Annotated in this window: 228 protein-coding genes, 6 tRNA genes and 3 rRNA genes (2 of these 237 running past the window's edge); 155 read left to right on the forward strand and 82 right to left on the reverse strand. The window is 41.8% G+C overall.

What is annotated here, in order from left to right:
- From rpoC to N745_RS0101400, 34 genes are all read left to right on the forward strand, one after another.
- On the forward strand, positions 1–2,806 hold the 3' portion of the coding sequence (gene rpoC, locus N745_RS0101235) for a DNA-directed RNA polymerase subunit beta' (protein WP_024850325.1). It extends 1,400 nt beyond the left edge of the window; the window shows 2,806 of its 4,206 coding nt (coding positions 1,401–4,206); its start codon lies beyond the left edge, outside the window; its stop codon occupies positions 2,804–2,806.
- 148 nt (positions 2,807–2,954) lie between these two features.
- The gene (gene rpsL, locus N745_RS0101240) at positions 2,955–3,329 is read left to right on the forward strand and encodes a 30S ribosomal protein S12 (RefSeq protein WP_019894826.1); all 375 of its coding nucleotides are present in this window, start codon (positions 2,955–2,957) and stop codon (positions 3,327–3,329) included.
- Between the two features lie 58 nt (positions 3,330–3,387).
- Positions 3,388–3,861 carry a 30S ribosomal protein S7 gene (gene rpsG / locus N745_RS0101245; protein WP_024850326.1) on the forward strand — a complete coding sequence of 158 codons (474 nt, stop codon included), beginning with the start codon at positions 3,388–3,390 and terminating at the stop codon, positions 3,859–3,861.
- Positions 3,862–3,922: 61 nt separating this feature from the next.
- Positions 3,923–6,022: an elongation factor G gene (gene fusA, locus N745_RS0101250; protein WP_024850327.1), complete on the forward strand. Its 2,100-nt coding sequence runs from the start codon at positions 3,923–3,925 to the stop codon at positions 6,020–6,022.
- Between the two features lie 30 nt (positions 6,023–6,052).
- On the forward strand, positions 6,053–7,237 hold the full coding sequence (gene tuf, locus N745_RS0101255) for an elongation factor Tu (protein WP_024850317.1): 1,185 nt from the start codon (positions 6,053–6,055) through the stop codon (positions 7,235–7,237).
- Between the two features lie 143 nt (positions 7,238–7,380).
- Positions 7,381–7,692 (forward strand): 30S ribosomal protein S10, encoded by a 312-nt coding sequence (gene rpsJ, locus N745_RS0101260; RefSeq protein WP_024850328.1) that lies wholly within the window; start codon positions 7,381–7,383, stop codon positions 7,690–7,692.
- A gap of 61 nt (positions 7,693–7,753) precedes the next feature.
- A complete protein-coding gene (gene rplC / locus N745_RS0101265; RefSeq protein WP_024850329.1) occupies positions 7,754–8,392 on the forward strand; it encodes a 50S ribosomal protein L3 in 639 nt (212 codons plus the stop codon).
- A 10-nt stretch (positions 8,393–8,402) separates the two neighbouring features.
- On the forward strand, positions 8,403–9,023 hold the full coding sequence (gene rplD / locus N745_RS0101270) for a 50S ribosomal protein L4 (protein WP_038070554.1): 621 nt from the start codon (positions 8,403–8,405) through the stop codon (positions 9,021–9,023).
- Complete coding sequence (gene rplW / locus N745_RS0101275) at positions 9,020–9,316, forward strand: 50S ribosomal protein L23 (protein WP_024850331.1); 297 nt, start codon at positions 9,020–9,022, stop codon at positions 9,314–9,316. Before rplD ends, rplW begins: the two co-directional genes overlap by 4 nt.
- 13 nt (positions 9,317–9,329) lie before the next feature.
- Positions 9,330–10,160, forward strand: coding sequence for a 50S ribosomal protein L2 (gene rplB / locus N745_RS0101280; RefSeq protein WP_024850332.1), 831 nt, complete (start codon positions 9,330–9,332; stop codon positions 10,158–10,160).
- Positions 10,161–10,171: 11 nt separating this feature from the next.
- Positions 10,172–10,447 carry a 30S ribosomal protein S19 gene (gene rpsS / locus N745_RS0101285; protein ID WP_024850333.1) on the forward strand — a complete coding sequence of 92 codons (276 nt, stop codon included), beginning with the start codon at positions 10,172–10,174 and terminating at the stop codon, positions 10,445–10,447.
- Positions 10,448–10,458: 11 nt separating this feature from the next.
- Positions 10,459–10,791, forward strand: coding sequence for a 50S ribosomal protein L22 (rplV, locus tag N745_RS0101290; protein ID WP_024850334.1), 333 nt, complete (start codon positions 10,459–10,461; stop codon positions 10,789–10,791).
- Positions 10,792–10,802: 11 nt separating this feature from the next.
- Positions 10,803–11,489 (forward strand): 30S ribosomal protein S3, encoded by a 687-nt coding sequence (gene rpsC, locus N745_RS0101295; RefSeq protein WP_024850335.1) that lies wholly within the window; start codon positions 10,803–10,805, stop codon positions 11,487–11,489.
- A gap of 14 nt (positions 11,490–11,503) precedes the next feature.
- A complete protein-coding gene (gene rplP, locus N745_RS0101300) occupies positions 11,504–11,917 on the forward strand; it encodes a 50S ribosomal protein L16 (protein ID WP_024850336.1) in 414 nt (137 codons plus the stop codon).
- Complete coding sequence (gene rpmC / locus N745_RS0101305; protein WP_024850337.1) at positions 11,918–12,106, forward strand: 50S ribosomal protein L29; 189 nt, start codon at positions 11,918–11,920, stop codon at positions 12,104–12,106.
- Positions 12,107–12,108: 2 nt separating this feature from the next.
- The gene (gene rpsQ / locus N745_RS0101310) at positions 12,109–12,372 is read left to right on the forward strand and encodes a 30S ribosomal protein S17 (RefSeq protein WP_024850338.1); all 264 of its coding nucleotides are present in this window, start codon (positions 12,109–12,111) and stop codon (positions 12,370–12,372) included.
- 144 nt (positions 12,373–12,516) lie between these two features.
- Complete coding sequence (rplN, locus tag N745_RS0101315; protein ID WP_024850339.1) at positions 12,517–12,885, forward strand: 50S ribosomal protein L14; 369 nt, start codon at positions 12,517–12,519, stop codon at positions 12,883–12,885.
- Between the two features lie 10 nt (positions 12,886–12,895).
- Entirely contained in the window at positions 12,896–13,210 is a 315-nt protein-coding gene (rplX, locus tag N745_RS0101320) for a 50S ribosomal protein L24 (protein ID WP_024850340.1), read from the forward strand.
- Positions 13,211–13,224: 14 nt separating this feature from the next.
- Positions 13,225–13,764, forward strand: coding sequence for a 50S ribosomal protein L5 (gene rplE, locus N745_RS0101325; RefSeq protein WP_024850341.1), 540 nt, complete (start codon positions 13,225–13,227; stop codon positions 13,762–13,764).
- 12 nt (positions 13,765–13,776) lie between these two features.
- A complete protein-coding gene (gene rpsN / locus N745_RS0101330; RefSeq protein WP_024850342.1) occupies positions 13,777–14,082 on the forward strand; it encodes a 30S ribosomal protein S14 in 306 nt (101 codons plus the stop codon).
- A gap of 12 nt (positions 14,083–14,094) precedes the next feature.
- Positions 14,095–14,490, forward strand: a complete 396-nt coding sequence (gene rpsH, locus N745_RS0101335) for a 30S ribosomal protein S8 (protein WP_024850343.1) — start codon at positions 14,095–14,097, stop codon at positions 14,488–14,490.
- 12 nt (positions 14,491–14,502) lie between these two features.
- Entirely contained in the window at positions 14,503–15,036 is a 534-nt protein-coding gene (gene rplF, locus N745_RS0101340; protein WP_024850344.1) for a 50S ribosomal protein L6, read from the forward strand.
- A gap of 15 nt (positions 15,037–15,051) precedes the next feature.
- Entirely contained in the window at positions 15,052–15,405 is a 354-nt protein-coding gene (rplR, locus tag N745_RS0101345; RefSeq protein ID WP_024850345.1) for a 50S ribosomal protein L18, read from the forward strand.
- Positions 15,406–15,419: 14 nt separating this feature from the next.
- Positions 15,420–15,929, forward strand: coding sequence for a 30S ribosomal protein S5 (rpsE, locus tag N745_RS0101350; protein WP_024850346.1), 510 nt, complete (start codon positions 15,420–15,422; stop codon positions 15,927–15,929).
- A gap of 1 nt (position 15,930) precedes the next feature.
- The gene (gene rpmD, locus N745_RS0101355; protein ID WP_024850347.1) at positions 15,931–16,119 is read left to right on the forward strand and encodes a 50S ribosomal protein L30; all 189 of its coding nucleotides are present in this window, start codon (positions 15,931–15,933) and stop codon (positions 16,117–16,119) included.
- Between the two features lies 1 nt (position 16,120).
- Entirely contained in the window at positions 16,121–16,555 is a 435-nt protein-coding gene (rplO, locus tag N745_RS0101360) for a 50S ribosomal protein L15 (RefSeq protein ID WP_024850348.1), read from the forward strand.
- Between the two features lie 2 nt (positions 16,556–16,557).
- Complete coding sequence (secY, locus tag N745_RS0101365; RefSeq protein ID WP_024850349.1) at positions 16,558–17,874, forward strand: preprotein translocase subunit SecY; 1,317 nt, start codon at positions 16,558–16,560, stop codon at positions 17,872–17,874.
- A 106-nt stretch (positions 17,875–17,980) separates the two neighbouring features.
- Positions 17,981–18,337, forward strand: coding sequence for a 30S ribosomal protein S13 (gene rpsM, locus N745_RS0101370; RefSeq protein WP_024850350.1), 357 nt, complete (start codon positions 17,981–17,983; stop codon positions 18,335–18,337).
- Positions 18,338–18,357: 20 nt separating this feature from the next.
- Positions 18,358–18,747: a 30S ribosomal protein S11 gene (gene rpsK, locus N745_RS0101375; RefSeq protein WP_024850351.1), complete on the forward strand. Its 390-nt coding sequence runs from the start codon at positions 18,358–18,360 to the stop codon at positions 18,745–18,747.
- Positions 18,748–18,766: 19 nt separating this feature from the next.
- Positions 18,767–19,387 carry a 30S ribosomal protein S4 gene (gene rpsD / locus N745_RS0101380; protein WP_024850352.1) on the forward strand — a complete coding sequence of 207 codons (621 nt, stop codon included), beginning with the start codon at positions 18,767–18,769 and terminating at the stop codon, positions 19,385–19,387.
- 25 nt (positions 19,388–19,412) lie between these two features.
- Complete coding sequence (locus tag N745_RS0101385; RefSeq protein WP_024850353.1) at positions 19,413–20,396, forward strand: DNA-directed RNA polymerase subunit alpha; 984 nt, start codon at positions 19,413–19,415, stop codon at positions 20,394–20,396.
- A 16-nt stretch (positions 20,397–20,412) separates the two neighbouring features.
- Complete coding sequence (gene rplQ, locus N745_RS0101390; protein WP_024850354.1) at positions 20,413–20,796, forward strand: 50S ribosomal protein L17; 384 nt, start codon at positions 20,413–20,415, stop codon at positions 20,794–20,796.
- Positions 20,797–20,827: 31 nt separating this feature from the next.
- Entirely contained in the window at positions 20,828–21,583 is a 756-nt protein-coding gene (locus tag N745_RS0101395) for a TatD family hydrolase (RefSeq protein WP_024850355.1), read from the forward strand.
- A 1-nt stretch (position 21,584) separates the two neighbouring features.
- Positions 21,585–22,310, forward strand: a complete 726-nt coding sequence (locus N745_RS0101400; RefSeq protein WP_024850356.1) for a tRNA threonylcarbamoyladenosine dehydratase — start codon at positions 21,585–21,587, stop codon at positions 22,308–22,310.
- On the opposite strand, the gene N745_RS0101405 is transcribed toward N745_RS0101400, so the two are convergent.
- Positions 22,307–23,074, reverse strand: a complete 768-nt coding sequence (locus N745_RS0101405; protein ID WP_024850357.1) for a DUF2927 domain-containing protein — start codon at positions 23,072–23,074, stop codon at positions 22,307–22,309. The genes N745_RS0101400 and N745_RS0101405 overlap by 4 nt on opposite strands.
- 8 nt (positions 23,075–23,082) lie before the next feature.
- Positions 23,083–25,890 carry an excinuclease ABC subunit UvrA gene (gene uvrA, locus N745_RS0101410; RefSeq protein ID WP_024850358.1) on the reverse strand — a complete coding sequence of 936 codons (2,808 nt, stop codon included), beginning with the start codon at positions 25,888–25,890 and terminating at the stop codon, positions 23,083–23,085.
- Between the two features lie 171 nt (positions 25,891–26,061).
- On the opposite strand from uvrA, the gene N745_RS0101415 reads away from it, so the two are divergent.
- From N745_RS0101415 to N745_RS0101435, 5 genes are all read left to right on the forward strand, one after another.
- A complete protein-coding gene (locus tag N745_RS0101415; protein WP_024850359.1) occupies positions 26,062–27,450 on the forward strand; it encodes an MFS transporter in 1,389 nt (462 codons plus the stop codon).
- 131 nt (positions 27,451–27,581) lie between these two features.
- The gene (gene ssb, locus N745_RS0101420; protein WP_024850360.1) at positions 27,582–28,154 is read left to right on the forward strand and encodes a single-stranded DNA-binding protein; all 573 of its coding nucleotides are present in this window, start codon (positions 27,582–27,584) and stop codon (positions 28,152–28,154) included.
- A 175-nt stretch (positions 28,155–28,329) separates the two neighbouring features.
- Positions 28,330–29,322: a helix-turn-helix domain-containing protein gene (locus N745_RS12155; protein WP_024850361.1), complete on the forward strand. Its 993-nt coding sequence runs from the start codon at positions 28,330–28,332 to the stop codon at positions 29,320–29,322.
- Between the two features lie 231 nt (positions 29,323–29,553).
- Positions 29,554–32,610, forward strand: a complete 3,057-nt coding sequence (locus tag N745_RS0101430; RefSeq protein ID WP_024850362.1) for an autotransporter family protein — start codon at positions 29,554–29,556, stop codon at positions 32,608–32,610.
- A 312-nt stretch (positions 32,611–32,922) separates the two neighbouring features.
- A complete protein-coding gene (locus N745_RS0101435; RefSeq protein WP_024850363.1) occupies positions 32,923–33,543 on the forward strand; it encodes a hypothetical protein in 621 nt (206 codons plus the stop codon).
- Between the two features lie 2 nt (positions 33,544–33,545).
- Here the strand turns inward: N745_RS0101435 and ispB are convergent, their stop codons facing one another.
- A complete protein-coding gene (ispB, locus tag N745_RS0101440; protein ID WP_024850364.1) occupies positions 33,546–34,511 on the reverse strand; it encodes an octaprenyl diphosphate synthase in 966 nt (321 codons plus the stop codon).
- A 327-nt stretch (positions 34,512–34,838) separates the two neighbouring features.
- On the opposite strand from ispB, the gene rplU reads away from it, so the two are divergent.
- The 12 genes from rplU (at position 34,839) to N745_RS0101500 (ending at position 47,073) form a co-directional block, all read left to right on the forward strand.
- Positions 34,839–35,153 carry a 50S ribosomal protein L21 gene (rplU, locus tag N745_RS0101445; protein ID WP_024850365.1) on the forward strand — a complete coding sequence of 105 codons (315 nt, stop codon included), beginning with the start codon at positions 34,839–34,841 and terminating at the stop codon, positions 35,151–35,153.
- Positions 35,154–35,243: 90 nt separating this feature from the next.
- Positions 35,244–35,504 (forward strand): 50S ribosomal protein L27, encoded by a 261-nt coding sequence (gene rpmA, locus N745_RS0101450; RefSeq protein WP_024850366.1) that lies wholly within the window; start codon positions 35,244–35,246, stop codon positions 35,502–35,504.
- A gap of 166 nt (positions 35,505–35,670) precedes the next feature.
- Complete coding sequence (cgtA, locus tag N745_RS0101455) at positions 35,671–36,732, forward strand: Obg family GTPase CgtA (protein WP_024850367.1); 1,062 nt, start codon at positions 35,671–35,673, stop codon at positions 36,730–36,732.
- Positions 36,733–36,762: 30 nt separating this feature from the next.
- The gene (gene proB, locus N745_RS0101460) at positions 36,763–37,890 is read left to right on the forward strand and encodes a glutamate 5-kinase (protein ID WP_024850368.1); all 1,128 of its coding nucleotides are present in this window, start codon (positions 36,763–36,765) and stop codon (positions 37,888–37,890) included.
- A gap of 238 nt (positions 37,891–38,128) precedes the next feature.
- Entirely contained in the window at positions 38,129–38,419 is a 291-nt protein-coding gene (locus tag N745_RS0101465; RefSeq protein ID WP_024850369.1) for a co-chaperone GroES, read from the forward strand.
- 54 nt (positions 38,420–38,473) lie between these two features.
- Positions 38,474–40,114 carry a chaperonin GroEL gene (groL, locus tag N745_RS0101470; protein WP_024850370.1) on the forward strand — a complete coding sequence of 547 codons (1,641 nt, stop codon included), beginning with the start codon at positions 38,474–38,476 and terminating at the stop codon, positions 40,112–40,114.
- 472 nt (positions 40,115–40,586) lie between these two features.
- Positions 40,587–42,656 (forward strand): TonB-dependent siderophore receptor, encoded by a 2,070-nt coding sequence (locus N745_RS0101475; RefSeq protein ID WP_157833727.1) that lies wholly within the window; start codon positions 40,587–40,589, stop codon positions 42,654–42,656.
- Between the two features lie 14 nt (positions 42,657–42,670).
- Complete coding sequence (locus tag N745_RS0101480) at positions 42,671–43,792, forward strand: PepSY-associated TM helix domain-containing protein (RefSeq protein WP_024850372.1); 1,122 nt, start codon at positions 42,671–42,673, stop codon at positions 43,790–43,792.
- Positions 43,792–44,229 (forward strand): hypothetical protein, encoded by a 438-nt coding sequence (locus N745_RS0101485; RefSeq protein WP_024850373.1) that lies wholly within the window; start codon positions 43,792–43,794, stop codon positions 44,227–44,229. The genes N745_RS0101480 and N745_RS0101485 overlap by 1 nt, the downstream gene beginning before the upstream one ends.
- Before the next feature lie 152 nt (positions 44,230–44,381).
- On the forward strand, positions 44,382–45,425 hold the full coding sequence (gene argC, locus N745_RS0101490) for an N-acetyl-gamma-glutamyl-phosphate reductase (protein WP_024850374.1): 1,044 nt from the start codon (positions 44,382–44,384) through the stop codon (positions 45,423–45,425).
- Between the two features lie 109 nt (positions 45,426–45,534).
- Positions 45,535–45,876: an iron-sulfur cluster insertion protein ErpA gene (gene erpA, locus N745_RS0101495; protein ID WP_024850375.1), complete on the forward strand. Its 342-nt coding sequence runs from the start codon at positions 45,535–45,537 to the stop codon at positions 45,874–45,876.
- A gap of 18 nt (positions 45,877–45,894) precedes the next feature.
- The gene (locus N745_RS0101500) at positions 45,895–47,073 is read left to right on the forward strand and encodes a citrate synthase (protein WP_024850376.1); all 1,179 of its coding nucleotides are present in this window, start codon (positions 45,895–45,897) and stop codon (positions 47,071–47,073) included.
- Between the two features lie 133 nt (positions 47,074–47,206).
- Here the strand turns inward: N745_RS0101500 and N745_RS0101505 are convergent, their stop codons facing one another.
- From N745_RS0101505 to N745_RS0101515, 3 genes are all read right to left on the reverse strand, one after another.
- On the reverse strand, positions 47,207–48,292 hold the full coding sequence (locus tag N745_RS0101505) for an anhydro-N-acetylmuramic acid kinase (RefSeq protein WP_024850377.1): 1,086 nt from the start codon (positions 48,290–48,292) through the stop codon (positions 47,207–47,209).
- On the reverse strand, positions 48,285–49,577 hold the full coding sequence (locus tag N745_RS0101510; RefSeq protein ID WP_024850378.1) for a M23 family metallopeptidase: 1,293 nt from the start codon (positions 49,575–49,577) through the stop codon (positions 48,285–48,287). The genes N745_RS0101505 and N745_RS0101510 overlap by 8 nt, the downstream gene beginning before the upstream one ends.
- A gap of 94 nt (positions 49,578–49,671) precedes the next feature.
- Positions 49,672–49,920, reverse strand: coding sequence for a sulfurtransferase TusA family protein (locus N745_RS0101515; RefSeq protein ID WP_024850379.1), 249 nt, complete (start codon positions 49,918–49,920; stop codon positions 49,672–49,674).
- A gap of 122 nt (positions 49,921–50,042) precedes the next feature.
- Here N745_RS0101515 and glyQ point away from each other — a divergent pair, with 122 nt between their 5' ends.
- The 7 genes from glyQ to N745_RS12160 are packed head-to-tail and all read left to right on the forward strand — an operon-like array spanning position 50,043 to position 56,670.
- Positions 50,043–50,963: a glycine--tRNA ligase subunit alpha gene (gene glyQ, locus N745_RS0101520; RefSeq protein WP_024850380.1), complete on the forward strand. Its 921-nt coding sequence runs from the start codon at positions 50,043–50,045 to the stop codon at positions 50,961–50,963.
- Positions 50,963–53,041, forward strand: a complete 2,079-nt coding sequence (gene glyS / locus N745_RS0101525; protein ID WP_024850381.1) for a glycine--tRNA ligase subunit beta — start codon at positions 50,963–50,965, stop codon at positions 53,039–53,041. The genes glyQ and glyS overlap by 1 nt, the downstream gene beginning before the upstream one ends.
- Positions 53,042–53,099: 58 nt before the next feature.
- Positions 53,100–53,636: a D-glycero-beta-D-manno-heptose 1,7-bisphosphate 7-phosphatase gene (gene gmhB / locus N745_RS0101530; protein WP_024850382.1), complete on the forward strand. Its 537-nt coding sequence runs from the start codon at positions 53,100–53,102 to the stop codon at positions 53,634–53,636.
- Positions 53,633–54,376, forward strand: coding sequence for a lysophospholipid acyltransferase family protein (locus N745_RS0101535; RefSeq protein ID WP_024850383.1), 744 nt, complete (start codon positions 53,633–53,635; stop codon positions 54,374–54,376). Before gmhB ends, N745_RS0101535 begins: the two co-directional genes overlap by 4 nt.
- A 4-nt stretch (positions 54,377–54,380) precedes the next feature.
- Positions 54,381–55,208 carry a motility protein A gene (locus tag N745_RS0101540; protein ID WP_024850384.1) on the forward strand — a complete coding sequence of 276 codons (828 nt, stop codon included), beginning with the start codon at positions 54,381–54,383 and terminating at the stop codon, positions 55,206–55,208.
- Positions 55,209–55,229: 21 nt separating this feature from the next.
- Positions 55,230–55,967 carry an OmpA/MotB family protein gene (locus N745_RS0101545; RefSeq protein WP_038070558.1) on the forward strand — a complete coding sequence of 246 codons (738 nt, stop codon included), beginning with the start codon at positions 55,230–55,232 and terminating at the stop codon, positions 55,965–55,967.
- A 4-nt stretch (positions 55,968–55,971) separates the two neighbouring features.
- Positions 55,972–56,670, forward strand: a complete 699-nt coding sequence (locus tag N745_RS12160; RefSeq protein WP_024850386.1) for an OmpA/MotB family protein — start codon at positions 55,972–55,974, stop codon at positions 56,668–56,670.
- Here the strand turns inward: N745_RS12160 and N745_RS0101555 are convergent.
- The 3 genes from N745_RS0101555 to pdxH form a co-directional block, all read right to left on the reverse strand.
- On the reverse strand, positions 56,667–58,487 hold the full coding sequence (locus N745_RS0101555; protein ID WP_051453415.1) for a methyl-accepting chemotaxis protein: 1,821 nt from the start codon (positions 58,485–58,487) through the stop codon (positions 56,667–56,669). The genes N745_RS12160 and N745_RS0101555 overlap by 4 nt on opposite strands.
- 196 nt (positions 58,488–58,683) lie before the next feature.
- Positions 58,684–59,382 (reverse strand): uracil-DNA glycosylase, encoded by a 699-nt coding sequence (gene ung / locus N745_RS0101560; RefSeq protein ID WP_024850388.1) that lies wholly within the window; start codon positions 59,380–59,382, stop codon positions 58,684–58,686.
- A 27-nt stretch (positions 59,383–59,409) separates the two neighbouring features.
- On the reverse strand, positions 59,410–60,060 hold the full coding sequence (pdxH, locus tag N745_RS0101565) for a pyridoxamine 5'-phosphate oxidase (RefSeq protein ID WP_024850389.1): 651 nt from the start codon (positions 60,058–60,060) through the stop codon (positions 59,410–59,412).
- A gap of 173 nt (positions 60,061–60,233) precedes the next feature.
- Between pdxH and parE the strand changes: the two genes are divergently transcribed.
- Positions 60,234–62,120 carry a DNA topoisomerase IV subunit B gene (gene parE / locus N745_RS0101570; RefSeq protein WP_024850390.1) on the forward strand — a complete coding sequence of 629 codons (1,887 nt, stop codon included), beginning with the start codon at positions 60,234–60,236 and terminating at the stop codon, positions 62,118–62,120.
- 56 nt (positions 62,121–62,176) lie between these two features.
- On the opposite strand, the gene N745_RS0101575 is transcribed toward parE, so the two are convergent.
- Both N745_RS0101575 and N745_RS12805 read right to left on the reverse strand, forming a co-directional pair.
- Entirely contained in the window at positions 62,177–62,539 is a 363-nt protein-coding gene (locus N745_RS0101575; protein ID WP_024850391.1) for a PilZ domain-containing protein, read from the reverse strand.
- Between the two features lie 57 nt (positions 62,540–62,596).
- Positions 62,597–62,938: a PilZ domain-containing protein gene (locus N745_RS12805; RefSeq protein ID WP_084657257.1), complete on the reverse strand. Its 342-nt coding sequence runs from the start codon at positions 62,936–62,938 to the stop codon at positions 62,597–62,599.
- 155 nt (positions 62,939–63,093) lie between these two features.
- On the opposite strand from N745_RS12805, the gene N745_RS0101580 reads away from it, so the two are divergent.
- The 4 genes from N745_RS0101580 to N745_RS0101595 all read left to right on the forward strand — a co-directional run bounded on the left by N745_RS0101580 (position 63,094) and on the right by N745_RS0101595 (position 67,353).
- On the forward strand, positions 63,094–63,378 hold the full coding sequence (locus tag N745_RS0101580; protein ID WP_024850392.1) for a heavy-metal-associated domain-containing protein: 285 nt from the start codon (positions 63,094–63,096) through the stop codon (positions 63,376–63,378).
- A gap of 43 nt (positions 63,379–63,421) precedes the next feature.
- Positions 63,422–65,653, forward strand: a complete 2,232-nt coding sequence (gene parC, locus N745_RS0101585) for a DNA topoisomerase IV subunit A (RefSeq protein WP_024850393.1) — start codon at positions 63,422–63,424, stop codon at positions 65,651–65,653.
- A 72-nt stretch (positions 65,654–65,725) separates the two neighbouring features.
- A complete protein-coding gene (locus tag N745_RS0101590) occupies positions 65,726–66,568 on the forward strand; it encodes a motility-associated protein (RefSeq protein WP_084657259.1) in 843 nt (280 codons plus the stop codon).
- Between the two features lie 47 nt (positions 66,569–66,615).
- Positions 66,616–67,353: an OmpA/MotB family protein gene (locus tag N745_RS0101595; RefSeq protein ID WP_024850395.1), complete on the forward strand. Its 738-nt coding sequence runs from the start codon at positions 66,616–66,618 to the stop codon at positions 67,351–67,353.
- 19 nt (positions 67,354–67,372) lie between these two features.
- Here N745_RS0101595 and N745_RS0101600 read toward each other — a convergent pair whose 3' ends face one another.
- Genes N745_RS0101600 through hemA form a run of 4 tightly spaced genes read right to left on the reverse strand, consistent with a single transcriptional unit; the run spans position 67,373 to position 71,389 of the window.
- Complete coding sequence (locus N745_RS0101600; protein ID WP_024850396.1) at positions 67,373–68,128, reverse strand: HesA/MoeB/ThiF family protein; 756 nt, start codon at positions 68,126–68,128, stop codon at positions 67,373–67,375.
- A complete protein-coding gene (gene prmC, locus N745_RS0101605; RefSeq protein WP_024850397.1) occupies positions 68,128–68,982 on the reverse strand; it encodes a peptide chain release factor N(5)-glutamine methyltransferase in 855 nt (284 codons plus the stop codon). The genes N745_RS0101600 and prmC overlap by 1 nt, the downstream gene beginning before the upstream one ends.
- 11 nt (positions 68,983–68,993) lie before the next feature.
- On the reverse strand, positions 68,994–70,079 hold the full coding sequence (prfA, locus tag N745_RS0101610) for a peptide chain release factor 1 (RefSeq protein WP_024850398.1): 1,086 nt from the start codon (positions 70,077–70,079) through the stop codon (positions 68,994–68,996).
- 29 nt (positions 70,080–70,108) lie between these two features.
- Complete coding sequence (gene hemA, locus N745_RS0101615) at positions 70,109–71,389, reverse strand: glutamyl-tRNA reductase (RefSeq protein WP_024850399.1); 1,281 nt, start codon at positions 71,387–71,389, stop codon at positions 70,109–70,111.
- A gap of 266 nt (positions 71,390–71,655) precedes the next feature.
- On the opposite strand from hemA, the gene N745_RS0101620 reads away from it, so the two are divergent.
- The 15 genes from N745_RS0101620 (at position 71,656) to N745_RS0101690 (ending at position 85,463) form a co-directional block, all read left to right on the forward strand.
- Positions 71,656–73,485 (forward strand): tetratricopeptide repeat protein, encoded by a 1,830-nt coding sequence (locus tag N745_RS0101620; protein ID WP_157833728.1) that lies wholly within the window; start codon positions 71,656–71,658, stop codon positions 73,483–73,485.
- Positions 73,486–73,593: 108 nt separating this feature from the next.
- A tRNA-Gln gene (locus N745_RS0101625) sits at positions 73,594–73,668 on the forward strand.
- Positions 73,669–73,729: 61 nt separating this feature from the next.
- The gene (locus N745_RS0101630) at positions 73,730–74,695 is read left to right on the forward strand and encodes a ribose-phosphate pyrophosphokinase (protein WP_024850401.1); all 966 of its coding nucleotides are present in this window, start codon (positions 73,730–73,732) and stop codon (positions 74,693–74,695) included.
- Between the two features lie 182 nt (positions 74,696–74,877).
- Positions 74,878–75,456 (forward strand): 50S ribosomal protein L25/general stress protein Ctc, encoded by a 579-nt coding sequence (locus N745_RS0101635; protein WP_024850402.1) that lies wholly within the window; start codon positions 74,878–74,880, stop codon positions 75,454–75,456.
- Positions 75,457–75,489: 33 nt separating this feature from the next.
- Entirely contained in the window at positions 75,490–76,071 is a 582-nt protein-coding gene (gene pth, locus N745_RS0101640) for an aminoacyl-tRNA hydrolase (protein WP_024850403.1), read from the forward strand.
- A gap of 24 nt (positions 76,072–76,095) precedes the next feature.
- Positions 76,096–77,187: a redox-regulated ATPase YchF gene (gene ychF, locus N745_RS0101645; RefSeq protein ID WP_024850404.1), complete on the forward strand. Its 1,092-nt coding sequence runs from the start codon at positions 76,096–76,098 to the stop codon at positions 77,185–77,187.
- A 159-nt stretch (positions 77,188–77,346) separates the two neighbouring features.
- Positions 77,347–77,423, forward strand: a tRNA-Met gene (locus N745_RS0101650).
- 323 nt (positions 77,424–77,746) lie between these two features.
- Positions 77,747–78,424 carry a hypothetical protein gene (locus tag N745_RS0101655; RefSeq protein ID WP_024850405.1) on the forward strand — a complete coding sequence of 226 codons (678 nt, stop codon included), beginning with the start codon at positions 77,747–77,749 and terminating at the stop codon, positions 78,422–78,424.
- A 55-nt stretch (positions 78,425–78,479) separates the two neighbouring features.
- A complete protein-coding gene (locus N745_RS0101660; protein WP_169729903.1) occupies positions 78,480–79,103 on the forward strand; it encodes a hypothetical protein in 624 nt (207 codons plus the stop codon).
- 92 nt (positions 79,104–79,195) lie between these two features.
- The gene (locus tag N745_RS0101665; protein WP_024850407.1) at positions 79,196–80,062 is read left to right on the forward strand and encodes an ATP-binding protein; all 867 of its coding nucleotides are present in this window, start codon (positions 79,196–79,198) and stop codon (positions 80,060–80,062) included.
- Positions 80,037–80,333, forward strand: coding sequence for a DUF4325 domain-containing protein (locus N745_RS0101670; protein WP_157833730.1), 297 nt, complete (start codon positions 80,037–80,039; stop codon positions 80,331–80,333). Before N745_RS0101665 ends, N745_RS0101670 begins: the two co-directional genes overlap by 26 nt.
- 311 nt (positions 80,334–80,644) lie before the next feature.
- Positions 80,645–82,498 (forward strand): sensor domain-containing diguanylate cyclase, encoded by a 1,854-nt coding sequence (locus N745_RS12165; protein ID WP_024850409.1) that lies wholly within the window; start codon positions 80,645–80,647, stop codon positions 82,496–82,498.
- A 95-nt stretch (positions 82,499–82,593) separates the two neighbouring features.
- Positions 82,594–82,983 carry a glycine cleavage system protein H gene (locus tag N745_RS0101680; protein ID WP_024850410.1) on the forward strand — a complete coding sequence of 130 codons (390 nt, stop codon included), beginning with the start codon at positions 82,594–82,596 and terminating at the stop codon, positions 82,981–82,983.
- A 54-nt stretch (positions 82,984–83,037) separates the two neighbouring features.
- Entirely contained in the window at positions 83,038–84,246 is a 1,209-nt protein-coding gene (locus N745_RS0101685; RefSeq protein WP_024850411.1) for a class I SAM-dependent rRNA methyltransferase, read from the forward strand.
- Positions 84,247–84,329: 83 nt separating this feature from the next.
- A complete protein-coding gene (locus tag N745_RS0101690) occupies positions 84,330–85,463 on the forward strand; it encodes a hypothetical protein (protein WP_024850412.1) in 1,134 nt (377 codons plus the stop codon).
- A 77-nt stretch (positions 85,464–85,540) separates the two neighbouring features.
- Here N745_RS0101690 and lysA read toward each other — a convergent pair whose 3' ends face one another.
- Both lysA and lptM read right to left on the reverse strand, forming a co-directional pair.
- Positions 85,541–86,794, reverse strand: a complete 1,254-nt coding sequence (gene lysA / locus N745_RS0101695) for a diaminopimelate decarboxylase (protein WP_024850413.1) — start codon at positions 86,792–86,794, stop codon at positions 85,541–85,543.
- A gap of 13 nt (positions 86,795–86,807) precedes the next feature.
- Positions 86,808–87,065, reverse strand: coding sequence for an LPS translocon maturation chaperone LptM (gene lptM, locus N745_RS12695; protein WP_024850414.1), 258 nt, complete (start codon positions 87,063–87,065; stop codon positions 86,808–86,810).
- Positions 87,066–87,213: 148 nt separating this feature from the next.
- Here lptM and N745_RS0101705 point away from each other — a divergent pair, with 148 nt between their 5' ends.
- Positions 87,214–87,900 carry an alpha/beta hydrolase gene (locus N745_RS0101705; protein ID WP_024850415.1) on the forward strand — a complete coding sequence of 229 codons (687 nt, stop codon included), beginning with the start codon at positions 87,214–87,216 and terminating at the stop codon, positions 87,898–87,900.
- A 139-nt stretch (positions 87,901–88,039) separates the two neighbouring features.
- On the forward strand, positions 88,040–88,969 hold the full coding sequence (locus tag N745_RS0101710) for a PilZ domain-containing protein (protein WP_024850416.1): 930 nt from the start codon (positions 88,040–88,042) through the stop codon (positions 88,967–88,969).
- A 2-nt stretch (positions 88,970–88,971) separates the two neighbouring features.
- On the opposite strand, the gene N745_RS0101715 is transcribed toward N745_RS0101710, so the two are convergent.
- From N745_RS0101715 to N745_RS0101750, 7 genes are all read right to left on the reverse strand, one after another.
- Complete coding sequence (locus N745_RS0101715; protein WP_024850417.1) at positions 88,972–89,409, reverse strand: hypothetical protein; 438 nt, start codon at positions 89,407–89,409, stop codon at positions 88,972–88,974.
- A 10-nt stretch (positions 89,410–89,419) separates the two neighbouring features.
- Positions 89,420–90,361 (reverse strand): PilZ domain-containing protein, encoded by a 942-nt coding sequence (locus N745_RS0101720; RefSeq protein ID WP_024850418.1) that lies wholly within the window; start codon positions 90,359–90,361, stop codon positions 89,420–89,422.
- Positions 90,362–90,473: 112 nt separating this feature from the next.
- Positions 90,474–91,088 (reverse strand): methionine biosynthesis protein MetW, encoded by a 615-nt coding sequence (gene metW, locus N745_RS0101725; RefSeq protein WP_024850419.1) that lies wholly within the window; start codon positions 91,086–91,088, stop codon positions 90,474–90,476.
- Positions 91,081–92,241 (reverse strand): homoserine O-succinyltransferase MetX, encoded by a 1,161-nt coding sequence (gene metX / locus N745_RS0101730; protein WP_024850420.1) that lies wholly within the window; start codon positions 92,239–92,241, stop codon positions 91,081–91,083. Before metX ends, metW begins: the two co-directional genes overlap by 8 nt.
- Before the next feature lie 31 nt (positions 92,242–92,272).
- Entirely contained in the window at positions 92,273–92,842 is a 570-nt protein-coding gene (locus N745_RS0101735) for a YggT family protein (RefSeq protein WP_024850421.1), read from the reverse strand.
- Between the two features lie 37 nt (positions 92,843–92,879).
- Entirely contained in the window at positions 92,880–93,737 is an 858-nt protein-coding gene (gene proC, locus N745_RS0101740; protein ID WP_024850422.1) for a pyrroline-5-carboxylate reductase, read from the reverse strand.
- 644 nt (positions 93,738–94,381) lie between these two features.
- Positions 94,382–97,147: a methyl-accepting chemotaxis protein gene (locus tag N745_RS0101750; RefSeq protein WP_024850423.1), complete on the reverse strand. Its 2,766-nt coding sequence runs from the start codon at positions 97,145–97,147 to the stop codon at positions 94,382–94,384.
- A 328-nt stretch (positions 97,148–97,475) separates the two neighbouring features.
- Between N745_RS0101750 and N745_RS11555 the strand changes: the two genes are divergently transcribed.
- The gene (locus N745_RS11555) at positions 97,476–98,591 is read left to right on the forward strand and encodes a hypothetical protein (protein ID WP_024850424.1); all 1,116 of its coding nucleotides are present in this window, start codon (positions 97,476–97,478) and stop codon (positions 98,589–98,591) included.
- A 74-nt stretch (positions 98,592–98,665) separates the two neighbouring features.
- Here N745_RS11555 and N745_RS0101760 read toward each other — a convergent pair whose 3' ends face one another.
- Positions 98,666–99,361: a YggS family pyridoxal phosphate-dependent enzyme gene (locus tag N745_RS0101760; RefSeq protein WP_084657261.1), complete on the reverse strand. Its 696-nt coding sequence runs from the start codon at positions 99,359–99,361 to the stop codon at positions 98,666–98,668.
- 126 nt (positions 99,362–99,487) lie between these two features.
- Between N745_RS0101760 and ppk2 the strand changes: the two genes are divergently transcribed.
- Both ppk2 and N745_RS11560 read left to right on the forward strand, forming a co-directional pair.
- Positions 99,488–100,282, forward strand: coding sequence for a polyphosphate kinase 2 (ppk2, locus tag N745_RS0101765; protein ID WP_024850426.1), 795 nt, complete (start codon positions 99,488–99,490; stop codon positions 100,280–100,282).
- Between the two features lie 10 nt (positions 100,283–100,292).
- Entirely contained in the window at positions 100,293–100,559 is a 267-nt protein-coding gene (locus tag N745_RS11560; protein ID WP_024850427.1) for a hypothetical protein, read from the forward strand.
- Positions 100,560–100,771: 212 nt separating this feature from the next.
- Here N745_RS11560 and N745_RS0101775 read toward each other — a convergent pair whose 3' ends face one another.
- The 11 genes from N745_RS0101775 to metK all read right to left on the reverse strand — a co-directional run bounded on the left by N745_RS0101775 (position 100,772) and on the right by metK (position 111,305).
- Positions 100,772–101,395, reverse strand: a complete 624-nt coding sequence (locus tag N745_RS0101775; protein ID WP_024850428.1) for a hypothetical protein — start codon at positions 101,393–101,395, stop codon at positions 100,772–100,774.
- 48 nt (positions 101,396–101,443) lie between these two features.
- Positions 101,444–102,730 (reverse strand): dihydroorotase, encoded by a 1,287-nt coding sequence (locus N745_RS0101780; protein ID WP_024850429.1) that lies wholly within the window; start codon positions 102,728–102,730, stop codon positions 101,444–101,446.
- Positions 102,727–103,752 carry an aspartate carbamoyltransferase catalytic subunit gene (locus N745_RS0101785; protein ID WP_024850430.1) on the reverse strand — a complete coding sequence of 342 codons (1,026 nt, stop codon included), beginning with the start codon at positions 103,750–103,752 and terminating at the stop codon, positions 102,727–102,729. The genes N745_RS0101780 and N745_RS0101785 overlap by 4 nt, the downstream gene beginning before the upstream one ends.
- 130 nt (positions 103,753–103,882) lie before the next feature.
- Positions 103,883–104,290 carry a Holliday junction resolvase RuvX gene (ruvX, locus tag N745_RS0101790; RefSeq protein ID WP_024850431.1) on the reverse strand — a complete coding sequence of 136 codons (408 nt, stop codon included), beginning with the start codon at positions 104,288–104,290 and terminating at the stop codon, positions 103,883–103,885.
- 1 nt (position 104,291) lies between these two features.
- Positions 104,292–104,858 carry a YqgE/AlgH family protein gene (locus N745_RS0101795; RefSeq protein WP_051453358.1) on the reverse strand — a complete coding sequence of 189 codons (567 nt, stop codon included), beginning with the start codon at positions 104,856–104,858 and terminating at the stop codon, positions 104,292–104,294.
- A gap of 56 nt (positions 104,859–104,914) precedes the next feature.
- Positions 104,915–105,949 carry an FAD:protein FMN transferase gene (locus N745_RS0101800; protein WP_024850433.1) on the reverse strand — a complete coding sequence of 345 codons (1,035 nt, stop codon included), beginning with the start codon at positions 105,947–105,949 and terminating at the stop codon, positions 104,915–104,917.
- On the reverse strand, positions 105,949–106,920 hold the full coding sequence (gene gshB / locus N745_RS0101805) for a glutathione synthase (RefSeq protein ID WP_024850434.1): 972 nt from the start codon (positions 106,918–106,920) through the stop codon (positions 105,949–105,951). The genes N745_RS0101800 and gshB overlap by 1 nt, the downstream gene beginning before the upstream one ends.
- 22 nt (positions 106,921–106,942) lie before the next feature.
- On the reverse strand, positions 106,943–108,247 hold the full coding sequence (gene gshA / locus N745_RS0101810; RefSeq protein ID WP_024850435.1) for a glutamate--cysteine ligase: 1,305 nt from the start codon (positions 108,245–108,247) through the stop codon (positions 106,943–106,945).
- A 168-nt stretch (positions 108,248–108,415) separates the two neighbouring features.
- Positions 108,416–109,150: a 16S rRNA (uracil(1498)-N(3))-methyltransferase gene (locus N745_RS0101815; protein ID WP_024850436.1), complete on the reverse strand. Its 735-nt coding sequence runs from the start codon at positions 109,148–109,150 to the stop codon at positions 108,416–108,418.
- 26 nt (positions 109,151–109,176) lie between these two features.
- Positions 109,177–110,034, reverse strand: a complete 858-nt coding sequence (gene metF / locus N745_RS0101820) for a methylenetetrahydrofolate reductase [NAD(P)H] (RefSeq protein WP_024850437.1) — start codon at positions 110,032–110,034, stop codon at positions 109,177–109,179.
- A gap of 113 nt (positions 110,035–110,147) precedes the next feature.
- Positions 110,148–111,305 (reverse strand): methionine adenosyltransferase, encoded by a 1,158-nt coding sequence (metK, locus tag N745_RS0101825; RefSeq protein ID WP_024850438.1) that lies wholly within the window; start codon positions 111,303–111,305, stop codon positions 110,148–110,150.
- Between the two features lie 341 nt (positions 111,306–111,646).
- On the opposite strand from metK, the gene N745_RS0101830 reads away from it, so the two are divergent.
- The 3 genes from N745_RS0101830 to N745_RS0101840 all read left to right on the forward strand — a co-directional run bounded on the left by N745_RS0101830 (position 111,647) and on the right by N745_RS0101840 (position 115,381).
- Positions 111,647–113,434 carry a GGDEF domain-containing protein gene (locus N745_RS0101830; RefSeq protein ID WP_024850439.1) on the forward strand — a complete coding sequence of 596 codons (1,788 nt, stop codon included), beginning with the start codon at positions 111,647–111,649 and terminating at the stop codon, positions 113,432–113,434.
- A gap of 171 nt (positions 113,435–113,605) precedes the next feature.
- Positions 113,606–114,127, forward strand: a complete 522-nt coding sequence (gene purE, locus N745_RS0101835) for a 5-(carboxyamino)imidazole ribonucleotide mutase (protein WP_024850440.1) — start codon at positions 113,606–113,608, stop codon at positions 114,125–114,127.
- A gap of 144 nt (positions 114,128–114,271) precedes the next feature.
- Positions 114,272–115,381 carry a 5-(carboxyamino)imidazole ribonucleotide synthase gene (locus N745_RS0101840; protein ID WP_024850441.1) on the forward strand — a complete coding sequence of 370 codons (1,110 nt, stop codon included), beginning with the start codon at positions 114,272–114,274 and terminating at the stop codon, positions 115,379–115,381.
- Positions 115,382–115,410: 29 nt separating this feature from the next.
- Here the strand turns inward: N745_RS0101840 and N745_RS0101845 are convergent, their stop codons facing one another.
- The 3 genes from N745_RS0101845 to N745_RS0101855 are packed head-to-tail and all read right to left on the reverse strand — an operon-like array spanning position 115,411 to position 118,871.
- Complete coding sequence (locus tag N745_RS0101845; RefSeq protein WP_024850442.1) at positions 115,411–116,880, reverse strand: bifunctional ADP-dependent NAD(P)H-hydrate dehydratase/NAD(P)H-hydrate epimerase; 1,470 nt, start codon at positions 116,878–116,880, stop codon at positions 115,411–115,413.
- 21 nt (positions 116,881–116,901) lie between these two features.
- Positions 116,902–117,669 (reverse strand): undecaprenyl-diphosphate phosphatase, encoded by a 768-nt coding sequence (locus tag N745_RS0101850; protein WP_024850443.1) that lies wholly within the window; start codon positions 117,667–117,669, stop codon positions 116,902–116,904.
- Between the two features lie 17 nt (positions 117,670–117,686).
- Entirely contained in the window at positions 117,687–118,871 is a 1,185-nt protein-coding gene (locus N745_RS0101855; RefSeq protein WP_024850444.1) for a class I SAM-dependent methyltransferase, read from the reverse strand.
- Between the two features lie 176 nt (positions 118,872–119,047).
- On the opposite strand from N745_RS0101855, the gene N745_RS0101860 reads away from it, so the two are divergent.
- Both N745_RS0101860 and N745_RS0101865 read left to right on the forward strand, forming a co-directional pair.
- Complete coding sequence (locus N745_RS0101860; RefSeq protein ID WP_024850445.1) at positions 119,048–119,512, forward strand: FliG C-terminal domain-containing protein; 465 nt, start codon at positions 119,048–119,050, stop codon at positions 119,510–119,512.
- 26 nt (positions 119,513–119,538) lie between these two features.
- Positions 119,539–119,991, forward strand: a complete 453-nt coding sequence (locus N745_RS0101865) for a FliG C-terminal domain-containing protein (RefSeq protein WP_024850446.1) — start codon at positions 119,539–119,541, stop codon at positions 119,989–119,991.
- 7 nt (positions 119,992–119,998) lie between these two features.
- Here the strand turns inward: N745_RS0101865 and folB are convergent, their stop codons facing one another.
- Positions 119,999–120,358 (reverse strand): dihydroneopterin aldolase, encoded by a 360-nt coding sequence (gene folB / locus N745_RS0101870; protein ID WP_024850447.1) that lies wholly within the window; start codon positions 120,356–120,358, stop codon positions 119,999–120,001.
- 92 nt (positions 120,359–120,450) lie between these two features.
- Between folB and plsY the strand changes: the two genes are divergently transcribed.
- Positions 120,451–121,035 carry a glycerol-3-phosphate 1-O-acyltransferase PlsY gene (gene plsY, locus N745_RS11565; protein WP_407636465.1) on the forward strand — a complete coding sequence of 195 codons (585 nt, stop codon included), beginning with the start codon at positions 120,451–120,453 and terminating at the stop codon, positions 121,033–121,035.
- 97 nt (positions 121,036–121,132) lie between these two features.
- On the opposite strand, the gene tsaD is transcribed toward plsY, so the two are convergent.
- Positions 121,133–122,167: a tRNA (adenosine(37)-N6)-threonylcarbamoyltransferase complex transferase subunit TsaD gene (gene tsaD, locus N745_RS0101880; RefSeq protein ID WP_024850448.1), complete on the reverse strand. Its 1,035-nt coding sequence runs from the start codon at positions 122,165–122,167 to the stop codon at positions 121,133–121,135.
- 261 nt (positions 122,168–122,428) lie between these two features.
- Here tsaD and rpsU point away from each other — a divergent pair, with 261 nt between their 5' ends.
- The 9 genes from rpsU (at position 122,429) to N745_RS0101925 (ending at position 132,551) form a co-directional block, all read left to right on the forward strand.
- The gene (rpsU, locus tag N745_RS0101885; RefSeq protein ID WP_024850449.1) at positions 122,429–122,644 is read left to right on the forward strand and encodes a 30S ribosomal protein S21; all 216 of its coding nucleotides are present in this window, start codon (positions 122,429–122,431) and stop codon (positions 122,642–122,644) included.
- A gap of 33 nt (positions 122,645–122,677) precedes the next feature.
- Complete coding sequence (locus tag N745_RS0101890; RefSeq protein ID WP_024850450.1) at positions 122,678–123,130, forward strand: GatB/YqeY domain-containing protein; 453 nt, start codon at positions 122,678–122,680, stop codon at positions 123,128–123,130.
- Between the two features lie 115 nt (positions 123,131–123,245).
- On the forward strand, positions 123,246–125,024 hold the full coding sequence (gene dnaG, locus N745_RS0101895; RefSeq protein ID WP_024850451.1) for a DNA primase: 1,779 nt from the start codon (positions 123,246–123,248) through the stop codon (positions 125,022–125,024).
- Positions 125,025–125,217: 193 nt separating this feature from the next.
- Positions 125,218–127,002: an RNA polymerase sigma factor RpoD gene (gene rpoD / locus N745_RS0101900; protein ID WP_024850452.1), complete on the forward strand. Its 1,785-nt coding sequence runs from the start codon at positions 125,218–125,220 to the stop codon at positions 127,000–127,002.
- Between the two features lie 93 nt (positions 127,003–127,095).
- A tRNA-Ile gene (locus N745_RS0101905) sits at positions 127,096–127,172 on the forward strand.
- A 265-nt stretch (positions 127,173–127,437) separates the two neighbouring features.
- A complete protein-coding gene (doeB2, locus tag N745_RS0101910; RefSeq protein WP_322785923.1) occupies positions 127,438–128,604 on the forward strand; it encodes a N(2)-acetyl-L-2,4-diaminobutanoate deacetylase DoeB2 in 1,167 nt (388 codons plus the stop codon).
- 41 nt (positions 128,605–128,645) lie between these two features.
- Positions 128,646–129,899 (forward strand): aspartate aminotransferase family protein, encoded by a 1,254-nt coding sequence (locus tag N745_RS0101915; RefSeq protein ID WP_024850454.1) that lies wholly within the window; start codon positions 128,646–128,648, stop codon positions 129,897–129,899.
- A gap of 3 nt (positions 129,900–129,902) precedes the next feature.
- The gene (gene doeA / locus N745_RS0101920; protein ID WP_024850455.1) at positions 129,903–131,156 is read left to right on the forward strand and encodes an ectoine hydrolase; all 1,254 of its coding nucleotides are present in this window, start codon (positions 129,903–129,905) and stop codon (positions 131,154–131,156) included.
- Between the two features lie 18 nt (positions 131,157–131,174).
- Positions 131,175–132,551, forward strand: coding sequence for an NAD-dependent succinate-semialdehyde dehydrogenase (locus N745_RS0101925; protein ID WP_024850456.1), 1,377 nt, complete (start codon positions 131,175–131,177; stop codon positions 132,549–132,551).
- A 36-nt stretch (positions 132,552–132,587) separates the two neighbouring features.
- Here N745_RS0101925 and N745_RS0101930 read toward each other — a convergent pair whose 3' ends face one another.
- Positions 132,588–133,271 carry a TetR/AcrR family transcriptional regulator gene (locus N745_RS0101930; protein ID WP_024850457.1) on the reverse strand — a complete coding sequence of 228 codons (684 nt, stop codon included), beginning with the start codon at positions 133,269–133,271 and terminating at the stop codon, positions 132,588–132,590.
- Positions 133,272–133,390: 119 nt separating this feature from the next.
- On the opposite strand from N745_RS0101930, the gene N745_RS0101935 reads away from it, so the two are divergent.
- The 10 genes from N745_RS0101935 to N745_RS11570 all read left to right on the forward strand — a co-directional run bounded on the left by N745_RS0101935 (position 133,391) and on the right by N745_RS11570 (position 147,352).
- A complete protein-coding gene (locus N745_RS0101935; RefSeq protein WP_024850458.1) occupies positions 133,391–134,545 on the forward strand; it encodes an efflux RND transporter periplasmic adaptor subunit in 1,155 nt (384 codons plus the stop codon).
- A 12-nt stretch (positions 134,546–134,557) separates the two neighbouring features.
- A complete protein-coding gene (locus tag N745_RS0101940) occupies positions 134,558–137,704 on the forward strand; it encodes an efflux RND transporter permease subunit (RefSeq protein ID WP_024850459.1) in 3,147 nt (1,048 codons plus the stop codon).
- The gene (locus tag N745_RS0101945) at positions 137,701–139,152 is read left to right on the forward strand and encodes an efflux transporter outer membrane subunit (protein ID WP_024850460.1); all 1,452 of its coding nucleotides are present in this window, start codon (positions 137,701–137,703) and stop codon (positions 139,150–139,152) included. The genes N745_RS0101940 and N745_RS0101945 overlap by 4 nt, the downstream gene beginning before the upstream one ends.
- A 619-nt stretch (positions 139,153–139,771) precedes the next feature.
- Positions 139,772–141,315, forward strand: a 16S ribosomal RNA gene (locus tag N745_RS0101950).
- A gap of 73 nt (positions 141,316–141,388) precedes the next feature.
- Positions 141,389–141,465: transfer RNA gene (locus N745_RS0101955), tRNA-Ile, on the forward strand.
- Between the two features lie 7 nt (positions 141,466–141,472).
- Positions 141,473–141,548 (forward strand) — tRNA-Ala (locus N745_RS0101960).
- 479 nt (positions 141,549–142,027) lie between these two features.
- A 23S ribosomal RNA gene (locus N745_RS0101965) occupies positions 142,028–144,862 on the forward strand.
- Positions 144,863–145,020: 158 nt separating this feature from the next.
- Positions 145,021–145,135: ribosomal RNA gene (rrf, locus tag N745_RS0101970) — 5S ribosomal RNA — on the forward strand.
- Together the 16S, 23S and 5S rRNA genes with 2 tRNA genes alongside form the textbook arrangement of a ribosomal RNA operon.
- A 251-nt stretch (positions 145,136–145,386) precedes the next feature.
- Positions 145,387–146,619 carry a GGDEF domain-containing response regulator gene (locus tag N745_RS0101975; protein WP_281171886.1) on the forward strand — a complete coding sequence of 411 codons (1,233 nt, stop codon included), beginning with the start codon at positions 145,387–145,389 and terminating at the stop codon, positions 146,617–146,619.
- Positions 146,620–146,656: 37 nt separating this feature from the next.
- Positions 146,657–147,352, forward strand: a complete 696-nt coding sequence (locus tag N745_RS11570; protein ID WP_024850462.1) for a putative metalloprotease CJM1_0395 family protein — start codon at positions 146,657–146,659, stop codon at positions 147,350–147,352.
- Between the two features lie 20 nt (positions 147,353–147,372).
- Here N745_RS11570 and N745_RS0101985 read toward each other — a convergent pair whose 3' ends face one another.
- Positions 147,373–147,681: an ArsR/SmtB family transcription factor gene (locus N745_RS0101985; protein ID WP_024850463.1), complete on the reverse strand. Its 309-nt coding sequence runs from the start codon at positions 147,679–147,681 to the stop codon at positions 147,373–147,375.
- A gap of 148 nt (positions 147,682–147,829) precedes the next feature.
- Here N745_RS0101985 and N745_RS0101990 point away from each other — a divergent pair, with 148 nt between their 5' ends.
- Together N745_RS0101990 and N745_RS0101995 are read left to right on the forward strand one after the other, a co-directional pair.
- A complete protein-coding gene (locus N745_RS0101990) occupies positions 147,830–149,185 on the forward strand; it encodes a S41 family peptidase (RefSeq protein ID WP_038070569.1) in 1,356 nt (451 codons plus the stop codon).
- A complete protein-coding gene (locus tag N745_RS0101995) occupies positions 149,185–149,742 on the forward strand; it encodes a DJ-1 family glyoxalase III (protein ID WP_038070572.1) in 558 nt (185 codons plus the stop codon). The genes N745_RS0101990 and N745_RS0101995 overlap by 1 nt, the downstream gene beginning before the upstream one ends.
- Here N745_RS0101995 and N745_RS12625 read toward each other — a convergent pair.
- Positions 149,739–149,891, reverse strand: a complete 153-nt coding sequence (locus N745_RS12625; RefSeq protein WP_157833731.1) for a hypothetical protein — start codon at positions 149,889–149,891, stop codon at positions 149,739–149,741. The two genes, N745_RS0101995 and N745_RS12625, sit on opposite strands and share 4 nt — an antisense overlap.
- Before the next feature lie 174 nt (positions 149,892–150,065).
- On the opposite strand from N745_RS12625, the gene N745_RS0102005 reads away from it, so the two are divergent.
- Genes N745_RS0102005 through N745_RS0102015 form a run of 3 tightly spaced genes read left to right on the forward strand, consistent with a single transcriptional unit; the run spans position 150,066 to position 152,112 of the window.
- Positions 150,066–150,425 (forward strand): twin-arginine translocation signal domain-containing protein, encoded by a 360-nt coding sequence (locus N745_RS0102005; RefSeq protein WP_024850466.1) that lies wholly within the window; start codon positions 150,066–150,068, stop codon positions 150,423–150,425.
- A 57-nt stretch (positions 150,426–150,482) separates the two neighbouring features.
- Positions 150,483–151,337, forward strand: coding sequence for an HvfB family MNIO-type RiPP peptide maturase (locus tag N745_RS0102010; protein WP_024850467.1), 855 nt, complete (start codon positions 150,483–150,485; stop codon positions 151,335–151,337).
- On the forward strand, positions 151,330–152,112 hold the full coding sequence (locus tag N745_RS0102015; RefSeq protein WP_024850468.1) for an HvfC family RiPP maturation protein: 783 nt from the start codon (positions 151,330–151,332) through the stop codon (positions 152,110–152,112). Before N745_RS0102010 ends, N745_RS0102015 begins: the two co-directional genes overlap by 8 nt.
- A 4-nt stretch (positions 152,113–152,116) precedes the next feature.
- Here N745_RS0102015 and N745_RS0102020 read toward each other — a convergent pair whose 3' ends face one another.
- Complete coding sequence (locus N745_RS0102020; RefSeq protein WP_024850469.1) at positions 152,117–153,052, reverse strand: Solitary outer membrane autotransporter beta-barrel domain; 936 nt, start codon at positions 153,050–153,052, stop codon at positions 152,117–152,119.
- 55 nt (positions 153,053–153,107) lie between these two features.
- A complete protein-coding gene (locus N745_RS0102025) occupies positions 153,108–155,465 on the reverse strand; it encodes an EAL domain-containing protein (protein ID WP_024850470.1) in 2,358 nt (785 codons plus the stop codon).
- A 127-nt stretch (positions 155,466–155,592) separates the two neighbouring features.
- Between N745_RS0102025 and N745_RS0102030 the strand changes: the two genes are divergently transcribed.
- The 3 genes from N745_RS0102030 (at position 155,593) to N745_RS0102040 (ending at position 157,816) form a co-directional block, all read left to right on the forward strand.
- Positions 155,593–156,429: a YihY family inner membrane protein gene (locus tag N745_RS0102030; protein WP_024850471.1), complete on the forward strand. Its 837-nt coding sequence runs from the start codon at positions 155,593–155,595 to the stop codon at positions 156,427–156,429.
- 68 nt (positions 156,430–156,497) lie between these two features.
- Complete coding sequence (locus N745_RS0102035) at positions 156,498–157,022, forward strand: sigma-70 family RNA polymerase sigma factor (protein ID WP_024850472.1); 525 nt, start codon at positions 156,498–156,500, stop codon at positions 157,020–157,022.
- Positions 157,019–157,816: a DUF3379 family protein gene (locus tag N745_RS0102040; RefSeq protein WP_024850473.1), complete on the forward strand. Its 798-nt coding sequence runs from the start codon at positions 157,019–157,021 to the stop codon at positions 157,814–157,816. Before N745_RS0102035 ends, N745_RS0102040 begins: the two co-directional genes overlap by 4 nt.
- A gap of 96 nt (positions 157,817–157,912) precedes the next feature.
- Here the strand turns inward: N745_RS0102040 and nrdB are convergent, their stop codons facing one another.
- Positions 157,913–159,046 carry a class Ia ribonucleoside-diphosphate reductase subunit beta gene (nrdB, locus tag N745_RS0102050; protein WP_024850474.1) on the reverse strand — a complete coding sequence of 378 codons (1,134 nt, stop codon included), beginning with the start codon at positions 159,044–159,046 and terminating at the stop codon, positions 157,913–157,915.
- Positions 159,047–159,298: 252 nt separating this feature from the next.
- Between nrdB and N745_RS0102055 the strand changes: the two genes are divergently transcribed.
- Positions 159,299–159,766 carry a response regulator gene (locus N745_RS0102055; protein WP_024850475.1) on the forward strand — a complete coding sequence of 156 codons (468 nt, stop codon included), beginning with the start codon at positions 159,299–159,301 and terminating at the stop codon, positions 159,764–159,766.
- A gap of 19 nt (positions 159,767–159,785) precedes the next feature.
- Here N745_RS0102055 and N745_RS0102060 read toward each other — a convergent pair whose 3' ends face one another.
- The 3 genes from N745_RS0102060 to N745_RS0102070 all read right to left on the reverse strand — a co-directional run bounded on the left by N745_RS0102060 (position 159,786) and on the right by N745_RS0102070 (position 163,069).
- Positions 159,786–161,702: an ATP-binding cassette domain-containing protein gene (locus N745_RS0102060; protein WP_024850476.1), complete on the reverse strand. Its 1,917-nt coding sequence runs from the start codon at positions 161,700–161,702 to the stop codon at positions 159,786–159,788.
- A 104-nt stretch (positions 161,703–161,806) separates the two neighbouring features.
- On the reverse strand, positions 161,807–162,511 hold the full coding sequence (locus tag N745_RS0102065) for a spermidine synthase (RefSeq protein WP_157833732.1): 705 nt from the start codon (positions 162,509–162,511) through the stop codon (positions 161,807–161,809).
- 15 nt (positions 162,512–162,526) lie between these two features.
- Positions 162,527–163,069: a redoxin domain-containing protein gene (locus tag N745_RS0102070; protein WP_024850478.1), complete on the reverse strand. Its 543-nt coding sequence runs from the start codon at positions 163,067–163,069 to the stop codon at positions 162,527–162,529.
- A gap of 80 nt (positions 163,070–163,149) precedes the next feature.
- Here N745_RS0102070 and tmpT point away from each other — a divergent pair, with 80 nt between their 5' ends.
- Positions 163,150–163,812, forward strand: coding sequence for a thiopurine S-methyltransferase (gene tmpT, locus N745_RS0102075; protein WP_024850479.1), 663 nt, complete (start codon positions 163,150–163,152; stop codon positions 163,810–163,812).
- A 63-nt stretch (positions 163,813–163,875) separates the two neighbouring features.
- On the opposite strand, the gene N745_RS0102080 is transcribed toward tmpT, so the two are convergent.
- Both N745_RS0102080 and yrfG read right to left on the reverse strand, forming a co-directional pair.
- Positions 163,876–164,769 (reverse strand): hypothetical protein, encoded by an 894-nt coding sequence (locus tag N745_RS0102080; protein WP_024850480.1) that lies wholly within the window; start codon positions 164,767–164,769, stop codon positions 163,876–163,878.
- Positions 164,753–165,409, reverse strand: coding sequence for a GMP/IMP nucleotidase (gene yrfG / locus N745_RS0102085; RefSeq protein ID WP_024850481.1), 657 nt, complete (start codon positions 165,407–165,409; stop codon positions 164,753–164,755). The genes N745_RS0102080 and yrfG overlap by 17 nt, the downstream gene beginning before the upstream one ends.
- A gap of 60 nt (positions 165,410–165,469) precedes the next feature.
- On the opposite strand from yrfG, the gene nudE reads away from it, so the two are divergent.
- Complete coding sequence (nudE, locus tag N745_RS0102090; RefSeq protein ID WP_322785924.1) at positions 165,470–166,069, forward strand: ADP compounds hydrolase NudE; 600 nt, start codon at positions 165,470–165,472, stop codon at positions 166,067–166,069.
- Positions 166,070–166,168: 99 nt separating this feature from the next.
- On the opposite strand, the gene N745_RS0102095 is transcribed toward nudE, so the two are convergent.
- Positions 166,169–167,359 carry a pyridoxal phosphate-dependent aminotransferase gene (locus N745_RS0102095; protein ID WP_024850483.1) on the reverse strand — a complete coding sequence of 397 codons (1,191 nt, stop codon included), beginning with the start codon at positions 167,357–167,359 and terminating at the stop codon, positions 166,169–166,171.
- A 270-nt stretch (positions 167,360–167,629) separates the two neighbouring features.
- On the opposite strand from N745_RS0102095, the gene uvrB reads away from it, so the two are divergent.
- From uvrB to N745_RS0102110, 3 genes are all read left to right on the forward strand, one after another.
- Positions 167,630–169,666 carry an excinuclease ABC subunit UvrB gene (uvrB, locus tag N745_RS0102100; protein WP_024850484.1) on the forward strand — a complete coding sequence of 679 codons (2,037 nt, stop codon included), beginning with the start codon at positions 167,630–167,632 and terminating at the stop codon, positions 169,664–169,666.
- 166 nt (positions 169,667–169,832) lie between these two features.
- Positions 169,833–170,642 (forward strand): L,D-transpeptidase Cds6 family protein, encoded by an 810-nt coding sequence (locus N745_RS0102105; RefSeq protein ID WP_157833733.1) that lies wholly within the window; start codon positions 169,833–169,835, stop codon positions 170,640–170,642.
- On the forward strand, positions 170,635–171,792 hold the full coding sequence (locus N745_RS0102110) for a L,D-transpeptidase family protein (RefSeq protein ID WP_024850486.1): 1,158 nt from the start codon (positions 170,635–170,637) through the stop codon (positions 171,790–171,792). Before N745_RS0102105 ends, N745_RS0102110 begins: the two co-directional genes overlap by 8 nt.
- Before the next feature lie 53 nt (positions 171,793–171,845).
- Here the strand turns inward: N745_RS0102110 and N745_RS0102115 are convergent, their stop codons facing one another.
- The 4 genes from N745_RS0102115 to N745_RS0102130 all read right to left on the reverse strand — a co-directional run bounded on the left by N745_RS0102115 (position 171,846) and on the right by N745_RS0102130 (position 175,877).
- Positions 171,846–172,763 (reverse strand): M14 family zinc carboxypeptidase, encoded by a 918-nt coding sequence (locus N745_RS0102115; protein ID WP_024850487.1) that lies wholly within the window; start codon positions 172,761–172,763, stop codon positions 171,846–171,848.
- A 111-nt stretch (positions 172,764–172,874) separates the two neighbouring features.
- A complete protein-coding gene (locus N745_RS0102120) occupies positions 172,875–173,912 on the reverse strand; it encodes a type IV pilus twitching motility protein PilT (protein ID WP_024850488.1) in 1,038 nt (345 codons plus the stop codon).
- Positions 173,913–173,933: 21 nt separating this feature from the next.
- Complete coding sequence (locus tag N745_RS0102125; protein ID WP_024850489.1) at positions 173,934–174,386, reverse strand: DNA polymerase III subunit chi; 453 nt, start codon at positions 174,384–174,386, stop codon at positions 173,934–173,936.
- Positions 174,387–174,398: 12 nt separating this feature from the next.
- The gene (locus N745_RS0102130) at positions 174,399–175,877 is read right to left on the reverse strand and encodes a leucyl aminopeptidase (RefSeq protein ID WP_024850490.1); all 1,479 of its coding nucleotides are present in this window, start codon (positions 175,875–175,877) and stop codon (positions 174,399–174,401) included.
- A gap of 159 nt (positions 175,878–176,036) precedes the next feature.
- On the opposite strand from N745_RS0102130, the gene lptF reads away from it, so the two are divergent.
- From lptF to N745_RS12170, 3 genes are read left to right on the forward strand one after another with little or no spacing between them, the layout of a single operon-like run.
- Entirely contained in the window at positions 176,037–177,155 is a 1,119-nt protein-coding gene (gene lptF / locus N745_RS0102135) for an LPS export ABC transporter permease LptF (protein WP_024850491.1), read from the forward strand.
- 10 nt (positions 177,156–177,165) lie between these two features.
- Entirely contained in the window at positions 177,166–178,290 is a 1,125-nt protein-coding gene (gene lptG, locus N745_RS0102140; RefSeq protein WP_024850492.1) for an LPS export ABC transporter permease LptG, read from the forward strand.
- Positions 178,291–178,320: 30 nt separating this feature from the next.
- Positions 178,321–178,845, forward strand: coding sequence for a class I SAM-dependent methyltransferase (locus N745_RS12170; RefSeq protein ID WP_024850493.1), 525 nt, complete (start codon positions 178,321–178,323; stop codon positions 178,843–178,845).
- A 62-nt stretch (positions 178,846–178,907) separates the two neighbouring features.
- Here the strand turns inward: N745_RS12170 and N745_RS0102150 are convergent, their stop codons facing one another.
- From N745_RS0102150 to epmB, 4 genes are all read right to left on the reverse strand, one after another.
- On the reverse strand, positions 178,908–180,122 hold the full coding sequence (locus tag N745_RS0102150; RefSeq protein ID WP_024850494.1) for a glycosyltransferase family 9 protein: 1,215 nt from the start codon (positions 180,120–180,122) through the stop codon (positions 178,908–178,910).
- 115 nt (positions 180,123–180,237) lie between these two features.
- Positions 180,238–181,146, reverse strand: coding sequence for a lysylphosphatidylglycerol synthase transmembrane domain-containing protein (locus N745_RS0102155; RefSeq protein WP_024850495.1), 909 nt, complete (start codon positions 181,144–181,146; stop codon positions 180,238–180,240).
- A gap of 97 nt (positions 181,147–181,243) precedes the next feature.
- Positions 181,244–182,794 (reverse strand): ArnT family glycosyltransferase, encoded by a 1,551-nt coding sequence (locus N745_RS0102160; RefSeq protein WP_024850496.1) that lies wholly within the window; start codon positions 182,792–182,794, stop codon positions 181,244–181,246.
- Between the two features lie 24 nt (positions 182,795–182,818).
- On the reverse strand, positions 182,819–183,772 hold the full coding sequence (gene epmB, locus N745_RS0102165; protein WP_024850497.1) for an EF-P beta-lysylation protein EpmB: 954 nt from the start codon (positions 183,770–183,772) through the stop codon (positions 182,819–182,821).
- A 198-nt stretch (positions 183,773–183,970) separates the two neighbouring features.
- Between epmB and efp the strand changes: the two genes are divergently transcribed.
- From efp to N745_RS0102185, 4 genes are all read left to right on the forward strand, one after another.
- Positions 183,971–184,537 (forward strand): elongation factor P, encoded by a 567-nt coding sequence (efp, locus tag N745_RS0102170; protein WP_024850498.1) that lies wholly within the window; start codon positions 183,971–183,973, stop codon positions 184,535–184,537.
- Positions 184,538–184,649: 112 nt separating this feature from the next.
- Positions 184,650–185,615 (forward strand): EF-P lysine aminoacylase EpmA, encoded by a 966-nt coding sequence (epmA, locus tag N745_RS0102175; RefSeq protein WP_024850499.1) that lies wholly within the window; start codon positions 184,650–184,652, stop codon positions 185,613–185,615.
- A 137-nt stretch (positions 185,616–185,752) separates the two neighbouring features.
- Positions 185,753–186,394 (forward strand): glutathione S-transferase N-terminal domain-containing protein, encoded by a 642-nt coding sequence (locus N745_RS0102180; protein ID WP_024850500.1) that lies wholly within the window; start codon positions 185,753–185,755, stop codon positions 186,392–186,394.
- A 12-nt stretch (positions 186,395–186,406) separates the two neighbouring features.
- Positions 186,407–186,844, forward strand: coding sequence for a ClpXP protease specificity-enhancing factor (locus tag N745_RS0102185; protein ID WP_024850501.1), 438 nt, complete (start codon positions 186,407–186,409; stop codon positions 186,842–186,844).
- 58 nt (positions 186,845–186,902) lie between these two features.
- On the opposite strand, the gene mvaD is transcribed toward N745_RS0102185, so the two are convergent.
- From mvaD to N745_RS0102200, 3 genes are read right to left on the reverse strand one after another with little or no spacing between them, the layout of a single operon-like run.
- On the reverse strand, positions 186,903–187,901 hold the full coding sequence (gene mvaD / locus N745_RS0102190) for a diphosphomevalonate decarboxylase (RefSeq protein ID WP_024850502.1): 999 nt from the start codon (positions 187,899–187,901) through the stop codon (positions 186,903–186,905).
- Between the two features lie 9 nt (positions 187,902–187,910).
- Positions 187,911–188,870 (reverse strand): mevalonate kinase family protein, encoded by a 960-nt coding sequence (locus N745_RS0102195; RefSeq protein ID WP_024850503.1) that lies wholly within the window; start codon positions 188,868–188,870, stop codon positions 187,911–187,913.
- Complete coding sequence (locus N745_RS0102200) at positions 188,857–189,894, reverse strand: mevalonate kinase family protein (protein ID WP_024850504.1); 1,038 nt, start codon at positions 189,892–189,894, stop codon at positions 188,857–188,859. Before N745_RS0102200 ends, N745_RS0102195 begins: the two co-directional genes overlap by 14 nt.
- 161 nt (positions 189,895–190,055) lie before the next feature.
- On the opposite strand from N745_RS0102200, the gene N745_RS0102205 reads away from it, so the two are divergent.
- The 19 genes from N745_RS0102205 (at position 190,056) to N745_RS0102295 (ending at position 207,729) form a co-directional block, all read left to right on the forward strand.
- Positions 190,056–190,550: a GlcG/HbpS family heme-binding protein gene (locus N745_RS0102205; protein ID WP_024850505.1), complete on the forward strand. Its 495-nt coding sequence runs from the start codon at positions 190,056–190,058 to the stop codon at positions 190,548–190,550.
- Between the two features lie 333 nt (positions 190,551–190,883).
- Positions 190,884–191,093 carry a Flp family type IVb pilin gene (locus N745_RS0102210; protein ID WP_024850506.1) on the forward strand — a complete coding sequence of 70 codons (210 nt, stop codon included), beginning with the start codon at positions 190,884–190,886 and terminating at the stop codon, positions 191,091–191,093.
- A gap of 72 nt (positions 191,094–191,165) precedes the next feature.
- Positions 191,166–191,648, forward strand: coding sequence for a hypothetical protein (locus N745_RS0102215; protein WP_024850507.1), 483 nt, complete (start codon positions 191,166–191,168; stop codon positions 191,646–191,648).
- Positions 191,649–191,690: 42 nt separating this feature from the next.
- Positions 191,691–192,578 carry a Flp pilus assembly protein CpaB gene (gene cpaB / locus N745_RS0102220; RefSeq protein ID WP_024850508.1) on the forward strand — a complete coding sequence of 296 codons (888 nt, stop codon included), beginning with the start codon at positions 191,691–191,693 and terminating at the stop codon, positions 192,576–192,578.
- A 20-nt stretch (positions 192,579–192,598) separates the two neighbouring features.
- Positions 192,599–194,134 carry a type II and III secretion system protein family protein gene (locus N745_RS0102225; protein ID WP_245595650.1) on the forward strand — a complete coding sequence of 512 codons (1,536 nt, stop codon included), beginning with the start codon at positions 192,599–192,601 and terminating at the stop codon, positions 194,132–194,134.
- The gene (locus N745_RS0102230; RefSeq protein WP_024850510.1) at positions 194,131–195,387 is read left to right on the forward strand and encodes an AAA family ATPase; all 1,257 of its coding nucleotides are present in this window, start codon (positions 194,131–194,133) and stop codon (positions 195,385–195,387) included. The genes N745_RS0102225 and N745_RS0102230 overlap by 4 nt, the downstream gene beginning before the upstream one ends.
- A 14-nt stretch (positions 195,388–195,401) precedes the next feature.
- On the forward strand, positions 195,402–196,808 hold the full coding sequence (locus tag N745_RS0102235) for a CpaF family protein (RefSeq protein ID WP_024850511.1): 1,407 nt from the start codon (positions 195,402–195,404) through the stop codon (positions 196,806–196,808).
- 25 nt (positions 196,809–196,833) lie between these two features.
- Positions 196,834–197,775: a type II secretion system F family protein gene (locus tag N745_RS0102240; RefSeq protein WP_024850512.1), complete on the forward strand. Its 942-nt coding sequence runs from the start codon at positions 196,834–196,836 to the stop codon at positions 197,773–197,775.
- Positions 197,775–198,665, forward strand: coding sequence for a type II secretion system F family protein (locus N745_RS0102245; protein ID WP_024850513.1), 891 nt, complete (start codon positions 197,775–197,777; stop codon positions 198,663–198,665). The genes N745_RS0102240 and N745_RS0102245 overlap by 1 nt, the downstream gene beginning before the upstream one ends.
- Positions 198,665–199,285 (forward strand): tetratricopeptide repeat protein, encoded by a 621-nt coding sequence (locus tag N745_RS0102250; RefSeq protein ID WP_024850514.1) that lies wholly within the window; start codon positions 198,665–198,667, stop codon positions 199,283–199,285. The genes N745_RS0102245 and N745_RS0102250 overlap by 1 nt, the downstream gene beginning before the upstream one ends.
- A 15-nt stretch (positions 199,286–199,300) precedes the next feature.
- Entirely contained in the window at positions 199,301–200,632 is a 1,332-nt protein-coding gene (locus N745_RS0102255) for a hypothetical protein (protein WP_024850515.1), read from the forward strand.
- Between the two features lie 24 nt (positions 200,633–200,656).
- Positions 200,657–201,232, forward strand: coding sequence for an outer membrane beta-barrel protein (locus N745_RS0102260; protein WP_024850516.1), 576 nt, complete (start codon positions 200,657–200,659; stop codon positions 201,230–201,232).
- Between the two features lie 95 nt (positions 201,233–201,327).
- Positions 201,328–201,418 (forward strand) — tRNA-Ser (locus N745_RS0102265).
- Between the two features lie 484 nt (positions 201,419–201,902).
- Complete coding sequence (locus N745_RS11580; RefSeq protein ID WP_038070578.1) at positions 201,903–202,157, forward strand: phosphopantetheine-binding protein; 255 nt, start codon at positions 201,903–201,905, stop codon at positions 202,155–202,157.
- A 29-nt stretch (positions 202,158–202,186) separates the two neighbouring features.
- Positions 202,187–203,515, forward strand: a complete 1,329-nt coding sequence (locus N745_RS12175) for an AMP-binding protein (protein ID WP_157833734.1) — start codon at positions 202,187–202,189, stop codon at positions 203,513–203,515.
- On the forward strand, positions 203,496–203,861 hold the full coding sequence (locus tag N745_RS12180; RefSeq protein WP_051453360.1) for a hypothetical protein: 366 nt from the start codon (positions 203,496–203,498) through the stop codon (positions 203,859–203,861). The genes N745_RS12175 and N745_RS12180 overlap by 20 nt, the downstream gene beginning before the upstream one ends.
- Positions 203,862–203,863: 2 nt before the next feature.
- Positions 203,864–204,751 (forward strand): LpxL/LpxP family acyltransferase, encoded by an 888-nt coding sequence (locus N745_RS0102285; RefSeq protein WP_024850519.1) that lies wholly within the window; start codon positions 203,864–203,866, stop codon positions 204,749–204,751.
- A 1-nt stretch (position 204,752) separates the two neighbouring features.
- Positions 204,753–205,382 (forward strand): hypothetical protein, encoded by a 630-nt coding sequence (locus tag N745_RS0102290; protein ID WP_024850520.1) that lies wholly within the window; start codon positions 204,753–204,755, stop codon positions 205,380–205,382.
- Positions 205,372–207,729 (forward strand): MMPL family transporter, encoded by a 2,358-nt coding sequence (locus N745_RS0102295; RefSeq protein ID WP_024850521.1) that lies wholly within the window; start codon positions 205,372–205,374, stop codon positions 207,727–207,729. Before N745_RS0102290 ends, N745_RS0102295 begins: the two co-directional genes overlap by 11 nt.
- Positions 207,730–207,749: 20 nt before the next feature.
- On the opposite strand, the gene N745_RS0102300 is transcribed toward N745_RS0102295, so the two are convergent.
- The 10 genes from N745_RS0102300 to N745_RS0102345 all read right to left on the reverse strand — a co-directional run bounded on the left by N745_RS0102300 (position 207,750) and on the right by N745_RS0102345 (position 215,705).
- A complete protein-coding gene (locus tag N745_RS0102300) occupies positions 207,750–208,979 on the reverse strand; it encodes an NAD(P)/FAD-dependent oxidoreductase (protein ID WP_024850522.1) in 1,230 nt (409 codons plus the stop codon).
- Positions 208,980–209,023: 44 nt separating this feature from the next.
- Positions 209,024–209,788 carry a glycosyltransferase family 2 protein gene (locus tag N745_RS0102305; protein ID WP_024850523.1) on the reverse strand — a complete coding sequence of 255 codons (765 nt, stop codon included), beginning with the start codon at positions 209,786–209,788 and terminating at the stop codon, positions 209,024–209,026.
- The gene (locus N745_RS0102310; RefSeq protein ID WP_024850524.1) at positions 209,788–210,498 is read right to left on the reverse strand and encodes a YdcF family protein; all 711 of its coding nucleotides are present in this window, start codon (positions 210,496–210,498) and stop codon (positions 209,788–209,790) included. Before N745_RS0102310 ends, N745_RS0102305 begins: the two co-directional genes overlap by 1 nt.
- A 13-nt stretch (positions 210,499–210,511) precedes the next feature.
- Entirely contained in the window at positions 210,512–210,916 is a 405-nt protein-coding gene (locus N745_RS0102315; protein WP_024850525.1) for a hypothetical protein, read from the reverse strand.
- Positions 210,917–211,000: 84 nt separating this feature from the next.
- Positions 211,001–211,798 (reverse strand): hypothetical protein, encoded by a 798-nt coding sequence (locus N745_RS0102320; protein ID WP_024850526.1) that lies wholly within the window; start codon positions 211,796–211,798, stop codon positions 211,001–211,003.
- Positions 211,799–211,908: 110 nt separating this feature from the next.
- Positions 211,909–212,631 (reverse strand): 3-oxoacyl-ACP reductase FabG, encoded by a 723-nt coding sequence (fabG, locus tag N745_RS0102325; protein ID WP_038070580.1) that lies wholly within the window; start codon positions 212,629–212,631, stop codon positions 211,909–211,911.
- 40 nt (positions 212,632–212,671) lie between these two features.
- Positions 212,672–213,124 carry a hypothetical protein gene (locus N745_RS0102330; RefSeq protein ID WP_024850528.1) on the reverse strand — a complete coding sequence of 151 codons (453 nt, stop codon included), beginning with the start codon at positions 213,122–213,124 and terminating at the stop codon, positions 212,672–212,674.
- Entirely contained in the window at positions 213,121–213,906 is a 786-nt protein-coding gene (locus N745_RS12185) for a beta-ketoacyl synthase chain length factor (protein ID WP_024850529.1), read from the reverse strand. Before N745_RS12185 ends, N745_RS0102330 begins: the two co-directional genes overlap by 4 nt.
- Entirely contained in the window at positions 213,903–215,108 is a 1,206-nt protein-coding gene (locus N745_RS0102340) for a beta-ketoacyl-ACP synthase (RefSeq protein ID WP_024850530.1), read from the reverse strand. The genes N745_RS12185 and N745_RS0102340 overlap by 4 nt, the downstream gene beginning before the upstream one ends.
- 51 nt (positions 215,109–215,159) lie before the next feature.
- Positions 215,160–215,705 (reverse strand): COG4648 family protein, encoded by a 546-nt coding sequence (locus N745_RS0102345; protein WP_024850531.1) that lies wholly within the window; start codon positions 215,703–215,705, stop codon positions 215,160–215,162.
- Between the two features lie 483 nt (positions 215,706–216,188).
- Between N745_RS0102345 and N745_RS0102350 the strand changes: the two genes are divergently transcribed.
- Complete coding sequence (locus tag N745_RS0102350; RefSeq protein ID WP_024850532.1) at positions 216,189–216,728, forward strand: hypothetical protein; 540 nt, start codon at positions 216,189–216,191, stop codon at positions 216,726–216,728.
- Positions 216,729–216,903: 175 nt separating this feature from the next.
- Here N745_RS0102350 and N745_RS0102355 read toward each other — a convergent pair whose 3' ends face one another.
- Genes N745_RS0102355 through N745_RS0102365 form a run of 3 tightly spaced genes read right to left on the reverse strand, consistent with a single transcriptional unit; the run spans position 216,904 to position 220,213 of the window.
- A complete protein-coding gene (locus N745_RS0102355) occupies positions 216,904–218,070 on the reverse strand; it encodes a hydroxymethylglutaryl-CoA synthase (RefSeq protein WP_024850533.1) in 1,167 nt (388 codons plus the stop codon).
- Between the two features lie 19 nt (positions 218,071–218,089).
- Positions 218,090–219,133 (reverse strand): type 2 isopentenyl-diphosphate Delta-isomerase, encoded by a 1,044-nt coding sequence (gene fni / locus N745_RS0102360; protein ID WP_024850534.1) that lies wholly within the window; start codon positions 219,131–219,133, stop codon positions 218,090–218,092.
- A gap of 24 nt (positions 219,134–219,157) precedes the next feature.
- Positions 219,158–220,213, reverse strand: a complete 1,056-nt coding sequence (locus N745_RS0102365; RefSeq protein ID WP_024850535.1) for a hydroxymethylglutaryl-CoA reductase — start codon at positions 220,211–220,213, stop codon at positions 219,158–219,160.
- A gap of 51 nt (positions 220,214–220,264) precedes the next feature.
- Here N745_RS0102365 and N745_RS0102370 point away from each other — a divergent pair, with 51 nt between their 5' ends.
- The 4 genes from N745_RS0102370 (at position 220,265) to ggt (ending at position 225,533) form a co-directional block, all read left to right on the forward strand.
- Positions 220,265–222,325 (forward strand): S8 family peptidase, encoded by a 2,061-nt coding sequence (locus N745_RS0102370; protein WP_024850536.1) that lies wholly within the window; start codon positions 220,265–220,267, stop codon positions 222,323–222,325.
- Positions 222,326–222,411: 86 nt separating this feature from the next.
- The gene (locus tag N745_RS0102375; protein WP_024850537.1) at positions 222,412–222,693 is read left to right on the forward strand and encodes a peptidylprolyl isomerase; all 282 of its coding nucleotides are present in this window, start codon (positions 222,412–222,414) and stop codon (positions 222,691–222,693) included.
- Between the two features lie 213 nt (positions 222,694–222,906).
- A complete protein-coding gene (locus N745_RS0102380) occupies positions 222,907–223,704 on the forward strand; it encodes an ATP-binding protein (protein WP_038070581.1) in 798 nt (265 codons plus the stop codon).
- A gap of 11 nt (positions 223,705–223,715) precedes the next feature.
- Complete coding sequence (gene ggt / locus N745_RS0102385; RefSeq protein ID WP_024850539.1) at positions 223,716–225,533, forward strand: gamma-glutamyltransferase; 1,818 nt, start codon at positions 223,716–223,718, stop codon at positions 225,531–225,533.
- A gap of 214 nt (positions 225,534–225,747) precedes the next feature.
- On the opposite strand, the gene N745_RS0102390 is transcribed toward ggt, so the two are convergent.
- The 3 genes from N745_RS0102390 to N745_RS0102400 all read right to left on the reverse strand — a co-directional run bounded on the left by N745_RS0102390 (position 225,748) and on the right by N745_RS0102400 (position 227,571).
- Complete coding sequence (locus N745_RS0102390) at positions 225,748–226,194, reverse strand: universal stress protein (protein WP_024850540.1); 447 nt, start codon at positions 226,192–226,194, stop codon at positions 225,748–225,750.
- Between the two features lie 13 nt (positions 226,195–226,207).
- Complete coding sequence (locus tag N745_RS0102395; RefSeq protein WP_245595651.1) at positions 226,208–227,113, reverse strand: 3'-5' exonuclease; 906 nt, start codon at positions 227,111–227,113, stop codon at positions 226,208–226,210.
- An 80-nt stretch (positions 227,114–227,193) separates the two neighbouring features.
- On the reverse strand, positions 227,194–227,571 hold the full coding sequence (locus tag N745_RS0102400; protein WP_024850542.1) for an HIRAN domain-containing protein: 378 nt from the start codon (positions 227,569–227,571) through the stop codon (positions 227,194–227,196).
- A gap of 87 nt (positions 227,572–227,658) precedes the next feature.
- Here N745_RS0102400 and N745_RS0102405 point away from each other — a divergent pair, with 87 nt between their 5' ends.
- The gene (locus N745_RS0102405) at positions 227,659–228,630 is read left to right on the forward strand and encodes a cation diffusion facilitator family transporter (protein ID WP_024850543.1); all 972 of its coding nucleotides are present in this window, start codon (positions 227,659–227,661) and stop codon (positions 228,628–228,630) included.
- On the opposite strand, the gene N745_RS0102410 is transcribed toward N745_RS0102405, so the two are convergent.
- Positions 228,614–229,513, reverse strand: a complete 900-nt coding sequence (locus tag N745_RS0102410) for an RluA family pseudouridine synthase (RefSeq protein ID WP_024850544.1) — start codon at positions 229,511–229,513, stop codon at positions 228,614–228,616. The two genes, N745_RS0102405 and N745_RS0102410, sit on opposite strands and share 17 nt — an antisense overlap.
- Before the next feature lie 73 nt (positions 229,514–229,586).
- Between N745_RS0102410 and N745_RS12190 the strand changes: the two genes are divergently transcribed.
- Positions 229,587–230,312 (forward strand): M48 family metallopeptidase, encoded by a 726-nt coding sequence (locus tag N745_RS12190; protein ID WP_024850545.1) that lies wholly within the window; start codon positions 229,587–229,589, stop codon positions 230,310–230,312.
- Positions 230,313–230,353: 41 nt separating this feature from the next.
- On the opposite strand, the gene N745_RS0102420 is transcribed toward N745_RS12190, so the two are convergent.
- A protein-coding gene (locus N745_RS0102420; protein WP_024850546.1) for a NifB/NifX family molybdenum-iron cluster-binding protein crosses the window boundary here: on the reverse strand, positions 230,354–230,686 show its 3' portion. 3 nt of this gene lie beyond the right edge of the window; the window shows 333 of its 336 coding nt (coding positions 4–336); the start codon falls outside the window, past its right edge; its stop codon occupies positions 230,354–230,356.

Here is a 230,686-nt window from a genome sequence, read left to right on the forward strand (position 1 = left end):
GGTTCACGTACCGTTATCATTGGAAGCGCAGTTAGAAGCAAGAACACTGATGATGTCTACGAATAACCTGTTATCACCTGCGAATGGTGAGCCGATTATTGTGCCATCGCAAGACGTTGTTCTAGGTCTTTATTACATTACGCGTGAAGCAATTAATGCGAAAGGTGAAGGTAAGGCTTTCTCAAACTGGTCTGAAGTTCAGCGAGCGCTAGATGCGAAAGCAGTTCATTTGCATACAAAAATCAAGTTGAAGATTGAGCAAGTTGTTATTGATGATACTGGTGTTGAATCAGTTAAGAAAGGGATTATTGATACAACTGCTGGTCGTGCATTGCTATTGAGAATTCTTCCAAAAGGCTTAAGTTTTGATTTACTGAACTTGAACTTGACGAAGAAAAACATCTCAAATGCTTTGAACGCCTGTTACCGTATTCTTGGTCCGAAAGAAACAGTTATTTTTGCTGACCAATTGATGTACGCAGGTTTTAAATGGTCAACGCTTGCAGGTTTATCATTCTGTTCTGACGATATGTTGATTCCTGATGCGAAGACAGGAATTATTGCTAGAGCAGAAGCTCAGGTAGCCGAAATCCAGAACCAATTCTCTCAAGGTCTGGTAACTGAAGGTGAGCGTTATAACAAGGTTGTTGATATCTGGTCTCATACCAATGAATTGGTTACTAAATCAATGATGGAAGAGCTTGAGTATGAAACTGTTGTTGATGCAGACGGTAAAGAAGTTCAACAAACTTCATTTAACTCTGTTTATATGATGGCAGACTCTGGAGCTCGTGGTTCTGTAGCTCAAATGAGACAGCTAGGTGGGATGCGTGGTCTTATGGCGAAGCCAGATGGATCCATTATCGAAACACCGATTACAGCAAACTTCCGTGAAGGTCTAAACGTACTTCAGTACTTTATCTCGACACATGGTGCGCGTAAAGGTTTGGCAGATACGGCGCTAAAAACAGCTAACTCTGGTTATCTAACACGCCGTTTGGTTGATGTTGCTCAAGATGTGGTTGTTACAGAGAATGATTGTGGTACTGATGCAGGTATCATTATGACTTCACATGTTGAAGGTGGCGATGTTGTTGAGGAATTGAAAGATCGTATCCTAGGTCGTACTGTTGTTGAAGATGTAATTTCACCATCGGGTGAAGTGTTGGCAGAAAAAGATACAGTACTTGATGAGCGTTTAGTTAAGCTAATCGATGATTCAGGTATTGATGTGGTTAAAGTGCGCTCAACTATTACATGCGAAACTAAATTTGGTATTTGTAAGCAGTGTTATGGTCGTGATTTGGCTAGAGGGCATTTGGTAAACCTAGGTGAAGCAGTTGGTGTAATGGCTGCTCAATCAATTGGTGAGCCAGGAACTCAGTTAACGATGCGTACTTTCCATATCGGTGGTACTGCGTCAGCATCAGCAGCGCAGAGTCAAATTGAAGTAAAACACCGTGGTAAAGTTAAGTACGCTAACCTTAAGACGGTAACTAACACTGATAAGCAGTTAATCGTAACTTCTCGTTCAGGTGAAGTATCTGTATTGGATGAAATGGGACGTGAAAAAGAGCGTTACAAAATCTCATATGGCTCTATGCTGAATGTAAAAGATGGCGATTCAGTAAATGCTGGAGAAGTGCTAGCAACATGGGATGCACATACGCACCCTGTTATTACTGAAGCGGAAGGTAAAGTTCAATTTGGTAACTTTGAAGGTACCGTTGAAGAGCATACTGATGAGTTGACAGGTTTAACAACGCATGTTGTTAAAAGTGCAAAAGATCGCGCATTAGGATCTAAAGAAGCTAGACCTTATATTCAATTGGTTGATAAGAAAGGTGAGCCAACCTTCTTCCCAGGAACACAAACACCTGCGATGTATTACCTGCCGGAAAACTCGATCATCGTTGTTTCTAAAGATGATGAGATTGGTGCGGGTGATATTTTGGCAAGAATTCCTCAGGAATCTTCTAAGACAAAAGATATTACTGGTGGTTTACCACGAGTAGCAGACTTATTCGAGGCGCGTCAGCCTAAAGAGCCTGCGATTATGGCTGAAGTTTCTGGTGTTATTAGTTTTGGTAAAGAGACTAAAGGTAAGCAGCGTTTAATTATTAACCAAGATTCCGGTGAGCAGCATGAAGCCCTTATTCCTAAGTGGAGAACAGTAGATGTGTTTGAAGGTGAGCGTGTCGAAAAAGGGGATATTGTTGCTGATGGAAATCCAAACCCGCATGATATTTTGAGACTGCTGGGTGTTGAAAAGTTGACGCAATATATTGTTGATGAAGTTCAAGATGTTTATCGCTTACAAGGTGTACGAATCAACGATAAGCATATTGAGACAATTGTTCGTCAGATGTTGCGTAAAGTTGAAGTTGTTGCACCAGGTGATACGAACCTGATTCCGGGTGAGCAAGTTGAATATGCACGTGTACTTGAAATGAATGAAAAAGCAAGAGAAGAAGGTAAGGTAGAAGCAACGTATCAGCGTGTGCTTCTGGGTATTACCAAGGCATCACTTGCAACAGAATCATTCATCTCAGCGGCATCTTTCCAAGAGACAACTCGTGTATTAACCGAAGCCGCGGTTAGTGGTAAAGTTGATAAGCTTGTTGGCTTGAAAGAAAACGTTATTGTTGGTCGATTAATTCCTGCGGGTACAGGCTTTGCCTATCACCAAGCAAGAAAAGAGGCCAGTGAAAAAACTCAGAGAGAGTTATCAGTATTTATGGAAACAACAACAGAAGAGGTTGTTGAAGAAGTTGATATGGTAATTAATGAGTCTGAAGAAAGTTAAGTTTTGAGTTTATGAATATTTAAAACATTTCATAAACTTATGCTTGACAATGAGGGTTTTGATCTCTAAAATCCTCAAACCTTATTATGAGGGTGAAATACCCTCAATTTTTTTATTACGAGCAAAGTCTTAAATGGAGTAAGAATTAATGGCTACTATTAACCAGTTGGTGCGTAAGCCGCGTAAAGATAAGCCTAAAAAATCTAACGTTCCTGCGCTTGAAGCATGTCCTCAGCGTCGTGGTGTTTGTACGCGTGTTTATACAACAACCCCTAAGAAGCCTAACTCTGCCCTACGTAAAGTTGCACGTGTTCGCTTGACCAATGGATATGAAGTTTCTAGTTATATCGGTGGTGAAGGGCATAACCTGCAAGAGCACTCCGTGATCCTTATTCGCGGTGGTCGTGTAAAAGATTTACCTGGTGTACGTTATCATACAGTTCGCGGATCACTTGATTGCGCTGGTGTTGATGGACGTAAACAAGGTCGTTCTAAGTACGGTGCGAAGCGTCCTAAGGGTTAATTAATCCTTAACATATGTTTTGCAACTATAGTGTAAATTTATACCGGAAGAGTTAAGAATGGCAAGAAGAAGAGAAATACCAAAAAGACAAGTGTTACCAGATCCTAAGTTTGGTGATACTACGTTAACTAAGTTCGTTAACATGATTATGGTTAGCGGTAAAAAAGCGGTTGCAGAAAAAATCGTTTATGACGCATTAGATGTTGTTGTTGATCGTAAGAAAGGTGGCAACCAAGCTGCATTGTTGAAAGAAGCCTTGGAGAATGTTGGGCCAATGGTAGAGGTTAAATCTCGTCGTGTTGGTGGTGCAACTTATCAGGTTCCTGTTGAAGTTCGTCCTGAAAGAAAGGTTGCGCTTGCAATGAGATGGCTTGTTGAAGCTGCGCGTAAGCGTAGTGAAAAAGGCATGATGTTGAGGCTTGCTGGCGAGTTAACAGATGCTCTTGAGAACAGAGGTTCTGCGATCAAGAAGAAAGAAGATACACATCGTATGGCAGAGGCGAACAAAGCCTTCTCTCATTTCCGTTGGTAAATTCATTGGCTCTTTTATAGAGCCTTTATTGTTTTATAGAATAAATTAAAAGGTTAAAAACGTGGCTCGTACAACCCCTTTAGCAGATTACCGCAATATTGGTATTATGGCGCACATTGATGCGGGTAAGACTACTACAACAGAGCGTATCCTGTATTACACAGGTGTTTCACATAAGATCGGTGAAGTACATGATGGTGCAGCAACGATGGATTGGATGGAGCAGGAGCAAGAGCGTGGTATTACCATTACTTCAGCTGCAACAACCTGTTTCTGGGATGGGATGGCGAAAAACTATCCAAAACACAGAATCAACATTATTGATACTCCAGGCCACGTTGACTTCACAATTGAAGTGGAACGTTCGCTACGTGTACTTGATGGTGCAGTAACTTGTTTTTGTTCAGTTTCTGGTGTTGAACCGCAGTCTGAAACAGTGTGGCGCCAAGCGGATAAGTATGGTGTTCCGCGTATGGGGTTTGTAAATAAGATGGACCGTGCAGGTGCAAACTTCCTGAATGTTGTGCAGATGGTTGTTGATCGTTTGGGAGCTTATCCAGTACCTATGCAATTGCCGATTGGAGCTGAAGATTCCTTTAGAGGGATTGTTGATTTGGTCAAGATGCAGGCAATTTATTGGGAAGAAGAGAACATGGGTATGAAATTTACCTATGAAGATATTCCTGCAGAGATGGTGGACGAAGCCAACGAGTGGCGTGAAAAAATGGTGGAAGCTGCTGCTGAAGCTAATGATGAGCTGATGGATAAGTACCTTGAAGAAGGCGACTTAACAGAAGAAGAGATTAAGTTCGGTATTCGTAAGCGTTGTATCGATGTAGAAATCGTTCCAATGTTTTGTGGTTCAGCCTTTAAGAATAAAGGTGTACAGACTTTGTTGGATGCGGTTCTTGATTATATGCCTTCTCCGTTGGATGTTCCTGCAATCAAAGGTATTTTAGAAGATGGTACTGAAGCTGAGCGTAAGTCTTCAGATGATGAGCCGTTCTCTGCATTAGCGTTTAAGATTATGACTGACCCTTATGTGGGTACTCTGACTTTCTTCCGTGTCTATTCTGGTCAGTTGAGCGCGGGTAGTGCTGTGTACAACTCTGTTAAAGAGAAGCGTGAGCGTGTTGGGCGTTTGTTGCAAATGCACTCCAATTCTCGTGAAGAGATTAAGGAAGTGGCCACAGGGGATATTGCTTGTGCTGTAGGTCTGAAAGATACTACAACAGGTGATACGCTTTGTGATATGGATCACAAGATTATTCTAGAACGTATGGAATTCCCTGAGCCGGTAATCTCGATTGCTATTGAGCCGAAAACGAAGGCTGACCAAGAGAAGATGGGTATTGCGTTGCAGAAACTTGCGGCAGAAGATCCTTCTTTCCGTGTTCATACTGATGAAGAGACTAATCAGACGATTATCTCAGGTATGGGTGAGCTTCATTTGGATATCATTGTAGATCGTATGAAGCGTGAGTTCAGTGTTGAAGCTAACATCGGTGCGCCTCAGGTTTCTTACCGTGAAACCATTAAGAAGGCGGTTGAAGCTGAAGGGAAATTTGTTCGTCAGTCTGGTGGTCGTGGTCAGTATGGTCATGTTATGGTTCGTATGGAGCCACTAGAGCCAGGTTCAGGTTTTGAATTTGTTAACTCGACTGTTGGTGGTTCTGTTCCTCGTGAATATATCGGTGCTGTCGAAAAGGGCTGTAAAGCTCAGTTAGAGTCTGGTGTTATTGCTGGTTATCCTATAGTTGATGTTAAAGTTGACTTGTATGATGGTTCTTATCATGATGTTGACTCGAACGAAATGGCATTTAGTGTTGCTGGCGGTATGGCGATTAAAGATGGTGTTGAAAAGGCATCTCCGGTTATTCTTGAGCCAATTATGGCGGTAGAAGTAACGACTCCCGAGGAGTATATGGGTGACGTTATTGGTGACTTGAATCGTCGTCGTGGTATGGTTTCGAGTATGGATGATATTCCTACTGGTAAGTCAATTAAGGCAGAAGTACCACTTTCTGAAATGTTTGGTTATTCAAACCAGATGCGTTCATTGACTCAAGGTCGTGCCAACTACAGTATGACTTTCTTGAAATACAATGATGCACCATCAAACATTCAAGAAGAAATTATCGCGAAAGCGAAAAAAGGTTAATTTTAATTTTAATTTAAAGGGCTTTGAGAAATGGCAAAGGAAAAGTTTGAACGTAGTAAGCCGCACGTAAACGTTGGTACGATTGGTCACGTTGACCATGGTAAGACAACTCTTACAGCGGCCTTGACAATCGTACAAGGTAAGAAATTTGGTGGTGACGTAAAAGATTACGCTGCAATTGATAACGCACCAGAAGAGCGTGCACGTGGTATCACTATCTCTACAGCACACGTAGAATATGAATCAGAAACGCGTCACTATGCTCACGTAGACTGCCCAGGTCACGCCGACTATGTTAAAAACATGATCACTGGTGCGGCACAGATGGACGGAGCAATCCTAGTATGTTCAGCAGCTGATGGCCCAATGCCACAGACTCGTGAGCACATCCTTCTGTCACGTCAGGTTGGTGTACCTTATATCGTTGTTTTCCTAAACAAAGTTGATATGGTAGACGACGAAGAGTTGCTAGAATTGGTTGAAATGGAAGTTCGTGAACTTCTAGATATGTACGAATTCCCAGGTGACGATACACCTGTAATCATGGGTTCTGCATTAAAAGCAATCGAAGGTGACCCAGCGTACGAAGCAAAAATCGGTGATTTGGTTGACGCTTTAGATACATACATCCCAACGCCAGAGCGTGACACTGACAAGCCATTCCTAATGCCTGTAGAAGATATCTTCTCAATCCAAGGTCGTGGAACGGTAGCAACAGGTCGTGTAGAAACAGGTGTTGTTAAAGTTGGTGAAGAAATCGAAATCGTAGGTATTCGTCCAACAACAGTAACAACTGTAACTGGTGTAGAAATGTTCCGTAAGCTTCTAGACCAAGGTGAAGCTGGTGATAACGTTGGTATCCTATTGCGTGGTACTAAGCGTGAAGATATCGAACGTGGTCAAGTATTGGCTCACAAAGGTACAGTAACACCACATACTAAGTTCGAAGCTGAAGTGTATGTGCTATCAAAAGATGAAGGTGGACGTCATACTCCATTCTTCAACGGTTACCGTCCACAGTTCTACTTCCGTACAACTGACGTAACAGGTGCATGTGAATTGCCAGCAGGAACAGAAATGGTAATGCCAGGTGATAACGTTCAGATGACAGTTGAGTTGATCAACCCAATCGCAATGAACGAAGGTCTACGTTTCGCGATTCGTGAAGGTGGACGTACAGTTGGTGCAGGTGTTGTTGCTAAAATTATTGAATAATTTAAAGCAATATAAAATCTGAGGATAAGCAGTAAGAAAATTAATTGTAAAATTAATTATTTACTGCTATAATCCGCACCCTCTACTGAGCAGTGGTTTTTAATAACCGCTGCTTTTCTTTTTTTTGTTATATGAGAATTGTTATGGCGACTCAAAATATTCGTATTCGCTTAAAGGCGTTTGATCATCGTTTAATTGATCAGTCTGCACGTGAAATTACGGAAACAGCAAAGAGAACTGGCGCGCAAGTTCGTGGCCCAATTCCTATGCCGACTCGTAAAGAGCGTTTTACAGTATTGGTTTCTCCGCACGTAAATAAAGATGCTCGTGATCAGTACGAAATTCGTACTCACAAGCGTTTGTTAGATATCGTTGATCCAACTGATAAAACAGTTGATGCTTTGATGAAGTTAGATCTAGCTGCTGGTGTGGATGTTCAATTGGAACTTCGTTAGTTCGAAGTGTAAGTTAATCATCAATCGAAATGATTAATGTAAATAATAATGAGGTAACGTTATGAGTATAGGTGTTGTAGGTACCAAAATTGGTATGACTCGCATATTCAACGAAGACGGTGTATCTACTCCTGTAACGGTTGTAGAAGTTGCTCCTAATCGTATTACTCAAATCAAGAATGATGTTATTGATGGTTATAAAGCTATTCAAGTAACTATGGGTAAAAAGCATGCTGGTCGTGTTAGTAAGCCAGAAGCTGGACATTTTGCGAAAGCAAGTGTTGAGGCTGGTCTTGGTTTGTGGGAGTTCCGTTTTGAAGAAGATTCTGACATTGAAGGTTTAGAATTGGGTTCTGAAATTACTGTAGAGAAATTTGCAGATGTAACATGTGTTGATGTTACAGGAACAACAAAAGGTAAGGGTTTTGCTGGTGGTGTTAAGCGACACAACTTTAAGATGCAAGACGCTACACATGGTAACTCATTGTCTCACCGTGCTCCAGGTTCTATTGGTCAAAACCAAACTCCTGGTCGTGTATTTAAGGGCAAGAAGATGGCCGGTCATATGGGCGATGTAAAGCAAACAACGCTTAACCTGGATTTGGTTAAAGTTGATGTTGAAAATTCATTGCTTTTGATCAAAGGTGCATTGCCTGGTGCGAAAGGCAGTACTGTAATCGTACGCAAAGCAATTAAGTAAGGTGGGCATGATGGATTTGAAATTAATTGAATTATCAAGCGGAAAAGAATCAGGTGCTTTGAGCGTTTCTGATTCTGTTTTCGGTGTTGAGTTTAATCAGCCGCTTGTACATCAGGTAGTGACTGCATATATGGCTGGTGCTCGTTCAGGCACAAAACAGCAAAAGAATCGTTCTGCAGTTAGTGGTGGTGGTGCTAAGCCATGGGCTCAAAAAGGTTCAGGTAGAGCGCGTGCAGGTACATCAAGAAGCCCTATTTGGGTTGGTGGTGGACGTGCGTTCCCTGGTCATAACCGTGATTTCTCTCAAAAAGTGAACAAGAAGATGTACCGTGGCGCAATGCGCTCAATCTTCTCAGAGTTGGCAAGAAGTGGTCGTTTGGTTGTGGTTGATGATTTTAAAGTTGATGCGCCAAAGACTAAAGAATTTAATGCTAAGCTAGCTTCTTTGAAAGTTAATGATGCTTTGATTGTGACTGAAGGTTTTGATGAGTATTTATATTTGTCATGTCGTAACCTTTATCATGCAGATGTGTGTGATGTCAGTTCATTGGATCCTGTTAGCTTGGTTGGTTTTCAGTCAGTGGTAGTTACACAAGCAGCTGTTAAGCAGATTGAGGAGAATTTAGGATGAGTCAAGAACGTTTACTAAAGGTATTGTTGGCTCCTCATGTTTCCGAGAAGTCTGCAATCTTAGCGGATACCGCTGAGCAATATATTTTTAGAGTGCTTCCAGATGCGACTAAGCCTGAAGTTAAAAAGGCAGTTGAAAGCTTGTTTGATGTAAAAGTTCAATCAGTGAACATGATTAACATCAAAGGTAAGAAAAAAGTTTTTAAAGGTCGTGTTGGTAAGCGAAACGATATCAAAAAGGCTGTTGTTCGCCTTGCGCCTGGTCAAGAGATTGACTTTGTTGGTGCGGAATAAGGAGGTTATTTAGATGGCTATTATTAAGAAATCAAAACCGACTTCTCCTGGTCGTCGTTTCGTAGTCAATATTGTTGAACCAAACTTACATAAAGGTAAGCCACATTCAGCGTTATTGGAAAAGAAATCAAAATCTGGTGGTCGTAATTCTAATGGTCGTATTACTGTTAGACATCAAGGTGGTGGGCATAAACAACATTATCGCTTAATCGATTTTAAGCGTAGTAAAGATGGTGTTCCTGCAACAGTTGAGCGTCTAGAATATGACCCAAACAGATCAGCTCATATCGCATTGCTAAAATATGCTGATGGTGAGCGTACATATATTATCGCGCCAAAGAACGTGCAGGCTGGTGATGTGATTGAGTCGGGAGAAGCGGTAGCAATTAAAGCTGGTAACGCGCTTCCACTTCGTAACATTCCTGTTGGTACTGTTGTTCATGCTTTGGAAATGCGTCCAGGTAAGGGAGCTCAAATTGCTCGTAGTGCTGGTGCATCTGTTCAAATTGCTGGTCGTGATGGTGCTTACGTTTTGGTTAAGCTTCGTTCTGGTGAGATGCGTAAAATTCTTGCAGAATGTCGCGCAACTATTGGTGAAGTAGGTAACTCTGAGCATGCGCTAAGAAAACTAGGTAAAGCTGGTGCTACGCGCTGGAGAGGTGTTCGTCCGACTGTTCGCGGTGTTGCTATGAACCCTGTTGATCACCCGCATGGTGGTGGTGAAGGTCGTACATCTGGTGGTCGTAACCCTGTTACACCATGGGGTGTTCCTACCAAAGGTAAGAAAACTCGTAGTAATAAGCGTACTGATAATATGATCGTACGTCGTAGAAATAGTAAATAAGGAAGGACAGAATGCCACGTTCAGTTAAAAAAGGACCTTTTGTAGATCATCACCTTGCAAAAAAGGTGACCGAGGCACAAGAATCTGGTAACAAGCGTCCAATCAAAACATGGTCAAGAAGATCAGTTATTCTTCCTGATATGATTGGGCTAACAATTGCTGTCCATAATGGTAAAGAGCATATTCCTGTATATGTTTCTGAAAACATGGTTGGACACAAGTTAGGTGAGTTTTCCATGACACGTACTTATCGTGGTCATGCAGCAGATAAGAAAGCGAAGAGATAAGGAGACAAGTAATGCAAGTAAGTGCTAAACATAAGTTTGCCCGCATCTCTCCGCAGAAAGCACGTCTGGTTGCAGATCAGATTCGCGGTAAAGATGTTGAAACAGCTGTGAATATCCTAGCTTTTAGTGATAAAAAAGCAGCTGAACTGATGAGTAAAGTTTTAAATTCAGCAATAGCTAATGCCGAAAATAATGAAGGCGCGGATATTGATGAATTAAAAGTAACTTCTGCTTACGTTGACGAAGCTCCTATTATGAAAAGAATGAGAGCTAGAGCGAAAGGACGCGGAAACCGTATCCTTAAACGCACAAGTCATATTACAGTTACTGTTGGCGATAAGTAAGGAGAGTCAGAATGGGTCAAAAAGTTCATCCTATTGGGATTCGTTTAGGAATTACCAAAGATTGGAATGCTCGCTGGTATGCAGATAGTAAAAACTATTCTGATTTTCTTATCAGTGATATTGAAATTCGTAAAGAATTAAGCCAAAAACTGAAGCATGCTTCAGTAAGCAAAATTAATATCGAACGCGTAGCTAACGGTATTCGTATTGCAATTCATACAGCAAGACCAGGTGTTGTCATCGGTAAAAAAGGTGAAGACATTGAGAAATTGAAGACTTCTTTGGTTGCAAAAACTGGTATGCCAGTAAATATTTCAATTGAAGAAATTAAGAAGCCTGAGCTTGATGCTAAGCTTGTTGCTGAAGGTATTGCTCAGCAACTAGAAAAGCGTATTCAGTTCCGTCGTGCGATGAAGCGTGCGGTTGGAAATGCAATGCGTCTTGGTGCGGAAGGTATTAAGGTAAATGTTTCAGGTCGTTTAAATGGTGCTGAGATTGCGCGTGCAGAATGGTATAGAGAAGGGCGTGTTCCTCTTCATACTTTGCGTGCTGATATTGATTACGCTACTTTTGAAGCTGACACCACTTACGGAAAAATTGGGGTTAAAGTTTGGATCTTTAAGGGTGAAAAACTTGAAAAAATCTCTATGGTGAGTGATGAGAAAAAGCAAACGAAAGCTAAGAAAGCACGTAATTAAGAGGATAGCTAATTATGTTAATGCCAAAACGTACAAAATTTAGAAAAGTGCATAAAGGCCGTAACCGTGGTTTAGCGAACGTTGGTAACAAAGTTAGCTTTGGTCAGTTTGGTTTGAAAGCGCTTGAGCGCGGTCGTATGACTTCACGCCAAATTGAAGCGGGTCGTCGAGTTATGACTCGTAAGGTTCGTCGTGGTGCAAAAATTTGGATTCGTGTGTTTCCTGATAAGCCTATTACGAACAAGCCTTTGGAAGTTCGTATGGGTAAAGGTAAAGGGTCTGTTGAGTACTGGGTTGCTCAGATTCAACCAGGACGTGTCCTTTATGAAATGCAAGGTGTTGATGAGGTTGTAGCGCGTGAAGCTTTTGAATTAGCGGCAGCAAAACTACCTTTTAAAACACAATTTGTAACAAGAACGGTGATGTAAATGACTGCAGAATTGAAAACTAAATCTGTTGAAGAGCTTAGAGATGAGTTAGTAAAACTTCTTCAAGAGCAATTCAATTTAAGAATGCAACATGCGACTGGTCAGTTGAAAAATACTGCGCAATTGAAAACAGTTCGTCGTTCTGTTGCTAAAGTTAAAACCATCATTCGTGAAAAAGTGAGTAAGTAAGAATGGCTGGTCAAGAAAAGAAAGCACGTACAGTGCAGGGTGTTGTAGTAAGTAACGGAATGGAGAAATCTATAGTTGTTTCTGTTGAACGTTTTATTAAACATTCTAAATACAAAAAGTTCGTTAAAAAGTCTACTAAGTTGATGGCCCATGATGCAGATAACGTTGCTGGTGTAGGAGATAAAGTTACTATCTCTGAATGCAAGCCGTTGTCAAAAAGCAAGTCATGGATGCTTGTTAACGTTGATGAAAAGGCAGCTCTATAAATAAGAGTTGTTAAATGTAAAAATTTTGATATAATACGCAAAATTTTTTAAACCGCCATTTTAGCCAAGCCTATATTTTATAGGGACTAGTTATTTTGGTGGTTTTTGTGTTGTTTATAAAATAATTTTGGATGGAGTTCCATCATGATTCAAATGCAAACTGTGCTTGATGTTGCTGATAACAGTGGTGCACGCAGAGTCCAGTGTATTAAAGTGCTGGGCGGTTCAAAGCGTCGCTACGCTAGTGTCGGGGATATCATTAAAGTTGCTGTTAAAGAAGCAACTCCACGTGGAAAAGTAAAAAAGGGTGATGTATACAACGCAGTAGTTGTTAGAACTGCTTCCGGTGTAAGACGTCCAGATGGTTCAAAAATTAAATTCGATGGCAATGCTGCGGTTATTTTGAACGCTAAACTAGAGCCAATTGGAACTCGTATTTTTGGCCCTGTTACCCGTGAGCTTCGTAACGATCGTTTTATGAAAATCGTTTCATTAGCTCCAGAAGTTTTATAAGGAATTAATCATGAATCGTCTAAAAAAAGGTGATGAGATTATCGTTATTACAGGCAAAGACAAGGGAAAGAAAGGTTCAGTTTCCCAAGTTATGCAAAACGGTAAGCTACTTGTAGATGGGATTAATCTAGCAAAAAAACATGTTAAGGCAAATCCTATGACGGGTGATCAAGGTGGTATTGTTACTAAAGAAATGCCTATTGATGCATCAAATGTTGCTTTGTTTAATCCTGAAACAAAAAAAGCTGATCGTGTTGGTATTAGAGTGGAAGGCGACAAGAAAGTTCGCTTCTTTAAATCCAATGGCAATGCGGTTGACGCTTAATAGTAGGTTTAGATATGGCAAGATTAAAGAATGTTTATAAAGATCAAGTTCTTCCTCAGTTGATGGAGAAGTTTGGTTATAAGTCTTCAATGCAAGTGCCAAAATTAGCCAAAATCACGGTTAATATGGGTGTAGGTGAAGCAATTGGAGATAAGAAGTTTCTAGATAACGCTGTTGCGGATATGGAAACGATTACTGGTCAAAAAGCAATTAAAACGCTTGCGCGTAAGTCTGTTGCGAGCTTTAAAGTGCGTGATGGCTATCCACTAGGGTGTAAGGTTACGTTGCGTGGCGAAAAAATGTATGAGTTTTTAGATCGTTTGATCAATATTGCATTGCCTCGTGTACGCGATTTTCAGGGTGTTAATGCTAATGCATTTGATGGCCGTGGAAACTATAACCTAGGTGTTAAAGAGCAAATTATCTTTCCAGAGATTGAATTTGAAAAGGTAGATAAGATTCGTGGTATGGATATTAACTTTACTACGACTGCTTCAACGAATGATGAAGCTAAAGCTCTTTTAGAAGCCTTTAATTTCCCATTTAAAAAGTAATAGAGGTTTTCTATGGCTAAGCAATCAATGATCGCAAGAGAGACAAAGCGTGCAAAGACTGTTGCTAAATATGCAGCAAAACGTGCAGAGCTTAAAAAGATCTCTGTTGATATGAATTTAAGCTATGAAGAGCGTATGGATGCAATTGAAAAGCTGGCTAAGCTTCCAAGAGATGCGTCTCCTGTTCGTCAACAAAATCGTTGTCGTTTGACAGGTCGTCCACACGGTGTTTATAGAAAGTTTGGGTTGTCACGTAACATGCTAAGACAGTTAGCAATGCAAGGTGATGTACCTGGTTTAAGAAAAGCAAGTTGGTAAGGATAATTAAATATGAGTATGTCTGACCCAATAGCGGATATGTTGACTCGCATTCGAAATGGCCAAATGGCTGGTCATTCAAATGTGGTAATGCCATCATCAAAAGTAAAAGTTGCTGTTGCAAAAGTACTTGCTGATGAAGGTTTTGTGACTGCATATAGCGTAAATGAAAAAGATGGTAAGTCTGAATTGGCTCTTGATTTGAAATATTTCAATGGACAGCCTGTTATTGAAAGTATTAAACGTGTAAGCCGTCCAGGTCTTCGTGTTTATAAAAACAAAGACGAATTACCAAAAGTTATCGGTGGCCTAGGAGTTGCAATTGTTTCAACTTCAAAAGGTGTTATGTCTGACCGCGCAGCAAGAAATGCTGGAGTTGGCGGTGAGATTATTTGTTACGTAGCATAAGGAGAGATTGCAATGTCAAGAATAGCTAAGTCTCCTATTGCTGTACCTGCAGGTGTAGAGATCAAAGTTAATGGTACTGAAGTTGCTGTTAAGGGATCAAAAGGTGCGTTAATCAAAGTTTTTAATGATGCTGTTGTTGTTGATGTAAACGATAGCGTTGTAAATGTTTCTCCAAAAACAGAAGCTAAAGACGGTTGGGCACAAGCTGGTACTGCAAGATCTATCATCAGTAATATGGTTGTTGGTGTAACAGAAGGTTTCGAAAAACGTCTGACCTTGGTTGGTGTTGGTTATCGTGCGCAGGCACAAGGTAAAGTATTAAACCTTACTCTTGGTTTTTCTCATCCAGTCAATCATGAATTGCCTGAAGGGATTACTGTTGAAACGCCTACTCAAACTGAGATTGTTGTTAAAGGTGCTGACAAACAAGTTGTTGGTCAGGTAGCAGCAGAAATTAGAGGGTATCGTCCACCTGAACCTTATAAAGGGAAAGGTGTTAAGTACTCTGATGAATGGATCCTTCGTAAAGAAGCTAAGAAGAAGTAAAGGTTGGGAAATTATATGGATAAGAAAACTACCCGACTACGTAGAGCGAAAAAAATTAGAGCAAGAGTTGCTGCACAAAAAGTGGCTCGTTTGTGTGTACACCGTACACCTAAGCATATTTATGCTCAAATTATTTCAGCGGATGGTTCTACTGTTATCGCTGCAAGCTCAACGGTACAAGCGGATATAAAGAAAGCAATCAGTTTTGGTGGTAACAAAGATGCTGCCAAGCTTGTTGGTAAATCTATTGCTGAAAAAGCAAAAGCGGCAGGTGTTGAATCTGTTGCATTTGATAGATCCGGTTTCAAGTACCATGGTCGTATTCAGGAACTAGCAGATTCAGCCCGTGAAAACGGTCTTCAATTTTAAGAGAAGGGATAACGATGTCTTCAAGAGAAATGCAAGAAGGTCAAGACGGTCTTATTGAAAAGTTGGTATCTGTTCGCCGTGTCGCTAAAGTGGTAAAAGGTGGACGAGTATTCGGTTTTTCTGCGCTTACTGTAGTAGGTGATGGTGAAGGTCGTGTTGGTTATGGAAGTGGTAAGGCGAACGAAGTTCCTGTTGCTATTAAAAAGGCAATGGAAAAGGCGCGTCGTAACATGAGAGATGTTCATTTGAATGGAGCAACTCTTCAGTACCCTATCAACTTTAAACAAGGCGCTGCGAACATTGTTTTATTACCAGCTTCAGACGGTACGGGAATCATCGCTGGTGGTGCAATGCGTGCGGTACTTGAAGCGGCGGGCGTAAAAGACGTATTGGCAAAATGTGTTGGAACAACACGTCCTGTTAACGTTGTTCGTTCTACGGTTAACGCGTTGACCAGTATGAGTAGTCCTGAAATGATTGCCGCTAAGCGTGGTAAAACAGTTGAAGAAATTTTAGGTGAGTAAAATGTCAGATAAGAAAACGTTGAATGTTACTTTGGTCAAAAGTACTATCGGACGTTTACCTGCTCACAGAGCTTGTGTAGCTGGTTTAGGTCTTAGAAAAATGCACCAGACGGTAACAGTTATTGATACGCCAGAAAATCGTGGCATGATCAATAAAGTTTCCTATCTGCTAAAAGTAGAGGGAGCTTAAAATGTATTTGAATACTTTAAAGCCTGCAGAAGGCGCAAAAGCAGATGCTAAGCGTAAAGGTCGTGGTCAAGGTTCTGGAAACGGAAAAATGGCTGGCCGTGGTCATAAAGGTCAAAAGTCACGTTCAGGTGGTATGCCAAAAATCGGTTTTGAAGGTGGTCAGATGCCTTTACAGCGTCGCTTACCAAAAATCGGGTTTACATCAAGAAAAGCCCGCTTTGTTGCAGAGTTACGCTTAGATGATTTGGTTAAAGTTAATGCTGAAGTAATCGATTTGGCTGCAATTAAGGCTGCTGACTTGGTTGGCGAAAATATTAAATCAGTTAAAGTTGTTAAAACTGGTGAAATCACAAAAGCTGTGAAGTTATCAGGTATTAGAACGACGGCTGGAGCAAAAGCTGCTATTGAAGCGGCTGGTGGAACAGTAGAAGCTTAATTATGAAAACGAGATCAATTGACAATTCTGGAGCCAATGAGCTTAGTCGAAAAATATTTTTCGTGTTAGGCGCGTTGATTGTTTACAGATTGGGAACACATATTCCTGTTCCATTGATTGATCCTGTTGCATTAGCTGCAATGTTCGAACAACAAAAGGGCACAATCCTTGACATGTTTAACATGTTTTCTGGTGGTGCCCTTCAGCGTTTATCAATTCTAGCTTTAGGTATCATGCCTTATATTTCTGCATCGATTATTATGCAGTTGTTAACAGTAGTGTCTCCATCTTTAGAGCAATTGAAAAAAGAAGGTGGTGAAGCAGGTCGTCGCAAAATAACGCAGTACACGCGTTATGGAACGGTTATTCTTGCAACCTTTCAGGCACTAGGTGTGGCTATCGCATTAGAATCACAGAATATCAATGGAATGGCTGTAGTCGTTGAACCAGGTGTTTGGTTTAAGGTTATTGCAGTAACGACATTGGTAAGTGGAACCATCTTTTTGATGTGGCTTGGAGAGCAAATCACAGAGAGAGGAATTGGTAACGGTATTTCGCTGATTATTTTTGCAGGTATTGTTGCGGGACTGCCAAAGGCCCTAGGTGGAACTTTTGAACAGGTAAATACTGGAGCGATGCATGCTATTACAGCATTTGTTCTATTGATTTTAGTATTTCTTGTCATTGCATTTGTTGTTTTTGTTGAGCGCGGTCAAAGAAGATTGCCGATTCATTATGCTCAGCAAATGCGAGGAAGAAAGCTTTATGGTGGTCAAGAAGGACATCTGCCATTAAAGTTGAATATGGCTGGTGTTATTCCTCCAATTTTTGCATCAAGTATTATTCTGTTCCCAGCAACGCTTGGTGGATGGTTTGGTTCTGCAGAAAATATGGGATGGCTTAAAGATATTGCGACGACTATGTCGCCAGGTCAGCCTTTATACATTTTGGCATATGCTGCTGCAATTATTTTCTTTTGTTTCTTTTACACTGCGATTGTGTTTGATCCAAAAGAGATTGCTGAGAATTTAAGAAAATCTGGTGCTTATATGCCTGGTATTCGACCAGGTAAGCAAACACAAGAAAGAATTGATTCTGTCATGGGGCGTTTGACCTTGGCTGGAGCAATTTACATTACTTTGGTTTGTTTGTTGCCAGAGTTCTTGATTTTGTATTGGAATGTTCCATTCTATTTTGGTGGAACTTCCTTGCTGATTATTGTTGTAGTTGTAATGGACTTCATGACAAATGTCCAAGCCCATATGCAATCTGGTCAATATGAAAGCATGATGAAGAAAGCAAATTTAAAAGGACGGTAATTCAAAATAAATGCTTGCATTTATCTTTGAATTGCTGCTAGTAATTTAAGGTGAAAATGAGTATAATTGCTCGTTTTTCGGTAGATGGATAGTTAAGGAGCGCAAAATGGCTCGTATTGCCGGCGTAAATATTCCACAGAACAAGCACATTGTTATTGGATTAAGATCGATCTACGGTGTTGGTCAAACTACAGCTCAAAAAATTTGCGATGCTGTAAAGTTGGATCCAACTACTAAAGTTCGAGACCTAACTGAAGCTCAGTTAGAAGCTCTGCGTGCAGAAGTAACGAATTTTAAAATTGAAGGTGACTTAAGACGTGATGTTTCTATGAACATTAAACGTCTAATGGACATGGGTTGTTACCGTGGTATTCGTCATCGTCGTAGTCTTCCATTAAGAGGACAACGTACTAAGACAAATGCTCGTACTCGTAAAGGTCCTAAGAAGCCTATTAAGCGTTAAGCATAATTTAGAGAATAGATATGGCAAAAGCAAAAACTCGTGTTAAAAAGAAAGCCAAACAGGTAGTAACTGATGCAGTTGCTCATGTACACGCTACTTTTAATAACACCATTGTGACGATTACTGACCGTCAAGGAAATGCTCTTTGTTGGGCAACTTCTGGTGGTAGTGGCTTCCGTGGTTCGCGCAAAAGCACTCCTTTCGCAGCGCAAGTTGCAGCTGAAAAAGCTGGTCAACTAGCGACTGAGTATGGTGTTAAGAATATGGACGTTATGGTTAAGGGACCAGGTCCTGGACGTGACTCTGCTGTAAGAGGATTAAACAGTGTTGGTTTTAAAATTACATCAATCGCTGATGTAACGCCAATTCCTCACAACGGTTGTCGTCCACCTAAGAAACGTCGTGTTTAATTTTAGAGGTAGTAGATAGATGGCTAGATATATTGGTCCAAAATGCAAACTGTCTCGTCGTGAAGGTACTGATCTTTTTTTGAAAAGTGGTGTTCGTAGCATCGAATCAAAATGTAAAATTGATCAGCTTCCAGGTCAGCACGGTGCGGGTCGCAAGCGTGTTACTGAATACGGCACACAGTTAAGAGAAAAACAGAAAGTTCGTAGAATTTATGGTGTTCTAGAAAAGAAATTCCGTCTTTATTATAAAGAAGCGGACCGCCGTAAAGGATCTACAGGTGTTAACCTTTTACAAATTCTAGAAGCAAGATTGGATAATGTTGTGTACAGAATGGGGTTTGCATCTACAAGAGCAGAAGCTCGTCAATTAGTTTCGCATAAAGCAATCCAAGTAAACGGACAAGCTGTAAACATTCCTTCATATGAAGTATCAGTTGGTGATGTTGTCAGCATAAGAGAGAAATCTCGTAGCCAATCTAGAATTTCTGCTGCACTTGAACTAAGTGCTCAAGCAGGTAATGTAGGTTGGGTAGAAGTTGATGCATCTAAATTTGAAGGTGTTTACAAATCTGTACCTGATCGTACAGACTTATCTTCAGATATTTCTGAAAACTTGATTGTAGAGCTTTACTCTAAGTAACCCTTTGAAACGGAGATAACTTCTCATGCAAGAAATGCTAGAGCAGCTACTGACTCCACGTTTAGTAGATATCAAAAAAGTAAATGGTTTTCATAGCCGTGTCACTTTAGAACCATTAGAACGTGGTTTTGGACATACGCTTGGAAATGCTCTAAGAAGAATCCTTTTATCATCAATGCCTGGAGCTGCGATTGTTGAAGCTCAAATTGATGGAGTGCTACATGAGTACTCTTCAGTTGAAGGCGTTCGTGAGGATGTTTTGGAGATTCTTCTTAATTTAAAAGAGGTTTCTATTAAATTAAATGAAAGCTCTGAAGCTGAATTAACTCTAAGCAAGAAAGGTCCAGCTGTAGTAACTGCTGGCGATATTCAGCTAAATCATGATACTGAAGTTATGAACCCAGATTTAGTTATTGCTCATCTTAGCGAAGGTGCTGAGCTGTCAATGACTTTAAAAGTCGAGAAGGGAATTGGTTATCGTGCAGCTGTACAATCTGATGATTCATCATCAATTGGTGCATTGAAGCTTGACGCGAGTTTTAGTCCTGTTCAAACAGTGAGTTATGAAGTACAAAATGCTCGTGTTGAACAAAGAACAGACTTAGACAAATTAATTCTTGATGTTGTAACTGATGGAACTCTTGATCCTGAAGATGCAATTAAGCAAGCTGCGACAGTGCTTCACTACCAGCTAATTGCTTTTGTTGATCTTAAGCATAAAGAGATTGTTGTACAAGAAGAAGAAGAGAACGAGTTTGATCCAATTTATCTACAACCAGTGGATGATTTAGAATTGACCGTTCGTTCGGCAAACTGTTTGAAGGCTGGACAGATTTACTATATCGGTGATCTTGTGCAAAGAGCTGAGTCAAGCTTATTAAAAACACCTAACTTAGGTAAAAAATCTTTGCAGGAAATTAAAGACGTACTTGCTCAAAGAGGTCTTGGTTTAGGAACAAAACTCGAAAACTGGCCGCCTTCAAGCTTGGTCAGCAAAGAGTCAGCATAATTTAAAGGAAACACTCATGCGTCATCGTAAAAGTGGTCGTAAATTAAATCGCAACAGTTCACACCGTAAGGCAATGTTTAGAAACATGTCTGCGTCTTTGTTTGAACATGAAGTGATCAAAACGACAGTTGCGAAAGCAAAAGAATTGCGTACGATTGCTGAGCCATTGATTACTCTGGCTAAGCAAGATAGCGTGCATAACAGAAGAGTTGCTTTTTCTCGTCTACGTGATAAAGCAGCAGTAGGTAAATTGTTTACTGACTTGGGACCTCGTTATGAGTCTCGCCCTGGTGGTTATATTCGCATTTTAAAATGTGGGTATCGCGATGGTGACAATGCGCCAATGGCTTATGTTGAATTAGTTGATCGCCCACAAGCGGAGTCAGCTGAAGAAGCTTAAGTAAGAAGCCAGCGAAAGCTGGCTTTTTTATATGTCTAATATATTTGATTCACACTGTCATCTCGTAGATATTGATTCTAATGAACTAAGTGTCATTACCGAACAACTGTCTAATCTTTCCCTTCTCTCTGTTTCTAAATCAATTGATGATTGGGATAAAACTCTAGAACTCGGCCGTTTATTTCCAAACATTTTGCCTGCTATAGGTATTCACCCCTGGTTTATAAATGAAAGTTCTGTAGAGAATCATTTGGGTAGTCTTAAAAGTACAATTGCCTTAACGAACAGCCTTAGTATGATTGGTGAAATAGGCTTGGATTTTGATTCTAAATATATCCATAGTAAGGAAATACAAATTCATGTCTTTGAATATCAAGTTGAAGTTGCATTGAGGTGCGGCCTTGGTATTTCTATACATTGTCGTAAGGCATTTGATGAAGTGAGAAGTGTTCTTGGTTCTCATAATGTCTCTAGGGCAATTATGCATGGTTTTTCAGGTTCTTATGAGCAGGCAAAGCCGTTTATAGGTTTGGGTTGTAAGCTTGGAATTGGAACGCAGCTTTTGAATAAGCAGTCGACTAAATACGAACGTTTAGTTCGGCAGTCACCTATTGAATCATTAGTCTTAGAAACGGATGCACCCTATGGAAAGCATGGCCAGAATTTATCTCATTATGATAGGTTAATGGTAATTGCCAAGCGAATAGCAACAATAAAGCAACTCGATGTTGCTGAAGTGGTTGATATGACCTATGCTTCAGCAAAATCAATTATTAGGTGTGAATAAAATGATGAATAATCCATTATTTGAGCGGAGTTTACTAGTATTTGGCGAAGAAGGTGTTGCATCATTAATTGATTCGCATGTGCTTGTTGCTGGTGTGGGCGGTGTCGGTGGTTTTGTTATTGAAGCACTGGCGAGAGCAGGTGTTGGTAAGCTTACAATTGTTGATCATGATAATGTTTCAGCTTCGAATATGAACCGTCAAATCATTGCCCTTAATTCTACGATAGGACAAAACAAGGCGGTTGTTATGCAACAGCGCATTCAGGATATCAACCCGGAATGTCGTGTTGAAGTCATTCAAAGCTTTTTGAAGCCTGAAGATATGGATGACTTACTCTCTCAACCTTTTGACTATGTAGTGGATGCGATTGATAGCCTTAATTGCAAAGTTAATTTAGTTTCAACGGCAATCAGCAAAGGCTATAAAGTAATTGCGAGTATGGGAGCAGGACGTCGAGTTGATCCCACCAAAATCATGATGACAGATTTGAATAAAACGCATACCTGTGGTCTAGCTAGGCAAGTCAGGCAGCGCCTTAAAAAGCAAGGTTATAAGAAAGGATTGACGGTTGTCTTTTCTACTGAACTACCAAAAGCACCAGGGCCTATGGAAGAAATAGAAGGGGCTAGAGGGCGTGTTGTGAATGGTACGGCAAGTTATATGCCTGGTATTTTTGGTTTGATGATTGCAGGCAAGGTTATCCAGGATCTTTCAGTATTAGATTAATAAAGTAAGGGATAGATGCCTTCTTGGCGAACTTTACTGGTTGCTCGTTTTATTACCCCCCCAGCCTGGTACTTTTTGATGAGCTTTTGAACGATATTTCGCGTTGCTGTTAGGTTCATGCCCGGTTTTATCTCATTGGCATATAGAAGCTTTAAGAATATATAGTCTAGCCCTGATAAAAGCTCAACCTTACTGACATCATTAGCGACAGAGGGGTAAACCCAGTTTGAGTCGTTGGGTAGCCCCATTATCTGTGTGAGTTCTTCTACCACGCAAGCAGGCAATAAACCTTTTGTCATGGCGTAGTCTATGGGGATGACAACTGTTGCACGATCAATCTCATGTCTTTTGTTTTTGTGAATTGTTGCCATGCAGTTACTTTCGGTTGAAAGGTTCGGCTGCTTGTTGCCAGTATATTTATCAATGACAGCCTGGTAATACTTGTCTTTGGTAATCAGTATTTTCAAATTGGTTAATGAAGCTTCTTGTGCACTAGAAATAGGGTGGTGAGTGATGTGTTGTAACTGTTTCAAATGGGCGTCAATCATCTGAATAACGGGTTCGTAGGGCTTGAGGTGCAAGAAAGTTATTTGGTAATGAATTGGCTTCGTCCACTTGCTGATCTTCATGTCTGAAGCTTGGTATTCATTTTTTAGAGCAATTTCAATAAAAGCTTTTTCAATATAAGCTGGCTTTTGCCAGCTGTTCGGATTTGCACTGCCTAGTAAAAGGGTGGAGATTAAGGCAAGCCAAACTTTTTTCATGTCTAAGCTCAGTTCAGTAAAGGTTTTAAATAATACCCCGTATGTGAACGTTTGATATCTGCTATTTCTTCTGGAGTGCCGACAGCAATGATTTCACCACCACCTGAACCGCCTTCTGGGCCAAGATCAACAATCCAGTCGGCAGTTTTTATTACATCTAAATTGTGCTCAATAATCACGATTGTATTTCCGTGGTCACGAAGGTTACGAATCACTTTTAACAGTAGTTCGATATCATGAAAATGTAAACCAGTTGTCGGTTCATCCAGGATATAAAGTGTGTTTCCTGTGTCACGTTTAGAAAGCTCTTTTGCCAACTTAACACGTTGTGCTTCACCGCCGGAAAGGGTAGTCGCACTTTGACCTAGCTTGATGTATCCCAAGCCTACTTCCATTAGCATTTGCAGTTTTCTTGCGATGACAGGGATGGCATCAAAAAACGCTCTGGCATCCTCGACAGTCATTTCAAGAATTTTGTGGATATTTTTACCTTTGTACTCAACTTGTAGTGTTTCACGGTTGTAACGAGCTCCATTACAAGTATCACAAGCGACATAAACATCAGGTAAGAAGTGCATCTCAACTTTTAGTACACCATCCCCTTGGCATGCTTCACAGCGTCCGCCTTTAACATTGAAGCTAAAGCGTCCAGGCGTATAGCCTCTGGCTCTAGATTCTGGTGTGGCAGCTAATAGTTCGCGTATTGGAGTGAATAGGCCTGTATAAGTTGCAGGATTTGAACGAGGCGTTCGGCCAATAGGGCTTTGGTCAATGTTTACCACCTTGTCAAAGTGCTCAAGCCCACTTACTTTCTTGTAAGGCGCAGCTTCTAGTTGTGCATTGTTGAGTTTAGTTGCGGTGATCTTGTAAAGGGTTTCGTTAATCAATGTTGACTTACCAGAACCGGAAACACCTGTAATACAAGTCAAAAGCCCAGCAGGAATTTCAAGTGTTACATCTTTCAAATTGTTGCCAGAAGCGCCTTCAATGACTAAGGTTTTATTGGTGTAAGGCAGTCTGGTTTCGGGAACTTCTATTTTTCTTGTGCCGGACAAATATTGTCCTGTTAAAGAAGCGGGAGATGCCATAACTTCTTCTGGTGTGCCTTCTGCCATGATTCGCCCACCATGTATGCCGGCGCCAGGACCTATATCAAGAACATAATCTGCCGCTCGGATAGCATCTTCATCGTGCTCTACTACAATAACTGTGTTTCCTAAATCTCTTAGGTGTGTCAGTGTATTGAGCAGGCGGTCGTTATCGCGTTGATGTAATCCAATTGAAGGTTCATCTAATACATACATTACACCAACCAGGCCTGCACCGATTTGTGAGGCGAGTCGGATGCGTTGAGCTTCTCCACCGGATAGGGTGTCAGCACTTCTGCCAAGTGTTAAGTAATTGAGACCCACATTCACTAGGAAAGATAAGCGTTCATGCACTTCTTTAATAATCTTTTGTGCAATCTGACCTTTTGTACCTTCTAAAATAAGATTGGAAAAGAAGTCGTGCAATTGTCCAACGGGTAGTTCAGTCAAGCTTGGCAAGGTGTGATCTAAAACAAATACATTACGAGCGGCCTCGTTTAAACGAGTACCGTGACAGCTACCACAGGGTTGTGAAATACGGTACTTGTCCAGTTCATCTCTTACACTTTTGCTTTCGGTTTCTGCAAAGCGGCGCTCCATATTGGGAATAACACCTTCAAAGCGGCGAGTATCTGAGTAACGCCCATGAGGAAGAGGAAGTTTCTCTTTACCTGAGCCGAATAGGATGATGTGTTGATGCTTTTCTGTTAGCTCATTCCAAGGCGTTTCGATATCAAATTGATAATGGTCTGCCACAGCTTTAAGAATGTCATAGTAGTATTTATGGCGTCGATCCCACCCACGAATTGCACCACCAGCCAGACTAAGTTCAGGGTGGATAATCACTTTACTGGCATCAAAATTTTCTTTTATGCCTAAGCCATCACAGGTTGGGCAAGCGCCATGTGGATTGTTAAATGAAAAAATTCTTGGTTCCAGCTCCGGTACAGAGTAGCCACAATGTGGACAGGAAAATCTTTCGGAGAATAACAGTTGAAAGTCGTCGCTATCATCCATGGGGACAACTTGTGCAATACCGTCAGCTAAATGAAGAGCAGTTTCAAAAGATTCAGCTAAGCGCTGTTTAATATCGTCGCGGATTTTGAAGCGGTCAACAACCACTTCAATGTTGTGCTTGATGTTTTTATCCAGCTCGATTGATCCGTCCAGTTCCATGAGTTTGCCGTTAATTCGGGCACGAACATAGCCTTGAGCTTGCAACTCATTGAGTAAGTTTATGTGAGTCCCTTTTTTACCTCGTACAACCGGCGCAATAAGCAGGCATTTGGTGCCTTCAGATAGTTCGAGCGTGTGATCGACCATTTGGCTAACGGTTTGTGCTTCTAAGTCACAGCCGTGAGTCGGGCAGCGCGGTGTTCCGGCGCGTGCAAACAATAATCTCAAATAATCATAAACCTCTGTCACGGTTCCTACGGTTGAGCGTGGGTTGTGAGAGGTGGATTTTTGCTCAATAGAAATAGCAGGCGACAGACCTTCAATGTGATCTATGTCAGGCTTGTTCATTATCGACAAGAATTGGCGAGCATAAGCTGACAGTGACTCAACGTAGCGACGTTGACCTTCAGCATAAATCGTGTCAAATGCTAGAGAAGATTTTCCGGACCCTGATAAGCCAGTAATAACAATTAGTTTATCGCGAGGAAGTTTAACGTCGATATTTTTTAAGTTGTGGGTTCTGGCACCACGGACAATAATTTCTTCTAGCATAGGGGGACTCGAAATGAATTAATCGAAACGATCATTATAGCAAAAAGCAGGGTTCTTCAATCCTTTAAACCTTATGCTTTGCTATAATTCGACGCGGTATTCGCCAGAGCTACGGCGGTTACACGTGATTTCAGAAAATGGACTTCAATCAAACAAGATTTAGGAATAGACATGACCTCAGAGAATCAGACAATGCAACCCTTAGAGAAACGCGCTGCCCTTTCAGTGTCCGGTATTTTTGCGACCCGAATGCTTGGTTTGTTTATGATCTTTCCGGTATTTGCTATTTTTGCGCAACAAGAATTTAAAGATGTTACCGGTACGCAAATCGGGATAGCAATGGGGATATATGGTTTGACGCAAGCATTTTTGCAGATTCCTTACGGCATGTTGTCCGATAAGTTTGGGCGTAAGCCTTTGATTATTGCGGGTATGCTCATTTTTATGTTTGGTTCAATTATCTGTGCCATGGCGGATTCGATAGAAATGATGATTGTCGGGCGAGCGATTCAAGGTATGGGGGCTGTTGCAGCAGTATTAATGGCAACCGTTGCAGACTTGGTAACGGAACAGTTCCGCTTAAGAGCCATGTCAATTGTTGGGATGACGATTGGCTTCTCATTTACCGTATCACTAATCGTGGGGCCACTTTTAGGTGAGTTGTTTGGTGTGCGAGGTATCTTCTGGGTAATAGCATTGTTGGCTGTGGCAGGGATTTTATTGGTACTTTTTGCGGTACCGAAAATTGAGCATCAAACTTTCCAGCGTGAAGCAGAAGTGGACACAACTCAGTTTAAGGATGTCTTGAAAAATACCCAGTTGCTACGTTTAGATATGGGCGTTTTTATTCTGCATTCTATCCTAACGGCAATGTTTGTTGTCGTGCCTTTAATGATTCGTGATACAGCTCACCTGGATTCCTTGCATGATTGGGAATTGTATTTGCCTGTTATGCTGTTGTCTTTTGTGTTGATGGTGCCGTTTATTATCATGGCTGAGTCGAAAGGTAAGATGAAACAGATTTTTGTCGGTTCAATCATCGCAATCGGGTTGGTGCAGGTAGCCCTGCTAAGTCTGTCAGGTGGTTATTGGCCAATTTTCTTAATCTTGATGGTGTTTTTCACAGCGTTTAATTTACTTGAAGCCTCTTTACCTTCATTGGTTGTTAAGCTTTCTCCTGCGGACAAAAAAGGAACGGCAAGTGGTGTCTTTTCAAGTAGCCAGTTCTTTGGTGCTGCTCTAGGTGGTTTTGTTGGTGGTTGGATGTATCAGCATCACGGTTTTGAGGGTGTTTTCTTATTCACTTCAGGTGCCGCACTGTTGTGGGCAGCTGTTGCTGCGACTATGCAAAAGCCACTTCCATTAAGTATTGCATCAGTACCTATTCAAGGTGATATGAAGGAAAGTGAGATCCCAGCGTTGACAGAAAAACTTCTTTCATACGATGGTGTTTATGAAGCGGTGTTCATTCTTGCAGAGAACCGTGTCTACTTTAAAATCGACCGTAAAAAAATCAATGAAGTTGGTTTGATTAATTACCTTGAACGCGGATTGTCTTGAAAATTCCAAACAAGCTGAATAGCCTTGGTTATAATAAATAGCTAAATGGTTGCTAAAAACTTAGAAATCAAAATCTGCCAGGCTGGGTATCAGCCTTTTGGGAATGAAAAGAACAAGATGGAGTGTAGAGCGTGAGAGGAGTAAACAAAGTCATTTTGGTGGGGACCTTGGGGCGAGATCCAGAAATGAAGTATGCTGCGAATGGAAATGCGATTGCTAACCTGAGTATTGCAACATCAGAAAACTGGACAGACAAAACCTCCGGTCAAAAACAAGAAAAAACCGAATGGCATCGCGTAGTGATTTTTGGCAAATTAGCTGAAATCGCTGGGCAATACTTAACAAAAGGCTCTCAAGTTTACTTAGAAGGTAAGCTGCAAACACGCAAATGGCAGGATCAAAACTCTGGTCAGGATCGTTACTCAACAGAAGTAGTTATTGATTTTAACGGTCAAATGCAAATGCTTGGTGGTGGAAATCGTCAAGGTGATGCTGCTTTTGGTCAAGCACCTGCGGGTATGAATCCAGGGGTGCCGCCAATGGGGCAGCAAGCGCCTCAAGGTGGGCAGGGCTTTGCACCTCAAGGAAATCAAGGGCAGCCTAACTATGGTCAGCAACAGCCTATGCAAAACCAAGCACCGCCAATGCAGCAAGCACCTGCGTATCCAGAAAATGATTTTGGTGATGATGACGTACCGTTTTAGGGTTTACCTGATGCTTAAATGTAATAAATTTTAAGTTATCATTTTGAAAATTAAGTTATTTTATAAAAATACCCTGCACTAATTGTGTGGGGTATTTTTTTTTGTCCTAAAAAAAGTTATTTTGAGTATAGGCGATTTAGTATCCGTTCTGTTTAGGCAAGAAATTGAGTAGGGTATGGATAAAAATTCAGCAGGATTATTTTCAATAAAATCATCAGAAAAAATATGTTCAAAGACAATTCTTTACGCTGAAGAGCAAGCGTTGATGCAGCCCTGGGTTGAGATGGAATGTTATCAGTTGAGCCGAGGCAGCCAAGTTACACAGATGGAATGTCTTGACTTTGGTAATCATCATATTGTTCGCGAAACCCAGTTGGCGACTGTGCAAAAACAGGGTGTTATGCCTTCAAATTTTTGTACCATTTCGTATTGCACACCAGATCAAAAGTTTCGATTTTCAGAATTCAATGCAGAGAGTGATGCGACACTCTTTTTCATGCCAGAAAATACTGAATTTGATATTTATGTGCCTGAGGGGGTGCAATCCACCTATATCAGCATGAATCAAGATGATTTTCTGAATATTGCAAGAGTAATTAATCCAGCAGAATGGGAACAACCACCTCAACAGCTTGCTGGGCTGGTTACGGCGCAGAAAGGGGCCATAAAAGAAATATTGAATAGCTGTCTTGAAGCGGCAGAATTAAATGGTTCTGCAAGCCCCTTTTTAGAAACAGATGAGATGCGCAGTATGTTGTTAAAAAATATTGTGCAGATAGCGGCTTTTTCAGAAGGTGCTACACAACCAGACTGTACTGAAAAACGACAGCGTTTTTTTGCTATTTGTAAAAGGGCGCGGGCTTTTGTAGAAGAAACCCTTGCGGCGGATATTGTGCCTACAATCGTTGATATTTGTCAGTTTTTAGGGGTTTCTGAAAGAACACTGCAATATGCCTTTCATGCTTATGTTGATATGCCTCCAAATGCTTACCTGCGTTTGTGTCGTTTAAACCGGGTGCAAGCAATTCTTCGTGCCTCTGCTCCATCTTCTGTCACAGTGACCGAAGTTGCCATGCGGTTTGGTTTTTTTCACCTAGGGCGATTTGCACTTGACTATCGCCAGTTGTTTAACGAAACACCCTCACAAACCCTCTCCCTGAGTTGTTAACGCATCTTTACATCACTTTTGATTTCTGTGAATTCTGTTAAGCAAATGATTTAGTTAAATCACTGGTTATAGCTGTTTAAGTCATTAATGCTTTCCAGTTTACGTTACATAAAGCCATTGTAAATTCCTGTAAAAAACTTCCGAAATCTATCCCTTTGCGGAAACCGGATAGCGCAATACGTATTAAGTGCTTAAGGTTATGTGCATTATTTGATACTGGGAAGTGGATAGATGTTTTTCAATAGAAACACAGGAAAAGAAGTGGGTGCTCGTATTTTTCATACAAAATTGAAGCCACTCATTGTTGTCATGTCGCCGTTGATGGCATTAAGCACAAACTATTCAGCTTCAGCTGCGGTGATTGACTACGCCGATGGCGAAAATAAAACCGGCGCTATCACGCTAACCAATAATGCAACCCAGTTTCAGGTCACAAATGGCGGAGCGACCCAATCAGGTAATGTCCAGGGGGGGTACGTAATTGAGAAAATTGGTGCAGGGAAACTGACTCTAAGTGGAGATAATCTGACAACAGGTATCGTTGTTTCTCAGGGAACTTTGCAAATCATTGACAATGCTATTTATCATACAGGCGACATCACCAATAATGCTACGCTGGAGCTTGGTGTGACGTCACCATTGACAACTTACTATGTAAATAAAGTAATAAGTGGTACTGGAGATTTTGTCAAAACTGGAGCAGGCGGCTTAGCCCTAAACAAGGCCAATACTTACACAGGTATAACGACTGTAACGGAAGGCACGTTAAATGTGACCGGTTCTATTGCGTCAACAACAGTCAACGTCGATACCGGCGGCAAACTTCAGGTTGGAGGCTCTTCAATTGCAGATGCTGCAGCCTTGACGTTAAGTGGTACAGGTGATTTGTCCCTGACAGGTTCTGAGACCATTGGTTCATTGGCGAGTGCCTCAGGCACATCAACGGTCATAATATATAGTAATAAGACTCTGACAACAGGAGATGCTGCCGATACCACGTTTGCAGGAGTTATCTCTGACGGAGGTGCTTTTGCATCTGATATAGGTAATTTGGCTAAAACAGGTACTGGAACCTTTACTTTAACCGGTGCCAATACTTACACAGGTACAACGACTGTAACGGAAGGCACGTTAAATGTAACCGGTTCTATTGCGTCAACAACAGTCAACGTCGATACCGGCGGCAAACTTCAGGTTGGAGGCTCTTCAATTGCAGATGCTGCAGCCTTGACGTTGAATGGTACAGGTCAATTACAAATTACCAGTTCTGAGACCATTGGTTCATTGGCGAGTGCCTCAGGAACATCAACGGTCACACTGGGTGCCAATACGCTGACAACAGGAGATGCCACCGACACCACGTTTGCAGGTGTTGCATCTGGCACCGGTGGTTTGACCAAAACAGGCACTGGAACCTTTACCTTAACCGGTGCCAATACTTACACTGGCGGGACAACCATCATGGCGGGAACCCTGCAAATAGGTAGTGGAGGCTCGATCGGCTCAATTACCGGAGATATCGCGAATAATAGCAAGTTAACGTTTAACCGTTCCGATGTCTTGACTTATGGGAATGTAATCAGTGGAACGGGAAGTTTAACCAAGCTTGGGGCAGGCAGCTTAAACCTAAGCAATGCCAATACTTACACAGGTACAACCACTGTTAACGCAGGCACTCTATCTGTAAATGGTTCGATTATCAACTCGACAACGACTGTTAACACCGGAGGTGCCTTAGGCGGTAATGGAACGGTTGGAAGTGTGTATATTGCAGGGGGCACCGTTGCTCCGGGTAATTCCATTGGCACTCTCAATGTAAACGGCAATGTCGATTTTTCTGCTGGAGGTGTCTATGCGGTAGAGATAGATGACGCTGGCAATACGGATTTAATCAAAGCAAGCGGAACTGCTACACTGACCAATGGAACTATTAATGTTAAACCTAAAGCAGGAAGCTATGGTGGCAGTACCAATTACACTGTGCTTACCGCCGCCGGTGGATTAGGTGGCACGACTTTTAGTGGTGTTAGCTCAAGCCTTGCATTTGTAACTCCAACTTTGTCTTATGATGCCAATAATGTCTATCTCAATATACGCCGCAATAGCACTAGGTATTCTCAGACCGCGGTTACCCCTAACCAAGTGGCAGTAGGTGCTGCGCTTGATAGTATCTATAACTCTGGGAATAAAAGTCTAAACGATATATATAACAATCTAAATGTGCTAACCGAAAAGGGCGCAAGGCAGGCTTATGACTCACTAAGTGGAGTGCAGCTTAATTACAGTAATTTGGCTGCGCTTCAATCAGTCGGCCAGTTTAAAGGACTGCTCTTCGCTCGCATAGGGCAGAAAACTTCAATGTCAGCGAATAATCAACGTCATCTATTGGCCTACAATCAAGGTGAAACCATGATTGATGTTGGTCCGCAACTTTTTGATGATGATCAAATAGTCAAGCGGGATTGGTGGCTACGCGGTAGTGGTAACTTCGGCGATATTAGCAGTAATTCTGAATCCAGAGGAGCTCGATATAGCACTGGCGGAGTGGGTGTGGGAGCTGACTGGGGTCTAAGCAATAAACAGACAATCGGGGTCGCTTTTGGATATTCACATACTAACACTGATGTAGAGGAAGCCAGTTTAAACGTTAATAGTTATCAAGTCGCTCTGTATGGGAAAAAGTCACTTGATAACAATTACTATATAAGTGCAGTGACGGGAGTGGGCTATCACCACACAAAAGCTAATCGAACAGTAAATGTGGGGACTACAAATCAGACAGCAAAATCTGACTTTGATTCTCAGACGATGAATGTTTCGATTGAAGGTGGTCATACATTTGAATTGAGCGGTAAAGCCATGCTTACGCCATTCGCAGGTCTAGAATATACTCACATTAAACGTGAAGGATTTACTGAGCATGGTGCGGGTTCTAGCAATTTACAAGTTGGCGAAGAGTCTCAAAACTCTTTGAAATCTTCTATTGGTGCTCGTGTAGAAAAGATCTGGATAACAGCTAAAGGTTACCATATTAAACCTTCTGCGGAACTGGCTTGGGTGCGTGAACTTGCAGATGATCAAGCAAGTTTTTATGCGGGGTTTGGCGGTGTGTCTGACATACTATTTAATGTGAAAGGTGTTAAGCTTGATCGTAATCGTGCAAGAGCTGGGTTGGGGGTGAATGCTGCATTTTCTGAAGAAAGTTCGTTTGATTTAAAATATCAGGGAGAGATTGCAGAGTCTGATGTTCATCATAATATTTCTGCTACTTTTAAAATGAAGTGGTGACAACATTTAGAATGGATTTGCTTTATCTTAAAAGATGAAGATTGAATTCAATATTCTTATGTAAAGAATTCGTTTTTATTTGCGTACAAAATAAACATAAATATTTACATCAGCTGATATATGCTGCATAAATCAGGTATGAATTGGTATAAGGTGTGTTTAACCGTTTTGACCTTTTTAAAAAACTTCACGTAAGTTGTTGATAAAAAAAGCCTCGTAAATCGAGGTTTTTTTTATTTAAAATTTTAGGACTGTTTTGCTTTAGTAACCTCGCTTCCTGCCGATAGATTTCTACAGAGGGAGACTGAGTTTATGAAAAAGCAAGAAATTACGAAAGGGTTAAAGTATTTCTTTAAAAAGTTGGAGAAAAAATCTCAACAGCTTGATGAAGAAAGAGCTGCTGATCTAGCCTCGCGTCGTGAGATTGCTTTTGATGAAGTTGAATCTTTTTCACGTGCTTTAATGACACAGAATATTTTTATCCATACCATTGGGATTAATGGTAAACATGAATCAACGATTTTGGCAAAAGCCATGTTTAGTATCAATAAAGTGGTTCGAGTTTATTATTCCACCAGTTTTGATGAGAATGTTCAGGGGTATATACGTCTTAGACCATGTTATCAACAGCAGTTAGTTGTGGTAGAGCGAATGCATGGTTATAGACCAAAGCCGGAGCTTTTGTATGCAAGTGTGGATGAGTGCCATGTCGTTCGTTACTTTGCCAACTGGATATCAAAGCGCGTTGATTGGAACAAAACCAAGATTAGCAACTTAGATTTGTACAAGCAATTTAAAGAAGTGGAACGTCAAGAGTACGAAGAGAAAGTGGCAGAAGAAATTGCTCAGATTGAAGCGTTAGAGTTGAAAAAGACACTTGATAAGCACTTTGGTAAGGATGCTAAGCTGCCGCAGCAAATACATAGCGAGTAGGTTTAGTGGTTTCGGTTAACTGCTAAATCTGCCAGGCTGGTTAAAGCGACTTTATACTCAGACTCAGGCAAAATATTAATAGCCTGTTTTGCTTTCTCTGCTTCACTCTTCGCAGATTCAACTGTAAAGTCAATGGCGCCGCTGTTTTGAATGATTTCAGTCACTTCTGGCAGTAGTTTCAATCCTTCAGATTCAATTGCTCTACGAACAATGTCTTTTTGCTCATCTTTGCCGTTTTCTAAAACATAAATCAAGGGAAGTGTTGGCTTGCCTTCTGCTAGGTCATCGCCAATATTTTTTCCTAACTCTTCTTCATTCGCCATATAGTCCAGCGCATCGTCAATTAATTGAAACGCTGCCCCTAGGTGTTTGCCATATTTGGTAAAGGCGTCTTCGTATTCTGGCTTATCTGCTAATACAGGGCCTAATACGGCAGCGGCTTCGAATAGCTTAGCTGTTTTACGGTGAATCACTTCTAGATAGCGTTCGGCGGTAGTATCTGCGTCATGACAATTTAGTAGTTGTAAAACTTCTCCTTCCGCAATGACATTAGTCGTTTCCGATAAGATCTCCATAATACGCAGATTGCCAGGTTCAACCATCATTTCAAAAGAGCGAGAATAAAGAAAGTCACCAACCAAGACGCTTGCAGCATTCCCCCAAACTTCATTGGCAGTTTTGTTTCCACGTCTAGTAGAGGATTCGTCTACGACATCATCATGTAGTAGGGTTGAAGTATGTATGAACTCAATAACGGCAGCCATTGTTAAGTGGTCTTTACCTTGGTAGCCGCAAGTTCGGGCTGACAAAAGTACCAGTAACGGCCTAAGACGTTTGCCGCCATTACTGATGATGTAATGACCAATTTGATTGATTAAAACGACGTCAGAAGCCAAGCGATTTAAAATCAGTTGATCTGTTTGTTGGATGTCATCAATAATGAGTGTGCGAATGTCGTTGAGTGTCATATAATTTGTTATTAGAAATAAGTTTGCAAAGTTTATTATGAATGTGACTTTGTTTCAAAGCTTTCATTCATTTAATCGTAGTTAATTTATAATTTAAGGTGCTAAATTTCCAGTGAGTGGAAATGTTTTGCTTTTAGTGATAATTTTTTCTAAATTCAATTGACCTAAATATAAAAAGTCATTATAATCCCGCCTTTGCCGTAATTCGGCGTGAAAAACAGAATTTTTGAAAACCGACTCTTTTGGGAATGTCCTGACTAAAATCAAATTTGATGGAAAGTTAGTGATAGAAAGAGTTTGAATAACGTAAAACCGGGAGTTTCCAATATGTATGCGGTAATTAAAACCGGTGGTAAGCAATACAGAGTCCGTGAAGGTCAAGTTCTAAAAATAGAATCCCTAAATGCAAGTGAAGGTGATGCTGTTGAGTTTGATCAAGTGATGATGGTAGGTGAAGGTGCCGATGTTAAAGTTGGAGCACCACTTGTTGAAGGCGCTAAAGTAGCAGCAACTGTTAAGTCTAACGGTCGTGGTAAAAAAGTGACTATCATTAAATTCCGTCGTCGTAAGAACAGATCACGTACTAAGCAAGGCCATCGCCAAAACTATACTGAAGTAGTTATCGGTAAGATTTCTGCTTAATATTTTCTGAGTATTTACTCGGATTCTTGATTAAATAGCACTTGAGCTACTTCTGAGTAGGGAGTAGACAGGTCAACAGGAGATTGCACCATGGCTCATAAGAAGGCTGCAGGTAGTACTAAAAACGGTCGCGATTCTAATGCGAAGCGACTTGGCGTAAAACGCTTTGGTGGTGAGCTAGTTTCTGCTGGAAGCATCATTGTTCGTCAACGTGGTACTAAGTTCCACGCTGGTGATAATGTTGGTCGCGGAAAAGATGATACTTTGTTTGCAACAGCTAACGGTACCGTTGCTTTTGTAACCAAAGGTAAGCCAGTTCGCACCTATGTGACGATTGAAGCAACAGCGTAAGTTTTAGCTTTAATTGTTGGTTAGCAAAACGCCCCGCTTTGACGGGGCGTTTTTGTTTTCAGAGAAAAAGTTATTAACTGCTATTTTGAAAATGGCAGCTTAATTTATAATGGGTATCTTAATTTTGAGTTTCCATTGTTAAAAGAACAATCATAAAGAGATAGTCATGCAATTTGTAGATGAAGCGACAATCCACGTGCTAGCTGGTCGAGGCGGAAATGGTGTGGCGAGTTTTCGCCGTGAAAAGTATATTCCGTTCGGTGGGCCTAATGGCGGTGATGGCGGTGATGGTGGTAGCGTTTATTTAAAAGCGGACCGTAACTTGAATACCTTGGTGGATTTTCGTTTCACGCGTGACTATAAGGCTCAGAATGGTCAAGCCGGCATGGGGCAGCAAAAAACAGGGCGTGCAGGAGAAGACTTGTACATACAAGTCCCTGTTGGAACCATAGTTCGTGATGTTGATACCGAAGAAACTATTGGTGACCTTGTTGAACATGATCAGGTGTTGCTTGTGGCAGAAGGCGGTCGTCATGGTATAGGAAATGTTCATTTTAAGAGCAGTACTAACCGTACGCCACGTCAGTTTACACCAGGAGAACCTGGAGAAGAGCGTAACCTTTTGTTAGAGCTGGCGGTATTGGCCGATGTAGGATTGTTGGGCATGCCTAATGCGGGGAAATCAAGTTTGATTACTGCTGTCTCGGCTGCAAGACCAAAAGTTGCTAATTATCCATTTACAACCCTGTATCCCAATTTAGGGGTTGTTCGCGTTTCTCAAGAGTCCAGCTTTGTTATTGCTGATATTCCTGGTTTGATTGAAGGTGCTTCAGAAGGTGCGGGTCTTGGTATTCAGTTTTTGAAGCACTTGTCCAGAACGGGGCTTTTACTTCATGTGGTCGATATCGCACCGATGGATGATTTAAGTCCGGTCGAAGCAATTCGTGTTATTGAAGCAGAGCTTGAAAAGTATAGTGATCAATTGGCATCAAAAGATCGTTGGTTGGTACTGAATAAGACGGATTTATTGCCACCTGATGATGCGCAAACGTTATGCGATGAAATTGTTCAGCAGTTGGATTGGCAGGGGCCTGTTTATCGAATCTCAGCAGCAAATAGAGAAGGTACGGAAACCTTGGTAAAAGAAGTGGCTTATGCGCTTCATCAAAACCGACAGGATGCTCGCAACGAGTCTGCAGAGTCATCAGAAAGTGATATTTTGGATTAACATCATTGGATTTAGGCGAGATTAATTAACGTGCAGAATCGTGAAGCGGTAAAACAGTCAAAACGTTGGGTTGTTAAGATTGGCAGTGCGTTGCTAACAGATGATGGTAAAGGTCTTAACCAAGCTGCGATGCAACAGTGGATTGAGCAGATGGTGGCTTTGAGATCGCAGGGTGTCGAGGTTGTGATTGTCTCTTCAGGTTCTGTAGCTGAAGGTATTAAGCGACTAGGGTGGTCAAAACGACCAACTGAAATTAACCAATTGCAGGCTGCGGCAGCGGTAGGTCAAATGGGGTTAATTCAAGCTTATGAATCTGCATTTTCAAAACATGGTATTTTGACTGCACAGATTTTGATGACGCATGATGATCTATCAAACCGTGCGCGTTATCTAAATGCTTCTAATACGATTCAAACCCTTTTGGATCAAGGTGTTATTCCTATTATCAATGAAAATGATACGGTGGTTACTGATGAGATACGTTTTGGTGACAACGACACGCTTGCCGCTTTAACGGCAAACCTTGTATCTGCCGATGTGTTGGTGATTTTGACCGATCAGCAAGGGTTGTATGATGATAATCCGAGAACAAACCCTGATGCACAATTGATTTCAGAGGCGAAAGTCAGTCGTAAGGATATTGAAGCAATGGCAAGCCCAGAGGGTGGATTGCTAGGTAAAGGTGGTATGTATACCAAGGTGATGGCCGCAAAGCGTGCTGCCCGTTCTGGTACAGCAACCTTTATAGCATCTGGTCGCGAAGAAAGTATTTTGCCAAGGCTTAAATCTGGAGAGCAAATCGGAACTTTGTTGATTCCTGATTTAGAGCCGATGACGGCGCGCAAACAATGGTTAGCGGGGCATCTTCAGGCTAAGGGACAACTGGTGCTGGATGATGGTGCAGTTAAAGCACTGAAGCAGACTGGGCGTAGTTTACTTCCAATCGGTGTAGTTGAGGTCTCTGGTCAGTTTCGCCGTGGTGAAATGGTGGTGTGCGTTAATCAACAAAACCAAGAAGTTGGGCGAGGTCTGGTGAATTATGATCTGGATGATGCGCAAAAGATTCTTGGCAAGGCATCTTCCGAAATTGGAACTATTCTAGGTTACAACGATGGTGAGTTTTTAATTCATCGCGATAACTTTGTATTGTCTGAGTAAGATTTTTTTGACCTCTTCTGATACCCCAGCCAGGCAGATTTTTATTAAAATCTGCCAGGCTGGGTTGTGAATTATCTAATCTTTTTTTACCCATCTTTCTTGAAAAAGTATAAAAACGTCCCCATATTCTTGACAGCTATGAATCTTTGTCTAAAATAATTAGCACTCTCATGAATAGAGTGCTAATCTGATGCAATATATTTATGAAATCAAATCATTTTTTTAGGAGTAATAATGTATGAATATTAAACCTTTACACGACCGTGTTGTTGTTCGCCAAGTAGAAGAGCAGAAAGAATCTGCTGGAGGAATTTTGCTTCCAGGTTCTGCACAAGAAAAAGAAAATCGTGGTGAAGTGGTTGCGGTAGGTCCAGGTAAGGCTGCGGATAACGGTTCTATTATTTCAATGACCGTAAAGGTTGGTGATAAAGTGCTATTCGGTCAATACTCTGGTCAAGAAGTGAAAGATGACGATGGTCAGGCGCTAAAAGTAATGCGTGAAGATGACATTATTGCGATTATCGAATAATTTCAGACCGATTAAATCATTAGAATTTAAAGTATTAAGTAAAGGAATAAGCAGATGGCAAAAGAAGTAAAGTTTGGTTTAGATGCCCGTGAAAAAATGGTTGAAGGGATTAATGTCCTTGCAGATGCAGTAAAAGTCACGCTTGGGCCTAAAGGCCGTAACGTTGTTCTAGAGAAGAGTTTTGGTGCGCCAACGGTTACTAAAGATGGTGTAACCGTTGCACGTGAAATTGAATTAGAAGATAAATTCATGAACATGGGTGCGCAAATGGTGAAAGAAGTTTCTTCTCAAACCAATGATGTTGCTGGTGATGGCACAACAACTGCAACCGTTTTGGCTCAGTCTATCGTTCGTGAAGGAATGAAGTCTGTTGCTGCTGGTATGAACCCAATGGATCTAAATCGTGGTATTCATAAAGCGGTTGAAGCTGTTGTTGAAGAAATCAAAAAAATGGCTGTGCCTTGTACAACTTCTGAAGCGATTGCTCAAGTTGGTACGATTTCTGCAAACTCAGATGCAGCGATCGGAAAAATGATTGCTGATGCAATGGAAAAAGTTTCAACAGAAGGTGTTATCACTGTTGAAGAAGGTTCTTCTCTAACTGATGAATTGGTTGTGGTTGAAGGTATGGAGTTTGACCGTGGTTATTTGTCACCTTACTTTGTAACTAACCAAGAAAAAATGATTGCTGAGTTGGAAGCACCTTTTGTCTTGCTATACGACAAAAAGATTTCAAACATTCGCGAATTATTACCGACTTTAGAAGCAGTTTCTAAAGCAGGTCGTCCATTGTTGATTATTGCTGAAGATGTCGATGGTGAAGCGCTAGCGACTTTGGTTATCAACAATATGCGTGGTATCGTTAAGGTTGCTGCAGTTAAAGCACCAGGTTTTGGTGAGCGTCGTAAAGCTATGTTGCAAGATATGGCGGTTCTAACTGGCGGTACGGTAATTTCTGAAGAAGTTGGTCTAACGCTAGAAAATATCACTCTAGAATTATTGGGTGAAACTAAGTCAGCTGTTGTTGGTAAAGACTCTACTAAGTTGATTGATGGTGCTGGAGCAAAAGAAGATATCGTTTCTCGTTGCGCGCAAATCAAATCACAAGTTGAAAATACAACTTCTGAGTATGACAAAGAAAAACTTCAAGAGCGCCTGGCTAAGTTGTCTGGTGGTGTTGCAGTACTGAAATTAGGTGCGGCGACAGAGCTTGAAATGAAAGAGAAAAAAGACCGTGTTGATGATGCATTGCATGCGACTCGTGCTGCAGTTCAAGAAGGGATTGTTGCAGGTGGTGGTGTTGCTTTGGTTCGTGCTAAGTCAAAAATCAACGTTAAAGGCGACAACAATGACCAAGAAGTTGGGATTCAAATTGCATTACGTGCAATGGAAGAGCCTATGCGTCAAATCGCGTCTAACTGCGGTTTAGAAGGGTCTGTTATTGTTAGCAAAGTGATGGAAGGCGAAGGTAACTTCGGTTTCGACGCTTCAAAAGAAGTCTACGTTGACATGATTGAAAAAGGGATTATTGACCCTGCTAAAGTAACGCGTTCTGCATTGCAAAACGCTGCTTCTGTTGCAGGTCTAGTTCTAACGACTGGTGCAGCAATTGCTGATCTACCTGCTAAAGATGGTGGCGCAGATGCGGCAGCTGCTGGTGCAGGCGGTATGGGTGGAATGGGCGGCATGATGTAAATTTTGGTTTCAGAGGTTCATTTTCACGAAATCTTCTGTGTTGAGAATTTGCTTCCGATGCTTATGTGCTATTTGCACACTCCGTTTCGGGTCAAATTCTCGCCTTAAGTCTGGCGCAAAACTGAAACTCTGAATGTCAAAATTGAACTCAAATAAGTTCGTTTACTCTCAAAAGCCGGCATATGCCGGCTTTTTTAATTACCTAATTTTAATATTTCCTTCCTTTTAAATATTTATTTTAATGATTTTTGCGTACTTACTTAATATACCTTATGTTTTTCATGGTTGAGTTTTAGTTTTATTTAATAAAAGTATTGTAAATGATAATTGTTATTATTATACTTACGTTTCTTCACGAAATTTGCTGGGTATCTTAATGAACGAGTCATCAAAAAATATTGGTATTAGTTGTCTAAACCAAAGCAAGAATCCATTGTCATCAGTAATCAGTCGATGTCTACTAGGGTCGGCTTTGATTGTAAATCCACTAATCTCGCATGCTGCCAAAGTAACAGAGCTTAAGCCGGTAGTTGTACAGTCTGATAAAGATAAGGCGACTATTAGTAAAGATGCTTCAACTGTAAAAGGAAGTACGGCGACTAAGTCAATTCTTTCTTTGGCTGAAACCCCCGCTGTGGTGAGCGTGGCCAAGAGTGATGACTTGGAGTTTAAAGGTGCAAGTTCTTTAAGTGAGGCAACACACTATATGGCAGGGATTACTCCTGATTCTAGAGGTGGCGTCGTCAGTCGTTATGATATGTTCACCATTCGTGGTTTTTCTTCAAACAACAATTACTGGAATGGCTTGTCGTTGATGTATGACAACTGGTATTTGTATCCGCAGTTGGATAACAGTATTTTGGATCGAATTGAGATACTCAAAGGGCCAGCATCTGTGCTGTATGGTAATGCTGCTCCAGGTGGTTTGGTTAACATGGTGAGTAAAGAACCAAGTTTCAAATCCAAGAATGAAATTGGAGTTAAGCTTGGTAACTACAATTTAAGAGAGTTATCAGGTGATTTTACTGGCGGTATCGGTAGTAGTGACTTTAGTTACAGGTTAATTGCGTTAGGTCGTACTGAAGATGGGCAAGCTAAAACAACGGAAGCAGAGCGCGTAGTGTTGGCTCCATCTTTAAAGTGGGAGCCATCTGATAAAACCTCGTTGACAGTCCGGGCACTGTATCAGAATGATCCAAAATCTGGCTCTTATGGATCTGCACCGAGCAAAGGTTCGCTTTACTCAAATCCATTGGGGCAGTTAGAGCCTGATTTTTATGATGGTGATACTAATTTTGAAAAATTCAATCGGGAGCAACGTTCTCTTGGATACAGTCTTCGACATGAGTTTAAAAACGGTATTACTTTTAAGCAAAATGCCAGAGTGATGAATAGCAAGGTCGATTATGAAAGCATTTATGGTTCAGGTCTACAGGCTGATAATCATACGCTGACGCGCTATTCAATCTACTCCTATGAAAGTATGGATACGCAAACCATAGATAACCAGTTGTCAGGCATACTGAAAACAGGAAAGGTTAAGCATCATTTGTTGGTTGGGTTGGATTATCAGAATATGGATGCTCACCTGAATACAGGGTATGGCAGTGCACCAACATTAGATATTTTTAACCCTAACAATAGTCAGGTGACACATGCAGGCATCATGTCATCCATGTATTCGATTACCAAGCGCGAAATCAAAGCCAAGCAAGTTGGAACCTATTTGCAAGATCAAATGAAGTGGGACAATTTTGTTTTGATGGCTGGCACCCGTTACGATCAATATGATGGTTCCGAGGTTGCGAATGGTACAAAAACCAAAGTGAATCAAAATCATGTTTCAAGTAGATTGGGCGCACTTTATACGTTTGATTCAGGTATTGCGCCATTTATCAGTTATAGCGAGTCATTTGAGCCTCAGTCTGGTTCCGGTTATGACGGCAAAGCCTTTAAGCCGACGACAGGTCAGCAAATAGAGTTAGGAGCGAAGTATAACTCACCGAACAAGAAAGTATCTTTGACGGCATCTGTTTTTGATTTGAAAAAGCAGAATATCACGGCAACAGATCCTGCTCACACGGGGTACAAAATTCAGTCGGGTGAAGCGCAATCTAAAGGGTTTGAGATGGAGGCAAACTTTACTCCAGTTGATCGCTTTGATGTGGCCTTGACTTATACGGCTCTGGATATGGAGTATACAAAAGGTGATAACAAAGGGAAAACGCCAACATGGGTCGCTGACAAAACAGCATCTTTATGGGGGCAATATGCCTTTACAGGTGGTGTGAAGTTGGGTGGTGGTGCGCGTTATGTAGGAGAAACTTATGTTGATGCCGCTAATACAGGCAAGACACCTGGATATACGCTTTATGATGCGTCAGCTTCCTACAAAACAAAAATGATGGACAAATCTGTGTTGTTCAATTTGTCTGTACATAACTTGACGGATGAGCGTTACGTGTCCGGTTGTTACTCTACTTCTTGGTGTTGGTTCGGAAAACCAAGAACGGTTGAAGCCGGCATGAAAGTAGAACTTTAAAAAAGGGTAGCTGTATGGTGTTTGGATCACGCAGGTTTTGGTTTAAGTTGCATGGTTGGTTTTCGCTGCCGGTTTGGTTGCTGTTTAGCTTTGTATGTGTTACCGGAACAATCGCCGTTATGAGTCATGAAATAACTTGGATAACCAATCCAGAAGCACGTGCTGAAAATCCTAAGAATTTGCCCAAAAAATCTATGGTTGAGCTTTTTAAAGCAGTACAGGCGCAAGTACCAGATGCAAAAGTAACACGAATCATGGAGTTGGAGCCATACTTGGTGACAGCCGTATTTGTAAATAGAGAAGATAAGCCACCTGCAATTTTATATGTGAATCCATACTCCGCAAAAGTTCAGGAAGTGAACCAAGGTCTAACGTTTATCGGATTTATGCGAATGTTGCATGGCTGGCTTTTATTTCCGTGGCACCATCATTACAGCGTGGGTTATTACTTGGTGACCTTGATGGCATTTGTGCTCATGGGGGCGTTGATCTCGGGTTTGGTCGTTTATAAAAAATTTTGGCGGTGTTTTTTACAACCGAAGTTAAGGTTAAATCAAGGCATACAAGCCTTCTATAAAGACTTTCACCGCTTGGTTGCCATATGGTCAATTTGGTTTTTTGCCATTATGTCGCTGACAGGCATATGGTATTTCGTTCAAGCAGTCATGTGGCATAACGAAGTGCCTCTATGGAAGGAGTCAAAGCCTATTTCTCAACAGGTAATGTTTCAAGCGCAACAGAAGTCACTGCAATCCCCAGATGTTTTGTCTGCAGCACTGAAAAGGTCTGAATCTGAATTTAAAAACTTTCAACCAAAGATGATCTCTTTTCCTGAGCATAATCGCGACTACTTTCGGGTTGCGGGAACTGAAGGCGCATTTCTGTTTGATGACTATTCATATCAATTGTTGGTCAACCCTTGGAATGATGAAGTTGCTGATGTAAGAAAACCTAGTCAGATGAATGCGTTGCAAGTTATTTCGCATATAGCGGATCCATTGCACTATGGCACCTTTGCGGGATTGTGGAGTAAAGCAATATGGTTTGTTTTTGGTTTGTTGCTTTCGACCATGTCGATAACGGGGTTTTTGATGTGGAGTAAGCGCACAATTATTAAGCCAAAGAAGGCGGTGTGATGAAAGTATTTTGGCTGAGATATCGTTTTTGGATAAATGGCTTTATTCTGTTGTTGCCATTCTGGTTTTTATATCAGGCATTAACGCCGCCGCCATTAGAGCCAAAATGGGCGAAAAAACAGAACGGAGAGTTTTCGGCTGAGGTTAGACCGATGGATAAAGAGCCGCCATACCTGCATGATGGTGAAAGAGAGAAAGATTTTAGTGTGATTTTTGGTGATAGTTGTGCCAATAGAGTTAAGCAGGCGTATTTGAAAGTCGCCACAAGCGCTCCCAATCTGCCAGATGATGACAGTGGAATTGTACATGGCAATACCTCAATACAGCACGCTCATGTACCTTTTCCCGATGTAATAAAAACAGATGATCGTCTATGGTTAACTATTCAAGATTGGCAAGGGCGAATCATTCAACTCTCGTGGGTATTGGAAAAATGATGGAATGAGATTTAAACTATTTTTAAAAAGCCGCAATTATTGCGGCTTTTTTTTCTCTAAAAGAAAGTGGTTAAATAAACTATCACTGATTTTTTTGCCGTTTTCTGGCAAAATTACATGTCTGTCTAAAAGAATTTTGAAGGTCGTAAATAATGAAACAAATTAAGGTTGGAATCGTCGGTGGAACAGGCTATACCGGTGTGGAATTGCTGAGAATTTTGGCAAACCACCCGAATGCCGAAGTTGCGATGATTACTTCTCGTAGTGAAGAAGGTGTTGCTGTGGCAGACATGTATCCTAACCTAAGAGGTATTTATGATCTGTGCTTCTCGGTGCCTGATGTGGAAAAACTTCAAACTTGTGATGTGGTGTTTTTTGCGACACCTCATGGGGTTGCAATGAGTATGGCTGAGGCTCTGGTTGATAAAGGCGTTAAGGTCATCGACTTGGCAGCCGATTTTCGTATTGAAGATTTGGAAGTCTGGCAAAAGTGGTACAAGCATGAGCATACCGGCAAGCATTTGTTCCCTAAAGTTGCTTATGGTTTGCCTGAATATTATCGTGACGCAATTAAAAATGCCGATATCATTGGTAACCCAGGCTGTTATCCGACCAGTATCATGATCGGTTTGTTACCATTGGTTAAAGCAGGTTGGATCAGTGTAGACTCTGTGATTGCTGATGGAAAATCAGGTGTTAGTGGTGCTGGTAAAGGGGCTAATGTTGCAATGCTGGGTGCGGAAATGAGCGAAAGCTTTAAAGCCTATGGTGTAGCGGGTCATCGTCATTTGCCTGAAATGAAAGAGAAACTTGCTCAGCAAGCGGGCAAAGAAGTCGGTTTAACATTTGTGCCGCACTTGGTTCCAATGATTCGTGGGATGGAAAGTTCCATTTACGCCACAATGGTTGTGGATAAAACGCAGGATGAAATTCAGGCGCTGTATGAGTCGGTTTATCAGGATGAAGCTTTCGTGGATGTAATGCCAGCGGGTAGTTTGCCAGAGACTCGTATGGTAAAAGGGTCAAACATGTGTCGTTTGGCTATTTATCGTCCTGAAGACAGTCCTTTAGTGGTGGTCACGTCGGTGATTGATAACTTGGTTAAGGGTGCATCTGGGCAGGCAGTGCAAAATATGAATATTATGTTCGACTTACCAGAAACAATGGGGCTGCAACAGGTCGCCTTATTGCCTTAACTCTACCTTAGCCTGGAAACAGGCTTTTCTTGCTCACATTCTTATAAGAGAGGGTTTTGGTATATAATATCCCTCTTAAGAATTTATAACTCTCTAAAAGGAGAATGTTATGTCTCAAATGCCTACTCCTGTGAATTTCACAGATGCGGCCGCAGCAAAAGTCAGTGGCCTGATTGATGACGAAGGTAATCCAGAGTTGAAACTTCGCGTTTATATTACTGGCGGCGGTTGCTCTGGTTTTCAGTATGGTTTTACGTTTGATGAAAGCCAAGCAGAAGATGACACTGTGGTCGATAAAAACGGGATTAAGTTGATGATTGACCCAATGAGTTTTCAATATCTGGTGGGTGCTAAAATCGATTACCTTGAAGATTTGCAAGGTGCTCGATTTGTTATTGAAAACCCTAATGCGTCAACGACGTGTGGTTGCGGTTCATCCTTTAGTGTTTAACGAATAAAAAATAGGCTTATGGAATATATCCCAGGACTGGCAGGTGTTCCTGCTACCAAATCAGAAATTTCTTTCATCGATGGTCAAAATGGCATTTTGTCATATCGCGGCTACGATATTATGGAGCTGGCAGAAAAATCTTCATTTGAAGAAACTACACTATTGCTGCTCTTTGGTCGTTTGCCAACCAAAGAAGAATTGGAAACTTTTGATCAATCACTTCGCCAGTCACGCCGTGTAAAGTTTAATATTCGTGAAATCATGAGAAACTTACCTTCTACCACGCATCCAATGCACATGTTGCAAGTTGTGGTAGCCAGTTTGGCAAGTTTTTACCCTAGTACCGAGTATATGAAGGGCGGTACTGAAAACCAAACCTATATCAATGATGTTACTGTAAAAATTATTGCACACATGGGGACTTTGGTTGCCATGTGGGAGCATATGCGTAATGGGTATGATCCTATTGAGCCAAGAACTGACCTGAATTATGCAGAAAACTTTTTGTATATGGTTACCGGTGAAGAGCCTGATAAAGATTGGGCGCGCTTGCTGGACGCATGTTTGATTTTGCATGCGGAGCACACTATTAATGCTTCAACCTTTACAACGATGGTTACTGGTTCTACGCTTGCAAATCCGTGTTCCGTTATCTCATCTGCAATTGCTTCTTTGTCAGGGCCATTGCACGGTGGTGCCAATCAAATGGTTATCGAAATGTTGGATGAAATCGGTCGTCCAGAAAATGCCCGAGCTTATATTGAAGATCGCCTTGCGAAAAAGAAGGTCATTTGGGGAATGGGACATAGAGAGTACAAAACCAAAGACCCTCGTGCGACGATTTTGCAGAAGTTATCTGCTGATATTTTGAAAAATAAGTCTGGTAGCTTGAGTATTGCTTTCGATACAGCCTTGGAAGTTGAAAGAGTTTGTGAAGAGTTACTTGCTCATAAGGGTGTTTATCCGAATGTGGATTTCTACTCAGGTATTCTTTACAAAGAAATGGGCTTTGATGCTGGTTTATTTACACCAATTTTTGCAGTTGCTCGTTCTGCTGGCTGGATGGCGCATTGGCGTGAGCAATTGCAAGACAATAAGATTTTTCGTCCTACTCAGATTTATACCGGTGCTGGAAGCGCATGCTATATTCCATTAGATCAGCGTGGTCACGGTGATCCAGACTTTATGGATAAATAGTGGTTAGATAGTTTGTAGAATGTCTTATAAAAAATGCCTGGCTCTTGTCAGGCATTTTTGTTTTTGGGACTTAGAAGTGTTGTTTCGTAGTTACACCCCGGCCTGGTAGATTTTAAACAATTTCGTGATGCCGTTAAGGCGCCCAGATTCCGCCCAATATAGAGGCTTCAGATGCACCGGTAATTGATTGAAGTTCAATAGGTAGTTTATTCAAGCGCTGGTGAGCCAGCCAAGAAATCATCATGGCTTCTATTGCATGAGGGTTGGCACTATAGTTGGAGCTAGATACGACCTCAATGCCTAAAGATTTATTCAGCCTATTTTGTAATGTACGGTTGTCTGCACCACCACCACATAGAATGACTTTTTCTGGCTTAAAGTCTTTAATGGCGTTTGCAACCGTTTCAACAGTAAGTTGGTTTAAGGTAGAAATAAGTACTTCAGTTGATAAATGTTCGGTAGCAAATTGATTTAACCACTTCAGATTAAAGTAGTCCCGGCCCGTGCTTTTAGGGAAGGGTTTTTCAAAATATGGATCTGATAGCATTTGCTTTAATAGCATTTCATCTGGCTCACAAGATTGAGCAATTTTTCCATTCGCATCATAGGCTAAGTTAAGTTTTGCTTGGCAAATTTCATCCATTAAACCATTTGCAGGCCCTGTGTCAGCTCCGTGTATTTCGCCGTTTTCGGATAGTAAGGTGACATTTGCAATGCCACCTAAATTTACTATGGCAAGTCGTTCATTGTGTTTTTGAAATAATGTCTTGTGGAAAGCAGGTGCCAAAGGTGCCCCTTGGCCGCCATTAGCCATGTCATCAATGCGAAAATCTGCAACGGTTTGAATGCCTGCGTGTTTTGCAATAAATGCAGGGTGCCCAATCTGTATCGACATAGACAAAGAGGGGTCATGGAAAATAGTTTGACCATGGGAGCCTATTGCCTGAATATCCTTGTGAGGAATGGCTTGTACGTTTAGAAAGTCATTAATGATTTCAGCATAAAGTAGCCCTAATTGAGTTTGTAGTTGCGCTAGAGTTCGCAAAGTGACTTCAGTGTTTAGGTTTAATGCGTGCAATTGATCTTTGAGTGTAGCGGAGTAGGGGATGGTTTTAAATGCATGACAAGAAATGGTGTCGTTTGAAATTTCTGTCAATGCAATATCTACGCCATCTAAGCTGGTGCCAGACATGAGTCCGATGAATAGATTTTTATTCAAAACGGGTTGCCAGCTGTGTATTGTGAGGGTTGATTCTACTCAATTGGCCGTGCATTAAAGAAGCATATTCTACAAATTGAGTACGGTAACGTCTAGGTACTGGTGCGGCATCTGGGAATTTAACTTTCAATGGATCGACATAATGACCACTGATGCGAAGCTCATAGTGTAAATGGGGCCCAGTTGCTAAACCTGATTGACCAATATAGCCAATAACCTGACCTTGTTTTACCCATTGCCCTTTTTTGAATTTACCAAACTTAGACATGTGAGCATAGACGGTGGTGTATTTTCCTGCGTGTTTGATGTAAATAACGCGTCCATAGCTTTTGCTCCAGCCGCGTCTAATGATTTGTCCTTCGCCTGTTGCATGAATGGGTGTGCCCACAGGTCCGCCATAATCAATACCGCGATGTGCGCGCCATTTTTTCAAAACTGGGTGAAAGCGCATGGGTTTGTAAGTGGATGTAATGCGAACATAGTCGACAGGGTTGCGTAAAAAAGCTTTTTTCAAATTGTGCTTATGGATGTCGTAATAGCCAATGTTCTCGCCTTTAGCATTTCTTAGTAAGAAAGCTGTATGTTTGTCGTCGCCAGCCGTTGTAATTTCTGCCGCCAGTATGTCGCCATCCCCGACGTATTTGTTGTCAATAAAACGTTTTTCATAGATGACTTTAAAGTGATCTCCGGGACGAAGTTGACGTATAAAATCAATCTCCCAACTAAAGATGTCCGCTAAGTTCATAATGGTGTTGGCGCTTAATCCTGCATCTTGTCCACCCAAGTAAAATGAATGTTTAATAATGCCTGCGGTTGAAGCGATTTTAATTTCGACAGGGTGCTCGACGGGTTGAATTTTAAAACCATTATCCGAACGAGTTAGTTGGTAATGCGTAGCTCTGGTTTTTGGGTAGTCTATTTTTTGTAGCTCACGATCTTGGTCTACCCATATGTTCAAAGTGTCGCCGACGCGAAGCTGCGTTAACAGACGGCTATTGGGTAATTTCTTGATCTCAAAAGCAGTTGTTTTACTCACACCAAGGTCATCTAGTGCTTCCGAAAGGGATCCGTTTTTAGGGATCTTAATCGAATACTTTGCCCATTTAGCAGAGGATGTTTCTTGCGTGTCTGTAATACCTAAACTTGGATTGAGTGCAGAGTGTAGCGGTGGAAGGGGGAGTCTTTGTTTTTCTAATGGTTGGCTTGCATCGGAATTGAATGCATAGAAGCTAACCAAAATAAGAGAAAAGACAATGAGTCCTAATTTGCTGAAAAAAATCTGCACAGAATGTTTTTACCTAATGAAAGCCTATCAGTCAATTATACTCAAAATAACACTGGAATCTAGCGTGCTTAAAGTGTCTGGAAAATAATTTCCATTATTTTACTTCGATAGTAATGAATAGTGTTGGTGTCAGCCGTTCTTTGAATTTTGATTCGCCCATTATGCAGCTGACGAGTTGATGTTTATTTACTTTGCACCAACTGCCAATATCTTTTTCAGCGCCCATGTCTGTGCATTCTATTGCAATGTGATCTCCAGAGGTAGCGTTTCTGACCGCCTGTTGTAGTTTGATGACGGGCATGGGGCACTTGAGTCCTTTTGCATCTATTGTGGTGGAGGGCATTTTTCTTCCTAATTTTGTGGCGTTAAATTGGTATAATTATCAGAATTTTTCGTGGTAAAACACGGCTCAACATATTTTAAACCAAAAAATTTATAGAAACACTCAGATAGGAATCAATTCAAGTGTCTTCAAACGCAGCAACTGACATACAAACCTTTCAGGGACTCATTCAAACATTACAAGCCTTTTGGGCAGAACAAGGGTGCGTCATTATGCAGCCTTATGACAATGAAATGGGAGCAGGAACTTTTCATCCGGCAACCTTTCTTCGTTCAATAGGTCCTGAGCCTTGGCGTGCAGCTTATGTTCAGCCTTGTCGACGTCCAACTGACGGCCGCTATGGTGAAAATCCTAACCGCTTACAGCATTACTACCAATTTCAAGTGATGCTGAAACCGTCACCAGATAACATTCAAGAGCTATATTTGGATTCTTTGCGTCAACTCGGTGTTGACCCGCTTGAGCACGATATCAGGTTTGTTGAAGATAACTGGGAGTCGCCAACATTAGGTGCTTGGGGTCTAGGTTGGGAAGTTTGGATGAATGGTATGGAAGTTACACAATTTACCTACTTTCAACAGGTCGGTGGTTTGGAGTGTCGCCCTGTAACCGGCGAAATTACCTATGGTTTAGAGCGTATTGCGATGTATTTGCAAGGTGTGAACAGTGTTTATGACCTGACATGGGTAAATGGTCCGGAAGGTAAAGTAACTTATGGTGATGTCTTTCATCAGAATGAAGTTGAAATGTCTACTTACAACTTTGAAAAAGCAGATACGGAAATTTTGTTCCGTACGTTTGATGAGTGTGAAACGATTTTTGCCAAGCTGGTAGAGGATAAGTTGCCATTACCTGCTTATGAACAAGTTTTGAAAGCATCACATGCATTTAACCTATTGGATGCACGTCATGCCATTAGTGTGACAGAAAGAGCTAGATTTATTGGAAGAGTTAGAACCATGGCGAGACAGATTGCCGAAGCTTATTATGAAGGTCGTGAAGCCCTAGGATTCCCGTTGGTAAAAGACGGAGGTGCCAAGTAATGACTGATACAACTGCAGATTTTTTGGTTGAAATTGGTACTGAAGAGCTACCGCCAAAAGCATTAAAAGCTTTGTCAGAAGCTTTTGCAAAAGGTATTACTGCCGGACTAGAAGTGGCTGAATTGTCTTTTGGCGAAGTGAGCACTTATGCTTCGCCTCGTCGTTTGGCGGTTAGAGTACAAGCATTGCAAACTGTGCAGGCAGACAAAACGATTGAACGCAAAGGTCCAGCTAAAAAAGCCGCATTTGACGATCAAGGTGAACCGACCAAGGCATTGCTAGGTTTTGCTCGTGGTTGCGGTGCTGAAGTCGATGCGTTATCTGAGATTGAAACTGAAAAAGGGACATGGATGGTTTATTACCTTGAGCAAAAAGGTGAAACGGCCAAGGTTTTGTTACCGGAAATAGTGAGTCAATCTTTGGCAAAACTCCCAATTCCTAAACGTATGCGTTGGGGTGCTTCTGATGTTGAATTTGTGCGTCCAGCTCACTGGGTGTTGATGTTGTTGGATGATCAGATTGTGCCTGCGACAATTTTAGGCTTGTCTTCTGGTCACACAACGCGTGGTCATCGTTTCCATGCGCCACAAGAAATTGAAATTGCGATGCCTGTTGATTATGTCTCTAAGTTAGAAGTGGAAGGTAAGGTTAAAGTAGATTTTGCAGAGCGTTCTGAAATGATTCGATCGCAAGTTGAAGCCGCTGCGAAGTCGATGAACGGTATTGCCGATATCGATGAAGATTTATTGGAAGAAGTCACCGCATTGAATGAGTGGCCGCAAGCCGTGGTGGGTGATTTTGATGAAGTGTTTCTATCCGTACCTTCCGAAGCATTGATTTCAGCGATGAAAGGCCATCAAAAATATTTCCATTTATTGAATCAAGATGGCAGCTTGATGGCTAAGTTCATTACTTTTTCCAATATTGAAAGTAGCAATCCTGATTCTGTGAAGAAAGGGAACGAACGTGTTATTCGTCCTCGACTTGCCGATGCAAAATTTTTCTGGGATCAAGACCGCAAGCAATCTTTAGATGATTTCTTACCTCGTTTGAAAACAGTCGTTTTCCAACAAAAGTTAGGGACTTTGTATGACAAGATTGAACGTCTAGAAACGCTAACGGTAAAAGTTGGTAAGCCTCTGGGTGAAGAGCCACAATTACTAGAAAGAGCAGCACGTTTGTCCAAGTGTGATTTGATGTCTGAAATGGTAGGAGAATTCCCTGATCTGCAAGGAATTATGGGGCGCTATTATGCATTAGAGCAGGGCGAGAATGCTGCGGTAGCCGATGCCTTAGATGCACAGTATCAACCAAGGTTTGCTGGCGATGAGCTGCCAAATTCAGGTGTGGCTCAAGCTTTAGCAATTGCTGATAAGCTCGACACAATTACCGGAATTTTCGGTTTGGGTCAGGTGCCAACGGGTGATAAAGATCCTTTTGCGTTACGTCGTTCTGCACTTGGTTTGCTGCGAATCATGATTGAAAAACAGCTAAACCTTGATCTGGAATTACTGATTCGTGAAAGTATCAAGTTGCATGATGCGGTTGAAAGCTCTGATGCATTGACTGCCGAGATATACGATTTTATTATCAGTCGCCTAAAAGCCTATTATGCAGATAAAGGGGTTTCTGCTGAAGAGTTTGAAGCAGTACGCGTGTGTGCACCAAGTCATCCAATAGATTTTGATAAGCGTATTGCGGCTGTTCAACAATTTAGCGCGATGGAAGAGGCAGAAAGCCTGAGCGCGGCTAATAAGCGAATTGCCAATATTTTGAAAAAACTAGATGAACCTTTCGCAGAAACTGTCGAAACAAGACTGTTTGAGACGGATGCAGAAAAAGTGCTTTTCGCAACTCTTGATGAGTTGAGAGAAGAGGTAAGTTGCTTGATTGCTGATCGTGATTATGCAAAAGCAATGCAAGCTTTAGCTCGCATTCGCAAGCCAGTGGATGTGTTCTTTGATGAAGTTATGGTAATGGCAGATGACATGTCTGTTCGTAATAACCGCTTGGCATTATTGAATCAAATCTATCAACTCTTTTTGCAGATAGCAGATATCTCTCGTCTGTCAGCGTAATTTAGAAAAAACGGGTTGAGAAAGCTTCTCCACTCGTTTTTTTGTCTAGGGTTTAAAAATGAACAAAATCATTGTATTAGATCGTGATGGTGTGGTGAATCAAGACTCAGATGCTTACATTAAACATCCCGATGAATGGATTCCTGAACCTGGTAGTATTGAAGCAATTGCGAAATTGAAAAAGTCAGGGTGGACTGTTGCGATTGCAACAAATCAGTCCGGTGTTCGTCGTGGCTATTATTCCCGTCAAACTTTACATGCCATGCATCAAAAGCTTACTCAACTGTTGGCTGAGTACGAAGTTGCCGTTGATTGGATTAGTTATTCCCCCTATGTTTCTGAGGACAATGCCCCTTGTAGAAAACCTGGAACAGGGATGCTGCAAGCGATTCAAAATCGATTTGGTTTGTCTCTGGCTAACGTTCCAATGATTGGCGATTCTCTTGCTGATATTCAAGTAGCCAAAGCGATGAAAATGAAACCGATGCTTGTTAGAACGGGCAAAGGCGAACGTACCTTGTCAAAAAAATCACCTGAGTTATCGGATGTACCTGTTTACGACAACCTTTTGACAGCTGTGGAGAGCTTGCTATGAAGCTTTTAACTGTATTTAGGTCGTCTATTTTCTTTGCTGGGCATATTGCGACGCTTATTTTCTTTGTTGTTACCGCGCAAGTCTTGTGGGTTGCGCCTGCCTCAGTTCGCTATGCGTACATCCACTTATGGGCGAGGTTTACCATCCGATGGTTAAAGTGGACTTGTGGTGTCAATTATCAGGTTCATGGGCGCGAGAATATTGACCTTTCAAAATCTGGCGTAATCCTTGCTAAACATGAGTCGGCCTGGGAAACTTTTGCGTTTCAAGAGTTCTTTCCACGTCAGACGTTTGTTTTAAAACAAGAATTACTGAAAATTCCTTTTTTTGGATGGGGATTGAAGATGATGGGGCCGATTGCAATTGATCGCAAAGCCGGCCGCAAAGCGATGAAACAGGTAATTGATCAAGGGACTGAAAAGCTTGCACAAGGCGTTTGGGTGGTAATCTTTCCAGAAGGCACCCGAACCCGCCATGGAAAAATAGGCAAAATTAATGCTGGAGGGGCAATTCTTGCCCAACGATCAGGTGTTAATACCTACTTTGTCTCTCACAATGCGGGGCAATGTTGGCCAACGGGTAGTTTGCTTATTTATCCAGGAACGATTGATGTGTATATCAGTTCACCGATAGAGCCATCGGAATTTTCAGTTGAAGAGATTAACCAGCAATTAGAGGATTGGTTTAAAGCGCACCTTACGCCCCTTTCTGAGTTTAAGACGGAGGTGCCTAAACCCTAACTAGATGAGCAAATTAGCAAGTATAGTAGGCATTATTCTTGGCTTGATCGTCGTCCTGTTCAACATGGTCGATTTCAAGTCAGGCGAACTGTTATCTGCATTCTTTAATTTGCAAGCTTTGATGGTGGTCTTAGGCGGGACTTTCGCCGCTGCATTTATCAACTATCCCTTCAGTCAGATGATGTGCTTTTTTAAAGGTTTTATAAAAGTTTTAACTTCTGAACCTGCTTCACAATCCACAATTATTGAACAATTGATGTATCTATCTCATCTAGCCTATACAAAGGGCGAGTTGGCTCTCGAAAAAGAAATTGAGAATCAGACTGACCCTTTTTTGGGTTTTGCACTAACTGAAATGATGATTTACCGTGATGAAGAACATCTGCGTTCAAGCCTTGAGAATCATTTAAACTCTATGCGTATGCGTCATTTGAACTGTCAGGATGTGTTCAATAACATGGCTTCCTATGCACCAGCATTCGGAATGATGGGGACGGTAATGGGGTTGATTATGATGATGACTTCTCAAGTAGGAGGGGGAGATGCAGCTAATGTGGTTGGGCAATCTGAGAACATGCTTAACTCTTTGTTAACCGGTATGGGGTTGGCATTGGTAACTACCTTTTATGGTGTGTTGTTTGCCAATTTTATTTTTATTCCCATGTCAGGAAAACTTAAAGTGCTTTCTGATGCAGAAGTGGTTAAAGATGAAATTATCATTTTTGGTGTAATGGGTTTAAAACAGAAGCAAGCACCATTGATGATGAAAGAAAGTTTACTCTCTTATGTTAACCATAAAACGAAGCAGAAGTTAGATTTAGAGCTTCATTAATGTTTAGGGCGTGAAACAAATATGAAACGAATGCTCCTTGATCAATCTAAGCAAGAATCTCAGACAGAAGCAGCCGATTTTCTTCGTCTCAAGCGCTATCGTTCATCACAAATCATTTTTATTGCATTGTTTACTTCCTTGTTAGCTCTTTTTGTAATTATTATCTCTATCGTTGGTATTGAAACTAACCAGTCAAAAAGAAGTTACCAAAAAGCGATTAATGCCTTATATCATGATATTAAGGTGCAATCGTCTAAAGAAGGCATGAATTGGTTAGTTATCGATAATACGGTCGCCAAAGGCGTTAAGTTGACGTTTAAACCTACCTTATTTGAAAAAAACCGCCTCTTTGCCTCTGCGCGTGCAAAAATTAATCCGCTATATTTACCTTACTTGAACCAGCTTATTCAGTTGTTGAAAACGGTAGATTTTGAGCACTATATTCAAAATCATAGAGCTCTGGTTCGAGCGATTCCATTGAAACCAAACCAAAAGTTGATTATGACCTTAAGGGTTGAGGGTCATACCGATGCATCAGCGCTTGCAAAGACGGCGCTGTATCAAAGTAATATTGAATTGAGTGGGTTTCGAGCTTATGCCATTATGAATTACATTCAACTCTATAGCCAGATACCGGGTAATCGTTTTGGAATAGCAGGTTATGGGAGTTTACGTCCCATTTCTAGTAACCCGATGGATCCAATAAATCGGCGTGTAGAAATTTATTTGCTGCCGCAAATTATTACTAAGCCGGGGTAGTGTCATGAGTAGTGTTAAGTCTGAAAAAATTAAGTCAGGATGGCTGTTCTCTTTTGGAGACATGATAACTTTATTGATTACCTTTTTTATTTTAATGATTGTATTGAATAAAGGGGAGATTTCTAAAGTACAGAAGTGGTTAGAGGATGATTTAGACCAGGTTTCCATTGAGTTAACAGGTCAATTTCAAGATGCAATTTTTGTAAAGGTTAAAAGAACGTCTCTCGGCGTGGAAATTGATATCAATAATGATCAAGCTTTTGTGGAAGGGGGGTTTAATCCATCAGAAGGTTTGGCAAAAGAATTAACATTGGTTGGAGAAGAGTTAAAGAAAATTCCTTTATTAACGGAAGAACAGTCTAAAGTTTTGCCAGCTGGTGTGGCTTATGATGCAAAAAAACAAGGGCTGAATTTACGTCGGGAGATTTCTATTGCAGGTTATACCGATAATGCGAAAATTAACCCGGAATCAAGTTTGAGAAATAACTGGTTTCTGAGCACTATGCGAGCAGAAAGTGTAATGCAGCTGCTTATGGAATCGAGTGGCTTACCTCAAAAGCTTTTTGGGATCGCGGGTTATGGTATGTATCGCCCTATAGCTTCAAATGATACACCTGATGGTCGTGCAAAAAATCGGCGAGTAAAAATTGTCATTACAGCCAACTTTACACACCAGTCAAAAGTCGAGGAAAAGTCATCCTAGTACTGTTCTTGTAGAGAGAGGGTTTTAGATGCGCCTGCCTTTTCTACTTCGAATCCTGAAACATCTTGCTGTAATTTCACAGCTTGTTCTGTTAGGTGTGAAGCACTTGCCGCAGTTTGTTCAACTAAAGCAGCGTTTTGCTGTACCGCACTATCAAGCTGCGCGATTGCCTGATTTACTTGGCCAATACCTGTAGCCTGCTCCTTAGCGCTAATGGTTATTTCTGCAACAATCTCAGTTACGGTCTGTACGCCTTGATTGATTTTATCAAAAGCGTCATTGGTTTCATTTAATTGTGAAGCGCCTTGATTTACTTTAGCAACGACTTCATCTATCAGTTTTCGAATGTCGTTGGCCGCATCGGAAGATTTACCAGCCAAGCTTCTCACCTCACCAGCAACAACAGCAAATCCTCGGCCATGTTCGCCAGCACGTGCCGCTTCCACAGCTGCATTTAAGGCCAGTAAATTGGTTTGGAAAGCAATGCTGTCAATTAATGCAATAATATCGCTGATGCGTTCACTGGATTCTTGAATACGAGACATAGATTCAACCGATTCCTGCATTACTTGACGGCCGTCATGCGTCAGTGTCATGGTTTCACTTGCAAGTTCATGGGCGCGTTGTGCATGTTCGGATGTTTGCTGTACAGTAGATGTTATTTGCTCTACGGCAGAAGCAGTTTCTTCTAAGGATGCTGCTTGAGATTGCGTTCTTTCCGATAAGTTGTCGTTACCTTGTGAGATTTCGAGTGTTCCCTGTGCCACTTCAGATGAAGTGTTGATAACCTGTGTCATAGAGTTATGTAGTTGGGTGACGGCATGAGATAAGTTGTCTTGTAGGGTTTTTAAATCACCGCTAAACGACCGGCTCATGTGATAAGTGAGATCGCCTTCACTTAAGTGTTTGGCTGAAGTATTTAGCTCTTGAATGCTTTGTGATATTTCTGCAACGGCTTTGTTGATAAAGGACTTTAGCTCTGCCATTTGACCTTTTGCATCTTCGGTGATTCGTTGGCTAAAGTCGGAAACCATCACTTTTTCCATCACAAAATTTATTTGTTGAATAATGGTGTCCATATTTTGCATGGCTTGGTCTACTTTTATGCGAATATTTCCCTTTACTTCAGGATTCATTCGAGCTGAAAAGTCTCCATTTGAAATCGCACCTGCAATGTCTTCCATTGAATTCATTGTGGTTTGTACGCTGTCAACTGATGCATTCACCATATTTTTTAAAGTTTGTAGGTCGCCGTGAACTTCTAGTGTGCAGCGTTGATCGAAGTTACCATTTGCAACTTCTGACAAGCTGGCATTAATTCGGTCAAAGATATTTTTTAAATCGCCCGTCAAGCCGTTAAAGCAAGTCATTACTTGTCCAACTTCATCTTGGTATTTCACATCAAGTACTTTGGAAAAGTCATTGGTAGTAGTGATTTCTAATATCCCTTTTTCCATTTGTTTGATCGGTTTTACGATCTTAATCATCAAGGTGCTGTACATGAGAATAAAGAATGCGCCGACAGCAACAAGTACGGCCACAATAAAGTAAACTGTTAAGTTTTTAACAGATGTAATGGTTTGTGTTAACTGAGTGCTCACTGCTTGATAGGAGTTTGCTGTTTCAGCGGTTCCCGATTGTGCGACTAGATGGTGGATATGCTGCCACTGGTTTAATGTTGTAGCGAGTTGAGTGTGAATTACGGTAAATGCTGTAGTAAAAAATACGCCAGCTCCTGCCATCATGACTAGCAAAATAATGCTTAGGGTCGAAATTTTCGCTCGACTCCATACTCCCGCTTTTTGATGAGTTTTCATGTGGTTATTCATGCAAGCCAACCCTTTTAGCACCGACGTTGTGCAAATATTAAGTATATTTCAGTAAATGCTTAAGTCTAGCATAAAATTTTTCGGCTGTTTAGTGGGTAAAGAATCGAAAAATATCCTTGTAAGCCCTGTGGGTATTGGGTTTTAGCAGGTGTGTTTCGTTATTCTTTTTAAAAATGAATAGAAGTTAAATAGGCGGAAGTTGCCAGTTAATGGGCGTTTTTCCATACTGTTCTAGGTAAGTATTGCTTCTTGAAAAAGGTTTGCTGCCATAGAAACCACGATAGGCTGATAACGGTGAAGGATGCGGAGACTCAATCACAAAATGTTTTTGTCGGTCGATAAATTTTCCTTTCTTCTGTGCATAGGCACCCCAAAGGATAAACACAAGATGTTCCCTTTCTTGCGCTAAAAGGTGAATGATTTTATCGGTAAACTGTTCCCAGCCATGGTTTTGATGGGCATTAGGCTTGCCTGCTTCTACTGTCAAAACAGCATTGAGAAGTAAGACGCCTTGGTTTGCCCAGGGCTGTAAGAAACCTGTATGTGAATTGTTAATGTTTAAATCGTCTAGTAATTCTCGGTTGATATTGAGTAAAGACTTTGGCAAAGGTGTTACACCAGGTAAAACGGAAAAACTTAGGCCATGCGCATGTCCTGGTGTTGGGTAGGGGTCTTGGCCAAGTACAACAACTTTTACTTGTTCAAAAGGTGTTGAATTCAGAGCATTGAACCACAGGTTTCCCTTAGGAAGAATTTGTTTCCCTTGCTGTTTTTCATCAAGCAAGAACTGCTTTAACGCTTGCATATAAGGTTGATCAAATTCAGCGTGTAGGCGTGATAACCAGCTTTGTTCTAAGTCAATGGAATGGTCTGTATGAGTCATAAATTTAAGTTGAGGTTGCTGTGCGTGTTATGGCGAAAGACGATTTATATCCCAGCTACCATTGCTGTCTTTTTGATATCTGAAGCGGTCATGGAGACGGTTTGGGCGGCCTTGCCAAAACTCAAAATAATTTGCTTGAAGTAAATAGCCCCCCCAGTTGTCTGGCGCGGGTATTTCTTGGTTTTCATATGTTTCTTCTGCTGTTTGTAGTCGCTGTTCAAGTGTTTGGCGGTCTTTGACGACTTGGCTTTGTTTGGAGATTAATGCTGCAAGCTGACTTCCTCTTGGGCGGCTGAGAAAATAATCTTTTGACTTGTTGGCTGCAATTTTTGTAATTTGCCCTTCTATTCGGATTTGACGATCCATTTCTGGCCAGAAAAAAAGTAAAGCAGCCTTAGTATTAGAAATTAGTTCACTGGCTTTAGCACTTTCGTAGTTGGTGTAGAACACAAAACCATCGGTAGAAAATTCTTTCAACAAGACGACTCGGCTATGAGGTTGACCAGTGACGTCCACGGTTGAGATGGACATAGCTGTAGGATCTTTAATGGCTTCTTGTTGATGCGCAAATGTCATCCACTGCGAAAATTGTGCAAAAGGGTCGGCGTTAATCTGCTCTTTGTCTAAGGTCGCAAAGTTATATTCACGCCGTTCAGAGTGGTAATCGCGATTTGGCATGTGGACGCCTCTTAAAGTGTTATTGTAATGAGTAATTAGAAAGGTCAGATTCGGAGGGAATCTTGGTGTTACGCCTTTTTTTATGTAATATAGCGGAGACTCGTTTGTAACTCAACAAACGATCTTTATTGAAAAGCTAAATCGTCATCTAATGTTTGCAGGAGTTGTTGCTAGTGAGCGGAAACTATAATGCCTCAGAAATAGAAGTGTTAACAGGGTTAGACCCGGTAAGAAAAAGACCTGGAATGTATACGGATACCACCCGTCCTAACCATTTAGCACAGGAGGTTATCGACAACTCAGTAGATGAAGCTTTAGCGGGTTATTCAAATGAAATTATCGTCACCCATCTAAAAGATGGTGGTATGTCGATAGAAGACAACGGTCGCGGTATGCCGGTTGATATTCACCCTGAAGAAGGGGTTCCCGGTGTTGAAGTCATTCTGACAAAACTACATGCTGGTGGTAAGTTTTCTAATAAAGCCTACCAATTTTCTGGTGGTTTGCACGGTGTGGGGGTGTCAGTTGTTAATGCATTGTCTAAACGTGTTGAAATCGAAATTAAGCGTGACGGTGTTAAATATCAAATTGCTTTTGAAAACGGTAATCTTGTTGAGCCGTTGAGTGAGATAGGAAAAGTCGGCAAAAAGAATACGGGAACCAAGGTTACATTTTGGCCTGATACGAGTTTTTTCGACAGCCCTAAGTATGCCTTATCAAAATTAAAACATCTTCTTCGTGCAAAAGCAGTATTAAGCCCAGGGCTTCAGGTTATTTTTTATGATGAAGTGAGCGAAGAAAAATGTGAATGGTTCTATGAAGATGGTTTAAGAGACTATTTGAACCATGCATTAGATGGTATTGAGCGTTTTCCAGTAGAAGGGTTTGTCGGTGATGTTAATGCTGAACATGAAGGGGTTTCTTGGGCGATAGCCTGGTTGGAAGAACCTTCTGAAAACTTATTGGAAAGCTATGTTAACTTGATTCCAACACCTCAAGGAGGAACTCACGTTAACGGACTGCGTGCTGGTGCAACGGACGCCATTCGAGAGTTTTGTGAGTTCAGAAATTTGTTACCAAGAGGCATTAAGTTAACGCCTGAAGATATTTGGCAGAATGTTGCTTTTGTCCTTTCAGCTAAAGTACGCGAACCCCAATTTGCAGGTCAAACCAAAGAGCGATTGTCTTCACGTGAGTGCGTACCTTTTATTTCTGGTGTTGTTAAAGATGCATTTAGTTTGTGGCTGAATCAGCACACGGAAATCGGTGAAAAAATCGCAGAAATTGTCATTAACAATGCGCAAAGTCGTAACAAAAAAGCGAAGAAGGTCACTCGTAAGAAAATTACTTCTGGGCCTGCTCTGCCAGGTAAGTTGGCGGACTGTACAGAATCTGACATCAATATGACCGAGTTATTTTTGGTGGAAGGGGATTCTGCTGGAGGCTCTGCAAAACAAGCGCGTGATAAAAATTATCAGGCCATCATGCCGTTGCGAGGGAAGATATTGAATACTTGGGAAGTGGATTCTTCACAAGTGCTGGCGTCGCAAGAAATTCATGATATTAGCGTTGCTGTCGGTGTTGACCCTGGGTCGAGAGATTTATCCGGGTTACGATATGGTAAGGTTTGTATTCTGGCGGATGCGGACTCTGATGGTGCGCACATCGCTACTTTGATTTGTGCCCTGTTTGTGAAGCACTTTCCCGCATTGATTGAAAATGGACACATTTATGTTGCCATGCCGCCGTTATATCGAGTGGATGTTGGTAAACAAGTCTTTTATGCATTAGACGAAGCCGAGCGAGAAGGAATACTGGATCGTATCCAGGCAGAAAAAATGTCCGGTAAAGTTCAAGTGACGCGCTTTAAAGGTCTTGGTGAGATGAACCCGTCTCAGTTACGTGAAACAACAATGTTGCCAGCGACAAGACGTTTGGTGCAGCTAAGTATGGATGAGTCTGATTCCATTTCTGTTATGGATATGATGCTCGCTAAAAAACGATCGGGAGATCGAAAAGAATGGTTGGAAGAAAAAGGCGACTTGGCAGCGGTTTTATAGAGCAGTTGCGCTATTTGCAATTAAGCTAATAAGGCAAAATCTACCAGGCTGGGGTATTAGTTGTCTGAGTGGTGGTGGCTTTTTTTGCCGAGTTGATGAAGACGGTTTTTGTAGTCGATGAAATCCTGAATGTAGTCACGAATATCGTCAGGCACTTCTTCAAATCGTATGCCGAGTAAATAGCCGTTATCAGCGCTATGAAAATGTTCGACAAAACCTGTTGTGCTCAGCTCTCTAAAATAGCCTTTTGCGGGAATTTCAAAAAAAACCTCGACACGAGTGCCTATGCTGGCTTTTTTCGGGCTCATAACGACCACGCCAGTGATAGAAATCTCTGTAAGAATGGCTTCCACCGTTACAGTTTGGCCTCTTACTTTGGCGGCGCGTTCAGTATGGACAGATGGACTGTTGAAGAGCATGTCAAGCCTCTAAGCTATGTTAAACTTTATGTTAATTTTGTTTCGTAGTTGCCTATTCTAATCCAATCTGTGATGAAATCGAATAAATTCCTTAATAGCGGTTTCTTGTGATCGAGGAGTATTGATGAATTCAAGGCCCAAAAGACATTGACCGCGAACAGGACTGCTATGTGTGATCGTTGCTGATAAACTTAATGCGTAATTCGTATTTGTCGGTAAAACAAAGCTTAGCTCGATCTGGTTGGTTGTGACGCAAGTGTCATGTATTAAAACTCCGGCACCTCTAAGAGATAGGTCGATCATTTTTCCCTGTATAGGTTGTTCTTGAATCCTAAGGGTAACAGGTCGCTCAGTGGAGACGCGTTCAAAGTGACGCCTATCATTTGTAGAAGTGTTCATGGCTTAGCTAGATTGCTCATTTATTCGTATAGATTTCTATGATAAATTAGTTTGATAATATTGAGCAAGGTTTAAGCAAGTCTCTTAGAGTAAAGTTAAGGTGTTTTAGGTTATTCGTTGTGTCAATTAAAGATAATCTTGTCTAGGAAGAGTAAATGAATAACAAGCTTCAGGTTGAGAATATTAAGTGCGGCGGGTGTGCAAACAGTATTGAGAAAAAGCTTTCTTCATTAGAAGGAGTAAGTAATATTGTTGTCAATATAGAGGCAGGAGAGGTTTCGTTTGTGGCCAGCTCAAGTGAACAGGTAGAACAAGTTAAACATCAGCTTGAAGCAATGGGCTACCCTGAAGAGGGAAGTAGTCAAGGGATTGCTTCTGCCACTGCTAAAGCCAAGTCTTATGTATCTTGTGCAGTTGGCCGAATGTCGGCAAAAGATTAATTATCATATTTAAAATATTTCTTTCCAAATTTAGAGAAAAATTATGAGTCAGCAAAGCATTAACTACGAAGGCATTGAACATCAAACCATTGCCCAGTTCACTGAACGAGCCTATCTTGATTATGCGATGTATGTCATTTTAGATAGGGCTTTGCCGCATATTGGTGATGGCCTAAAACCTGTTCAGCGCCGTATTATCTATGCCATGTCCGAACTGGGTTTAAAAGCCAGTGCTAAGTATAAGAAGTCTGCTCGTACAGTGGGGGATGTGCTTGGTAAGTTCCATCCCCATGGTGATTCAGCTTGTTATGAAGCAATGGTGCTAATGGCTCAAAACTTTTCTTTCCGTTATCCATTGGTTGATGGCCAGGGTAATTGGGGATCAGTTGATGATCCTAAGTCTTTTGCGGCAATGCGTTATACCGAAGCTAAGCTGTCAAAATTTAGCCAACTTCTGTTAGAAGAGGTCGGTAAAGGAACAGTTGATTGGGTACCTAATTTTGATGGTTCGCTAGATGAACCGAGTGTACTGCCTTCTCGTGTGCCTCATGTGTTGTTGAATGGAACCTCTGGAATAGCCGTGGGGATGGCAACAGATATTCCACCTCATAATTTGAAAGAAGTAATTAATGCCTGTGTCACGCTGTTAGAAAAGAAAAATGTAACGGATGAAGAAATTTTTGAGCATATTCCTGGGCCAGACTACCCGAATAATGCGTTAGTTATTACGCCTAAGGATGAAATGCAGCGTCTGTACCAGACTGGAAATGGCTCCATTCGTCAGCGTGCACATTATGAAGTTGAGGACGGTGTTAATGTCGTTATCGATGCATTGCCATTTCAAGTATCTGGATCAAAGGTATTAGAGCAGATTGCCGCTCAAATGCGGGCTAAGAAATTACCGATGGTTGTTGATTTAAGAGATGAATCGGATCATGAAAATCCAGTCAGAATTGTGATTGAATTACGCTCTAAACGTGTAGATGTTGAAACGGCTATGCTACATCTATTCGCCACGACTGACTTGGAAAGAAGTTACCGTGTCAATTTGAATGTCATCGGTCTAAATGGACGCCCTCAAGTTAAAAGTCTAAAAGACATTTTGATTGAATGGCTTGTATTCCGAATAGAAACGGTTCGTAAACGTTTGCAACACCGTTTGGATAAAGTCATGGCGCGTTTACATATTCTGGATGGTTTGTTGATTGCCTATCTTAATATCGATGAAGTGATTGCTATTATCCGTGAAGAAGACAAACCAAAGCAGGTTCTGATGGAGCGTTTTGGTTTAAGCGATACTCAAGCCGAAGCTATCCTTGAGTTGAAATTACGTCATTTAGCACGTTTAGAAGAAATGAAGATTCGTGCTGAACAAGATGAATTGAATAAAGAACGCCAATCGCTGGAAAAAACACTTGGAAGTGAAGCCAGAATGAAAACTCTGGTAAAAAAAGAACTTTTAGCTGACAGCGAACTTTATGGTGATGAACGTCGTTCTCCAATGGTGTCGGCGCAAATGGCTCGAGCGATGAGTGAGCAAGACTTATTGCCATCCGAAGCGGTAACAGTGGTGCTGTCTGAGACAGGTTGGGTGCGAGCGGCTAAAGGTCATGATATAGATGGTCGTACTTTGGGTTATAAGTCTGGTGATAGTTTTAAACACCAGGCTCAGGGTCAAAGCCGTCAAATGGCTATATTTCTTGACTCTACTGGCAGAGCTTACGCATTGCCGGCACATAGCTTGCCATCTGCAAGAAGTCATGGCGAACCTTTAACGGGAAGATTGAGCCCTGCTAAGGGAGCGACTTTTGAGAGCGTTATTTTAGGTCAAGATAAAGATCGCTTTATTTTATCCAGCTCTGCGGGTTATGGTTTTGTGACTCAGCTTGAAAAGTTGTCGTCAAAAAATAAGTCCGGTAAAGCTGCATTGAGCATGGGCGAAGACGCAAAAATTTTACCACCAACATTAGTGAAAGAGGGGGACTGGGTTGTTGTTACGACTAGCGAGCCAAGAATGTTGGTGTTTGATCAGTCTGAATTACCAGAACTAGCAAAAGGGAAGGGTAACAAACTTATTCAACTATCCAAAGAGGATGACGTTACGGCAGTCTTTGCCTTTGCGCCAGGTTCAAAGTTGGAAATTGTTGCGGGAGACTATGCAAAAGCGTTTGGCCCGAGTGCCTTAGAAGAGGCATTTTCGTCTCGAGCTAAACGCGGTATCGTTTTACCGAGAACCTTAAAACAAGCTTCAGAAATCCGTTTGATTAAAGAATAAAGTCAAAAATAAAAAATTGGTCTCAAAGTTGCTTTTGCATCAAGTAGATTTAATTAGGCTCGTAGAAACGATATGAACGTGATTTCAAAACCTTTAGCCATACTGATTATTATCGGGAGTTTTATTGGCGGCTTCCTGATGGAAGGTGGAGTGCTTTCTTCATTGTGGCACCCTTCCGAACTGGTGATTATTTTGGGGATTGCCTTTGGTGTATTCCTTGCAGCAACACCTGTTTATGTTTGGACTAAAACTTTAGTTTACTTGGGACGTTTCTTTAAAGGTGGTCGGGTAAATAAGCAAATTTATGTCGAGTTGCTTGGGCTGCTAGATGAGCTTTCTCGCTTGGCACGTTCACAAGGTGTGTTGGCGCTTGAAGCTCATATTACAACTCCGGAAGACAGTTCTATTTTTATGAACTATCCTCTTATTCTGAAACACCGCGAGTTGAAAAAGTTTATCGTTGATAACTTTTCTTTTTTATTGCTGAACCCCCCTCAGTCCCTGAACTTTCAACATTATCTGGAAGACCAGATTCATGATGTTGTCCATTCAATGATGGAAGTGCCGCGTGCAACGGGTAGAATTTCAAGTTTATTGCCGGGTTTCGGTATTGTTGCCGCCGTTATGGGGGTTATTTTGACAATGAACCTGCTTGGTGGTGACATGGATGTGGCAAAAATCGGTTCATCTATCGGTGCCGCGTTGGTCGGTACTTTGACGGGTATTTTCTTTTCGTTTGCTGTTGTAGCGCCTTTTACACATGCCACAGAAGTAATGGTTCGTCAGGATCAAGCGATATTTGAAGTAGCGGCTGCGTTTTTAAATGCATTTTCACATGGTGTGTCACCAAGTATGGCTACCGAAATCGGCAGACAACGCATTCCTCCAGAGTTTGAAATTCAGCGCAAAGACTGAAGGCTCTTAATTGGTTAAGAAGTATCAAATGAGTGGAGTCAGGTAAAATGGCAAGAAGAGACAATCATTGTGAGCAAGAAGATAGCGCATGGGAAATTGCACTTGCTGACTTGATGACCGTTTTGATGGTGTTTTTTTTAGTGATGTGGCTGACGTCTATCATTGATCCTGAAAAGCGCAAAGCCTTCGTTGAAAACCTTGTTGGAGAAAGTGGAGGAGGAGACAAGGTTTTAGAGCAAAATTCACCTTCATTGATAAAGCCGCCTATCGAGCAACCCAAAACGCCCGTTACTTCGGAAGATATTCAAGCTGCCGTATCTAAGGTTAATCCTAAAGATATTGATATTCAAAAAACGCCAGAAGGCATCAAAATCACTTTGAGATCGGATAGCTTTTTTGAAAGTGGGCGTGCAACAATTACTGATAAAACTAGAGAGCAGCTTGAAAAGCTAGGCGAAACACTCGCTGGCCATAAACAAGATATGACGATCACTGGTTATACCGATAATGTTCCTATTTCTAATTTTCAGTTTCCATCTAACTGGGAATTATCGGCAGCTAGGGCGGCAACAGTTGCCAGAACCTTTATTTACATGGGTGTTGAGCAAAAATATATCACTATTGAAGGTAAAGCCGATAATTCACCTGTTGCGCCTAATAATAGTTCCTATGGTCGATCTTTAAACCGTAGGGTAATTATTATGATTAAGAACAAATCAGCCAAAACCGCTTCTAAAGTTGCTCCAGCGGCAACGAAATACATACAGCCACCTGTTCAGCGCTAGCTTTAACTTGGTTGGTCAATCAGTTGCTGGCGCAAACAGGGCAATTAGAGTCTTTCTTCAAATTCAACGTACGGATATTCATGGTGTAGGCATCCACAATCATGAGCTTTCCTGTCAAGGTGGGTTTGTCTAATAATGCTTTGATAGCTTCTATTGCTTGCATGGAACCAATCATGCCCACTACCGGAGAAAGTACGCCGTTCTGGCTACAGGTCAGTTCTTGTCCGGAATCTTCTTTATAAAGACACTGATAGCAAGGAGAATGCTCTTTTCTAAAGTCATAGGTTGAGAGTTGTCCTTCCAGTCGAATAGCAGCCCCTGACACTAGAGGCTTTTTTGTCGCGTGGCAAATTCGGTTAAGAGCGAATCGAGTTGTAAAGTTATCGGTGCAATCAATCACAACATCGGCTGTTTCTATCAATGCTTGCATTTCTGATTCATCAAGTTGCTTGTCGATTGTCTGAATGTTGATATAGTGGTTAAGTGCTGCAAGATTCTCTTTTGCCGACTCGACTTTAGGCATGCCGATATTGTGTTCTCTATGCACGATTTGTCGTTGCAGATTGGAGTCATCAACCTTGTCGAAATCAATTAGCGTCAAATTCCCGATACCTGCTGCAGCAAGATAAAGTGATACGGGGGATCCTAAGCCGCCAAGCCCCACAATAATGGCATGAGATTCGGTTAATTTCAATTGTCCGTCATAATCAATTTCTGACAGTAAAATTTGGCGGCTATAGCGGCTTAACTCTTCATCAGATAGTGAGTGCATCATTATGCTTCCTTATTGGTATAACATCCCATCGTGACACGAGGGTTATTGCCATAATCATAAAAGGTTTCAATTTTTTGGTAGTCATTTTTTATTAAAAGCTGTTGTACTGCATCGGCTTGATTGTATCCATGTTCAATGAGTAACCAGCCATTTTGCTCTAAATGCGAGCGACTATTTTTGATTAGTGTTTGTATGTCTCTTAATCCATCTTCACCCGATGTGAGAGCTGTGATCGGCTCAAAGCGCACATCCCCTTGTTTTAAGTGGGGATCGTTTTCTTCAATATAGGGTGGGTTGGAAACAATAATATTGAACTTATGGTCAGCAAAAGGTTCAAGCCAACTACCCAGTTTAAAGTTAATGTCTAATGCGTGGTTTTTTGCATTTTGTTTGGCTATCTCTAACGCGGGTGCTTGATAATCAACCGCATATGCCTGAATGGTAGGTATTTCGTTTTTGAGTGCACAAATAATTGCACCTGAACCTGTGCCCAAATCTAAAACTTTTGGTGAGGCGGTTCCAGACTTTTGGCATAAGTCGATTTTGGTTAAGGTCTGTTCAACAAGGATTTCAGTGTCAGGTCTTGGGATGAGTGTATCTTCTGTGACTTTGAAGTCCATGCCCCAAAATTCTCTACGGCCAATTAAGTGAGCAATGGGGATCCCAGCCTGGCGTTTTTTAATAAGTTTTTCAAATGCGGATTCTTGGGCGGCACTTAGTTCGGTTTCTGGCCAAGTAAAAAGAAAGGTACGATTCTTGCCAAGTGTATAAGCCAAAAGTAGCTCAGCATCTAAAACGGGGGAGTCTGAGCTAATATGGCTTTTGCCATAACTTAGGGCTTCGGCAACGGTCATCGTAGCTTGTCTTATTGGTCGCTAAGAGACGCGAGTTGTTCCGCTTGATATTCATTAATCAGAGGGTCGATCACTTGCTGTAAACCACCCTGCATAATGTCATCTAGCTTGTAGAGTGTTAAGTTGATACGGTGATCTGTGACGCGGCCTTGAGGATAGTTATAGGTGCGGATTCGATCAGAACGATCTCCTGTGCCGACAAGGCTTTTACGTTCCTGAGCGATTTCTTGATCGTGCTTGCGTTGTTTTTCATCCATAATGCGTGCGGCAAGTAATGACATAGCGCGAGCACGGTTTTTATGCTGAGAACGCTCATCTTGACACTCTACAACCGTGCCTGTTGGTATATGAGTGATGCGAATGGCAGAATCTGTTTTGTTAACGTGCTGCCCCCCTGCACCAGATGCGCGGAAAGTATCGACTTTTAAGTCAGCAGGGTTCAGTTCTATCGCTTCAACATCTGGCGCTTCAGCCATAATAACGACGGTTGCGGCAGAGGTATGAACTCGCCCTTGCGTTTCCGTTGCTGGAACGCGTTGTACTCGGTGTGCGCCAGACTCAAACTTCATGCGAGAATAAGCGCCATCACCGATAATACGTGCAATGATTTCTTTATAGCCACCGTGTTCACCATCTTGTGAGTTGATGATTTCGATTTGCCATTTCATGGTTTCAGCATAACGGCTATACATACGGAAAAGATCGCCTGCAAAAATCGCAGCTTCATCACCACCAGTTCCGGCACGGATTTCCAAAAAGATGTTTGAGTCATCATTTGGATCTTTTGGGAGTAGCATTTTTTGTAGTGTGATCTCAAATTCTTCTACTTGCTTTGTTAAGATAGGAAGTTCTTCTTGCCCCATTTCTTTTAAATCGGGATCGCCAGAAGAGATCATATCTTTCGCTTCTTCTAAGTCACTTTCAGCTTGCATGAATTGGGTATACGTTTCCACCACAGAGCTGATTTGAGAGTGCTCTTTGTTCAAGTTTCTAAACTTGTTTTGATCGCTGATGATTTCTGGATCAGACATTAAGTGGTTTACTTCATCGAGGCGCTCAACGAGCAGGTCGAGTTTTTTGCGAATAGAGTCTTTCATAGCAAATGGTCTTTTTATGTAGGTGCTTACTAATAAGTAGGCTTATTGTTTGGTTTGTCCGCTTCAAATAATAATGCTTTTGCTGCGTCAATGATGTGCTGCTCACCTTTTAACCCAGCCTGATGAATATTAGCGGTAGGTGTATGTAAGATTTTGTTGGTCAACTGGTTTGCCAGTTTTTTAATAACTTGTTCAGGCTTTTCACCTTTTTGCAGCTGTTGCAATGCATCTTCAAGTGCGAGCTCTTTCAGCTCATAGGCATGTTTACGATAATCTTGAATGATTGGGCTTGCTTGCAAAGATGCATGGTATTGCATCATAAAGTTTTCTGCCTGAGTGCTGACGATTTCTTCAGCTTCTAACGATGCATCTTTACGAGATTGTTTGTTTTCTTCAATAATGGCAGTTAAGTCATCTACCGTATAGAGATAAGCGTTATCTAGTTGTCCAACATCAGGTGCTATGTCTCGTGGTACAGCAATGTCGACAATAAATATAGGTTTGTGCCTACGGGCTTTTAAAGCTGCTTTGATATCATCTTTCTGTAGTAATGGCGTTGGGCTAGCGGTTGAGGAAATAATGATGTCCGCTTCGTGTAGGTGGTCCTCAATCTCATTCAACCCGATAGCGTACCCACCAAGTGTTTCTGTGATTTGGTGTGCTTTTGCTATGGTTCTGTTAGCAATAATGAGTTTGCCAATATTGTGTTCTTTTAAGTGGCGAGCAACCAATTCAATGGTTTCACCTGCGCCCAGTAATAAAGCGGTTTGTTCTGACAAGTCTCCAAAAAATTGCTTGGACAGTGCAACAGCAGAGAAGGCAACAGAGACTGGGCTTGAGCCAATGGCTGTATCGGTACGAACCTGTTTAACCGTCTTGAAAATGTGTTGAAATAGGGCGTCCATTCTTTGGTGGATGCTGTCAGATTTTTGCGCAAGCGTATAGGCATCCTTGATTTGTCCAAAGATTTGCGGTTCACCTAAGATTAAGGAGTTTAGTCCGCTTGAGACACGCATGATGTGCTTAATGGCATCTAGATCAGATTTTTGGTACAGATAGTTTGTTAAGCTATTTGGAGTTAGTTCAAAGTAGTCGTGTAGCCATTGTTCTATCGTGTTCGATTCTAAAGTTTTAAGGTTGCAATAAATCTCGGTACGATTACATGTAGAAAGAATCATATATTCGTCACTAGGGCACTTTTCTTTCAGTTCTGCTAGCGCATGCTGAACCTGTTCAGGCGAAAAAGAGACTTTTTCTCGAACATCCACTGGGGCTGTTTTATGGTTTACGCCCAACACAAATAATTTCATTGAAGAACCGATTTACGGAGATCTTTGCATGAACCAAGCACGTGATAAAGCCGAGAGAAAATTTCCTGGTAGGTGCATGTAACTGCCTCAAACAGCTTGCTACCCATAAAGTTTCTAATGAAAAACCGGGAAATTTTAGCCACTTTTAATCCGTTTATTGATCTTGTCTAAAGGTCTCTTTTTAATAAAAAAGAAAAAATAACGCGCTAAAGAGGCGTAATTTTGCTAAATTATGCATCTAATTGCAAGTTTATGGATAGATTTCTGTGCAGAATTCCCCTTCGATTTTCAAGACGATTTTATCCTTTTTGTCTGTCGTCATAATGCTTGTTTTGGTGTCTGCTTGTACTCAAAATGTCAAACCAGGTTCACAAACTAAGCAATCGCAAGAAAATGCGGTCTCGTCAGTCGACCAAAATGTTGGTAAGTCAAAGCAAGCTGAACCCAAAATAGCCTATCGTCATTTTCCACCTGATGTCATGTATAAGGTACTGGTGGCCGAGGTCTTGATTAAACGTAATCAAGCAGCAGAAGCCTATCCTTTAATGTATGCTGCAGCAGAAGAATCTCGTGATCCTGGTTTGGCTGAGCGTGCTTTCCAATTGTCTATGACAACGTTTAACTTACAGGCCATTCAAGATGCGACTAATTTGTGGCGCAAAGTAGAGCCGGGAAAAGCACTGCCTTGGAAAGCATCTTATTTAATGTCTGTACGAGTGGGAGATTTGAAAACCGCCTTATCCCAATGGCAGCACTATAAAACCTTATCTAATGCTCCGCTTGAATCTGTATTGATAGAAACGGGTTTGAAAGTGAGTCAATCTGCTGAACGAGACAAAGGTTTAGCATTTCTAAATAAACTAGCAGCATCATATTCAAATGAGCCATCGGCTTATTTTGCATTAGGGATTGCCGCGGTTAATTACCGTGCTTATGAAGAAGCAATACCCGTATTGGAAAAGTCAGAAGCTTTATATAAAAAGCAGCGTGAGAGTAAAGAGACTTCTCCTGATGCGATTGAACCTGAAAAGGTTGATAGAGAGATTTATCTGTTGCTGGCAACGGCTTACTTAAAATCAGACCAACCAAAATTAGGGATGAAAAAAGTTCAGCCTTATTTGGACGAAAATGAAGATGATTGGGAGTTACAGGAAAAGTTTGCCCGCTTGGAAGTTAAAGCAGGAAGGTTTTCTGATGCTGAGAAACGCTATTTAAAAGTATTGAAGCACGAACCTAAAGCTTTTACATCAAGATTGTCTGTTGCCTTGTTACAGCTTGAACGAAAAGACTACAAAGATGCGATTGAAAACTTGAAGCAGTTGAGAAAGTTGCATGAATACCGTTCAACTTCGAGTTACTATTTGGGCTTAGCCAATCAAGGTCAAGGCAAAGAGTCAGAGGCGATTAAATATTATCGTTCAGTCAAAAATAGTGATTATTTTTTAGATGCACAATTACATATAGCAGAAATTCGTTTTCCCTATATTGGTTTAGAACGAACGATAGAAAACCTAAATAAACTTGAAGCGAGTAATAACGAGCAACAAATCAAATTGTATCGCGCACAGGCCATTTTTTATAAATTGGCCGGAGAAAAGAAACAAGCGATAAAAACCTACTCATCTGCGTTGAAGTTAGAGCCAGATAATGTGACGTTGCTGCTTTCACAAGCAATGCTTTATTACAATATGAAGCAATTTGATGCGTATGAGTCTAATTTGAAACATGCCTTAAAAGTTGACCCTGAAGATGTCGAAACACTTAATGCATTGGCATATTTCTATGTAGAACGAAAAACGAATTTAGATGAAGCAGGGAAGTTGCTGAAAAAAGCATTGGCCATAGCTCCGAATGAATACTACATTTTAGATAGCCGTGGTTGGTTATACTATCAACAAGGCAATTATCAAAGTGCTGAAGCAGATTTGCAACGAGCATTTGAAATGCAAAAAGATGGAGAAGTCTTGATGCATTTAATTAAAGCTAAGTTGAAGCTTGGTAAGAAAGACGAGGCTAAAAAGCTTTGGGATGAGTTTCATCATCACTTTCCAAGAAATATTGAACTGCAACGTTTAATGACGGTGTTAAAGAAATAGGCCGAACGGACTATTGTTTATAGATTTAATGTTTATTTTTTAAAAAATTCCTTGATTTGAATTTCATAAAGTGGATAATACGCTCCTGTCTTTAATGACACACATAGTTGGGCTATAGCCAAGCGGTAAGGCAACTGGTTTTGATCCAGTCATGCGCAGGTTCGAATCCTGCTAGCCCAGCCATTATTCCTTACAGAATTCATCAAACATTTTTCCTTGTCCTACCCTTTAGGAGTCGCCTTGAATGGCTTATAAAAATGTCCGATTGTTTGCAGGAAATGCAAACGTAAGTCTAGCAGAAAATATTTCATCTTCTATCGAGATCCCTCTGGGTAAAGCTGATGTCGGTCGTTTTAGTGATGGCGAAATCATGGTTCAAATCAATGAATCAGTTCGTGGGAAAGATGTCTACGTTTTACAACCTACCTGTACACCAGAACCTGCTGTAAATTTAATGGAATTATTGGTGATGATTGATGCGCTTAAGCGTGCATCTGCCAAACGAATTACAGCGGTTGTACCTTATTACGGTTTTGCTAGGCAAGATCGTCGTCCTCATTCAGCACGTGTGCCGATTACAGCTAGATTGGCTGCGGATATGATTACCGTTGCAGGTGCGGATCGAGTGATTACGGTTGACCTTCATGCCGATCAGATTCAGGGTTTCTTTGATATTCCTGTAGATAATATCTATGGTTCACCGACACTGGTTGCTGACATGCGTACTTCTAAACATATTGTTGAAGACGATATGATGGTAGTTTCACCTGATATGGGCGGTGTTGTCCGAGCAAGAGCAGTTGCTAAGGCTTTGGGTTGTGATATGGCGATTATTGATAAGCGTCGTCCAAAAGCCAATGTTGCCCAGATTATGAATATCATTGGTGATGTTGAAGGTCGTGACTGTATCTTGGTTGACGATATGGTTGATACTGCGGGAACACTTTGTAAAGCAGCTCAGGCGTTGATCGAACATGGCGCGAAGAGTGTTTCAGCTTATGTTGTTCATGCTGTTTTATCCGGGCCTGCGGTAGAAAATATTAACAACTCTGTACTAACAGAGTTGGTGGTAACGGATACTATTCCTTTATCAGCTGCAGCGATTGACTCCGATAAGATTCGTCAGGTAACCATTGCACCTGTACTAGGTGAGACAATTCGTCGTGTTCACCAAGAAGAGTCCGTATCTGAGATTATGCCGATTCGTTAAGTATTGCATGCTTGTTTTGCCCTTAAAAGCCTTGATAAAAAAATCAAGGCTTTTTTGTTTCTAAGTCTATTATTTTTATCGATTTTCTGTATAATACCGCCTTCATTTCCATGCTTGGTCGCGGGCGTGGAGTATTTATAATATTGAGAATGGATTTTTCTCAATTTTTTTGGAGTAAAACAATGAGCCAATCATGGACTGCAGAACTTCGTACTGAAGAAGGGAAAGGTGCGAGCCGCCGCCTTCGTCATGCGGGGAAAATCCCAGCAATTATTTATGGTGCTGGTAAAGAAGCAAAATCAATTGCACTTTTAAGCAACACTGTTGAGCGTACGCTACAAAATAACGATATGTTCAACTCAGTACTAACTGTTAAAGGTGCTGGCGAAGATGAAACTTGTGTTATCAAGGATCTACAGCGTCACCCAGCAACAGGTTCTATCACCCATATCGATTTCCAAAGAGCATCTGACGGTTCAAACATCGTTAAGCGTGTACCGTTGGACTTCCAGGGTCGTGAAAAATCACCTGGTGTAAAAATTGGTGGTTTGATGTCTTTCATGCAGCGTACAGTTGAAGTACGTTGTCTGACTAAAGACTTACCTACTAAAATCATTGTTGACGTTTCTAAGATGGAAGCGGGTGAAAGCCTACGTCTATCTCAATTAGAAATGCCAGCAGGTGTTGTACTAACAGCTTTGACGCATGGTAGTGCTGACTACGACCAAGCTGTAGTAGGTATTGGTAAAGTTAGACGCTAATAAGCGCCTATAAAGCTATCTGAAAGCCCGCATATGTCCTCTGTTAAGTTGATTGTAGGTCTCGGTAACCCGGGAACGAAATACGAACAGACCCGACATAATGCGGGTTTTTGGTTTGTGGAGGAAGTTGCCAGACAATTTGGTGTGCAATTTCGTCCAGAAACCAAATTTTTAGGTGAAGCCGCTAGGGTGCAACAAAATGGACTGGATTTTTGGTTACTCAAACCGACTACTTTTATGAATAGAAGTGGGCAGTCTATACAAGCTCTAGCAAAGTTTTACAAAATCACACCAGAAGAAATCTTGGTGGTGCATGACGAACTCGATTTACCCCCAGGTGTCGCGCGCTTAAAGCAGGGCGGTGGTCATGGCGGGCATAATGGCTTGCGAGATACCATTGCAGCATTAGGCACAAAAGAGTATCAGCGCCTAAGACTAGGCATTGGTCATCCTGGTGATAAAAGCCAAGTGGTTGACTTTGTTCTTAAAGCACCTTCAAAAACAGAATACCAGCAAATTGATGAAGCCATTTATCAGGCAACGCGAGTATTACCCGATTTATTATCCGGCAATACAGAAAAAGCAATGAATCAACTGCATACAGAAACAAAATAACTTTCAGAATTCTAGGAGTACAGAATGGGAATTAAATGTGGGATTGTCGGGTTGCCTAATGTTGGTAAATCTACATTGTTTAATGCACTGACCAATGCCGGTATTGAATCCGCTAACTATCCTTTCTGTACCATTGAGCCCAACATTGGTGTGGTTCCAGTTCCAGATGCTAGAGAAGATGCATTGGCTGAAATCGTTAACCCAGAAAGAGTGCTATCGGCCACCGTTGATTTTATGGATATCGCAGGTTTGGTAGAAGGCGCTTCCAAGGGGGAAGGGCTTGGCAATAAATTCTTAGCAAATATTCGTGAAACCGATGCGATTGTGCAAGTGGTTCGTTGTTTTGAAAATGACGATATTGTTCACGTTGCAGGTAAAGTTGATCCTGTTGCCGATATTGAAATCATCAATATGGAATTGATGTTTGCTGATATGGAATCTCTTGAAAAAGCTATTCAAAAAGTACAGCGTATTGCCAAAAGTGGTGATAAAACAGCATCAGCAAAAATGGCTGTTTATGAACGTGTACTGAAAGAAGTTGAAGACGGTAAGTTGGTTCGCCTAATTGACACGAACGATGACGAAAATTTGTTATTGAGCGAATTACATTTGCTAACCGTTAAGCCAATGATGTATATCGCCAACGTCAACGATGACGGGTTTGAAAACAACCCATACCTTGATGCGGTACAAAAAATCGCAGCAGAGCAAGGTGCTGTTGTTGTGCCTATCTGTGCCGAGATAGAAGAACAACTTACAGAGCTGGACGATGAAGAAAAAGCAGACTTTCTAGCAGAAATGGGGCAAGAAGAACCTGGGTTAAATCGCGTTATCCGCGCAGCTTATGACCTTTTAGGCCTACAAACCTACTTTACTGCCGGTGTAAAAGAAGTTCGCGCTTGGACAGTTAAAAAAGGCGCAACGGCTCCACAAGCTGCTGGAGTAATTCATACCGATTTCGAAAAAGGCTTCATCCGTGCTGAAGTGACTGCCTACAACGACTTCATCGAGTACAAAGGCGACTCAGGAGCCAAAGCAGCCGGTAAACAGCGTTTGGAAGGAAAAGAATACATCGTTCAAGACGGGGATGTGATGCATTTCCGTTTCAATGTCTAAAATTCAAATTCAGTGAATTGATTAAAATCTGCCAGTCTGGGGGTAATTAAAAAATACCCAGCCTGGTAGATTTTGCAGTTTTATGAATAAAATACGAAGAAAATCCAGCCAAGTAATTGACAAGTTTTATAAACAAATTATAATACGCATCTTCTTTTAGGCTACATAGCTCAGCTGGTTAGAGCACATCACTCATAATGATGGGGTCCCAGGTTCAAATCCCGGTGTAGCCACCATATTTTAAAACCCGGTTTTATACCGGGTTTTTTTATGCCTGAAATTCGCAACAGTTCTTTGTAAGCGCCTTACTTTCTGAGCTAAAGGAAAGAGGAGGGATAAGATGTTGACCGATTTGATTGCAAACTCTTCCGTCTAACGAAACAAAAAAACTCCCTCGAATGATTGCGGTTTATGGGGAGCTTCTGGGGGAGGTTAATGAATTATTTTTGGAAATTGTTTAAAAAAACGTTGGGGCAGCTGCCCCAGTCATTTTATTGTGCTATTTATCGAATGAAGGTTTAATATGCGATAGGTATTCAATATTTTGAGGAAGTTTTAAGTGTTATTTTGGATAGGTGTTTTATTTACACTAACTGTTCCCTTTATTTTAAGTATATGCTTTGAAAGTGTGTCGGCCGGTTGGCTTTCAGCTGCATGCGGAGCTTTTGTTGTTTTTGCTTCTAAACTTGAGAGAATCGCTGAACTGTCTCTTGGTCCAGTAAAAGCAAAGATGAGAGAAAAAATAGAAGAGGCTTCAGCTACTATAGAACAGCTCAGAAAGGTTTCTGTGACTATAGCAGAAGCAGAGCTTACTAATTTGATAGCAACAGCTTTTATGGGAAATATGACGCTTGAGAAAAAGCTAGAAATTCATGATAAAGTCATTGATGAATTGAAAAATATTAATGTGTCAGATGAACAAATTTCCACTGCGGAAGAGTCGTGGAAAAAAGGTATTACTGTTATCTATCATAGGGCTATAAGAAACGCCTTAGAAGAAAGACCTCACCCAAGTATTGTTAACGCAGAAATTTCTGATTCTCAAAAGAATGCTGGCAGGGAGTTACAAGATCTATTGGATTTTGATAATTGGCTTCCTCCAACACCATATCAAATTAGAAAACTTTTGGAAAAGCATGGTATAAGCTCTAGCGCAGCAGAAGTGTGGATTGATGATTATGAACACTTTCTGAAAACTAATGAAATCAGGAATAGGGAAGAGTTTGTGAGGCAATAAAAACGGGTGGTGTTTCATCTAGCTAATATTAATGGTGGTCAATGTGGAAGACTTTTTGTTAAAAAACTCAAGTGCGATTTTTGCTCTTTCCGGTGCGATTCTTGGTTCATTGCTTACAGGTCTTATTGGTTATGTTTCTATAACAAAACAAACAAAACTACGCCTAGTCGAGAAAGTATTAGATAGGAAGACAGAAGCCCATGAAGAATTAATCAACTTTATTGGTGTAATGAGAACGACAGTTCAACTAGGCGGGGTAACAGATGGTGGTGAGCTTAAAAGATGTCCTCTAGCCCTCTTTAGTAGAAAAAACTTTGGAGACTTCTTATCAGAATTTTCTAGAGTTCAAAACCTATTTGACAGGTGGTTATCTTCTGACATAAAGCGAGAAATAAGCTTATTTATGGATTATTTAGTGCATTTGAATGAGTACTCAGGAAATGCATCAGATGACGCCCTTCAAGTAGTCGGCGTGATTATAAAAAATGATTTTTTTACATTTGCTGACGAATTGGATAGATACGCACATGTTTTTTTTAATAAAGATATGCTTAGTTTGAAATATAAAACGGATTCGGAGTGGAGTAAGCACTCTGTAGATGTTACTTATCAGAAACTGGCTGAAACACTGTTATTTAAGAATAAAAAGAAAATTTTAGATATTTTCAACGCGTCTTAAAAAGAAGGTGTAGCTAAATATGAGTTATTGAGTAGCAAAGATGTTTTTATATTTTTGTCTGTGGATTTTAATTTGTTCTTTAAAGGAATTCTATGCAATTTATAAACCCTCATTCTGTTAATTATTGGCTGTCTATTTTAAAAAGAATGTCTACTTCTGGTCAATTTGACGGTGAAAAAGCTCCCGATTTTCTTAGGCCATTTCACTTGGTAACTCTTGCTTTAGCGATAAAAAAACATGGCATAGATGTGATTGACTTACCGGGTCAGATACAAAGCTATGCAACAAGAATGCATTTATGGGAAGCTGCCGGGTTAGAGCCCCCTTATCAAGTTAATGAGAATGATCGACGTTTCAGTTTGATTCCAGTTAGGTCGATTGAAGATGTCAAAGATATTGATGAGGTATCTAAGGCATTTGAGGTGATTGCAGCTCATCATTATGAAGACGGTTGTTCAAATGATTTTGGTACTGTAATTTCAGAGTTACTTGATAACTGTTATAGACATGCTGAAAGATCAGAAGATTTGTTTGGGCTGGCTTGTGTTCAAACATGGGAAGGTGGTAATAAAGGTCAGTTATGTATTGCCGATACAGGTATTGGTATTAGATGTGCTTTAGGTCAAAACGAAGACCTTTTGGAAAGGTTAAATTACGATAATGCATGTCAAATGGCAACGGAATTTGGTGTGTCAGGAAAGTTAGGTAAAGGGCATTCCGGTTATGGTTTAGCTTTAGCAAAAGGGGTTATTGATTTAAATTGTGGTAAATTATTGGTGATTTCTGGCGATGAAGGGTTTGAATCATGTGCTGGCGTTTCTCGTACATTTGGTTTAAAATCTAGATGGGATGGCACAGTTGTAATTCTAGAATGGAATCTTGACCAACCTCTTGATTCTCTGCCTGTTTATGAATCTTGGCCTTCGGAGGAAGATGATGAATACGATGACATGTTTTAAGGTTGTTTTCCCTGAAGTTTTTCCTCAATTAGCTTCTCGTGAAGCAGGAGAGGAAGCTCGCAGGTTTTTAAGAAAAAAAATGAAAGAACACGAGTGTTTAGTTTTTGATTTAGCAAATAAGAACTTGACTCCTTCATTTGTTGATTCCAGCTTGGCTGTGTTGATGAGTGAAGTTGGTTATGACGTGTTCAAACAGAAAGTTAAGTTTGATAATGCAAATGAAACAACCAAAATCCTGATTAAAAAAACCTTTTCTGAAAGAAAAAAGTGATTTTAAGAAAATATTGAATTTATATAGCCCGCATTTGCGGGCTTTTTTATTTTTTTAATTAGGGAGCAAAAATATTTTTGGCGGTATTTATTACGGTATTAGCTGTAGATAAGTATAGAAAATAAAACAAAGAGGTAGACGTTTGTCTTGAATTACGGTGTAGCCACCATATTTTAAAACCCGGTTTTATACCGGGTTTTTTTGTTTATAAAATAAATAAAATGGACTTTTTTACTTATTCCGATTAAATTACCCGTTACGCACATTTATAGAAAGTCATAATAATAAAATAAAATTTTTGGGGTGGAGACTTGATATTAAATTGGGATGAATTTACTCGTCGTTTTGTGCTTGTGGCTGTCGTTGTGCTCCTGTCTTCGGTGTTTTTCTTAAACACATTTTTCAATTCACAAATTACGTTAGCCGAAAAAAATGAAATTAATCAGTATGAAGGTTATCTGCATGAAACCATCGGTAATTTAGTACGTCAAAAACAAGCGACAACGCAAGTGTTGGCGATTGCACTTTCCAATTCGATGGATTTTCGAACTGTCCTAAAAACACGCCCTGCTGACTTGCATCAGAGACTCAAAAAATTTACAGATGAACTGGCTTTACACACGGATTATAAGTCGATTTGGATTCAAGTTATTGATACCAAAGGGGTGAGTATTGGTCGAAGCTGGACAAAAGCTTCGGGTGATAATTTATCGATGATCCGTAAAGACATTGCTGATGTTTTGCGTAACCCAAGAAAAATCAATAATTTTAGTGTGGGGAAGTTCTCGCTGACATTTAAATCACTCGCCCCCATTTTTGACCGTAACGGTAAATTATTGGGAATTTTGGATGTTATTTCTCAAGTCGATTCTATTGACAGAGACTTACAGTCTGGCAGCGGTGTTGAGTCAGTAGTTTTGGTAGATAAACGATACAAAAATCAGCTCACTAAGGCTCGTACTGGGCAATTTATAGGTGGTTATTATGTGGCCAATGCGGGTGTGCCAAATAGCATTTTGCAACTGATTTCGAATTATGGTGCTGATAAGATCTTTCACTCAAAGAACCATGAAGTTATTGATGGCAAGCTAGTGATTGCGACACCATTAAAGAATATTCTGGGTGAAAAGATAGCGGTTTGGGTTAGCTTTAAGCCGATGCAAGTTATTGATTTGACGAATACCCATCAGTTGTATAAAAACTACACATTGGCAATGGCAGGGACCGTATTATTTTTATTGCTCTCGATGTTGTTGTTTTACTTTAAGAAAAAGTCTGATCTTGAACGCCACTTTTTTTACCAAATTTTCGATGAGTCTTCCGAAATTATTTATGTAACCGATCGTCACAAAGTTGTTCAAGCTAATAGACAGTTTTTTAACCTATTTGAAGATGTTAACTCCGTAGAAGCCTTTAATGATCAATATGATTGTTTGAGTAGCATTCTAATCGAAGAGGAAGGTTATTTAACTCGTTATGTTGATGGTATTGTGTGGTATGAATATTTGTTGCAGGACGACCACAAGACTTTGTTGGCAAAGTTGGAAACCAAAGATGGTGTTAGAACATTCAAGGTGAAGGTCAACTCGATTAATAATCGTATTGGAAGTGACTATGTTAGTGTGTTGCTGACAGATATCACTGAAGAGGTTCATTATAAAGAAGAGTTGGAGCACTTGATTATTCATGATGAGTTAACGGGTGTTTATAATCGACATTACTTTAATGAGGCTTTGGAAGAAGAAATTAAGCGCGCACACCGTTATCAAGTACCTTTTTCGATGATTTCTTTTGATGTTGATCATTTCAAAAGTGTTAATGATGATTTTGGTCATGATATTGGAGACAATGTATTGATTCGTTTAACGAAAGAGGTTGCTCGCAGCTTAAGAGATACAGATAAGTTGTGTCGTGTTGGTGGTGAAGAGTTCTGTATTTTAATGCCAGAAACTGACCTGGAAGATGCCACTGTAACTGCTGAACGTTTAAGAAAATCAGTCCAAGAAATTCCTTATTCTGATGTACCTAGAGCGGTAACGGTCAGTTTAGGGGTCACTAAGTTAAACCGTTGGGATAATGCCTCTACGCTGTACAAACGTTCGGACATTGCTTTGTATCAAGCAAAAGGTAATGGCCGAAACCGTGTTGAAGTTATTTCCAGCTAGACTTACATCTTTTTCATAATGCCTTGTGCCTGCCTATTAGGCTTTTCTTCAGCAATCTGTTAGCATACGCCTGATTCTTTAGGGACATTATTTGCATGAGTATTTTACCAAATCACTATCTTTATACTGATACCCATCTTTGGTTGTGGGTGGATGAAGAAGGGTACGTAACAATCGGTTTGACTGATTTTGCACAAGAGACTTTAGGCGATGTTATCGAGGTCTTTTTGCCGGAAGAGGGGTGTGAAGTTACCCAAGCTTCTGCATTGATGTCTTTGGCGGCAGAGCGCAATCACTTTGAGGTTTTTGCGCCTTTTAGTGGCGAAGTGGTTGAAATCAATGAAGAGCTTCTAGAGTCTCCTGGGCTAATCAATTATGAACCCTATGATGGTGGTTGGCTTATTAAAATGGCGCCTTCCGATAAAAATGAACTTGAAGAATTTTTATCTGATGAAGAATATGCGCGTTTAATTGACTACAGCTAATACATACCCCTCCACTTTTCTCTTCTAAACAAATTATTTCGTAGGAAAAAAATAATGAGCTCACCAGTTGAACGCCCAGTATTAAAGTTGAAGAAAAACGAAGAACGTCGTTTAAAACAAGGCCACCTGTGGATTTACAGCAATGAAGTAGATACACAAGCGTCGCCTTTAAAGTCATTTGAACCTGGGCAAACGGTAACGGTTGAAGCGTCTAATGGCAAAGCTATTGGAGTGGCTTATGTAAACCCGAATACTTTGATTTGTGGGCGACTGCTTAGCCGTTCATCAAAAGTGGTGTTTAACCAAGCATTTCTAAAGAAGCGTATTCAAGCTGCTCTAGCCTTGCGAGAGCTGAATTTTGATGCACCTTACTATCGCCTAGTCTTTGGAGAGTCAGATGGTTTGCCAGGTTTGGTAATTGACCGATTCGGTGATGTTTTTGTTGCGCAAATCACAACAGCAGGCATGGAAGTTGTAAAAGATGAAATAACGTTAACAATTGAAAATCTTTTTCATCCACAAGCATTGGTCTACCGAAATGATTCACCAAGCCGTGAATTAGAAGGTTTGACCCTTTATGAAGAAACTGCATTGGGTTCTTTGCCTGAAAGTATTGAGATTGAAGAAAATGGCGCACGGTTTGATATCCCTGTGACGACAGGTCAGAAAACCGGCTGGTTCTATGACCATCGCATGGCAAGAAAACGAATGCAGTCTCTTGTTAAAGGTAAACGTGTGTTGGATGTCTTTAGTTATCTTGGCGGCTGGGGAATTGAAGCTGCGATTGCGGGAGCAACAGAAATTGTTTGTGTAGATGCATCATCTGCGGCATTAGACGGTGTTGAAAAAAATGCAGCGTTAAATGGTGTTGCTGACAAACTGACGACTTACGAAGGCAATGCGTTTGATGTCTTAAAAATGCTTGCTAGTGAAGCACAAAAATTTGACGTGGTGATTGTTGATCCACCAGCCTTTGTGAAACGTAAGAAAGACTTAAAATCAGGTTCGGATGGTTATCGTCGCATAAATGAATTAGCGATGCGTCTTGTTGAAAATGAAGGGGTTTTGATCTCTGCTTCGTGCTCACATCATATGTCTCGAGATGGTTTGTTAAACCAGGTACTAACCGCGTCTCGTCATATTGATCGACAATTGCAAATGTTTGATCAAGGGCATCAAGGACCAGATCATCCTATTCATCCTGCTATTGCGGAAACAGAATATTTAAAAACCTTCTTCTTCAAAGTGAGCAAAAGTTGGTAAAGTAGTTAAAAGGATCTTTGTACGAGTACAGCTTGTTCCAAGGTTTTAAAAGCGGTTCCCGTTTTGGAATGGATACTTAGCAAATGAATAGCCACGCACACCATTTAGCATCAGATTTGATGTTGAAAAAAATCATGCAAAACTGCTTCTGGGATGAAGAAGAGCAGCAGTTGTGGGTGGATTGCAGAAAAATTTTACCTGAGCATGGTGTGTTGGCGATTCCTAGTTGGGATAAAATGATGCTGAGTTCTGACTCTATTCCAGAATATCCACGGCATTTCTCTTTGTTAGCACCGTCTGCCCACCCTCAACTCTCTGCTTGGCAGAAACAGATTCCTTCTTGGGTTAAAGAAAGTTGTGCGCTATTTCCTTCTTATCAGCTCAAGCTTTTACATTATGTTGGGCGTTATCCGCAGCTACTTGAGTTGCTCGACCACTCTCCGGTGTTGGCTTGGCGTTTGGTGAGCTCTCATTTATCTGAGAGCGATATTGTGTCTATGTTGAATGACAAGCGTACTCAGTTGGTTGAGCAGGTAGGTTGGCCGGGCAAGGTCGAGACATTCCGTTTCTTGAAAAAATTGCGTTTGAGACAGGTGAATGAACAAATTGCTGAACAAGTTGATGTTTGTTTGTTGGATGAAAAACGTTTAGATGCTTTGCAGGCGTTACCGAGAGTCAATTCAATGGCGTTGTCTCTGGCTGCGCGTTTCCCGGATATGATCGGTTGTCGTTTGCACTTGGCTTTGGCTTCTATGCCTTGTCGCCCTATGCAATGCCAAAGCATGGTGGCTTTACTTGAAGATGCCTATCAATTGGCCGATTACCTGCAACTGCCGAAAAGTGAAGTTGATAAGATCGCGAACACACGCTATTTGGTTGAGGTCGAGCAGCTTTACCAAAGTTGGCTGAAAACCCTGATGCAAGATGAGCCGTTACCGACATTAACATTATCGGACACACCGCAACAATTGGTTTCAAAAGAAGAGTGGTTGGCATTAACTGAACAGCAAGGGCACGCTTGGGTTGTGGATTGGTCAGATAAAGTGAGCGAGCAAGACGCAGAGTTCTCGCTTTATGCCTTTACGCTTGAGGATGAAGTGGTCGGCTTTTTGTTTAATGAGCAAAGCAAGGAGGTTGTTTGCGTACGTCAGTTGCAAAATGCATTGCCAACATCTGAGCAGTTGGGCCGTATCCATCTCTGGGCAACTTTAAAATAACCACATTGAAATTGAGTTGATTAAAATCTGCCAGGCTGGCCTATCTGTGATTACCCAGCCTGGCAGATTTTTGTGTTTTAAGGCAGTAGCTTTTCCGTTCCCATTAGGTCTTCGTAAGTCTCACGAGGACGAATTTCGAAGGCCTTGTCGCCATCAACCATGATTTCCGCTGCACGAGGGCGTGTATTGTAATTAGAGCTCATGGTGAAGCCATAGGCTCCAGAAGACATCACTGCTAAGTAATCGCCTGCTTTTAAATTCAGTGTGCGGTTTTTGCCAAGAAAATCTCCAGTTTCACAAACCGGGCCTACCAAGTCCCAGCTGCAATCTTCGCCGTCCGTTCTAGGTGTGACCGCTTGGATATGATGGTGAGATTGATAAAGTGCCGGGCGAATCAAGTCATTCATGGCAGCATCGATAATGGCAAAGTTTTTGTGGTCAGTCGGTTTTAGGTATTCCACTTCTGTTAGCAATACGCCAGCGTTACCGGCGATGGCACGGCCGGGTTCGATAATGATTTCAATGCTTGAGTCATTCAATTTCGTCAGCAAAGCCTGAATGTAGGTTGCGATTTCTGGTGGTTGTTCATCGGTGTATTGAATCCCTAGTCCGCCGCCTAAGTCTAGGTGGTGGATTTCGATACCTTGTGCAGCCAAGTCGGATTTTAGTTGCAGAACGCGCTCCAGCGCATCGACAAAAGGCGCGACTTCAGTCAACTGAGAACCGATGTGGCAATCAATCCCTTGAATGGAAATGTGCGATAGCGACTGCGCTTTGGCATACAGAGCAGGTGCAGTATTGATATCGACACCGAATTTATTGTCTTTCAAGCCTGTAGAAATGTAAGGGTGGGTTTTTGCATCAACATCTGGGTTGACGCGCACGGAAATCGATGCGATTTTGTCCATGGATGCTGCCACTTCTTGAATACGATCCAGTTCAGCGTGGGATTCTATGTTGAAACAACGAATGCCTACTTCCAAAGCACGACGGATTTCGGAATGCTTTTTGGACACGCCGGAGAACACAACTTTTTTTGCGTCGCCACCAGCTTTGAGCACACGCTCTAATTCACCTTGTGACACGATATCAAAACCGGAGCCCAGTTTCGCCAGCACGTTTAATACTGCCAGGTTTGAGTTGGTTTTCACCGAATAGCAAACTAGGTGAGGTTGTGTGCCGAAGGCTTCATCAAACTCACGCCAGCTTGTTTCAAATGCTTTGCGAGAATAGACATACAGTGGCGTACCATAGTTATGTGCCAGCTCGGCTAATGCAACTTCTTCTGCGTGAAGTGCGTTATTGCGATATTGGAAGGCTTGAAAGCTCATAAAAATTCCTGTGTTATTTGTTCGACGTGTCTTCAGTCGGCGTATCAGTTTCGGCTGCTTTTTGTGCACGTTCCTCTCTTGCTTTGAGTATGGCGTCGCGCTCAGCTTTTTCTTTTTTCATTTGTGTTTTTTGAGCATCCGTCGGAATATAAAGCGGAGCTTTCCGCCCGCAGCCACTTATGCTCACAGCAACGGAAACGCCAACCAAAAGTACCCAAAGTCGTATCGACTGAGTCAGAAAAAAACGACCATTGTGCGAAGAATGTTTCATAGTGTTTACGTGTTGCGCCGTTAACTGTTTTAAAATGGGAGTTATTTTAGCAAATAACCCAGAAAACTTATCAGGAACTTATAAGAAACCAATTAAGAAATAACTGGGCTCTTTGAAGTGTTTTTCCTGATTTATCAAAGAGATTTTTATGTTGAATACCTATTCTGATACTGTTGCGCCAATTGTTGTAGAAGTAGGGAGTAAGGCTCCAGAAGCGTGTGTGATTTGGTTGCACGGTTTGGGGGCGGATGGGCATGACTTTGAAGGAGTGTTGCCTCAGTTGGACTTGCCAGAAGAGGCAGCGATTCGCTTTGTATTCCCAACAGCGCCTGTGCAGCCGGTGACCGTTAATATGGGGAGTCCAATGACGGCTTGGTATGATATTAGTCATCCCAATTTACTGATAGAGACTGATTGGCAGGGGATTGAACAAAGTGTGGCCAGCGTGCATCGTATGATTGATGAACAGTTGGCAAAGGGAATCCCCCATGAAAAGATTTTATTGGCGGGTTTCTCTCAAGGTGGTGTGGTTGCTTTGTATGCCGCTTTAACTTTTCCAGCGCGTTTAGCGGGAGTCATGGCTTTGTCTACTTATTTCCCCGATCCAAAAGATGGCCCCGACGTTTTGCAGTATAAAAACGCAAACACATTGCCAGTTTTTTATGCGCATGGTGAGGTTGATCCTATTTGCCCACTTAGTGCAGCGGAGGCTTCGAGAAAAACACTGGAAGAATTAGGCTTGGATGTTGAATGGAATACTTACCCTATGGCGCATCAAGTTTGCTATGAGGAGTTAAGGCAGCTTAGTTTGTTTTTAAGAAAGGTAGTTATTTAACCCGAGTGTTTGCATAGACACCCAGCCTGGCAGATTTTGTATTTTTTTGTGTAAAAATAAGAATTGGAAGCATTTGGACTTGTTCTTAACTGCCGATACAGGGTTAAATAGAAACTAGTAAGTTTTACTTAGGTGGTGTATGGCTAATAGTAGACGTTTTTTTCGGTACGATGTTGATATACCTATCTACTTTGAAAAAGTGGAAGAGTTCGATATTTTAAACCCGGTCAGTCGCTCGCAACTGATGTCTGAGGCGGAAGAAAATCATTTATCGAATTTAGATGATCAAATTAACAGCTACCTAGAAAAAATATTTGGTGTTGAATCAAACGTATTACAAATTTTTCACGTCTTGAATCATCGTATAGATTTTATGGCTTGGTTGTTGGATAAATTAATTTCAAATAAAGATCCTTCGAGTCAATCAGAATATAAGTTTCGTATCCGCGAAAATAAAAAACTTCATTTCCCTGTTATTAAAGAAACATCAAAGGTTAAAACCTTGATTGAAGGGATGAACGTATGTATTAATGTGCATATTGCGGAGCTTTTAGAGTCAGTTCAAAACAATATTGAAGGCAAGATTTTTCTTTTCCCTAGGAAAGTACAGCCCTTGTTTGATCCTAAGTTGTTTGTTACCAATCTCGATACTTTAAGTGAGCAAGGTGTTGCAGCCGCAAAAGTTTTTCTGATTATTATCGAAAAATTGCATCTTTTAGAAACTGTGTTTATCCGTTTAAAAGAAAGCCGTGAAATAATCTCCGATCCAGACAATTGGCCGGTTCGTCATGTCAACTTGTCCGCAGGGGGCTTTCGAGCTAAAACGGATGACGAGTTTCCGAGATTTTCGGTGTTGGATGTTTTTATGCATTTAAAGCACGATATTTTAATCTGTCGAGGTAAGCTCGTAGCTTGTCGCCCTGTAAAGCGAGTAAATGAAGATGAGCCAAAGAATGATTTACTGGTTGAGTTCGACTTTTTGAGCTTGGAGAACGCGCAGAAAATTACCTATTTTATCCAGTATACTGAGCTTCAGCATGCTATGGAATTAGATTTAGCGCTCGTTTAACTTTATTGATGCTGACTTTTTTTGCGGTTTTGTTGTGCGAGAGCGATTTTTACGCGATTGATTTCAACGAGTTTACGTAACCATTCTTCGAAATACATGTAGCGGTTTTCAGAACGTTTTAGCAACTCACTAATGGTTATTCCTGGTTCATTCATAGCCAACCCAATGGCCTTTAACAGCAATTTAATATGCTCAGTTTTCATCCCTGGAAAGAGCTCAAAATAGGTTACTTTTGTTAGGATGACAGCATCGAGGGCTTTAAACCATTGTGCTGTTGTTAGTTGGAAGCGTTGAGTGAGTTCAGGATAGGGGCCTTCTTTACGCATCTCGATGAGTTGTTTTAATCGATAGTATTGCAGTAAGTCTGCCGCAGCGGGTCTAAGCATGTTGGGCAAGGTATCAAGAAACCCCGTTTCCATAGAATGGTTAGTACCTGGCATTTAATTCCCTTTAAAACTCATAGCTAAGACATTCATCAAGTTCGAACTGTTGAATCTTGTGCTGCAAAAAATCTTGATCTTTTCCATTAGGAAAGTCGAAGTTTACAGCGATACGTTCTTTATACTGATCATTAATACTGCGAATGTCGACGACAGTACCATCAAATTTTAACGTACGCTTTTCTTCAGGAAAATAAAAGAATACATCAACCCGTTCAAAGTCTTTAAAGCGTTTGGTAAATAACATGGCCAGGCCGCAAGCACTTATATTTCCCTGTACAGAAGGCCATTGCTCTGGAAAGGTTCGAAGAACATTGTCATCGTTCATTTGACGATAAGCTTCCAAGTAAGTTCCCATGAAACCACAAAGTGCAGCAATCGATTGCACCAAAGGAATTTTCTCAAATTGTTCTTTTTGGAAATGTTCTAAAATTTCATCTATTTTGAAGTTATAAGGTAAGTGTTGTTCAGCTTCAAAGTGCTGGTCCGTTGAGTTTTCAATGCTGTTTACCATAGCCTTGAGAAAGACTAGGTACTTTGCTTCAATATGTTTGAAGTAGGTATAGGTTTTAGGTGAGGAATCTTTTAGTGCATTGATTTTGGTAAAACCGAGTTTTCTTTGCTCTAGGGATAACCAGGTAGGTGGGTCTAAACGCGGGTTAATCCCTTTTGACATTTTTTCAGAGCTTTGTCCGAAGAATTCAATGCAGGCGATAACTTCCATAAAGAGTTCGGTTACCAGAACTTTTTGATCTTGTACTCGCTCAAGCCAATAAAGGGTGTCGCGTTTTTGTTGCGCGATCAGTTTTTTAATAGTAGGAGGGAAGTAGTCAATTCCGGTTGCATAAATTTCTCGGTCTTTAATGGGAGAGCTTGGCGCAATAAATACTCTAACCGGCATGTCTAAGCGGAAGTACCGACGAGAATTATGTTTTAAAAACCAAGTTTTCATGCAGTGAGTTAGCTCTCAAGTTAAACAACTTTTTGACTTAAGCAATAAGTATGCAAAATTTCTCTTTATTCAAGCATGTATTAGTAATGCTTTCAAATGGATGTTTGAAGTTTTATTTCTTTTTTACACGGTAAATTGCGACTTCACCTAAAAGATTAGGGGCAAGCTTCATTAATACGCTTGATTCATGATAACGGTTGACCACAGCTCTATCAACGACTTGGATGTGTTTTTCTGCACATAAGTCTTCAAAGTCTTTAAAAGTACACAAGTGAATATTCGGCGTATCGTACCAAGTGTTAGGCAAAGCATCGTTTTGAGGCATGCGGCCTCCCCAAAGCAATTGAGCACGGTTTTTCCAGTGACCAAAGTTTGGAAAGGTGATGATGCTTTCTTTTCCTACTGTTAGCATTTTTTCCAATAAAATATCGGGACGCCTAACAACTTGCAGTGCTTGGGTCATAATGACATAGTCAAATGAATCTTCATCAAAGTAGACATCTATATCATGGCTGTTGAGGTTGCTTTGAATAACATTAATGCCTGCAGCAATTGCCTGGATGTTTTTTTGTGGATCTATTTCCATGCCGTAACCAGTCGTGTTGCGAGAAGCCTTTAAATAACTCAACAGCTGCCCATCTCCGCAACCTAAGTCGAGCACGCGTGAATCAGGACTTATCCACTTAGAAATTAAGTTAAATTCAGGGGATAGTTCAGTATCAAACATGCTGACTCTCCTCTGGAACAGGTGCAATATCTCTACATACTACTTGATTTAGATAAGCTCTGAAAACATTCTCATAATGAGGGTTGGGCAGTAAGAAAGCATCGTGACCGTGCTTAGATTCAATTTCTGCATAGCTGACATCGGCATCGTTATCTAATAAAGCTTTAACAATCTCATGAGAGCGTTCTGGTGCGAAGCGCCAATCAGTCGTAAAAGAAATAACTAAAAACTTTGCTTTAGCGTGAGAGAGCGCTTTGGTTAGGTCGTTGTCATACTCTGAGGCTGGGTCAAAATAGTCTAGTGCTTTCGTCATTAGCAAGTAGGTATTAGCGTCAAAGTTTTGCTTGGTGGCAAACTTTTCACCTTGATAGCGTAAGTAGCTCTCTACTTGGAATTCAACTTCGTAGTTATAATTCAGCTTGCCTTCTCGCAGTTCGCGTCCAAACTTGGTGCCCATCAAGTCATCTGATAAATAGGTTAAGTGTCCTAACATTCTGGCTAAGGCTAAACCACGTTTTGGTGTGGTATTCTTTTCGATAAAACGCCCATCTAGAAAGTCTGGATCAGTCATGATTGCGCGGCGCGCCACTTCGTTAAAGGCGATGTTTTGAGCGGAAAGTTTGGGGGCGGATGCGATGACAACAGCATGTTTTATTTTGTCTGGATAGTCGATAGCCCACTGCATGACTTGCATGCCGCCCATAGAACCACCGATGATCGCTGCCCAAGCTTCAATCTTTAGATATTTACGTAACTCATTTTGGCTATTAACCCAGTCTTTACAGGTAACAATTGGAAAATCAGGACCATAAACCTGTCCAGTTTCTGGATTGATCGAAGTTGGGCCGGATGAACCATGGCAACCGCCAAGGTTGTTCGAACAAACGACAAAAAACCTATCGGTATCAATAACTTTACCAGGGCCAATGTAGCTATCCCACCAGCCAGCGTCTTTGTCACCTTCGTGAAAACCAGCTACATGCTGATGTCCACTCAGTGCATGACAAATTAAGATGGCATTAGAGTGATCATCGTTCAGCTCGCCATAGGTTTCGAAAGCAAGGTCGTATTCAGGTAATACTGAACCGCACACCATGTTTAAAGGTGTGGAAATATGCAAAGTTTGAGAGTGAACAATACCGACCGAATTCATGTGCGCTATTTTACTCGATTCGCCATGCGCATTAAACAACTAATCCTTGTCCAAGCTGTGCAATAGAACCGACAACGACAATTTGAATGAGCTTGATAACTAAAATCGCCACGATAGGAGAAAGATCCAGTCCACTTATTGGAGGAACGACTTTTTGGAAGGGGCGAAGAATGGGTTCTGCCAGTTGATAAAAAATCGCTACATTCGGATTGTAACCATGCACTATCCAGCTAAGAACAGCTTGAATAATGATAATCCAAAACATCATATCAAGCAGTTGGTTTAGGATTTCGGTAATGCTATAAATAGTAATAAGTAGGAGGCTAAAGTTTTGTCCTGCTAACCAGCCTAATAAGTAGGCTGATATGGCTTCGATAACTAGAGCCGTTAGGAGTGCACTCCAATCCCATCGCCCTCGAACAGCTAGTAATTTGTTGATGGGCGCACAAAGAGGGTTGGTTACTTTTGCAATGAAGGTAACAATAGGGTGGCGCCAGTCAACATGTGCAGCTCTAAGCATAAATCGCAGGATGAGTAGAAAGACGATCAATCCTGCGGCGAACTGAATTAAGAATAATCCGCCCTGACTTAGTGGTGACATAATTTTCTCCGTGTACGCGTTTTGCTAATACGTGTGTTTATCGTTGTTCTAGTTTTTTATTTGGGGGGCAGTCTGAAAGTTCGTCCGCCAGCGTTTCTGCACGAAGTTTAGCACACATCATAGCCTCTGCAATAATGTCCTGAAGATGATTGCTTTCAAATGATTGTATAGCCTTTTCGGTGGTGCCATTTGGTGAGGTAACATTTTGTCTTAACTGTGCACAGTCATCCGTGCTTTCAAGAGCCATTTTTGCAGCGCCAAATGCGGTTTGAATGGTTAAAATACGAGCAGTTTGTTCACTTAGCCCCATACCTTGAGCGGCTTGTTCCATTGCTTCCATAAACAAGAAAAAGTAGGCTGGTCCAGAGCCGGATACAGCGGTAACCGTGTCTAAGTCACTTTCGGTATTGACCCAAACGGTGATACCAACAGCGCGAAGAATGTTTTCAGCCTGGTTTTTTTGTTCAGAAGAGACAAACTCGTTTGCATAAAGACCGGTTGCACCGCTTTGAATCATGGAGGGAGTGTTTGGCATAGTGCGGACAACGGCTATATCGCCGCCTAGCCAGCGAGTAATGTCGGTAGAGCGAATGCCAGCAGCTATTGAAATGAATAAGGGCTGTTTTTGTTGTGCGGCATCACGTGTTTCTTCACAAACACTTTGCAATATTTGAGGTTTAACCGCTAATACAATGATGTCCGATTCTGCAACAGCCGTCGTGTTGTCTTCTAAACAGCCTATGCCGAGTGTTTGGGATATGGATTGTCTTTTGGCTTCACTTGGATCCGTAGCAATAATGTTGCTGGCTGGGAATCCACTGGCTAAAAGCCCTTTAATAAGGCTTAAGGCCATATTTCCCGAACCGATAAATCCAATTTTGATGTTAGTGTTCATTTGCTAACCGCTCCCTATATGTATTTAGCGGTTAACACCGTACTCAATGGCACGTTTCTAAAACTCACCCCATTCGTCACCTTCACCTCTATTAGGGTTTGAAGGTGCTGGTGTTTGCAAGCTAATGTGATTTTGGCTGCTTGCAGAGGCTTGTTGGTGTGTTACCGCTACTTTAGACTTCTCAGTAGAGGATTTTACCGAATTTGCCTGCGCTGAAACAGTTTTTGTAGCAGGTTTTTATGGTGAAGTATGGTGAGTATCTATTCCTACATAGCATCTGCCATATTTCCTAAGCGATCTGCAGTTTCGACAGACTCTTCAGTTAATGCCGAGTTTTGCTGTACTGTGACATCGATATTCGTGATGGACATCGGTCATGCAAGCCCATCTAGTGGGTTATATGGTTTTGCAGTTCATCATATAAATGGTGTTTTGTACATCATTTTACTAGGTATTTGGGTGTTAGCAAAAGCAGGGCTTAGGGCAAAATTAAGCTGAAAAATCTAAGGTATTGTTGTTTGAAGTGAAAGTGTATCTTTAGAAAAGATGAAAATTTAGAGTAAGGTTTTATGCTGTAAATTATGAGGTCAAAAGCCTTATTTAAAGACTTTTGACCAACGGCAATAGATGATATAAGAATGTTTTTAAAACTCCCCCCACTCATCATTTTGATTAATTTCAGATTTGTAGGGCTTTGGTGTTTGCACGCTAGATTTTGGTTGCTCAGTCAATGAGCCCGGAAGTTTTTCTGTGCCATGCTTTGATGTAGCAGGTGAGCTAGAATCAATAGATTTCATGTTTGACTGTGGTGCGCTATGCTCCACACTTGCACCCCCCATAGCAATGTCTTTTTCAAGCGCGGTGATTTTGTCAATGACATCTAAGCTCATGGCTTCGAGTTTATCCATTTCTAGATTGGCTTTTTCAATATCTCCAATATCAACTAAGTCTAAGACTGAACCGATAAATGCATGCAAGTCAGCATGTGCCTGTTCAAGAGAACTGTAGCTTGCAAGATGACTTACCGCTTTGCCCGGTCCATATAGAAAATGCCCTAGTGCGCATGCTCTACCATCTGCCGCAGTTTGACGGTCAAAGTCAATATCAACATGGTTGATATAAGCTCTGACTTTGACTCGCCATTGTCTATGTCCACGGCGAGCATTAGAGAAGTCGAATCCCATGGTTTCAGCAGGTGTATAAAGATGAGACATAAAGTCACCAATCGAAAATGCTGAAATCGTATGATCCATCGCTTCAGCCATATTGCCTAGTTGTTCTGACGTAGCAGTGGATTCTTCAACCAGAGCAGCATTTTGTTGTACTGCGCCATCAATATTGGTAATTGCCAAATTGACTTGATCAACGCCTTCAGATTGCTCATGGCTTGAAGCGGCAATCTCTTCAATAATATGATTTACTTTATGAATCGAATCTACAATTTCTGTTAGAGAGTCACCAGAGTTTTTGACGTTCTGTGTTCCTTCGGACACTTTTTGTACGGTATCTTCAATTAACTTACGGATGTCTTTGGCTGCGTCAGCGGATTTGCCAGCTAGACTTCGTACTTCTCCCGCAACTACTGCAAAGCCCCGTCCATGCTCTCCAGCTCTTGCCGCTTCAACAGCAGCGTTAAGTGCCAGTAGGTTGGTTTGGAAGGCAATATTGTCTATTAAGCCGATAATGTCATTGATTTTGTGGCTGGATGCATGGATTTGTTCCATTGCTTCGATGGCACTTTCCATTACGCTGACTCCGTTACCCGCTTGTCGAGCGCTATCTTTTGTGACTCTACTGGCTTCCATAGCATTGTCTGCATTTTGTTTGACTGTAGATGTCATCTGCTCCATGCTGGCAGCGGTTTCTTCAATAGAGGCAGCTTGCTGTTGCGTACGATCATTAAGTTCAATACTTGAATTACTGATTTCTAGTGCGCTCCCCTTGACGCTGTTGATGGCGTTTTTGGTCTGACCAATTAAAGATCCAAGGTTGTCTACGGCAACATTTAAAGCATCTTGTAGTAATGCAAAACGCCCATGTGCTTTGGTTTCGATATGGTGGTTTAATGTACCCTCTGCCATATCGGTAGCGACTTTGATTGCTTGATTAATTGGCGTTTCCAAAGCATCAATCAGTTCATTGATAGACTCACTTACCTCTCGGGTAACGCCTGATATTTTTGAAACATCTATTCTTTGGTCAAGAATACCGGACTTCATTAAATCAATGGTGTGCTTAACTTCTTGAATGATAATGACGTCTTGCGTGCGATCTACCCACTCGACAATGGTTCCTATACGTTCGCCAGTGCGATCATTCATCGCCATAACGTGTAATTCGAAACTAAGGCCGTTGATAGAAATGTTAGCTTTCATTTCATCCGTCATTTTGTCTAGCATGGCACGGTTATGTTCAGGATGTTTATGGAAAATGTCGATATTGGAGCCGATGAGTGTTTTGACATCAAAATTGGGGAATTCTGATTTGATTTGGTCATATTTCTCTTCAAAAAGACTTTTGAGTCGCTCATTCATATAGGTGATGTTGTAATTCTTATCAGCCATCATCACATTGCTATTGGTTTTGTCTAGAACCAATTGCATTTGACGTGCTTTATCAACCTGATAGGCAGCATCTTCGCAGCTTGCCATGTAAGCAAGAGAAACGGATTCCATGCTTTTAATTAATCTTGCCGAAGAGGATTTTGGGTTAATGTTAGGTGAATTTAATATTTCCCCACTAGCGAGTTGTAGTAGTTGGTTCGTGAATTTGGCATAGTTACGTTCTTGTTTAAATCCAAACCAAATAAGTGAGATAAATAAGAAGGCTAGGCCAGAATATTCAAATGCGAAATGTGCGTCAAAAAACTTAGTAGCGAATATTGGAAGAAATCCAACTACTGCTATAGCAGGGAGAAGAATAGACAGTTTAATGCCGGCGAAAATATTGAATTTATTCCAGTTGATGCCGTAATGAATTTGGCCATAGTAAATATGCGCTTTTCCTGAAGCAATATCTTTGTAGGCTTGCGTTGCAGCACGTTTTTGCTCTTCATTTATGGCAGATCGAACGGACATGTAACCGGTAATTTTGCCATTTGAAAAAAGAGGTGTCGCCTGTGCAAGTACCCAATAAAATCCACCATTTTTGCGTCGGTTTTTTACCAGTTGAGTCCACGTTAGGCCTTCTTTGAGCGTTTTCCACAAATCCTTAAATACTGCTGGTGGAACATCGGGATGACGGATAATGTTGTGGGGTTGTCCTATCAGTTCGTTTCGAGTAAAGCCGCTAGCCGCTTCAAATGCATCGTTACATTCAATAATGTTGCCAGCTAAATCTGTTTTTGATACAAGGTGAATTCCTTGAGGGACTTGATATTCTTCATTAATTATTGGTTGGTTATTTCTCATATTTACTAACTAGCCTTTCTTAATGGGATAAAAGAATGATGTAACTAATTGATATAACTAATTGATAATTGAAGCGTTAATCATTATTGACTAATAACATCAGTTTTTATAGTGTTTTTTTAATTTATTCCATAAAAATTTTTTGTGTGTCAAGAAATAAACTATTGAATTTATCTTAAGTTTTTGAAAATGTGCCGATAACCCTTATATCAAATAATATGCGTTAGCATGGATGCTTGAATACCAAGTTAGGAGATGAGTCCAAAATTCGTACAGAGAAGTTGCGTGTTTCGGATGAAAAGGTGTTCTAAACTAAGAGGTCAATGACATGTCAAATTCCATCTTGCCTATAAATGAAAGGGCTGCAAATTTGTTGGCTGATAGCGCTCGTAACGCTTCAGTACTTCCAGATTTGCTAAAAAGTCGTCAAGAGAATGGAGATAACAATAATAAGGCAGGCGCGCCTAAGTCATCACAATTGGATAGTTTTTTACCATCCAAAGCATTGCAGCAAGCCAGTTACTCCGAACAAGCAAAAACTCAGTATTCTTATAGTAATACGATGACACTGAACTTAACCACGAAAGAAGGGGATAAAGTCAGTATCGATTTTCGTCAGCTATACTCAGAGTATAAAGCATATCAAAAACAACAAGGTACTGACTCAGGGCCACAAGGTTCTCGTGCTTTTGAAAGCACGAGTGCAATGGAATTGACTGCTTTTGACGAGCGCTTTGGTTTTTCTGTGAAAGGTGATTTGAATCAAGATGAGTTGAAAGCCATTCATAGTGTTTTCCAGCAAATTGATAAGTTAGCTAACCATTTCTTTAACGGAAATGTTGAGAAGGCTTTTCAAAAAGCTTCAGATCTGAATGTGGATTTTGGCCAATTACAGAGCGTAAGCCTAAACTTAACGCAAACTCAGTCTTATGTTGCAAGTTATCAGAAAGCTGCGGCTTACCAAAACCAAACAGCTTCTCAGGCGGATGCTTCTTCAGCGGCGAGTAAAGATGGCGTTTCTGTAGCTGCATTGCCTGAGCATTTGCAAAACATGCAAAAAGCGATTGATACACTTAGCTCTCATTTTAAAGATGCGCGTAAAGTTGCAGAACAATTGCTTTCTAATGTAGTAGCCTCGCGTTTTCCTGAGGAAGGTACGCAGTCCGTTATTTTGCAAAGATTGCAGAAATTGCATGATGCCTTAGTGAATAGCGTACCTTTAAGTGAAACGACTTTGCAGCCAAGTGGCGTTGTAATTTCTTCAGCTCCAAGCAAAGCTGATCAAGCAACTAATACAAATACTGCAGATCAAACAACTAAGACAAGTACAGTGGATCAAACAAGTAATACAAATGCTACAGACCAAACAAGCAATGTGAGTGGCGCAACGAGCACGAATAATACTTCGTCAGTTGAGACAACAACGCCTTTGGTGAACGCTTAAGTTTTAACTTTTCTGCAATACTGATCTCTTATATTAAAATCAGCCAGGCTGGGTATTAACTCTGCCTGGTTTTTTTATGCGTTATTTTTAACTTCGCGTGCGCCAAATATATCGGTACCAATTCGTACAATCGTAGCACCTTCTAAAATAGCAGCTTCCAGATCAGAGGACATACCCATTGATAAGGTATCTAAGTTTTGTTCCGGTAGTTGTAGTTGAAGGGTTTCAAGTAACTCTCGCATTTTACGAAAGGGTCTGCGTTGCGTTTCTAAAGTATCATGGTGTGCTGGAATCGCCATCAACCCTCTTAGTGCTAAATTCGGCAATTCGGCAATTTCCGCTGCGACTGAAATGACTTCGTCAGGCGTGAAGCCAGACTTACTTTCTTCGGCATCCACATTCACTTCGAGTAGTATTTTCAATGGTGGTAAATTTGTCGGGCGTTGATTACTTAAACGTTGTGCTATTTTCAGGCGGTCTACGCTGTGAACCCAATTGAAATGTTCGGCAATCGGCTTGGTTTTGTTTGACTGGATAGGGCCAATAAAATGCCAATCCAAATCTGGGCGCGCACTGATTTTTGTCAGAGCTTCTTGCAGATAGTTTTCGCCAAAGCTTTTTTGGCCGGCTTCAGCAAGGCAAATAATGTCTTCAATCGGTTTAGTTTTGCTGACAGCGAGTAGGGAAACCTTTTGGTCAGGATCTAACTTGCGGATATGGTTGAGTACCTTATGATAGCGTTCAAGTAATTCAGGGTTATCAATATTCATGTCAAACAACTCCGTTTTAGCCCGTTGGCTCTTTATAAGGACAGCTTATTTTCTAAATTCAAAAAATTCATTAGGGTGTCATTATACTAGGGTTAGAATGACAAGATTAGGGGATGAAAATAAAGTATGAAAAAAATACAATCCAGTGACGTCAGTTATCCTTATGACGAAAGGATGCCTCGTGAAGAGTACGAAGCAATTAAACAGTCATTACAAATTGAATTACTAAAGCTACAGAGTTGGGTAAAGCAAGAAGGTAAACGTATTGTTATCTTGTTTGAAGGCCGTGACGCTGCGGGGAAAGGTGGAACCATCAAACGTTTTATGGAACACCTAAACCCCCGTGGCGCGCGCGTGGTAGCATTGGATAAGCCGTCTGAAACAGAAGAGGGGCAATGGTATTTTCAGCGTTATATAGAACACCTGCCAACTGCTGGAGAAATCGTTTTATTTGACCGCTCTTGGTATAACCGAGCTGGGGTTGAAAGAGTGATGGGATTTTGTACGCCATTAGAGTACACCCAGTTTATGCATCAGGCACCGGAGTTTGAGCGTTTGATTGTGGCAGATGGTGTTACTTTGATTAAGCTTTGGTTTTCAGTCGGGCAAAAAGAGCAACTCAAGCGCTTTAAAGAACGTAAGCATGATCCGTTAAAACAATGGAAATTAAGCCCAATAGATTTGGCATCGCTTGATAGGTGGGATGATTACACACAAGCAAAAGAAGATATGTTTTTTTACACCAATACTACTGATGCGCCTTGGACGGTTGTGAAATCTAATGACAAAAAACGTGCTCGAATTGAAGCCATGCGTTTTGTGTTAGGTAAGTTTGAGTATGACGAAAAAAATGCAGAAATTGTCGGTGAAGTTGACCCACTGATTGTGAGTAGTGGGGAAGCAGTTTTTCAAGAAGATTGAGGAAGGGTAGATGCATTATAAGAGACACGCAACACAAGTGGTCACTCGATTTAAAAGAATGTTGGACCCAGAAGTGATTGAGAGTATGACCGAGGAACATTTTGATGAGCTGGAAATGTTGATCGCTGCTGCATTGGGTGTGGTGGAATCTCAATGTAAGAGTGATGCTGCAAAAATGGTTTCAGACTTAGCAAAGAGCTTAAAACACGAAGCGGGACGAGTTGACTCTCATTATTTGGATTTAGAAGATTATCTCAATGGAAAAGGTAAGGGGTGAGTTGAGCTAAGAAGTTTACATAAAAAAAGCCCTCAATATGCGAGAGGGCTAAACTAAGGAGGTGTAAACATGAAAATACATGTTTAGACAAAGCCTCAACCTTGTCATGGGTCTAATGTTAAACAATAATATTAGAGAGTGCTTATCCAATAGCGACAAGCGTTTAGCTTTTCGCAATATGGGCTCTAAAAACCCTTTAATGTCAGGTTTTATTAAGAATTGGTCAGAGGTTTATTCAGACTTCTGAAGTCAATTGTTGCCCAAGACGCATCAGGTTTCCAGTTTTGTAAAATGTCTTCGATACTACCGTCATAGCATCCCATTAATCCGTTTAAAGCACAGAGTCGATTCGGCACTTTCCAGTCTTCTAATAACGGACAAGCGCCAATGGCTTCCGGTGGTAAGCCTTCAAATAGAAACTTGGCAGGTTTAACGATAAACGGAAATGCATCCGTCGCTTCCAGTATGGCAATCAAATCATGTTGCTGAGCATTCATCTGAGCAAAGTGGAGTAAGTTGGCTATATTTTCGTTTTTGGCCAATAACAATATTGGATTTTCCGTTTGAGACGCATCCGCAACTTGTTTGGATAAAATCTGCCAGGCTGGGGTGTTTTGATTACCAGGTGGAGAAGTCGCTATCAGTGACTCCGCTGCATTATCCAGTGGCGCTAAAGATAGAAATTGTGCTTCATATTCTTTTTGCTGAAAGAGCGCCAAGGGTTGACGATTGTCTAGGTGAAGTTGGTAGCCAAAGGGCAACAGGGTGTTGCTATCCAGTTGCAGGGTGATGAGCCAGTAACCGCCATTTTGTTCCGTTTGCGAAATCAAATGCATTTGTCTATATCCCTTTAGGTTTCTGGTGCATAGAAAATGCAGTTAACCTTAAACCGGATTGTTTTGATAAACAGGACGACCTTGGAAGTAGGTAGCTTCAATCATACCGTTGAATTCCCAGCCGTTGAAAGGCGAGTTATCACCGCGGCTAATCATTTCATTACGGTCTAAAATCCAGTTGGTTTCCGGGTCAAAGATACAGAAGTCTGCCGAATTACCCATTTCCAAGCTGCCATGATGTAAACCTAGAATGTTTGCAGGATGATTAGTCACTTTCGCTAAGGCTTGATTTAAGTCCAGCACGCCTTCTTCTACCAGTCTTAAGGTAAGCGGTAGTAGTGTTTCCAGGCTGCTAATGCCAGGCTCACTTTCACCAAAAGGCAAGAGTTTATTATCGCGATCAAGTGGCGTATGGTCGCTGACAATCGCATCAATAACGCCGGCTTTTAATCCCATGCGTAAAGCCGCTTTGTCTTCATGGCTTCGTAGAGGAGGGGTGACGTGGAAAAGAGAATCAAAGTCCATGACGTCATATTCGGTTAGGTGTAGTTGATGTGCGGCAACATCGCAGGTTACGGGTAAGCCACGTTTTTTGGCCTCTGCAATCATTTCTACCGAACGAGCTGTGGAGATTAAAGAAAAATGTGCGCGTACGCCCGTTTCTTCCACCAAAATTAGGTCACGAGCCAGTGCCGCCGTTTCAGCAGAAGCTGGAATTTCGTTTAGTCCAAGGCGAGAGCTGACAACGCCACTATGCGCAACACCATTATTTTTTAAGTTATGGTTTTCTGAACGCATCATGAGCAAAATGTCATTGCTGGCAGCATAACCCATGGCGTTTTTCAGTGTTAGTGAATTTTGAATTGGTGAGTTAGCTTGGCTTAGCGCGATACAGCCTGCATTTTTCAATGCCGCCATATTGGATAAAAGTTTGCCCTCTAGTCCTTTTGTAATCGCACCGATTGGTAAAACAAATGCCGTTGCCGCTTGGCGTGCACGACGTTGAATAAGTTCGGTAACAGCTTGCGTATCATTGACAGGATTGGTATCCGGCGGGCAGCAAATAGTGGTAATGCCTCCTGAAACAGCGGCTTTGGTTTCTGAAGCTATGCTCCCTTCGTAATGACTACCAGGCTCGGCAAGTCGAGCTTGTAAATCGACTAGACCTGGAATTAGCCATTTGCCTGTACCGTTAATGACTCTATCTGCTTCAAAGCCTTCCGGTGCTTCTTTGCCTATAGCAAGGATTCGACCTCTGGAAACATAAAAATTGGTGATTTGATCAATGTCCTGTTGTGGATCTAGGACGCGGATATTTTCAACCGTCAATCTCATTCTGATGTCTCCATCGTATTGATATCTAACAGGGCTTGTCGTTTTTCTTCTAGAAGTTCTTTGGCATTGCGGAAAATGATGTCCATTACCGCCATACGCACGGCAATACCGTAGGTCACCTGTTCGAGGATAACGGATTGTTCGCCATCGGCTACTTCTGAGTCGATTTCCACGCCTCGGTTAATCGGGCCAGGGTGCATGACAATGGCATCTGGCTTGGCAAATGCCAAACGCTCTTTGGTTAATCCATAGAGATTAAAGAATTCTTTTTCGCTTGGTAGAAGCGCACTTTTCATACGTTCGTTTTGTAGGCGTACATTGATAACAACATCAACCCCTTCCAAGCCTTCTTCAACATTGTCATACACGTGAATTCCGAGTGCTTCTGGGTGTGAAGGCATAAGTGTTTTGGGGCCAATAACGCGAATTTCTCTTGCTTCTAATATGCTCAGTGCCTGTATTTGCGAACGAACAACACGAGAGTGTTGTACATCACCAATAATTGCGACTTTCAGGTCGAAGATGTCACCTTTGTGTTTGCGGATGGTGAACATGTCTAACATGGCTTGAGTCGGGTGGGCGTGTTGTCCGTCACCTGCGTTGACGATGTGAACGTGGGGCGCAACATGCTTGGCGATAAAGTGTGCTGCACCACTTTCGCTGTGGCGAACCACAAACATATCTGCCAGCATCGCTTCCAGGTTCCACAAAGTATCGAGTAGTGTTTCACCTTTTTTAGTGGAAGAAGTTTCTATGTTTAGGTTTACCACGTCAGCAGACAAACGTTTTTCGGCTATTTCAAAGGTGGTGAGTGTGCGAGTACTTGGTTCAAAGAACAGGTTCATGATTGCCTTGCCGTGCAAGGTATCTAGCTTGTTGATGTCGCCTGTTGAAGGGTCAATAAAGCTTTCTGCAACATCTAGTATTTCTGTGAGGTGGTGATGCTTTAGACCTTCAATGGTCAAGAAATGGCGGAGTTTGCCTTTTTCGTTAAGCTGAATATTGGGCGTAGAAAGTCTCATGAACGTTCCTCTAAACTCGCCTCTGCCAAAAATCTGCCAGGCTGGGTATTTAGTTTGTTGTCTGCGATGGTAGTGTGTTGTATAAAATTTTGACTATTGTACGTTTTTTGTAGCCTAAGGTCACCTAAGCTCAACGGGATTCTAGCCAATTTTCTAAAATAATTTGTGCAGCGTGATCATCTACGTGCTGTTTTGTATTTTTACGGCGGCTTTCGGCTTCAATTGAGCTGAGCTGCTCTTCAATAAAAAATACTGGCGTATGGTAACGTCCACTTAAGCGTTGACCAAATTTACGTGCTGGTTGCGTTAAGGCTTGTTCTTCACCATTGAGTCTCATGGGCAAGCCAACCACAATGGCAGCAGGCTTCCAGTGTTCAAAAATTTCAGTGATGGCTTCCCAGTCCGGCTTGCCATCTTGACTTTTAACGATGGTAAGTGGACTTGCAGTAGAGGTGATAGTTTGTCCAACGGCAACGCCAATGCGTCTGAGCCCGAAGTCGAATCCGAGCACTTGTCCTTCAATGGCTTTTTCAGCCATTCTAATCATGCCCCGCGTCGAGACTGAGGTTTTCAGGAGAAATTCCCAGTGTACGAATGGCGACTTCCCAGCGGGATTCGATAGGAACATCGAATAATAGGGATTCGTTATAAGGGATGGTTAGCCAGCTATTGTCCTGAATTTCTTGCTGAAGTTGGCCCTTTTCCCAGCCAGAAAAGCCGAGGCAGGTAATGAATTTTTCAGGTCCAGTTCCTTTTGCAATGGCTTTGAGTAAGTCTTCTGAAACGGTCATGGATAAACCATCTGGTAGTTCCATAGATTTTTGCCAGTTAGCATCCCCTTTATGTAGGATGAAGCCATGTTCAACATCAACCGGTCCGCCCATCAAAACGGAATTTTCCAGTTCGGGTGAGTCTGTTTGAATTTCCAGTTTAAAGTGTTCTAACAATTGCGCAACGCTAAGCTTATGTGGCAAGTTGATGACCAGCCCCATTGAACCATGCTGATTGTCTTCAGCAAGATAAATCACGGTTTTTTCAAACCAGCTATCCTCCAAAGAAGGCATGGCGATTAAAATCTGGTGCTGGAAGGAGTTCAGAGAAGTCATGTTGGCATTATAACAATTCTGGCTATCACTACTCAAAAACCTGTTTAAGCAAAGCCTTAAGGCGTTTTGTGAGAAGGAAGTAGCGTTAAATAGGGCTTCATGGCATCAGTAATGATTTCATGACCTTTATCATCTACCAGATAGGCTTTGGTGATGCCCATTTGCTTGGCAACTTTTTGCCAGCGTTTGGGTCCTGCAACCATTAAGGCGGTTGAAGCGGAATCAGCCGTTGTCGCATCTTTATCGATAACCGTTACTGAAAGGAAGTGCTCAGCGGGATAACCTGTGTTTGGATCCAGTATGTGAGAATAGGTTTTGCCTTTCCATTTAAAGAAACGCTCATAAGATCCAGAGGTAACAATGCTTTCATCACCAGACAGTTTGACCATGCCGATGACATTGCTGGGTGCTTTAGGGTCTTGTACGCCGATTTTCCAGGCGTGTCCGTCTTTAGTGCCGATAATGCGCATATCGCCACCAATATTGACGATGGCGTTTTCAATTCCTTCGGATTTCAGCGTGTTGATAGCACGATCCAGCGCCAAGCCTTTGGCATTACCGCCAAAATCCAGCTTCACTTCGCTATTTGTACTGCTGAGTTTGTTGCCGTCAAAACGGATGTCGGCAATGGAGGGGCGCGTTTTCAGCCAATGGTTAATTGCTTGTTGGGAGGGTGGTGGCCCATGCCAGTCTTCAGACTCGAATCCCCAGAGTTTAAGCAAATTGCCGATGCCTGGATCAAACAGATAATCGGATTCTTTCGATAAACGTTGTGACTTAACAATAAAGGCTTTCACGCTTGCCGGTACGACTATGGATTGATGTTGTGCAATCGCATCATTCACCTTGCTTAACAGGCCGCCTTTTTCCCAGGCATGCCATTCACGGTTGAAGTGGTTGAAATCGACTTCAATGGCGTTGATCGCGCTCATGGCTTTGTCTTTGGGGGTATTGACGATTTCGATATGCACGGCGGTGCCGAATACATAAAAGGTTTGACGAACCACTTCTTGCTTGCCAGCAAAAGGGTTGCAGCCACTTAACCAAAGGGTAAGCAAGCTCAGTAGCGCTAAGCGGAAAAAATGCGGCATTATTGTGTTTTGTCTAAGAGGGTTTCTAGGTGGTCAAACAAGTTGCCAGCGATATTCAGTTGATACTGTTCATCAAGTTCGCGAATACAAGTCGGGCTAGTGACATTGATTTCGGTAATGTAGTCGCCAATCACATCCAAACCGACAAAGTGCAAGCCTTTAGCTTGCAGTGTAAGGCGAATCTGTTCGCAAAGCCAATAGTCACGTTCAGATAAGGCAACACCAACGCCCGTACCACCTGCGGCAATATTGCCTCGCGTTTCGCCTTGTGCAGGAATGCGTGCCAGCGCGAAAGGCATAGGTTCACCATTGACCAATAGAATGCGTTTGTCGCCTTCTGAAATTTCAGGTAAATAAATCTGAGCCATAATGTGGTGTTTACCATGATCTGTCATGGTCTCGATAATGACATTGATGTTGGGGTCATCTTTTCGAACGCGGAAAATAGACGCGCCCCCCATGGCATCTAGAGGTTTAAGAATCGTATCTTGATGGTCTTGAATGAATTCTTTGATTTTATTGGCATTGGCGGAAACCAAAGTTGGAGGAATGCATTCAGGGAACCAGCTGGCAAACAGCTTTTCATTGGCGTCTCTTAGCGTTTGTGGCTTATTGACGACCAATGCACCATCGGCTTCAGCCAATTCCAGCATATGCGTGCTGTAAAGATAGTCGTTGTTAAAAGGTGGATCTTGACGGATTAGGATAATATCCAAATCAGATAAAGCGGTTTCATAAGAAGCGCCAAACCCAAAGTATTGTGATGTGGTATCGGATTTTGCTCTATCCCAAACTTTTAGCTCAGCCGTGGTGGCGTAAGGCTTGCCATTCTTTAGGAAGATGTCTTCAGGTTGCATATAAAAAAGCTGGTAACCTCTACGTTGCGCTTCAAGCAGCATCGCAAAAGAACTGTCTTTATAGGGTTTGATGTTTTCAATCGGATCCATAACAATGCCGAGTTTGATTTGCATGGTCATTTTCCTTTTTTAAACTTTAAGCTTTTTTTGCATTTTCGATGTTTTGCTTGGCATCGGCAATTTCACGAGCTGCCGCTAAAAGTGCCAATCTTGCCACTACGCCATAAGCGTAAAAACGGTTAGGCGTTGCATCACAATCTTTAGATTTGTCTGGTGAAACTAAAGAGCTATCAAAAGAAAGTGGTTCAAAGTGCATACCCGGAGAGTTGAGGTTGTCGGTTATCGTTTTACCTGTATGTACTCGGTAAAAACCACCAACCACTTGATTGTGAATCATATAAACAACAGGCTCGGCAACAGCACCTTCCCAAGTTTCGTAAGTATAAACACCTTCTTGAACCAACATTTGCTCGGCAACCGCGCCTTCTTTAGCAGAGGCCATTTTGTTACGTTGCTTGCGGTTAAGGTTGAGCACATCTTCTGGGTCTTTTACAGACATGATCGCCATGCCGTAAGTACCGCTATCGGATTTAACGATAGCAAAAGGCTTACAAGGGATGCCATGGGTTTTGTAGTAGCTTTGCGTTTTTTCCAGTACTTGGTTAACGGTTTCAGCCAAGCTTTCTAGGCCTGTGCGTTCTTTGTAGTTGATAGGGCCGCATTGCACAGAAAGTGGGCTAATCAACCAAGGGTCAATGCCAATTAGGTTGGCAAATGCTTCGGCAACATTTTGGTAGTGCGTAAAGTGATGCGTTTTGTAGCGGTTTGCCCAACCTAAATCCAAAGGTGGCAATAAGGTTTGGTCAATGTTTTCCAAAATCTCAGGACGACCAGCCGATAAATCGTTGTTCAACAATACCGCACAAGGGAAAAAATCATCTACCCCAACACGGTCATCCTGGCGCTTTATTGGTTTAAGCGTTAGGGTTTTACCAGAAGGTAACTCAATATCAGTTGGTTCGGTGATTTCAGGATTAATGCTGCCAATATGTACTTCATAACCAGCCAGGGTAACGATTTCTTGTAGCGTACACAGGTTTTCAAGGTAGAAGGTATTACGCGTATGGTTTTCAGGAATGATCAACACGCCGTCAGTAATCGGGCAGGCTTGGGTTACGGCACTTTGCGCAGCTTGAATAGCCAAAGGTTTTAAATCTGGATGAAGGTTGTTAAAGCCTGCTGGAAATAGGTTGGTGTCTACTGGAGCTAACTTATAGCCCGCATTACGTAAGTCCACCGAGGCATAAAAAGGTGCCGGTGTTTCTTTGAACTGTTTTCTAAACCAAGATTCGATTTGTGCTTGGTGACCCAATAAATGTGATTCAAGCTGATGAAGCGGGCCAGTTTGGGCAGTCTGTAAATGCGGGACTTGTGAGTTCATTCTTTTCTCTGAGCTGTAAAAGTAGAGGGTTATTATAAGCAATCATGTCGCGAACAGATAGTAGGCTGTCAGGATAAAGCTGAACATAACATGACTGCTTGTAGGGTTGCTTACCCAGCCTGGTAGATTTTGCTAGCTTTATTTTTACGAAAATCTGCCAGGCTGGGGTTAGAAATCGCCCCATTTGGCTTGTAGTATGGATAAAACTGCCATGCCCGCAGTTTCGGTGCGCAAAATACGGGGGCCAAGTGTTATGGGTGTCATGCCATGTTGTTGTGCGTTTTTGACTTCATCGTCAGTCAAGCCACCTTCTGGGCCTACAAGCAAGTGTAGCGTTTGTTTAGCCAAGCTATCTTCAAGGGTGTTTAGGCTTTGTGATGCATAAGGGTCTAAAACCAATCCGGCAATCTTTGGGTTTTGTTTAAACCAGTCATCAAGCGACAGGCTTGGCAGAATGGTAGGCACCACATTTCGGTTCGATTGCTCGCAAGCATTGATGGCGATTTCCTGCCAATGCTGTTCTTTTTTGCTGAGCTTGTCGCCTTGCAATTTCACATCGCAATGCTGTGTCCAAAGCGGTTGGATATCGGTGATGCCGAGCTCCACACATTTTTGGATGGTGAAATCCATGCGGTCGCCTTTGGAGATGCCTTGTAGCAATACGGTCTTGAGCGGCGATTCGGTGTTTGGTGTTTCAACACTGTTAATCAGCACATCCGCGGTGCGACGGCTGGTGTGGATGAGCGTTGCTTGTGCTTGCGTGCCTTTGCCGTCGAATAATTCGACAGGACGTTCATGCTTTAAACGAAGTACGGTTAAAGCATAATGTGCCTGTTCTTTTGTAAGAGAAAGCGTTGCCCCTTCTGTAAAGGCTTCGGGAAGATAAAACCGTGAAACTCTCATAAAAGGCTCTTGATGATTAAAGTGAATTAATCGTTTCGAAAGGTCAACGACTTGGCAATATCAAGCACAGGTTGCGTTTGGTTCATGCTGTAAAAATGAATGCCCGGTGCACCAGCATCCAACAAGCGTTGGCACATTTCGGTAACGACATCTTGACCGAATGCCAGTAAGCTTTCTTTATCATCCTCAAAACTTTCTAAACGACACTTCAACCAGCGCGGTACTTCTGCGCCACAGCCTTCGGAAAAACGTACGAGGTTTTCATAGTTGGTGATGGGCATCACCCCTGGAATGATCGGCAAGTCGATTCCGTGACGTTCGCAATTGTCGATAAAGTAAAGGTAGCTATCTACATTGTAGAAATATTGTGTAATAGCTGAATCGGCACCTTGATTGACTTTGTGCTTGAACCATTTGATACCGACTTCGCAGTTGCGTGCTTGCGGATGTGTTTCTGGGTAAGCCGCCACTTCTAGGTGGAAGGTGTCGCCTTTTTCTTGTTTGATAAAGGCGATGAGGTCACTGGCATATTTGAATTCGCCTGGATCCATCATGCCAGAAGGTAAATCCCCTCGAAGCGCAACGATACGCTTGATTCCCAGTGCTTCATAAGTGTTTAACAGTTCCAAAACACTTTCTTCTGAGGCACCGATACAAGTCAGGTGAGGCGCTGCGTCAAATGGCGTGTGCTGCTGAATATAGCTGACCGTTTCCAGTGTTTTTTCTTGAGTTGTTCCGCCAGCACCATAGGTTACAGACATATATTCCGGAGCCATTTCGCCTAATTCATTAATAACGGTTTTGAGTTTTTCTACGCCTGCTGGTGTGCGCGGCGGAAAAAATTCTAGGCTTAGTTTTTGCGGATATTTTTTTTGTGAATTCATAGCTTTTTGTCCTCTAAAAATCGAAGGGGCTTAGCCAGCCTGGTAGATTTTTAGTTCTTTGTGCAACGCCAGCTTAAAGTGGCTGGCGTTAGGTTTTGTCAGACTTGTTCTGATTATAAACCGGCGTCTGCTCTCAAAGCTTCAGCCTTGTCGGTTTTTTCCCAGGTAAATTCTGGTAGTTCACGGCCAAAATGACCGTAAGCTGCTGTCTTTTGGTAAATTGGACGATATAAATCCAGCATGGCAATTAGACCTTTAGGTCTCAAGTCAAAATGCTCACGAACCAATTTTTCAATGGTGGATACCGCAATCTTTTCAGTGCCGAAAGTTTCGATGCTGATAGAGGTCGGCTCTGCCACACCAATCGCATAAGAAACTTGGATTTCGCATTTATCTGCCAAACCGGCGGCAACCACATTTTTCGCAACATAACGCCCGGCATAAGCAGCAGAACGATCCACTTTTGAAGGGTCTTTTCCAGAGAAAGCACCACCACCGTGACGAGCCATACCGCCGTAGGTATCTACAATGATTTTACGCCCCGTCAAACCAGCATCACCAACAGGCCCACCGATGACAAAACGCCCCGTTGGGTTGATGTGATATTGCGTACCAGCATGCAACCATTCTGCCGGTAAAACAGGCTTGATGATTTCTTCCATCACCGCTTCATGTAAATCTTTATTGGCTATGTCCGGGCTGTGTTGAGTTGAAAGAACGACTGCATCGATCGCAACAGGTTGACCGTTTTCATAACGTAAAGTCACCTGGCTTTTCGCATCAGGACGTAACCAGCTCAACACACCGTTCTTTCTCAACTCAGCTTGTTTTTCCATCAAACGATGTGCATAGAAAATCGGTGCAGGCATTAATACATCGGTTTCATTAGATGCATAACCAAACATTAAACCTTGGTCACCCGCGCCTTGTTCGTGTTCAGTAGATTCATCAACCCCCATAGCAATCTCTGGCGACTGTTTACCGATAGAACTTAAAACGGCACAAGTAGAACCATCAAAACCAAGGTCACCGTGGTTATAACCGATGTCGTTAACGACTTTGCGTACCAAGTCTTCCTGATCAACCCAAGCTTCAGTCGTGATTTCACCACCTAAAATAACCATACCGGTTTTAACGAAAGTTTCGCAAGCAACACGCGCACGAGGGTCTTGCTTCAAAATAGCATCTAGCATCGCATCGGAAATTTGATCCGCGATTTTGTCTGGATGACCTTCTGAAACGGATTCTGAAGTAAATACTGTTGTTGTCATGATGTTTGTTCCTCATTCAGTGGATTCAAAAGTGAGGTACGGAAATCAAGGCGAAGGGAATAAGTAGAGGTTCCTCGCTTTAGCCGTACTTTTAATGCGCCCGCAAGCTGATTCATCAAATCGGCGCTATGGTGCGTATTGTCTTGAAAATTCAATGATTATGCAAATTTTTTCTGAAATTTAACCTTACTTTTTATAAGAGACACTGAATTAAGATAATTGTTGAGCGGTGCTGGTTATTTTTACTTGGCCTGTAATAAAAATGTCATTTCAACGTCATAAAAACCTGAATAGTAGCTCAGTAAGATACCGCGTTTACAACTGTCTATGGAGACCTCGGGATGTCGGAAGCCTTATTGTGTGAAGAAACTCAGGCCAAGTTAGCTGTTAGCCCTTTAGGCAGAGAGTTGTTGGCTATTTTTCAGCAAGAAAATATTAGTACGCTTTTTCAACCGATTGTAAATTTAAAAAAACGTAGCGTGTATGCTTTTGAATGCTTGACGCGTGGTCCCGAAAATTCTCCTCTTTATTCACCGATTAATTTGTTTGGTCTTGCTATGGAGCAGGGCTGTTTGTTGCAGATGGATGTGCTGGCAAGAAACGTCGCCATTCGTAATTTTGTTTCAGCCAGTAGCTTTCACCAAAACCAAGCCAAGGTATTTATAAACGTTACGGTCAGTTCGTTGCTGGATAAGAATCACCGTTCCGGAAAAACGCTAGAATTGTTAGCTCAAAGTCAGTTGGACTTGAGTCAGGTGGTGATTGAAATTACTGAATTACAGCCAATTGATGATTGTGAGATTTTCCTAACGGCATTGAATCACTATCGGTCAATGGGATTTAAAGTCGCGATAGACGACCTAGGTTCTGGGTATAACGGCTTGAAGTTATGGTCGGCAGTAAAACCTGATTATGTCAAAATCGATAAGCATTTTATTTCCAATATTGATACGCAAGCGGATAAATACCGTTTTATGGAAACTATCCTTATCTTGGCAAAAGGGTTGGGGACGAAAGTTATTGCTGAAGGCGTGGAAACTGAGCAGGAACTTCATATCCTAGAAAAATTAGGTGTCGATTTTGTGCAGGGTTTTTTGCTTAAGCGCCCGTCAGCTTTACCAACCTTGTCTTTGGCATATAAGTGGCCTGATAAACGTCAGGTTACTGTCAACGATAATGAAACGGTTAAAGTTATTAATAAACACTATAAATGGGTTGAGCCAAGCGAAACGGTTTATGAAGTGTCAGAATTTTTATTGAATAATCCTGACATTTCCTTTGTTCCAGTGGTGGATAAAGGCCAACCAATCGGTATGGTGTGGCGCCATACTTTAATGAATGTATTGGCAACACAATATGGTCGCAATTTACACGCACGTAAAGCGATTCGAAAATTCATGGATGAACCACTGGTATATGATGTTAAAACACCTTTGGTTGATGTCAGTAATGACATTACTGAAATGGGCGAGCAGGATAAATCAGCCTTTATTATTACGCAATCTGGTAAGTATGGTGGTTGCGGTAGCTTTATGGATTTGCTGAAGGTGATGACAGATCTCAAGATTCGTAGTGCTAAATATGCCAACCCTTTGTCTGGTTTGCCAGGAAATGTACCGATTCAAAATAAGATTCAACAGTACTTAAATGGCAATATGGCTTTTAAAGTGATTTATGTCGATGTAGATCACTTTAAAGCTTACAACGATTGTTATAGTTTTGAGCAAGGTGATCAGGTAATTAGTGCCATTGCCAATGTTTTGGAATCTGTTATGACAGGTAAAGAAGGCTTTGTTGGTCATATCGGTGGTGATGACTTTGTGATTGTTACGGAAGAAGATTACGAAATGGTTTCTAACAGGGTTCTGGATGAGTTCTATATGGTTTCCCAAAGTTTTTACACTGAAGAAGATCGCAATAGAGGTGGTATTCGAGCATTAGATCGTGATGGAGAAAGTCAGTTTTACCCAATGATGACTTTATCTTTGGGGGTGTTGCTTGTTCACCCTGATATTTTTGACCATACCCAGAAGCTGTCTTCTATTGCAACCAAGGCTAAAAAAGGTGCGAAATCTGCGGGTGGTAATCAGTATTTCGTGATTGATTCACGTGACTATATTGAAGATTAATTTGCTTTGATATCTAGGTAAAGCTGACAACAGTTCCATAGATTGTTAGCTGAATTTTTAATGGTATTTTCGTGTAGAGTCAATGACTTAAGTTTGATATTCTTGATTTTTTGTTTTAGGTCTGTAGAATAGCTCCCTTTTTTCCAAAAAACATTTAGGAAGGGTCGAGAAATGTCGTCCAGTCATATTGAAACAAACGCATCTGTTAGCCCGTTGGTTGGCGTGATTATGGGGTCCAAATCAGATTGGCCTACCATGCAACATACGGTAGAAATGCTTGAGACCTTTGGTGTACCTTTTGAAGTAAAAGTTGTTTCAGCTCATCGAACACCTGATTTAATGTTTGAGTATGCGGAGCAAGCTGAAGCCAGAGGCCTGAAAGTGATTGTTGCTGGGGCAGGTGGCGCAGCGCACTTACCTGGAATGGTTGCCGCGAAAACGCTTGTCCCAGTATTGGGTGTGCCTGTGCAATCTCGTGCTTTGAGTGGTAAAGATTCTTTGTTGTCTATTGTACAAATGCCAGGTGGGATTCCAGTCGGTACTTTGGCAATTGGTGATGCCGGCGCAAAAAATGCGGGGATTCTCGCATCACAAATCGTTGCTAACGACTTGCCGCAAGTTAGAGAGGCGCTACGCGCTTTTCGCGAAGAGCAGACAAAAATCGTTTTAGAGAATTTTGACCCTCGCGTTTAATTTCTGAACGGTTATTCCGTCAGTCTATAACAAAAGCCACTTTTAGAGTAAAATGCGCTCTTTAAGTGGCTTTTTAGTTAGTAGCCTTTAATACTTAATTCTTAGCTTTTTTAGACAAACTTTTCTGTGTTTCAAGGAGACAGAATGACCCCTATAACAAAAAAAATCGGTGTACTTGGTGCTGGTCAGTTAGGCAGAATGATGGCGATTGCAGGTTATCCGCTTGGCCAAAAATTCGGTTTTTATGGTATGAATGGCGAAGAGCCTTCAGCTTTATTGGGGCATATGTTTTTCCATACTTCGGATGATACGACTTCCGTCGAGGCTTTGACTAAGTTTGCAGATGTAGTGACTTATGAAAGTGAAAACACTTCAGTTGAACAGGTGCGAGCCATTGCTGAGCATACGCCGGTTTATCCAGGTGAAAAGTCTTTGTTTGTGTCTCAACACCGTGGTCGAGAAAAAGGCATGTTTGATCAGTTGGAAATCCCTTGTGCCCGTTATCAGGTGGTTGATTCTCTAGAGAACTTAAAAATTGCGGTAGAAGAAATTGGACTGCCTGCAGTTTTAAAGACCACAACAGAAGGTTATGACGGTAAAGGTCAGTTTGTGATTAAAGAGGCTGATCAAATCGAACAGGCTTGGCAAACTATCGGTAATCGCGAATTGATTTTAGAAGGGTTTGTTGACTTCAGTCGAGAGTTGTCGATTATTGCCGTGCGCAATGCTGACAATGAACATGTTTATTATCCGTTGGTGCAAAACGTGCATCAGGACGGCATTCTTCGTTACACCATTGCACCAGCACAACAAATCAGCGCAGAAATTCAACAGCAAGCGGAAACGTATATGCAAAAGCTGCTTGATGAACTGGATCATGTTGGTGTGCTAACGCTGGAATTGTTCGAAACGCTGGATGGTTTGGTTGCCAATGAAATGGCGCCTCGTGTACATAACTCTGGGCATTGGACGATTGAAGGGGCTGAAACAAGTCAGTTTGAAAACCATATTCGCGCCATTTCTGGGTTGCCTCTGGGTAGCACTAAACCTCGTCAGGAGATTGCAGCCATGGTCAATATCATCGGTGAAACCGGGCCAGTGGAAACTGTATTGAAAATGCCAAACGCGCATTTACACCTTTACGATAAAGGGGAAAGAGCGGGGCGAAAACTAGGCCATATTAATATTATTTCTGACTCTCAAGAAGCCTTGTTTGAAGATCTAAAAAATCTTGTGGATTTTATGCCGAAATAAAGCTTTGAAACTAAGCTTAAAACTCAGTTTTAAAGCCCGTCAATAATATCTGACGGGATTAAGCTGGTCAGGCTTCTGTTCTCAATAACTTGGTCGGCAATAGCGGCATGTTGATAAACACCCAAACAAGCCGCATCCATTAGTGTCATACCTTGTCCTGAGCCTTGCGCCAGGTAGCTGGTTATCATGCCAGTTAACACATCTCCCATGCCGCCAACGGCCATACCTGCATTGCCCAGTGGGCACAACTCCATTTGTTCACCATCAAAAATCAAGCTGCCATTGCCTTTCAATACAATCACACCACCATACATTTCATGTAATTTTCGGATAGCCGCTAGGCGGTCACTTTGAACTTCTTGCGTTGAACAGCCCAGCATTTGTGCTGCTTCACCTGGGTGAGGTGTTAATACCCAATTAGGTTTTGTTGGTCGTTGTTGTGGGTTTTGTGCCAAGAGTTTTAAAGCATCTGCATCCATAACTAATGGTGTTGGGGACTGCATAGAGTGTTGTAGTGTTTGTTGGAAAAGCTTTTGTGCCCAGTTGTCTTCGCCTAGCCCAGGGCCAATTGCAATGGCGTTGACTTGAGTTAAAAGCATCTCTAACTGTTTGGTTGGGTAGGTCATGAGTTCAGGTTGTTGCTCGGTTAATGTTTGCAAGTGTCCTGGTTGTGAAATGACTTTAACCAACCCTGAACCTGCGCGTAAAGCTGCAGTGGCGGCCAGCTGGATTGCACCAGCCATAGAGTGGTTGCCTCCAATTAGTAAGCTGGTGCCGCTAGATCCTTTATGTGCAGCAATCGAACGCTTAGGCATTTTGTTCTGCCAGTAAGCTAAATCATGAAAATCTGCCAGGCTGGGTATCTGTTCAAACAAAGTAGCGGGGAGGTTTAAGTCGTCTATTACTTTTTTACCGATATGGTCAGCACCTAAACCGGTATAGAGTCCAAGTTTATGAGTGATAAAACTGATAGTGACATTCGCGCGAATCGCGCAGCCATGAATTTGCCCTGTTGTGGCATTGATGCCGGTGGGAATGTCTAATGCCAGTATCGGTTTATGCGCTTGGCTTACTTGGTTGATAATGTCAGACAATTTGCCTTCTATATCTTTATTCAAGCCGATACCCAATAAAGCATCAACTACCAAGTCGGCTTCTTCAAGTTTTGCAGAGGAAAAATTTTGAGAGATGACGCCAAGTTGCGTGAGTTCTGAAAAAACTTGCTGAGCATCTGGTTTGAAATGGTCGCTATTGCCAACAAGGGCAATATCTACTTCTAAGCCTTCTAGGATGGCGTACTGCGCTAATGCTAAGCCATCACCACCATTATTGCCAGTGCCGCAAAGGATGTAGAGTTTTTTCGCTTGTGGCCAATGTTGTCGTAGTGTTTGAAACGCACGATAGGCCGCACGTTTCATAAGGAGGATGCCGGGAAAATTGCCTGAAGCTATTGCCAATCTGTCCAGCTGCTGACTTTGTTCGGCGCTGTAAAGTTTCATGGCTCCTCCTTGCGGTAGGGGTTAGACGAATAAGATCAACAAGATAATACCAAATAGAATACGGTAAATGCCAAAGGCATTAAAGGTAAAACGTTCCAAGAAACGAATAAACACCGCCATTGTTAGGTAGGCAACAACGAAGGCGACAACAAATCCAACCAATAATGGCATCCAACTGGTACTGGCAAATTCAGAATAGTGTTTTACAAAGTCCAGACCGGACGCTGCTGCTAACACTGGCAATGCCAGTAAAAATGAAAATTCAGCCGATGTTTTGCGGTCTAGGCCAACTATCATGCCGCCGACAATAGAAGCTCCTGCGCGGCTAGTACCTGGAATCAAAGCAAAAACCTGTGCGATACCAATCCAAAATGCTTGGCTGATTGTTAAGTCTTCAATGTTGTGTGTGCGGTGTGTGCCTTCGGTATAAAGGCGTTCTAAGATTAAGAAAACAACCCCGCCGATAATAAACATCCAAGCAACGGTTTGGATAGTAAACATCGCTGCGATTTGATGATGAAAAAGAAGGCCGATTGCCCCAATCGGAATAAAGGCGATAATAACATTACCCCAAAGTCTGGCGTGTTCGCTACTGAACTTCTCTTTGTAATGGGAGATCACGGCCAAAATAGCCGCAAACTGAATAATGACTTCAAACGCTTTGTTTTGATCTGTTTGTTGTAAGCCCAACCAGTCGCTGACGACAATCAGATGTCCAGTTGATGAAATCGGTAAGAACTCGGTTAACCCTTCGATAATGCCTAAAATGGCGGCTTGAAGTAAATCCATGTTTAGTCCTCTTTGAATTAAAGTTGGTGTCGTAAATCTCTTAATTGAAAGCCCATAAGAGGGATGTCAGTTTTCTTGGTGAGGGCAATGACTTTAAAGGTTTCGCCCATTTCATCCGGTAGGGTGAGTGTTTTGATTTGCTGCGCAATTTTTAATGATTCTGTAATGTCGTCAGATTGAGTAGTCGATAGTTCTAATAGTCCACTGCTCATTAAAAAGTGCGCTTGGGTTGAGAAACCGGCAATTTTGAAACCTACATCAAAGCCAGACTCCGCCACTGCAGTAAAATCGACATGGGCGGTGATGTCTTGTAATCCAGGGTAGAAAAATGGATTGCTATGCGCCAGATGTTGGTAGTGGCAACGTAGTGTGCCCATGACGCGAGCTGGTTGATAATATTCTTTGCGGCTATAACCATAGTCAATTAATAGCAATAAGCCTTTATCCATAGCTTCAAAAACGGATTTTAACCAAGGACGAATATTGAGGTTGATTTCGGTTTCATAGCCGTCTGGGCTAGGGTTGCCAATAAAATTCAAAATGCCATTGCTAAATCTTTGTAGCAGGCGATCAGTGATAGGAATGTAGTCCCATTCAAACTGCTGCTTGGTCTCATTGTAAATAACCATGGCTTGAGACGTTTGTTGTGGTTCAAGCTTTAGGCGTTCAACAGGCATGGCATCCAACACTTCATTGGCAATAAATACCGCTTCAAGTGGTTCTTCAGGTAAAGAATTGAGCCAAACTACTTTTTCAAACAAATGAGCTGGCAAAGTTTGCAGGGTTTCTTTTTGTACCTGCTGTAAATCTGCGCTGAGCTCAAGAATGTAATAGTGTTCAATCGCTTGTTCTTGAGCATCCAGCTCCAGCAGAATATTTTTTGCCATCACGCCGCGACCAGCACCAAATTCTACCAGGCTGGGGTGCTCAAGTGTTTTGAGTACTTGTATTGCTTGGCGGGCAACGCACTGGGAAAACAAAGGGGATATTTCCGGTGCGGTAATAAAATCACCGTGCGCACCAATTTTTGGCAGGCTGTTTGCATAGTAGCCGAGGTTAGGGGTGTAAAGCACCATTTGCATAAATTCTGCAAAGGTTAAGCGGCCTTTTCGTTTTAACTGTTGTTGGATACGCTGACTGAGCTTTTCACTATGAAGCTGTGCCTCTTGGCTAGGCGTTGGTAAGGAATGTTTTGGCTTCATGATGGCATTCTTTGGATGTGGATATAGCAAAAAAATGGAAATTTTGCTTATTATAGTCACATCTCAGCCTAAAATAAGGTTTTTTGGCAGTTAATTTGCTTAGAGATTACATAGTATAAATTTCACAATATTTTGAAATAGAAGAAAGAAAACAGGCGCTTAAAAAAGGCAATGGCATGAAACTAGGTATTAAAAAACTGCATGAAAATGAATGGCAAGTGCACGTTGGTCATACAACAGTTCGTTTGGATCGTTTTTCTGTGGAGTTGTTAAATATCGCATTAGAACATTTGCAGGCGTTAGAGTCTGGCCAAGAGCATTCTGTATTGAAAAGCTATATTCATTTGGCTGAGAGACTGTTGGTACTTAGTTCGGCAGATTTGCAAACCCTGCTTAGATCCATAGCAAATGAAGATTTGTCACGTTTGTTGTTGATTGCTAATAACGCTGAGTTAACACAAAAAGTTTTGTCAAATACGGGCGGGATTCTTGCCAAGCAATTAGAGGCCGATTTGCAGAGAACGCCGATGCCGACACATGAAGATGCGAAAACTTCTATCAGAAGAGTGATTGGAAAAATGTTTGAGTTTGATGGTGATGGCGTCATTCAGGTTCAACCGGGTGAAGAGCGTTACATATAAAGAACTGAGCTTGTAGAGGATTAAGAGTGGAAATTTCAGCAAAGAGAACCAAAACTGGCGAGTACCATGTGGATATTGGCTATGTGACTTTTGAGTTGTCTAAGGAAGCAGTAACGAGTCTCAGTCAAGTTATTAGTAAACGCTTGAGCCAGGGTTCTGATATTGAGCAACAGGCGATACAGAGAAAGTTAAAAATTTATCGCGAGTTGGCTAATAAGCTTATCAATGCTGAGGATCAAATTATTCAGCAAATTGCATTGAGAATGTTGCCAGAGCAGCTAGTAACGCTTGCGAGACTTGCGGGAGGAGAAGGCTTGTTTCAAAAAATTGTGAAAAACCTATCTCGTCAAAACCGTAACCAGTTTCAAGATGACTACCAAGCACTAGATAAAATTAGTGAATATCAGGCTTGTGTCAATATGGAAAAAGTAGTTCCTTTAATTCGCGAAGTGGCGCAGCGCCGCATTGGCACTGAATAATAACAATCTATCGCTGACGATAAATGTTTAAGCCAACGGATTGTGCGGCGGGCACTGCATCAGGTTTGTTTAAGGTGAGTTTTAATGCTTTTACACCTGGTTGAGTAGAAAGGACATGCTCACAAACTTGTTCTGCTAAAGATTCAATCAAATCAAATCGAGAAGCTTCCGTTAAAGCAATAACATCATCACTAACGGTTTTATAACAAACCGTATCTTGTAAATTATCCGATTCACTTGCTTGCTTAAGATCTGTATAAAGATCTATGTCAAACACGAGAGGTTGTTTAATCTCTTTTTCCCAGTCGAAAACACCGATGACCGCATTAACGGCAAGGCCTTTAATAAAGATAATGTCTTGTTGCATAGTGCTCTCTTGTGTCGAATATCAATTTCAAAAACAAAGCAATTATCTCACAAAGAGACTAAAATATCGCCAAGTCAAAAATGAGAATGATTATGGATTTACCAATTTTAGATATTACGATTCTAGCGGGGTCTTATTTATTAGGATCACTTTCATCCGCCATTATTGTGTGTAAATTAATGGGATTGGATGATCCGAGAGAAGGCGGTTCGGGGAATCCGGGGGCGACAAATGTTAAGCGTCTTTATGGCAACAAGCCGGCTGCAATTACGCTTGCAGGAGATTTATTAAAAGGTCTTATTCCGGTTGCGATTTTAAATGTTATGGGTATGTCTCCGGCGCTGGTTATTTCTGCCGGATTTGCTGCTTTTATCGGACATTTGTATCCGGTATTTTTCGGCTTTAAAGGTGGAAAAGGTGTGGCGACCATGTTGGGTGTGATGTTTGGTTTGTCGTTGCCGATTGGGTTAGCTGTTGCAGGTACTTGGTTGTTTATCGCCAAGGTGCTGAAAATATCTTCTATCTCTGCCTTGGTTGCAACCTTGCTGGCACCGCTTTATATTCATTTCTTATCGGGTGAGCCTTCGTGGGTAGCGGTTACGATGATCATGACCATTATTTTATATTGGCGTCACCGTACCAATATCATGCGTCTGATTAGAAAAGAAGAAAGTTAGTTTTTTGAGTTACCCCAGCCTGGCAGATTTTCTCGCCTTACCCCTTCGGGCGACGAGTGCTTCGTTTGATGGAAATCTGCCAGGCTGGGTCGTTGCGTTAAATTGCAGACAACTCTTCTAAGTTCCATCTTGGACGACAAGCGAAATTCAAATCGTTATGTTCACCGGCTTCCAATCTTTTGGATGCAGCATAGGCAATCATCGCACCATTATCCGTACAAAATTCCAGTCGAGGGTAGAAGGTTTCGCCTTTGCGTTTTGCCATCAAAGCATCCAGTTTTAGACGAATTTCTCGATTTGCGCTGACGCCACCTGACACCACCAATCGATTTAAACTTTCTTGCTCTAAAGCACGTTTACATTTAATAGCCAGTGTTTCTGCAACGGAAATTTCAAAGGCGCGGCAAATATCCGCTTTGGTTTGTTGACTATTATCATTTTGCTTTTGTGCAGCCAACCACGTGTTAAGGGTAAAGGTTTTTAGTCCACTAAAGCTCATGTCTAAACCAGGACGATCCACCATTGGTCTTGGGAAAATATAACGTCCCGTTTCACCCTGAGTAGCAAGTTTGGAAACCTCAGGACCACCTGGATAACCTAAACCAAGCATTTTTGCGGTTTTGTCAAAGGCTTCGCCAGCGGCATCATCAAGCGTGTCACCCAATAACTTGTAACGCCCAATGCCATCTACGCGAATAATCATGCTATGGCCACCGGAAATCAGTAGGCAAACAAACGGAAATTCCGGTTGAGTCTCTTCTAGCATAGGGGCGAGAAGGTGACCTTCCATATGGTGTACACCTACCGCTGGGATTTGCCAAGCATAAGCAAGGCTTCTGGCAACGGCGGCACCGGAAAGTAACGCGCCCATAAGCCCCGGGCCTGCTGTGTAACCTATACCTGTGATTTCTTTCGAAGAGACTTGAGCGGTTTCAAGTGTTTGGTGAATCAAAGGTAGAAGCTTGCGGATATGGTCACGAGAAGCAAGCTCTGGCACAACGCCGCCATATTCTGCATGGAGTTTAACTTGACTATATAAAGTATGAGCCAGTAGCCCTTTTTCAGAATGGTATAGTGCAACACCGGTTTCGTCACAAGAACTTTCGATGCCTAAAGTAAGAAGTGTTTGCATAATTAGCGGATAGAAAAACTCGGTGTTAATTAAGTGTTATAGTTGGTATCTGGTTAATGTGATACGCATGAAAATAAAATGGATTTTACCAAATGCGAACCTTCCAAGCAGCGAATTTAGATATTTGCTTGAAATTCCCTCAGTTTTTCGTGAAATTCATTTGCAAAACGGTTCGCATAAATTTATAATTCGCGTTTTCCTGACTTTCAGGGTTATGCCTTTTGTAAAGTCAAAATCAAGAATTTGTAAAAAGAGATTATTATGCCAAGCGTAAAAGTTAGAGATACAGAACCATTTGACGTTGCACTACGTCGTTTCAAGCGTGCTTGCGAAAAAGCAGGTGTATTGACTGAATCACGTAAGCGTGAATTCTACGAAAAGCCAACTTGGGCTAAGAAGCGTATGAAAGCTGCTGCAGTTAAGCGTCTTGCAAAGCGTTTGTCTCGTGAAACTCGTCGTACAACACGTTTATACTAAGATTTATCTTTAAATAGTTAAAAGTTAAATTTAATGTCGAATGAAATCAAAGCCAGCCTAACTTCAGAAATGAAGGTGGCAATGAAGGCTAAAGAAAAAGAGCGCCTTGCGGTTATCCGTTCGATGCTTGCTGCGATTAAGCAAGTTGAAATCGATGGACAAACTACAATAGAAGATGATGCGGAAGTTTTATCGATCCTAGATAAAATGCTTAAGCAGCGCCGTGATTCTCATCAGCAATACACGGACGCAGGTCGTCCTGAGCTTGCCGAGCAAGAAGCTTATGAGATGACTGTGATTCAAGAATTCTTGCCGAGCCCTTTGACAGAAGAAGAAATTTCAGGGCTTATTGATGAAGCGGTTGCGCAATCTGGCGCTGCTTCAATGCAGGATATGGGAAAAGTCATGGGGTTGCTAAAGCCTAAGATGCAAGGTCGCGCTGATATGGCAGAAGTGAGTAAGTTAATTAAAGCCAAGCTTGCCTAATCTTTAGTAAGACATTTTGATTTATTTCGAAAACCCGTCAGTGAAAACTGGCGGGTTTTTTGCGTTTTAGGGGCTGTGTATTTTTCTGTGGATAAGGTGTGCATGAGACAATCTGATGGCTCAATCAAATAAAGGTAGTATTCCGCGTTCGTTTATAGAGGACTTGCTTGCACGTAGTGATATTGTGCAGGTGATTAATCAGCGTGTGCCTTTAAAAAAAGCCGGTGCGACTTACAAAGCCTGTTGTCCATTTCATAGTGAAAAAACACCTTCCTTTAATGTTAATCCACAAAAACAGTTCTATCATTGTTTTGGCTGTGGTGCGAGTGGTGATGCCTTAAAGTTTCTAATGGAATATGATGGCTTGTCATTTGTTGAGGCAGTAGAGCAGCTTGCTTCGATGAGTGGTATGGAAGTGCCTAGAGAAAAGTTGTCTCCCACGCAGCAAGCCGAGCAGAAAAAAACCAAAGATTTGTATGATGTGACCTTTGCAGTTGCAAAATACTACCGTTCACAACTTAGATCACACGCTCAATCAGAGCAAGCCAAAGCATACTTAAAAGATCGAGGGTTAACATCCGAAATCGCTAAGGAGTTTGTTATTGGTTACGCACCAGATGGTTGGGATAATTTGATGTCAGGGTTACATGCAGATGAAACCTTAAAGTCTCAGTTAATTGAAACTGGAATGTTGGTGCAAAAAGACAATGGTCGCGTTTACGACCGTTTCCGCAATCGTATTATGTTTCCGATTCGTGATGGTCGAGGGCGAGTGATTGCCTTCGGTGGTCGTATAATCAATCCAGAAGATCAGCCTAAGTATCTCAACTCACCTGAAACCTCTATTTTTCATAAAACCTATACCTTGTACGGTTTGTATGAAATGCGTCAATCACGTCAATCGTTCAATCATGTGCTTGTGGTTGAAGGTTATATGGATGTCGTGGCCTTAGCGCAATTTGGTATTCGTAATGCAGTGGCCACTTTAGGTACTGCAATTACCGTAGAGCATTTGGATATTTTGTTTCGTCAGGTCGATGATGTGGTTTTTTGTTTTGACGGAGATGAGGCTGGTAAAAAAGCTGCTTGGAAAGCATTAGAGTTAGCTTTGCCTTTGTTAACAGATACCCGAACGGTGAAGTTTTTATTCCTCGATCAAGGTGAAGATCCGGATTCTACCGTTAGAAAAGAAGGCGTTGAAGGTTTTCAGAAAAGGGTAGCACGAGGCATGTCCGTTTCCGAGTTTTTGTTTAACGGTCTTCAGTCAAAGCTTTCTATGCCGATTTCGACCATTGAAGGACAACAACAATTAATTTCCGTTTCAAAACCCTATATTGCACAAGCGCAAGGTGCTATGCCCGATTTACTGACCAAGGTATTATCGGAAAGAGTTGATTTACCAGTTTGGCGCTTGGGTCAGATTATGGGATTGAGAATTGCTTCCACACAAAAGTTTAATGAACGTAAATCCACTGAGCCAATAAGCTTGAAGGCTAAGAGCATTATCTTGCAGATGTTTGCGGTCTTGTTTAAGCGCCCAAGTTGGGCGGGTGTTTTTGATGCTGAGTTTTTAGAGTTGTTAGGTGGCTCGGAAAATGCAGAGTATCGGTTTTTTGCACGAGCATTGGTAATGCTTAAAGAAAATGGTTATTTACTAGAACCTTGGGAGACCTGGTTTTCTGATCCCAAAAGAATGAAAGTGTTAGAACAAATTCGGGCGATACCCTTAGATAATGATGATGCATTTTTGCAATCGCTACACGAGCAGATTGCCATGCAAATCACTTATGACCTTACCAGCGAAACGGCATTGAAGAAGACTGTGTCAACGAATACGGAAGATATGGGAGCTTTGGAAGCGTGGTTCGAATTACAAAAATCGATAAAAAAATAAGGTAATTCGTTGTTCAAGGGTTGAATATTTTGCAAGCGTCATTACATATAATTTACACATTTCGTTGCAAAATTAAGGCGTTATCACCTGTATAGATAATAAAAAATCAAATTATTTAAGAATTTTTTAGTATAATTCACGGTCTTGTTTTTTCGGGTAGAGCAAGGCTTGGCGCAACATCATTGAGGCAAACATGACTAGAGTAGAAAGAAAGCAGCAATTAATCGATTTGATTGAAAGAGCAAAAGAGTTAGGTTATCTGACTTTTTCTGATGTAAACGATGTTTTGCCGGATGATATTGAAGAAGACCAATTAGGTCAAGTCTTAACTATCCTGCGTGACTTCGGTATTCAATTATTCGACTCTGCACCTGATGCAGATGAGTTGCTGACCAAAGAAGGTGAAACCTTCGATGATGCTGCGGCAGAAGCAGCAATTTTGGCTCTAGCCGAAGTGGATGCTGAGTTTGGTCGTACAACTGACCCAGTCCGTATGTATATGCGTGAAATGGGTTCTGTTGAACTATTGACACGTCAAGGCGAAGTAGAAATTGCCAAGCGGATCGAAAACGGCCTTCGCAGTATGTTGGCGGCGATGTCTTTATACCCAGCTACAGCATCATCGTTATTAACCTCCTTCGCTAAAATTGACGAAGGGGAAGGTAAAATTGCCGACCTGATCCAAGGTTTTATTCGCCCTGCCGATTTGATTGATATCCCTGTTGAAGAGTTGTCGCCTGACAGTGATTCTGGTGAACCTAAAGAAGATGGGATTAACCAAGAAGAGTTGGATCAATTTTTATCTGATCTAACAAAGCTTAATGACAAAGTACTGAGTCTAGAAGAAAAGCATGGCTACAGTGACAAAAAAGCCGTTGCGAAACGCGCTGAACTTGTTGAGATGATGGGCTCTGTAAAATTATCTCCAGTTTTTGTTAACCGCAACATTAAGGGCATTAAGCTTCGTATCGCGTCAATTCGTGAACAAGAACGTAATGTTGTTAACTTGGTTATGCGTGAAATTGGTGTGCCTCGTCCAAAATTCCTTAAAACTTTTGTAGGGTCTGAAACCGACTATACAATGGTTGATCGTTTGATTGAAGCTTTCCCAGAAAAGGCAGAGCAGCTTGAAGCATCTCGTGCTGATATTAAGCGCGCTCAGAAACGTCTTGCTATGATTGAAAAATCAGAAAAGATGCCAATCAATGTTTACAAAGATACTTATAAAACCCTAAGTAAATCTGAAAGCCAAGCACGTGTTGCTAAGCGTGAAATGATCGAAGCAAACTTGCGTTTGGTTATTTCCATTGCCAAAAAATACACCAACCGTGGTTTGCAATTCCTTGACTTGATTCAGGAAGGTAACATTGGTTTGATGAAAGCGGTAGAGAAGTTCGAGTACCGTCGTGGTTACAAATTCTCAACCTATGCTACTTGGTGGATTCGTCAGGCAATTACGCGTTCAATTGCTGACCAAGCAAGAACGATCCGTATTCCGGTTCATATGATTGAAACTATCAATAAATTGAATCGTATCCAACGTCAGTTACTACAAAAAATGGGTAGAGAACCTACTCCTGAAGAACTGGCTGAAGAAATGGAAATGCCGGAAGATAAAGTTCGCAAAGTGATGAAGATCGCTAAAGAACCAATTTCTATGGAAACGCCTGTTGGGGATGATGAAGATTCATCACTAGGAGATTTTATCGAAGACTCCAATATTCTTTCTCCGCAGGATTCTGCAGATTTAGAAGGTATGGGTGAAACCGTTCGTGAAATGCTAAGTACGCTTACACCTCGTGAAGCCAAAGTACTAAGAATGCGTTTTGGTTTAGGAATGAACACTGATCATACGTTGGAAGAAGTTGGTAAACAGTTTGATGTAACGCGTGAGCGTATTCGTCAAATAGAAGCTAAAGCACTGCGTAAGCTACGTCATCCAAGTCGTGCAGAACGCCTAAAAAGCTTCTTAGATTAAAAACGTCAAAAAATTTTGCGGTGTCTATTGATATGAATATAATAGGCACCCTAAATATCTGCTTAGCAGTTTTCAAAATTCCTTTCTAGATTCGCCTCCTTAGCTCAGTTGGTTAGAGCACCCGACTCATAATCGGTAGGTCCTGTGTTCAAGTCACAGAGGAGGCACCATTTTCATGTCTTTTGCGACCAGAAATATGTCTACATTTTGAGCGGATGAAATGGTCTTTTTACGACTTTTTTCGCAAATTGACTGGTTTTTGTTTTAATGACAGTGCTATGATGAAAACCGTAAGTTCTTCAATTTATATAGAGTTCACTGTTTAGCGTCGAGGCTGTAAAAGCGATACTAACAACAAAATAAGCTACGACAATCAGCGGTACTCCTAGACTTAACAGCTAACAGTCTCCCTATACTCAAAGTTAAAGGGGAAGTGTGATCGGCTGGAATAAAGCAGTTCAACAAGCCGTCGATTTGCGTCATTGGTTTCATCGTCACCCAGAGTTGACGTGGCAGGAAACCAATACGGCAGATAAGATTCGTCAATGCCTAGATGCCTGGCAAATTGACTGGAAGACTTGTGCCACCCATGGTTGTGTTGCAACTTTGGCGCCTAATGCCAAAGGATGTCACCTCGGTTTGCGCGCTGATATGGACGCGCTACCCATTCTTGAAAAAACCTCCGTTGAATATTGTTCTACCGATCTCGGTAAGATGCATGCTTGTGGTCATGATGGTCATATGGCGGCTTTACTGGGCACGGCCTACTGGTTGAAGCAACACGAATCCGAGCTTTCCGGCCCCGTCTCGTTGATTTTTCAGCCTGCCGAAGAAGGCGGGCATGGTGCCAAAGCCATGATCGAAGACGGTGCACTGGAAGGTGTAGATAGTATCTTCGGCTGGCATAACTGGCCAGCCTTGCCATTTGGTATCGCAGTTTGCCCAGACGGGCCGGTGATGTCGGGCAATGGTACTTTTCATGTCGATATTACCGGTCAGGGTGGGCATGCATCTCAGCCGGAAGCGGCACGTGATCCGGTATTGGCCGCTGCCGCCATCACTTTAAATCTCCAACAAATCGTTAGTCGTCGTTTACCGCCACAGGCTGCTGCCGTAGTCAGCGTGACGTCTTTAATCGCGGATGGCAACCCAACCATTATTCCCGAAACTGTGCGATTGGAAGGCGGTATCCGTATTTCCGACCCGCGGTGGCGTGAACAAATCAATGAGTCAATTGTTCAAATTTGCGAGGACACAGCAAAGACCTATGGTGTCGAAGCGCAGGTAGAGATTCGTCCACGTTACGATGCCACGGTGAATCATCTGGCAGAGGCGCAATATTATCGCGATGCGTTGAAAGCTGAACTGGGCGAAGGATTTGATCGTACCGATTTGTTGTTGCCGATTATGGCCTCGGAGGATTTTAGTTATTACCTTCAAAAGGTGCCGGGGGCTTTCGCCTTGATCGGCATGTCTGAAAGGCAGGGAGAAGATTTCGGTTACCCCTGCCACAGCCCAAACTATCAATTTAATGATCGTTTGGTGGAAAGGGTGATGAAGGTGTTTGTGCGTTTGGTAGGGTTGAACCTGCCGAAAGCATAAAGTATCCAGTTTTTATTGGTTAGTGTAAACAGGAGGATAGTATGGACTGGTTTGAGAGCTATGAATCAGAGATTCGGGCCTATAGTCGTATCTATCCTGCGGTGTTTGTCAAAGGCGACAATGCTCGACAGGTGGATGAAGCAGGGAAAACTTATATCGATTTTTATGCGGGAGCGGGGGTGTTGAATTTCGGGCACAACAATCCGCGTATGATCGAAGCCGTGGTTGACTATCTGCAATCGGGAGGAGTCGTGCATACGCTAGATATGATGACACCGCCGAAGCGGGAGTTTATTCAGGCCTTTGTGGAAACCATTTTGCAGCCGCGAAACATGGATTATAAATTGCAGTTTATGGGGCCGACAGGTACCAATGCGGTGGAAGCGGCATTGAAATTGGCGCGTCGTGTAACTGGACGAAGCCAGGTAGTAGCGTTCAGTCAGGGATTTCATGGCATGACTCTGGGTGCCTTGGCCTGTACTGCAAACGAATATTTTCGAAATGCAGCTGGAACAGCACTGGATGATGTGATGCATTGGCCTTTCGATACCAATAAAGGCGGTGGTCTTGAAGGGTTGGAAGTGTTACGCGCTTTGTATGAAAACACCTCGGGTGGCGTTGAAAAACCGGCTGCATTTATTGTTGAGGTATTGCAGGCCGAAGGCGGTGTTAACCTTGCCAGCAATGAATGGCTACAGGCTTTACAGCAACTGGCAAAAGACCTAGGCGCGCTGCTGATTGTAGATGATATTCAATCTGGCTGTGGCCGTACTGGTACTTACTTTAGTTTTGAAGGTAGCGGCATTGATCCGGACATTATTACGTTGGCCAAGGGTATTGGCGGACTAGGCACGCCCATGGCAATGAATTTGGTGAAGCCGGAGCATGACAAGCATTGGCAGCCGGGAGAACATACCGGCACTTTCCGTGGGCAAAATATTTCCTTTGTCGCTGGTCGCGAAGCACTGCGTTATTTCGAAAATGATGCGCTGATGATGGAAACCCTGCATAAAGGTGACATTATGGCCAAGCATCTAGAGGGAATAGCTGAAAAATATGCCGGAAAAGGTTTCAGTGTTCGAGGAAAGGGCATGATGCAAGCATTGGATGTCAGCGATGGGGCATTGGCCAAAGCTATTGCCGGAGATTGTTTTGAGCATGGAATGCTGTTTGGGCCATGCGGCGTAGGCGGTGCTGTGCTTAAGTTGATTCCACCTTTGACTATTCCTGAAGAAGACTTAATGTCGGGTCTAGAAATTTTCAGTGATGCTATTGATCGCCAAATGGAGGGCTAAGCTATGCGAGAAAGAGATGATATGACCTTTCCCTTTTCAGAGTATCAACGCCGATTAGGGGAGTTGCGGGGACGCATGGCGGAGCGCCTTCTGGATGCGGTGATTATTTCCGATGCCGAAAACATTATGTACCTAACGGATTATCAGACGACGGGCTACTCCTTTTTTCAGGCGCTTGTAGTGCCTTTGGAAGGTGAACCGTGGATGGTGACACGTAAACTGGAAGAGTCCAATGTGATTGCCCGTACCTGGGTGGAGTTGAGCCGTCCTTACCCTGATAGTGGGGATGCCATTCAGATGTTGGTGAGTTCGTTGGTTGAGTTCGGTCTGGCCGGACAAACAATTGGTTATGAGCGTAACTCTTATTACTTCACCGCTTATCACCAGGATTATTTTCATACTTCCTTTACCAAAAGTCGTTTGATGGATTGTTTTGGTATCGTCGAAGAAAGTCGGATTCGTAAATCGGCGGTGGAGTTGGAAGTCATGCAAAAAGCGGCAGTGGCGACTAAAGCAGCGATGAAAGCGGGGATTGAAGCTGTGCAAGCGGGGGCTACTGAAAATGAGATCGGTGCAGCGGCCTGTCAGGCGATGTTTGCGGCAGGTGGAGAGATCCCAGCGGTGATGCCTTATGTGACGTCGGGGCCTAGAACCATGATCGGGCATGCTTCTTGGGAAGGTCGAATCGTACAGCCTGGAGAACATGTGTTCTTGGAAATGGCCGGCTGTTATCGCCGTTATCATACGGCGATGATGCGGACGGTGGTGTGCGGCGAATTGACAGACAGCATGTATAAGTCTCAGGAACTGATGAAGCTCGCGTTGAAAACTGCGCGTAAAGAATTTCGTCCAGGGATGACGGTTTCGGATGCCGATAAGATGATGCGTAATATCATTCGTGAAAACGATGTCGGCGCCAAATTGATTACCCGTTCAGGCTACTCAATCGGAATCGCGTTTCCGCCCAGCTGGGATGAGGGCTATATTATGAGTTTGTTTCAGGGGGATTCCACGCCTTTGATGCCTGGAATGACGTTTCATTTGATTCCCTGGATGTGGGGGATTGATGGCGATAAGTCTTGTGGGATTTCTGATACCTTTTATATCACCGAAAACGGCTGTGGAACTTTCTTTGAGGACTTTGAGCAGGACTTTACGGTGAAGCCTGATAACGGCGCTGTGCCTTCTAAAAATGTAAGTGACATCCAGCAGAAAATGAATCAGCCGAAAAAGAAAGCTGCCAAAGCACCTCAATAAAAGGCAAAAGGAGAGTCTATGTTTATCGCAACTAACCCTGCAACGGGAGAGGAATTACATCGTTACCCTTTGAATGACAATGCGACGCTTTCCAAAAAGATTGATCAAGCGGCGGAGACCTTTAAAAGTTGGCGAAAAACGACATTTGAAGAGCGCTCGGCATTACTGAGAAAGGTCGCCAGATTTATGCGGGATGATGAAGAACGATTGGCTAGATTGATGACCGATGAAATGGGTAAGCCAATTGTTGAAGCGCGTGGGGAAGTGCAAAAAGCGGCCTGGTGTGCTGAACATTATGCGGAAAAAGGGGCTGAGTATTTAGCCCCAGTAACCTTGCCATCGGATGCGACCCACAGTTATGTGCAGCATTTACCTTTGGGGCCGGTGCTGGGTATTTTGCCCTGGAATGCGCCTTTTTGGTTAGCCTTTCGATTTTGTGCACCCGCGATTATGGCAGGAAATACTTGTTTGATGAAGCATGATCCTCATGTGCCTGCTTGTGCCGAGGCGATTGCGGAAGTTTTCGAACGGGTTGGTGCTCCTGCGGGCTTGATGCAGAATCTACGGATTAATAATGAGCAGGTCGAAACAGTCTTAAAGCATGATGCGGTTCAGGCGGTTTCTTTGACCGGATCCAGTGCTGCAGGTAGTGCTGTGGCTTCTTTGGCTGCGAGTCAGATTAAGCCAGCAGTATTGGAGCTTGGTGGGTCTGACCCTAGCCTGGTGTTTTCTGATGCGGACTTAGATGAGGCGGCCAAAACGCTTGCATTGTCTCGCATCATTAATGCGGGTCAGTCTTGTATTGCGGCTAAGAGAATTATTGTTGAGGCACCAGTTTATGAGTCCTTCATCGAAAAGTTTTATGCACATCTATCTGCTTTGAAAATGGGTGACCCTGCCGATGAGACGACACAAGTCGGCCCGATTGCACGGGAAGACTTGCGAGATGGTTTGCACCGTCAGGTTACTACGACAGTTAAGCAAGGCGGACGTTGTTTATTGGGAGGCGAAATGCCGGAAGGCCCGGGATACTACTATCCAGTTACGCTATTGGTTGATGTTACGCCGGAAATGCAGGTTTCATGCGAGGAAACTTTTGGACCCATTGCTGTTGTTATGAAAGCAGAGTCGGTTGAGCATTCCTTAGAAATTGCCAATGATACGATTTATGGATTGGCGGCTTCGGTGTGGACAGCAGATGTTGCGTTGGCCGAACGTATGAGTCGAGATATCGAAGCAGGTCAGGTCGCTATTAACGGGATTGTGAAGACAGATCCGAGGTTGCCGAGTGGAGGTGTCAAGCGTTCAGGTTATGGTAGAGAGTTAGGCCCCCACGGAATTATGGAGTTCGTGAATGCTCAACAAGTTTGGATTGGGCCAAAAGTTGGCACTTAGTGTTTGTCTTTATTAAATTACAGGTTAAGACTTAATTTAGTGGCGAACCTCGGTGCCTTTTAAGAATATATCAACGCCTTGTTGAAGGGCTGTTTCTAGTTCACCTTCATTTATTTCTTCACCAAGTAGAGATTTTAAGTAAAAGGGTGCTTTAACCATTTCAAGTAATTGATAGGCTGCTAAGTCACAATCTTGTATTTTTAGTTTGTTGGCTTTAACGAGTTTGGAAAGGTAGGTGGATAGAATTCGGTTGGCTCTTTGTGGGCCGTAGGTGTAGAAGATTTTCTGGATTTCTTTTTTGTCTAAACTGTTTTCTGCAATAACCAGTCGATAAATACTAATACCATCTGGAGAGATTGCAACTTGCTGGAGTCTTCGGCTAAAGTTCAGTAAGCTGGTTTTAATATCGTCAGTCCATACACCGTCAGATTCAAATTCATCAAAAATTTCGCTGGTTTTAATCTTTAGAACGGCTTCGAATAAGCCCAGTTTATTACCAAAAAGTCTGTAAAGAGTTCCGAGCGAACCACCTGCTTCTTTAACGATTTCGTTAACACTGGCACCAGCATAACCGTTTTCTAGAAATGCTTTTGTGGCTACTTCTAGTAGTTTTTGGTGTCTGGCTATGCCTCCTTTGGTTGTGCAAACGCACTCTACGCCGGCGTTTTGAGAAGTGAGAAGCTGCTCGTCTTTGTTTTGTGTTTGTAGGTTATCTTCCATGGTGCGGTATTTTATCATCCATTTTAAAAATAATGTCTATTGCCTGTAGACAAATAAAGTGTAATGTATGCTACACTATTGTTCAAATTTAATTTTTTTATTCAATGGGATGTTTATATATGTATGGCTTGAACTCTGTTATGGCAAAAAATGTGACTGTAGTTTCATTGGTTGCTGCCTTATTTAGTGTGTCGGCAATAGCTGCTCAAAAACGACCACCAATGCCAGTGCCTGTAGTAGTGGTAAAGAAAACGGATGTGCCAGTAACTTATGAATATCCTGCTAGAACTCAAGCGGCACAGCAAGTTTCAGTGGTGGCGCAAGTGTCTGGTATTTTGGAGAAAAAATATTATCAAGACGGTGATAAGGTTAAAGCTGGACAAGACTTGTATTTAATAGATCCGAGACGTTACCAAGCGAAAGTTGTTAAGGCTAAAGCGCAAGTAGATGTAGAAGAAGCTAAGGTGAAACAAGCCGAACGTGAATATAAGCGTGTAAAAGGTTTGTATAAGAATAAAGCGGTCAGTGAGCAGGAAATGGATAATGCCTTGTCTAGCTTTGAGTTGGCAAAAGCTGGGCTTGAGGGAGCAAAGGCTTCTTTAAGTGATGCGCAAATAGATCTGGGGTATACAAAGGTTAAGGCTGAAATTTCTGGGTTTACCAGTCAAAAGCTACAAGATGTGGGAAGTTTGGTTGGGACGGCAGCTTCAAATAGCATGTTGACGACAATTACAAATTTGGATGTTATTTATGCAAATTTCTCGATTCCTGATAGTGATATGAGTGAGCAAAGAAGTTTGGTTGCATCCCATCAGTTGGAAATGCCTAAGGATAGAAAGTTTGATGTGGAAATGATTGGGCGAGATAAGAAGGTAATTGCCAAAGGTGTAGTTGATTTTACTGATAGTAGAATTGATACAAATACCGGTAGTGTGGTGGCTAGAGCAACCTTTGCTAATGCTAATCATGTTTTATTGCCTGGAGAATTTGTGCGTGTACGTTTGTCTGGCGCGAAGAGGTTAGGCGTATTTACCATTCCTCAAAAAGCGGTGTTGCAGATTGGGCAACAGGCCTTTGTTTATGTAGTGAAGAACGGCGTGGTTAATTTAATGCCTATTCAATTGGCGACGACGAATGGTGATCAATTCCTTGTAACAGGTGGTCTAAAGGAAGGTGATCAGGTTGTGATTGCTAACTTAATTAAGCTTCGTCCGAATACGCCGGTTTCGCCAATTGTTCCAAAAGCGTCTGAACAGAAAAAACAGCCTAAATAAAAGGACGGTTACATGATTTCAAAGTTTTTTATCGACCGTCCGGTTATGGCGACGGTTTTTTCTGCAATTATTGTAATAGCAGGTTATATAGGGCTGAAAGCACTCCCTATCTCTGAATATCCTCAGATTGTGCCACCACAAGTTACGGTAACGGCTAGTTACCCCGGTGCGAACGCAGAGACGATTTCAAGTACGGTTGCAGCTCCCTTGGAGCAGGCAATCAATGGTATTGATAATATGATTTATATTAACAGTACCACTTCTTCATCCGGTACTTTGAGTCTTACGGTAACGTTTAAGATTGGAACGGACGCGGATAAGGCTACCATTGATGTAAATAATAAGGTGCAGAGTGCGTTAAGTCGTTTGCCCTCCGAGGTGCAACGTTTGGGGGTGCAGGTAAATAAGCGCTCGACGAGCATTCTTAAAGTTATCGCGTTGTATTCGCCTGATTCCAGCTTGAATACGGTGTTTATTGCCAACTACGGCTTGATTAACGTTTTGGATGATTTAAAGCGTATTCCTGGTGTGGGTGAGGTTCGTCAGTTTGGTAGTAAAGATTATTCGATGCGTATTTGGTTGGATCCAAACAAGATGGCGAAATATGGCCTAACGCCGAATGATATTGCTACGGCTATTCGAAGCCAAAACTCTCAATTTGCAGCGGGTCGATTTGGTCAAGAGCCAATGGATAAACCGCAAGCCTTTACTTATACGGTCACCACTGAGGGTCGTTTTAGTGACGCGAAAGAATTTGAAAATATTATTCTACGCGCTAACAAAGACGGTAGCCGTTTAAGGTTAAAGGACGTGGCTCGTGTTGAGCTAGGCGCACAGGCGTATAACTTTAATGCGACCTATGATGGTAAACCAACTGTACCTATGGGTATTTTCTTGCAGCCAGGTGCAAATGCCTTAGAAGTTTCAAAGCTGGTTGATCAGGAAATGAAACGCATGTCTGAGAAGTTTCCTGTTGGGTTGAAGTATGCAATTCCGTATGACACTTCTGAATTCGTAAAAATTTCGATTGAAAAGGTGGTGCAAACCTTATTCGAAGCCTTGTTGCTGGTTGTGCTGGTGGTTTTCTTGTTCTTGCAAAACTGGCGTGCAACCATTATTCCGGTGCTTGCCATTCCGGTTTCGATTGTGGGTACGTTTGCGGGACTCTATTTACTTGACTTTTCAATCAATCAGTTAACTTTGTTTGGGATGATTTTGGCAATAGGTATCGTAGTGGATGATGCCATTATTGTTATCGAGAACGTTGAAAGAATTATGACCTCCGAAGGACTTAGTCCTAGGAAGGCATCCATTAAAGCTATGCAAGAAGTAACGGCGCCGGTCATTGCGATTGTATTGGTGCTTTCAGCGGTATTTATTCCTGTTGCCTTTATTCAAGGTTTAACAGGGGAGATGTATAAACAGTTTGCGATAACAATTGTGGTGTCGGTGACTATTTCAGGAATTGTTGCACTGACATTAACACCTGCATTGTGCGCAAATTTAATTAAGCCTGAGCATCAAGTAACAGGTAAGTTTTTTGATAAATTCAATGCTGGTTTTGGTTGGTTAACCGATAAGTTTGGCGCGGGTGTCAGTAAGATTATGCGCTATAGCTTGCTGAGCCTTATTTTATTTATTGGTTTAGGGGCTTTAACTTATCAACAGTTAACTACGATTCCAAAAAGTTTGATTCCACAGGAAGATAAAGGGACCATGTTTGTTTTATCTTACTTGCCGCCAGCCAGTTCTTTGTCGAGAACCGAAAAGGTAAGGGATGAGGTTTCAGATATGGTGCGTAAACACCCAGGTGTTGAGCATGCGATCAGTTTTGCTGGGTTTGATTTGCAGACTTTTGCTGAGAAAACAGATTCAGGGGTTTCTTTTGTAAAACTGAAGCCTTGGGATGAGCGTAAGGCGCCTAACCTATCAGAGCAGGCTATCGTCGGTTCTTTGTTTGGTCAGCTTATGCGTGTGCCGGATGCATTCTCGATTCCAGTCGGTATGCCGACGATTATGGGGTTGAGTATGACGGGTGGTTTTGAAGTGTATTTACAAAACCGTAACGGAACAGGCTCACTTGAGTTGAGTAAAATAACAGATGAACTGATTAAAAAGGCCAGTGCGCGTCCTGAGTTAAAGCAAGTGAGAACGACTTTTTCAACTAAGGTGCCACAGTACCGTGCTGTTTTAGATCGTGAAAAAGCGAACGCAATGCAAGTACCGGTAAATGAAGTCTTTTCTGCAATGCAGGCAACTTTTGGTAGCTTGTATGTCAATGACTTTAATCTTTACGGGCGTACTTATAGAGTAAATCTACAGTCTGAAGCGCATTATCGCGAAGGGCCTAAAGATATGTCTCAGGTGTTCGTGAGATCAATGACGGGTAAAATGATACCTTTGAGTTCATTGGTGACCTTTAAGCGAGTTACGGGAGCGGATATTGTAGATAGATTTAACTTGTTCCCGGCAGCGAAGTTGATGGGTGAGCCAGCACCAGGTTATACATCTGGACAAGCGATTCAAGCTTTTGAGGATGTCGCTAAGCAGGTGTTGCCAAATGGCTACACGCTTGGCTGGGTTGGTGAAGCCTTCCAAGAGAAACAAGCATCGGGTGCTGGAGCACAAGCCTTTATGTTTGGTCTGTTATTTGTATTCCTTATTCTTGCAGCCCAATATGAGCGTTGGACAATACCGCTTGCCGTTATTGTTGCAGTTCCATTTGCGGTGCTTGGGGCATCAATAGCGGTTCACTTGTCCGGCTTAAGTAATGATATTTACTTTGAGTTAGGATTGTTGACGCTCATAGGTTTATCCGCGAAGAATGCAATCTTGATTGTCGAGTTTGCTATGCAAAAACGTAAAGCAGGCATGGATTTGGTTCAAGCCGCTACGGAAGCGGCTAGATTGAGATTTAGACCGATTGTTATGACTTCGTTGGCGTTTACAATTGGTGCAGTGCCGTTAATGATGAGTGAGGGTGCAGGTGCAGCTGCTCGACATGCGGTTGGTACAGGGGTTGTTGGTGGTATGGTTGCAGCAACTTTCTTAGCGCCGTTGTTTATTCCTATGTTCTTTAGATGGGTTGCTGCATTTTCAGAATTCATCTCAAAAGAAAAAATTTCGGAAAAACGTTTATCAAAAGAAGAGTCATTATGAGTTATTTGAGATTTAAAAAAACAATGACAATATTTTCTCCTAAATATTTACTGGTAATGACGCCGCTGCTTTTAGCGGCATGTAGTCAAATGCCGACATATGAAAAACCTAAAGTTGATATGCCTAAGGTTTGGGCTGAATCTTTGCCAAAAACTGTTCAGAAAGCACAAATGACAGAAGAACAATGGTGGGATAGTTTGTCAGGCGATAAGGTTTTGTATCGCCTGATTGAGAAAGGTCGTACGCAAAACAAAGATATTCAACTAGCTGTTTTGAGGTTGAAACAGGCGCGCTCTTATTTAACTCAAGCACAGTCGGGAAGCTATCCTGAGTTTGATGCGACTGCTGGTGCATCTCGAACAAAATCCAGTAATCAGTCCTATCCACAGGGTCAAGGCGCAGAGTTTAATAACTACTCTCTGGGAGGTTTGTTGAGCTATGAAGTTGATATCTGGGGGAGAGTTTCTTCTTTAAAGTCTGCTGCAGAAGCTAACTTGAAAGCAACTGAAGCGAATAAAGATGCCGTTGACTTAAGTATTTCGTCAGCAATTGCAACTGCTTATCTGAATTTGCGAGCGCTAGATCACTCTGTTATTTTGGCTGAGGATACCGTTACATCAAGAAAAGAAGCATTAGAGCTAAGAAAAAAACAACTTCAGCTAGGAAGTATTACACCTTTGTCAGTTCAACAAGCTGAAGCAGACTTGGCTTCTGTTGAAGTGTCTCTTTATAAATTAAGGGAGCAAAGAGATTTACAGCGTCATGCTTTGTCACTGCTGCTGGGAGAGTCGCCACAGAAGATATTAGCCGATAGTCAAAAGCCTGATGGCGAGGTCTTTAAGGATCATAAAGTGTTATCTGTTCCAGTGGGTGTGCCTTCTGACCTATTGTTAAGAAGGCCTGATATTGTTGCAGCAGAGCAGAAACTTATTGCGGCAAATGCCAATATAGGTGTTGCGCGAGCTTCTTTATTTCCAAGTATTAGTTTGACAGGTATGTTTGGTGTGCAAAGCGAGTCGTTGTCTAACTTATTTAAAGACGATGCGTTCAACTGGAACGCGGGAGCAAACATAACGGCACCGATTTTTGATTATGGTAAAAGAAAAGCGAACGTTGCAATTAGTAAAGCTGAAAAGCAAGCAATGTTGATTACTTATCAGGATACTGTAAAAAGAGGGTTTGCAGAAACGCTTGATGCATTAACACAATATCATGGTAGTCAGCTACAGTTGGAAGCGCAACAACGTCAGGTTACGGCATTGTCCAAATCACTTGAATTAGCAAAAAAACGATTTGATGCGGGTTATTCAAGTTACTTAGAGGTGCTTGATGCGCAAAGAAGTCTATTTAATGCTCAGTTGTCTTTAGTTAATACTAAGCTTAGACATTACGACTCTCTTGTTAGTTTATATAAAGCTATCGGTGGAAGCTGGAGTTTAAAAAGTTAAAATCAGTCAGGCTGGGTCATTTATAAAAAAACCGCTTTATAGCGGTTTTTTCGTATTAAAGATTTGTAAGTCATTGATAATTTTGTTGAGTAGATAAAAATGTCAAAAAACTGTAAAAAAGTTAGTTAAAAGGCTTGCAAAGATTTCACGAATGATTAGAATACGCATCTCTTTCGAACACAAGCAATTTAACAACTGCTTCGAAATACGAAAGAGCTTCAAAATTTGTTCAATATTTAGTTAAGTTTAATTGAATGTTGGAGTGCAAAATTTGGAGTAGAATTTTTGAAAAGGATTTAAATTTTTTTCAAAAATACTAAAAATTTAAGTTGACGGATTGCTAGAAAATAACTTACAATTCACGGCTTAACGAAAAAGAAAATGTCCGATAAAATCAGATATTTTTGCAAGACTTAGTTCTTTAAAAATCAGGTAATACAGAGATAATTTATGTGGGAGCTGCTTAAGTAAGTGGTGACTAAAATCATAAATATCTCGATAACTATGTATATGGTTAATTATTGAATACTTAGGTATTTAATAATACATGTACCTTGTTAATTTCGAGTGTTTAATTTGTATTTGCAGAAAAGCAAACCAAAAAACAAGTCAAGAGATTAAACTGAAGAGTTTGATCCTGGCTCAGAATGAACGCTGGCGGCAGGCTTAACACATGCAAGTCGAACGGTAACAGAAGAAAGCTTGCTTTCTTGCTGACGAGTGGCGGACGGGTGAGTAATGCTTGGGAATCTGCCCTTTAGTTGGGGACAACATATGGAAACGTATGCTAATACCGAATGTGATCTACGGATTAAAGGTGCCCTCTCCTTGGAAGGTATCGCTAAAGGATGAGCCCAAGTTAGATTAGCTAGTTGGTAGGGTAAAGGCCTACCAAGGCGACGATCTATAGCTGGTTTGAGAGGATGATCAGCCACACTGGGACTGAGACACGGCCCAGACTCCTACGGGAGGCAGCAGTGGGGAATATTGCACAATGAGGGAAACCTTGATGCAGCCATGCCGCGTGTGTGAAGAAGGCCCGAGGGTTGTAAAGCACTTTCAATTGTGAGGAAAGCTAAGTAGCTAATAACTGCTTAGTGTGACGTTAGCATTAGAAGAAGCACCGGCTAACTCTGTGCCAGCAGCCGCGGTAATACAGAGGGTGCAAGCGTTATTCGGAATTACTGGGCGTAAAGCGCGCGTAGGCGGACTGTTAAGTCGGTTGTGAAAGCCCTGGGCTCAACCTAGGAATTGCATCCGATACTGGCAATCTAGAGTTTAAGAGAGGGAAGGGGAATTCCAGGTGTAGCAGTGAAATGCGTAGATATCTGGAGGAACATCAGTGGCGAAGGCGCCTTCCTGGCTTAAAACTGACGCTGAGGTGCGAAAGCGTGGGTAGCGAACGGGATTAGATACCCCGGTAGTCCACGCCGTAAACGATGTCAACTAGCTGTTGGTCTTATTAAAAAGATTAGTAGCGTAGCTAACGCGATAAGTTGACCGCCTGGGGAGTACGGTCGCAAGATTAAAACTCAAAGGAATTGACGGGGGCCCGCACAAGCGGTGGAGCATGTGGTTTAATTCGATGCAACGCGAAGAACCTTACCATCCCTTGACATGTAGAGAACTTTCTAGAGATAGATTGGTGCCTTCGGGAACTCTAACACAGGTGCTGCATGGCTGTCGTCAGCTCGTGTCGTGAGATGTTGGGTTAAGTCCCGCAACGAGCGCAACCCTTATCATTAGTTGCTACCATTTAGTTGAGAACTCTAATGAGACTGCCGGTGATAAACCGGAGGAAGGCGGGGACGACGTCAAGTCATCATGGCCCTTATGGGATGGGCTACACACGTGCTACAATGGGGGGTACAAAGAGCAGCCAACTGGCGACAGTGCGCAAATCTCAGAAAACCCTTCGTAGTCCGGATCGGAGTCTGCAACTCGACTCCGTGAAGTCGGAATCGCTAGTAATCGTGAATCAGAATGTCACGGTGAATACGTTCCCGGGCCTTGTACACACCGCCCGTCACACCATGGGAGTGGGTTGCAAAAGAAGTAGGTAGTCTAACCTTCGGGAGGGCGCTTACCACTTTGTGATTCATGACTGGGGTGAAGTCGTAACAAGGTAGCCGTAGGGGAACCTGCGGCTGGATCACCTCCTTTAAGAAAAAAGTGACCGCGAGCTTAAGTTAGCTTCCACATAAATTGTCTCTGTATTACTAGAAGAAAAAGACCTGGGTCTGTAGCTCAGTTGGTTAGAGCGCACCCCTGATAAGGGTGAGGTCGGTGGTTCAAATCCACCCAGACCCACCATGACTTTGGGGCTATAGCTCAGCTGGGAGAGCGCCTGCCTTGCACGCAGGAGGTCTGCGGTTCGATCCCGCATAGCTCCACCAATATTCCGGTGAATGGTTTTTGTTTTTAATTTAAAAAAACAGAAGTTATTAGCAGTGATATTGGTAACGATATAACTGAAGAAGTTCTTTAACAATTTGGATCAATCTCAAATTAATTGAGAGAAAAAGAAAGCTTTAAAGGCATTGCCAATAAAGTAATCGGATTCTCAATATTAAGCAAAGAGAAGTTTATGACACCGACATGTCATAAACAGTATAAATGAGTCTCCAACTCATTTATACATAGTAATAGACGTCAATGGCGTAAGCCATTGGCATCTAGGTAACAATGTATCTTACATTGAGTCAATTTTGAAAGTTTACTCAAGCGAGAACATGTCAGCGAAAAACTTTTAGTTACAAGCAATTCATTAGGCTTTGATTGAAGAAGTTCTGGATTTTTAATAACTTTAGCAAGTTATTAGAGAGTTGAAGGGATGGGCGCAACACAAAAGGTCAAGGTTATTTTTGAGTTGTATAGTTAAGTGACTAAGCGTACACGGTGGATGCCTAGGCGGTAGAAGGCGATGAAGGACGTAGTAACTTGCGATAAGCCACGGGGAGTTAGTAAACAAGCTTTGATCCGTGGATTTCCGAATGGGAAAACCCACTCATTTTATGAGTATCCCTTTATGGGAGGCAAACCTGGAGAACTGAAACATCTAAGTACCCAGAGGAAAAGAAATCAACCGAGATTCCCTAAGTAGCGGCGAGCGAACGGGGACCAGCCCTAAAGCATTTATTAAGATAGCAGAACACTCTGGAAAGTGTGACGATACAAGGTGATAGTCCTGTATGCAAAATCTTATTAAGTGTTATTCGAGTAGGACGGAACACGTGAAATTCTGTCTGAACATGGGGGGACCACCCTCCAAGGCTAAATACTCTCTACCGACCGATAGTGAACCAGTACCGTGAGGGAAAGGCGAAAAGAACCCCGGAAGGGGAGTGAAATAGAACCTGAAACCGTGTACGTACAAGCAGTGGGAGCACCTTCGTGGTGTGACCGCGTACCTTTTGTATAATGGGTCAGCGACTTACGTTATGTTGCAAGGTTAACCGAATAGGGGAGCCGAAGGGAAACCGAGTCTTAAATGGGCGATTAGTAGCATGGCGTAGACCCGAAACCGGGCGATCTATCCATGGCCAGGTTGAAGGTTGGGTAACACCAACTGGAGGACCGAACCCACGTATGTTGAAAAATGCAGGGATGAGCTGTGGATCGGAGTGAAAGGCTAATCAAGCCCGGAGATAGCTGGTTCTCCTCGAAATCTATTTAGGTAGAGCCTCATGTATCACTGTTGGGGGTAGAGCACTGTTATGGTCTAGCGGGCCGTCAAGGCTTAGCAGCCCATTGCAAACTCCGAATACCAACAAGTGCAATCATGGGAGACAGACTGCGGGTGCTAACGTCCGTTGTCAAGAGGGAAACAACCCAGACCGCCAGCTAAGGTCCCTAAACACTATTAAGTGGGAAAGGATGTGGGAAGGCTTAGACAGTCAGGAGGTTGGCTTAGAAGCAGCCACCCTTTAAAGAAAGCGTAATAGCTCACTGATCGAGTCGGCCTGCGCCGAAGATTTAACGGGGCTAAATAGTGTACCGAAGCTGCGGATGCCGTAAGGCATGGTAGAGGAGCGTCGTGTAAGCCTGCGAAGGGGCATTGTAAAGTGTCCTGGAGGTATCACGAGTGCGAATGCTGACATGAGTAGCGATAAAGGGAGTGAAAAGCTCCCTCGCCGAAAGACCAAGGGTTCCTACGCAACGTTAATCGACGTAGGGTTAGTCGACCCCTAAGGCGAGGCCGAGAGGCGTAGTCGATGGGAAATAGGTTAATATTCCTATACTTTTTATTACTGCGATGGAGGGACGGAGAAGGCTAGGCAAGCTTGCTGATGGTTGCAAGTTCAAGCGTTTAGGCAGAGATCTTAGGCAAATCCGGGATCTTAATGCTGAGGCGTGATGAGGAGTCCTCTTTTGGACGAAGTTGTTGATGCCATGCTTCCAAGAAAAGCTTCTAAGCTTCAGGTAATAAAGAATCGTACCCCAAACCAACACAGGTGGTCAGGATGAGAATTCCAAGGCGCTTGAGAGAACTCGGGTGAAGGAACTAGGCAAAATGATACCGTAACTTCGGGAGAAGGTATGCCCACGCGAGTGGGCCGCAGAGACTAGGTGGCTGCAACTGTTTACTAAAAACATAGCACTGTGCAAAATCGAAAGATGACGTATACGGTGTGACGCCTGCCCGGTGCCGGAAGGTTAATTGATGGGGTTAGCTTATGCGAAGCTCTTGATCGAAGCCCCGGTAAACGGCGGCCGTAACTATAACGGTCCTAAGGTAGCGAAATTCCTTGTCGGGTAAGTTCCGACCTGCACGAATGGCGTAATGATGGCCACACTGTCTCCACCCGAGACTCAGCGAAATTGAACTCGCAGTTAAGATGCTGCGTACCCGCGGCTAGACGGAAAGACCCCGTGAACCTTTACTATAGCTTTGCACTGGACTTTGATACTATCTGTGTAGGATAGGTGGGAGGCTTTGAAGCAGTAACGCCAGTTATTGTGGAGCCAATCTTGAAATACCACCCTGATATTATTGAGGTTCTAACCTAGGCCAGTGAATCCTGGTCAGGGACAGTGTATGGTGGGTAGTTTGACTGGGGCGGTCTCCTCCTAAAGAGTAACGGAGGAGCGCGAAGGTACCCTCAGCACGGTCGGACATCGTGCAATGAGCGCAAGAGTAAAAGGGTGCTTGACTGCGAGACTGACACGTCGAGCAGGTGCGAAAGCAGGTTCTAGTGATCCGGTGGTTCTGTGTGGAAGGGCCATCGCTCAACGGATAAAAGGTACTCCGGGGATAACAGGCTGATACCGCCCAAGAGTTCATATCGACGGCGGTGTTTGGCACCTCGATGTCGGCTCATCACATCCTGGGGCTGAAGTCGGTCCCAAGGGTATGGCTGTTCGCCATTTAAAGTGGTACGCGAGCTGGGTTTAGAACGTCGTGAGACAGTTCGGTCCCTATCTGCCGTGGGCGTTGGAGAATTGAGAGGGGCTGCTCCTAGTACGAGAGGACCGGAGTGGACGATCCGCTGGTGTTCCTGTTGTCTCGCCAGAGGCATTGCAGGGTAGCTATGATCGGAAGGGATAACCGCTGAAAGCATCTAAGCGGGAAACCCGCCTCAAGATAAGTTCTCCCTAGACTTTAAGTCTTCTAAAGGGCCGTTAAAGACTATGACGTTGATAGGCTGGATGTGGAAGTGCAGTAATGTATGAAGCTAACCAGTACTAATTACCCGTGAGGCTTAACTATACAACTCAAAAGTGACTTTTGAAGGCATGTTTGAGCTTGAGTAGCTAGAGAAATGACGCAATGAAAGATACATGTGTTGTAGAACAATATGCTCTTAATAAAGATTGATCCAAATTCAGTGAGTTGATGGTAAAACATCAGCTTACATAACCAAATTGCTTGGGGACCATAGCGAGATGGAACCACCTGATCCCATTCCGAACTCAGTAGTGAAACGTCTCAGCGCCGATGGTAGTGTGGCAGGTGCCATGTGAGAGTAGGTCATCTCCAAGCTTATATTCTGAAAACCACTCCTATGAGTGGTTTTTTTTTGCTTGCGATTTATGGTATTGCATTAATTCGTTAACTTGAAGTCAAAGTTATCTATCATAAACATTCAGCCAAGCACACTTTTTCACTTCTTGAGAATAAAAGCTGATCTTATAGCCGTAAATATCTAGTATTGGTGTCGTGTTTTAATTAGTATATAAAGTTGATAGAGTATTTAAGTTGGCCAAATTGTGATACACGAAAAAATATTGTTGGTGGAAGACCAGAAGTCAATGGCGCTTTTGCTCCGTGCACGTTTATTAGAGTGCTGTCCAAAATTTGAGATATTTTTAGCTCATACATTTAGCGAAGCCAAAAAAATTCTAGAAAAAGAAGATTCAATTCAAGTTTGTCTGACTGATCTTACTTTACCAGATTCATCCAATTATGAGATTGTAGACTTATTAAAGAGTTTTAAAGTTGCTACAGTTGTGTTCACAGGATCTTATAGTGAAGCTGTTCGGCATAGAGTTTTTGATGCACATGTTGCAGACTATGTCATAAAGGATGGTCAAGTTTCGATTGATTATGCTGTGTCGAGTGTGCACTCCTTATTGCAAAACCCAGAAAGAACCATTTGGATTCTTTCTGACAACATAAGGTCAATACATAGAACACAAGGGCTTCTTAGAATTCAGCGGTATCAATTAAAAGTTTTTGAAGATTATATAGACTTGATTCGTGCTTTGGATGATGAAGTTCCTGATTTATTGATTATTGACCGCCTATCTGATGAGCGGAAGATGAGTGTATATGATCTTGTTCGCGAAATTCGAACAAAATATTCTGATCATGACCTACCTATAATATCTATTGAAAAAAAGAATAAGATTAATCAGTCTATTAAGTTAATGAAGTATGGCGTTGGCGATTTGGTTTCTGAAAACTATTCTCCTGAAGAGCTTTACTTACGGGTTCGAAAAAACCTTGAGCAAAGTCAGGCTTATAAAGATATTAAACGTATTTCAGAAGTGGATGCACTGACTCAAATTTATAACCGCCGTGCCTTTTTTGAAAAAGCAGAACAGATGTTTGAATGTTATCAGAATGAGAAAAGAAAATTTTTCTTGATAATGGTAGATATTGATCATTTTAAGCAAGTAAACGACAAGTATGGTCATCAAATTGGTGATCAGGCAATAATTTTTACTGCCACTTATTTGAAGAGTGTTTTTTCCAATGAACTTGTAGCGCGTTTTGGTGGTGAGGAGTTTATTGTCTTAGGTGAATGCGATTCTGTGGATAAAGTTTCATCTCTTTGTGAAGTCTTCAGACAAGAAATCGAGGTTCAGTCTTATGCATCTATTGAAGTAGAGTTTACTGTCAGTCAAGGTGTTGCATTTAGTGGAAATTCACTTGATAAAGCTATTGCTAAGGCAGATGAACTTCTCTACGAAGCGAAACAAGCGGGAAGAAATCAGGTTGTAACTGAAAGTCAAAAAAGATAAAATAAAAATATAGAAATCATGTACTTGGGGGTAGATTATGAATGTGTCTACAAGTACTTACAGTAGTACAGCCATGTTTTCAGCTCTATCTGAGCTTCATTCGATTGCGCCCAAGTATATAAATACCTCTTCTGTTGGATCTGTTTCAGCGGTTTCCAAGTCAGCAACGAACTCTGATAGTTCTTCCAATTCATTAAGTAGTCAGAAAGAGTTACAACAGTCCCAAAAATATCAGCAAGCTATATCAGAATTAAAAGCCAGGGATCAGCATGTCAGAGCTCATGAACGTGCACACTTAAGTGCCGCTGGTGGGTACGCGACTGGTGGGGCTTCATATACCTATCAGGTAGGTCCTGATGGAAGACGCTATGCTGTAGGTGGTGAGGTTGGTATTAATACTTCACCAGTAGAAGGGGATCTTCAGGCAACAATACAAAAAGCAAGAATTGTTCAAAGAGCTGCGTTGGCACCTTCAGATCCTTCGGCTCAGGATTTAAAAGTTCATGCACAAGCTGTGCAAATGGAAATGAAAGCATCTCAAGAGCTTCAAAATGAAAAGAGCAAACAGAATACCGACACAGCTAATAACAGTCTTTCACTGGCTTCTAACGGTGATCTAGCTAATCAAAAAGGGATGTTTAATCATTCAGGTATTGGGAGTTCGGGAATTAATCCTCAAACCACAGATTCTTCAAGGCTTAGTTTTGAAATAAGGATGAGAATGGGGGGATAAAGAGCCCCCCTGAAATAGAATTATATTTGACAGAAGGTTTGTTGCATTGATTCTAGAAGGTTCAATATCTGATTATCTCTTACTTTACAAAGAATTTTGCTGCCTTCACGTCTTGAAGTGATAATTTCTTTTTCTCTTAAAATATCAATGTGTTGGGAAATGTTACTTTGAGTTGTTCCTACTCGAGATACTATGTCCATAACAGGCATTTCATTATTACCAAGAACGCAGAGAATTTTAAGTCTTAATGGGTGTCCCATTGCTTTTAATGCTTTAGACGCCTTTTCTATGTTTTCTTCTTTCATCGCCATCTGGCTAATTTCTTCCATGTACCTTCACCATTTAATTTGCATTAAAATCAATAACTATTGTAATTCTAATGAAATACTTCTCTAATGTCATTAAAAGTTACCTTATAATTGGAGAGAATTTTTTAATGTTAGATATGGATAGATATCTGGATAATCGTAAAAATAAATGGAGTTGTCTGTGAGAGTTTCTTGGGCTAAAAAAGGTTTATGGTTAAGTACTGGAGCAATTTTGGGTGCGTTTATTGTACTTGCCACCAGTGTATTTGCTGATAACGAAAAACAGAATGGTACAACTCCAGCAACAAAGGTAGAAGCTCAGTTACCTTTAAATGAATTGCGCTCATTCGTAGAAGTCTTCGAACGAATTTCTAAAGATTACGTTGAACCAGTTGATGACAAAAAACTATTAGAAGGTGCGATTAGCGGGATGCTATCGAGTCTTGACCCTCATTCAGCCTATCTTTCGCCTAAAAACTTCAAAGAAATGGAAGAACACACGACTGGTGAGTTTGGTGGTCTTGGCATGGAAGTTGGCTTAGAAGATGGTTTTGTAAAAGTAGTTTCCCCTATTGATGATACGCCAGCGCAGAAGGCAGGGGTAAAAGCAGGCGATCTAATCATTAAATTGAATGATGAGCCAGTAAAGGGGAAAACACTTGCTGAGGCCGTTAAAATTATGCGTGGTAAGCCGGGTTCAAAAATCAAGTTAACGATTGTGCGCGAAGGTGCGACTAAGCCACTCGTGCTTGAGCTTACGAGAGCTGTTATAAAAGTAACGAGTGTTAAGCAAAAATTACTACCAAATGGTATGGGATATGTTCGTATTAGTCAGTTCCAGCTTAGAACGGGTCCTGATTTAATTAAAGCTATCAAAAAATTAGACAAAGAAAATAAAAAGCCACTTAATGGACTTGTGCTGGATTTAAGAAATAACCCTGGTGGTGTTCTTCGTGCTGCGGTTCAAGTAGCAGATTCTTTCATAAATTCAGGTCTAATTGTATATACCAAAGGAAGAGTAAAGGACTCTCAGTTACGTTTTGAGGCGGAAAAAGGAGATATCCTAAAAGGTCGTCCAATGGTTGTTTTGATTAATGAAGGGTCAGCATCCGCTTCCGAAATCGTAGCGGGTGCGTTACAAGATCAAAAACGTGCATTGATCGCAGGTAGAAACAGTTTTGGTAAAGGATCTGTGCAAACTCTTATGCCTTTGAATAATGGTGGTGCAATTAAGTTAACCACAGCTCGTTATTACACGCCAAGTGGACGTTCAATTCAGGCAAAAGGAATTGTGCCTGATGTCGAGATTGATCGAGTGAAGGTCGAAAAACTTAAAGCTGGAGAGTTTGGTCGAATTAAAGAAAAAGACTTGTCAGGTCACTTAGTGAACGATACCAAGCCTAAAGGCTCATCTGTAAAAACTAAGGATGACGTAAAAGGCTTACTCGCAAACGATTTTGAACTTTATGAAGCATTAAGTCTATTGAAAGGCATGTACTTCACTCAGCAAATGGGCAGTAAATAATGATCAAACACGCCATGGTTCCTCTAGCGCAAGGCTGTGAGGAGCTTGAAGCGGTTACCATTATCGATTTGCTAGTCAGGGCTGGCGTTAAGGTTACGACAGTTAGTTTGGATAAAGAGCTCACCATCGTTGCTAGTAGAGGGGTTAAGTTAATCGTAGATACACCTCTTTCTGAAGTGAACTCAACTGACTTTGATATGGTTGTTTTGCCAGGCGGGTTGCCTGGCGCCGATAACCTTAATGCAAGTGATGAGCTCCATGCGTTTTTAAATGAAATGTCTGCTAAGAATGCATTAATAGGGGCAATTTGTGCTGCACCGAAAGTGCTGGTTTCTGCAGGATTGCTTGATAATAAACAAGCGACAAGCTATCCAGGGCATATTGATAAGTTACCAGGTAATAATATGACTTACCAAGAAGATGCTGTTGTCGTCGATGGCAATATCATTACTTCAAGAGGGCCTGGAACAGCAATGGATTTTGCGTTGACTTTAATTGAGTTATTGGTTGGAAAGGAAGTTAAATCTCAAGTTGAAGCAGGTCTTGTTCGCGCTTAATGAAGCTGTTGCTTTAATAGTTTTTTAATGACTCTAGCCAGTTGTTCAGTTTGTTCCTTACTCAGTTTAATTTGAGTTTGGGATTCTTTATCTTCAAGTTGCTCTAACAACTTAATCAACTTCCGTTTTTCTGTTTCTACATCATTCATACTTATTCCAGTAATCAAACTTTTAATTGGTAAGAACCATAATAAAATGGCTTACTAATGAAAGAAAACTCACTTTATTGGGTCTATTACTTTGAGACGCAGTAGTTGTAGGTCAGCCCATTTATTTTTTCGGCAGTAAATAAACACGTTAATTTAGTTTTATTGGAGAATACCATGTCTAAATATTCAAGAAGAAATTTTCTAAAGTTAGCCGGCGCATCTGTTGCTGTTGGTGTATCCGGCGTAGCTGTGGCAGGAGAAAATCCGTTCGAATTTAAATCTTTAGAGGGTGGTTATGAGCAAGTTGCTGCTGCACAAGGTAATTGCGGTGCAAATAAGCAAATGAATAATGACCAATCTAAGGGTGAGACTATGCAAAAGAATAGTCAGTCGCAGATGAAAAATGGTCAAGGCAGTTGTGGGGCAGCGGTTATGAAGCAGCATAACGGCAATTGTGGAGCAGCGATGCCACAACAAAAACAAAAAAATCAGAAAGAGTCTAGTGAAGGAAAATGTGGTTATCAAATGCAATAACTCTCATTTTCAAAGCCGCTTATGCGGTTTTTTTTATAATGGCTTGGCAGTTTGTGTATGAGTTTTGACCCGAATGCAATCCATGGAGTCGGCTTAGGTCTGAGAAGAGATTTCTTTTATGAAGTTTTGGAAGCTCCTAGTATTGATGTCGATTTTTTTGAAGTAGCGCCTGAAAACTGGCTTAACCTAGGCGGGAAGATGGGGCGTGATTTACAGCGTCTAACTGAACGCTATCCTTTTGTTTGTCATGGCCTGTCACTTGATCTGGGAGGGATTTCTCCGTTAAATGAAGACTACCTTTATCAGCTCAAGACATTTTTTCAACAGCATGATATTCGGTATTACACGGAGCATTTGAGTTATTGTGGCGACTCTGGTCAGCTTTATGACTTGATGCCCATTCCTTTTACCGAAGAGGCTGTTCACTATGTTGCAGATCGTATTAAACGGGCTCAAGATATTTTAGAAAGAACGATTGGTATCGAAAATATTTCATTTTATGCTATGCCATGCAATGAAATGACTGAGCAAGATTTTGTAAATGCTGTTGTGAGTGAAGCCAAGTGTGGTTTATTGTTTGACGTTAACAACACCTACGTGAATAGCATTAATCACGATTATGATGCAGTGGACTTTATGCAGAGCATGCCGACAGATGCCATTATGTATTTACATATGGCAGGTCATTTTGACGAAGCAGAAGATTTAAAAGTCGATACTCATGGTGAAGATGTTAAACAAGAAGTTTGGGATTTATTGGATCAGACTTACAGTGTTCATGGTTTGAAGCCGACTCTTCTAGAAAGGGATTTCAATATTCCTCCTTTACCTGACTTGATGGTGGAGGTAGAGCAGATTCGCCAAGCTCAACAACGTTATCTTGCGCAATTTGGAGCGAAGAAGTATGGATAAGAATTCTTCTACTCCTGCATTTCAGAAAATTCAGCAATCTTTTTCTGCCCATATACGGGATCCCGATCATAATGTATACGATGTTAAAGGTATTCCTTCTGCGCTGTCGATAGAAGATCGTCGTCTAAAGCTTTATGAAAAGCTTTTCTTTAATAACATTTATGAAATCTTTACGAGTCAATTCCCAGTTTTATATTCATTATTAGGTGAAGAACGTTGGGATCAGATTTTAAGGGAATACATGGTTAAGCACCGTGCAAAAACCCCTTTGTTCCATGAATTAGGGCAAGAGTTCTTGATATTTCTGCAGCAAGAATATCAGCCCATAGAAAGTGATCCGTCGTTTATGTTTGAGTTGGCTCATTACGAGTGGGTAGAGGTTGCTTTAGCGATAGCACCAGAGCTGGGCTTTAATAATACGAATACATCAGACGCTTCAGTTGATGATTGTTTTGAGCTTTCACCTGTAGCCTGGTATTTGTCTTATCAATGGCCTGTTCATGAGATTTCAAAAGATTCTGTTCCAGAAAGTATTGGGGAACCATCCACTTTATTGGTTTATCGCGATGAAGAGGATGAAGTTCAGTTTATGGCGCTTTCACCTTTACTGTATCATTTGGTTGCTTATATTGATGAACATGCTGAGATGACATTTCGAGAGATAGTGATGACTTTAGCGGAAAATTATAATCAACCCTTAGAGCGTTTGTTACCTTTTTCCGAAACCATTTTGGAGATGTTGTATAGCAAAAATATCATTCGTCCCGTTGTCTAGCGTACTACCGGATCAGGTTATCAAAATTAAAGCTGATACTTAATTGACCACCTCTAAAATGACGACCTTGCAGATAACTAAAGCCATACGTTAGGTTGTTCCACCATTTATCTTCATAAGATTTAAGACGAAAATTTAAGTTAGCTTCATACCAATAATTGGTTGAAAGTGCTTCTTGAACTTTGCCATAGGCATCCGTTCGGTTAAATTGAGGGTTAATTGCAATCCCCCAAGTATTCATGGAAAACTTCCATGGTTCACCAAAGTCAATTTTATTGGACCAAAGACCTGAGCGCGAAGAAACGTCTTCCACACCACTTTTTGCGAATACACTTTCAGTAAATAGGTATACCGCTTTTGTTTCAAACAGCCAATTTGTGCGTCTGGGCAAGATAGGAAAGCGAAGACCCAAGGCTGGAATCACTGAAAGCGTGTTAGTTTTCCAATCAAAATGAACGTAGTCTATTGGTGTAGTAGTTGTTGGAACGGTGTAATGGTGGTGTATCCGACTATAGGCGAGTTCTAACGTAGAAAACCATCGAACATCTGGATTGAGGTTCTTTGAGTAGCCGATGCCTGCACTCAAAGAGTTTGCCTGCCAAGATGAATTGGTTGTGCCGTTAGCAACTTCAAACTGTTGGTTCATGTCAAAACGACCATAGCCTAGTAACATAGACCACTTGGAAGAGTCGCTATGAAGACCATATGTTTTCCGATAGGGTATCTTAAAAGTTGAAAAGCTTGATGATGGTGAATTGTTATCTGTTTTTTCAACCGCATAGCTTCCAGTTGACACCGACTCCTGGCTAGTCAAAAAGGTAATAATGCCGGTTGTAGCGGCTAAGTTACGTTGAATTTCATCTGAAACGATTGTATCGGCATGAGCCAGATCATTATAGGTAAGGAGCAAAAAGGCAACTAAGAGGAGAAACTGAGGCATTTGTGAAATTATTTCTCCAAACAAAGTGATGAGCCATGTTTGTATTATGCCTGAGTTAAGAAAGACATTTTAATTCAAATCTTTCAGCATTGATTGGTTTGCTGAATAAAAAGCCTTGTCCTTCATCACAATCGAGTTGCTTTAGAATGTCGAGTTGATTAGGAGTTTCTATCCCTTCCGCAAGTACTTTTAAGCCTAAACTATGCCCCATTTTTATAATAGCTTTAACGATAGACCGTGCTTCACGGTTAAACTCGATGTCGTCAATAAAGCTCTTGTCGATTTTGATACGATCAATGTTTAAATGTTTTATATAAGACAGTGATGAATAGCCCGTTCCAAAATCATCGATAGAAATTTCGAGTCCTTTTTCTTGAAGAAAGCTGAGGCAAGTTGAGTCTGGAGAATCATTTTTTTCGATGTTTTTCATCATAACCGACTCTGTTACTTCAATATCTACCCTATCTGCATTTATGTTGTTCAGCTTGAGTTGGTCTTCAACAAACGTTCCGAAGTTGCCTGCAAGGAGTTGAATGGATGAGGCATTAATGGCCATGCGAGGGAGCGGAGTTGGACAGCTATTCCATTTCGCCAGCTGATTAATTGCCGTTTTAAATACGAACTCACCGATTTCGTTAATTAGACCGAATTGCTCGGCTAAAGGAATAAATTCATCAGGTGGAATATGCTTGTTTTCCAAAGGCCAGCGTATCAGTGCTTCGGCACCGACGAGTTTTAAAGAGTGCAGGCTGTATTGAGGTTGATAATGTAACTCAAAACTTTTGTTTTTAACTGCGGTTCTTAAGTTTTGTTCCAACTCATGAAGATAGCGCAGTTCTTCACTCAATTTGTGTGAAAAAAGGCAATAACGGTTTCGACCGCCTTTTTTCGCTTGATACATAGCAAAATCAGCGCTTTTAAGAAGCGCTTCAGCCGTGTAGCCATGAGTTGGATAACTTGCAATACCAATACTGCATCCAATCTCGTGCTCAACGTGATGGCCTTTATTGACTCCTTTCAGGTCGCCTAGAAGCATAATAGCCATACGTTCAAGCTGTTTTGTATCCATGGGTTGATCGATAAGAATGGCAAACTCATCTCCACCAATGCGAGCAAGGAATTGATTCGGTGGTAGGGCGTTTTTAAATGTTTTTCCAACTTGCATCAAGAATTCATCACCCGCAGCATGCCCTAGATGGTCATTTACCCATTTAAAATCATCTAAATCCAAATAAAACAGGTGAAAGGTTTGGTCAGGGTTTTCTTCTATGGCAGTTTGAACTTTTTTATTGAAGCTATAACGGTTTGGTAAGTGCGTTACTGCATCAAAGTTTGCCGTAAACTCTAATTGGTTCTGTATGTTTTTAAGTTCTGTAATGTCCGTTAATATAATCGAATAGTATTGCTCTGGAAGACTAGGGTCTTGAATGCTCGATATATCAAGCATCATAAACTGACTTGGATCGCTGTTGGTTTTCCCCTCGCCACGCCAACCGTGATGATTAAGTAGTTGGTGTTGAACGTCTTGTAGGTCAAGATCAGCAAATAGAGTAGACAGAATCTCCCAGATAGTTTGTTGCAATGGGATATTAAAAGTATCGAGAAGTTTAGAAAGTTTTTTATTGGTAATTTGTAGTCGGTTGTCCTGGCTAAAAATACCAATCGCTTCGTTCAAGTTATGCATGAGCTGGCGATCAAGTAAAAGTTCTTGAGTTCGGTTATGAACAATGTTCTCTAGGTTTTCAAGAAGCTCTTGTTGTGCATTGGCAAAACGTTTAAGTTTACGGATGGTTAGAAGTGCGATGACCAGCAAACTGAGAATGATTGGCATGGCAACCGACAAAATCATATTCCGCATTTCAGAGATTAAAGATGCAAACTCTTGCTGAGAATGATTGGCATTTTTTCTATAGTTGTTTTGTAGCTTGTTCAGGATAGTTTGCACATCAAGCTGACTTTGTATTGCCTTATCAACCAATAAAGCAAGGGCTTCCTTTTTTTTGTTACCCATTAACAACGAGTAGACTTGGTTTTGATAGGTTCTAGTGACTAACATAGTTTTTCGAACAGATGAAAGTAAAGGCATTTGATCGGCGGAAGCATGTTTCTCAAGTGCTATCAAACCCAGGCTGATTTGATGTTCATAGTGGTTCATATCCATTTGTAAGTCGTCGATAGCAAAGGCATCTTTAGCGTTGAGCATACGGACCATTAAAATGCTGCGTTGTGCTGCTGAACGGAATAGTGAATCGATATTTGCTTGGTATCCAACATTCTGTGAATAGGATTGAAAAGACTTAGAAATTTTTTGTTCGTAATTAAAGAAAATGCCCGCTGATAACGCTACCAAAATGATAACAAAGGCATAACCAATAACTAGGAAATTAACAAATGTGTTAGACGACTTATTCATGAGGATATTTTGATAGAATGAGGCTATCTAAGCAATTTAAAAAAATTAATGATGACATGTTTAAATGTTAACCCTATCTTTAATTTTTAAAAACAGTGACTTAGGTATCTTTGAGGCGATTTGTTAAATGAAAAATTATCTGGTTTTCCAGTTGATACGTGGTCATTTTTGGATACGTACCTTTCGTAACTTTTTGCAAAAGGACGGTTTAGATGCTGTGACCGTTTTATCTTATACCTCACTGGTAGGCGTAGTCCCTTTTTTGGGTGTTATTGTTAGCGTACTTTCGGTGACGAATTACTTTAAAGACCAGACCAATCAAATCTTGAATCAATTACTCGCTCACCTTCTGCCGAGTAGTTCTCCCTTAGTTGAACGTTATTTAATCGAATTTTCTTCTCATGCCAGTCATTTAAAGGGTATAGGCATTATTTTCATTTTTATCACCAGCCTGATGATGCTGTGGGCAGTCGATAATAAGATCAATGCCATGTGGGACAAGAACATGCAGAGAAAACTTTGGGTGAGCTTGTTAAGTTACTTCAGTATCGGATTGCTAGGTCCTTTGCTGCTGGTACTCAGTTTTGCGATAACTTCCGTTTTACCGGCATTAAATCATTCTGGTATGAGTAACGTCTTGTGGCATTGGGTATTTAACTTACCACTATTAATGAACATGCTCGGTTTTTGGTTTTTATTTCATTATGTACCAATTTCGCGAGTGAATTGGCGGGCATCATTTCTTGGCGCATTGATTGTAACCCTGTTGCTTGAAGTCTTGAAACTAGGGTTTGTTTTTTATGTGCAGTGGTTCCCAAGTTATGACCTTATCTATGGCGCATTTGCTGCAGTACCACTTTTCTTGCTTTGGATGTACCTTGTTTGGATGGTCATTATCATCGGCGCTTCTTGTGTGCATGAACTTGACACAGCATATCGAGCCCTACAAAAAATCTCGGAATAAATCAGCCGTAACTCGGTCTTATAAGTAATAGCATTTCCAGTGTTAGTGGAAATTGGAGAGCACGACAGTTGAAAAGAGCACATCCTTTTTTTGAAAAGTTAGTTAAAGCCTATGCAAGTGACTTGTATCGGGTAGCTTTTTGGTTGGCAAAAGACAAGCAGGTTGCCGAAGACTTAGTCCAAGAAACTTTTGCACGTGCTTGGAAAGCAATTGATAATTTACAAGATGAAAAAGCGGCCAAAGCATGGTTGATGACGATTTTACGCCGAGAAAATGCAAGACGTTTCGAGAAAAAAACACCGGAATGGTTAGAGATTGAAGAAGCCTTAGTTGCTGAGGATTCTCGTTATGAACCTGTCGAACAGTTAGCACAACAACAACTTTATCGTGCCATTATGAAATTAGAAGATGAATTTAAAGAACCCTTGGTCATGCAAATTATTTGGGGATTTTCTGGTGACGAAATTGCAGCAGAATTGGACTTAAAATTGGCGACAGTTAATACACGATTGTTTCGAGCGCGCCAGCAGTTGAAAAAAATAATGGGTGACTCGCCAAAAGAACAACGTCAAGGACAAGGAGGCCGTCTATGAAACCAGTAGAATTAGACGATATCAGCTTCCAACAGCGCTTGTGGCAAGCACCAAATGAGTTGGATGAAAGTATGCAGGCCTACTTAGAGGCGCATCCCGAAAAAATCGAATTGGTTAAGCAGGCTAAACAGTTTGACGAGCAGTTGACGCGAACAATGGATGTGGATGTGCCAGAAGGTCTTCACGCCCGCATTTTAATGAAGAACACCTTTGAAACAGCAAGTGAATTATCGACAGAATCTGAGCCGAATAAACAAACGGTTTTGAGTTGGAATGTATTTTCTAAATGGACCGCTCTGGCCGCTTCTTTCATGGTGCTGGCAATAGGTTTATCACTTTATGATTATCAGTGGGGACGAAATGTACCACAGATATTGCAGAACAATGCTGTTGAAATGGAAAATGCCGTTTTACAACATATTGTCGAGCACACCACAGATCACCCTGAGATTATGGCTAAAAATGCGCCAGAACCTGGTGCTAAAGAATTACAACGTATTTTTAAATACGTTGGTGCAACATTACATAAACCTATTGACTTCATGAGCTATGCTGGCCAATGTGAAGTAGATGGCCAAAAAGGATTACACATTGTGCTTCAAGAGGAGGCGGGTCCCGTTACCATTATTGTGTTACCGCATAGGCAGTTAAACGGTATGTACACTTTTGCTCAGAATGGTTTAAAAGGTCAAATTATCCCGGTAAGAGGAGCGGTGGTTGCGATTGTAGGAGCAACCGATAAACAGCTCGCCATGGCACAAATGCACTTTTTTAAAGCGGTGAGTTTTGGTTGAGATTGTGATTAGAAGTGGAGTCGGAGGAGATTACCCCAGCCTGGTAGATTTTGATGAAAATCTGCCAGGCTGGGTAGGGGCTTTTGAGCTTTTGGCTTAAAGTGAGAAGTCGTTAAAGTCAGCTTTCTCAACCGTTGAATCGACTTGGCCAACCAAGTAAGAACTGATTTCCGATTCTTGCGGTGCAACCTGTACATTGTCACTCACAAGCCAGTTGTTCATCCAAGGCAGCGGGTTTCCTTTTTGTGGGAAAATAGGCTCCATTTTCAGAGCCTTAATGCGGATATTGGTGATGTACTCAACATAGTCTTTTAGGATGCTTGCGTTTAAACCAATCATGGAACCGTTTTTAAACAAGTATTCAGCCCACTGTTTTTCTTGCTCGGCCGCTTCCCGGAAGATTTGATAAACCATTTCTTCTTGTTCTTGCGCGATTTGAACCATTTCTGGGTCGTCTTTACCTTCTTTCAAGATATTGATCATGTGTTGCGTGCCAGATAGGTGTAAGGCTTCATCACGAGCAATCAGCTTGATAACTTTGGCATTACCTTCCATAAGTGAGCGTTCTGCAAAAGAGAAGCTGCAAGCAAAAGAGACATAGAAACGAATCGCTTCAAGCACGTTAACCGATACAACGGTCAGGTATAAAGCGGTTTTGATTTTCTTACGGAAAGCATCGTCTTTTGTAATATCGATTTCTTCGGCATACATTTTATTGGTTAGCGCAATTAACTCATCGTAATACTCCGTTACACTCACTGCGCGTTTTACGATTTCATCATTGGTCACAATGTCATCGAAAACCAATGATGGGTTCGAGACGATATTGCGGATGATATGTGTGTAAGAACGGCTATGAATCGTTTCGGAGAAAGACCAAGTCTCAATCCAAGTTTCCAATTCAGGAATGGAAACCAATGGTAACAAAGCAACGTTTGGTGAGCGGCCTTGAACAGAATCTAGCAGGGTCTGGTATTTTAGATTACTGATGAAAATGTGTTTTTCATGTTCTGGTAGGTCGGAATATTCACCGCGATCAGATGACAAATCAATTTCTTCTGGGCGCCAGAAAAAGCTTAACTGCTTTTCAATTAACTTTTCAAAAATAGGGTGTTTTTGCTGGTCGTAACGTGCCACATTGACGTTCTGACCAAAGAACATTGGCTCTTTCATCGCGTTGTTTGAAGAGCGACAAAATGTTGAGTATGAATGTTTATCTTTACAGCTCATATAACCTATTTCCTGTTAATCCTATTTTTGTTCAGCGGCTGCTTAGCGTGCGGAACAAAGCCAAAAGGCCGAATAAAAAGTCTTTTGAAAATGATAATTTCGACGAAATAGTATAGCCTAAAAATGCTATTCGGCATTAAAGAAAAAGCCTAATTTTCCGCTAGATTTTATATGAGGGCTGGGAATCCTTTGTCAGCTCTAGCATAATGAAAAAAGAAAATATAATAAACACGGCAAACGGAAGGAGGCACCTTGGATAAGTTATCTTGGATACAAGGACGCAAGATTGCCTTGTGTGAGCCTGACGCTGAAAGGGCACAGACACTGAAGAAATTGTTGGATCGGCTCGGTTTGGAGGTGGCGATTTTCTCCACGCCCGATGAAGTACTGTCTGAAATAGAGCGGCATCGTTATACCACTTATCGTATGTACCTGATTATTTTGATTGATTTGAAGTTGGCAATGAGTGTTGAAAGCAAGTGGATTGCCGTTACCAATGGCAACCCTGGTATTTTACAAACCCCTGTCACTTTGATGTATGAAGCAAAAGATGCAGCGCTGGCAAAAACCTTGATGAAAAATGGGTATGTTCGTTTTGAATTACAACAACCAGTTGCCGAAGATGCGTTAAAGCGCCTGCTAATACTTTTGAATCGTTGGAAAGGCCGACAACATCTTTTGGCAAAATCTGCTTCAGCCCCTGCTAAGTTAAGTCGCTAACCCTTAAAAAAATTCAGGTTTAAGATAGTTTCGCTTCCAATATTTCCCAACGTTCAAACGCTTGTTCTAATTCCGCTTCGTGTTTTGCCATTTCATCCAAAACCTTTTGAAAGTCAGGTTGTTGGTAAAAGTCTGCTTGAGATACAGTTTCTGCTGATTGTTCTAATGCCTGCTCTAAAGACTCAATCAGTGCAGGTAAAGCATCATATTCGCGTTGATCATTAAAGCTGAGTTTTTTGGTTTTTGGTTTGTCCGTTGCTGCGGCGTTGGATGAATCCATGTCAGCAGGCTTGTCTGAACTGGCTTTATTTTTGTTTGCAGCGTGCAATGCTTCAAAGCCTTCTGGGCGTTGGCGTAACCAGTCGTCATAGCCACCAACGTATTCATTTACCACTCCAGGCGCATCAAATACGATTGAGCTGGTGACTACCGAGTTCAAGAATGCGCGGTCATGGCTAACAATAAGAACGGTGCCCGGGTAGTTCAGTAGCAACTCTTCTAAGAGCTCAAGCGTTTCGACATCTAGGTCGTTGGTTGGCTCATCGAGAATTAATAAGTTCGATGGCTTCGCAAATACGCGTGCTAGCAATAAGCGGTTACGTTCTCCACCAGATAAAGCTTTAACTGGCTGGCGAGCACGTTCAGGTGAAAATAAGAAATCCTGCAAATAACCCATTACATGCTTACGCTGACCGTTGATTTCAATATAGTCAGACTCTTCCAATACGCTCTCGATAACAGGTGCTTCTTCATCAAGCTGTGCACGATGTTGGTCAAAATAAGCAATCTGTAAGTTAGTTCCAAGTTTTACCTGGCCAGATTGTGGTTCCAATTTACCCAGTAAAAGGTTCAATAGCGTTGATTTTCCACAGCCGTTTTCACCAATGATACCGACCTTGTCGCCACGTACAATCATCGTACTAAAGTCTTGAATAACCGTTTGATTCGGCCAAGCAAAAGACAGGTTTTCAACTTCAATCACCTGTTTACCTGATTTGTCAGCAGTATTGGATTGTAATTGTGCCTTGCCTTGCTGACTACGGCGTGCTTGATGTTCTTCTCTTAGTCTTTCAAGTGCGCGCACACGCCCTTCATTTCGGGTGCGGCGCGCTTTAATGCCCTGACGAATCCAAGTTTCTTCTTGTGCAAGCTTCTTATCAAACTCAGCATTCGCTTTGGCTTCTACTTCAAGCTTTTCTTCTTTACGTTGCAGGTAGGTTTGGTAGTCACATTCCCAGTTGCTTAAGTTTCCGCGATCAAGCTCAACAATACGTGTTGCCAAAGCTTGTAAAAAGGCACGGTCATGCGTAATAAACACCAGACTGCAATTCAGATTTTTCAGGAAATCTTCCAGCCATTGAATTGAAGGAATATCTAAGTGGTTGGTCGGTTCATCCAGCAATAAAATATCTGGGGTTTGTACCAAAGCCTGCGCTAACAATACGCGACGTTTCATCCCACCCGACAGCGACGAAAATTCTGCATCGGCAGGTAAGCCTAGTTTGGAAATGACGGTTTCGACTTTTTGACTAAAGCCCCAGCCATCAGCAGCTTCGATCTTTTGCTGTGCTTTGGTCATTTGATCCATTAAGTCATCAGAGTAGTTTTCTGCAACCTGATGACTAAGCTGGTGGAACTGCTCAATCAGCCCGCCAATATCGCCTAAACCTTGTGAGATAATGTGAAATACACTGCCATGCATATCGTGCGGTACTTCTTGTTGAAGCTTGGCGATTTTAACGCCATCCTGAATAATACGGCTGCCGTCATCCGCTTCGATGCTACCTTCAATGACTTTCAGTAAAGTCGACTTACCTTCACCATTACGACCGACAATACAGACCCGTTCATTGGGCTCCACTTGAAAGTGAATTTTATCCAATAGCGTTTGAGTGCCGTAGCTGAGTTGCATGTCGCGTAAAAAAAGTAAGGCCATAAATTCAAGTGTGCTCGTGTAAGGTTTAAGAATTTCTCGGGCGACATTATACCAATGCCGCAGGCTAGATAGTCAGAGTATCAAGAAGTTAAATAGGAAAGAAGTTATTGAACACTAACAATGACATTTCCAGTGGATTGGGTTTTCTCCATACGGATTTTGCAGTCAGGTTGTGCTTCCCAAAAATGAATAATATTCAAAGTAGATTGAGGAGATGATGACCATAGATTAAACAGCAATACTGTGTCTGGGCGCTTGAGCTCATGTAATAGACGTAAAAAATCCTCTTCACAAAAAACATCCGGCATGGATTCACCATCATAAAGGTCGATTAAAATAGCTGAGTAGCTATCGTTATTGTCGACAGCGTTTTCAATAAAAGCATAGGCATCCGTGTTATGAATGTGAATTGTTGGCTCTTGCGTCATATAGAAAAAGGTTTTTGCGGTTTCAATTACCGCTGCACGTAACTCAACGACATGATGCTGTGCTTTTGGCCAATAGCAATGTAGATGATTTGTCAGCAGTCCGCCACCGAGGCCTAACATGAGTGTTTTTTCCACGCGATTTTTTTGTGCAAAGTCATCCAACATATCCAGCATGAGTTGCTGGTATTCAAATGCCAATGTCATAGGTGCCTCAAAATACATGCGACCTTGCTCAACGGGCGAGTCAAAATACAGGCTACGCGTAGTGTCTGTATCGATTACCTGTATCAAACCGAAATAATCCCTTTCCGAATGAATGAGCCGACCTTTTACAGGGTGAGAGACTTTTTTGCTTTTACGTTTTGGAAATAGATTGAACAAGAATAACCGCCGAGTTTATTTAAGATACCAAAGTCGGGCTTTTAACCCCATGCTAGTCGAAAAGCCAACTTCAACAAAACGAATTTGACCTGTTTTATCGACAATAAACGTCGCGGGTACCGCGCGTGCGCCGAATGTCTTCATTAGATTGCCGTCTTTATCATTAACAATCAGGTTTGGGTTCATGCCATTTTGTTTGGCAAAAGCCAGAAGCTCTTTGTTGCTGCCGGATTGTGTCGCAATATTGATAACATTGTATTTTTCGGCAACCCGTTCAATTCCTTCGCGCTCATAAGCACAAATAGGGCACCAAGTTGCCCAAAACTGAATCAATACCGGTTTGCCATGATAGTCCTGGATGTTGACTGGCTTGCCGGTAATACTGGTGGTTTGAATGTTTGGCACCTGCCCATGAATCACATCACCTTGCATGAAAGGCCGAGCTGCTAAATACAGAACAATCGCTCCCAGTATCCAAAGTGTGTTTTGAACCCAACCTTTTTTCCAAAAAGAAACGGGGGTGTGTTCGGATTGTTCGGGCTGTTTTGTTTCTGTCATGGTTTAAGTCATCATCTTATTGAAAAGTATTAGCATGATATTATAAGCTGCATTCATCAATATCAAAATTGGAGAGAGTGTTGCAAAACGAATTTTGGCATCAAATGTGGGCATCTGGTGTAGTCGGCTTTCATCAACCCGAAGTCAATCCCTATCTCAAAAACTACTGGCACAAGTTATTACCGAGCGTGGATTCTGACCACGCAGGAGAAGTATTAGTTCCTCTTAGTGGCAAGACATTGGACATGCTTTGGCTCAAAGAGCAAGGGCATGATATTTTAGCGGTGGAGTTAAGTCAAAAAGCATTGGATGAATTTATTGCAGAAAATGAATTGCATCGCCGTTACAAAATTCAAGATTTGGAGCACGAACGCTTCTGTGGTTATGAATTGGAAGCTTTGCGCTTGTTTTGTGGCGACTTCTTTCATTTAACCAAAGAAGATTGCAAGGATATAGTCGCAGTGTATGACCGTGCCGCACTGGTTGCCCTGCCACCGGAAATGCGAGCGGATTACGCAAAACATTTGTTGGAAATATTGCCTGAAAAGACCCCAATGCTTTTGATTGCAATGGACTACGATCAAAGCCTAAGAAATGGCCCTCCATTTGCCGTGAGCGAACAAGAAATACACACACTTTATGGCGAGCATTACCAAGTCGAAAAGGTTCAGGAAGATAAGTTTGAGCGCAAAGGAGTTGAGACGGTGGAAAGCACTTATTTGCTGATACCGCATTCAAAATGAAAGGAATTTCAATGAATCGTTTTTCAGTACAAAAAGCACCAAAAATCTACCAGGCTGGGGGTATTATTTCGACTCTTTTAACAGTGCAGCATTACTGTTTAAAATGACGTTCGCGTAATGATGTTTTTGAATGTAATTAACTGTAAGCTCAATTAACTCTTTCTTGAAGGCTTTCATTTGATCTTCAGGCAAATTTTCCCCAAAAAACGACTTTAACTGAGGTGAATAAAAACTTACTAGAATCGCTTTATCAATTGGAAAATAGTGTCCCAAATTACACTCATTTCGATAGTTAAAAACGGTTTTATTTAACGGACTCTTTTCTGCATTTTTATCTGGAATAAGCCCTTCCAGTAAAGCATTTTGTAAATAGCAGTAATCGCTTGCCTTTAAAAAATTAGAAATTAATATGTAACGAGCTAAAAATCGATCATTTCCCCTAATTATCTGTTTTGAACTAGTTGTCTGACTGTGCAAATAGTCTATAAATTCCCTATCAGACATTCGTGCTAGTGCAGGGTTTCCTGACTTATACCATTTAGCTTTGTAAGCAATTTCAAAACGCCAATCTTTGGCAAATAGTAATGCAGTATTAGTCTTCTTCCAGTTATCTACTTTTTGTGTATCTAACCCTGTTAAGACTCTTAATTGGACATAATTTTTAGAAATTAAGGCATTTTGCTCTGCACTGAATTTATAAGGCGTAGCAAAATATGTTTGATACCTAATTTGTTTATTCCATCGCAGAATTCCTGGAGAAAAATTTTTTTTCTGGTCATCATTAAGTAGAGAGTTAACTTGAAGTGTAACCAAATATTTAAGTGGATCTGATGTTTTAAGATTATCGTCACTAGGCTTATTTTGAGAACATCCACTTAAGAAGAGTACAAGAGAAAATGATACCAGCCATCCTGCCTGGCATGTTTTCAGTGTTTTTTGTTTAAGGCATGATTTCATCGAATGTCTCAAAATTCGGAAAGCCTTTCGGGTCAACTTTGTCCATATTCGGGCTGACATGGGTTGCCGCTAAACAGTATTTGATGCCGAAATCTTGTGCGGTTTGTAGCGCGTGAATATTGTCGTCAACTAGTAGCGTGGTTTCCGGGTTGTAAGGGAAATCGTGTTGAATTTTTTGCCAAATCTCCGCATTTTCTTTGGGAATGCCATAGTCATGTGCGGACACCATGGCGTCAAAATAGTCGCCGATTTCAGTCATTTCGAGTTTAATCGCCAAGCTGTCTCTATGGGCATTGGTCACCATAATCACGGTTTTATTTAATCCCTTCAATTTTTTTAGAAAGTTGATGACTTCTGGATGCGCCTGAATCATGTGCTTTAAATCACGCTTTAATTCGGCAACGGGCAGTTGTAGTTCTTGTGACCAATAATCCAAACAATACCAGTTCAAAGTACCTGTTTGCGAGTGGATTTTTTTATGGATGATTTTATTGGCTTCATCGACGGTCAGATGGTTTTCTTTGGCGTAGATGCTAGGTAAATAGGTCATCCAAAAGTGCCAGTCGAAGTGTAAATCCAATAGTGTACCGTCCATATCCAGCAGTACGGTTTCGATGTTTTGCCAAGGAACTATTGCCATAAAGTTAGGTGCTCGCCGTGTTTTTTTGTGGATTACGTTATTAACGTTTAACAGGAGTTTTTGTCGCTTTTTAGAGCGGCTTTTCGTATGATTGGTTTTATGAAAAAAGAAAACTCTTCTGAACGCTTTCCTCGTATTTTAGCGAAAAACCAAACGGTTAAGTCGCGGATTTTTACCGTTGAGACGCTGGCGTTGCAATTTGCCAACGGCGTTGAGGTGGAATACGAACGACTCATCAGCTCCAAAAACGGTGCGGTATTACTGGTGCCTGTGTTGGACGATAAAATCGTGTTGATTCGAGAATATGCTGCGGGCGTTGAACGCTACGAATTGGGCTTTCCGAAAGGCAAGATTGACGAGGGCGAAGGCTGGTATGAAGCGGCAGCTAGAGAGAGTCAGGAAGAGATCGGTTATTTGCCTGCGAAGTTGGAACTCTTGGATTCACTCAGTTTGGCAGCGGGTTATATGACGCATCATACCCATATTGTGTTGGCAGAAGAGCTGACGCCACAAACCGCAGAGGGTGATGAACCAGAACCTTTGGAAGTGGTGCATTGGCCACTGGCAGACTGGCATAGCCTATTGAGTCACCCTGAATTTTCGGAAGGGCGCGCTTATGCCGCATTGATGCTGTTGTTGAAAAACAAGGGATTGATTTAAGGGTTGATACCCAGCCTGGCAGATTTTGAAACGAAGCACTCGCCGCCCGAAGGGGTAAGGCGAGAAAATCTACCAGGCTGGGTGCTTGGAGAGAAAAGCTTAGGCTTGCATAAAGCTGTCGATGCGATTCAATGCTTCGACCAAGTTTTCCATACTGGTTGCAAAAGAGATACGTAAGTAACCTTCTGAGCCAAACCCTGAACCCGGAACAGCGGCAACATCTACTTGTTCTAGAATCGCAGTTGCAAAATCCGCATCTGAATCAAAGCCTTTCATTTTGATGGCTTCTTTTACATCCATAAACGCATAAAAAGCACCGGCCGCTGGAATGCATTTAAAGCCAGGAATCTGGTTGATGCGTTCAACCACAAACTCGTGGCGTTCTTTGAATGCTTTCAACATGACTTGAATACACTCTTGCGGACCATCCAAAGCTTCTACCGATGCATATTGTGAAATTGAGCAAGGGTTTGATGTGCTCTGCGATTGTACTTTGCGCATGGCTGCAATCAAGTCAACCGGGCCACCGGCATAACCAATACGCCACCCAGTCATCGAATAGGCTTTTGAAACACCATTCATGACAACCGTTCTATCTGTTAGCTCTGGGCAAACTTGCAAGATATTGGTGAATGGCATGTCTGATAGCAAAATATGCTCATACATATCGTCAGAAGCAATGATGATGTTTGGATGTTTTGCCAGCACATCTCCAATCGCTTTCAGCTCTTCCGCAGAATAAATTGCACCCGTTGGGTTGGATGGACTGTTTAAAACGAACATTTTGGTTTTAGGGGTGATTGCCGCTTCTAGCTGGGCAGCCGTCACTTTAAAGCCCTGTTCAATGCCTGCTTCGATAATGACTGGCTCGCCACCAGCCAATAACGCCATATCTGGATAAGATACCCAGTAAGGCGCTGGAATAATGACTTCGTCGCCATCGTTTAACACGCCTTGGCATAGGTTGTAAAAGCTTTGTTTACCACCGGAAGATACCAGGATTTGATTCGCTTCAAAGTCCAGCTTATTGTCGCGCTTGAACTTGGCGATAATGGCGTCTTTTAGCTCAGGAATACCGTCAACGGCAGTATAACGTGTGTGCTCTGTTTCAATGGCTTTAATGCCCGCTGCTTTGATGTGATCAGGTGTACCAAAATCTGGTTCGCCAGCGCCAAGGCTGATAATGTTGCGGCCTGCGCGACGTAGTTCGGCAGCTTTTGCAGTGATGACTAAAGTCAGGGAAGGTTTGACACGGTTTACTCGATCAGACAGTCTAGAATTTGAGGGCATTGTTTTCGGTTCTCGTCCAAGTTTTTAGCTAGAATAGTTTCGTGCTGTTTTGTGTTATATTTAGCAGCTTTGTGAACGCAGCACCAAAGTTTTTTTCGATTGGCAAAACGCTGTGTTAAATGTTTTCTCAAGTTTCAGCAAAAACAGAGAGCATTTAACAGAGAATTCGGTGATTCGTTCATATGGTTAGACTTGTTAAAGCGCTTCCGACATTTTACAACCAATTTTTTGATTTTTTAAGTAGATTTTGACCTTTAAGAGTGTTTTTTCATGGCGAAAAGCTTTCAGATTTCATCACAGTATCAACCAGCCGGGGATCAGCCGACGGCAATAGCCGGTTTGGTGGAAGGTTTGGAGGATGGTGAAGCATTTCAGACTTTGCTTGGGGTAACGGGTTCAGGTAAGACGTTTACCATGGCAAATGTCATTGAAAATGTGCAACGTCCGACGATTATTCTGGCACACAACAAAACACTTGCCGCCCAATTGTATGGTGAGATGAAAGGATTCTTTCCGAATAATGCGGTGGAATATTTTGTTTCTTACTATGACTACTACCAGCCAGAAGCTTATGTTCCTGCATCTGATACTTATATTTCCAAAGACTCTTCAGTAAACGAGCAGATTGAGCAACTACGTTTGTCAGCAACCAAAGCCTTGTTGGAAAGGCAAGATGTGGTGTTGATTGCGACGGTTTCCGCCATCTATGGGTTGGGGGATCCAGAACAATATCTCAAAATGATTCTGCAATTGCGCTTGGGTGACCAAATTTCGCAACGCGATATTTTGCGTCAGCTTTCGACCATGCAATATACGCGTAATGACATTGAGCTCTGGCGAGGAACTTTTCGTGTACGCGGTGATGTGATTGATATTTACCCTGCAGAATCCGAAGAATATGCCGTGCGCATTGAGTTGTTTGATGATGAAGTGGAAACGCTCGCTTGGTTTGATCCTTTGACGGGGGAGATATTAAGTCGTCCTACGCGTATTACCGTTTATCCTAAGTCTCACTATGTCACGCCTAAAGAGCGGGTTTTACAAACTATAGATCAGGTGAAAGAAGATCTGAAAATCCGCTTGGACGAGTTGCGCAGTTTGAATAAGTTGGTCGAAGCACAGCGGTTGGAAGAGCGCACGCGATTGGATATTGAAATGATGCAAGAGCTGGGCTACTGCTCTGGTATTGAAAATTACTCCCGTTATTTATCTGGACGCAATCCTGGAGAGCCACCACCGACCTTGCTGGATTATTTGCCGAAAAATGCGTTGATGTTCATTGATGAAAGTCACGTGACCATTCCGCAGATTGGCGGTATGTATAAAGGGGATCGCTCTCGTAAAGAAAATCTTGTAACTTACGGTTTCCGTTTACCGTCAGCAATGGACAATCGTCCGATGCGATTTGACGAGTTTGAAAAAATTATGCCGCAAACCATTTTTGTCAGTGCAACACCTGGTAACTACGAAGCGGAGCATCAGTCTAAAGTGGTTGAGCAGGTGGTTCGCCCGACCGGATTGCTTGATCCTGTCATTGAAGTGCGTCCAGCATTGACGCAGGTGGATGATTTGCTGGGTGAAATTCGCATACGCGCTGACCTAAACGAACGAGTTTTAGTTACGACGTTGACAAAACGCATGGCAGAAAATCTAACCGAGTATTTGGAAGATCATCAGGTTCGTGTGCGTTATTTGCATTCGGATATTGATACTGTTGAGCGAATTGAGATTATTCGGGATTTGCGACTGGGTGAGTTTGATGTATTGGTCGGTATTAACCTGTTAAGAGAAGGGTTGGATATTCCAGAAGTATCTTTGGTGGCGATTTTGGATGCTGATAAGGAAGGTTTCTTGCGCTCAGAGCGTTCATTGATCCAGACCATCGGGCGAGCTGCACGTAATGTTGCCGGTAAGGCGATTTTGTATGCAGACAAAATTACCGCATCAATGAATAAAGCCATTTCCGAGACGGAAAGACGTCGTGCTAAGCAAATCGCTTATAACGAAGAAAAAGGCATACAGCCACAGGCATTGAATAAAAAAGTGACGGATATTTTGGAAGATTCGCCTTATGCCGTGAAAGGTATGAAAAAAGGGTCTGGGCAAAAGGCAGCAGAGCAAGCTGGGCAGTATGATGACAGTGCGCTAGTGAAGATGACACCGGCGCAAATAGCTTCACAAATCAAGTCAATGGAGAAGGCAATGTTTAAGGCCGCCAAAGATTTAGACTTTGAGAAGGCAGCTCAATTGAGAGACGAAGTCAAACACATGAAAAGTTCTATGGTCGGTGTTGGAGATTTACGTTAAAATGATAAGGTTAATCAATGGAATAGCTCGCGAAGCCCGTGGTATGAATAATAGAAAATCGGGTGAAATGTAGTCTAAGTAAAAATTTTAATGAATGCTTCTGGTTATAGTCGAAAAGCAATCAAATAGGTCGTTGAGCGTGTCAAAAAATATCGGGAAAGGGAATTTGAAAAACGGAATTTTGCTAATAGGTTGGTTGGTAAGTGTTTTTACTTGCCAGTTAGTGTTTGCTCAAGAAAGCAATCAAAACTATAAAACGCGCTTTATGCAGGCTGAGCAAATGGCACAATCAGATACTGAAAATGGCGCTCAGAAAGCAATTGATTTGTGGAAAGCCATGCTTAAGGATTACCCAAATGATTTGGCGATATCCAACAACCTAGCGGCAACCTTAATGAAGCAAAAGAAATATGCTGAAGCCCAGCATTATTTAGAATCTGCACTGAATGCTGATCCTAAAATTTCGGTCATTATGGCGAACCTTAATGGTATTTATGCCTATCAGGCGCAGCTTGCTTATCAGTCTGTTTTCAAACCGTCGGAAATTAAATATCCGACAGGTAAATGGGTTGCTTTAGCTGGTGAAGCGGTTAAAACACCAGAAAAAGCTCAGATGGATAAAGTGAAAAAAGACATGCAGCGTGTGTTGAATCGTGTTGAAAACTGGCGTATGGCTTGGTCGGCAAAAGACGTAAAAGCCTATTTGAGTTTTTATACTAATACCTATTATTCAGATAAATTCTCTAGTCATAAAGATTGGGTAAAAAATCGTGAAAATAGCTTAAAGCGCCCTAAATATATTAAAATTAAGTTATCTAATATTAAAATCGTGCCTTTGGCAAACCATACTTTCCAAGTGAGCTTTAAACAAAGCTATCACTCGAACCGTTTTAAAGATTCAGTGAAGAAGTATTTGGTTTGGCAGGAAACTGGTAATAATTGGAAAATTATTCAGGAAAAAGTGGTTTATGGCTAATAGGAAGCAGGTTTTGTTTCAAGCATTTCGCGCGCGAGCTGTCACTGGCTACCTATTGGTAAGTTTGGGTGCTTTAGCGTTGCCGACTGCTGTTATGGCCGAAAGTGCTGAAAAACAACTGTTGAGCGGGTTTAAATCCATTCACGATTATTCTTTTAATCGAGCGATGCATCATATTGAAACGCTAGCTAAAGAGAACCCTAAATACCAGCTTGCTCAATTGATGAAAGCAGACTTTTTAGCAATTAAAGCCGGAAAATCTCGCTGGATTGAAGAATACCGAAAAGCTTATCCGAAAAAAGTCAGATCATTATTGGAAGAAGCAAAAGTTCGTTGGCAAGCAACAGGTTTAACACCTCAACAAGAAACTGAGATTTTAGGGCAGTTTGTTTTGAAGTCTAGCGCACAACCTTACTTGGTGATTGTTAACTCCATTGCACACCGTTTGTTTCTTTATCAACAAAGCGCGGGCAGTTATCACGAAGTTGCCAATTACTATGTTTCTATCGGGCGTAAAGGTGCTGGCAAGCAGACAAGGGGCGACTTAAAAACGCCGGTTGGCGTTTATCAAATCGTAAAACAACTTTCTGACCGCCAACTTCCTGAACTGTATGGTGTGGCTGCGCTTACGTTGAATTATCCAAACCAATGGGATCGAGAGCTTGGGCGTACAGGTTCCGGTATCTGGTTGCATGGTACACCACGTTCTACTTATAGCCGTCCGCCAATGGCGAGTAAAGGCTGCGTTGTTTTGAATAACCCTGCGATGACTGATTTGATTCGACGATTCCATTTACCATCTGAAACACCGGTTATCATTGCGTCTAGCGCGAATGTGAAGCCGCTTAATGCAACAGATGAGATTGCGATGGCAGACGACAAGCAACAAGTGCTAAGCCGTATCAATGAATGGTTGCGTGAGCAGCAACAGTATCAGGTAGATTGGTCTAAGGTAGGTGTTTTCCACTATCCTGGTGAAAAAGGGATGTACTATGTTAGCTTCCCGACGCTAATGGATGGCAAAGAGCAAATGGTTGAACAGTTCTGGAAAAAGAAAACAGATCAGAATGGTTGGCAGCTAGTTTTAAAAGTACAACAAACAAGCCCATCACAAACTCATAGTGTTGCCTACGACTTAGCTAGCAGATAGTTTTTTACCCAGCCTGGCAGATTTTTAAAATCTATCAAACTGGGCTTTCATTTCTACATATCTTCATCACGTTGTTTGATTTTATCGTTAACCCAGTCTTCTAAATCTTCTAGCATGTTATGTATTTCATGCGAAGTCGGCATGCGTCCTGCAGATGTGAGTTCCAACGTCAAAACAGGAATATTCAAATATTCTCCCGCATAGCGTCCCAATGAACCAGGGTAAGTTCCCAGCTCGCGGCGTTTTAAGTGGCCGATTTTATTGGGTTGAGCATGTTCAGGTCCATCGTAGTCCAAAAGCCCGTAAGGTGCGTGGATAGAAATAATGGCATCCGGTCTATAGGCTTTGATAATTTTTACAATCCATTGTGTTTCTGGTTCGCTATTGGCTTTGGGGCCAGGGTAACGGCGTGGACTTGAATGGGTATGGTTTTTCCAAGATTTGATTGCCAGTTTATTCCAGTCTGGAGAAGGGAAGTTGCGGTTTAAATCGACTCCATGCGCATTCATGCGTGTAGATTTTTTTTGCAGAAGACCATCTGGGTTGGCGGCAGGTAAAAACAGCCAATGATAAGGTGTACTATTCTCTGGGTGTAATAGTGCTTGCAGCCAAAGATAGGTAATGCTGATTGCGGCATACTCATCGCCGTGAATCCCCCCGATGAAAAGAATTTTTCCTTTTGGCGGCATATTTCCTTTGGGCAGAATTTCGCGTGTTGTTAAGGGCAGGTGCTTTACCGAGTATTCGGAGACGTGTAAGTTTAAAGATTCACAGCCCTGATAGTTTATGGTACGGAGTTTATTGGACAGTAATTTACATAAGTGATTTACATCGTCTTTCTGCAAATGCTCAGTCGATTCTTGCGTCGTTTCTGGTGGGGGTAAGGTTGCTTTTGCATAAGCAAGTTGAGAGCTACTAAGGGCGGCAATGGTAATCAAAATAAGACGTTGTAAAAATTTAAAAAAATGCATGGTGTATTAAGAATCCTGAGGGCCATTACATAGCACAAACTTGAATAATACGGTGTTTGAGCTGTGTGTTTTTGATATGTATGGCGTTATTTTAATCATTGGAGATAAATTTTAAAGGAAATCGGTTTTATTGACGGCTTTACTGCGAGCTTCATCTTTGTTGATAAGCCCATCGTCTAATAGTTGTTTAAGGTTTTGATCCAGTGTCTGCATACCCAATTTGTTAGAGGTTTGAATCATAGAGTACATTTGCGCTACTTTGTCTTCACGAATCAAGTTTCGAATCGCTGAAGAACCAAGCATAATTTCATGTGCCGCAATGCGACCACCGCCAGTTTTCTTTAATAGGGTTTGTGAAATAACCGCTTGTAGGGACTCGGATAACATGGAGCGCACCATGGATTTTTCGTCTCCCGGGAATATATCAATGATACGGTCAATGGTTTTGGCGGCTGAGCTGGTGTGCAGTGTAGCAAAGACCAGGTGCCCAGTTTCAGCGGCTGTCATGGCTAGGCTGATGGTTTCAAGATCGCGCAATTCACCGACCAAGATAACATCAGGGTCTTCTCGCAACGCGGATCTTAATGCACTGCTAAAGCTTTTGGTATCACGGTGCACTTCCCGTTGATTTATTAAGGCATTTTTTGATTGATGTACAAACTCTATCGGGTCTTCAATGGTGAGGATGTGTAGTTTTTGCGTGTTGTTGATGTGGTCTATCATTGCGGCTAATGTGGTTGACTTGCCTGATCCGGTAGGCCCTGTTACCAGTACTAACCCTCTAGGCATGGCCGCGATGCTTTTAAAAATCTCCGGCGCACGAATCGCTTCTAATGACAGAACTTCACTTGGAATGGTTCTAAATACGGCTCCGATCCCTCGGTTTTGTTGGAAGACATTAACGCGAAAGCGAGCGATACCTGGTAATTCAAACGAAAAATCAACCTCCATATGTTTTTCAAATTCCGCTTGTTGCCGGTCGGTCATGACTTCATAAGCCAAAGTTTGAATGGCATCGGCATCTAAACTGGGGGTGTCGATTTTCTGAATGTCGCCATCTCTACGGAGTAAAGGGGGCATGCCGGCAGACAAATGCAGGTCTGAAGCATTTTGGTTTACCGAAAATTCGAGAAGTTGCTTGATGTCCATCATTGGGTTTTGCCTTGTTATTTAAGGAGATGGAATTTTATGCACAGTTGGTTCAACGCCCAGTGCTTTGTATTGGCGCCAGCGCTCGCGACCCCGTTCAATCAATGCTTCTGATTGATCCAAAACTTCAATGGTGCGTGCATATTGCTGAAAGTTTTCTGCGAAGTCGGTATGCAGGTTGAGTAATACGTCTTCGCAGGGTTCAACAACGTGTTGTGACCAAAGTTGAATAGGAGCTTTGACTTCAAGGGCAACAGCATGAGGTATAAAAGCATCTGGACGAAACTGCCAAATAGCTTGGTCAATACGCTGTGTATCTTGTTCATTGCCACAACGAACATCACAAAGGCGACTTTGTTGGTAAATCTTGTTGACCAACTTCGCTATAAAAGCATCTCTAGCTGCGGTGTCCTGCGTTTCTAATACATAGAACAACACATCTTTTTCTATCTTTGGTGAAGTTTGTTGATTCATGAACTGCTCAGCCTAAGCTTGACTTACCAAGTATTCCACCAATGCTGGTACTGGGCGGCCAGTCGCACCTTTGTTTGCACCACTTGTCCAAGCAGTTCCTGCAATATCCAGATGTGCCCAGTCAATGTCTTTGGTAAAGCGCGCAAGAAATTGTGCTGCAGTAATTGTGCCCGCTGCGCGACCACCGATATTCGCCATGTCTGCAAAGTTAGATTTCAGCTGTTCGTCGTATTCTTCACTTAAAGGCAATTGCCAGAAACGATCATAGGTCATTTGGCTGGCCTTAAGTAAATCATTTACCAAGTCTTGGTTATTCCCCAATACGGCAGAGATATGATGCCCTAAAGCGATGATGCAAGCACCAGTTAAGGTTGCCATATCAATGATTTTGCTTGGTTTGTAGGTTTGCTGTGCGTAGGTTAGGGCATCACACAAAATCAAACGACCTTCAGCATCCGTATTCAAAATTTCAATGGTTTGACCGGAAAGCGAGGTGACCACATCACCTGGCTTGATTGCATTGCCTGAAGGCATGTTTTCCGTTGCGGGAATAACACCAACCACATTGATTTCGGGCTTTAAGCGACCTAAAGCTTCAAATACACCTAGAACCGTTGCGGCACCGCCCATGTCATATTTCATTTCATCCATGGCAGCGCCAGGCTTAAGAGAAATACCACCTGTGTCAAAAGTAACCCCTTTACCAACCAATGCAATAGGTGCTTTAGATTTGTCGGCCCCGTTATAGGACAAGCAAATCATTTTTGGAGGGGTAATTGAACCTTGTGCGACCGCCATGAAAGAGCCCATGCCCATATTAAGCATTTTTTCTCGTTCTAGGATGTCACAGTCAAAATCGTAATCTTTAGCCAATTGTTTAGCGGTTTCAGCTAGGTGAGTCGGCGTACAGAAATTACTCGGCATGTCCGCTAGTTCCTGCGTGAGTGCCATACCAAGTGCCGTTGCCTGTGCTTGGTCAATTTTAGCTTGCCACTCTTCTCTATCGTTCAGCAAATAGGTAACACTTTCAAGGTGAATTTCTTTAGGTTTCAAATCACCGCTTCGGCTGATGTGAGTGTATTCGTACAGGCTTTTTTGTACAGCTAGGGTCAACTGGTATATTACTCTAGCCTGACTGATTTGATCGTTAGAAATACTACCTGCCAAACTCAGAACATTTGCGGCACTTGATTTGGTAATTGCTTTAGCGATGGCATCTGCAGTTTCAGTTAGTGCTTTATCTGTGAGATCTGATTTTACACCAAAGCCAATTAAGCAAACGCGTGCAAAGTCTTTTTGTTCAAACAGCATTAAGGTCTCGCCCGCTTTACCTGCAAAGTCTTTCTGTTCAATCAGTTTTTTGACCAGGCCGGAAATTTCCCATTTTTCAGCGGCTTCAGGGAAAGTGCCATCATCAAAAACAGGCAGTAGTAAAGTATCAAAATCTGCGTTATCGATAGAAGATTGTAGTGAAAAGTTGATTGACTTCATGGAATCGAATTACCTTTTAATTTTGCTGTCGGAACAGTCACTTTAAGTCATAGGATTGTGGATTAGGGTATAATTTTGCCAGGAACGATTATGAATAATGGTTCCGTTTATTTACCCTTTATCCATTAATGTTTCTATTCTAGCGTTTGGCGGTGTTTTTTGCGAATACTTGATAAGTATCTCTATAAAGAATTGTATTCGACCTTTTTCGCGGTGCTATTGGTGTTGCTGTTGATTACAGTGGGAACCGAGGCTACTAAGCTCTTAGGCGTCGCTGTAGAGGGAGAAATTGCTCCGTCTGCTGTAATGCAAGTGCTTCTCTATAAAATACCTCCCGCGCTTGAAGTGATTTTGCCTTTAGTGGCTTTGCTGTCAGTGATGTTGGCAGTGGGACGACTGTACCAAGATCAGGAAATGGTTGTGCTAAGCAGTTGTGGTGTGAAGCCGAGCTATTTTCAAAAGCGGGTATTTTGGTTTCTATTACCATTGGCACTTGTGACAGCTTATGTAACGCTTTATGTCACCCCTTGGAGTTTTAAGCAGGAAAGACTGTTGATGCTTAAAACGCAAACTGCCACGCCTTTAGCTGCGCTGACACCCGGTAAGTTTAATGAGCTTCCAAACGGTGAAGGGGTTTTTTATGCAAAATCAATCTCTGAAGATAAGCAGTTACAATCAGTTTGGGTTCGACTCTATGGCGAACAAGATGTGTTGATGGTGGCGCCAAAAGGACGTTTTGAGTTGATAAATGGTAAGTTGGCGTTAGTGTTATTTAACGGCCACAGTTATGAAGGACTGGTTGATGGTGATACTTTTAGAGTACGAGCGTTTGCTCGATTTGAAGGTTTTTTACCCGACATGCAAGGTACTATGCCGCAAAAACAAAAGTTTGAAACGTCAACAGCAGCGCTTTGGCAATCCGATGATGTGGAGGCAAAAGCCTTGTTGCAATGGCGCCTGATTACCCCACTTTCCATTTTAGTATTGGGTTTACTTGGACTGAAGGTGAGTAAAACTGGACCGAGAGAAGGGCGTTTTGCTAAGGTGTTTTTGGCTTTGGTTCTTTATGTGATCTTCAATCAATTGCTGGTAACCACTCGAGATTCTATCGAGCATGGTGCTTTTCCAGCCACTATCGGGCTTTGGCCAATCCCCATCCTATTTTTAGCCTTTGCACTTTATCAAGACAATTTGAAACCCAGTTGGTTTGAGTGGCCGGATTGGCATCATTGGCTACATAAGTTTTCTCAGAAAACTGCGTCTAAAAATAAGAGTTGATAGGTGCGGAATGAATTTAATTGAACGTTACTTAGGCCGAGTTTTAGTAAGTTATACGCTTATTGTTTTAATGGTGTTGCTAATTATTCTAGGCTTTTCAGAGTTTATGATTCAACTGGGTAAGTTAAATGATAGCTATACGCTTGCAAAGGGTACTTTCTATACTCTGTTAAAGCTCCCTGTTTATGCTTATGAAATTTTTCCAGTTGCTTTACTCATAGGAACTTTACTTGGTCTTGGTGGCTTGGCAAACCATTCTGAGTTGACAATCCTGCGTGTTACAGGCTGGCCAATTAGACGTATTTTTTGGGGCGTAATGAAATCAGCAATGATTCTTTGGTTTGTGGTTGCAGTAATGGGGGAGTGGATAGCGCCGCATGCCGAAGCCTACGCAAAAAAGATGCGTAGTGAAGCCTTGAGTCAAAGTTTTTCGATTGGAAGTTCAGCTGATTTTTGGATGAAGGACGAAGATGTTTTTGTTCATGTTGGTAAAGTGATTTCAGAGCGTCAATTTTTTGATGTGAGTCTGTACAAGGTTAAAGATGATAGATTGGAAAGCAGGATCTTTGCACAAAAGGCAAACTACTTGGCAGGTACGGAGCATCAATGGGAACTGATTAATGTGACTGAAAGCTCACTCGGCTGGCAATACCGTAAACTGCCTCTGCCAAACATTTATCCCGATAAAAAGAATTGGCAAAAACTTATTTATGAGCAAAAACATATGCATAGTATGCAAGTCTCTTTACCTGTAAACCCCGAGTTGCTACAAAGTTTACATGTTGATACCCGTTATATGGGAATTGTTGATCTTTACCGCTATATCGACTTCTTAGAAAAGAACGACTTAGATGCAGAACCTTATCGCTTGGCATTTTGGCGAAAAATCGCCATGCCGCTGGTGATTATCAGTATGGTCTCGTTAGTGTTTCCATTGATATTTGGTTCTCAACGACAAGTCAGTATGGGGCAAAGAGTTTTTGTTGGGATTTTGGTTGGCATGGGGTTCCATTTGCTCAACCAGATTTTTGGTAACTTGAGCGTGGTTTATCACATCTCCGCTATCTTGGGCGCGTTCTTGCCCGCAGTAACGCTCTTTGTTCTCTCCTTGTTCTTGATGAGGCGGTTGCGTTGAACAGTTTACTTTCAAAACCTTAAGGTCACTATGGCAATACTTGATGTTGTAACAAAAACACTGCGTTATCGGCAGTTGGCAAAGACCCTTCATGCACATTTTGGTGATGAAGCAAAATTAAAAGGCCTTAAATGCCTGAATGTGGGCGGTGGCTATGGCGGTGCGCATCAAATACTTGAGCGTTTCGGTTTTGAAGTGACAACGTGTGATATTGATGGCTCTTGCGATTACTGCGATTTGAATCAACCCTTGTCTTACGCTGACGATTCGTTCGATGTGGTTATTTGTTTGGCGGTGTTAGAGCATTTGCACGACTGGCAAAATGGATTGGAAGAGTTGAAACGTGTCGCTAAACATCTTGTCATCGCGACAACTCCTTCGGTTTATGGGAAACCCGTACTGGAAACGCTGGCGTTTATACATCTGGTCAATAAAGACCATATTGATGATCACAAGTATTACCTGAGCAAACAGGACATTGTGAAGGCTGGTTATCAGCACCGATATTTCACTTTCTTGATGAATCAACTAGCGGTTTTCAGAAAGTCGAATTGATGACATGATTGTGCTAGCCAGCCTGGCAGATTTTGAAAATCTGCCAGGCTGGGGGGCAAGTTTTAGTAATCTAATTCGATTTTGACTTGCTGATAAACTGTATCGACCGTAATGGCGTCCATGCAAACCGGCTCGGTGCATGGAGTTTTTCGGTGGTTGGCAGCACTTACACAAGGTGAGCAGGCAAGACCTGCATAGATAGGGGTGCTGTTACCAAGAGAGCCATAGAGTTTTGGGGTTTCTGGTCCAAATAATACAAATGTTTTAAGCGGTGTGATAGCAGAAAAATGCCCAGGGCCAGAATCGTTTGTAACCATCAATTTAGACAAGCAATACAAAATTGGCATTTCCAGTAGTTTAAGCTGGCCTGCAAAATTCACGCAACGCTCATGATTCACTTGTTTCCTCAACGCTTCCGCTTCTGGTTGCTCGTTTGGCGCACCGGTAATCAATACCAATACATTCGGATATTCGTTAAGAATGCGTTGCATCAATTCGACAAAGTTTGGCTTTGGCCAACGACGTTGCGGTAAAAGGTCACTGGCGTTAGGGTTAATCAACACCAGTTGAGGCGTGTTTTCTTCATAACTTGGGTAGCAATGTTTAACTTGCCTTAGAACGTGTTGCTGCTCTGCTTCAGAAAAACTGACTTGATCGAGCTTAACGTCTTCATCGGTAATCAAAATTTTGGAGAAAGGGACTTCAGCTGTTTTCGCTTCTAGTGCATAAATCAAAGAGATGAAGTTTTTAGCGATGTGAATATGGGGGTTGTAGCTGACTTTATGGGTAAGCATTTCACCACGATATAACCCTTCACCGTGGAAGTTGTGGTAACCGACGCGATTGTTGGCGCCACTGAATCCGGTCAACAACGCCGATACTCTGGAAAAAAGTTCTAGGTCGATTGCGGTATCGATTTTGTTTTTTCGACACCAGAACAAGTAACGGACAGCATCGCGAATGAGGGTGAATAGATTGTCTTCGCAAAGTGTGAAGATGTTTTCTTGAGGAATGGTTTTCAGTAAATCTAGACTAGGTTTGTTTTTCTTGAAAATAACAAAGAACAAATTGGCATCAAAGTTTTTCTGAGTACGCTTCATTGCAGGGTCAGCGATGATGGTGCTGCCCATTTCGGATAATTCAACGAATAAGATGTTTTTAGGGATAACTTTTTTTTGGCCTGTGATCCAATGAATCAGCTTAAGCCAGTAAGTAGCTAAAAACGTCAGTGGAATTCCGATATGGTGATCCACTTTACGCATCATATCAACATTCATTTTTGCAAGAGTTTCCTAGTTGTTTAGTTTAAATCGCGACTTAAAACGCATTATGACATTTTTACGGCTAAAGCCATAATTTTTAGCCGCAGATTGAAAAGGGTAATCAATCGTTTTATAAAAATTTGTGTTTGCCTTTTAGGTAGTAATAAAGGCCTGGCAAAGCACTGATAATCAAGATGATGCCATAGAGCAGAGACATGGCTAGCACTTGGGTTTGGTCAATGCCGATTAGTAAGAATAAAGCAACCAGTGCACCTTCTCTAACGCCCCAGCCGGCAAAGGAGATAGGGAGGATGGTTAATAAAATTGCAGGTGGAATCAGTACTAAATAGGTTACTAAAGGTTCATTGATACCCACGCTGTGACCTATGCCGAAAATACAAATCATGGAAAGCAAGTGAATCAATAAAGAGAGCCCTAGCTGCTGGGAAATACGTTTGGGCGTGCGGTAGATAAAGCGGAAGCGGTTGGATAGCTGATAAAACAAGCGAGTGATTTTATAACGGTCAAATAACGCAACTTTGCGAATCAATAATAAAACGACCAGCCCCGCAATACCGAGTATCAAGACAATGTTGATACTCCAGAAAACTTCCTCTGGCAGGAGGTTGCTTTCAATCAGGTTGGCAAGTAGGTTTAATATCAACAGCCCGACCAAGCCGACAATACGGTCGATAAAGATACCATAGAAAGCTTCTTTGACCAGCCCGCCATTGGCAGCGACTTCAGCGATACGATAGGCATCCCCGCCAACACTAGTTGGCAGCACCTGATTGAATAGACTGCCTTTGAAATAACTGCGGAAATAAAATGAAAAAGGGTGGTCGAATTTAAGTAGCCCCATAATTAGAGACCAGCGATAGGCGGCGATGGATTGACTCAGAATTTGTACGACAAGCGCAGCTGCCAATAATCCGATATTGGCGGATAAAATTGTGTTTAACACGCTGCTCATTTCGAATTTATAAAAGATAAAACCGATAATGGCCGCAGATAACAAAAGTTTAATCAGGTTGCCCAAAAAAGTTCTCCAAGCTGGCTTTGTCTGAGTGTTGAGTCATTTTGATAACGTCGGTATTATCGCAAAAATACAATCGAGATTGAGGGAGAATTTTCTTCTACTGAGTCTGAGCTTGTAAAGTCTGTACTTGTTGCACGATTGGAAGCTTTAATGCCCAACCTGAATAGCTTGGCGCTTCAAAGTCTTGGCAGTAAAACAAACGATAGGTCACAATGGTGTCGTGGTGCGCTTGTATTGGCAAAGTTTTTGCCAGTTGACAGGTTTTAAAATGACCGGGTTGATTGAGTTTAAGGTCTTGGCTTTCGTAGCTAGGTACGATGACAATGCCATTAGAACCCTGTTTAGGGTTGCCAAACCAAAGGTCGAATTGATCAAAACGGTTATCTGTAACATAAACCGGTTGTGGATAAGCGTACCAACCAATACGGCTGGCTTGTGACCAGTTTGCAGCGAATAATGCAGTATTTGGGTGCTGGTTTTGCAGTGATATCGCTTCATTCACTGCTTGTTGCCAGCCGTGTAATTCATGTACAGGATTGTCTTTCGATTTTACCGGCATCCAAGGCGTGTAAAGTTGTGAGTTTAGAATGATTACCATAATCAAGCTGACACTGCTTGAAAGGTAAATAAACCAGCGTAATGCTTTTGATGCCCAATGTTGCCATACCCAAAACACCACAGCAGGTGCAATAAATAACCAGGCCAGTTGTGTCCAATGTGGTAGGCTCATTTCGTGCCCGGAATTCATGGCAAATAAAATAACAGTAGGCAGAGAAAACGCCGCAAGCAATTTATTGGACGGTGAGTGAGAAACCCAGGCTGACAACATTAGCCAAGCGCCCAGTAGATAAAGGGTTGGTGTATAGAGAGCAAATTGTGCGAGTTGAGTGCTTAAAACGCGTACCCAAGACCAGTCTTGATTGTAGGTGCCATGATGGATTTGGTAGAGGAAAGAAATCCAGTCGTGGGTTGCGTTCCAATAAAGTACAGGCGTTATCATGATGCCGGCTAAAACAATTGCAAACCAAAGGCCTTTATCCCATAACCAGTTCCAACGGCGCTCAAGTAGAACAATCAAAACCAAAGAGGCAATCAATATCACCGAAGTATATTTTGAAAGGCCAGCAATGCCTATCCAGAAGCCAAGCCATAGCCAGTATTTAAGTGTTGAATGACGCTGTTCGGACGCATCCCTAAGATTCAGTAAGTGCCAAACAGCCATTAAGCTGGCAAACATTAAGGGGGTGTCAGGTAACATGGATGTGGCGAGGAGTTCGAACATAAAAGCGGAGTTGACCAATGCCAATGTCCAGAAACCGATCCAGCGGAAGCTAGGGTAAAGGCGACAAGCAACATGATAAAGTACAAAATTAGAAGCGGCGAAGAAGGTGATTGGAATGACTCTTAAGCCGAAGTCACTATGAGAAAAATAGGTGGCAATCGCATTTAACCAACCAACCATCGGGGGATGGTCAAAATAGCTCCAGTCAAGTTTTAGCCCGTAAAGCGCATAGTGGGCCTCATCAACACTCAAATTCACACGGCCAGCAAGTATCAGATGCCAAGCCGTCATTGCTAATATCAACAGTAATGCATAACCGTAAGCTGAGTTTTGGTGCAAGTTGTGTCGATAAAAAGCGTTTTGCATAAATTCCAAGTAGCTGATTCTTAATTATAGTGTTTTGATTATAGGGGTTTTATAGGGCTCGCCGGCAATTTCCCGAACCAGTTTTGGTACGAGATACCCAGGTAGTTCTTTGCGCAAGGTTTCAAAAATCTGCCAGGCTGGGGTATCGTCCACTTCAAAGTGTGAAGCACCTTCCACTCTATCCAGTAGGTGACAATAATAAGGTAAGATGCCTTGTGAAAAAAGTTTTTTACTCAAAGCTTTTAAGATAGGTGCAGAATCATTAATGCCTTTGAGTAGTACGGATTGGTTTAATAAAGTAACGTCCGCACGTCGATATTGTTCAAATAGAGTTTTTGTTTCGTCACTTAACTCATTTGGATGATTACAGTGCACAACCAAAACTACATTGAAACGTGAAGCTTTAAGTGCTGCTAACCAGTCAAGTTTTAGCGCTCGTTCAGGGGCGACCACAGGGGTGCGGCTATGGATACGTAAAGTTTCAATATGAGGGATTTGCTCTAGCTGGCGAAGTAATTCAAGCAACCCAGTTTCCGATAGGGTTAAAGGGTCGCCGCCACTCAATATGATTTCGTGAATGGAGTTGTCCGAGGCAAGGTGTTCAAGTGCAGTTTGCCAGTGACGTTTTTTTGCCTGCTCATAAGGAAAGTGACGGCGAAAACAATAACGGCAATGGATATCACATTGCGGGCTGGTAATGAGTAGTGCTCGCCCTTGATATTTGTGCAGTAAGCTGTCGATGGGGTTGGCGTTTAGGTCTCCGACAGGGTCTTGTGAGAAACCTTTCACGCTTTTTGCTTCGTCAATGCTAGGTAAAATTTGACGAAGTAGGGGGTCGTTAAGATTGCCTTTTTCGATTTGACGTGCAAAGTGAACGGGGACTTTGAGTTTAAAATTGGTGTCCAGATAATGCTGGTTTAGCGTTGCCAAAGGCACTTCAATCACTTCTGCAAGTTCGTCTAATCGTTGGATAATCATCTTTGTAGGCCGTTTTATAGGGCATTAGTGCTAGGCGGAAAGCAGTATTCTAAGGGAAAACTGTTAACGATTGCCCATCAGACTGTGCATAAGTTAAAATATGCCGCTTATTTTAGAGATTTTAATTGCAAGCGCAAATCCAATGATGGCGCGTGTTTAAATCGCCTCACAAAATCAAGATAATCAAATAGGTGAAATATGGCTAGTATTAGTACAAGTGAATTTAAAAACGGTTTAAAGTTTCTGATGGATGGTCAGCCTTGTACCATTGTTGATAACACAATCGTTCAGCCAGGAAAAGGTCAGGCGTTTAACCGCGTAAAATATCGTAACCTGATTACAGGTAAAGTATTGGAAAATACTTTTAAATCAGGTGAAAAAGTTGAAAGTGCTGACGTTATGGACACCGACTTGCAATACCTTTATGCCGATGGTGAATTCTGGCACTTTATGGACCCTACTTCATTTGAGCAGTATCAAGCAGGGCCAGCAGCAGTTGTAGATGTTGATAAATGGTTAGTTGAGCAAGATATGTGTACGGTGACGCTTTGGAATGGTGACCCGATTGTTGTTAAACCACCTAAGCAAGTTATCTTGGAAGTGACAGATACTGATCCCGGTTTAAAAGGCGATACTGCTGGAACAGGCGGTAAACCTGCAACGCTATCTACAGGTGCAGTCGTGCAAGTGCCTTTATTTATCACAATTGGTGAAAAAATCATTTGTAATACTGAGACTGGCGAGTACGTTTCTCGCGCAAAATAATTTAGCGACATTTCTCTATTTTGGTGAGGTGATTCAGTATCAACTCACCAAACTTCCTTTCTTTATGTTTCCATACAACTTTCAATATTAAGTTTGAGTGCTGAGAACCAACATGACTTCAGAACGCATCGAGCTCCTTCAGAAACGAGCACAAGCCTTAACGGTCTTGCGGGACTACTTTCGCAAAAATGCTGTGATGGAGGTCGATACGCCGGTTTTGTCTCGTGCGGCGGTGTCAGATGTTCATTTGTCGTCATTACAGACGGCAATTGATTTGCCGAATGTTGGCCAACAGCAAATTTATTATCTGCATACCTCGCCGGAATATCCAATGAAACGCCTTTTGTGTGAAGGTATTGGAGACATTTACTATCTTGGGAAGGTGTTTCGTAATGGCGATTTAAGCCCACGACACCAACCGGAATTTACCATGTTGGAGTGGTATCGTTTGGATTTCGATTTGTCTGAGATGGTTGAAGAAACGCTTTCAGTTGCCCAGCTACTACTCGGAAGACTGTCAACAGAGGTTATGACTTACCAACAAGCTTTTTCTCGTTTTGCGGGTATTGATGATATTCACCATACTTCCGCTGAAGTGTGCCGTGCTTGTTTACAAAAGCATCAAGTATCAGAAATTATTGGCGTGGATGCTGACGATAAACCTTTGTGGGAACAGTTGGTTTTAACGGAAGTGATTGAGCCACAGTTAGGGCAAGGTGGATTGACTTGCTTGACACACTTTCCCGCAAGAGAGGCGGCATTGGCACAAATTTCACCTGATAATAATTTGACCGCCGAACGCTTTGAGGTTTTTTATCAGGGCATGGAGTTGGCAAATGGTTATCACGAACTGCAAGATGCGGATGCTTATCGCCAACGCTTTGAAGCCAATCAATTACTGCGCCGACAAAACGGCTTGGCAGAAGTACCGTTGGATGAAGCTCTTTTACAGACGTTGAAAGAACAAGGGTTACCGGATTGTTCAGGCGTTGCGATGGGGTTTGATCGCTTATTTGCTTTATCGCAAGGCAAAACAGATTTAGCCGATATATTAAGCTTTGACACTCTAAATGCTTAGTTAATAAGGTTTTCAGCATTACTTAAGTGTCTTTGCAACAAAACCGTTGATAATTACCCAAAAAATAGAAGGCTTGACAGGCAAGGTATAATGTATTGATACCTTATCGTAAGATTCTAATGTGGAGTTAAAAAAGTATGTCAGATGTGTCAATGGTACAACGTTCGGTGATGACCCTGTTTTCTGATTCAAAAGGGCCAAGCTCTCATCGCGTGCGTTTGATGGCAAAAGAAAAAGATATTCCAATGGAAGTCGTTGAAGTGAATCTAGAAGAAGGCTTGCCAGAAGATTTAATGGAATTAAATCCATATGGTACATTGCCAACACTAGTTGATCGCGACTTAGTTCTTTACGATCCACAAGTTATTATTGAATATTTGGATGAGCGTTTTCCTCACCCACCGCTAATGTCAGTAGACCCTATTTCAAAAGCACGTTCGCGTCAAATGCTTCGTCAAATCGAAATGGAGTGGTATCCGTTGGTTGAAACTATTCAAAACAACGAAAATGAAAAAGAAGTTAAAGAAGCACGTCGTAACTTCCAAGAAAGATTGATTCAAATGATTCCTGCGTTTGAGCATCAAGCGTATTTTTTGAGTGACGAATACTCTTTGGTTGATATTAGTTTGGCGGTATTAATGTGGCGTTTGCCAGCATTGGGTATTGATTTACCAAAGTCAGCTAAACCGATTATCGATTACTCAGAAAAAGTATTATCGCGAGAAGTTTTCATGGAATCTCTTTCTGACGATGAGTTAGACATGAGAGACGTTGTTTAAGAGAGTTTTTGTATGATTTCAAACCGCCCCTATTTAATTCGTGCCATGTTCGATTGGATAGTCGATAACCATTGGACACCGCATATGCAGGTGGATGCGAATTACCCTGGGGTAGTTGTGCCGCAGCAACACGTTCAAGAAGGTATGATTGTCCTGAATGTGCATCCAGAAGCTGTTAGAGAGTTGCAGATGGATAACCATCTGTTTCGCTTTAAGGCGCGTTTTCAGGGCGTTGAGCAACAGCTTTTCTTTCCACCTGAATCAGTGTTGGCGATTTTTGCCAGAGAAAATGGACAAGGAATGCCGTTTCCTCCGGAAGAATATCCAGAAAGAAGTGGAGAAAGTGCTGAGCATGCAATTGCAGAGTCCAGTGAAAAGGCTTCCAAAGATAAGTCTTCTATGGATAAAGAAAAAACCTCTAAAAAACCACATTTAACAATCGTTAAATAGTTTCTAGCTACCCCAGCCTGGCAGATTTTTCAAAATCTGCCAGGCTGGGGGGCGACTCCTAATGAAATGGCCGAATCAGTTTTAGTTTTGGAAAAGCTTGTTGAATAGCGTCAGCATCTTTTTCTAAAAAAAGCAGCTTTAAGTTTGGGCCAGCATCCATAGTGAAATAAACATCTATACCTGATTCGCGTAATGCCCAAACGGTTTGCATCGCTTCAACGGATTCTGGTTGCCAATATAGAATCGGTGGCCAAGTCGCAATCATTGTCGCGTGCATGCTTAGCGCATTATTTTCTGCCAGTGCACCAAGTTGTGAAAAGTCCTTTTGCACAATAGCTTGTTGAATGGCCTTTACATCCTCTTCTGCTTTTTCAGGCCAAGCCTGGTATAAGGCACAATGGTTTACTGTTTGTTGCATTCCGGCTGTTGAGCCTATTTTCTTTGCTTTTAAGTCAATTTCCAATAGCCCGACACAGAATTCTGGCCAACAGGTGTTGATGGTTTCAGCAAAGCTGTCCAATCCATTTTCCGCGTTACCTTTATGCCAAATAACAAAGCCGTCGTAAACTGAACGACTGGCACTGCCACTTCCTAAGCGAGCGAGCAACGATAGGTCTTTTTTTGTGAGTTGCCAATCAAAACAGTCGTTCAATGCCAAGACTAATGCCGCATAACCTGATGCGGAGGATGCAAGCCCCGCTGCGGTAGGAACAGTGTTTTTAGTATTAATTTCAAAGTAGGTGCTTGGTGTTGCGCGAAACAAGTCTAAAAATTTTGATAGGCGAGTGGCAAAAGGATTGTCTGCATCCAGCTTCTGGTTGTTTAACCATATTTGGTCAGAAGTTATATCGGCATTGTTGTGCACAGATACTTGAGTGCGCGTGCCCAACCCCGGTAAAGAAATGGACAGGCTGCTGTTAGTTGGTAGGTTTAATTCTGAATCGCGTTTCCCCCAGTATTTGCTTAAAGCAATATTGACATCTGCTAAGCCAGTACCAGTCTTTTTAGCAATCTTGTGGGGAATAATTGCGTTAATAAATTCTTGTGTTTTGGTCATTGGGGTTGATTAGTTGTTAGTTAGGTCTTTTACGGTCATGCCTTGAGAGGCGGTTTGAATTTCGATATGACGGAAATCTTTTAATTCGGTGTTTGACGACGCGTCAATGGTGTTTGTACCTAATCCCAGTGCGCAATCCCCAAGCCCTGATCCGGAGATTTTGCTCGCTCTGATACCCGGTTGATTTCTTAGGGCATAAACAATTTGGCTAAGTGTTTTGTCATTTACGCCAAGCGCATCCATTAAGCCTTGATAGGTATTAACCATTTGGTAGAAACCTGCGCTGTCGTTTTTTGCTAATGCGTTAAACGCTTTTTGTGTTGTTTTTCCCATGAGTTTGTATAGGGATTTCAAAATTTCTGGTTGAGAAAGCCAGTTTTGATGGACTTTCCTAAGTACTTTAGCTGTCGGTGTTTTATAGCCGCTATAGACCAGTATTGCAGGCAGAAACGCTTCAATAGGTGTGATGTTTTGTTTCTTAGGTTCAAAAAGTATGACGCCACCAGCAAGGGAAGCTGCCAAGTCTGTTCCTGAACCTTGACCTTGTATTTGGTGAATAACTTTTAAACCTTGTCTGAAGGTGTCGACAAGGTTGCAGGTTTTATTTAAATAAAATTGTAGGCCGCCTAAAGTAGCTGCTAGTACTGCGGCAGAGCTGCCTAGCCCTAATGTAGATTCAAATTCGCTTTCTACTCTTATGTCAAACCCGCGATCTAGCTCATTGCTTAGGTTGCGTATTGGATAAAGTATCCACTTAAAAGGAGAATCCTGAGGAATGTTTGTAAGCTGATCTAAGTTGGTCTGAAGATTACCCAAAGAGGAGTCAATTGTAATTTCACGGTCATTTCGTGATTGCCAAAAAATGGTTAAACGTTGCGATAAAGCCATTGCTATAGCAGGGTAGCCATGAACAACACTGTGTTCGCCCATAAGCATAAGATTGGCTGGAGCGCTACTAGACCAGTTCACAATGACTTCCTTTCTCACTTAGGTTAATTGCTATGCAATTATAGCCATAGTGATTACAAAGTGCTAATGGTGGCATTGGGCTCATACAAAGTAGCATACCAGCATTTTGCCCCTTATGATTACCAGCGCCACAGACTTTTGCAACTTGGTCAGGGGTTTGTTCGAGTTCTTTAATAAAGCGTTTTACCTTATCAGGAACGATGCCGATTTCTTCCAGTAGCGATTGGTTTTTCTGAATGCCTTCTTTTAAACAAAAGCCATCTTGAGCTTCCCAGGCGTTGCGAATTTCTTCAGTTATTTGGGTAAAGTGATTCCATATAGGATGATCACTGGGAAAGCGTGATTTTACGTGATTCACGACTTGTCCAGTCGTGCTTTCTGGTGAACCTGTATCAATTAACCAAGCATTGAAACTATGAGGTGTTAAGTGTTGAAATGGTTTGTTTTGCTGGTAGTAAATTAGCCCGCCTTGGAAAATCGTACTGGGATCTATGCCGCTAGAATGACCGTGCTGTCGAGATTCAACGGTTTTTGCAAGTGAGAGTAATTCTAATGTATTGATTGATTTGTGGTGATGCTTAAATAAGCTGTGCAATAGGCTGATAATGACCGCAGCAGAACTCCCTAAGCCTTTGCCTAACATGCCATGGCCGTAAAGCTTAATTTCCCAGTGCATGGGTTGAAGTTTGAAATGATGGTGAAAGTGGAGCAGTGTTACAAGTATTAAGTCGATAGGTTGTTTCAATACGCTACGGATTGAAAGCGCTCCAGCCTCATATAGTTGATAACGGCTTTCAATATCTATGGCCAGTTGTTGCCATACTGAGGACGGAAATGCATGTTTTTGGTGGCAGTCGACAAGCTCGATTTCAATAAAAGGAGTTTGACCGACTTCCGTAGCGTTAGAAGTCATTTCACAAAACATCGGCAAGTCTACTGCCATACTGATAGCAGGACAATTGTTCACTACAGCGTGCTCTCCGCTGATAATTAATTTTGCCGGGGTTTTGCACAAAGTTTTCATTTAAAATGTCATTTACAAAAGGTTTAAATCAAGGGCATAATGAAATCTATTCTACCTATGATTATAAACGACAAATTTTAAATAAAAATGTTTTCCTTGTAGGGCGAATGTTTCCAATATTGCAAAATGATGGAAGCCAACATGGCTTAAGGAGTGTAAATATGAAAAAAAGAATCAATACTTTATTATTAGCTGGTGCTTTAAGTGCATTGCCATCTATTGGGGCAGCGCAAGATTTGGCGGTAAATGTTAGTCGTCTAACAGTGGATGTTGCCAATAAAATTGCGATGGCTTCTATTGAAGCGTGCCGTGAAAAAGGGATTCCTATTAGTGTCACGGTAGTTGATCGAAGTGGTATCCCTCAAGCGCAGTTGCGCGACACTATGGCGCCGCCGGTTTCTTGGAATATCAGCTTTAAAAAAGCCTATACCTCAGTGATGTTTAACGTTAAAGGTTCGCAAATGGAATCTCGCGCAAACAGCCCATTGGTTAATTTGGGAGAGGGCTTGGCATTTATGGCGGGTTCTGTGCCAATCCAAGCTGGCGGTAAGCTTTATGGTGCAATTGGTGTCAGCGGTGCGCCAGATGGAAAAGATGATGAAAAGTGTGCAGCTGCAGGTTTAAATTCCGTTATTGATGACCTAGAAATGATGTAATTTTTTAGTTTATTATTTCGTTATTAAAAGCCCCGTTTGTTTTTCAAACGGGGCTTTTTTTATGGGAAAACGCAAAACAAAACAGCTTGTTCTAATATTAAAAAATAATAATATTTTTATATTTTTTTAGGGTATAAGTAAAAATATTATCTTATAAATCAATGACTTGAGGTTTTTTGGTGCTGCGTAAAAAACCATAGAAAAAATGTTTATTCTTCTATTAAAAAAATCACTTATAAAAGCCCATTAAAAATGTTGATTCTTTGAGTTTGCCTTCGTTAAGATAGCGACCGTCAAACCTTCTGACGGACATATTTTTAATGGAGATAAATTATGTTGGATCAAGCAAAACTTAAAAACATTCAAGCTGAAATGGCACAAAAAAAGCAAAAACAAAAAGGTGCTAGCATGATTGAGTATGCACTTGTTGTAGCTGCTGTTGTAGGTATTGCTAGTTATTTCTTTTCTGCAGATAACTCTACAGGTATTTCAAAAGCTCTTAATGACAAGATGACAAGTGTTGCAAACAAAATTAATAGCTAAGTTCTTTATGCGTTTTTAAATTGAATGAAAACTCGTGAAAGACATTGTTTAAAGAGGCAAAAGGGAGCAGTCATGCTAGAAATAGTTTATGTGCTGCCTCTTATGGTTCTTGCAGTGTTGATGATTTTGGAGACGGTCAATTTTTCTAGTGATAGTTTGGTTTGGAATCAAAATATGAATAACCTCTATCACAGGATTATGGCGGATGCAGATCAGGGAACACAAAATGTTTTTAGTTCAACAACAGGGATGTTGACTTGTAATAGCGGTGTTGTTCAGCCTAGTGGAGATGCCTCTTCTCTCATGCAACAGCAGTTATATACATGGCTTAAAGCAAAATACGATTTGGCTGGTGCTACTCTACCTATTGGTGCATCAGATATTACGATAAAAAATAATCAGGTCGTTAACGCGACAGGGGATAGTTTTTTCGTTGTTGAAGCTAGCTATCCAATGCAAACCTTGGTCTTGCCTGAACTAAAAACACTGTTTAACAATATTAGAGTTTCTGGAACCAGTATTTACGAGATTCACTTTAACTGTCGAGCCAGTTAATTTCACTTTCTCTTGAAGTAATAATTTTTGGATAAAAATAATATGAAGCTGAAAACCAGTGATTGGTTGATTTACGGCTCTGCTGGGCTGTCTGCAATTCTTGCGGTAGTGTTTGTATATGGGTATGTGCAAAACCGCATTGAAAATGCAGAAAAAAACGCCCACGTTAAGACTATTACAGTTGTTGAAAAGCCGAAGTTGCTATCTGTTGTGGTTGCCAATCGAGACATTTATAGAGGCGAGAAAATTGCCGTTGATGACCTAAAAGTATTGAATGTTCCTACTGATGGTGTCGTTGTTAATGGCGTTATTACTAATCCTCAAGATGCAGTAGGGCACATTGCCTATCAAAAAATATATGCCGGTGAGTGGCTGATTAATAAAAAAATTGGTACAGGAAAAGATAAGCAGAAACAAAGTGTTGAGGCTCTGCTGGATAAAGGTGAACGAGCAATCAGAATTCCTGTTCGTGCAGATACTGGCTTGTTGGGTATTTTGAATCCTGGCGATCATATTGACGTAATCAGCGTATTTCAAAGTACGGATAACAAGCGCATGATCAGCCGAACCATTTTGCAAAACATTCCGGTTCTTTCTATTGGCCAAGCCAATCGAATGAAAGTCTCGGGTGAAAACAGTAAAGAAGACTCTAAAGACGGAGCGGATAGTGAAAAAACTGCTACAGAATCAATGATTGCCGTTGAAGTCGATAATAAGCAGGCAGAACAACTGGCACTGGCGATGAATGTTGGTGCAATCCATTTGATGCTAAGAAATCCTTCGGATACAGCTTTGGTTAAAACCAAAGGAGTGAATTTGAAAGTCATGGAAAGAGGTAAAGGACGTCCGCCGAAATTTAAACCAAAATCAAAACGCGATGTAATTGAAGTGATGCAAGGTGGCGATGTTCAAGAGGTAATTACGCGATGAATGCTGGAAAAAGATTTGTAATGCTAGTTTGGGTTTGTTTGACACTGGTTTGGTCTAGTCAAGTGAATGCAATGCCAAACAAAACCTATAACATAATGGCAACTGAGAGCATTATTATTAAGTTCGACTCCCCTATAAAACGTGCTTTGGTTGCCAACCCAGATTTAGCATCATTAAAGGTTATTAACTCGAAGGAATTGCTAGTTAGTGGAAAGCAGTCTGGGCGAACGGATCTGATTGTGTGGTATCAAAATACACCAAACGAAGGGCATAACATTGTTTTGAATGTTTCGCCAGACGCATCAAGACGTGAAGAAATTTCAAAAACTGTTAGTGAACTGATTTCGCAGTTAGACCCTGATAAAACAGTGAATTTCGAGTTAAAGAATATTTGGATAGATTCAAATTCTTCGGTGAGACGAGAGTTGGATAATCTGGGTAATCAGATTGACGATGATGGTACTTTGCAAGTTGAAGCTGGTAAGAATAAAGATATTCTGCAGAAAACCCAAAAGGTTGGGCGTTTAAATATCCACCCTATTGCGGGTAATTATATGGTGCTTTTGAAAGGAACGGTACCTTATAAAGCACGAAAGAAACGTATTCAAGCTGTTATCTCTACGTTAGGTTTGAGTGTGGTAAACATGATTAAGGTTAAAGGCCGTGATCAAGTTAAGCTTTCAGTTCGTGTCGCAGAAGTAAGTAAGGGTAATCCGTTTAGAAGCGGTATGGCGGTACGAGATAAAAAAGACCGTTTTGGGATTTTCCCTCCTGGTAATTTGGGAGCGCAGGCGTTATTTAGCTTAAATAACTCACCATCTAATTCTGCAGGTATTGCTTTTCCACATGCTGATGCTTTTCAGCTTGGATTTAACCCGCAACATGGCAGCATTTTTGGTGTCCTATCCGTGTTGGAGGGGCATAATTTGGCCAGAGTTTTGGCTAAGCCTGAGTTGGTTGTGCAGTCTGGAGAAACGGCCTCTTTCCTTGTGGGCGGAGAAGTGCCAATTCCAACGGCACAAAATCAGAATACCATTACCGTTACTTATAAAGAATATGGAATCCGTTTGAGGTTTAGTCCAATTATTACCGAGGGTGGCAATATCCAGCTAACTGTGGCACCAGAGGTAAGTAATATTGATGAATCTTCTGGTGCTAACTACTTAAATATAGTTGTTCCTGGTTTTAAATCGCGTAAAGCAAATACCACTATTACGTTAGCACCAGGGCAAAGCTTTGTTATTGGCGGTCTGTTATCCGACAACTTGCGTAGTCAGATTAACAAGGTACCCCTACTGGGTGATATTCCAATATTGGGCAGTCTATTCCGTTCAACCTCCTATGAAGAAGATAAGTCAGAGCTGGCGATTTTGGTTACGCCTACACTGGTTGATCCAATTGGAGCAAATAAAAAGGTGATTCTGCCAGGCGAAAATGTCACTCGTGCCAGCACATTTGATGGGTTCTTTTTAGGGAAAATTGCCAAAGTATTACCTCAAGGTGAATCGGCATTACCGAAAAGCATGGTTAAGATTGGATTGGAGACAGTGGAATGACACAACAATTGTCTGCGACATCAATTGCTCTAAAACAAGCTGTCTTTATCGGGAGAGATGAAGATCTTGAAGAAGCGGTTCGTGTTTCTATTATGTCTAAATTTCAATTAGAGCGAATGGATGAACTGCCTCATGTTTGGCCTGACTCTATTGATTTAGTGCTTGTTGAATATGATGGAGAGTCTAAGGGAATTTTAGAAAAAATCAGCCAGATTTTGACTTTGTCTAAGGGCGTATCTTTGTACGTTTTGCTTAAACAAAAAGATGCTGATTTTATTATTGAAGCCAATCATCAAGGCGTGCAAGGTTTTATAGAGTGTCCGAATGAAATATTTCATATTTTATCGATTCTGCACATGCAAGACCGTCGGCGTAAAGGTAAGAACGGTAATGTGTCTTCCTTGTTTAGCTTAAAAGGCGGGGTAGGGTGTACGGCTTTAGCTACAAATATAGCCGCTCAAATTTCTACCATGACAGAAAATCGTACGGTTTTAGTCGATTTGAATATGCCGTTAGGAGATACGGCACTTTATCTGAATATGGAGAATGATCGTTTATATACCATTACGGACTTTATTTATAACCTGAATCGTTTTGATGAGAACTTGATTTATAAATCTTTGTCACAACATGAATCGGGTTTGTATTTGCTGTCACTTCCCTCTGATATTGGTGAGTTGGATAACCTGAATTCAGAAATGATTAAAACTATTATCAGTTCGCTGAGAAAATATTTTGACCATGTTGTTATTGATTGTTCATCAGATTTGTCAGACGTTACGCTAAGTTGTTTGGACGAGTCTGACAATATCGTATTAGTGACCGAGCCGTCTTTATCTTCTCTAAGAGCTGTCAATGCCGTTATTCGATTAACGCAGCGTTTAGGCTATTTGCAAGATTCAATTAAATTAATTATCAATCGAGACACTTCGAATCAGGACGAAATGCTGGAAGAGGTGATTGACGCATTGGAAGTAGACAAGGTGGCACGTGTATCCAACGACTATATTAGCTTTAATGAATCGTTGAAAGAAGGGCTGCTATTAAAAGAGTTTAACCCTGAATCTAAAGTCAATCGACAACTGAACTGTATTGCCAATATGTTACACAATGGAAGCATTAATGTTGAGGTGAAAGAGGATCTTCAGCCTATAGAGACGAAGCCTTGGGATGAGTGGTTGCAATTAGCAAAAGACATGTTGAAGCATTTAAAAAGCAAAGTTCGACAAAAAACCGTCGGTGAAGCTGCGTAAAGGAAAAGTGTCACATGGGTATACGTGAAAGATTACGCCAAGTAGAACAAACTCGTCAAACAGAAATAACGAAACCAACCTCTGAAGAGGTGATGTTGCAAGAAGAAGAGGAGAGTTCACCCGCCGAAAAACGCAATGTTCAAAATACTTCATTTTTGGAAATTAAAGAGCGGTGTCAAAAACTTGCAGCAGAAGATGAAGCCTTTTATGAGGCGGACAGTAAAGAAACGCGAAATGAGTTACGTCCAAGGCTTCAAGAGCTGGTCAGAGAAGTGGCTTCCGAAATGGGGTATCCGCTTACAGAGTTGGAAGTTCGGCAGCTTGGCCTAGAGTTATTGGACGAAATTTATGGTTTAGGTCCCATTGAACCTTTGATGTCTGATCCAACGGTATCAGATATATTAATTAATGGTTACAACAAAATCTACGTAGAGCGTCGAGGCAAACTTGAGTTGACGGATGTTTCATTTATCAGTGAAGATCATTTGCGCAACAAAGTCGACCGTATGCTTTACAGTACAGGTCGTCGTGTAGACGAATCTTCTCCATTAGTGGATGCTCGTTTGCCTGATGGATCTCGTATAAATATCATTATTCCACCATTAGCTGTTGATGGTATCTCCGTTTCAATTCGTCGTTTCCCTGAGCAGCATCTGCGCCCAAAAGACATGATTGCATTTGGCACCATGACTGAAGAAATGTATCAATTTTTGGATTATGGCGTTAAATCTGGACTGAATGTATTGGTTTGTGGTGGGACGGGATCCGGGAAAACCACTACTTTGAACATGCTTTCAGGTCTTATTCCTGTAAATGAGCGGACAGTAACTATTGAAGATAGTGCCGAATTACGTATGCAACAGGACCACGTGGTTCGTCTTGAAACGCGGCCTTCCAATGCAGAAGGGCAGGGAGAAATTTCCCAGCGTGAATTGTTGAAGAATGCACTGCGTATGCGCCCAGACCGCATCGTTCTGGGGGAGGTTCGTGGTGGTGAAGTGTTGGATATGCTTCAGGCGATGAATACGGGGCATGACGGTTCTTTGGCAACCTTGCATGCCAACAGCCCTAGAGATTGTATTGCACGTTTAGAGCTGATGATTAACTTGAGTGGGGTTGAAATTCCTCCTGCTTCTATTCGTAAGCAAATTTCCAGTGCTATTGATTTGATCATTTACGTAAACAGAGGGCGGGATGGTAAACGTCGAGTTGAGTCGATTACCGAGGTAGTGGGCGTTGAAGAAGACAATGTAGTCTTGCAAGAAGTCTATGTTTTTGAAAATAAAATTGACCCTGTGAATGAACGGATGTACGGCGTTTTTCGGGCAACAGGATTGCGCCCAGCTTGTGGTAAGAAGTGTGAGTCAGCAGGAATGACTATGCCCGAGAACTTGTTCAACTTCCGTAAAGAAGTGGTTTAAAGGCAAAATTCCGAGGAAATTTCGTATGGATATGAGTTTTTTGTTGTTGATTTTTGCCGTACTCACGCCTTTTGTGATTTTAGCTTTTGGTTTGTCATGGCAATCTAAACAAGATAGAGCTGAGCAGCTTCACTTGTTGTTAAAGCGCGTTGGTGTTGAAACAGCTCAACAAAAGAAAATTAGTAAAAATTTTTATGAGCTGAAGAATTTGAAACTCTATCTCAGCACCATGGTGTGGCTAAAGAAAGCCGGGATTAGTGATTCAAATACGGTTTATCAGATACTTGTGGTGCAAATTGTATTGTTAATGATTAGTAGTTATTTGGTTGTGGCGCGTTTGCAGGATATGGATTCTAAAATGTGGCTGATCACTGTGATGCTTCCATTGTTACCTAGTGCCTACATCATATTTAGACGACAGCAGCGGCAGGAAAAAATGAAAAAACAATTTCCTGAAATGTTGGATTCTCTTGTTCGAGCACTTCATTCCGGTTATGGCATTGACGGTGGTTTGAATATGATTGCGAATGAGTTCCCAAAACCACTAGGGCAAGAAATGAAAGAGGTCACAAGACAGTTGGCGCTTGGCATTAATATGAGAGATATTTTGCGAGAGTTTCAATCCCGTGTTGAGTTACAAGAAGCTCAATTTTTTGTTGTGACGCTGATTATCCAACGTGAAACGGGAGGGCAGTTAGCAGCGATTTTAAACGAGTTGTCAAAGTTAATGCGTCGTAGAGAAGTTTTTCTGGCGAAACTTCGAACTATGACGGCAGAATCTCGTTTTACCGCTTGGTTTATTGGCTCCGCGCCACTGCTTTATTTGCTCTATAAATACCTGTTTGATTACAAGTCCATGGCGTTCTTTTTATCTGACCCAACAGGGCAAAAAATGCTCTATGTTTCCCTAGCGCTCATTGCGACAGGAACACTTCTATTAAGAAAAATGTTAAAGGTTAGATTCTGATGATTGGTCTTTTATTGTTAGTGGCTGGTTTAACATTCTTTTCCGTATTTTTACTTGCAAAACGTTTTTCGTTAAAACAAACACGCCATATGCATGCAGAACACTTAAAGGCAAGAGTTGGTTTGATAAACAATTATGTCGAAGAAAAACAAAAAGAGCAGGCGTGTTGGTGGTGTGCTTTTGGTCGATTGTTAGGGGATTCTAATGAAAAAGAATTGAACAAAATTAGGGGGTTATTGGTTAAGGGTGGGTATCGGGATGAAAAACACCTAGGTGCTTACTTTTTTATTAAATACAGTTTTGTTCTTTTTGTTGTACTCATTAGTTTGGGGCTCTGGACTTGGTTTAGTATCAAGACACCAATCGCGATTCTTATGCCGGTTATTAGTTTGTTATTGCCAGAAAGGGTTTTGATTGAACTAGGCAAAAGACGGCTTAATCGTATTAAAGATGCACTCCCAGATTTTTTGGATATGGCAAACATTTGTATGAATGCTGGTTTGAGTTACTTGGTCGCGTTTAAGCGAGTTACGGAAGAGCTTAAATCTATGTACCCTGAAATTTGTTATGAGTTTAATTATCTCTTGGAACAGATTCAGATAGGTGTGCCTAGACAAGAAGCATTAAAGCAATTCAGCGAACGTAATCCATCAGATGAAATCAAAGAGCTTATCCAAGTACTGGCTCAAAACGAAAAGCTGGGTACACCTATTGGTGCCGCAATCAACGAGTTTTCGCGTAGGCTTTATCAACAACGTGAGAGTAAGATCGAAGAAAAGGCCGCAAAAACATCAGCCAAAATGGCAATAGTAATTTTGCCTTTTTTAATGTTGCCGTATTTCATTTTGATGTTAGGCGAGAAAATGGTCATGCTGGGGAGAAATTGGTAATGCATCTTTATTTAAAAGGTGGTCTTCTAACGACCATTGTACTCATGGTTGTGGGTTGTACTTCTTCGCCAGCCATTCCTGATAAATCTCATCCAAATGAAATTCCCGTGGATCAGGTTGAGCCTTTGGCAAGTAATTTAACTCAGGATGATGAGTATAAATTTGGTTTAGATTTGGTAGCACTTGAAATTCGTAACAAACAGTTTGGCCGTGCAGATCGTTTGTTAGGTAAGCTCAAAAAATACAAACCTGATGACATTCGTGTCTATCGTTTATACACCGACTATTACGAGGCAAAACAGGATTATGCAATGGCCTTTGTTTCCAGTGAGCAAGTGTTAAAAAAATCGGGTGTAAATAGTAAAGATGAAGACAGGCATGCTAAATATGCGCTGATGACAGATCACTATGCTGAAGCTGACAAGATCTATCAACACTGGCTAGATGATGCTGACTCAACCAGTGTGGAAGTGATTGCTCTTAATAACCTAGGATTCAGCGCACTACTGCAGAAGCACTATCGAAAAGCTAAAGATTATTTTCAGAAAGCAATCAATAAAGATCCTTTGAACGAAAAAGCACGAAATAACTTGAAGTTGATTCAAACAGTTGAACCCTAACGAATGGAGAAAGGAATGACCCCCCGTCAACGAAGACACGCACAACAAGGATCAATTAGTTTATTAGGCGTACTAAGTATTTTTGTAGGGCTCACCGCACTAGTCGGCGTAATGCAACTAGGGAATGCAACAATTTTAGACAGGCATTTGGATAATTATGCTCAATCATTGGCGCCTGTTGCTCTTCGTTCAGAAGTAACTTTAAGCAAGGCTATGGTTGATAATGGAGTATCTATCAATGTTGCTAAGGATACTTTGCAGAAAGCCTTGGATGCTGTTACCGAGCCTGGTTCAGTTAAAGTAAATATATCATTTGGTAATATCACAAATGGGAAGTTCACCCCTTTAACTTCAAATCCATCTAATCCAAAGGCTGGCTTGTCGGCTACAGCAACTGTTCCTGGATTTGCCGCTGTAGCGGTTCAGTTTATAGGGCCATCTACTTTTGGTTTTGTACCTGAAGGCAGAGCTATTTATGGTCTGACGGATCAAGACCAGGATTCTCCCGATGTAGCTAGCTGTTATTGTGACGCTCGTTATGATCAGTGTTTGCAGCAGCCTAGTACCAATAGTGCGATGGGAGGTGTGGATACAAAAGAAAGGCAAAGATACTGTGAAACGGGGATTGCGCCTTCTGTTAGCGGCGGCATGATGGGGATGTTTTTTGGAGGAGATCCTGAATATCCTGATGCTGATAGTGTTCAATTCTCTCCACAATGGGTTGGAAAACCTTATGAAAATGGAACTGTAAAAACGGATACGGGGAGTTCGGCTTGGCAGGCTGTTAAACAGGATGCGCCTTTAAATGTTTCCAGTGGAAACAATCCATTTCCTGAAGCAAGCTGGGATCCAGCTACTGAGGACTGGAAAGAGGGTAATTTTCTTATGCAATTTACCGGATATAAAAATGTAAGTACACTTTTTGGTTCGTTTAAAAAATATAAAAACCCATGGAAAGTAGATGGTACTTTTTATGCTGGTCGCTCGGGAACCTGTGCTTATCCATCAAACGGATTCTTTTTCTTTGGGGTAATGTCGGATGTACAAACCTACATGACTGGAAATACAGACTGTTTGAGATATACCGCAAACCCTGCATCAAAATATGATTATGCAAACTTTATGCAACCTTTTATGAATGCAATCAATAGTTCAACCGGAGCGAATCAACACTATTATAGCTGCCGTGACTTTACTGGCTTACAGTCTTCTAGAAGTGGCGTAATACAAATTATGCGACGTATTTGGACATCACCATTGCAGGTATGGGATCGTACTTATCGGGAGACAGGATGTTCAGCAAAACAGATGAGATGGTTTAGTTCGTCCATTTGGAATGGGTGGTAAAAAGTGGAATTTAGGAAGAAGATAATGAAAAATATTGTTTTAGTAATTTGTTTGTGTGTAAGTTCTACTGCTTGGTCATCGGAACCTGTCATTTCTGGTTACGGTATTGACCCTTATCATGGTTATGTCGGTATAGGTTATGACAGTAATATTATTAATCTGAAGGGGTATTCGGAAGGGCGCATTCCAGGGTTGGCGTTTACCTTTGGTCATAACTATAAGCCATGGCTAGATCTTGAATTCCGCGCCTCGACCGCATCTGGGTACATCAAAGCGAAAACCGGCAGTACAACTAATTTCAAGTATAAGTATAACTATAACCTGACAGGACTTTTGAAATTTAAATGGCAACCAACTCAGTTATTGGATTTCAATTTGTTGACCGGTTTGAACTATATGGAAACGGAAAAGGCTATGACTAGTGGCACAACCCAATACGTTTATGACTCTGGGCTGGTGCTTGGCGGTGGGTTTGGTTTTAACCTAACGCCAAAATTTTCACTTAATGCCGATTACTTAACCTATCAACGCAATAGTTTTATGGGATCAAGTGAAGATACTTGGGATGTCGCTAATTTATCGCTTCAATATCATTTTTGAGGATAAATACTAAATACTGAGACGACTAATGTTGGTGGTTTCTATTTTGATAAGAAACCATTATAATGCGCACTTCTTTTGAAACACCCATTTACGGATAGCTGGCTGAGCGGTTGAAGGCGCACGCCTGGAAAGTGTGTATAGGTTAATAGCCTATCGGGGGTTCGAATCCCCCGCTATCCGCCATTACTTAAAAGCATTAAAATCAATAGATTACGTTTTATTGCATCGTTATTTTTATTGTTTTTTAATTCGAATCCCAATTCCTAACGTATTGTAAAAAGTGAGTACGAACACTTGTTAAAACTGCATACTGACAAATATACACATCCGCAAAAATCTTAAAAGTTCATATGATCCTAGATTGAAGTACTGTCGAAAGCTCGCATCCTATGTGAGGATTAGAATTTATAGTGAACAAAATGCTATAAAAATCATAAGAAATAGATTTTTGTTAAGAATGAAGTAAGTTAGAAAGCACTTTTAAAAACATACACATGTTTCTCCTAGCTCCAGATATGATGTAAAAAATACTAAGAAAGCATTGTGTCAGTAAAGTGGTAGCAATCTTGTCCACAAAATATTAAAATGCGCCTCACAAATATGGGTAATAAACAATATAAGCATTATTAAAAATAAACCATAATCTTTACACAAAAGAAGAAAAGTTATGACGCCTGAACAAGCAGAAACAGCCAAGATGATTATTGATGCAGTTAACTTGGAAGATGTAACACTTAATGACATTGAACCAAACGAACCTATATTTAACGATGGATTAGGTTTGGACTCTATAGATGCCTTGGAAATCTCTCTTGAAATTCAAAAACGTTATGGCATTAAAATCAAGTCTGGTGACAAAAATATTTCACAGGTTTTTGCATCCATAGCCTCTCTTTCAGAGTTTATAGAAGCAAATAAATGAAGCTTTGATTTGAGATGACTTTCTGCTCATTGGAGAGAGATGATATAGATCTGCTGCTCTCCGAAGCACCTTTTGTTGAATATAAAGGCCGAAGTTATAGCCGCCTCCAAATTGTTTCAGCTGCCTATCGTTTAAGTCAGCAACTTCCCGACACTTCAAATATTATCAATTTGCATGATTTACGCCATGAATTTATGGTTGTGTTGATGGCAACGGCCTTTAAACAGGTTTCGGCTATATTGCCCCCTAGTATTGCAAAGAATGCATTGCTGACTTTGGTCGAGGGGGCAAAAAACTTAATATCCAGTAGCCAGCCACTTTACAGTGATCTTTCAGATTACCTTGTACCTGCAATTAATTTTTCTTCGTTATTGAATGATTCAATTATTGATCGAAGTTTACTTGAAGAAAAAGTAAGAGAACTTCCAAACGGTGTTATTAAGATTTATACATCTGGTACGACAGGACATCCTAAACAAGTCATTAAATCCTGGTATAGCATGTCTAAGATGGCCAGTAAGGCAATAGACAGATTTCACTTAACAAGTGACAAGATAATCGTTGGGACTATTCCTAGTCAGCACATGTTTGGCTTGGAAACAACAGTGTTTTGGCCATTATTTTCAACAGCGAGACTATGGTCGGAGAAACCTCTGTTTGCTGGGGATATGATGGATGTTTTTGAGAACTCACATGGTGAAATTCTTCTTGTATCGACGCCCCTTCATTTAAAAAATTGGGTTGAGAGTCAAGGGGGGTCCTGGCCGAGCAGGAAAGTTTCAGTTCTTTCTGCAACGGCTCCAATGGATAAAGAGTTGGCAGAAAAAGCTACGATGCAGTGGCAAGTTAGATTGTTTGAAGTGTTAGGTAGCACAGAAACAGCCTCATTCGCATCAAGAGAAATAATGTCATCAGAATTGTGGGAACCGTATCAAAATACGAATATTCAGTTATCTGGTAGTAAGTATGAGGTTTCTTTTACAGATTTAGGAGAGTTTTATCCATTGCAAGATGAGATTCAGATGGAAGTAGGTGGCCGTTTCAAGTTGCTGGGCAGGCAGTCTGACATGATAAAGGTTGCAGGAAAGAGAGCTTCTTTGTGTGAATTGAACCGTGTGCTCTTATCTATTGATGGTGTCAGAGATGGTGTCTTTCTTAACCTAGGAAAGGAAAGGCTCTCGGCGGTGGTCGAATCAGATTTGCCTATTAAAGATATTAAGCAGAAGTTAAATGAATCAATGGATTCTGTATTTTTACCACGACCTATTTACTTTATTGATAACCTTCCTCGGAATGAACTTGGAAAGTTGCAAATGAATAAATTATTAGAAGAAATTGATGGGCGGCACAATGATTAGTGCAAAAGTGGATTCCATGCCAGAACGTTTGGATGCCTTATTTTCCATTTCGAGTGAACACCCTAGTTTGGAAGGGCATTTTCCAGGGCATCCTGTTGTCCCGGCAGTGGTACTGTTGAATGAAGTCGAGCGTTTAGTAAAGCAGAAGTGCTTTGGATTTCGTTTGAGTGAATTTACTCAGGCAAAGTTCATGCAGTTGGTGTTTCCAGGACAAAATATTTGTTTACAAGCAGATATGGATGTGGCGAACGACACAGAAATTAAAGTGAAGTTTACTTTGATGAATGAGGATGGACGGCTTTGCGTGAAAGGTTCCTGTCTTTTTTTTAAAGAATTGGAGCTGTAGGTGTGAGCGATAATTATCATTCGGATTGGACGAACCAGAAAGAACGTGTATCTAGTTTCTGGTTAAAGTTGATTTTGAATATTGCATTAATGCTGCCTAGAAATTGGGTTAAATTATTATTGCATCCTATCGTCTGTTTTTATTTGTTGATATCGCGTAATCAGATTATTGCTTCACGCCATTATCTAAATCAAGCGCTGGGGCGTCCTGCAACGATAAGGGATGTATATCGTCATTTTTTTTGGTTTGCAACTACCATTCTTGACAGAGTTTATTTTCTGTCAGGTAGACATTCAGCCTTTAATATTACCTATGAAAATCGTGAGAAGTGGAAAGAATCCATGCAGGAACGTCCCACACAACTGTATTTTGGAGCGCATTTTGGTAGTTTGGATGCAGTCAGATTTCTTTCACAAGAAATTCATAATATAAAAATTAAAGCTGTAGTGAAAGTTGATCAGAACGAAAGGATCATGAAAATATTTAATGAGCTAAATCCAGAGTTGCAATCGGGAATAATTCCCAATGATGGTATGAATACGATTTTTGATATTTATGACGCATTGAAGACTGGAAGCTCGGTGGCAATCTTAAAGGATCGTTCGGTTAGTCAGGAAAAAACTGTAGAAGTTCAATTTTTTAAAGACAAGATTAGAATTCCGATTTCAGGATTTAAACTGGCACAGAAGAGAAATATTCCAGTAACTGTTTTTTTCGGACGATATGAAGGAAAAAATCATTATCATGTGTTCAGTAAGCCGTTAGATTTTTGCCCAGATATGGCAATAGAAGAAATGGCGCAACTGTATATCTCTGAAGTTGAAGCGCAATGTCGAATTTCTCCCTATAACTGGTTTAATTTCTATCACTATTGGGTTGGAGGTGCGTAAAGTGTTCACATCCCGCACTTTTTTAGGAATCGCTTTAAGTTTTGTTTGTTTGATTTTTTCGCAGTCAGTTTTTGCTAAAGACTCGCTATCCCTTCCTTACTTGATTCAAAATTGGCCTCAGCCTTTAAACAACCAGCCCTTCAATGAAACCCGCTATGACACTCTGTTAGGTCTGACCAGTGAATATAAAGGAGCGTTCAAATTTAACAATAAATCGGATATTTCAATTGTCTATACATCGCCGATTAAAGGCAGTATTGAATTGAGAGGACAGTCTGTTACGGTCAATTTTCCTTCTAAGACAGTCTCTGTTTCTTTGGAGCAGGTTCCTGAGGTTAAAAGTTTTATTGAGCCAGTTAAAGCTTTGTTGAGTGGAGATGTCGAAAAGCTTATCAAAGAAAATAAGGTAATGTTTTCAAGTGAAAATGTAGCATTGGATAAAAGCAGTCAAGTCAATCAAAGTTGGACATTGACGCTATCACCACCGGGGTCAATTGTTTTGTCAGCAAAGGAAGTTACGGTTAAAGGGGGAGAGCTTAAAGGCAAAGTAATGATTTCATCTATCAAACTTACTTTTGCTAATGGGGATTGGCGAGAATTTCGTTTAGATGGTGTCGAAAATGACAGATAAGAAAAGGAAGCTTTTTTTTGGTGCTATCAGCTGGCGTTCATTGACCGTTTTCTTGTTATTGCTTGTTTCGGTATTACTTTTTGCACCTAACCTGAAAGTAGAAAATCATTTAACCAATTTTTTTCCGAACGACAATTCCTCACCACAGAATCAGATTTTTCTGAAGACCTTAGCTAAGCTATTGCAGAACAGTTCTTTTGATCAGCCTGTTTTGTTGTCTGTAACAGCCAATGCAGATGAGGAGAGTTTAGCAGCTTTGAGTAAATCTTTAAAAGCAATACTCGAAAATGCTAAGGTAGTTAAAAAAGTTACCAACGCTAATCCCAATATCTTTCGCATCGAACATCAGCTAAATTCCTATCGTTACTTATTAACCGATTTTAGAGCGCATGATATTTCCGAAGCAATTGAAACGCTGTGGTCAGCTTGGCAGCTTGGTGTTGTGTTGGATAAAAAAGACAGCTTATCTGACCCAACCAATCAGTGGCTTCATTATTTAAAGGGTTCGTTCTTCGCCTCTCGACTGCCGACCAAAGATGGAGTTTGGTTGGTGCCTCAAACAAAAGGCAGAGATAACGCACAAGCTCTTATGCTTATTGAACTGAATCACGAAGCTGTTTTTCCCATAGTATCAATTGAAGATGTGGTTGAAACCTTTGAAAATGCTCATAAAAGTCAGCAGGTAAAAGTACGCTATTCAAGTGCGTCGACTATTGCCTATCAGGCGCGAAAACAGATACAAACTCAAGTAACAGTGTTATCAGCGGCGGCCTCTTTTATCGTATTGGCATTTTTATTTTGGGTATTTCGAAAGCCTGTTTGGGTATTATTTAGTTTTGTACCTCTTGTGGCCGCCAGTTGGCTTGGCGCATTAGCTGTTTATATGTTGTTCGGTTCTATTGAAGCAATCACGTTAGCATTAGGCATTGTGCTGATTGGTGTGAGTGTGGATTACCCAATCCATGTTTTTTCAGCTACGTTAAAAACACCAAGTCAAAAAGAGCAAGTGTGGAGAGTTGTCCGGCTTGGAGGTATAACCAGTGCATTTGGTTTTTTGGTTCTCGTTGTTTTGGGCATTGAAGGCTTTAAGCAGATTGCAGTCTTTGCTACAGTTGGTTTGTTGTCTGCATTGATGATGTCAAGAATGCTGATGTTAGATATGACGTCAGCACTTAGCAATCACGAAGACCACACTTTGTTAACGGGTGACAAGCTTCAAACAGAGACTTCAAAAAATAATGAGTATCAGTTAAGGTTTGTGTGGGTTGGCTTGTTGATGCTTTTGATCGTATTCTTATGGCGCTCACCAGTTTCTTGGCAAGATGATTTGGCTAGTTTAAGCCCGGTACCGGCCTCCTTGCTGAAACAGGATCATGAGCTGAGAATTTTGTTTTCACAGCCGGAAAGCACACAGTTTTTGATGTTACAGGCAAGTTCAGTTGAAGACCTTCTGCAAAAAGAGGAAGCCTTAACTCATCAGCTTCAGCTACTGAAACATCAGGGAATAATTAAGCAGTCGCTGTCCCTAAGTAATTGGTTGCCTAGCCAGAAACTTCAAGAACAAAGAATGCAAGCTTTGCCCAGTAGAGCTGAATTGGATCAGCTGATTGCACATCAACACAGTCCTTTAAATTCAAAAGTGCTTAAACCATTTATAGATGCCGTTGAGAACACAAAACAACTTCCGTTGTTAACTCTAGAGATGTTCAAAGAAAAGGCAGTGGATTGGCAGAAAAGATTATTGCCGTTGCTGGTAACGCATGATGAGCTGAGTAAGTCAGAGTGGACTGGAAAAGTTTTACTGACCGGTATAAGCAGCGGAGCTGCAATGGAAGCCTGGAGCAAACAGAATCAGGTTTTGTATTTTAATCAAAGAGCTTTCGTTGCCGATGCCGTTCAAACTTTAAGAGGTCAGTTATTGAATTTGTCATCAGCGGTTTTAGGGGTGTTTGCATTGTTGTTACTTTGGCAACAGCGTTCTGTGATGCAAGCCATAGATATATTAATACCCGTAACACTAGGTGTATTGATTACGTTCATTTGCTTGAATGTGTGGGCAGGGCAGCTATCGATTTTCCATTTGCTGGCATCCTTACTATTGATTGCGATTGGCATAGATTACAGCCTATTTGTTCAAGCGGCATCCGTAAAAAATAAAGAGTATGACTCTGCTCATCAAGCAGCTAAAGAAATACTTCATTCCGTTCCCATTGCTATGGCAACAACAGTGGTGTCATTCGGGTTGTTACTTTTTACACAAATACCTATTTTGGTAGCTATAGGGCAAACCATTGTGTTGGGAGTGCCTTTGGTTTACCTCTTTTCGAGGTTATACCACCGTTTTTAACGTGAAGTGTTTGTTTAGGATTATCGTAATTGAATAATCTGCGCTAAAGCACTAACGACATGAGGGGATTTTTTGACAAAGAAATTGTCTTTATTCCAAACATAGCCACTCAATACGGAAGTAATGGCTTGTTTGATTTTTTCTTCTTTGTTGCCTGCAAAAAACACAGTTTGTAAGTCACCGTTGTACCAAGTCTCGACGAACTCTCTAAATACATTGATACCACGCATCATGTAATCTTCATAGTCTGTTTGCCAATCGACGGTTTTACCTTGTAATTCCTTAGCAGTTAAATCCGCGGCAACAGATCCTGATTCAAGCGCGAGAGTGACTCCTGAGCTAAAAACTGGGTCAAGGAACTCAGAAGCATTTCCAACCAGTACAAAATTGTCGCCATAGAGTTTTTTCACCGCGGCGGAATAGCCACTCAAGAAACCGACTTCATTGATTTTATGTGCAGAAGCATAGCGCTTTTGCGTGCTAGGGTTGGTTGAGATGATGTGATCCCAGAATTCGGCTTCAGCCATATTAAACGACTGGAAATATTCTTCAGTGCAGACAATCCCCACAGAGGTGATACCATCGTTAAACGGAATGTTCCAAACCCAAGCATCGTTATTGCCGTGGATATCGACATAAATATAGCCATCCGTGCCATCAGTTGGGCGAACATCACCCTCTACGCGGCAGAAAGTCGCACGTCTGAGTGCCAAACTCGGCTTCGCATCCAGGTTCAGCAAGCGTGGTAAGACACGACCATAACCTGATGCGTCAATGACTTTCTTGGTTTGATAAATTTTGATTTGGCCGTCTTTAGCTTTAACTGTGACTTGATTTAAATCTGGGTCATAGGCAATGACTTCCGACTCAAATTCGACATCTGCACCTTTGCTTTCTGCATCCTTAATTAACTCATGGTCGAACTGTTCGCGTTTGACTTGAAAAGAACCATTGAACGGCTCTCCAAGGTTGTTATTGAAATGGAAAATTTCAAAGTGTTCAGTATCTTGGAATGCGACGCCACCCTTGAATTGAAAGTTAGCTTTCTCTATGGCTTCCAGCATGTTGGCTTCGCTTAATAATTCATTACAGCGAGGCAGAAGGGATTCTCCTATGACGAAGCGAGGAAAAACCTGGCGCTCAACAACTTTAACACAAAAACCTTTTTGTACCAGTTTTGCCGCAGCGATTGAACCTGCTGGGCCAGCTCCAATAATAAAGACATCAAATTTTTGTATTGAACTGTTCATTGTTTTCCTGGTTTTACTGAATAGAAAGGAGGTCGTTTAAGTATTTATTTTTGTTTAATGATTGGTTTAGTAAAAAAGTAACGGAATAGACCAACTGGATTGAGAGCTTTTCTTAAAAGTGTAAGGGCAACCATTCGAGTTATTTGGTTAATATCATAAAAAGGACGAAAATGGCTAGCTCTTCGTTGTTCAGGATAGAAAGAGTCAATTGCAACAAATGCAAACTTGAAGCCGAGTTTTGCCGCAATGATTAGGATTTCACTTTCAAAAACAAAGCCCTGAGCTTTATTGTAGTGGGATTTTATTTGTGAGACCAATGAGATGGGGTAGAGGCGAAACCCTGATTGGCTGTCGACGATCTTATAGGAAGCTGCCCAGCTTACCCAGAAGTCTGCAAATTTATTGGCAAATAGGCGAGCTTTAGGTGCATTTTCTCTGTTGTTTAGGCGTGCTGCGATAATCAAACGATTCGGATAAGCTGCATAAGCTTGTATAAGCTCTGGAATATTGTCTGGGTTATGTTGACCGTCACCATCCAAGGTGATAACAAAGTCGATGCCATTTAATGATTTAGCGTGATTGAACCCAGTAATAAGGGCTTCAGCCTTACCTGAGTTCACTGCATGAGAAATAACGATAGCCTTGGTTTCTTGAGCTAGGGCTGCGGTGCTGTCTGTGGAAGCATCATTGACAATGATGACATTGGGCGTGTAAATAAGGGCTTTATTAACTACGTCAACTATCGTAGTTGCTTCGTTATATGCCGGGATAACAATGGCACAGTTTTGATAAAGATTAGTGGAAGTCATTATTCTATTTTTCCAAGCATACGCTTGCTTTTAAAAAGTTTACTCATTAATTTGCCGGTATGGTACCAATGAATATAAAAGGCTTCTAAGAAAAGTTTATAACATTCACTCAGTGTGCACTTAAAATACTCTTCGGAAGCAATTAAAACAGGGTGGTATCCTAACCCTTTCGCCATTTCGTTACAACGATGAAGATGGTAACGGTTGGTGATAAAACCGATAGGATAGTGTAAGGGGATATTCAATCTAGAGGTTAAATGTTTACGAGCCTCTTTTAAATTCTCCAGCGTGTTTCTGGAACTTTCTTCTAAAAAGATATGGTGATTCTCAGTTAGCCCGGAGCTCAATAAGTGATTGAGTCCAGCTCGAGCTTCTGAAATGGTGTGTTGTCCCATTTTTCCACCCAAGATGATTAAGTTGCGTTCCGGGTTGTGACGCAAAAACCACAGGCTTTTATCAAGCCGAACACGGTAGTCATTTCTGACTTCTGAAGCTAGAGATAGCTTATTGCCAAAGAGAATTGAAAGCCTTATATCGACTTTTTCAGCATTTGGAATGTGTGGGGTATGCTTTGCGACTTGATGGCATCGCCATGCTTCAATCAGAAGAGAGGTGCCAAAGGTAATAAAGATAAGCAGAATAGAAAATGCTAAGGTCAATAAACCGTCAAAATCTATTCTGCTTTGTTCTGCACTTGAGCTTAAGCGCATCGTAGGTCTTAAACTATTTAACAGATACTAAGTTGGCTTGAATAGCTCTGTTCAGATTGAGTACCCAGCCATTGTAATTGCTATGAATTGTTCTATCTTCCGCATTGTATTTTAGGTCTATGCTTGATGAATATAGAATGCTGTAGCCTGTAGCTGAGTATGGAATTGAAACGACGGCCTGATGCGATCTTAAGTTTAATACCCCCATCATTTTGCCATCTTCTTCTTTAGAAATAACCCATCCCAATGAAGTGCCTGCTATTTGAATAGCTTTTGCAACTTGAGCAGCAGACGTGATGTTTGATGGAACTGGTTGCGACTTGTAATCTCTAATTGGCGATGTTCTGCAAGCAGTGAGGGTAACAAATGTAGCGATAACGACAGAACTAAGTATTAGACGTTTTAAATTATTAATCATAATTAATCTTCTTTGTTTTATAGTTTGTAAAGAGACACGAGAGTGTGTCTCTATTTTTGATAGGGCTAATATTTATTAGCTAACCTAGCTTTTATCCATTTCCTGGATTAACTTAAAAAAGTTGGAGCGTATTGCTCCTTCAACGGTTAGCTTCAGGCGAGCCATTCCATCCCATGCACTTAATGGGGTGCCAGGTTTTGCATATCCTGATCGTTCAAGAATAGCGAGCTCAGCAGCTGTATATTTGTGAGTTCCAGATTCTTGATGGTATTTCGTCACATCTTTTGAAACATCGGCCTTTTCTCGAACAGTAGATGAGGCAATTACTCCTCCTGCCATCGCACCAACAGTAGTGCTCCCGCTCCCGCCGATAGCATGCCCAACTGTACCGCCAATAACAACACCTTCGGCGCCTGATATCATCTCTTGAGTCATCATTTTATTTGTGATGTGAGAAGTATAGTTTGACGTTATATTGATGGTTTTAGCTTCTGATGTATTGATGTTTTGAATTATATATTGACCTGTGCATTTCGCATGATTATTCATAAAACCAGTAAGTTTTACTGTTAGGTGGGTCGTAATACGATATTTTGGCAGACCTTTTGAGTCTAAACCATATTCATGAAATACGTTCTGAAGAGCCTTTGTTACTTCTTTTTCAGAAGGTTTCACCGCTCCAGTGTTAATTTGAACAGTTACAGGGTTAACTTGAACTGCACTTTCGTATGTTTTGGAAGTAGGTGTATCAGCTTTGAATGGTTCTAAATGTTTGGTAGTTAATGTTGAGGCACACCCAGTTTCTAATAGAATAGCTACAGCTAATACTGAGAACTTGATTAAGTTTGCGTATGAAGAAAAAAGATTGCTATTCAATCTCATAAAAAGTCCATCCTTAAATTTTTTAATAGAAGAGTATGAATAAATAATGAATTGAGTTATAAGTTTACATGAAATAAGTGTAGGGTACAGGAAGATTAAATTAAATAAATTTATGTCATCCCTCCATTGATGTTAATGACTTGGCCGGTGATGTAGCTTGAATTTTCTTCTGTAAGGAATTTTACTGTTGATGCGATTTCTTCTGGTTTTCCAACTCGTTGCATGGGCACGATTTTTTTCACAAGCTCGGGTGGAAAGGCTTCTTGTGCCATGTCGCCTTCGATAATGCCAGGAGCTATCACATTCACCGTAATCTTTCTCGAAGCCAGTTCTAAAGCTAGTGATTTGCTCGCACCGATTAAGCCAGCTTTTGCTGCGGCATAGTTGGTTTGTCCTCTATTGCCTGTTACTCCGGCAATCGAAGCGATATTGATGATACGACCCCAGCGAGTACGAGTCATCGGTATCAATAGCGGTTGAGTGACGTTGAAAAAACCATTGAGCGAAACATCGATTACTTTTTTCCACTGTTCTTCTGTCATGCCCGCCATCACCGCATCATCATGAATGCCTGCATTGTTGACAATGACTTGAATCGCACCATTTTCCAAAAGGGTTTCTAATGCTTGAGCAGTTTGTTCGGATTGAGTGACATCAAATTGAACTGCTGTCGCCTTAAAGCCTAAAGTTTTAATTTCTTGTACGACTTTTTCCGCTTTGGAAAAGTTTTGATTGGCATGTACGATGACTTCAAGTCCTGCTTTAGCAAGTTCCAGCGAAATGGCTGAGCCAAGGTCGCCGCTACCGCCAGTGATGAGAGCACGTTTTGTCATGTTGGTTCCTTTGATGATTGCTGTTTTATGACTATGTACGTTATTTGGGGTGCATTACCAGTACATTGCCTTCGCAGACTTTACGGTTTTCTGCATCGATTATTTCAAATGTGTAGAGCTTAGCAGCTTCATCCGCAGAGAGTTGCATTGCATCTACGAATAATTTTGAAGTACGGGCATCAAACTCAAAGAATCGAATTTTTTTAAGAGAGGCGATGTAGCCCATTGTAGGTTGAGATGTTTGATCGCTAGCTTTTGTGAGTGCCAATAAGCCACCATGAATGGCAATGGCCTGCGCACCGTACTCAATTAAATTCACCGAAGACAACTCTCCGTTCACCTTTAACGGGTTGGTTGGGCTTAAATGGCTGTTGGTGGCACAATGGATTTTTTCATTGTCAAATGCTATTACTTCCTGCCACAAACACATTTCTCCGCTGTGGGGGATTAAGTTCGGCAAGTCGCTGATGGATAATGGAAACTCTAATCTCATAGTGATCGAGGCGCGACGGTGATTTCAGCGCTTAAAGCTGAAGAAACCGGGTGTAAAAGTTTCCCTGTTTGATTTGCAGCCAAGGCCTTTAATAGTGGCATGAAGTCCGCCGCAAAGTTTTGCCCGAACCAAGCATCGTTTTCACGTTTAGAGGGCTGTTGCACGAGTGTTAATTCAATTTTTGCCATTGAGCGAGACGTTTCCTGCTGTGTGAGCACCAAACCACAGCCAAAAAGGGCAATTTCTGGTTGATAGGTTTCGACCACAGGGTCAATCGGCAAGTCATATAACACCACCATGACTTTTGGCGTGGTGTCATCCAGTAGCGTCATGGCTTCGATAAGGGTATTGCTCAACTGGTACTTCCCCGCTGAAATCGAAGAGGCTGCATGCATGTTGTTTTGACCAATCATCCAGTAGCCCGCTGGCGCATTATGAACTGAATTATGGAAGTGGATAGGGGAGATCATCGGTTCTTCCTGCAAAATAGCGGTCGTCATTTTAGCTGAAACTTGTGTATCACCATCTACGCAAGCAAACAGTGTTGGCAGTTTTGAGACCTCTTCCTGAGAGTAGTTCTTTACGGTATTTTCAGCAGTACGCAATGCCAGCTTAATCGTGTCTGTTGTACGGCGACGCTCGTTTGCGGGCAAAAAGCCTGGCGAGTATTTAGAAAGCGGTTCGGATTGGTAAGGTTGCTTGCCTTGTAACACGGGTTGCGAGGCATCCCAGTCTTCCAGCCCCGGAGCTTGTAGGCCGATAGATTCAATATAAGCAATCATTTGGGCTCTCCCGGTAAACTGAAAATCAAGCACGCATTGTTTCCACCAAAACCAAAGGAGTTGCTCATGCAATGTTTAACTTCATGAGAATGAGTGGTCTGTTCAATGGGCAAATTGATCTCTTCATCAACGGTGTCAAGATTCAAATTGGCAAATACCAATTGATACTCCAGCGCCAGTTGGCAGAAAACCGCTTCAGTAATACCTGCAGCGCCCAATGTATGACCTGTAAACCCTTTGGTGGAGCTTAATTTTGGTAGCTTGTCGGTAAAGACGCTTTTCAAAGCTTTGGATTCCGACAAATCATTGCTTGGTGTTCCTGTGCCGTGTAGATTCAGGTAATCAATATTCTTTGGTGTTAGGTTGGCTTTTTGCAATGCCTGTTGCATCGCCATTTGCGCGCCCTTGCCTTCGGGGTGAGGGGTGGAGATATGATAGGCATCACTGGTTTCGCCATAGCCTGAGAGGCGAACTTTATCAGAGTCCGCTTGTGTTCTTTCAACTATGGCAAAACCACCAGCCTCGCCGATATTAATGCCTTGTCGATTAGCCGAAAAAGGTCTGGTAATCTCTGAGCTAATCAGTCCAAGCGCATTAAAACCATGAATTGTGGTCAAACATAAAGTGTCTACACCGCCGACTACGACAGCATCCACCAAGTTATACTCAATCCAGCGTACTGCGCTGGCAAATACTTTGGCACTCGAAGAGCAGGCTGTGGAAATCACCATTCTAGGCCCAGTCAATGCCAAAGCATCACAGCAAAAGTTTGCCAAGGCATCCATTTCATGAGTGGTTTGGTAATGATAGTTTTCCGGGAAAGCGCCGGTTTTGTCTTTCGCCGCCAGTGCAATTTCAGTTTCCAGTATGCCGGAAGTGCTGGTTCCTACCGCAACGCCGATGCGGTGAGCGCCGTACTTCTTTTTAAGGCATTCTACCTCTTCGGCAAAACCATCAGTATTCAGAGCCATCCAAGCCAGTTGGTGATTTCGGCAAGTATAGTCGGCTAAAGAGGTTGAAAGCGCCACAGAATCAAGATTACGGATTTCACCAAAAAAAGACGACAATCTTGTGTCGAAATTGGTAGTGATATTTTTTAAACCTGTTTGATGAGATTTTAGGGCGTGAATGTGTTCATCAAGACCGACCCCCATACCAGAAACTAAAGTTGAGGCAGTAATTTGATATGTGTTTGATAGCATGTCATTCAATACGTTTTTTGGTAGATTATACCTTAGAGTGGCGCGATTAGGTTATTTTTCCGGTTTAGAAAAGTCGCTTTTAAGCACTTCGTGGATTGGGATTCTAGCTACGTTTTTTAAAAAAGATAAAAAGGTGTCTTGCTTGAAATTTTCATTCTGTTGATTCTCAGGACTTTTGTTACCGAATAAAAGTTGCCTGAAAGCATATTCGCCAAAGAAAAGAATGGCTAAACCAGCGAATAAACTCGGTTGCAAGTAAGCTAGTAGTGATGGCAGCACTAAAGACTGAAAGTAGTAGAAGAGCGTCAGGAGTTTGGCTAAAACAACCAGGGTGAGCATGGTTACCCAAGCTTGGGTGACCTGTCGAGTGTACTTGGCACGCCTTTCACAGATGTCGCCATCTATTAAGTAAGCATAGCGTGTAATGATTGGAATACGGTGTTTTTTTAAACTGAGTATAAAAACGAAATCAATAAATACCAATATTGCCAATGTCAGCATTTGTGTGGCAATGCTCAAAAGATTGTTGCTCCATACTGTCAAGCCAATAATGCCAATGGAAATGGAAATGGATAAGAGGGCAATTGTTTTCAGCATTGTTTAGAGTCCTTACATAGCTTTTAAACACAAACTTTATATAACTATATAGTGTAGATAGGTTGTTGTAGTCAAGTAAATTAGTGGCGATTCAAACTTTCTCTATCTGTTTTCCCTGCTTGATCATGAATGTAAGTTAATGGTATGTGATGGAAATGAACGTCACTTGAAGCGTGTTTTTTATTAAAATTTTTGGAGCTTTAGTCGTAACATTTCTCTTCTAAGTCACGTAAATAGAGAAGCTTGTAATCCCCTGATATCTTCCATTATTTTTACTATGACTGATGCCCTTTGGTTTCGGGCGGTACGCAATAGTAATTTTTTAATTATTCTTGCTTACCACCTTCAAAGTAAAAACTTATCCATAACCTGTTTACTGAAACGTACAGAAAACACATAAAAAATTACAGGATCATTCCATTTATTGCTTGCACAAGTATAATCTTTGTTAGTTGTAAAATATAAAGATGGCCTTTAAGCAATATGATTCGAATTATTGATAAAATTCAAGCCTCAAGAGGATTGAGAGCTGCTCAGAATGAAATTGAAGATTTCACTGATTTGGTCGGCGACTTATCCATGAATGATATTAACGACATGCGTTTTTGGTCAGCTAAAATTAGAAAAATTTTGAGTCTTAAAAGCGAATGTATTGAAAAGCTATATAAACACCCACTAGATGATTTGAATTTTTTTATGTCGATCAACTTGATAAATACTCTTCTGAGAAGAAACAGTATCAAATTGGATTCAGAAAAATTACATGGAACGAGGTTACTGCTTAATAGTGTTTACGCGTTGCACTATCCTTCATTGAGAGAGAAAGGTATGGAGATATGGAAAATGGTTGATAAAGCGCTTGATTATAAAGACCATTTTTATCAATCCAAAATAAATGAAGGTTATGAGTTGACCGATGATTTTATATCTTTAATGATACCGCCAGATGTTTTAATGGCTAAAACAGCTGATTATACTGAGTTATTTAAGGTGAAGACTATCGGGCTTAGTGACCAAGAATAATCGCTATTCATTTTTATTCTTATAAGAAAATGAAACTATTTTTTGAAGGTTACAGTTATGACCGAACATATGAGAAGAGAGGATACGTGTTCGGGTAACTGCGATTATTAAGCAAATGAGTTGTGGGATTCAAACCACGTTGAAAATCTACCAGGCTGGGGTTGAAGAGGTAAGTTTAGTCTTTCTTTTCGTATTGACGAATGTGGTGTTCAATACCTTTTAAACGGTATTTACCATGGTTGGTGGCTGGGTAGTTCACATTTTCTTTCGTTGTATCGCCAGAGTGGTAGAACGCCAAATATTGCTGATAGTTCAATTCTTGGCGAGACTCGATTTGTTGACGATGGCTGTCAGCCATCAACAAGTCTTGGTAGCCTGGTTGAATAATACCTGTAAAGAACTCTGCAACACAGCCTGAACCATAACTAAAGAATCCAAAGCGTTTGCCTTCCAACGATGCGTTTGCATTATCTAAGAAAGAACAAAAACCGATATAAAGTGAAGCGCTATAGCTGTTGCCTACAATGCGGTTATATACCTGACCTGCTTCTGTTTGAAGCTTGAAAGTCGCATCGTCAATTTTTGCACCGACTTTTTTGATCAGGGTTTTATGAGCCTTTTCGGTCATACGAGAAAAAGGAATGTGGTAGCAAAACGCATCAATATCATAGAAGTTGCGCCCGGTTTCTTCGACAAAGTTATCCCACGCATGCTTCAAGCTGCTTAAATAAACTTTGGTTGAATATTTCCCATCCACCAACGCCGTTTCACGATGGTTGGGGCGCCAAAAATCGTTTACATCTTCAGTATAGTAGCCAGAACCTGGCTCTATAGACAAAATACGAGGGTTCTCTGTGATAAGCATGGCAACAGCACCACAACCTTGAGTAGCTTCACCTGAAGAGTCGATATCATATTTTGCAATGTCAGCTGCAATGACCAAGATTTTCTCTTTTGGGTTGGCAGTAACCATTTTGGTTGCCATTTGCAGAGCAGCCGTACCGGCATAACAGGCATGTTTAAATTCTACTGTGCGACAACGGTTAGGCAGTTGCAGCAATCCGTGAAGGAAAGCACCCGCAGACTTTGATTGGTCAATCCCCGATTCTGTAGCAAACAAAACCGCGGTAATCTCGTCTTTATTGATTTGGGCAAGAATAGGGTCTGCTGCTTTAGCTGCGAGCGTAATAATGTCTTCATCCGGAGGCGCGATAGACATTTTTTCCTGCCCGATGCCGATATGGAATTTATCCAAGTCTACGCTTTTCTCTTTTGCGTAGGTGTCCAACCCTAAAAAGTAGTCAGAGGTTGAGAAGTGGATTAAGTCAATACCAACGGTCATCTTTGATGGGTTCTTTTCGTTATTGTCTATTCAGGATTAAATTGTCATTTAAAAACAGTTGAGAGATGTCTGTAGCACCTAACAAAAACTGTGCGGTACGGAATTCATCTGAGAACTGCTGTATTTTCGCGATGGTCGCTTCTGTCGAATGCATTGCCGGTTCTAGGAAGGGCGCTGCAATGCCACAAATTTGGGCGCCCATTATAACTGATTTCACCATGTCAATGCCATTACGAATGCCGCCACTGGCAATAAAATTTGCACTGTCTTGATAGGGCAGAGCCTGTAATAGGGATTGCGGTGTTGTTAGCCCCCAATCTTGAAATAAAACCCCTAAATTTGATGAGTGTTCATCATGATTTCGGTGCGCCTCGATTCTGCTCCATGACGTACCGCCTCGACCAGCTAAATCAAACCACTTCACACTGGCAGACAGACCGAGTTCTATATCTTTAGCGGAAAGCCCACAGCCGACTTCTTTTAAAATAACTGGAATAGGAAGTGCATCTGCCAATGAGGCAATTTTATCCATCAGTCCAGCGAAGTTTTTATCGCCCTCTGGCTGAATGACTTCTTGCAAAGGGTTGAGGTGTAGGTATAGCGCATCGGCTTCTAGCGTGTCAACCATACGCATTGCTTCGTCTTTGCCAAACCCGTAATTAAGTTGTACAGCGCCCATGTTTGCTATGAGCGGAATCGTAGGGGCGTATTGTCTCAGTTGAAAGCTTTTGTATGCAGTAGCATCTTCTATCATCACTCTTTGAGAGCCAACCGCTAAAGCAACCTGCATGCTTTCAGCCGCTTCTGCTAGGGCTTGGTTTATTTGGGTCAGGTTTTCCGACTTCCCACCTGTCATTGAAGAGATAAGTAGTGGCAGAGTGAGTTGTTTGCCCAAAAAATCTGCGGAGGTGTTGATCTGATTAAAGTCGCATTCAGGTAGAGCACGATGCATTAATTGGATTTGATCAAAACCACTTTGATTACGTTCAATAGCCGCATCCTCCAGCATTGCTTGGATGTGGTCTTGTTTACGTTGATGGATGCTGTCGTTAGAGCGAGTCATCGTAAATAAAATCAGCCTTGGTGCTTATGAGCGTTCGAGTTTGATATGAGCTGCCATCAGCTCACCAGGGTTGGTTTGCGCTGCAAGCAATGAAAGCTCGCCACAAAGTGCCGTTGCACCCGCAATGCAAGCCAAACGTCTGGCATTTTCGCCAGGTTGTGCTTTAGCATTTAAGCAACCAAGTTGTTCTAGATTTTGTTGTACGAAATCTAAGCCTTTACCGTTACCAACGCTGCCGACGATTAAGTTCGGCAAGGTAGTTGAAAAGTAGAGGTCACCTTCCGGTGTTACTTCAGCGTGATTAATGGCTTGAGAGCCTTCAACAATATTGGCGGCATCTTGCCCGGTAGCCAGGTAAAAGCCGAGCAACATATTGGCAACATGTGCATTGGCACTGCGTAGCCCACCAGAAATGATGCTGCCGATTAAATCTTTTTTAATGTGTAAATCTACCAGCGCTTCTGGCGTGGTTTTTAAAAAACGTTGGCAAAGTTTGCGGGGAATCGTTGTCTCGCAAACCACATTTTTGCCACGGCCTAAAATACCGTTGACCGCAGATACTTTTTTGTCGGTACAGTAGTTAGCGGAAATCGATACATAAGATAAATCGGAATAGTTTTCTAATAGCCAAGGGATGAGTTTATCCGCAGCATTCGTCACCATGTTGTGGCCGGATGCATCACCAGTTGTTAGTTCTAAACGCAGATAAATCAAGTTGCCAACAACTTGCCAGTTCAGATCAATCAGTTGTGCAAAACGACTGGATTCTGCAATGACGTTTTGAAGGTCATCTTGACGCAGTTGAATGTCTCTTAAACGTTGACGTGCAACCCCCGCATCTGGCGCTTGCAACAAGACAGATCGAGACATGCGTTCGTCCATCACTGTGACACGAATGCCACCAGCATGATGTGTTACTCGAGCGCCGCGAGCTACCGATGGCCATAGTGGCGTTTCATAGGTAGCCATAGGGATCATGATGTCATCGGTGCTTACGTCACCGATCAGTTTCAGTGGGCCAACAGATTCCATTGGAATCTGGGCAAAACTTAAGGTTTGGTTAATCGATTCAGTAGTCATAATGAGATATTATATATCGAATTGGATTAGTGTAATGAGTAAAGCGATTTAATGAATACACGTGTGTTGAAATTGACAGTATGGATGCTACTGTTCAGCTTACTCGATGCCTGCAGTTCAACGCAAGTCCATCCAGAAGCTAACGCCACGTCATCAAATTATCAAGCAACTTCAACGGTTGCCATTGCTAGTACGCTCACGTCGAATGCGACTCAAATGGGATTAAAGTCTTGGCGTGATGCGGGGTATTTGGGAAAAGGGGCGACTGTAGCCGTATTAGACACGGGAATGCCTGTTTGGGATATTCACGATCGTAATATCCCCTTGTCAGCAAATGTGCGATACGATGCGGATTTTACCAAGGATCAAATCGTCAAAAACAGCGATACGTCAATTTATAATGCCAATCATGGAGATGACATGTCTCAGGTGATTGGTTCCGCTATTTATGGCGCTGCACCAAACGCCAATTTATTAAACGGTGTGATTGCTGATACACAAGGCTATTCAAACAGAGTCTCATCGGTAAAAGGTATTGAGTGGGCGGTCAATAACCAAGCTGATGTAATTAACTTATCATTTGATTACATTGCACAGAACTCTTCAGGCCAGCTTTTTTCTGCCTTACTTTCTTATACGGGTTCAGTAACCAGTAATATTGAAAGTGAACTCAATAATATAAAAAATAAAGTTGTGACAAGCCAAGTAGCCATTGTGCACTCTGCAGGGAATGATTCAAAAAGCGTATCATCGGTTCTTAATAATGCAGCAGGTTATCAAGACTGGGTTAAGTCTAACGCCAAAAATAATATTCTGATTGTGGGGGCAACTTACGACAATAAGAATCTCGCCAGCTTTTCCAACTATGCGGGGACGGATACCGATGTTCAGTCTCGTTTTGTAGTTGCACCTGCGAAAAGTGAGGTGACGAATGGGTATTCAACGCTTTATACAGTGGGAACATCTGGCGCGGCAGCGAATGTATCGGGTGCTTTGGCCGTTATGAAATCGCGTTGGCAGTCTTTAACTGGCGTTCAGCTTGAGCAGATTATTTTAGATACCGCTAACCGAAGCTTTAGTGGATATGACGTTACAAAGTTTGGACAAGGTATTGTTGATTTGAATGCGGCTTTTTCTCCGGTAGGTAAAACATCAGTACCGGTATCAAGCACTTCAAGCAGTGTTTCAAGCGTATCCTTAAGTTCATCAGTAGTAGCTTTACCGGCAGGTTTTAAAAGTATTTCAGCGAGTACGGCTTTTCTCGATAGTTATGGTCGAGACTTCACCCTGAAATACCAAACGCCAGTGCAAACCTATCAGTCAGGATTGGATAAAACCGTTCAAGCTTATGTCTCTGCCCCTCAAAATTACCAACAACAACTTGGTTCACACTTAAAACTGGGTTTTTCGATGAATAATGGCGTGGTTTCCAAGGATCGTCAGGATGCTGGTTTGTGGTTTTTAGGTATGGCATCAGATTATCAACAGCACTTAAATAATTCTGTTTTGGGACAGGTGTCTTTGTCAAGTCACACCGGTTCGATGCACTTTGGTATGAGCGCTACCACACCAAACCCAAGTGCAAGTTCTTTTCAGGCAACTTCTAAACCTGTTGAACCGACGGTACAGGGTATGAAAGCGCATCTTGGATTTAAAAACGTGAGTGTGATGCCTTATTGGTTGGGTGTTAACAACACCAGTGCATTTGTCGGTGCTCAGGCTGAATCACTAGCGGGTGTACAAACAGAATATCATTTTGGTGGTTGGCTCGCAGGGTTGGATTGGTCGCAGCAAAATCAACCTGGTCAGGCATTGATTCAAAACTACAATATCGATAGTCAGCGTTATTATGCGGGCTATAGAGGTGACTTAAATTCGGATCTTCGTTTTGGTTTGTTAGGTTTTTGGCAAACGGATAATGCACTCATTGGGTATCAACATCCGCAATCGGTTGGTGATGGTAGTTTGCGTTATGTAACCGACAACTTACGTTCACAAAGGGTTAAGTCAGGGGTTTCAGCGGCAGTGTCGATAGGGCATCTGCAAGCTGCGGTCTTATCGAGTAATTTTGACCATCAATTTTTTGTTGGTTTTAAACAATCATTCCACTAAAAGAACAGACTAGAGACCTGAGCGTTTAGATGTTTTATAATGCGCGGTTTGTCAGATAAACATTTATACAATAAAGGAAAAATAATATGGCAATGGCAACAGCACGTCACATTTTGGTCGATAGTGAAGAAAAAGCACTGGAATTAAAACAACAAATTTTAGATGGAGCGGATTTTGCAGAAGTTGCAAAAGAGAACTCTCAGTGTCCGTCTAGCCGCAGTGGTGGTGACTTGGGGCAGTTTGGTCCGGGTATGATGGTTCCAGAGTTTGATAAGGTTTGTTTCAGTGCAGATGTTGGGTCTTTAGAAGGGCCTGTTAAAACACAATTCGGTTATCACTTGATAGAAGTGACAGATAGAACGGAATAATGCATTTTGTGAGCAAGGCGTTGTTAGTTATTATCGACTTGCCTTGCTCTGACCTGATGATTTGACCAACACTCAGAGCCCTAGCGCTCATCTCTTCTGTAAAAATCATCATCTTTGTCTTACCCAGCCTGGCAGATTTTTGTGTTTCATCGGATCAGTCGTATAATCTAGTTTTTAAGCCGTAGTGGAATTCTGTCTGTTTATAGGAATGATATGTCTAAAAAAATTCGTTGGGATAAGCACTTTGCCGCTATTTGGCGAGCTAAAAAAGAAAAGTTCAAGCCGGTAGAAGCACTAGATCCAATTCGACTTTCAAACTTGCTTGGAATTGAGCGTCAAAAGAATTTGTTTTGCCAAAACCTACAAAGCTTTATGGCAGGGCAACCTGCGAATCATGTCTTGCTTTGGGGTGCTCGTGGTACAGGTAAGTCGTCCTTAATGAAAGCCGCATTGAATGAGTTTCATGCTGATGGGTTGAGAGTCATTGAATTGGAAAAAGAAGATATTTCTGATTTACCTGAGATTAGCGATAAGTTACGTAAGCAACCCTGGCGTTTTGTGGTTTATTGCGACGATCTTTCGTTTGCAGCGGACGATAACAGTTACCGACATTTAAAAATTTTAATGGAAGGTTCAATCGAGCCACCTGCGGATAATATTTTAATGGTGGCAACCTCCAATCGTCGTCATTTGGTTGCCGAACATTATCAAGACAACCTCGAAAGTGAAACCCGCTCAAATGGCGAAATTCATCTTGGTGACCGTTTGCAGGAAAAACTTTCTTTGGCGGATCGTTTTGGATTGAGTTTATCTTTTTATGCACCGGATCAAGTTCTATATCTTGAAATGGTTGAAGCTTTATTCAAAGAGCATCAAATGACACTATCATCAAGCGAACTCGAACAATTGCATTTAGAAGCGGTTCGATTTGCAACTTCTCGCGGCAGTCGAAGTGGTCGTATTGCCAAACAATTTTTTCAGGATTATTTGGTACGTAATTCTTTTATTTAAGGTGCTTCCACGTGAAATTATTATTTAAAACCAAAGCATATAGATGGATTAAAGGTAGCAGACAGCGATTCCAGTTTGCTGTGTTTATCAGTTTGCTGTCTGTTTGTACGCTTGCTTCAGCACAGAAGAATACGGCAGCCATTGCCATGCCGGATGAATACAGCGCAGCGGTCGCAGAAAAAGTATTGCAAGACGGTGGAAATGCGGTTGATGCGGCTGTTGCCGCAGCGTTTGTTCTGGCGGTCACTTATCCTGAAGCAGGTAATTTAGGTGGAGGCGGTTTCATGACGCTTTATGCGAATGAAACGAGTAACTTTCAACCTAAAACCAATGTATCAGTTGATGCACAACAGCATGCGTATTTTTTAGACTACCGAGAAAAAGCGCCTAAAGCAGCAACGATGGACATGTATCTAGATGGCAAAAAACAGGTTGTCCCTTATAAGTCGTTAATTGGCTATCAGGCATCCGGTGTTCCTGGAACTGTCATGGGTCTTTGGACGGCTCATCAGCGATTTGGTTCGATGGACTGGTCGACTTTATTGCAGCCAGCTATTAACTACGCAAAAAAGGGTTTTATTGTCTCGGCCGACTTGGAAAATACGCGTAAGTGGTATCAAAAATGGATTGCCAATAAATCAAATGATTTGAACTTTAACCATTACTTTTCAGGCTTAAAAACGAATGTGTTATTTAAGCAACCAGAGCTGGCAAAAACCTTGTCGCGCATTGCCGAAGAGGGCGCCGATGATTTTTATCATGGACAAACGGCTTTGGCATTGGTGAAACAAATGCAGGCACATGATGGCTTGATTACCATGAAAGACTTGGCTGCTTATGAAGCCAAATGGCGCAAGCCGATTTTAGAAAACTGGAAAGACTATACGGTTGTTTCTGCACCGCCTCCAAGTTCTGGGGGGGTGGCGTTGGTGCAATTGCTCAAAATGAAGGCGTTGCTTGATCCTGAATATCATCGTCAACAGCTTTTGGCTGTGAAAGAAGGGATTCCCGCACAAGCATATGAAGCACACTATTATGCGGAGATGGAAAAGCGTGTTTATGCCGATAGAGCCAAATATCTCGGCGATCCGGATTTTGTTAAAGTTCCTGTGTCACAATTAGTATCAGACGACTATATTTCCCGACGTGCACAATCCGTTGAGTGGGATGGGCCATCTGACACCAAAGCGATTCATCCCGGTAAAATAGAATCACCGGAAACCACACATTTCTCTATAGTCGATTTCAACGGTAATGCCGTATCCAATACCTATACCTTGAATATGCCGTTTGGTAATGGTGTGGTGATAGAAGGCGCAGGATTTTTGATGAATGATGAAATGGATGATTTCAGTTCCAAGCCAGGTGTCGCAAATGTGTTTGGTGTGGTGGGCGGACATGCCAATGCCATTGCGCCAGAGAAACGTATGTTGTCATCCATGACGCCAACGATTTTACTGAAAGGCGACCAAGTTGTGATGGCGGTCGGAACACCGGGCGGTTCTTCAATCATTACTTCGGTATTCCAGACCATCGTCAATGTGTTCGATAAGGGAATGGATGCGCAAGATGCAGTGAATGCAACACGTGTACATCATCAGCTTTTTCCTAAAGATCAAATTAACTACAACCCCAGTTTGCCGAAAGCCACCAAAGATGCATTACGCTTGATGGGGTATAACCTACGGAAAAATAATTATCTGGGTGATGTTCAACTGGTCTTTAAACGACAAGGTAAATGGCAAGCTGCTTCAGATATAAGAGGGCGAGGGGAGGCTAAAGTGTTTTCACAAACCGCGGATGAAGTAAAAACTAATGAAACCGAATAATGGTTACCCCAGCCTGGCAGTTTTTAGACAAACGTAGCACTCGCTGCCTGAAGGGGTAAGGCGAGAAACGTAGCACTCGCCGCCCGAAGTGGGTAAGGCGAGAAACGTAGCACTCGCCGCCCGAAGTGGGTAAGGCGAGAAACGTAGCACTCGCCGCCCGAAGTGGGTAAGGCGAGAAAATCTACCAGGCTGGGGTATGCTGGGTGAACGATGGTTATTTGGAAACCGTCAGCACATCACAATCAGCGTGATGCAATACACTTGTGGTCGTTGAACCAATCAGTTTTTCCAGGAAGGAATGACCATGTCTTCCCATAATAATTAAATCGACACTGAGTTCATCTGCCCGTTCGGCAATATCGACTTTTGAAAAACCTGAAAGGACTTCGCATTGTTCTGAGGGAATATCATATTCTTCCGCCATGGAGTGAAGTCTTGCTTTGGCAGCTTTGGTCATGGACTCAGCTATTTCCGGCATCCAAATTCCTGAAGTACCACTTAGACTGATGTCTTCAAATACAGGATAAGTCGGCTCTTCGACTAAGTGCAACAGCATGAGTTCGGCTTGGTAAATCTCTGCCAGCTGTTTGCCGCGGGCAATGGCTTTTTCACTGTCTGGTGAGAAATCGACAGCGACGAGAATGGTTTGATAGTTATGCATAGCGGCCTCCTGATTACTTTGCTCGAACGGAAAAAGTATCTGTTGCTTTAAGCTTAATGAGGGTTGGGTTTTGCGTATTGTTTTCAATCAACCAGGCTAATTCACTTTCTTGCAGGCTGACATCAAATACCTTCTGCCAAACGCGTTCTGCGGCGTTCCAACGATAGCCACGAGATTTAAGGTCATCTTTCACCTCAAACGGTGCACCGGTCGCTTTGATCATTACTTTCTGCTGACGCACAACGGAGAGTAAAAAGTGAAATGCAGGCAGTTGTTGCTCGGAAATAGTGAACGTGAGCAGGTGGGTTAAAGCTTGTACGTCGTCTAATGCGCGGTGCGCATGGTAGAAAAATTGTCCAACCTTCCAACATAAAAATTCCTGACTACGCGAACCGACTTTGGCCAAATTAAACCAGTCGATTTGCGATGCTGAGCAGCCCCAAACCTTGTCGACAAACACATCGTTATAGCGTTCCACCACAGGGCGATCAAAACCGGCATTGTGCGCGACGATAAGCTGCACTTCCTGCATGTCTTCAACCACTTCATCCCAAGGAATTTGATGGCCTTTCACATCATCAATCGTTAGTCCTGTAACTTGGGTGACTTCGGGGGTGATTTCGCCCTTAGGTTCATTGAGGAAGTTTTTGGCGCACAACACTTCATACATCTGTCCGTGAGAATCGAAGCTGAGAATCTGATAACCCAGTTCGATGATTTCACAGCGTTCGGTATCCAATCCGGTGGTTTCGGTATCGATGATGCAAACCTTATGTAAGGTTTCCCCTTTGTCAGGATGGTAATAGGAAACAGGTTTGAAGCGTCGTAAGACTTGATAATCGTCGGACTGGTCAAGCTGTTGGGCAAGGTGTTCCAGGTCGTTATGAGTTGAGGTTGGTTGCATAGTGATTGTATTCATATTGATTCGATTTTCATCATTTTAGCATGCCTATTCTTTGATTGGAGAATACCAATAGGAAGACAACCTCAGCGGCAAAACTAAGGGCGCAAAAACCCTAGCCAATAAATCAAACGCAATTGCCAAGATAAGCTGTAATGCAATTGAAACTGTAGTTTCAAACGGTCATCTTGGTAGTTTATTTTGTGCAGTGTGATTGGTTGTTGTATCAGCTGGTGCTTTAATAAAAAACCAATAAAACGAGCTTTCCTCCGAGGCACATAGCCTAAAAGCAAGCTGGGGAAGTGCACTAGCCAAAGTTGTATGGCATTTTTATCTTGTGCATTATCTGGTTCGGCAATAAGTTGCAGGGGAGAGCCGAGTTGCAATAATCCAATGTCATCAGCCAATTCGGCAGAATAGTAGTAACTGCCTTTGATGGGAAGTGTGAATGTTTTGCGTTTCAGAATCGGCTCCATTATTTTAATTGTGGGTGGACTTTGTGTTTGCTCGTTAAAATACAGATAATACCAGTATTCACTTTTAGCACAAAACAGGCAGTTTTTATGGGAACACCTTCTTCAGAAAAATCGATTCATCAAGATGATCACGCCAATCACCATCATCATAGTCATGACCACGGGCATCATCACCATCATGGCGACTTAACCGGTTCAAAGCTGCTATTGACCGTATTGTTGAATATCGTCATTACCGTATCACAGATAGCTGGCGGTTTGATTTCCGGTAGTTTGGCGCTTTTGTCTGATGCATTGCATAATTTTAGTGATGTGGTGGCGCTGGTAATTGCTTATGTGGCGAATCGTTTGGTTAAGCGTCCATCGACACAAGATAAAACCTTTGGTTATAAGCGCGCAGAGATGTTTGCTGCGTTGTTTAATGCATCGGTATTAATTGGTATTGGTCTGTTGCTGTTCATTGAGGCTATCCAGCGTTTACTTCATCCTGAACCGATTGCCGGTGGTTGGGTCATCGGGCTTGCGCTACTGTCTGTCATCTTGAACTGGGTGAGTGTCATGTTGATTGCGAAGGACTCCGAGCATAATTCAAATATTCGTGCTGCGTATTTGCATCTGCTGACGGATACCTTGACCTCGGTTGGGGTGTTGATAAGTGGGGTGTTGGTGCTTTGGTTCAATATTTATTGGGTGGATGCTGCCATGACGATTGTGATAGCGCTTTATCTGATGATTTCTGCTTGGAAACTGTTAAAACATACTTCAGGGGTGTTGTTACTCTTTGCGCCAAATGATATTGACTTGGATAAGTTGGTTGCTGAAGTAGATCGCATAGATGCTATCGACAATATGCATCATCTGCATTTATGGCAGTTGGATGATCACCGCATACACCTAGAGGCGCACCTAGATTTTAAAGAGGATGTAACCCTGAGTGAATCAACGAAAGTGATTCAACAATTAGAAGCGAATTTGGCGGAGCGTTTTGGCATTAATCACTGTAATTTTCAGGCAGAGTTTAATCGCGATGACGATAAACACCTTATCGGGCAGTGCTAAAGTCTTTTAACGTTTGGTTGAGATTGTCTGGTAAACGAAACTCGTAAAGTTTATCCGTCTTCAATTGTAGGTAAACGGCCGTCAACATTAAATCGGGCAGGGATGTGTCTTCGGCGATTGCTTGACCGTAAAGACGGTCGCCAACCAAAGGAAAATCTGCTTCCGATAAATGACGGCGAATTTGATGTTTTCGCCCCGTTTCTATGCGAACTTCCACTAAAGAGATATTGGCTTTCTCATCGTAGTCCAACCGTTTGACATGGCTAATGGCTGGTTTGTCATCCAGAGGTGCATCAAATGTTTGCTCATTGTCCGGGAAATATCCGCTTACTCCAGCCTGGTAGATTTTTGTCATTTGCTTATTCATAAACGCTTCCGTCAGCGTTTTGGCCGCTTGGTGATTATGGGCAATCAGCATTAAGCCATCGGTTGCGCGATCTAAGCGATGAACCACTATTGCTTGGCGGCTTTTGCCATCGAATTCATAATGGCTTTCTATCCATCTTGCAAGCGTGGTGTGGTCGCCCCATTTTGAGCCCTGAGACAGCATGACCTTCGGTTTGTACCATACGCTAAAGTCGGTGCAATCTTCAATCAATGTCGGTTTGGGGATTTCGGTATTTAACACCGCTTCATTGTAGTAAATAGACACTTCACTGCCTTGTGCTAAGATTTTTTTTGCACGTCGTAAGCGTACCGTTTTGGCATTGGGTTTGTCGGTTTTTACCCACACGCATCCTTTCGTCAGCGCGCCTTTAAGTTGCTGTTTTGAAAGCGGTGTTTGCTCGGCTAGGGCATCAATCAGTGTTATGTCTGCACTGACTGTAAACTGCTGAGTGAAGGTGAGTGGCGCTGTGTCTTGAGCATTATTTATGGTGTCCATAAGGTGTATTCTAAGCTATTATGTTCTCCGCTAGAAACATGAACAAACAAAGACGTAAATAAAGATATTTGGAATGATGCAATTTACCGTTGGTTCCCACGAATTAGAGATTATTAAAACCGCCCGACGTGGCTCGATTGGGTTGAAAGTTGAGCCTAATCGCATAGCATTGATGGTGCCTAAGCAGCTTGCAGATGCCGCGATTACCGCTTTTGTAGAAAGTGAGCAGGGGTGGTTGTTACAACAAATCCAAGAACAGCAGTCACAGATGCCTAAGCAACTCGTGATGAAGTCCGGTCATGAACTCTTGCTGTTTGGTGAGAAGGTGATGTTTAAAGAGGATCACCATACACAAGTTAAGAAAATGAACCTGGTTTACGATGACACCTGTATCACGGTATTTTGCAAGCAATCGCGAACGCTGAAAAACGAGCGTCATCATGTTTATCGTCATTTAGTCGATTTTTATCATCAACAACTCAATCCGTATTTATTGGCGCAAGTAGCTGAATGGGAAAAACGCATTGGCGTGCAAACACAGGCAGTTCAGATTAAAAATTACCGTTCACGTTGGGGTAGTTGTTACTCGGATGGACGCGTTCAATTTAACTGGAAACTGGTGATGGCACCTAAAGCTGTTATCGACTATGTTGTTGTACATGAACTCTGTCACTTGGTTCATGCCAATCATTCTTCCGATTTTTGGGGGCTTGTAGCTAAACATTGTCCCGATTATGAGATGCATAAAGCTTGGCTGAAAGAGAATGGGGCGGCATTGATTGCCTTTCAAGCGGCTTGACAATGTAAAACCCATCCATGGGTTGAGTTCTTAAGAGTCGCTTATTTAACTGGGTGTACATATTTTAAATAGGACAACACCGCGCTGTCAGGATCTAGAATATTAGTCGACATAGTTTTAATGCCACTATCAAGCAATTTAGTATTTAAGCCATCCCCAAGATTTCGGCTGATGATACAACTCACATCAGCAAGTGCATGTTCGCTCTTCTGAGACAAGTTTCCTTTTAGTTTATCCAGGATGTCATTATTGCCTAGATGAACCAGTTCTTTAGATAGGATTTTTGAGTCATCCGTATCGTAAACCCAAAAATTTGGACATAAGGTGGCTGGACCAGAAACTTGTTTCTGATTGGCGCTGCTAACAGCAATTTT

Origin of the sequence: Hydrogenovibrio kuenenii DSM 12350, assembly GCF_000526715.1 — a bacterium.
Lineage (GTDB): Bacteria > Pseudomonadota > Gammaproteobacteria > Thiomicrospirales > Thiomicrospiraceae > Hydrogenovibrio > Hydrogenovibrio kuenenii.

What these genes read in the sequence shown, in the direction of transcription:
- rplN (WP_024850339.1), top strand. Translation starts at nt 12,517, where the DNA reads ATGATTCAAATGCAAACTGTGCTTGATGTTGCTGATAACAGTGGTGCA.
- rplX (WP_024850340.1), top strand. Translation starts at nt 12,896, where the DNA reads ATGAATCGTCTAAAAAAAGGTGATGAGATTATCGTTATTACAGGCAAA.
- N745_RS0101465 (WP_024850369.1), top strand. Translation starts at nt 38,129, where the DNA reads ATGAATATTAAACCTTTACACGACCGTGTTGTTGTTCGCCAAGTAGAA.
- N745_RS0102400 (WP_024850542.1), bottom strand. Translation starts at nt 227,571, where the DNA reads ATGGAGCCGATTCTGAAACGCAAAACATTCACACTTCCCATCAAAGGC.
- N745_RS0101685 (WP_024850411.1), top strand. Translation starts at nt 83,038, where the DNA reads ATGAGCTCACCAGTTGAACGCCCAGTATTAAAGTTGAAGAAAAACGAA.
- N745_RS0102410 (WP_024850544.1), bottom strand. Translation starts at nt 229,513, where the DNA reads ATGGACACCATAAATAATGCTCAAGACACAGCGCCACTCACCTTCACT.
- N745_RS0101985 (WP_024850463.1), bottom strand. Translation starts at nt 147,681, where the DNA reads ATGGAAGAAATTAGCCAGATGGCGATGAAAGAAGAAAACATAGAAAAG.
- N745_RS12160 (WP_024850386.1), top strand. Translation starts at nt 55,972, where the DNA reads ATGAGTAGTGTTAAGTCTGAAAAAATTAAGTCAGGATGGCTGTTCTCT.
- rplE (WP_024850341.1), top strand. Translation starts at nt 13,225, where the DNA reads ATGGCAAGATTAAAGAATGTTTATAAAGATCAAGTTCTTCCTCAGTTG.
- folB (WP_024850447.1), bottom strand. Translation starts at nt 120,358, where the DNA reads ATGCAACAAGACATTATCTTTATTAAAGGCCTTGCCGTTAATGCGGTC.
- secY (WP_024850349.1), top strand. Translation starts at nt 16,558, where the DNA reads ATGAAAACGAGATCAATTGACAATTCTGGAGCCAATGAGCTTAGTCGA.
- rpsK (WP_024850351.1), top strand. Translation starts at nt 18,358, where the DNA reads ATGGCAAAAGCAAAAACTCGTGTTAAAAAGAAAGCCAAACAGGTAGTA.
- N745_RS0102120 (WP_024850488.1), bottom strand. Translation starts at nt 173,912, where the DNA reads ATGGACATCAAGCAACTTCTCGAATTTTCGGTAAACCAAAATGCTTCA.
- N745_RS0102255 (WP_024850515.1), top strand. Translation starts at nt 199,301, where the DNA reads ATGACCCCCCGTCAACGAAGACACGCACAACAAGGATCAATTAGTTTA.
- N745_RS0101735 (WP_024850421.1), bottom strand. Translation starts at nt 92,842, where the DNA reads ATGTCACCACTAAGTCAGGGCGGATTATTCTTAATTCAGTTCGCCGCA.
- metX (WP_024850420.1), bottom strand. Translation starts at nt 92,241, where the DNA reads ATGAATTCGGTCGGTATTGTTCACTCTCAAACTTTGCATATTTCCACA.
- N745_RS0101925 (WP_024850456.1), top strand. Translation starts at nt 131,175, where the DNA reads ATGTTTATCGCAACTAACCCTGCAACGGGAGAGGAATTACATCGTTAC.
- N745_RS0102200 (WP_024850504.1), bottom strand. Translation starts at nt 189,894, where the DNA reads ATGAAAACTTTGTGCAAAACCCCGGCAAAATTAATTATCAGCGGAGAG.
- rpsU (WP_024850449.1), top strand. Translation starts at nt 122,429, where the DNA reads ATGCCAAGCGTAAAAGTTAGAGATACAGAACCATTTGACGTTGCACTA.
- purE (WP_024850440.1), top strand. Translation starts at nt 113,606, where the DNA reads ATGTCGTCCAGTCATATTGAAACAAACGCATCTGTTAGCCCGTTGGTT.
- rplV (WP_024850334.1), top strand. Translation starts at nt 10,459, where the DNA reads ATGCAAGTAAGTGCTAAACATAAGTTTGCCCGCATCTCTCCGCAGAAA.
- N745_RS0101500 (WP_024850376.1), top strand. Translation starts at nt 45,895, where the DNA reads ATGGAATATATCCCAGGACTGGCAGGTGTTCCTGCTACCAAATCAGAA.
- N745_RS0102125 (WP_024850489.1), bottom strand. Translation starts at nt 174,386, where the DNA reads ATGAATCAACAAACTTCACCAAAGATAGAAAAAGATGTGTTGTTCTAT.
- epmB (WP_024850497.1), bottom strand. Translation starts at nt 183,772, where the DNA reads ATGATTATCCAACGATTAGACGAACTTGCAGAAGTGATTGAAGTGCCT.
- rpmA (WP_024850366.1), top strand. Translation starts at nt 35,244, where the DNA reads ATGGCTCATAAGAAGGCTGCAGGTAGTACTAAAAACGGTCGCGATTCT.
- pth (WP_024850403.1), top strand. Translation starts at nt 75,490, where the DNA reads ATGTCCTCTGTTAAGTTGATTGTAGGTCTCGGTAACCCGGGAACGAAA.
- rplO (WP_024850348.1), top strand. Translation starts at nt 16,121, where the DNA reads ATGTATTTGAATACTTTAAAGCCTGCAGAAGGCGCAAAAGCAGATGCT.
- N745_RS0102350 (WP_024850532.1), top strand. Translation starts at nt 216,189, where the DNA reads ATGATTCGAATTATTGATAAAATTCAAGCCTCAAGAGGATTGAGAGCT.
- N745_RS0101935 (WP_024850458.1), top strand. Translation starts at nt 133,391, where the DNA reads ATGTATGGCTTGAACTCTGTTATGGCAAAAAATGTGACTGTAGTTTCA.
- N745_RS0102025 (WP_024850470.1), bottom strand. Translation starts at nt 155,465, where the DNA reads ATGAATAAGTCGTCTAACACATTTGTTAATTTCCTAGTTATTGGTTAT.
- prfA (WP_024850398.1), bottom strand. Translation starts at nt 70,079, where the DNA reads ATGAAAGACTCTATTCGCAAAAAACTCGACCTGCTCGTTGAGCGCCTC.
- N745_RS0101630 (WP_024850401.1), top strand. Translation starts at nt 73,730, where the DNA reads ATGGCTTATAAAAATGTCCGATTGTTTGCAGGAAATGCAAACGTAAGT.
- N745_RS0101555 (WP_051453415.1), bottom strand. Translation starts at nt 58,487, where the DNA reads ATGAAAACTCATCAAAAAGCGGGAGTATGGAGTCGAGCGAAAATTTCG.
- N745_RS0101545 (WP_038070558.1), top strand. Translation starts at nt 55,230, where the DNA reads ATGAAACGAATGCTCCTTGATCAATCTAAGCAAGAATCTCAGACAGAA.
- erpA (WP_024850375.1), top strand. Translation starts at nt 45,535, where the DNA reads ATGTCTCAAATGCCTACTCCTGTGAATTTCACAGATGCGGCCGCAGCA.
- fni (WP_024850534.1), bottom strand. Translation starts at nt 219,133, where the DNA reads ATGACTCGCTCTAACGACAGCATCCATCAACGTAAACAAGACCACATC.
- N745_RS0101665 (WP_024850407.1), top strand. Translation starts at nt 79,196, where the DNA reads ATGCAATTTATAAACCCTCATTCTGTTAATTATTGGCTGTCTATTTTA.
- N745_RS0102320 (WP_024850526.1), bottom strand. Translation starts at nt 211,798, where the DNA reads ATGAGATTGAATAGCAATCTTTTTTCTTCATACGCAAACTTAATCAAG.
- N745_RS0101705 (WP_024850415.1), top strand. Translation starts at nt 87,214, where the DNA reads ATGTTGAATACCTATTCTGATACTGTTGCGCCAATTGTTGTAGAAGTA.
- N745_RS0101830 (WP_024850439.1), top strand. Translation starts at nt 111,647, where the DNA reads ATGTCGGAAGCCTTATTGTGTGAAGAAACTCAGGCCAAGTTAGCTGTT.
- rplW (WP_024850331.1), top strand. Translation starts at nt 9,020, where the DNA reads ATGAGTCAAGAACGTTTACTAAAGGTATTGTTGGCTCCTCATGTTTCC.
- N745_RS12625 (WP_157833731.1), bottom strand. Translation starts at nt 149,891, where the DNA reads ATGAATGATGTAGAAACAGAAAAACGGAAGTTGATTAAGTTGTTAGAG.
- rpsQ (WP_024850338.1), top strand. Translation starts at nt 12,109, where the DNA reads ATGGCTGGTCAAGAAAAGAAAGCACGTACAGTGCAGGGTGTTGTAGTA.
- metF (WP_024850437.1), bottom strand. Translation starts at nt 110,034, where the DNA reads ATGAATTCACAAAAAAAATATCCGCAAAAACTAAGCCTAGAATTTTTT.
- ruvX (WP_024850431.1), bottom strand. Translation starts at nt 104,290, where the DNA reads ATGGCTGAAAAAGCCATTGAAGGACAAGTGCTCGGATTCGACTTCGGG.
- ung (WP_024850388.1), bottom strand. Translation starts at nt 59,382, where the DNA reads ATGACTCATACAGACCATTCCATTGACTTAGAACAAAGCTGGTTATCA.
- metK (WP_024850438.1), bottom strand. Translation starts at nt 111,305, where the DNA reads ATGACAACAACAGTATTTACTTCAGAATCCGTTTCAGAAGGTCATCCA.
- N745_RS0101850 (WP_024850443.1), bottom strand. Translation starts at nt 117,669, where the DNA reads ATGGATTTACTTCAAGCCGCCATTTTAGGCATTATCGAAGGGTTAACC.
- N745_RS0102130 (WP_024850490.1), bottom strand. Translation starts at nt 175,877, where the DNA reads ATGAAGTCAATCAACTTTTCACTACAATCTTCTATCGATAACGCAGAT.
- N745_RS0101385 (WP_024850353.1), top strand. Translation starts at nt 19,413, where the DNA reads ATGCAAGAAATGCTAGAGCAGCTACTGACTCCACGTTTAGTAGATATC.
- N745_RS0102375 (WP_024850537.1), top strand. Translation starts at nt 222,412, where the DNA reads ATGGCAATGGCAACAGCACGTCACATTTTGGTCGATAGTGAAGAAAAA.
- N745_RS12805 (WP_084657257.1), bottom strand. Translation starts at nt 62,938, where the DNA reads ATGAACACTTCTACAAATGATAGGCGTCACTTTGAACGCGTCTCCACT.
- rplU (WP_024850365.1), top strand. Translation starts at nt 34,839, where the DNA reads ATGTATGCGGTAATTAAAACCGGTGGTAAGCAATACAGAGTCCGTGAA.
- N745_RS0102295 (WP_024850521.1), top strand. Translation starts at nt 205,372, where the DNA reads ATGACAGATAAGAAAAGGAAGCTTTTTTTTGGTGCTATCAGCTGGCGT.
- proC (WP_024850422.1), bottom strand. Translation starts at nt 93,737, where the DNA reads ATGAACACTAACATCAAAATTGGATTTATCGGTTCGGGAAATATGGCC.
- N745_RS0101590 (WP_084657259.1), top strand. Translation starts at nt 65,726, where the DNA reads ATGAACGTGATTTCAAAACCTTTAGCCATACTGATTATTATCGGGAGT.
- rpsS (WP_024850333.1), top strand. Translation starts at nt 10,172, where the DNA reads ATGCCACGTTCAGTTAAAAAAGGACCTTTTGTAGATCATCACCTTGCA.
- N745_RS0101795 (WP_051453358.1), bottom strand. Translation starts at nt 104,858, where the DNA reads ATGACTTCTCTGAACTCCTTCCAGCACCAGATTTTAATCGCCATGCCT.
- N745_RS0101720 (WP_024850418.1), bottom strand. Translation starts at nt 90,361, where the DNA reads ATGAAAACTTGGTTTTTAAAACATAATTCTCGTCGGTACTTCCGCTTA.
- epmA (WP_024850499.1), top strand. Translation starts at nt 184,650, where the DNA reads ATGACTTCAGAACGCATCGAGCTCCTTCAGAAACGAGCACAAGCCTTA.
- N745_RS0102390 (WP_024850540.1), bottom strand. Translation starts at nt 226,194, where the DNA reads ATGCATAACTATCAAACCATTCTCGTCGCTGTCGATTTCTCACCAGAC.
- rplP (WP_024850336.1), top strand. Translation starts at nt 11,504, where the DNA reads ATGTTAATGCCAAAACGTACAAAATTTAGAAAAGTGCATAAAGGCCGT.
- rpmC (WP_024850337.1), top strand. Translation starts at nt 11,918, where the DNA reads ATGACTGCAGAATTGAAAACTAAATCTGTTGAAGAGCTTAGAGATGAG.
- N745_RS0101580 (WP_024850392.1), top strand. Translation starts at nt 63,094, where the DNA reads ATGAATAACAAGCTTCAGGTTGAGAATATTAAGTGCGGCGGGTGTGCA.
- N745_RS0102185 (WP_024850501.1), top strand. Translation starts at nt 186,407, where the DNA reads ATGATTTCAAACCGCCCCTATTTAATTCGTGCCATGTTCGATTGGATA.
- N745_RS0102395 (WP_245595651.1), bottom strand. Translation starts at nt 227,113, where the DNA reads ATGAATACAATCACTATGCAACCAACCTCAACTCATAACGACCTGGAA.
- nrdB (WP_024850474.1), bottom strand. Translation starts at nt 159,046, where the DNA reads ATGAGCTGTAAAGATAAACATTCATACTCAACATTTTGTCGCTCTTCA.
- N745_RS11570 (WP_024850462.1), top strand. Translation starts at nt 146,657, where the DNA reads ATGAATGTGTCTACAAGTACTTACAGTAGTACAGCCATGTTTTCAGCT.
- efp (WP_024850498.1), top strand. Translation starts at nt 183,971, where the DNA reads ATGGCTAGTATTAGTACAAGTGAATTTAAAAACGGTTTAAAGTTTCTG.
- rpsE (WP_024850346.1), top strand. Translation starts at nt 15,420, where the DNA reads ATGTCTTCAAGAGAAATGCAAGAAGGTCAAGACGGTCTTATTGAAAAG.
- cgtA (WP_024850367.1), top strand. Translation starts at nt 35,671, where the DNA reads ATGCAATTTGTAGATGAAGCGACAATCCACGTGCTAGCTGGTCGAGGC.
- N745_RS0102070 (WP_024850478.1), bottom strand. Translation starts at nt 163,069, where the DNA reads ATGACAGAAACAAAACAGCCCGAACAATCCGAACACACCCCCGTTTCT.
- lptM (WP_024850414.1), bottom strand. Translation starts at nt 87,065, where the DNA reads ATGAAACATTCTTCGCACAATGGTCGTTTTTTTCTGACTCAGTCGATA.
- rplF (WP_024850344.1), top strand. Translation starts at nt 14,503, where the DNA reads ATGTCAAGAATAGCTAAGTCTCCTATTGCTGTACCTGCAGGTGTAGAG.
- yrfG (WP_024850481.1), bottom strand. Translation starts at nt 165,409, where the DNA reads ATGGCAATAGTTCCTTGGCAAAACATCGAAACCGTACTGCTGGATATG.
- N745_RS0102015 (WP_024850468.1), top strand. Translation starts at nt 151,330, where the DNA reads ATGGATAAGAATTCTTCTACTCCTGCATTTCAGAAAATTCAGCAATCT.
- rplB (WP_024850332.1), top strand. Translation starts at nt 9,330, where the DNA reads ATGGCTATTATTAAGAAATCAAAACCGACTTCTCCTGGTCGTCGTTTC.
- rpsH (WP_024850343.1), top strand. Translation starts at nt 14,095, where the DNA reads ATGAGTATGTCTGACCCAATAGCGGATATGTTGACTCGCATTCGAAAT.
- N745_RS0101775 (WP_024850428.1), bottom strand. Translation starts at nt 101,395, where the DNA reads ATGCATTTGATTTCGCAAACGGAACAAAATGGCGGTTACTGGCTCATC.
- N745_RS0101995 (WP_038070572.1), top strand. Translation starts at nt 149,185, where the DNA reads ATGATCAAACACGCCATGGTTCCTCTAGCGCAAGGCTGTGAGGAGCTT.
- N745_RS0101485 (WP_024850373.1), top strand. Translation starts at nt 43,792, where the DNA reads ATGAAAGTATTTTGGCTGAGATATCGTTTTTGGATAAATGGCTTTATT.
- N745_RS0101940 (WP_024850459.1), top strand. Translation starts at nt 134,558, where the DNA reads ATGATTTCAAAGTTTTTTATCGACCGTCCGGTTATGGCGACGGTTTTT.
- N745_RS0101535 (WP_024850383.1), top strand. Translation starts at nt 53,633, where the DNA reads ATGAAGCTTTTAACTGTATTTAGGTCGTCTATTTTCTTTGCTGGGCAT.
- rplD (WP_038070554.1), top strand. Translation starts at nt 8,403, where the DNA reads ATGGATTTGAAATTAATTGAATTATCAAGCGGAAAAGAATCAGGTGCT.
- N745_RS0101405 (WP_024850357.1), bottom strand. Translation starts at nt 23,074, where the DNA reads ATGAAAAAAGTTTGGCTTGCCTTAATCTCCACCCTTTTACTAGGCAGT.
- rpmD (WP_024850347.1), top strand. Translation starts at nt 15,931, where the DNA reads ATGTCAGATAAGAAAACGTTGAATGTTACTTTGGTCAAAAGTACTATC.
- N745_RS0102355 (WP_024850533.1), bottom strand. Translation starts at nt 218,070, where the DNA reads ATGACCGTTGGTATTGACTTAATCCACTTCTCAACCTCTGACTACTTT.
- N745_RS0101710 (WP_024850416.1), top strand. Translation starts at nt 88,040, where the DNA reads ATGGCTAATAGTAGACGTTTTTTTCGGTACGATGTTGATATACCTATC.
- plsY (WP_407636465.1), top strand. Translation starts at nt 120,451, where the DNA reads ATGGATTTACCAATTTTAGATATTACGATTCTAGCGGGGTCTTATTTA.
- N745_RS0101780 (WP_024850429.1), bottom strand. Translation starts at nt 102,730, where the DNA reads ATGAGATTGACGGTTGAAAATATCCGCGTCCTAGATCCACAACAGGAC.
- gmhB (WP_024850382.1), top strand. Translation starts at nt 53,100, where the DNA reads ATGAACAAAATCATTGTATTAGATCGTGATGGTGTGGTGAATCAAGAC.
- N745_RS0102010 (WP_024850467.1), top strand. Translation starts at nt 150,483, where the DNA reads ATGAGTTTTGACCCGAATGCAATCCATGGAGTCGGCTTAGGTCTGAGA.
- N745_RS0101680 (WP_024850410.1), top strand. Translation starts at nt 82,594, where the DNA reads ATGAGTATTTTACCAAATCACTATCTTTATACTGATACCCATCTTTGG.
- rplQ (WP_024850354.1), top strand. Translation starts at nt 20,413, where the DNA reads ATGCGTCATCGTAAAAGTGGTCGTAAATTAAATCGCAACAGTTCACAC.
- N745_RS0101430 (WP_024850362.1), top strand. Translation starts at nt 29,554, where the DNA reads ATGTTTTTCAATAGAAACACAGGAAAAGAAGTGGGTGCTCGTATTTTT.
- ppk2 (WP_024850426.1), top strand. Translation starts at nt 99,488, where the DNA reads ATGAAAAAAATACAATCCAGTGACGTCAGTTATCCTTATGACGAAAGG.
- N745_RS0101715 (WP_024850417.1), bottom strand. Translation starts at nt 89,409, where the DNA reads ATGCCAGGTACTAACCATTCTATGGAAACGGGGTTTCTTGATACCTTG.
- N745_RS0102305 (WP_024850523.1), bottom strand. Translation starts at nt 209,788, where the DNA reads ATGACTTCCACTAATCTTTATCAAAACTGTGCCATTGTTATCCCGGCA.
- N745_RS0102315 (WP_024850525.1), bottom strand. Translation starts at nt 210,916, where the DNA reads ATGATTAATAATTTAAAACGTCTAATACTTAGTTCTGTCGTTATCGCT.
- rpsG (WP_024850326.1), top strand. Translation starts at nt 3,388, where the DNA reads ATGGCAAGAAGAAGAGAAATACCAAAAAGACAAGTGTTACCAGATCCT.
- groL (WP_024850370.1), top strand. Translation starts at nt 38,474, where the DNA reads ATGGCAAAAGAAGTAAAGTTTGGTTTAGATGCCCGTGAAAAAATGGTT.
- pdxH (WP_024850389.1), bottom strand. Translation starts at nt 60,060, where the DNA reads ATGCCAAATCGCGATTACCACTCTGAACGGCGTGAATATAACTTTGCG.
- N745_RS0101750 (WP_024850423.1), bottom strand. Translation starts at nt 97,147, where the DNA reads ATGAGAAATAACCAACCAATAATTAATGAAGAATATCAAGTCCCTCAA.
- rpsD (WP_024850352.1), top strand. Translation starts at nt 18,767, where the DNA reads ATGGCTAGATATATTGGTCCAAAATGCAAACTGTCTCGTCGTGAAGGT.
- N745_RS0102230 (WP_024850510.1), top strand. Translation starts at nt 194,131, where the DNA reads ATGACACAACAATTGTCTGCGACATCAATTGCTCTAAAACAAGCTGTC.
- cpaB (WP_024850508.1), top strand. Translation starts at nt 191,691, where the DNA reads ATGAAGCTGAAAACCAGTGATTGGTTGATTTACGGCTCTGCTGGGCTG.
- uvrA (WP_024850358.1), bottom strand. Translation starts at nt 25,890, where the DNA reads ATGCTAGAAGAAATTATTGTCCGTGGTGCCAGAACCCACAACTTAAAA.
- N745_RS0101800 (WP_024850433.1), bottom strand. Translation starts at nt 105,949, where the DNA reads ATGCCGCATTTTTTCCGCTTAGCGCTACTGAGCTTGCTTACCCTTTGG.
- rpsN (WP_024850342.1), top strand. Translation starts at nt 13,777, where the DNA reads ATGGCTAAGCAATCAATGATCGCAAGAGAGACAAAGCGTGCAAAGACT.
- N745_RS0101840 (WP_024850441.1), top strand. Translation starts at nt 114,272, where the DNA reads ATGACCCCTATAACAAAAAAAATCGGTGTACTTGGTGCTGGTCAGTTA.
- N745_RS0102345 (WP_024850531.1), bottom strand. Translation starts at nt 215,705, where the DNA reads ATGCTGAAAACAATTGCCCTCTTATCCATTTCCATTTCCATTGGCATT.
- tuf (WP_024850317.1), top strand. Translation starts at nt 6,053, where the DNA reads ATGGCAAAGGAAAAGTTTGAACGTAGTAAGCCGCACGTAAACGTTGGT.
- N745_RS0102115 (WP_024850487.1), bottom strand. Translation starts at nt 172,763, where the DNA reads ATGCATTTTTTTAAATTTTTACAACGTCTTATTTTGATTACCATTGCC.
- gshB (WP_024850434.1), bottom strand. Translation starts at nt 106,920, where the DNA reads ATGCAAATCAAACTCGGCATTGTTATGGATCCGATTGAAAACATCAAA.
- N745_RS0102340 (WP_024850530.1), bottom strand. Translation starts at nt 215,108, where the DNA reads ATGCTATCAAACACATATCAAATTACTGCCTCAACTTTAGTTTCTGGT.
- rpoD (WP_024850452.1), top strand. Translation starts at nt 125,218, where the DNA reads ATGACTAGAGTAGAAAGAAAGCAGCAATTAATCGATTTGATTGAAAGA.
- N745_RS0101635 (WP_024850402.1), top strand. Translation starts at nt 74,878, where the DNA reads ATGAGCCAATCATGGACTGCAGAACTTCGTACTGAAGAAGGGAAAGGT.
- N745_RS0102005 (WP_024850466.1), top strand. Translation starts at nt 150,066, where the DNA reads ATGTCTAAATATTCAAGAAGAAATTTTCTAAAGTTAGCCGGCGCATCT.
- rpsL (WP_019894826.1), top strand. Translation starts at nt 2,955, where the DNA reads ATGGCTACTATTAACCAGTTGGTGCGTAAGCCGCGTAAAGATAAGCCT.
- fabG (WP_038070580.1), bottom strand. Translation starts at nt 212,631, where the DNA reads ATGACAAAACGTGCTCTCATCACTGGCGGTAGCGGCGACCTTGGCTCA.
- N745_RS0101400 (WP_024850356.1), top strand. Translation starts at nt 21,585, where the DNA reads ATGATGAATAATCCATTATTTGAGCGGAGTTTACTAGTATTTGGCGAA.
- N745_RS0102330 (WP_024850528.1), bottom strand. Translation starts at nt 213,124, where the DNA reads ATGAGATTAGAGTTTCCATTATCCATCAGCGACTTGCCGAACTTAATC.
- prmC (WP_024850397.1), bottom strand. Translation starts at nt 68,982, where the DNA reads ATGACCGTTGCCGAAGCCCTAAGTTATGGCAAAAGCCATATTAGCTCA.
- N745_RS0101915 (WP_024850454.1), top strand. Translation starts at nt 128,646, where the DNA reads ATGGACTGGTTTGAGAGCTATGAATCAGAGATTCGGGCCTATAGTCGT.
- N745_RS0102150 (WP_024850494.1), bottom strand. Translation starts at nt 180,122, where the DNA reads ATGAATGTTGATATGATGCGTAAAGTGGATCACCATATCGGAATTCCA.
- N745_RS0102205 (WP_024850505.1), top strand. Translation starts at nt 190,056, where the DNA reads ATGAAAAAAAGAATCAATACTTTATTATTAGCTGGTGCTTTAAGTGCA.
- N745_RS0102365 (WP_024850535.1), bottom strand. Translation starts at nt 220,213, where the DNA reads ATGACTACTGAATCGATTAACCAAACCTTAAGTTTTGCCCAGATTCCA.
- N745_RS11580 (WP_038070578.1), top strand. Translation starts at nt 201,903, where the DNA reads ATGACGCCTGAACAAGCAGAAACAGCCAAGATGATTATTGATGCAGTT.
- N745_RS0102250 (WP_024850514.1), top strand. Translation starts at nt 198,665, where the DNA reads ATGCATCTTTATTTAAAAGGTGGTCTTCTAACGACCATTGTACTCATG.
- N745_RS0102160 (WP_024850496.1), bottom strand. Translation starts at nt 182,794, where the DNA reads ATGCAAAACGCTTTTTATCGACACAACTTGCACCAAAACTCAGCTTAC.
- N745_RS12185 (WP_024850529.1), bottom strand. Translation starts at nt 213,906, where the DNA reads ATGATTGCTTATATTGAATCTATCGGCCTACAAGCTCCGGGGCTGGAA.
- N745_RS0101480 (WP_024850372.1), top strand. Translation starts at nt 42,671, where the DNA reads ATGGTGTTTGGATCACGCAGGTTTTGGTTTAAGTTGCATGGTTGGTTT.
- N745_RS0102310 (WP_024850524.1), bottom strand. Translation starts at nt 210,498, where the DNA reads ATGCGCTTAAGCTCAAGTGCAGAACAAAGCAGAATAGATTTTGACGGT.
- N745_RS0101930 (WP_024850457.1), bottom strand. Translation starts at nt 133,271, where the DNA reads ATGGAAGATAACCTACAAACACAAAACAAAGACGAGCAGCTTCTCACT.
- N745_RS0101595 (WP_024850395.1), top strand. Translation starts at nt 66,616, where the DNA reads ATGGCAAGAAGAGACAATCATTGTGAGCAAGAAGATAGCGCATGGGAA.
- hemA (WP_024850399.1), bottom strand. Translation starts at nt 71,389, where the DNA reads ATGAAATTATTTGTGTTGGGCGTAAACCATAAAACAGCCCCAGTGGAT.
- N745_RS0101540 (WP_024850384.1), top strand. Translation starts at nt 54,381, where the DNA reads ATGAGCAAATTAGCAAGTATAGTAGGCATTATTCTTGGCTTGATCGTC.
- tsaD (WP_024850448.1), bottom strand. Translation starts at nt 122,167, where the DNA reads ATGCAAACACTTCTTACTTTAGGCATCGAAAGTTCTTGTGACGAAACC.
- N745_RS0102370 (WP_024850536.1), top strand. Translation starts at nt 220,265, where the DNA reads ATGAATACACGTGTGTTGAAATTGACAGTATGGATGCTACTGTTCAGC.
- N745_RS0102380 (WP_038070581.1), top strand. Translation starts at nt 222,907, where the DNA reads ATGTCTAAAAAAATTCGTTGGGATAAGCACTTTGCCGCTATTTGGCGA.
- N745_RS0102260 (WP_024850516.1), top strand. Translation starts at nt 200,657, where the DNA reads ATGAAAAATATTGTTTTAGTAATTTGTTTGTGTGTAAGTTCTACTGCT.
- N745_RS12180 (WP_051453360.1), top strand. Translation starts at nt 203,496, where the DNA reads ATGGGCGGCACAATGATTAGTGCAAAAGTGGATTCCATGCCAGAACGT.
- dnaG (WP_024850451.1), top strand. Translation starts at nt 123,246, where the DNA reads ATGGCTCAATCAAATAAAGGTAGTATTCCGCGTTCGTTTATAGAGGAC.
- N745_RS0102110 (WP_024850486.1), top strand. Translation starts at nt 170,635, where the DNA reads ATGGCTAATAGGAAGCAGGTTTTGTTTCAAGCATTTCGCGCGCGAGCT.
- ispB (WP_024850364.1), bottom strand. Translation starts at nt 34,511, where the DNA reads ATGACACTCAACGACATTCGCACACTCATTATTGATGACATCCAACAA.
- parC (WP_024850393.1), top strand. Translation starts at nt 63,422, where the DNA reads ATGAGTCAGCAAAGCATTAACTACGAAGGCATTGAACATCAAACCATT.
- N745_RS0101760 (WP_084657261.1), bottom strand. Translation starts at nt 99,361, where the DNA reads ATGAATATTGATAACCCTGAATTACTTGAACGCTATCATAAGGTACTC.
- N745_RS0101860 (WP_024850445.1), top strand. Translation starts at nt 119,048, where the DNA reads ATGAAACTAGGTATTAAAAAACTGCATGAAAATGAATGGCAAGTGCAC.
- N745_RS0102245 (WP_024850513.1), top strand. Translation starts at nt 197,775, where the DNA reads ATGATTGGTCTTTTATTGTTAGTGGCTGGTTTAACATTCTTTTCCGTA.
- N745_RS0102300 (WP_024850522.1), bottom strand. Translation starts at nt 208,979, where the DNA reads ATGAACAGTTCAATACAAAAATTTGATGTCTTTATTATTGGAGCTGGC.
- N745_RS0102210 (WP_024850506.1), top strand. Translation starts at nt 190,884, where the DNA reads ATGTTGGATCAAGCAAAACTTAAAAACATTCAAGCTGAAATGGCACAA.
- N745_RS0101515 (WP_024850379.1), bottom strand. Translation starts at nt 49,920, where the DNA reads ATGCCCTCCACCACAATAGATGCAAAAGGACTCAAGTGCCCCATGCCC.
- glyS (WP_024850381.1), top strand. Translation starts at nt 50,963, where the DNA reads ATGACTGATACAACTGCAGATTTTTTGGTTGAAATTGGTACTGAAGAG.
- N745_RS12155 (WP_024850361.1), top strand. Translation starts at nt 28,330, where the DNA reads ATGGATAAAAATTCAGCAGGATTATTTTCAATAAAATCATCAGAAAAA.
- argC (WP_024850374.1), top strand. Translation starts at nt 44,382, where the DNA reads ATGAAACAAATTAAGGTTGGAATCGTCGGTGGAACAGGCTATACCGGT.
- N745_RS0102215 (WP_024850507.1), top strand. Translation starts at nt 191,166, where the DNA reads ATGCTAGAAATAGTTTATGTGCTGCCTCTTATGGTTCTTGCAGTGTTG.
- N745_RS11560 (WP_024850427.1), top strand. Translation starts at nt 100,293, where the DNA reads ATGCATTATAAGAGACACGCAACACAAGTGGTCACTCGATTTAAAAGA.
- N745_RS0101855 (WP_024850444.1), bottom strand. Translation starts at nt 118,871, where the DNA reads ATGAAGCCAAAACATTCCTTACCAACGCCTAGCCAAGAGGCACAGCTT.
- N745_RS0102235 (WP_024850511.1), top strand. Translation starts at nt 195,402, where the DNA reads ATGGGTATACGTGAAAGATTACGCCAAGTAGAACAAACTCGTCAAACA.
- metW (WP_024850419.1), bottom strand. Translation starts at nt 91,088, where the DNA reads ATGTTTGATACTGAACTATCCCCTGAATTTAACTTAATTTCTAAGTGG.
- lysA (WP_024850413.1), bottom strand. Translation starts at nt 86,794, where the DNA reads ATGAGCTTTCAAGCCTTCCAATATCGCAATAACGCACTTCACGCAGAA.
- uvrB (WP_024850484.1), top strand. Translation starts at nt 167,630, where the DNA reads ATGGCGAAAAGCTTTCAGATTTCATCACAGTATCAACCAGCCGGGGAT.
- N745_RS12190 (WP_024850545.1), top strand. Translation starts at nt 229,587, where the DNA reads ATGATGCAATTTACCGTTGGTTCCCACGAATTAGAGATTATTAAAACC.
- N745_RS0101575 (WP_024850391.1), bottom strand. Translation starts at nt 62,539, where the DNA reads ATGCTCTTCAACAGTCCATCTGTCCATACTGAACGCGCCGCCAAAGTA.
- rplC (WP_024850329.1), top strand. Translation starts at nt 7,754, where the DNA reads ATGAGTATAGGTGTTGTAGGTACCAAAATTGGTATGACTCGCATATTC.
- N745_RS0101670 (WP_157833730.1), top strand. Translation starts at nt 80,037, where the DNA reads ATGATGAATACGATGACATGTTTTAAGGTTGTTTTCCCTGAAGTTTTT.
- N745_RS0102060 (WP_024850476.1), bottom strand. Translation starts at nt 161,702, where the DNA reads ATGGCCTTACTTTTTTTACGCGACATGCAACTCAGCTACGGCACTCAA.
- N745_RS0102240 (WP_024850512.1), top strand. Translation starts at nt 196,834, where the DNA reads ATGGATATGAGTTTTTTGTTGTTGATTTTTGCCGTACTCACGCCTTTT.
- rpsJ (WP_024850328.1), top strand. Translation starts at nt 7,381, where the DNA reads ATGGCGACTCAAAATATTCGTATTCGCTTAAAGGCGTTTGATCATCGT.
- N745_RS0101690 (WP_024850412.1), top strand. Translation starts at nt 84,330, where the DNA reads ATGAATAGCCACGCACACCATTTAGCATCAGATTTGATGTTGAAAAAA.
- N745_RS0101415 (WP_024850359.1), top strand. Translation starts at nt 26,062, where the DNA reads ATGACCTCAGAGAATCAGACAATGCAACCCTTAGAGAAACGCGCTGCC.
- N745_RS0101990 (WP_038070569.1), top strand. Translation starts at nt 147,830, where the DNA reads ATGGAGTTGTCTGTGAGAGTTTCTTGGGCTAAAAAAGGTTTATGGTTA.
- rpsM (WP_024850350.1), top strand. Translation starts at nt 17,981, where the DNA reads ATGGCTCGTATTGCCGGCGTAAATATTCCACAGAACAAGCACATTGTT.
- ychF (WP_024850404.1), top strand. Translation starts at nt 76,096, where the DNA reads ATGGGAATTAAATGTGGGATTGTCGGGTTGCCTAATGTTGGTAAATCT.
- N745_RS0101435 (WP_024850363.1), top strand. Translation starts at nt 32,923, where the DNA reads ATGAAAAAGCAAGAAATTACGAAAGGGTTAAAGTATTTCTTTAAAAAG.
- N745_RS0102030 (WP_024850471.1), top strand. Translation starts at nt 155,593, where the DNA reads ATGAAAAATTATCTGGTTTTCCAGTTGATACGTGGTCATTTTTGGATA.
- gshA (WP_024850435.1), bottom strand. Translation starts at nt 108,247, where the DNA reads ATGAACTCACAAGTCCCGCATTTACAGACTGCCCAAACTGGCCCGCTT.
- N745_RS11555 (WP_024850424.1), top strand. Translation starts at nt 97,476, where the DNA reads ATGTCAAATTCCATCTTGCCTATAAATGAAAGGGCTGCAAATTTGTTG.
- N745_RS0102225 (WP_245595650.1), top strand. Translation starts at nt 192,599, where the DNA reads ATGCTAGTTTGGGTTTGTTTGACACTGGTTTGGTCTAGTCAAGTGAAT.
- lptG (WP_024850492.1), top strand. Translation starts at nt 177,166, where the DNA reads ATGAATTTAATTGAACGTTACTTAGGCCGAGTTTTAGTAAGTTATACG.
- N745_RS0102405 (WP_024850543.1), top strand. Translation starts at nt 227,659, where the DNA reads ATGGGAACACCTTCTTCAGAAAAATCGATTCATCAAGATGATCACGCC.
- N745_RS0101785 (WP_024850430.1), bottom strand. Translation starts at nt 103,752, where the DNA reads ATGAGACTTTCTACGCCCAATATTCAGCTTAACGAAAAAGGCAAACTC.
- N745_RS0101815 (WP_024850436.1), bottom strand. Translation starts at nt 109,150, where the DNA reads ATGAGAGTTTCACGGTTTTATCTTCCCGAAGCCTTTACAGAAGGGGCA.
- rplR (WP_024850345.1), top strand. Translation starts at nt 15,052, where the DNA reads ATGGATAAGAAAACTACCCGACTACGTAGAGCGAAAAAAATTAGAGCA.
- N745_RS0101395 (WP_024850355.1), top strand. Translation starts at nt 20,828, where the DNA reads ATGTCTAATATATTTGATTCACACTGTCATCTCGTAGATATTGATTCT.
- N745_RS0102080 (WP_024850480.1), bottom strand. Translation starts at nt 164,769, where the DNA reads ATGAAATCATGCCTTAAACAAAAAACACTGAAAACATGCCAGGCAGGA.
- N745_RS12170 (WP_024850493.1), top strand. Translation starts at nt 178,321, where the DNA reads ATGGCAATACTTGATGTTGTAACAAAAACACTGCGTTATCGGCAGTTG.
- mvaD (WP_024850502.1), bottom strand. Translation starts at nt 187,901, where the DNA reads ATGACCAAAACACAAGAATTTATTAACGCAATTATTCCCCACAAGATT.
- N745_RS0101890 (WP_024850450.1), top strand. Translation starts at nt 122,678, where the DNA reads ATGTCGAATGAAATCAAAGCCAGCCTAACTTCAGAAATGAAGGTGGCA.
- N745_RS0101845 (WP_024850442.1), bottom strand. Translation starts at nt 116,880, where the DNA reads ATGAAACTTTACAGCGCCGAACAAAGTCAGCAGCTGGACAGATTGGCA.
- rpsC (WP_024850335.1), top strand. Translation starts at nt 10,803, where the DNA reads ATGGGTCAAAAAGTTCATCCTATTGGGATTCGTTTAGGAATTACCAAA.
- N745_RS0102020 (WP_024850469.1), bottom strand. Translation starts at nt 153,052, where the DNA reads ATGCCTCAGTTTCTCCTCTTAGTTGCCTTTTTGCTCCTTACCTATAAT.
- doeA (WP_024850455.1), top strand. Translation starts at nt 129,903, where the DNA reads ATGCGAGAAAGAGATGATATGACCTTTCCCTTTTCAGAGTATCAACGC.
- N745_RS0102040 (WP_024850473.1), top strand. Translation starts at nt 157,019, where the DNA reads ATGAAACCAGTAGAATTAGACGATATCAGCTTCCAACAGCGCTTGTGG.
- N745_RS0102180 (WP_024850500.1), top strand. Translation starts at nt 185,753, where the DNA reads ATGTCAGATGTGTCAATGGTACAACGTTCGGTGATGACCCTGTTTTCT.
- N745_RS0101945 (WP_024850460.1), top strand. Translation starts at nt 137,701, where the DNA reads ATGAGTTATTTGAGATTTAAAAAAACAATGACAATATTTTCTCCTAAA.
- N745_RS0101600 (WP_024850396.1), bottom strand. Translation starts at nt 68,128, where the DNA reads ATGATGCACTCACTATCTGATGAAGAGTTAAGCCGCTATAGCCGCCAA.
- N745_RS0102095 (WP_024850483.1), bottom strand. Translation starts at nt 167,359, where the DNA reads ATGCCCTCAAATTCTAGACTGTCTGATCGAGTAAACCGTGTCAAACCT.